Genomic DNA, 230,686 nt, shown 5'->3' on the forward strand with positions numbered 1-230,686 from the left:
TGAGATGGGCAGCTGGATTCGTACCGCACACCTTCAGAAAAGCAGTCCTCCGAGAGCAGATCGAAGAACGTGCGAGATACGATGGCCTGACGCGAGTGGCGAATCGTCAAACGTTTGATGCCGAGATTGAGAAACGCTTCCGAGCGAGTCACGGGGCAGACTTTACCTGCAGCTTGCTCCTGATCGATATCGATCATTTCAAACTCGTGAATGATACCTACGGGCATCAGGTCGGGGATGAGGTAATCAAAAGCGTCGCCACCACGATCTCGCATGTCGTTCGTCAGATCAGATCGAATGACTCCAGCCTCGTGGCGCGATACGGAGGAGAAGAGTTCGCTGTCCTGTTGCCCGAAGTGGGGTTGGCAGGTGCAGAGAGAATCGCTGAAGAGATCCGTTGCGCTCTCGAGCTGAGACGCCAGAAATATGACAACGGACATTTCGGCATTACGGGATCGATTGGCGTTGCGACCCGGCAGGAAACTGACCTGCATCCAGAGATGATGATCAAAGCAGCCGACATTGCATTGTACGCTGCCAAGAACGGCGGGCGAAACTGCGTTGTGGTCGCTCCGGATCAGAACTCATCGGACGATAAGAAGCAGGTCTTGTTGAATATTCCGAATGAGTTCGCATCTTAAGAAATGGACCTCATTGGCGCGTTCGCACCGTTCGAAATTCCAAAACAGTGCGATGTGCACACTTCCGCCGAGTCTGCTGAGACAGGTGCTAGAAGTCGAACCAGATCCCCATCCCGGTCATCGATTCATATCGGTTTCCGAAGGACCACTGCATCGAGTGACCGTTGTAGTGTTGTACCCCTAGTCGGAAGAGGTGATTGGTTTGGCCGCCGCGCCAAGCCCAACCTGCTTCAGCATTTACGCTTCCGCTAAAGTTGAACTCTTGTCGCAAGTGTCCATGGATTGCGGCGAATGGAGCCCCGCGGAGGCCGGTGTCGACGAACAGAGCGGGGGCGTACTGAACACCGAATTGCAACTCAACTGGCTCTGCCAATCCTCCAGCTCCGACCGCGTAAGCGAATTCCCCGTAACCCTGGAGTTTCGGGTTGAAGTCATATGTGACCCCGACCAGCAATGAGTCGCGAACGTAGTTGTCACGCACAAAAGTGGGATTTCGAATCAGATACTCATCTCCGACATGGGAACTCACATGGGAGTATCCGGCTTTCCAGCGCCATTGTCCTTTCTTCCATGTCCCGACAAAACCCGCTCTAAAGTCTGCAGCTTCGAGATCAGATTCCTGTTCGGGATCGATTCGGACGAGGGCAGCACCTTCGACGTCCAACTGAAAGCCTTCTCCATCCGGACCGAAGGTTCCGTGGCGAAGAACTCCAAATCTGCCCCCGACTGCAGCTTCCCAGACGAGTCCGCGATCTCGATCCCAAAGCCAAGTTGCCTGAGTGCGAGGTTCTCGTGTGCCTGCGAGATAGGAATGGTAAAGGAGACCTTGCGGCATGACCTGCCACGCATAGGTACTGACATTGTCGAAATAGGTCGTCGTGTGCCCGTTTGAGGCCTGAGGAAGTTCTTCCCACGTGATTACCGGCTCTTCCGAGGGCATCTCCAATGCATCGAAATTCGACTGTTGAATCGTTGCGTAATTCGAGTCGGTGAAGTCAATTGGGCTTTCTGCGGACGCGAGAACGATACCGGAGCTTGGAATCTCGAAATTCGAGTCGATCCAGTCGCTAGCGATAGCGATCGGCCCTGTCGTCAGGATGACGAGAGCGAGAAGACTCAGATGAAGTAATTGTGATTTCGGGCGCATGAAATCTGATCGCCTCATTCAACAGAGGTCACGCTCGATAAGAGTCAGGGAATCTGCCGAAGATGCTCCGCGCCAGGGCGCAGCAAAACCAGCAGCGCTGCCCATTCTCTTATGCAGCGGTTTGGATGCGAGCAGTGTTGTGCTCTTTGTGACGTATGCAACGAAGGGAGTGTTTCCGTCTGTTGCGACGTTTCTATCGTCCGGTTCTTCTGTGAAATCCGCGGGTAACGGATCTGATGTGACGACGATTTCTGATTACGTGGCCGGATGTGCTGAATATTCCGAGGGAGGGGGTTTTGTTGTTTTTGGCGAAGAGATCGCCTGGAAAGGTTGAAGATTCTTGGAGCAAAAGCTGGAATAGGGTACACATGATCAATGCACATCAGTATATTGTGAACATTCAGTCCTATGTGAATCGAATGTCCACCCGGAAATGCAAATTCTGCATCGCATCGGTGAAAGGAGCTGAGAGATGACCGAACAGAACAAGCTCACAAAACGTCAACATCTGATTTACGAGTTCCTGAAAGACAGGATTGTGAATCGAGGTTACGGTCCGACTGTGCGAGAAATCGGTTTGCACTTTGGGATTAAGTCTCCCAATGGGGTGATGTGTCATCTGAAGGCGCTCGAGAAGAAAGGGTTGATTACTCGCGAGTCAAATATGTCGCGAGCGATCCAGCTCAACGAATCCATTCATCGCGGTAAAACGAGCCTTCCATTTGCAGGGCAGATTGCTGCCGGTGTGCCTGTTCTGGCAGTCGAGCAGAGTGAGCGAGTCGAGTTTGGTGACCTGTTTGACGACGAGGAACTCTTCTGTTTGCGAGTCCGCGGCGACTCCATGATCGAGGATCACATCGCTGATGGTGACTTTGCAGTCATTCGTCGTCAGTCCACTGCTCGAGATGGCGAGATTGTCGCCGCTCTTGTAGACGGTGAAGATGCGACGCTGAAGCGTTTTTATCGAGAAGATGGCCGGTTTCGACTAGAGCCCGCAAACTCCTCCATGAAAACTATTTACAGCGAGAATGTTGAAGTATTGGGCGTGTTGCAGAGCGTGATTCGTCGGTATTAAATTGCCGGAATCACTCTCTCCGATTCGGTCCATTTGATAAAGAGTTTCTTCTCACGCCGTTCCGCCGCGGCTTGAGGAATAGTTTCTCTGTGGACACTTCCAGCTTCGGATCATAAGATCAAATTGTCTTCATTGGTTGCGGTGCTTGACTCTCAAAGAGGGCAACGCACCGCCTAGTGAAACTAGATCGTGCCGCACTGTGCCCTCCGATTTGAGCTGAGCGATGAGCACTGAGTCCTCAGCCACCCGTCACCAGGCGTTTCGTTTCGGTGATTGAATTAGGTGCTTTTGCACCGATTGCTCGCCGGGACTGTTGGAATTCCTCGCTCTCTTTTTCGCTGAATTCTCATTCAGTAACGAGCTCCAGGTGTCGGTTCAGCGGTATCCATTTGAAGGATCACCTTCGGGCAGATCGACTCATTGAAATCGTTTCAATCGAGTTCGACTGTGCAATGTGACGTCCGGAGAAATGTTAAGGAACGCGATTTCATGACGCACTCCTCCTCTGTTTTCAGCATCCACGTAGCAGCCTCTCGTTTTTTATCCCATAGCTTGTTGCGATCAATGGGAGTCGTCGCTGCGGTGTCAGTCCTCTCTCAATTTAGTTTGGCGTCTGACGACAAGCCTCTGAGTTACAACAAGGACATTCGGCCAATTCTGGCGGAGAATTGTTTCAGTTGTCACGGAGCCGATAGTGCTTCTCGTAAGGCGGATCTCCGACTCGACCAAAGAGACGCTGCAATCGCGATGTCTGCGATTGATCCCGGACATCCAGACTTGAGCGAGTTGATTGCCCGCGTCATGACCACTGATCATGAATCGGTCATGCCTCCAGCAGAAACAAAAAAGACACTCACTGAGGAACAAAAGCAAACTCTGAAGAGATGGATTGAACAGGGTGCGGAGTATGAACTGCATTGGTCGTTCATTACTCCAGTGAAAATGACGCCCCCGCAAGTTCAGCATCAGGATCTGGTCAAGAATCCGATTGACCAGTTCGTCTTCAAGCACATTGAAGAAGCGGGGCTGGCTCCGTCACCCGAAGCTGACCGCCGCACATTGATTCGTCGGTTAAGTCTCGATTTGACTGGACTTCCTCCGACCCCTGAAGTGGTCGAAGAATTCGTGAATGATCAGTCGCCCGATGCTTATGAAAAGTTCGTCGATCGTTTTCTGAGTTCACCTGCCTGGGGGGAACATCGCGGTCGCTATTGGTTGGATTACGCCCGTTACGCAGACTCCCACGGAATTCACTTCGATAATTATCGAGAGATGTGGACGTACCGTGACTGGGTCGTCGGCGCGTTTAATCAGAACATGCCTTACTCTCAATTTACGATTGAGAATCTGGCTGGCGATCTTTTGCCGAACGCGACGCTGGATCAACAGATTGCCTCTGGCTTCAATCGTTGCAATATGACGACGAATGAGGGGGGAGCGATCAACGAAGAGTATTTGGTTCTTTACACTCGCGATCGAACCGACACCACGGCTCAGGTCTGGATGGGACTGACAGCGGGGTGCGCCGTCTGTCACACACACAAATTTGACCCGATTTCTCATCAGGAGTTCTACGAACTCGCTGCGTTTTTCAATAACACGACGCAGTCTGCAATGGACGGGAATATCAAGGATACTCCTCCCGTGATCTTCGTTCCTCTCGAAGGGGATCGGACAGCATGGATTGAGAGTAATGAAAGCAAGGTTCAGTCGGCAGCGGCAGTGGCAAGTCGTCGTGATGCCGCTCGACCACTCTTTGAGGAATGGCTTGCAACTGCTGACCCTGCCGAGTTCAGTCAAACGATTCCCACTGATCAGCTCGCGTTTTATGGGAAATTCGATAACCAGGCGTCACACGCCACCGTTTCGATTCTCGGTGAGTCCACCGAAATCGAGCTGGATCCAAACGCTCAGTGGACGACTGGATTTGCTGGAAGTCAGGCCGCTGTCGTGAATACGACTGCTCTCGCAACACTCGACAATGTCGGTGATTTCGGGGCAGGGGATGCGTTCAGCGTCTCTGCGTGGGTGAAAACGCCAGCGAACGATGGCGGTGGTGCAATCGTCGCAAGAATGGACACCGGGAATAACTTCCGCGGTTGGGACTTCTGGATGGAAGGGCGCCGAGTTGGCTGCCACATCATCAACGAGTGGAGTTCGAATGCTCTGAAAGTCGTTAGTGAAAAACAGATCCCCGCGAATGAGTGGGTGCATGTCGCCTACACTTATGACGGGTCTAAGCAGGCGTCCGGGGTGAAGATCTTCGTGAATGGAGAACTGCAAAAGAACTCTGTACAGGCTGACGCACTTTCAGGAGATATTCGCACGACCGTTCCATTTAAGATCGGTCAGAGGAATGCAGATTCGCTCGTGTCTGGACTCGCAGTGAATGATATTCGAATTTATTCACGATCGTTGACCCAGGCTGAGTCGGAATCCTTGGGAGGCCTGTCCACTCTGGCTGCGATTCTGGAAAAAGATGCGGGGCAGCGAACGGAAGATGAGAAGAAGCGAGTCTTCGACTGGTGGCTCGATAATCGGGACCAACCTTATCAAACGGCAGTTGCCTTCGATCGAGAGGTTGATGCACAGATCAATGCGATCAAAGCTCGCGGCTCCGTTGCACATGTGATGAACGAAAAGCCGGAGATGCCGGTTGCTTACATCCTCGATCGAGGTGAGTATGATCGTCGGACGACTGAAGTGAAGCCGAATACTCCTGCGGTGCTTCCAGCGTTTCCGGAAGACCTCCCGCGGAACCGACTCGGCTTCGCGAAATGGCTTCTGCTGCCTGAGCAGCCGCTGACTTCTCGTGTCACGGTGAATCGCTTCTGGCAGGAAGTCTTTGGGACCGGGATCGTCAGGTCTAGTGGCGACTTCGGAATCATGGGGGAACTCCCATCGAATCAGGCGCTGCTTGACTGGATGGCGATCGATTTCATTGAGTCTGGCTGGGATGTGAAACGACTCTTCAAGCAGATCGTGATGTCACATACTTATCGTCAGTCTGCTGTCATTACATCGGAGTTGCGAGAACGAGATCCAGACAATCGCTTGTTGGCTCGTGGTCCACGTTTTCGAATGGATGCGGAGATGGTTCGAGATTACGCTCTCGCTGCCAGTGGTGTCATGGTTCACAAAATTGGAGGACCGAGCCTGAAGCCCTACCAGCCCGATGGGATCTGGGAAGTCGTCGGGATGGACGGAAGTACAACGCGAAACTACCGGCGGGACTCAGGAGAGTCTCTGTATCGCCGCAGTTTGTATTCGTTCGTAAAACGCATGGCTCCACCCGCATCTCTCGAGATCTTTAATGCGCCGAATCGCGAGTTTTGTGTTGTTCGACGAGAGCGCACAAACACTCCATTGCAGGCTCTGGTGACTCTCAATGACGAGCAGTATGTCGAAGCTGCCCGAGTGCTGGCTCAAACCGCGTTGCAATCGAACGAGACCGATCGCGATGCGAGAATTCAGTTCATCAGCAAGAGACTTCTCAGTCGCGAGTTGCAAGCTCGCGAGTTGGAAATCGTTAGTAGCTCGTTGGAGCAATTGCAGAAACATTTCGACGATCATCTCGAAGACGCGAAACTTTTGATTGCGGTCGGGGAGTCGAAAGCTGATGAAAAGTTAGCTCCCGAAGAACTCGCAGCCTGGACCATGTTGACGAATGAATTGATGAATCTCGACGAAGTTTTGAACAAATAACTTTTGTTTGACTTTCGTTGATTTTGCATCAATCGCAGCTAAGCCGCCTTTGGATTTCACGTAGAAAACAAAGGCGGCTCCAGTACTCGCAGACATTGGAGAAGACAAATGAATCCGTTTGATCAATTCAAACTGAATATGACTCGTCGGCATTTCTTTGGAGCAGGGGGCCATCTGCTCGGAGGAGCAGCCCTCGCAACACTGGCAGCAAAAAATGGATTCGGCAGCACCGCTCCCGCGTCGCCAGAATTCAAGGGACAAATCCCGCTGCATTTTCCTGCTAAGGTCAAGAACATTATCTACCTGCACATGGTGGGCGGACCTTCGCAGCTTGATTTCTATGACTACAAACCCGGCCTGATGGACTGGTACGACAAAGATCTGCCTGAGTCCATTCGAAACGGGCAACGTCTTACAACGATGACTTCAGGCCAGTCTCGCTTTCCGATTGCTCCCTCGAAGTTCAAGTTTGAGCAGGTTGGACAGAACGGGATGTGGGTCTCCGAGCTCATGCCGTACATGAAGAAGATGACTGATGAAGTGACCTTCATTCGCAGCATGAACACCGAGGCAATCAATCACGAGCCAGCGATCTGTCTCATGCAGACAGGGAATCAGGTGAGTGGTCGACCTTGCCTGGGGTCATGGGCAAGCTATGGCTTAGGAAGCTTAAACGACAATCTTCCGACGTTTGTCGTGATGGTGGCGAAGTCCACAAACAATGAACAGAATCAGGCGATCTCTGGTCGCCTCTGGTCATCGGGGTACTTGTCTGGTGAGCATGCTGCGACGTCGCTGCGAACCAGCGGTGATCCGATTCTCTACATCAACAATCCTCCGGGAGTGGCGAGTTCAGTGCGTCGCGAGACCTTGAATGGTCTGCGTGCCTTGAATGAAATCAATTACGAGAATATCGGCGACGCTGAGACACGGACTCGCATCGAACAGTACGAGTTGGCGTACCGGATGCAGTCGAGTGTCCCTGAACTGTCGGATCTTTCGCAAGAATCTGAAGCAACTTACAAGTTGTACGGAGAAGAAGCGAAGAAGCCGGGAATGTTTGCGAATACGCTGGTCCTCGCGCGCCGTATGGTTGAACGGGGAGTCCGCTTTGTCCAGATTTATCACAATAACTGGGATACCCACGGCAATGCGGCCGGACGTCTACCTGACCAGGCGTTCGACGTCGACCAGCCATGCTACGCGTTGATTCAGGATCTTCGGCAACGGGGTCTTCTGGACGAAACGCTCGTGATCTGGGGAGGTGAATTCGGACGAACAGTCTACTCACAAGGGGGCCTGTCGAAAGAAAACTACGGCCGAGACCATCATCCGCGGTGCTTCACAATGTGGATGGCTGGCGGGGGAACTAATGCTGGACACATCCATGGGGAAACCGACGATTTCTCCTACAACATCGTGAGAGACCCTGTGAACGTTCGTGACTTCCACGCAACGGTTCTGCATCTGATGGGATATGACCACGAACGAATGACCTACAAGTATCAGGGACTCGATCAGCGGCTGACAGGAGTTTTGCCAGCTCATGTTGTGAAAGAGTTGATCGCTTAGGGTGATCACAATTTTGGAAGTTTTCGAGCCTGCTATGCACATCGCATAGCAGGCTCTTTTTGTTCTATTGGGTGCTGTGAACCTGAGGATCGGTTATAAAAGATCAGCGGTTGTTTGATTGACATTTCGTCAGACAGGCACTGCGACGTACACCGAAAATCGATCCTCAAGATAGGGATGCAGGATGAATCGTCTGTTGGGATTCCTGAGCTTTCTGTCACTATTTACCGTGATGAGTGCTACTACGATGGCCGCTGGACCTGAGCCAATTCCGCTTTGGGCTGATGGCGCACCGGATGCAAAAGGGACCGAGAAAGAGGATGTCCCTGTCATTCGAATTTATCCTGCAGATGCTGCGACATCGACGGGCGCAATGGTGGTGGTCCTTCCGGGAGGAGGATATGGCGCATTGGCGGTCGACCACGAAGGACATCAGGTCGCGAAATGGCTGAACCGAATTGGAGTCAGCGCTGCGGTGGTGAATTATCGACTCGGACCGAAGTACAACCATCCTGCTCCTCTGCAGGATGCGCAGCGGGGAATTCGCTACGTCCGGGCTCACGCTGAAGAACTCAAAATCGACCCGAATCGGGTTGGGATCATGGGATTTTCGGCCGGGGGACATCTTGCTTCGACTGTTTCGACTCACTTCGACGCCGGTGATTCCGCAAGTGCTGATCCGATTGCAAAGCAGAGCAGTCGACCGAATTTCAGCATTCTCTGTTACCCGGTCATTTCCCTGAAAGAGTCCTTTTCCCACGGTGGATCACGACGAAATCTGTTGGGTGAAAGTCCAGATCCAGCACTTGTGGAGTCTCTTTCAAACGAAACTCAGGTGACGAAAGAAACCCCACCGACGTTCATCTTCCAGACAGATGAAGATCCGGGTGTTCCTGCGGAAAACGCGATTGCGTACTATCTTGCATTAAGAAAAAATAAGGTGCCAGCCGAATTGCATGTCTATCAGAACGGACCGCACGGTGTGGGACTTGCGCCAAACGATCCTGTGTTATCGACTTGGACCGATCGCCTGCATGACTGGCTGAAGGTCAACGGGTTTCTGAATCCTGTGAAACGAGCAGGGGCGAGCGGGAAAGTTTCATTGAATGGCGAGCCACTTCGCTGGGGAGCAATCTCCTTCCTCCCAAAAGATCCAACTGCACCAACCTCTTTTGCGATGATTAGCAACGGTGGGTTCGGATTTCATCCTTCGAATGGACTGGCGGTGGGAGAGCATCGGGTGAGCGTCGTCTCACTCGGAAGTGTCGTTCCTTATCCGACGATTGAAGATGTTCTCTATCTGACCGGTTCAGACGAACAGGCCCCGCTGACGATACAAGTGAGCGAGGGAGGGAACGAGCTCAACTTTGATTTGCTCAAGAGAGATTGAAGATTACCAATCGAACTGCACATGGCCTGTGTGCAGTAGAGCGTTTTCGAGCCATAGATCTCGTCTGCCAGTTCCTGACTGGGTGCGGGTCTCTCGGTAAGCAGCGAAGGCGGTGGGCGGCAGAACGTTCCGTGGAGAAAAAAGTAACGGCACGAAAGCGAGACTTTCGTGCCGTTTTTGTTTGTCTACAACTTTTGGAAACCGGACGAACTATGGGAGTTCGCGGATGCGCAGATTGCGGAACTCAACTGGGGCTCCCTCTGCTTCGAGGCACATGAAACCGGTTGCTGGCTCACAATTGTTGCCGCCGGAGACCTCTTCGCCATTCACCCACAGACGAACCTCTCCGTTGATCGCGCGGACATAATAATGGTTCCAGTTGCCGTGACCTTTGGTTAGCTCTTTGCGAGGAAAGCTGCGAACACCTGTTGGAGCGACAGGCTCGAAAGGAGTCATCTTCGAAGAACCGACTGGGAAGACGTCGCCCTGGCTGGTGAACCAGTCTGAGACTTTGCCGGTTTCTTTCAGATATCGCTCAGCGTATCCAAGATCAAGGATTTGGACTTCGATTCCGCCGGTGGGAAGCTGGCCCGGCTTGATACCGTCAAATGCCTGGTCGGGAGCCCATAGAAAGATGCCAGAATTGCCTGCGTACTCGAGGTGACGCCATTCCCCAACAATCTCAACGTTGGTGATTTTCTTCTTGGAACGGATCACTCCGACCGGCTTTCCTGTCGTGCAGATCATCCCGTCCTTCATAAACCATGTGTCGGCTTCGCCGTTAACGTGGTCGAAGTCATCAAGTGTCAGCTGACGCCAGCCCGGTCCATTTCCGTCAACGAATGCCTTTGGGAACGCTGGGTTTTCTTCTTCACCGTAACAGAATGCTGCGGTGAAGAGACAAATGGCGCAGCTCGCGGCTTGAAGTAATTTCATCATCTTGCACTTTCAAAACGGAAGGGGATCACGGCAGAGGAATCGCCGCGGAAGGTCATTGGGGCAGACTATCGGGCTTCTTTGTCGCGGCTGATGGGGACGCCAATCATTTCACCGTTGTAAACCTGCTTGTCGTTCACGTATCCCTGGAACTCGAAGTGAGCCATGCGACGTTCTTTATACTTGGTCACGCGGGCCATGATGATCAGCCGGCATCCGGGATAGACCGGGGCGCGGAAGCGAACGTCTGTCATCCCGCCGAACCCGAGGTAGTCTCCTGCGTGGAGGATGTCATATTTCCGAGCGTAGAAGCCAGCGAGCTGAGCAGCGGCTTCACACAACATCACTCCCGGCATTAACGGGAATCCGGGCATATGACCTTTGATCCAGAATTCGTCGTCGGTGACTTCTTTGAAACCGATCAAGCTATGCTGAGCCGTGTCGACATGCACAATCCCGGAGAGTTGCTCCATCTCGTGACGCTGTGGATTCACTTTTCGAATGTCATCCAGGGTGAACATCGGTTTGTCGTAGTTGAACTTCTTGTAGTCGAAAAATGGTTCAGCTGGCATCAGTCTGGATTCCGTTCATAAAGATCGTGACCACGCACTCCGGTGGTCGATGTCGTACTCAACGTCACTCTGTGAAACGCAGCGGGCGATTGCAGTGACCACGTTTGACAGTTCACTCGATTGCATGACGATACAAAGTTTTGGACTGTTTTTTAACTCCGATCAGGCTGGAGAAATCGGTCTGTGTTGATGTCGGTATTGCAGTCACGTGCTCGTTTTGCACCGATGTCGTGCATCGAGTCATCAGAGGGCCAGTGAGAAAGCAGGAGGATGATCTCGATTTCGCTGTCAGCCGTCCCCGCACCTGCGTGATCGGAGGAACGGATTGTTCAGGAAATCACGCAGATTTTGCGACGGAGTCGAGAGACAGCGAAGGTGGACGAGTTCCCGGTTTGAGGGATCGATCGATGTTCTTTCTTCAGAGCATGATGGCGAAGCTGGCCATGAGGAACGGCCACGACAATCCCAGACAAAACCAGGCAATTGAACAGGCTTTCAGGTACATTTTGTATTCTGGGCTAGAAAACCGTTCATTGCGAAGTGCTGACGTCAGACTGAAGAGAGTGAGCAGCACCCAACAGCTCATCAGGTGTGCGAACACCAGAATAAAAGGCGGCCAAACGTCCGCTTTTCCAACGACAGAGCGATTTCCGAACAGGCTCCAAAGTCCATAGGTCTGGAATCCAATCAGGCAGCTTCCAGAAAATAGGCAGAGCCATACTCTTTGCTGAAACTCCTTCTGGGAGCGTGCCAGCGAAGTAAATCCCAACGCTCCCCCCGTCGAGCAGAGGAAGAGCGCGCATTTGAAGAAGGCTGTCGGGCAGGCGGTAAAATGGACTGGTCGAGGGAGTCCGTAAACGCGTACCAATCCCATGAAAATTGCGAATCCCATTCCAGAAAACAGGATGATTTTCAGGATACTTCGGCGAGCGACGCGAGGGATGTCGAGAGGCTGGTCAACTTCGTCGTCGCTAGGCGAATGTGAATCTGTCGTGGATGAAGAGGGGAGATTCACAATCTGTTTTGCTATCCCTGATGAATTCAAAAAAGGAGGTTTGGGGGAGCCAGCGAACTCGTTGGATCAATCAAATCAGATTTTTAATACGGCGACAAGCTGGTCTGTGGGGGGGCGGGGTTGGTGAGAAGGTTGTGATGAATTTTTCTTGTGTACTGGCTGTGTGTGGAAAATTGAGCTTTGGGGGCAATTGGGCTCAAGTTTTGCAATTTTCGTTGCGTGCTTGTTCCAGATTCAGACGTACGATGAATGAGGATTAACGGTCACCGAAGTCGTTCATCGTGCATTTCCATCGACATGGACAGAAGGATCTGAATTTTCAGGGGCCTATCCCTTCGTTCGATTCAGCTCAGTCAGCGAGAATTTCAATGTATCGCAAAATTACGCAACTCATTTATGTGACGGGAATTGTTGGATTCAACTGGGGAGTGATTGCCCCAGCTATTGCTCAAACCCCACCGACATACGCACCCTCGGGGCCGCTGGTTGCACCTGCTGAACCGTTGGTGCTACCAGAGCCGACACTTCCCAAGTTGCCTGTCCCGACGCCGGCAAACGGTACGATTCCGGACGTGGCAAAGCCTGTGATGCCGAGCGATTCTCTGCAAAGCACGCCGGTTCCTGGTAATACATTCAAAGCTCCGGCCGCTGCTCCGTACGAAACTACCCCTCCATTGATCGTTACCCCAGCGAGTCCCGAATCAGCTGTGAGTCCTGAAACTGGATGGTATCCCGGCTACTGGTTGGGCTACCGACGCAATCAGTTGCCTTATGGACGTGGGCCGCTTCCCTATGAAACGAATTACCAAGGGTTTGGGCAGGGAATGGGAGTTCCAATGAATTCGGCGCCGGGGTGCAATACCTGTCCTCAGCCTGTCACATCGCCCTGTGGGCCGACGAATCTCGATTTCGGTCGAGGTTATGACGGCTTCTTCAGTGGATGGTAGGCCCAAGATGGCGACATCTCACTCAGTTGTGCGATGTCGCCGTTTCCTACTGTCCTGACAATGTCTGGCCGCGGAGACCGTCATCAAAGGTGGTGTCTGTGGTTTCATTCAGACCCCCTTGCAGCAGGAAGCCATCGATCAGCCACTTCGCTTGAGCAAGCTCAAGCAGTGAGACGTTGTATTCGAGATTCGAATCGAAGAAGGTCCGTCTGGCGACGAGGACCTGCAGGAAGTCGAATTCACCGACGCTGTACGCTTTCTCTGAGAGTGTGAGTGTCTGGCTCGCTTTCGGAAGAATCCTGGTCTCGTAGCGTTCGACTGTCAGTGCAGCCGAGTCGTATTGTCGAGCGGCTTCTGCCAGCTTGGACTTCAACTCAAGTTCCATTCGCCGGACATCCTGCACGGCACGGCAATATTCCGCCTGAGCGGCAGAAATGTTTCCCTGATTCTTGTTGTATAATGGGAGTGCAATCCCGACCTGAAATTGCAGCATGGAATGTTGAGTTCCATTGTCGTAACCGAAGGCGGTTTGAGTTTGCAGGTTGGGAATTGCCTGAACTTCCTGGCGAGTCATATTTGCGATGGAACGTGACACGCGGGCCCGGGCCGCCTGAAGTGCCGGGTTGCTTTGCAATAGTTCCTGATAGGTTAGATCCCAATCACGCCTCTCCGATGAGAGCCGAAGCTCGCCGACGAGGCGGGTTGGTGCCAAATGCGGCACGCCAACGACTGCTGTCAGCTGCTTCCAGGCGGTTTCATAAGCAATCTGGGCACGTTGCTGAATCAGTTCGACTTCGTTGAGCTGAATTTCAGTCTGAAGAACTTCCGGCAATGAGCCTTCAAGTGCTTCTCGACGAATTTCAGCCACGCGAACCCCTTCGCTCGCCACTAACTGAAACTCTGTCGCGAGGTCGATTCGTTGCTGGGCAGCCAGAGCCTCGTAGAAACGCATCCGGACATCAGTGAGCACGCGAAATCGCTGTGCGTGTACTTCCCAAAGCTGCGATTGAACTTCCTGGTCCAGAACTCGTTCGTTCAATTGAAGCTTGTTCGCGGTGACGAATTCCTGCTCAATAAATCCGAGATGTTGATCGGTTCCTTTGTCGTCTATCTGTTGACCGCTGTAGCCCAGATTCGGGTTTGGTCGGGCACCGACTTGCTGCTTGAAACCAGTTGCCTTAGAGGCTGAAGCGCTCGCTTGTGCGATGGCTGGATTATTTTGGATCGCCCATTGCTCGAGTGTTTCGAGAGTTACACCTGTTCCAGAAAGATTGAGTTCTGCAGGAGCTTCGACGCTTCCATCGACCGGTTCTGCAGGGATAATTTCTGTCGCTGGGGGAGGTGCAATGTCTTCAAAATTTGTTTGTTCAATATTGCTCTGAGTCCGTTCAGTCTTTGCAGCATGCTTTTGAGCGGATTCTTGAGATTCTTTGGGAGCGAGAGTGGGCTGAGGTACTGTTACCGCTGCTGCTGGTGGCGCGACGACTGGTGAGAGTTCACTGACCCGACTCCCGGTTCTGCATCCGAATGTCAGCCCCAGTAGCACGCAGCTACAGAGAGTCAGCCGTCTTGCGATAACGTCGTTCATTAGAACATCCATGTTCAATGACTTATGCCGGTGAGGCCGCATAAGTGCGAAGTCGAGCAACGGCGAGTCCGTGCCAGCCCGACCGCAGAGGGAGATCGAATCTGAAAGAGCTATCGGAGTGTCGGAATCTCAGAATTGGCTTATTCGGTGAACGCCAAAGAACTGTAACAATCGAATTCCCTTCAACTAGCTGTTGCCGGTATCTTCGGCATGATCGGAGGTTGCCTGGCCGCGATAATCGGTATAGTTTATTGCAGGATTGGGAAGAGGAATCTCCGCATTCGCGTTGATGTCATCAGCATTTGTCGCCTGGAGAGAGTTCTGTCAGTCAAGTTCTTTTACTGACATTACCGCGTTGCTCGAGGGGCCGTTGATGGCGGGGCACAGGATCATTTGCAAACGGAATCCCCGTGTCGAGCAGACCTCGACTTCAGCGGCGATTCTTCATTTCTGTTCGCATATTCCGCTCCGCATCTTTCTGCTTCAGTTGCTCACGTTTGTCGTGCTGTTTGCGCCCTTTTCCGACCGCGAGTTGCAACTTGATTCGTCCGTTCGTGAAGTGGACATCCAGTGGAATGAGCGTCAGTCCATCGTGAGAAGCGTTCTCCGCGAATTTGCGGATTTGGTGACGGCTTAAAAGAAGTTTGCGGGACCGTCGACGTTCGTGATTCATGTAGGTCGCTTGCGGGTATTCGGCAACATCCGCATTGTGCAGCCAGACTTCGCCATTGTCGACACGGGCAAACGACTCTTCGATGGAGATTTTATTGTCGCGGATGCTTTTGACTTCACTTCCCGTCAGCACCATTCCGCATTCCAGTTCATCGATGATTTCGTAATCGTGGCGAGCGCGGCGGTTCTGGCACACCACCCGGGAGTTGGGATCCGCTGCAACCTGTTTTTTCTTCCCTGCCATGATGTCCGCCGGAACAGTCTACGAAATTTCTGGAACTCCGAATCTTACGCCGAATTGAGACGAAACAAAAGTGGGGAAATCCACCATCTGAGTGCAATTTTACTTGGGAATGGATTCATGTCCGGTTCCGGCGAGAGTTTGGAAGCGCAGGCAGCGATTTCGCAGAGGATTTCGCTAGACTGGGGCAAATCAAACTTTTTCGGAGCAATCGTGTCATCTTCACCATCTGACGACAAATCCGTACCGACTCGAGACGATCTGGCAGCGATGTATCTCGATCAGTTGCAGTACGCTCCCTATCGGGTGCAGGAAGATGCGTTGCTCTCTTGGTTTGATGACAACGAGGGGATTCTGGTGTGTGCCCCGACTGGAACGGGAAAAACGCTCATTGCCGAAGCGGCGATGTTCGAGGCGTTGCATACTCGGAAAACGGCGTATTACACCACTCCGTTGATTGCTCTTTCCGAGCAGAAGTTTCAGGAGTTGCAGGCCGCTGCTGTGCGGTGGGGGTTTTCTGCTGATGACGTCGGACTGATTACCGGGAATCGTAAGGTCAATACGAAGGCTCCTGTGCTGGTTGTGGTCGCTGAGATTTTGCTCAACCGCCTCCTTCACGATGAGTTCGATTTCAGTAACGTCTCCTCCGTCGTGATGGACGAATTCCATAACTTCAATGACCCGGAACGCGGTGTCGTCTGGGAGTTGTCTTTAGCTTTGCTGCCCAAGCATGTGCGACAGATGTTGCTCTCAGCAACGGTCGGTAATGCAGTCGATTTCCTTCTCTGGATGAGACGTGAGCACGGCCGCAAAGTTCAGTTGATTCAAGGGACGGAACGTAAAGTTCCTTTGGAATTCAAATGGGTCGGCGATGAGCTTCTCGCGGACTTCCTTGAGCAAATGCAGGATGGAAAGGATGAAACACGCCGCACACCAGCGTTGGTGTTCTGTTTCAATCGCGAAGAATGCTGGAATGTGGCTGAACAGCTGAAGGGGAGAAGTCTTCTCCGGGACGGCCAGCAAAAACAACTCGCTGCCAAGTTGGACGCATGGGACTGGAAACAGGGAGCCGGTCCGAAACTGAAGCAGATCCTCATGCGTGGAGTGGGTGTTCACCATGCTGGATTATTGCCGAAGTATCGTCGCAGAGTGGAAGAGCTGTTTCAGGAGAAGCTTCTTTCCGTCTGTATCTGTACTGAGACGCTCGCAGCGGGTCTGAACCTTCCTGCTCGGTCGGTGGTTCTGACGACTCTGGTGAAAGGACCTCCTGGGAAGAAGTCGATGATCGATCCGAGTACCGCTCATCAGATCTTCGGTCGAGCAGGGCGACCGCAGTTTGATTCACACGGTTATGTGTTCGCATTGGCACATGAAGACGACGTGAAGCTGGCACGCTGGAAGGTGCAGTACGACCAGATTCCGGAGGATACGAAAGATCCGAATCTGATTCGCGCCAAGAAGAAGATGAAAAAGAAGATGCCGAAACGGCGCGAGAATGAGACGTACTGGAACGACCAGCAGTTCGAAAAGCTCGTGGCGGCGCCTCCCGGGCATCTTGGAAGCAAGGGACAACTCCCTTGGAGATTGCTGGCATATCTCATTCAGCTTTCTTCGGACGTGGGGCGCCTTCTGTCCTTCATGCGGAAGCGTTTGCTTCCAGTCAAGCAGCTTGAACAATCAGAAGAGCGGTTGTCCCGAATGCTGGTCACGCTGGCATCAGGTGGGTTCATTGAACTCGAACCGACTCCTGATGAGCCCATTATAATGGCAAAACGAGACTGGGAATGGCCCGAGATTGAAGAACCGATCGCGGAGACGTTTCCTCATCTTTCAATGCCTGATCCGGCCGCTGCCGAGGCGATCGATGAAGATGAGGGGTTTGGCGGAGACATTCTGGAAGAGATTGAATCCGTTGACTCCACTTCAGAGGTTGAAAGCACAGAAGACTCAGAGGCTAATGCCGATGTCGTCGAGGATGAACAGGAAGAGAGTTCAGCTGAGACCACAGATTCTCAGGATGATGACAATGCTCCAGCATCGATGGGGCTGTTTGGTCAGCTGTTACAGGCAGCCAGGGAAAAAACAGTCCCCGGTCAACCCGCGAAGGTCATCAGCCTATCGAAAGCTGCGTTACCTGCTGCTGTCCCCGAAGAGCGAGTGATTTATATCCCGAAATTTGCGAGGCCGACCGAACGTATGTCGGACCTGATGAAATTTCGCAGCTGCCATCCGTTATACGGCATGTTTCTGTTGGATCATCTGGGGTTGGCTGATCGGGCAGAGAAAATCCAGATCCTCGAAAGTGTCCTGGAAGTCCCCGGATCCGTTCTGCCACTTGTTCGTGTGCCCTGGCCATCGGAACTCCCACCCGGTCCATTGGCTCGCTTTCGAGTCGACCCGGAACTGATGCGTCGTGGTCTGATCACTCAGCGTGAACTTGATCCGGGCTCAGTGGAACCTGAGTTCGACAGTTTCGGGAAGCCGATTCGTGTCTTTCCTGTTCCGTTGGGAGACAGGATGCGTCGGTTGTTCGATAGTGAATTTCCCGGTGTGCAGGATCTCCGCACGCGTTCCGTCTGGATTGTTGGGGACTTGATCGCGTCCGGTGGTGATTTTCACAATTACGTCTCGACGCGAGATCTCACCAAGCAGGAGGGGGTCATTTTCCGCCACTGCCTCCGGATGATTCTGTTGTGTGAGGAATTCTCGGCAGTCTGTCCAGTCGGCATGGAGCTGGAGGAATGGCACAGTGAGCTCAACTGGATTTCGGAGATCTTGATTAACTCTTGTCGGGAAGTTGACCCGGAAAGCACGGATGTCGTGCTGGAGAGTATGGCAGCAGTGGCCGATGTCGTTGACGCGGACGCTGAATAAATCGCCCCTGGGGGAAGCATTTTTGCGTGTCGGCATTTATGCTGATTGAGATAGGAGGTGACTAATGCGTGTGTTGACAATTGTTGTTTGAACGACTAATTTGTCTGCACCTTTTGGAGAAGCAGTTTCCATGCTGAATGTAGTCCCAAAATTGCAGTTTGATTCTCCGCAACAGGAAGCGTTCCTCAATCTCTGGCGGACATTCGACAAGCTGAAAGAGATTGAAGAGTCACTGTTCTCGCGATTCGAGTTGTCAGCGCAGCAGTACAACACACTGCGATTGCTGAGTTCGGTTCATCCAGAGCCAATGCCGACACTTTCCCTGGGGGCGAGGTTAATTTCACGCGCCCCGGACATGACCCGATTGCTGGATAAGCTCGCGAGTCGAGGATTGATTCAACGGGTCAGACGGGAAGACAATCGCCGAGTCGTGAACGTCTCACTCACTCAGGCCGGGTTGGATCTGCTTGATGAACTCGAGCTTCTGGTGCGAGAGTGTCATCAGCGGCAACTTGGGCACCTGAGCCACGTCGAACTTCACACGTTGACGCGGCTTTTGAAGGAAGCCCGCGCTCCCCACGAGGATCGACACAATCTTTCGATTGCAGGTGAATAGCTAATACTCTGCACCGGGAGAAATTTTCCGTTCGCAAACGGGATCTCAAACACGTTTTCAGGAAGAGCCAATGAACCAGGATACAGACGTCATTGTTGTCGGGGGAGGACCCGCTGGGGCAACGACTTCGACTTTAGCTGCCCAACATGGCCTGAAGGTCCAACTCTTTGAACGAGAGCGGTTCCCACGTTTTCATATTGGCGAGTCACTGATTCCCGAGACGTATTGGGTTCTCGAGAGACTCAAGATGTTGCCGAAGTTGCGATCCAGCCACTTCGTCGAGAAGTACAGCGTGCAGTTCGTCAGTGCCAGCGGCAAGACATCCGCGCCGTTCGACTTCTGGGAGCATAAGCCCCATGTCTGTTCCCAGACCTGGCAGGTACGACGTAGCGAATTCGACAAAATGATGTTGGATAACGCAGCGGAACAGGGTGTTGACGTTCACGAAGGCGTTCGTGTTCTCGATATTTTGTTCGATGGAGATCGAGCGATCGGCGTAAAGATTCAGGAAGAGTCTGGAGAAGTGCGCGACGTCTTCTCGAAAGTCGTCGTCGACGCCAGTGGTCAAAGTTCGATGATCATCAACAAGTTCGGGTTGAAGATCAGTGACCCACAACTGAACAAAGGAGCTGTCTGGACCTATTTCAAGGGGGCTCATCGAACGGAAGGTCGCGATGGAGGGGCCACACTGGTCATTCAGGTGGAAGATAAGAAGGGTTGGTTCTGGTATATCCCCCTGCATGATGGAATCACCAGCATCGGAGTCGTCGGCGATTTCGACTATCTCTTTAAGGGGCGTGGAAGCGATCACGAGAAGATCTTCTGGGAAGAAGTTGCACGCTGCCCGGGCTTGCAGGATCGTCTGGTCAACGCAGAACGCTGTGACAAATACCGCGCCACAAAGGATTACACTTACCGATCGAAGCAGATCGCCGGTAATGGTTGGATTCTCGTGGGCGATGCGTTCGGCTTCCTCGATCCTCTGTACTCGTCTGGAGTCTTGCTGGCACTCAAGTCTGGCCAACTGGCAGCGGATGCGATTGCAGAAGGAATCGCGAAGGGAGACACATCTCAGGAGCAGCTTGGTCACTGGGGGCCTCGTTTCGTTGAGGGAATGGGAAGAATGCGCCGCCTTGTGCTTGAGTACTACGATGGTCTCAGCTTTGGCAGATTCATTCGCCGTTTCCCGCATCATCAAGGGGATGTGACCGATCTGCTGATTGGCGATCTCTTTGAACCTGAACGCGAAGAAGTGCTCAAGTCGATTGACATCTTCCATCGTGAAAATTCACAAGAAGATCTCTGATTCGTTAGACGTCAGAAATCGGCGTTCCACGTCGATTGACTAACACGTTTGATCCTGATTGAGCCCCTGCTTCCGACGCACATGTTTAGGGCAGGGGCTCAAGCTCGGAGCGAATCCCCCCTTGAATTCATGGTGGTCCAAAGAAGTAGACTCACAACGATTGTGAAGCGTCACCGTCGGTGAGTCTGTGTGCATCTCGCTGCTCGAGACTTGCTTGTCGGCTGAAAATCTTCCAATTGACTGTTACGCTTTCTGTGTTCGAAAGCCTTACAGAATTAATGCGGGAGAGCTGAATGAAGTCGTTTTGCTTCAGCATCGGAATGTTCTTGGTATCGCTAGTGACCTGTGTGAGCGGTATTGCCGCAGAGCAGGTCGAGCACGTCGTTCTCATCAGCATTGATGGACTGCCGGGGAGCGCCCTGAAGGACACGGCAATTCCGATGAAGACGCTCCGTGAACTGGCGAGGACCGGGGCCACCAGTGAAGGAATGATCGTATCGAATCCTTCGGTAACTTGGCCCAACCACACTTCGTTGATCACCGGATCCCGCCCCGTCGATCACGGAGTGCTTTACAACGGGGTCATGCGACGCGGCTCACTTGGGATGCCAGTGACGGTTGATTCCAAGACCGATGGATCTGAACTGGTACAGGTAGAGACAATCGCTGATGTGCTGCATCAAGCAGGTAAAAAAGTGGTTGGGATCAACTGGCCATGTACCCGAAATTCCCCGTCGTACTTCATCGATTTTCCCGACTCACCGGACATGTTGAACTACACAACTCCCTTCTTCATCGACGAGATGATCGAATCCGGAATCGTTCCAGAGAACATTCGCGAGTCATTCGGGCCGTTGTCGCCGTTAGCTCGCGATGAAATCTGGACCGACGCTGCCTGTCTTGCCATCAAGAAGTACAAACCAGCCCTGACGCTCGTCCATCTTTTGAATCTCGATTCCGTGCATCATCGCTACGGACCCGGCACGTGGGCAGGAAATACAGCGATTGCATTGGCCGACTTGCGTGTCAAACAGATTGTAGAAGCGGTTGAAGAAGCGGGAATCCGTGAGAACACCACCGTGATCGTTGTTTCAGATCACGGATTCATCAGTATCCCAGAAACGATTTACCCGAACGTCGCCCTGCGAAAAGCTGGATTGCTGACAGTGGAAGGGACACGCGTCACTTCCGCTCGTGTCCACACCTTCCCTGAAGGAGGCGTGGCGATGATCTTTCTGACTCGACCGGATACCGCCACTGAGGATCGGACGCAGGTAATTGAGCTGTTCTCGAATGTCGATGGAATTCAGGAAATTCTGACTCCTGATCAGTACTCAGAGTATGGTTTTCCACAGCCTGATGAATACCCACAGATGGGCGACCTGGTGTTGGTGGCCAAAGATGGCTATGGATTCTCAGGGGGAGCCACGGGCGACGAAGTGATTCAGAAAAGTGATACGACACTCGGCACGCACGGCTTTTTGTCGACCAACCCTAAGATGCTCGCAACTTTCATTGCGAATGGGGCGGGGATCGAACCGGGATCAAATGCAGGTGTGTTTGAAAACATCCAGATTGCTCCCACGATCGCAAAATTGCTCGGCGTAAATTACGAAGTCCCCACCGGGAGACCTCTCGAAGAAGTGCTTGCCAAGTAAAGTAAAATGAAATGAGCCGCGCCAACCATTGATGCGGCTCATTTTTTGGGGAATCTGGGGGGTGACTTTCCTGCACTACGAAACTCAGTTTTGAGACGCGTTGCGAAGACCGGATGCTGAAAGTCACTTCCGAAGCTGCGATTAAACAGCAGAGGATTTTTCGGAGTGCGTCTCGTTGAAGTGCGACATCGGTTTCCAGTCGTGCAACTGAAGTTCCACCGATTCGAATCCCCTAAACTGATTGATTCCGGCGGAGAAGCTGAAGGCCAGAGACTCGTTGACCTTGGCAATTTCTTCGGCCCATTCGCCCTTTCCAAAAGCGACGCAGCGGATAATCCGATCGCCATCTTTCAGCTTCAACGCAAGGTGTCTTCCTCCTCCGCCCATTGTCGCCGGCGGCTCAGCGAGCTTTGCGTAGGCAACACTGAAGATTGGTCGGCGGTGCTCTGCGCCGAACGGTCCGAGCCGTTCCAGTTCTCGGACTGCTGGAGTTGTTAAATCGTGCAAAGAGACTTCGGCATCGATTCGCAATTCGGGTTCGATGAGATGATCTTCGTGATGACTTTTAGACGTCTCAGCGGCAAACGCTAGTCGAAACTCTTCGATTTTCTCGGCGCGAATGCGCAGCCCGGCTGCTGCCCGGTGACCGCCGAAACCCTCCAGCAAATGGCTGCATTTGGACAATCCTTCATGAAGATTGTATCGCTGGAATGTGCGACCTGATCCCTGACCAGACTGAGTTTCTGCATTCAGAGCAATGATGACGGTCGGCTTTTGGAATTTCTCAGCAATGCGGCTGGCGACAATTCCCATAACTCCGGGATGAAACTCCTCATCTGCGACGACGAGTGAAGGGTGATCATTCCATTCTGGATTCGCTTCGATTTGCTCTTTAGCCTGACGATACATCTTTCGTTCGACCGTCTGACGATTTTTGTTCAGCTGATCGACGTAGTCTGCCAGTTGAGCGGCGCGTTGACGATTTTCTGTTGTGAGTAACTCGACGGCGAGTCGTGCCTGTCCAAGTCGGCCAGCAGCATTAATTCTAGGAGCAAGACCGAATCCAATGTCTTCTGCGACGAGCGATTTGTTCTTATCGAGTCCAGCAACCTTCAAGAGCAGTTCGATCCCCGGAATTGTGCTTTCGGAAAGTGACGTCAACCCGTAACGAACCAGAATGCGATTCTCTCCAACGAGCGGGACGACGTCAGCAACTGTCCCCATCGCTGCCAACCCTGCGGCAGCTTTCAGGAATTCTCGCATCCGTGGGGACGCTTTGGTGCCGTCTCCCAAGCGTTTGCAGACCGCCCAAGCCAGTTTAAAAGCAACGCCTGCTCCACAAAGTTCCTGAAATGGATACGTGCTGCCGGGGAGTCGGGGATGAACATTGGCCGCCGAATCCGGAAGCGTCTCGAGCATGGTATGGTGATCGGTAATGATCAATTCGAGGCCAAGTTCTTTGGCCAAGGCTGCTTCTGCAACGCTGCAGATTCCGCAGTCGACCGTCACGACGAGACGGTTCGGGTCTTCCTGATGCAACGTACGGATCGCATCAAGATTCAGGCCGTAGCCTTCTTCCATACGGCTGGGGATATAGTAGTCGACCGTTGCTCCAACGAGTTTCAGACAGTACCAGAGAATGCTGGTCGCGGTCACTCCATCGACATCGTAGTCCCCGTAAATGGTGATTCGACGCTTGGCATTGAAGGCGGCGACAATCAAATCCGCAGCCTGAGCTGCTCCCGGGAGGAGATCAGGTTCATGGAGATCTGTCATGCGGGCAGAAATAAATTGTTCACCCTGAACGCCATCTTCGATACCGCGAGCAGCAAGTACTTGAGCAAGGAGCGGAGAGCAGCTCATTTCTTTACTTAATCGAGCAACAACGGCCCGATCGTGGGGCGCAAATCTCCATTGGCGCGGCATACAAACCCTTTTCCTTCAGTTCTGTCGAAGCGGCTGCAACCGTGCATTCGCCGACAGCCTTCTGAAAGAAATTACAACAGGGAGAGGGCGGGAAGTCAAAAGCAGCAAGATGTTTTGGAATTGAGATGTAATTCGTGGAGAAATAATGTGATCGGCGTACGGTGAGCAGACGTTTTATGAGTCAGGGGAGTTACAGCGGGGGGAGTGTGTACGCATCGATTGGCACAATTCAAGAAAACAGCCATCATGAGTTCTTGCGAAACTCCGATGGCTGGTGTCAGTCGCGTTGGTCGCAATCCGAGAGGATTATCGTCTAGCGTTCTTCTCTTCGTTCTGAATCTGCTCGTCCATCGCCTTGATTTCAGCGTCATCAGCCTGGTTGGCTGGAGACGCAATTGTTTGATCGCTACCGCAACCGCTTAGACTCAGTACAGAAGACGTGAAGAGCGTCAGTATCAAAAGTGGTACAAATCGAAAATTCATTGTCGTGTGTCTCATTCTTTATCGTGAAGATGCTGCAGTGCAGGCTCAATGTGGAAGACCAAAGTCGCCTCTACCAGCAGTCATCAGTTGACGCCTGCATGAGCAGGGCCTATCCGCCATGAGTCGCAAGTGTCGTTTGATACTTAGAATTCCCCGACGGGTTCGCCGTCGTTGGAAAGGCTCAGCCGGCGGAATGTCAGGTCGTCGACGTTGTAGCTGATGGATCGCACCGAGCCGTCAGCCAGCAGGGCGTTGACAGCACCATCGTGAGAACTTCCGAAGAACGGTGTCCATTGTGCCCAGGTGCGTCCACCTTTGTCGACGACGCCTGAGAATGCTCCGCTTGCATCACGGACGGTGGTCTTGGAGTCGTGAATCGGTGTAATTCCGTAAACCGTTCCATTAGCGAGAATTCCGCCGCCAAAACGGATGATGTCCTCGTCGTATCCGGCGTTGTTCCATCGTTCGTTGTCTCCCCCTTCAGTTCCGTGGGCAGAGTCGTGCAGTGCTTTTTCTGCGACGAGAATGGTGTTTGAAGAACCGTCACGTAGTCTCTCAACAGTTGTCGTCCCGATGTCGGTCTTAATGTGTGTTCCCCGTTTTCCAGCATTGTTGACGTGGGAGATGCCGTTTGTGGTCCTTTCGCCACCGTTTCCTGCATAGTCTGCTCTAAAGAAGTTGCTGCCATAACGGGTGGGAGCACGGCGGGTTGGGCAGACGTAAGCGGGAGAGATGGTCAACGCTACAGCGTTCTGACCAGAGTTCGAAGTTCCCGTTGATCCGACGGCCGGGTTCATGTCTGTGGTCGCAAGGTTGTAGATGGTGGCTTGATCCATGTAGGGAAGAATATGGTACAGCCACGAGAAACCTTCCTGAGTTCGTGAAGAACAGCAACTGTCGCTTGCCATTCCTGTTGTCGCGAAGGGCGTGTCTGAATTGTGGTCACGTGCTGCTGTCGGAAGAAATCCCTTGGCGTCCTGAAAGTTGTGGTGCGCTAATCCGATTTGCTTGAGATTGTTTTTGCACTGGCTTCTGCGCGCTGCTTCACGAGCCTGTTGGACAGCGGGGAGGAGCAATGCGACGAGCACGGCGATGATCGCGATGACCACCAGAAGCTCGATCAGAGTGAAGCCGCTACGCTGAGATTTGTTTAGGTTGATTCGAGTATATGTATGAGTTTTCATCGTCGTATCCTATCTGTTTTCAAATGTTCGAATTTAGCATGATGATGCAGGCGATCTGGTGCGACGCGCCTGGTCGCGAACTGGAGAAGTCTTGGTTCTACGTGACTCAACACCAGTTACAGAATCGGTTTGTGTGAATTTGTTTTTTGGCCGCCGTCCGCTGCTGAAATGTGATTCATAAAGATTGTTTTCTAAATAACTTGATGGTGAGTATGTGGAATGACCTTAAGGTTCTGATGAAGCGATTGTGAATTTCACGAAAAATTCGAATCCGATCGGGAGCGGCATTCTGATGGCGAAACGGCCTTGAGGGGATCAGTTGAGAGGGGCGCCGAGATCAAGACACAAAAAAAGGACGCCACTTCGATGATGAAGTGGCGTCCTGCAGGTGACTTAATGAAAACGAGAAAGTCTTAGCCGGCGTGTCCAGAGAACAGAATCTCAACGTTCAATGTAACGTCGAGGATTCAATTCACCTGCTATTTGCCCCCTTTGGCAGCGGTGACCTGAAGGTCGTAATTCCCCGGAACAGTGACCTCTAGTCCTGATTTTTCAGCAGATTCGAATTTGCTGTCGATCGGAGGCGTGGCCTTTTTCTTTGGGGCATTCTTTTTGTAAGAGCCATCGGCGTTTGTTTCGATTACGGGAGCGGGGGCTCCCGTTCCTGTGATCGATGCCTTGTAGGCGCCTGATGGGACGTCTGCAATCGAGTAGGTGCCGTCCTCGCCGATGTTGCCCCGAAATGAGCCATTGGCGTTGGTGAGGGTAACGATCCCGCGAGACAGTGTCTCTCCACCATCGACTTTCACGGTCCCCTTCACTTCTACGTTCGCATTGCCACCACATCCGGCGAACATGATTGCGAGTGATAAGACTGCGAAATTGAACAGCTTCATTCTAACCTCTCATCTTTTCCATTCGGCAGTCGAGTTGAACTGCCGTGTGATCTGTGCTGCATCGAGAACTGAAGAACCTGTGCTACTGAAGATCCGCCGGTGTTTCATAGCCCCGTTGACTGTGACTCCGGAAAGCGAACTCGCCCAAAGTGTGAGACACGTTCACTCGTTGAGCCAAGTCTTAGAACTCACCAACAGGTTGGCCGTCAGCGCGATCAGTCAAACGCCATTGTGTGACGAGGTCGATGTTCTGGCTGACGCCACGTACTGAGCCGTCTGCCATGGCAAAGTGAACCATTCCAACGTGCCAGCTTCCGAAACCGGATGCATATGCAGGAACATTATTGGTGGTATTTTCGTGTGCCCAGCCTGGCTGTGATGTCGGCTCGATTTTGGTGCGAAGTGGCATACGTCCATTGCGTGCCATGTTGTATTCACGCCATCCGCCACCCTGAATAAAAAGCGATCCATCAATGCTGTCCCAGTTGATTGGGTTTGCATTGTCGAAATCGGATGTCCGCATGAACTTCTCGCCGAGAAGGAAAGTGTTGCTGGAGCCGTCGGTGATCTGTGCGAGCGAGTGATTGATTTTGGCTTTTGCTCGGCGTGCGCCTTCGATTCCGTCGATCCCACCGTCGTCTGAAATCCCTGAGGCGTCACCGGCTTTGGTGGCACCACGTGCCTGTGCGGCCCAAAACGGATCGTGGGAAACGTGGTGATTCCACCATTCGTTTTCAGTGTCGAATGTGTTCATGCGAAGATCGGTCGCTGCTCCACGCATCGTTGTAATGGCGTAGTGACCAGTTGGTCCAGGAGACCCGTTCACGTCAACCTGTGTACGGCGAACTTTGGCTGACCCGTAGCTTGGGCAGGAAAATGCTGGAATTGGCTGAACGCTGTTTTCGAGGCCAGCATCTCGAATGATCTGGTAGTTCGTCGACATTGGCCAGCGAATACTGGTCGTGCTGGAACCTGCAGTTGCCCCGCCGTTGTACAGGTTGTACATCGCAGATTGCTCGATGTAAGGGAGGATGTGGTAGAAGAAAGTTGGTCCGAGGCTGTAGTTGACGATCGGCGGGAGCGAGTTGTACGCGTCGTGAAAGTTGTGCGCAGCAATCGTCAGGTTCTTGAGATTGTTTTTGCATTGTGTACGTCGAGCCGCCTCGCGGGCCTGCTGCACAGCTGGGAGCAGCAATGCAATTAAAACGGCAATAATCGCGATGACGACCAGAAGCTCGATGAGCGTGAATCCTCTGCGTCCGGCGAGCTGCTTGGGGGAATTGAAATGTCGGTTTCTCATTTTTTGTCTTTTGTTTGTCTTGGGGGCGACTGTTAGATCGCTAAGGAGTTATGAATGCGTACCGAAGGGTATGGCTGTTTTAATGTGAAGTCAATAAGCGATCGGATTTTGGCCAGTCAGTACGCTATTTCACAGTAAATTACCGTGCCAGAAGTGTTCGCAGTGGCTTTGAATTTGTTGAGGACAGTTGGCGAAGTCGGCTGAAATTCTGCAACGAAAACACGCAAAAATTCCTGAAAGTTAGGCTCGAGTTCGTTGATATGAAGGGTGGTTGATAAGTTGAGTTGCTTGGCTGTGTTTGTCTTTGCTATGCGTTTTGTATTTAATTGGTTTTAATGTGATTTTATTGCGGGTCCGCCATTATCGGTTTAATAAGTTTGCTTGAGTTACAATCGAACAGAGACTTCTTTTTGGGGGTATTTATTGTTTGCAAAAAATGAGCAAAGTGGCCATCACCTGAGTGGCGGTGAAATCGTCAAGTTCGATGGATTTCGATCGACTCTAACCTCAAATTGTTCGCTGCGCCTCCGGGGGTGGAACGGATGGGGGAAGGGAATCGCGATGCTCTGATCCGAATTGCTCATCAACCAAGATCGATGTCTGGTGGCAATCAACCGAGAGTCGTGACATACTTCGCACTGCTCTCCTCTCCGTTGTCTCGCCTGAAAGACACCTTCCGATGATTGATCCGGCCTCACCAAATATCCCGAGACGAGACTTTTTGAAGTCGACTGTTGTAGCGAGTTCGATCGCCGCTATTTCCAGTCAGCAACTTCTTGCAGATGACCGAGAAAACGGTAATGGCGATACAGGCAAGAATCGCATTCAGATCGAGAACGAGAAAGAAGGAGCCAGAGACTGGCAGCTAACACGCGTTCGAGTGGATGGAAGCGGATACCGGTCAATCTGGGTGGAAGGATATTGTTCGAAGCAAAGCGTTCAGGCCGGGGATGAGGTTGAGATTTTCGTCTCGACAAACCCAGCGAGAAAATTTGATCTCGAGATCTTTCGGATGGGGTACTACAACGGGCGTGGAGCCCGTCTGGTCCAGAAATTCGAAGGGATCCAAGGTGAAGTGCAGGCCACTCCGGAACCGGGCGAGAAAAATCTGCATGAGTGCCGCTGGAATCCGAGCTTGAAGCTGACAATCCCTGAAGACTGGCTCAGTGGAGTTTATCTGGGGAGGCTCACGACGATTCCTGAGGGGAGAGAGTCCTACTGGCAAAGCTACGTGGTGTTTATTGTCCGCGATGAACGTCCGGCCGACATTCTCTTCCAGTGCTCCGACAATACCTGGCAGGCCTATAATACATGGCCGAATAACTACTCCGTCTATACGCATCCAAAGGGTGTGCAGGGACCTTGGGCGGATGTGAGTTTCGATCGTCCCTATGCACGCGAAGCTCAATTCGACGGGGTCGTCAACGATCCACTCACTGTTGGTTCTGGCGAGTTTCTCCCTTTGGAGTTCCCGCTTGCGTATTGGCTTGAACAGCATGGGTACGACGTCTCTTACTGTTCGAACTCAGATTTGATTTCGCCTGACCGTGGCTTGAAATGCAAGGCGTTTCTCAGTGTCGGGCATGATGAGTATTGGGACATTCGGCAGTACAACAGCGTCGTCGCCATGCGTGATGCAGGCGTCAATCTTCTCTTCCTGTCTGGGAATTCAGTGTGCTGGGTGACTCCATTTCGCGAAAGTAGTTCGGGCAATCCCAATCGAATTATCTTCCGCGGTGGTCCGTACGGAGGCGATTACAAGTATGCCGTCGACCGAGACCGCGAACACGGCCCGTTCCCTCATCGTGGGCCTGATGAAGGCTATTTGATGGGTGGTCGAAATATCGAACCGGTGAATGGTGGGGGAGACTGGACCGTCCTCAACGCTGATCACTGGATGTTCGAAAATGCAGGCGTACAGAACGGTGATAGCATTCCGGGGCTGATTGGCTGGGAGTATCATGGTGACGCTCCGGAAATTCCGGGATTGGAGGTTGTCGCCGGAGGGACAGCGTGGCAAGGGGGAACCGTTCCTCAGGAGTGGACCGGAACAATCTATCCGGGGCCGAAAGAGAATTTTGTTTTTAATGCGTCCACTATCTTCTGGGCGCAGGGGCTCAGTTCGCCCCCCGGGCACGTCCTGCCTTGGTCGCATTGGAGTCGTCCACACGGTCCAGATGACCGAGTGCAGCAGATGATGATCAATCTGCTTGCTCGTGCTTTGAAATAGAACCGCGTTCTGGACTCACTCCCCCGATAGAGAGTTTCCGCCTTCAAGGGTGTCATGAGATGTTTGAATGTCTTCGAAAACGGTTACCAAAAGTCCTTGTCGCTGGTTCGATGATTTGGAGTTCAATCGTACTGGCAGACGACGACCTCATTGCAAATATGAGTGTTCCGAATGGCTATACCGTTGAGGTCGTAGCCGAGGCTCCTCTCGTCAATCATCCTTTGATGGGGTGCTTTGACGAGGAAGGGCGTTTGTATCTCGCAGCCAATGCCGGGATGAATCTGGAGCGGAGCGAACTGGAGGCCCAGTTGCCGAACTACATTCAGCGACTGGAAGATACCGATGGCGATGGAAGGTTCGATCGGTCCGTTATCTTTGCTGACAAATTGACGTTTCCTCAGGGCTGCTTGTGGCACCGGGGATCTCTCTATGTTGCTTCCAGCGGAGCCATCTGGAAGTTCACGGACTCCAATGGTGACGGGGTCGCGGATGAGAGAGTGAAGCTTGTTGGAAACTTTGGGTATACCGGAAATGCAGCGGATATCCATGGTCCGTTTTCAGGCCCGGACGACCGGTTGTACTGGTGCGATGGACGGCATGGACACGAAATTCAAGATGCCGCTGGGAATCTTGTCAGTCGTGGAAAAGCCTCGCGAATCTTCAGCTGCAAGTTCGATGGAACCGATCTGCAGACCTTCAGCCTTGGGGGCATGGATAATCCCGTCGAGGTGGTTTTTACTCCTCGTGGAGAGATGCTGGGGACTGTCAATTTGTTGTATTCAACTCCGCGGGGAGATTGCCTGGTCAACTGGCAGTACGGTGGTGTTTATCCTCGGGAAGACTTCGTCGAGAATCTCGAATCGGAATTCATTCGCACGGGGCCGCTGCTCAAGGAAGTTCACCATTTCGGACACGTCGCCGTATCCGGACTTTGCCTGATTGAAAACGCGGAATTGAAAGAGAATGAAGCTGAGAAAGTTCTTGTCACCCAGTTCAATTCGAATCGTCTCTCACTGGTGACGCTCCGAACTGAAGGTTCAGGGTATGCCACTGAGAAGGTGGAAGATTTTCTGGTGTCGACGAGTTCAGACTTTCATCCGACAGATGTGCTTCAAGATGCGGATGGATCATTTTTGGTGATTGATACCGGAGGCTGGTTTCGGATCGGATGTCCAGAGTCTCAGGTGGCGAAATCTCATCTGAAGGGAGCGATCTATCGCGTTCGACGATCCGACGCCGCTGTCGTAGACGATTCACGTGGTCTGAAGCTCGATTGGCAAAACGCGACTGCCGAAGACCTTCTCAATCGATTGGGAGTCGACCGTCCAGCAGTTCAGCAACGGGCCGTCCAGGCACTTGCCGATTTGCTGAATGCCAATTGGAATCTGGAAACTGCGAACGAGTTGACTGCTCAGATCGTCAAGAAGAATCTTGAAGACCGGTTGATGTGGATTCAGGTGTTGTCACGTGTGTTTCACCCTGAGGCTGCTGCATTCCTCGTTGGTGGGCTTGAGGATCAATCCGAGGAAGTTCGCCTTCTGACGTTGCGGAATCTTCTGTATTCGCAGCGAGTCGAGGGGGACATGGAAGAGGTCGCATACCAGTCGCTCTTGAATCTGGTCCAGAAAGGGACTGTTGCAGAGTCGAAGGGGGCGTTGGCGACTCTCGGGAGAATGTTCAGCGATCGCAGTGAATTAGCAGTCGACCTGTATCAGTTGGTGACACCACATTTCAATGATTTGAACTGGCGCCACGCGTTTGTTTATTGCCTGATCGAATCTGGAGATCGCGAATCTGTCGGAGCTGGCTTGTTTCACCAAGATCCGGATGTACAGCTCGCTGCAGCTGATGCTCTTGAGCAGTTACGGCGCCCGCATGTCGATCTTTCAGAACAGCGATGGGTGGAGATTCCTGCAGCAGGCAGCGGGACACCTCTCAGTGAAGCGGATCAGGCACATCTCGTCGAGGTTCTTCAGAACCTTCCGGCAGGAGAGGTCGAGCGAGGACGCGAACTGTTTAATTCGGAACGTGGAGCGTGTGCGAAGTGCCATCGCGTGAAGAGTGAAGGGGGATTGATTGGACCGGATCTCTCCACCATCGGTAAGAGCAGGTCGAGACTCGACTTGCTCGAGGCACTCCTTTATCCCAGCGCAAGTTTTGCTCGAGGATTCGCCCCGTATGTGGTCCTGGCGACAGACGGGCGTACTGCTTCTGGAATTGTGCTTTCTGAATCAAGCAAAGGGATTCGACTAGGTGTCAGTGTCGAGCAATCCGTTGAGGTTGGAATCGACGAAGTCGAGGAGATGAAGGCGTCCGATGTCTCCATTATGCCAAACGAAGTCGTGAAGCAACTGACTGAGCAGGAACTGGCGGATCTCGTTGCATACGTTGAGTCATTGAAGTGACCTTCACTTGAGAGTGTCATCATTCGTGCAGTGGATCTAGATGGTCCGATGCCAGCAATGATCAATAAAAGAGAGCCCGTGACGCGCATTTGTCACGGGCTCTCGCTGCTTGATTTAGGCTCGCCGGGGAAGATCACTCTGGTTCCTTCTCGGCCTCCTTGTCGTCTTCAGGAAGTGTGATGTCGGGGAACTGCTCTTTGAGCAATCGTTTCAGTTCTTTACCGCGGGCATTGGTCGAGATGACTTTGAAATCGCGCCCCACGAGAATCATTCGGGGAATCGAGTTGACTCCGTAATAAGCGGCATTGGTAATTTCGCCGTTCGGGAGATTTCGATCGTCGTGCAGGATGGTCCAAGGGAGTTTCCATTCTTCCTGAAACTTCTCGAGGTCGGCTTTATCAGCATCAATGCTGATTCCCACAATTTCAAAGCCACTGTCGTGGTATGCTTTGTAAATTTTCTTCATCTCTGGGAATTCACGAATGCAGGGGCCGCACCACGTTGCCCAGAAGTCGATCAGGACGACCTTCCCCTGATGTGCTTTCCAGTCGAAATCTTCTCCGGAGAATGTTTTTTCGATCTTTAATTCTAATTCATTCCCGGGGAGTTCAATTCTTCGGATCGTCCCTTCAATTCCACGTTTCAGTCGGCTCGCAATGGGACTCTCACTTCCTTCCACCATCGGCAGCAGCGATTTCAGTGTTGCTACTGCCTCATCGGTGTTCGGATTGCTGGAAGCGATGCTAGAAGCGATTTGAACGATGTTGGATTTCTCTTCAATCGATGCGGAATCGAGAAGTTCCTTGTTCTGCTCCAGAAGTTTATTCAGAGCACTGGGGGCTGACGCCGATTGCAATTCGCCTTCGAGAAACTTGATCTTGGCGAATTGGGTCAGGCTTGGATCGCCGAGACCATCGATTTTCTCGAAGAGGTCGGACTTGGCCGTTTCTGCTACTTGAGGTTCAACCTGCTTGATGAAATTGATGCAGACTGACTGAAACTGGATCAGGGCTTTGATTTCTGCAGGGTCTTTTGTTTCCTGAAGGATTTCGTTGGACTCAGCAATTAATGCAAGGAATTTTTCTGAGGGCTTTTTACTCTGCCCGATGGTCTGCAATGATTTGCGAAACGACAGCTGAAGGTTCTTGATTTTCTCAGCGACCGTAAGATTTTCTTCCTTCTTCTCCTCGTCTGCTTTCTTTTCCGTTGAAGGTGGATCATCTGCTTTCAGTGTGGAGATCATCGCTGGTGCCGAAATCACGCTGCCAGCAACAGCAATCAGAAGGAGCTTCCGGAGTAGAGCAATTCTCAGAGATTTCATGAAACGTGCTTTCTTCAACACAGGGGTGACCCGATTCTGGATGTTGGATCACACTTGTGGTGACAATGTGGAGGTCGGAACTCGTCATTCAACACGATTTCAAAGTAAATCAGACAGTCAGAATTCCTAGTGGAAAATCGTTGCAAGAGCAGATAAAGCGATAGAAAAGTCAGCTTCTGAGATGGCAGGTTTTGGGGTCTAAATCCACCTCTTGTCGCGACCGAAATGCTGCCGAATGGTCTCGATCCTGAATTGCTCCAGCGATCTTTCCAAGAGTCTGCAGTGATGGAGTGATCAAAATAGAAAGCCTCCGGAACATTCCGGAGGCTTTCTGAAATCTCGATTCTTCAGTTCGACTATTTGCGGTCAGTCTGAGGAATGTATTTCGGCAACTTCTGAGTGGCAAACATTTCCTTGCTGGTGTTCAGCTTAGCAAGGCGGATGCGGCCATCGATCATTGGAACGCTGACCCAGTTATCACCGATCAGCGGACGAGCGTACTTTACGAACTCATCGGTCACGTCGGTTCCGCAGGCCGAAATCCACTCGGATGGGAAGTGACGATCCTTCTCGGCAACTTCGGAGAGTGGTGCTTTGTCGTAGACTGGGCGATAGTTGTTCCAGTCCGCGCGAAGGATTGTCGCCATGTAGCCGTGTTCGCCAGCAGCAGCGAGAAGGGCCGCCTTCTGGCCCACATAGTACGACTCTTCCAGGTCGACGGTCGAAGCGTACGCCATGTCGTTACGCTGGTGAGTCCCCGGGACGTTGCAACGTGCTGCACCCTTGACTGGCAATTTACGCTCATTCAGAGCGTTGGTCAGCATCTGAGCAACGGTGATCTTGCTGGAAGAGAGCATCGCGTGACCAAATGAGTCACGCACAATGAACTCTTCTGGGATCTGAAGGCCTTCGATTTCCAGACCTTCGCTGACGACCAGCATCGCGCGACCGTGCTCCTTCAGCGTTTTGCAGACGTTCTCGTAAATCTGGTCGATCGATACTTTGCGCTCGGCGAGATAGATCTGCAGTGGCATTTCACGGTGCGGGTCAGCCAGACGGGCTGCTGCCGGGATGTATCCGATTTTTCGGCCCATGGCCTGCATGACGAGCACAGGATCTGCTGGGCAGGATCCGTTGTTCTCTTCATTGGACTGCTGGACGTAATGAGCCCAATAACGGGCGGTTGATCCGTAACCTGGAGTGTGGTCGACCAGCTTGAATTCGCTGTCACCGACGTCATTGTCGATTGTTTTTGGACCTCCGATGCCGCAAACATCCAGTCCGCGCTCGCGGGCCATGTTTGCGACTTTGTTGGCAGTGTCCATCGAGTCGTTTCCGCCGATGTAGCAGAAGTAACCGATGTTGTGAGCTTTGAAGATCTCCATGATGCGGTCGAAATCTTCAGTCTGCTTGTCTTTCAGCTTGTATCGGCATGTGCCGATTGAACCCGCTGCTGGAGTGGTGCGAAGCAGAGCAATTTCCATCGGGTCTTGTGCGGTCAGATTGAGGAGTTCTTCTTTGAGTACCCCTTCAATGCCGTGCCAGCCAGCGTAAACAGTGTCGATTTCGCTCATCTGTTTCGCGGTTTCGACAATCCCACGAAGAGTGTTGTTGATAACAGGAGATGGACCGCCCGATTGGGCGACGATCATGTTTTTAGCCATGGGACCGTGTTCTCAAGATGCTTGATTCATGATGATGTAACGTCAGCAAGTGCGGAGTTTAAGCAAATTACACATCATTTGAAATAGGGTGCACAATTTCACTTGTCCCTACAATCGTCATTTGAAAGGCTCACCTCAATGGTTTTTAGAATGCATTGAACGAGAGTTTCAAATCGCGGTTGGATCAGAGTTTGCGGATGGGAATTGTCCTGGTAGTCGATTGAATCTGCGGCCGACTCATTCGGCTCTGATCGACAGTTGCGAATGCTCTGCAAAATTGGCGGTGCCTCGCTGCGGAGTGGGCAAAAATCGAGATATCACCAGGAGCGTCAGCGTTGGAATCTGGTGCCCTGGCGAATGGTGAACTGAGATCGCGTTGAGTGCGGGGAGTGCCGACGTCTGTTCTCTCGGGGGACATATCTAGCTAGGATAATGCAATTCCCTCCGCTCCAGATAGAATCTTTTCTAAGTTGCTCGATATGTCCGCTCCCCCAGCTGAATCTTTTTCGCTCTCTCCCGCTGAAATCTACTCGATTCAAACTCATGGCGATGGTCCTGAGGGGGCATTGCCTTTGTCCGCTGAAATGTTGGCCAATAGCCCCAGCGGAGACATTTTTGGAATGACCCAATCCGCAGGGATGGGGTGGGACCCGCAACAACTCCTCCGGGACCAAGTGCTGATTCTCAGCACCATGGGGGGGATTCGAGCAGAAGACGGAAAGCCAATTGCTCTGGGATACCATACCGGGCATTGGGAAGTTGGTTTGTTGATGCAGGCTGCTGCCAGGGAACTGACGAAACTGGAAAAGATTCCGTTCGCCGCCTATGTCTCCGACCCTTGCGATGGTCGGTCACAAGGGACCACGGGGATGATGGACAGTCTTCCCTACCGCAATGATGCTGCGGTGGTGATGAAGCGGCTTATCCGTTCCTTGCCACTTCGAAAAGGGGTGATCGGCGTCGCGACGTGCGATAAGGGGTTGCCCGCGATGATGATTGCATTGGCCGGTATGCACCACCTTCCGTGTGTGATTGTCCCCGGTGGGGTCACATTGCCCCCGACCTTTGGTGAGGACACTGGAAAGGTTCAGACAATCGGGGCTCGCTTTGCTGCGGGCGATATCGAACTGGAATACGCTGCCGAGATGGGCTGCCGGTCTTGTGGTTCTGCCGGTGGAGGTTGTCAGTTCCTTGGAACGGCAGCCACGTCACAAGTGGTCGCAGAAGCATTCGGGTTGTCGTTGCCGCATACCGCGTTGGCCCCTTCAGGACAGCCTGTCTGGTTGGAAGGAGCGGTCAGATCTGCTCGAGCGGTGACACGAATGATCGATGCAAAGCTGACCATTCATGATCTGTTAACTCCCGATGCGTTGCACAATGCGATGGTGATTCACGCAGCGTTCGGAGGATCAACGAACTTACTGTTACACGTTCCGGCTGTGGCATTCGAAGCAGGATTGGTTCGCCCCACGGTGGAAGAATGGAGTGCTATCAACCGACTGACACCGCGGATCGTGGACGTGTTACCGAATGGTCCTGTGGGACATCCAACTGTTCGCGTCTTCCTCGCGGGAGGAGTCCCTGAAGTCATGCTGCATATGCGGTCGCTGGGACTACTGAAGCTTGATGCACTCGCAGGCGATGGGCGTCGATTGGGAGACGTACTCGCAGACTGGGAGACATCAGAACGCCGTCAGCGATTCAGAGAGTTGCTGAAAGAGAAAGATGGAATCGATCCGGATGACGTCATTCTGCCACCGGCAAAGGCAAAGGGGGCAGGGTTGACGAGCACTGTCACCTTCCCTGTTGGCAACATTGCTCCGGAAGGGGCTGTCATCAAGAGCACAGCGATCGATGCAAGCGTCGTTGATCCAGATGGTGTGTATCGCAAGCGAGGTCCAGCACGCGTATTCAACAGCGAGAAAGCTGCCATTGCTGCGATCAAAGGACGCGGTCCAAATCCGGTGAAAGCAGGAGACGTTCTGATCCTGATGTGTCGTGGTCCACTCGGAACCGGAATGGAGGAGATTTACCAGATCACCTCAGCACTTAAATTCCTGAAATGGGGCAAACAGGTCGCTGTCATCACCGATGCGAGATTCTCGGGTGTTTCCACCGGTGCCTGTATCGGACATGTTGGACCGGAAGCATTGGCTGGGGGCCCGATTGGAAAGTTGGCGGACGGGGATTTGATCGAGGTCGAAATCGATTGTGTGAATCTGACCGGGAAGATCAATTTCATCGGTTCAGAAGACGAGGTGTTGACTCCAGAGCAGGGGGCTGCAGTTCTGTCGCTTCGCCAACCCAGCATCGAACTTCTGCCTGACCCAGAACTCCCGCGCGACACAAAGTTGTGGGCGCTGCTTCAACAACTTGGAGGGGGAACTTGGGGGGGCTGCGTTTACGACGCTGACGCGTTGGAGCGGGCTCTGAAGAGGTAATGTTGCATGTTGTTTTGCTGATGCGTGTTGGCTGTGGTTCAAGCGAACTGTTCAAGAATTGCCCCGAAGATTAGGCTGCATCAGAAGCGTGATCGGAAGATCGCTCTTCTGCTGACGAGATGAAGCTTTTCAGGCTCGATGAGCCTGCGACTGAAGAAGATCAATGGCAAAACGTTACGTAGTTCGATACGGCACAACCCGACTGGTTGCGGAGTTCGCAACAAAGTCGGGCGAAGACTATGCGCGCGGCTCGCAGATCATCGTGCGTAGTCATCGAGGAACCGAATGGGGCGAAGTGCTCTGTGAGGCCACTGATCGGACCCGTGAGTACCTCGGAAAAGCGGAGTCTTCCGGGAAAATCCTGAGACTGGTCGAAGTTGAGGACGAGCGTACTCGTGATCGACTCGTTCTGCGCGAACAGGAGATCTTCCAGGGGTGTCAGAGGATTGCCGCCCAGCAGTCGATCGCCATGCAGGTGGTCGATATTGAACATCTGTTCGGTGGTGAAAAAATCATTGTTTACTATCTCTCTGAAGTCCGGATAGATTTCAGGGAGTTGGTAAAACTCCTCGCGAAAGAATTCCAGGTCCGCATCGAAATGCGGCAGATTGGGATTCGGGACGAAGCAAAATTACTGGCCGATTACGGTGATTGTGGCAAGCCTGTCTGCTGCGGAACGCATTTGACGGAAACACCTCCAGTTTCCATGAAAATGGCCAAATTGCAGAAGGCGTCGCTGGATCCCAACAAGATTTCCGGGCGTTGTGGCCGGCTCAAATGCTGTTTGCGTTATGAGTACGACACATACGAAGAGTACCGACGGGAGTTACCGAAAGTGGGTAAAACCGTTGTGACCAAGCACGGTCAGGGAAAAGTTCTGGCTCAGGAGATTCTGGCTCAGAAAGTGCTTGTTAGTTTCGAAGATAATCGGCGGATGATGATTGATGCTGCGGACGTGCTGACTGTCGTCGGAGGAAAGAACTCTGGAGGCGCAGAACAGGCAGAAGTTGATCGACCAGCCAACGAAATGTCGGAATGATGGAATAGAGGACTTTCCCCATTCGGGCTTTCCAGTCTATGATTTTTGTGTCGAGAAGTTTTTGTTCGGCTTCTCTCAAAATTGAAACCCGCGGGTTAATGATTCCCGATGACAACCATGCGGAGCGAAGCGATGGGTGCGACAGGCCAGACGGCAGCACCGCGAAGTAAGTTTCACGCGGACGCCTACCGATTTATCTTTGAAGCTCTGCATCATACGCAGCAGAAGCTCAAGCGGCCCACGGTGTCTGACTTGAACGATGAACGTGCGCACATTTCCGGTCCCGAATTGCTGTACGGCGTCCGCGATCTGGCACTGGAGCGTTACGGATTACTCAGTAAAAACGTCTTTGCCTATTGGGGAATCAAGGGGACGGGCGATTTCGGCAAGATCGTGTTCGAACTCATCGAACGTGGCGAAATGCGAAAGACTGATCGCGATCAGTTGAGCGATTTTGTCGACGTGTATGACTTCGATCATGCATTGGATCGCGATTACAGAATCGACGTCTCCAAAATCCTATAGCCTCGTTTCTTAACTTCGGTTTCTTCTACCTAGCTGACGAATAGGATGTAAGCTGGCATGCACTCTGATCCGGCGAACATTCCGCAATCAGCAGTTTCCGAGCTGGATTTCAGTCGGGCGCGCAAACGCCCCTCTCCGCTTTGTACTGCAGTTGCCATTGCGGCGGGCTGGATTCTTGCCCTGGCTGTTCTGACTTGGTTTACATCGAACCCCGTCACGCTGAATTTTCATCAGATCATTGATTCAAAGTACGTGGTCGTCGGAAAGGTGATTGAAGAGAAGCATGATGGCGTTTCTCGCCTGTTAGTCGAGCCGGTTGATGGGGCGCGTTGGACCATCGAAAGCCGTGAGCCAATTGTCGTCAGAAACCTGAAAGAAACCCGAGTTGTTGTGGGGGAGACCTACCTGTTCCCACTCAGTCAGGTTGAGGACCCCGGTATTCCGATGCACGGAAATTACTACGTCACACCAAGTCTGCTTCCCAACGGTGAACCCTTGGTTTATCCCGCATCGGAAGAATCACTCAAACAGTTGGACGAGATTCTTGCCCAACCACGTTCGGAAGTTCCCTCTGAGCCCATTGCCCCAGCGCCTCGCGATTAATTTTGACGTTGTGCCGAGTGTCGACGGGTAAGCTTTCGTGAAGCAGGACGTGCTGAATCCGGGCTGTCAGAGGATTCTCTGAGCCAAGCTTGATGAGTTCCGCTTTCAACGCTTCGATCGCTCCGGGAGTTGTGGGGAATTGTCCCGCTTCTGGCTCTGCCACGATCACTGGAATCTGATTTGGTTTTGATCCAATCCCCACGAGCGCAGATCGGTAGATTGCAGGGTGCTCGTTGAAAATTGCTTCACAGCAAACTGAGAACATTCGTTCCCCAGTCGCTTCGACGATGTGTGCCTTCCGGCCGCAAAACCAGAGATGCTGATCGTCGGAGAGATAACCGACATCGCCGATCCTGTGCCAGAAGCGTGCTCCGTCTGGGATCTTGGCGAGTGCAGTCGCTTCAGGATGAAGGTAGTATTCCCGCGTGACCGACGGGCTGCAGACGATGATTTCGCCGATCTCCCCCGCTGGCAGTTCGCGGACTTCCGAAAGGTTACCGATCGGGCCGTCAGTAATCTCGATGATCTTGACTTCGACGCCAGGAAAGGAAGTTCCAACACAAGTGCCCGCTCCCTGGCTGGTTCTGATCGCTGTCTCTTGCAATACCTCGGCGGCGGAAATTGAACAGACTGGGAGGCTCTCGGTGGCTCCATAGGGGGTGAAAAACCCGGCGCCTGGCTTCACAAGAATCCTATCCATCTTCCTGAGGACGTGCGTTGGGACTGGTCCACCCGCGGAGAGGGCGCGGTTGAGGGTCGGAAGTGTGATCTTCTTCTCAATGCAGTAGCGACCGACACGGTTCCAGAATGCGGGGGACCCGAATGCCTGAGTGACGTTGTGGTCGTTGATCGCTCTCAGAATGTTCGGCGGATGCACCTTGGCTGGTTTGGTTGGGTCCATGTGGGGGATGATTGTTGTGACCCCCATCGCTGCATTGAACAGCCCGAAAAGAGGGAATCCAGGCAGGTCCACTTCTCCCGGTTGGATATTGTAATAGCTCTGGATCATCTGCACCTGAGCATCGAACATCCCGTGTTCGTACGAGACCCCCTTTGGGGCGCCTGTGCTTCCACTCGTGAAGATGATTGCTGCCTGGTCGGAGCTGTTCGTGTTCGCTCGTCGAAATGAGATTCCTGTAGGATCGGTTTTGAGAAGCTGTCGGTAGGTTGTCTGGGTTCCGGGAAGTTTCGGCCCCACGCAGACATTGAAGCGAGTTTTTCTGAGTGCCTTCCCAGAGAACATACGGATCAGATGAACTGCAGGAACAGCGACAAACCCGTCTGGCTTCACTTCCTTGAGACAGTTGAAAATGTTCTTTCGTCCCATGCCTGGATCGATGAGCACGATTACCGCGCCCGCTTTGAATAGGGCGAACGTCAAAGTGACGAATTCGATTCCAAACGGGACGAATAACACCATCTTCATTCCGCGGGTCAATCCTCGTTCGAGGAGACCCGCGGCAATGAGATCCGACTGTTTATCCAATTCCTCGAACGTCAAGGTGCGATAAACAAGTGAGCCATCCCTGCGGCGTGTCGTTGTCTGAGCAATTGCCAGCTGATGTGGCGTGCGGGACGCATGCTCAGTGAGACGTTGAGAAATGTTCACGGAGAGTGGTGTCGCCTGCCGGTTCGTCATGTCCTGTCGAGTTCTTTCCTACGACGCCACAATCGTTATTTGATTCCGTGGATGGCGAGAACTTCTCGCACGAGTTCAACGGGAACATCGTTTACAAGGCTCACTCGTCCGATTTCGCTTGGAAGCACGAACCGAAGTTTTCCACCGAGTGTTTTTTTGTCGAGCTGCATTCTCGCAAGAACATCATCGGCAGTGATTTTCTCCGGATGAGGAAGCTGGGTCATCAGCTTCAATTTTTGGAGCAGTTCCAGTTGGCGTTGCGTTACATCAGCGGAGATGAGCCCCAGCTTTTCAGCCAGTCGGCTCGCATTAAGCATGCCGACAGAAACCGCTTCGCCATGCAGGAGTTCACCATATCCGAACAGTGCTTCGTACGCGTGGGCGAATGTGTGCCCGTAGTTGAGAACTGCACGGAGCCCACTCTGTTCGTATTCGTCCTGCTCAACGACGAGAGCTTTCAACTCGCAACTGCGGGCGATCGCGAAGTTCACGATTTGTGGAACTCGGTTGTTCAATTCATTTGTGTTGTACTCGAGGAAATCGAAGAAGGCAGCGTCGAGGATGACGCCGTACTTCACAACCTCCGCAAGGCCTGCGCGGTATTCTCGGTCCGGAAGAGTCGCCAGTGAGCGGGTGTCGATGAGGACACCGAGCGGTTGGTGAAAGGCCCCCAGCATGTTTTTGGCTTGAGGGTGATTGATTCCAACTTTCCCGCCGACGGAACTATCGACATCGGCCAGGAGCGTTGTCGGGACTTGTACGAATGGAACGCCGCGTGTGAATGTGGCAGCCATGAACCCCGCTGCGTCTCCAACGACTCCTCCTCCGACAGCCACGACGACAGTGCGACGGTCCGCCTGAAATTCGATCAGCCGGTCCCATGCGGATTGAATCACTTCAATTCTCTTGGACTGTTCTCCTGCCGGCATCTCAAACAGAGTCGTTCTGAAACCAGCATGGTTGAGGCTGTGCTGAACGACATGAGCGTGGTGCAGGACGTTCGAGTCCGTCACGATGAAAGCCGATGGAGCCTTCGCACTCCCGAACTTCTTTTCCAGCCATTCAAGAACGCGTGTGCCGGATGTATTCAGGAAATCTTCACCAACAACGATATCGTAGCTGCGCTCGTTGAGCGAAACGGTGACAATACGGTTGTGATCAGCCTCTGAAATGAGCGGCACTGCAGGCTCCGGGAAATCGACAGAACTCTAGTTGCGGAAAACTCCTCCGTTCAAAAACGATTCCAATGGAATCGTGTCGAGTGGAGGATGACCGGAGCATACCAGAGACAAAAACAGGCTGCGACAGAGAGGGAATTCTCTCGATCGCAGCCTGCGGGAATTTGTGCAGGATCAAGTGATCAGCGACGACGTGCGTCGGCATTAGGAGCGTCATTCCTCGATCGGCGTCGCTCTAGCGGCAGCCACAACCTACTGAGCTGTAACCATAAGCGCCGTAAGGGGCAGTGTAACTTGGTGCGGTGTTGATCGAGGAAACTGGGCGGGCCACGTAGGGGGCGTAATCGTATCCTGATCCGGCGCTGTAACCATATGGAGCGTAACCGGTTGAGTAGCCAACTGGTGATCCGTACGACATGTTGTTGTATAGGCCGTATGAGTACGATGGCCGATACCCGCCGCTATAAAAGTTTCCGTTGCTGTAAAATGGATAGTTCGGAGTGGCCCATCCGCCGTAACCCGTGCCATATCCCCAACCTGAGTAGCCGTGGCTCGTTCCACGGTAAGCGGTTGAATAGGAGTTGTTTCCGCAGCAACCTCCACCGTAATAGTTTGCGTAGTAACCATTCCCATAGGTGTGTCGCCAGCCGCCAGCATCTGCGGAGTCTGTAAGACCTGCGGAGAAGATCAGACCTGCAATACTCAGCGTCGAGAGAAAGGCAAACCGACTCATCATCTTGCTCCAGTGAATTCAGTAACAAAGATCGCAAATTCGATCCTGATGATGTGAAGCGGAAAGTCAACTTCAAAGTGCCAGCCTGTTATATCTTGCCTGTTTTGTTGTAATAAAGGAGGATTTTGATGTCTGTAGAGATTTTTGCATGAACCGGTGAAGATGAGTGGATCGGAATTGACAGTTTTGAGTGTCATGGCGACAACTCAGAGTGTCTGATCTGCAAAGTTCTTAAGAACCAATGAAACCGACAGGAAAGTGGCAATCACTATGTTTCGAGAGCTGGGAAATATCACGATTGTTCGGCAAATCATTGGCATGGCAATCTGTTTGGGGGCTTCGTCGATAGCGCAAGCCCAACAGAACCCTCTCGAATACTTTCGGAGTGATGTCAGTGTGCTGGTTCGGCTGAGGGAAGCTGATCAGACTGCATCCAAGGTCATCTCGTTCGTGAACAAGATTCAACCCGGTGTGGGTGATCAATTTTCCGGGCTGACCGAATCTCTCTTGGGGCAGGCCATTGGTGTCCCTGTACTGGCTGGCGTGGACCAAACCCGAGATTGGTATCTGGGAGTCTATCTCTCCAAAGAATCAACTCCTCGTGTTGTCTTTGCAATTCCAGCCCTTGACGCGGATGAGTTGCAGCAGTCTTTTCAGCGAGATATGGAAAGCCAGGTCAAAAAGAACTGGGTGATCTATTCAGAAGAAACAGATGAACCTTTGCCGATCGCTGCCTCAGTTCAGGAATCGATTGCGCAGACTGCAAACGCTTCGAATTTGAAGCGTTTCAACGAAGGAGATTTCACAGTCTTCCTGAATCTAAATGGAATCCGAGAGGCCTATCAGGACTTTCTGGACTTAGCTGAGGATCAAGCTCTGAAAGGAGTCTCTCAGTCGATGCAGCAGGCGGAGATGCCTCAAGCTGCTTCAGATTATTACTCAGCGACAGCAGCGTCGTTTGTGGAGGGAACGTTTCAGTTCCTGAAGGACGCCAATCAAGGAGTTTTGACGATCTCTCTGGATGACGCCGGACTCTCAATCAAGAGCCAAACCTCTCTCAACGAAGGATCGGAATCGTCAAAGTTCCTGAGCGGACTCACTCAAAGCTCGATGCCACTCCTCAACGTCCTGCCTGGAAAACAGCAGGCTTATGTCGGGGTTAGTGGGGGAATCAAGGAGATGTTTGTCAAATCTCTCGAGCTGTCGTCGGAGTTGGTGGACAAGGAGACTCTTAAGGAGGAGTTGAAAGCCGCGATCGATTCTTACAAGACTGCGAATTTTGGAACGGCAGTGATGGCCCTCAATATTTCTGAGTCGAATTCAGGGGCGTTTCGTGCAATCAGCATTTTTGAAATGGATCAAATTGAGCAAATGAAGAAAATGGCTCGATTGACACCTGAGATTGCAGCGTCGGTGCCGAGCCCGGGCATCAAGACTTCGGTTGAGCTGATTAAAGATGCGGAAACTTACGGCGAGTTCAAAGCGGATGTACTCACGCAGAAGCAAGAGTTTGTGGACGACAACGCGAACACGGCGTCTCAGCGTAAGTTCCTCGAAACGTTTATGGGGAAAGAAGGCCTTTCCAGTAGGTATCTCTACGAGAGTGATCGAGTCATCTCGACTGTCGGTGGGGGCGAGGCTGCCATGAAGTCGCTGGTGAAATCAATGGCCACCCGGAAAATCAACGAACTCCAGAATGATCGGGAGAGGCTGCCAAAGGAAGCGAATCTGTTCGCGTTCGTCGATTTTCCGCGTCAAAGCGGCGCAGCGCTCAGTCTTATTTCAAAGTTGGACGAGATGCCGATCAAAGTCGATTCGCGAATGGTCAACAGCTTAAATCTGAAGCCATCGTTTGTGGGTGTGGCAATCGGTTCAGAAGAGAATCAACTGCAGGCCGAAATTTACGTTCCTGTTGAGCAAATCATTGGAACCGTCAAGCTTGGAGTCTTATTGGGAGCTGCGGCTCAAGGACAGGGTGGTTTTTAGTTGCAATCCGTGAAGAATTAGTTGCAGCGTCTGGTCCCCGGGATTGCGAGGACCAGACGTTTTGCTTTTATTCGAGGGGAGCATCCATCCCCGGTGGAGACACTTTGCCTGATCAGGACACTCGGTGATCGGGCACGACGCTCAATGCGAAGAGTCGATTCGATCCCCACGACAGATTCAACGGTGACACTGGTTTCTCAAATCAATTTGAACCATGATTCTGCCACAGTTCCGGCTGTGTGTCAGAGTCTCCACTTGATCAGAGTCCATAAAAAAACTCAGGGCAGCGTTGTGAAGATTGCAGTACTTGGCAATGAAGGGAGTAGGTACGTCTCGCAATTGACGCAAGCGGCAATACGACGGGGCCACTCCTGCGAGCGAGTCGATTTTCGCCAGCTCGCTGCTGCTGTTTACTCGTCACTCACAACCACATCTTCGCCTCAAAGTTCGCTCGCAGAGGTGGACGCTGTAATCGTGCGGACGATGCCTCCGGGGTCTTTGGAGCAAGTCGTCTTTCGCATGGATGTGCTGCAACGAATGCAGGCCCAGGGGACCTTTATTCTCAATCCTCCCAAGGCAATTGAAGCAGCTGTCGACAAATTTCTGACAACTTCCAAGCTCGCTGCCAACGGGCTTCCGACGCCCCGTACCTGGACTGGTGAATCCTCCGAAGCTGCGATGGAAGCGTTCGAACAACTCGGTGGAGATGTCGTCGTCAAACCCCTGTTCGGAGCCGAGGGGCGGGGGATCGTTCGAGTATCCGATCCAGATCTGGCACATCGTGTGTTTCGCACACTGGAACGAACGCAGTCTGTTTTGTATCTGCAACAATATATTGCCCACGCGGGGTACGACATTCGTGTCCTTGTGTTGGATGGCAAAGTCCTCGGGGCGATTCAGCGATCGAATCCGACCGACTTCCGCACCAATGTTGCACGAAAAGGAGTCGCGACATTGCATCTCCCCACAGAGAATGAATGCGACCTTGCGATTCGAGCAGCAGCAGCGGTCGGCGCCTGTTTCGCTGGAATTGATTTATTGTACGATCCGGTTGGTGGCTGCTACGTCATTGAAGTGAACGGTGTTCCCGGCTGGCAGGCATTTGAAAAAGTGACGAAGATCCCAATCGCTGATCGCGTCATTGCATTTTTAGAAGAATCACGAACATGACACCTCCTTTCGAAGAAGTGATCGACGCCTTGCGTCAAGTGAGTCCAGACCTTCTCCGCTGGTCCGGGGCGATCGCCAAGAAGATGCGTACATTCAATATCGCATTGAAGGGAAAATCCTCAGGAAGTTCCAACACCGATGCGCTCACTCTGGCTGATTTGACGGTTCAGGAACTCGTCATCGCCGGATTACGGGATCGAGCCCCGATTCTGCGACATTGCCGAATTGAAGCAGAAGAAGAGAACGGTGATCTCGAGGCGTTCGCCAGTGAAAGCGAACTTTGTATTGCTTTGGATCCCATTGACGGTACGAAGTATTTTCAGGATCGCACCGGGAACGGCTATGCGGTAATGCTGCACTTACGTACTCAGTCTGAAGTCATTTATTCACTGGTCTTCGCCCCGGAGCAAGGACCTGACGGGACATGGACTCAGGCCTATGGAGACGTCGTGAAATGCGGGCCCGATGATACTTCCGTAAGCGCGTTCGACTGTTTGGAAAAGCTGCCGACCTTCACTCGCGAATCGCGCCCGGATTCGAAGAAGATCTATGTCATCGGTTTCCAGAAAAATGATCCGAGTGTTGCGGAGCAGGTGACCGCAGCTGGCCTGCATGGATATGCTCCGGATGATATGCCGGGAAGCATTTATCCCTTCTTCGCGACGGGCGAATTTGCAGGATCGCTGATTCACTCCCCGAACATTTACGACTACCCGGTCTCGCAGCAGCTTGCAAAGCGATTCGGGGGAAATTCTGTCTGGGTGCACAACGGCGAACCGGTTAACTACACCGAAACCTGGATGGACGATCGCGCTGGAATGTTACGGCTTCCCGGAATCGTCGCGACCGCTGACTCCGAAGAGAAGTTGCAAGTCCTCTGCGAGCTGGCGAAGGACTGGAGCCCAATACGCTATCAGAGCTAAAGCCCGTAAAAATGCTGGCGAAGTGTAACCCCGCGTGAGGCTCCCTCATGCGGAGTTTTATTGCGCCGGTGAATTTGTCGCTTCGCTGGGGATCTCGTCCGGCGAGTCACCATTGCTCGACTCCTTCTCGACCAGTTTTCGCCATTCTTCGACCGGTCGAGACTGCCCCCAATGCCGAGTGGTTTGTTCAGGAACCGCTTGAGTCAGATGGATCTCTAGCTGTTCGTACTGATCCAGAAGAATGTTGTTTTCCGCCAGCTGGACGAGTTCCTTTGCCATCTCTTCACTCTGACTCTGTTGTTGAGACGGATCGAAGTGCGTGGCTGGCAAGCGTACTGTGATTCGCAATGTGTCTGGGTGATCGTCGAGGTGGCTTTTCTGTTTTCCTCCGACGACATGTGGGTGGCAATCCGGATATGCCGCCGCGATGGCGTTCTGGAGCGTGCGAAACGGGCGAGTATAGAGTTCCCAATAGATCCACAATGCACCCACCATCAAGACAGCGAACGCAAACATTCCGAAGACAACATTCTTTCCGGAGAGTCGCCGCTGTCTGTCATGATCGGAATCGTGTGTCATCTCGTTCGTGCTTTGCATAGATCGATGCGATCCTGGCCTGATGGAGAGGCGCTCTTTCGAATCGTTGAAAACTGCAGGGGAACCTCTCGGGGACAGTGTTAGGTACCGGGACGCTGCTGCATGTAAATGTGTTGAAGCAGTTCTTCGACAGTTTTGATTTTCGCCTTGGACTCGAGGGCACTTTCGATTTTTTGACGGGCGTCCACCGCGGAGTGGCCCAAAGCCACCAAGGCTTCGTAGCCCTCGTTGGCAATGCTGTTTGTTCCCCCCGCCTCGTTATTGGGGAGCGATTGACCTACCAGCAGGGCGAACCGTCCCATTTTTCGACGGAGTTTGGCGACAATTCGCTCGGCGACCGCTGGCCCCACTCCGGGAAGTGTGCTGAGTGTGCGGACATCCTGCTCCTCGATGGCTGTTGCGAAGTCCTGCACCGGCTTCACCATCGCCTGAAGCGCCTTCTTTACCCCCACACCATCGACCTGACAAATCAAGTCGAAGAATGCCCGTTCAACGGGGTGCAGGAAGCCGACGAGTCGGGGGGTAAGTCGTCCTTTTTGCGGATTGCCGTCGAGATACTCAATTGTCACGAGCGAGATTTTCTGCCCGATCTGAGATTGCAACTGCCGACGAACGATTTCAGGAATGAGCACTTCGTATTCAAGATGGCCCACATCGATGAACGCTTCCTGAAGACCGAGGCCGCTGAGTTTTCCTGTGATTCGGGTGATCATCTTCCTTGAACTCCGTGTAATCCAAAAATCGCTGTCTGTCGGAAGAATAGCAGGTTGCTCCCCCGGACCCCCAGCGAGAAAGTACAGAGTTGCAGATGGCAGTTAATTTCAGGGCATGGTTCCGCGATTTTCGCCGGGAGTTTTCGTCATCCTCTCCGGGATGATCGCGTTCTCACCAGCCGCGGGCGGGCGAAATACGGATTTGGGGCGTATCCTGCGTGCAGGTGTGTTGCAGGCGGGGCAGACCATCTGCGAATTCAAAATCTCCCCGCAGGCATTGCAAAGCGGGATTGGTTTATCCGAGTCTTCGAAGGGATCCAGCTCTAATTTTTTACTAGGTGGACTTGGTGGAAGTGGAGGAAGAGGAGGTGGAATCATCGCTGCCGGTAACGGGGCTTTGACGACCTTGGCGCTCTGATCGACAGAGATTGACACCTGTCTCGATGCGAGATTTTCATCTGCAGGCTTCACGGGGACAGGTTCAGCGTCTGGAGTTTCCGAGAGCGTGGGCCTGACTAGAGTTGTTTTGACCCGAGCATTGTTCGCGAGTAATACGGCTTCAACAGACACAATGGCCTGTTCGTCGTAGCGAATCGTTACCTCAATCGGCGAGCCGATTGGCAACTCGGGGGGCAGTTCTTCGATCAGACATTCTCCCAGCTCGAGATGCGGATCTGTCGGATTTGCTCCACTTTCGACGATCTTCAGCTGCACTCGACTCTGGTTTTGCCGAGCGGTTCCGAATCTCTGGCGAAACGCACAGGGGAGCGGAGTGTTCGCTGGAAGAAGATATTGAGGTCGATATTCGTTGTGTTGCAGGTCGCGAACGAGGATCCCTAGAGAACGTCCACTGACGCTATTCTGGCGAAACGTCGACAAACGGCCGACGGCAGCCTGAGCGAGATGTGTTCGCTCTCGATTGTGTTGAGTGAGCAACATCCCCGCGTAGTACGCCGCGCCATGGCATATCGATTGATCTGGTGAAAGAGATTGATTGAGAGTTGTTCCACCGACTCGCTCCAGCATGCTTCGAATCATCGGCATCCGAGAAGATCCACCGGTTGCCAGAATGGTATCGACGTGGGCCCAGCCCATTTTATGGGACTTGAGCATTTCTCGGGTGATGGTTTCAGTACGGTTCACAAGATGCGCCGTCAACTCTTCGAACTTGACTCGCTCGAGGGGAATCGTTTTACGCCGTCCATCGTGTTGAATCGTAAGAGTCGATTTAGGACGCACGCTGAGGCTGCGTTTGACCTGTTCAACCTCAATCGCAATCCCTTGCATACTTTCGCGATCAAGCCGCGGGTCGCTGGACGAGGTTTGAGAGAACTCGTCGCAGGCAAACGTTTCGATGGCGCGATTCCAGTCCAGTCCCCCCAGCATGAGATCACCGCCAGATGCGATGACTCGGACTTCATTCTTGTTGTATTTCACGAGAGAGATGTCAAATGTTCCGCCGCCAAGGTCGAAGACGAGTACGGTTTGCTCGTTGGCCAGTTCGGCAAACCACATTCCATCTGCGAGGACATAGCACAGCGACGCTGCAACGGGCTCATGAATAATGTCGACACGTTCCAGCCCCGCTGCAAGTCCTGCTTCAACAGTATCACGACGCTGCAGATCGCTGAACTGTGCCGGGACTGTGATGACAGCGTGACGGATTTCCCCCAACTGTTCGGAAGCATCGTTGATCAGTTTTTTCAGGATGATCGCGGAGATGTCTTTGGGGCGATAGACAACACCGTCAAAGAGCCAGAATTTGTTCGGGTCGCCCATGTGTCTTTTGGCATATTGCACAACACGTTCGGGAGACGCTACAGATTGTCGTAATGCCTCGGTTCCAACGATGGGATCGTTGCCATCGAAAAGTACGATCGAAGGTGTCGAGAGTTCGCCCTCAGCGTTCACGACAGTCACCGGGTGACCTTGAGGAGTCAGGTATGCCAGAGAGGAATACGTTGTCCCCAGGTCAATTCCAACCGGAACCGTCGAGTACGTATCGTTCTTCGATTTCATGACAGATTCTCTTCGAATCGAAGGGAAAGAATCCTGATTCACTCAATTTTCGAGATCACTTCCGATTATGAAGAAATTGAGTATTCATTCAAACCTCAGCGAGCTTTCTCACGGAGTGACCAGACTTCTCTGGTCTGCGGGAACAGCGCGAGATACCATTTAGTAACAGAAGTATCCGCAAAACGTCATCCGAGAAAAAGCAGATTCGCTCCTTCCTTGCTGGTTTTTTACCCTTCACCAGATCTGCCAATGTCGAATCCTTCCTTTGATTTTGATCCGAGAACACGTGTGTTGTTTGGTTCCGGGACTTCAAGCCGCCTTGGCGAAATGGCAATCCAATACGGAGGAACGCATGCCTTGCTGGTGACCGACCCCGGAATCCGCGATGCAGGGCACGAGGCACGCGCCATTCAGTCTCTGACTGATGCTGGCATTCGGGTCTCAATTTTCGATGATGTTCGGCCGAATCCCACCACGCTCGATATTGATCGCGGAACGCAGTTTGCCAAAGACCTGGGGGTCGATCTGATGATTGGTCTCGGTGGCGGGAGCAGCATGGACTGCGCTAAGGGGATCAACTTTCTGCTGACGAATGGCGGAAAGATGGTGGACTATAAAGGGACCGGTAAGGCAACGAAGCCGATGTTGCCGTTCATCGCCATCCCGACAACATCAGGAACCGGCAGCGAAGCGCAGTCTTACGCGGTCATTTCTGATGAAGAGACTCACATGAAAATGGCGTGCGGAGACAAAAAAGCACTTGCCTGCGTCTCGATACTCGACCCGGATCTCACGCTGACAATGCCGCAAAAAGTGACAGCAGCGACCGGAGTTGACGCCATCAGTCATGCTCTCGAAACCTTTGTGACGTTAAAGGGAAACGCAGTCTCACATATGTTCAGCCAGCAGGCCTGGATTTTGTTGACAGCAGCGCTCCCACAAGTGCTTGCTCAACCCGACCATCTGCAGGCTCGCGGAGCAATGCAGCAAGGGGCCTACTTCGCAGGTGCTGCCATCGAGAACTCGATGCTCGGGGCCACGCATGCATTGGCGAATCCGGTTTCCGCTCACTTCGATACCATTCATGGAATTGCTATCGGTGCGTTGCTTCCGTATGTGGTCGCCTATAACTCCCAGAAACCCGGTGTGGAAATGCGGTATCGCTGGCTGGCTCAACTGGCAGGGATCGGCGAAATTGACGATGAGCAACTGATCAACAAGTTGTGTGATCGACTGGTGACAATGGTCGATCGAGCAGGGCAGCCAACCAACCTGAAAGAATGTGGAGTGGAGGAGGATCTCCTACCACAAATGGCTGCCGAGGCAGCTGCTCAATGGACAGCACAATTTAACCCTCGTCCCGTCGACGAAGCTTCATTGCTGGAGATTTACCAGTGCGCGTACCACGGAATCGTCGCGATTTCCTGAAAACATCGGCAGTTGCTACGTTCGGCTTGCTCGCTACTGCGAGAATCCCATCGAGGGGACAGGCTCAGGATGTTGCGCAGCTCGAAGATCAATGGGTTTCCTTTCGGAATGGGGTCGGAAACCCCGGGATTGCACATACCAGTCTGCCGGCTGAACTGAAGCAATTGTGGACTCTCACAACACCTGATGGAACCGTCTCAACGGCAGCCATTTCTAAAGGTCGAGTCTATATCGGGACTCTCAGTGGGGATTTCCACTGTCTCGATCTTAAGACTGGGGAAATACACTGGACGTATCGTTCGGTCGAGGTCGTTGAGCCAAACAGCTTTGCACCGGGGTTCAATGCTCCAGCGACGCTTGATGAACAAGCGGTTTACATTGGAGACGATCAAGGGGGCTTTCACGCAATTGATCGTGCAACGGGAAAACGCCGTTGGCACGTTGAGACCAATGCAGAGATCGTCGGAGGAGCCCAGCGAATTCATGATCAAGTGATCTTCGGTTCGCATGACGGCCACTTGTATTCGTTCGACGCTGAGAGTGGTGAGCAGAAGTGGTCTGTCGACACGCATGGTCCTGTGAACGCGACTCCCTGTATCGCTGGGAAGTACACATTCACCGCTGGGTGCGATCAACCAATTTTCCGTGTGATCGATATTGAAGCTGGGAAGCAACATACCGAGATACCCTTGGATTCTTTGCTGATCGGCTCGGCAGCGTATTACGACAAGATCCTCTATTTTGGAACCGGAGATGGGATCGTCTTCGCGCTCGATTGGGAACAGAAGAAATTCCTGTGGCAATTCTCCGTGCCTGGACGCGAGCAACAGATTCAGTCATCTCCTGCAGTGACGGAGCATCTGGTTATTATCGGAAGCCGGGACAAGCGGGTTTATTGTTTGAATCGCATGACAGGCGAATTGAAATGGGAATTCGCTACACGTAGCAAAGTGGATTCCTGCCCCGTAGTTGTGGGTGACCGAGTTTTCTTCGGTTCTTCTGACCGCAACGTGTACGGGTTGGATATCGAGACTGGCGAGCAAGTCTGGAAGCACCAGTTCAAGCAGGCAGTAATCGGTTCACCTGCCATTGCTGAAAATTGTCTCGTCATTGCGACGGAATCAAACAACGGGCAGATCGTCTGCTTCGGATAAACGCTGATGCGGAATTGTCGCGACGTTCGCATCTTGCTGGAGTCGGCTTTCTATTCCTCACAGCAAGCAGCGTCGCATCAGCCCCAATGAAAAAACCGCAGCGGTTCAAAATGAAACGCTGCGGTTTGCATCGGGAGGGGATTTCAAACTTTCCGGGGAAAAACCGGACTTGTGCGCTCTAGATGGCGTCGGTTCCTGATTCACCAGTTCGGACTCGAATGACTTCCAGCAAGTTTGTGACGAAGATTTTTCCGTCGCCAACCTTGCCTGTTCGAGCAGCAGATGTGATCGCGTTGATCGCGGTGTCTACTTCCGCTTCATCGATCACAATTTCGACTTTCAGTTTCGGGAGGAAATCGACGGTGTATTCGGCGCCACGGTATTGCTCTTTGTGTCCACGTTGGCGACCAAATCCACGGACTTCACTGACAGTCATGCCAGTAATTCCGGCGTCGGTCAGCGCCTGCTTGACGTCGTCGAGCTTATAGTGACGGATAATGGCTTCGATCTTCTTCATGCGAGGCTCAATAGAGAAAGACTTTGCGTTAGGTGTGAATTGAAAACCAAACTGATTGACCGGGCTGCCCACTGCCGACGGACGGACTGATCCAAGGCAATCTCAAAAGAAGAGGCCTTGATTGACGTGACCAACCTGTCCGCTTTCGACCAGATCTGGGTTCGACAACAAACTAGAGTGACTCGCTTCCGGTTTCGCCGGTGCGAATGCGAATTGCTTCCTGGAGTTCACTGATGAAAATCTTTCCATCGCCAATCTGGCCTGTGCGTGCGGTCTTGAGGATGGCATCGACTGCGATTTGAACTTCCTCGTCGGAAACGACAACTTCCATTTTCACTTTTGGCAGGAAATCGACGGTGTATTCAGCACCGCGATACTGCTCTTTATGGCCCTTCTGGCGACCGAAACCACGAACTTCAGAGACGGTCATGCCGGATACACCAGCAGCGGTGAGGGCGTCTTTTACCTCTTCAAGTTTGAAGTGGCGAATGATTGCTTCGATTTTTTTCATGACAGCCATCCTGATTTAAGGGGAAGATCGCTGCCACAATCTGGTTGGACGATCTTCATGAGTCAAGTCTGTGTAAAGGAACAGCTACTAGGGATCAGTAAGCACTTTTCATTGCTGCGAGCAGATTGGATCAACCAAACTCTATCATGCAATGAGGGAAACTCCGATGTGAAGACCAGCAGGTGGTTGCTTTTCTAAAAAGTGGCCACCTGCTGATCGATTTCCGGAGTTGTTACATGAAGATGTAACCTTCTTCACCATGCTGTGACAGATCCAAACCCTGTTGCTCTTCGTCGAGAGAGACTCGCAAGCCAATTGTCAGATCAAGGACTTTCAGGATGATGAAAGTTCCGACCACTGCGATCGCGGTCGCTGCCCCAACGCCGATCAGCTGATTCACAACTTGGTAAGGGTTGCCTTCGATGAGACCAACTGTCCCGCCTGTCACTGGACCGGTCGCGAAGACGCCAGTCAGAACAGCGCCCAACGCTCCACCGACACCGTGGACGCCGAACGCATCCAGTGCATCATCGTATCCCAGTGCATTCTTGACTTTAGTGCATGCGAAGTAGCAGACGATCCCTGCTGCTGCACCGAGGATCAAGCCTTGAATTGGGTTCACAGCACCGGCTGCTGGGGTGATACAGACGAGACCAGCGACTGCACCGGAGCAAGCACCGAGAACTGTTGGACGACCGTTCAGAACCCATTCAGCTGTTGTCCAGCCGAGCACGCCTGCTGCTGCTGCAAAATGTGTTGCGAGGAAAGCGTTGATTGCATAACCGTCGGCTGCGAGTGCACTTCCTCCGTTGAATCCGAACCAGCCCACCCACAGCATAGCGGCACCGATGCAGGTGTAGGTCAGGTTGTGAGGAGGCATCGGGGTTGTGCCGTATCCGCGGCGTTTTCCAATGACGATTGCACAGATCAGTGCTGAAACCCCGGAGCTGATGTGAACGACGGTTCCCCCTGCGAAGTCGTAGCCTGGTGCCAGTGCATTTTCGTTGAACATGTTCAACCAGCCTGGGCCTGACCAAACCCAGTGTGCGAGTGGGCAGTAAACAACCAGACCCCAGATGACGCTGAAGGCAACCATTGCGCTGAATTTCATACGTTCAGCGAAAGCACCGCAGATCAGGGCAGGTGTGATGATGAAGAACATTCCCTGGAAGACACAGAAGATCATGTCTTTTCCAGCAGATGTCAGTGTGCGTTCTGCACCATCAGCGATGACACCCTTCAATAGGACGTGATCGAGGTTTCCAATCCATGGACTGTCTCCGCCGAATGCCCAGCTGTAACCGACGACGGCCCACAGGCAGGTCATCAGTCCCATCAGGTAGGTGCATTGCATGAGAATGCTGAGGATATTTCTTTTCCGTACAAGGCCGCCGTAGAAGAGGGCAAGTCCGGGAGCTGTCATGAAGAGAACCAAGGCTGCTGAAGTGAGCATCCAGGCGACGTTACCGGAATCGAGCGTGACTTCTTCTGCGGGAGCTTCAGTGGTTGCGACCACTGTCTCCGTCACGACAACTTCAGGTACTGCTGCTTCAGGAGCAGGTGCTTCTTGCGAGTACCCAATACTCGAAAATAGCCCGCAAAATACGAGTGAGAGGAAGATGGATTTCAGCGCAAAATCGCGATTCATGATCTCTTTCTTTCGAGCAGCGTTAAACATAGCTCACAGGATCCCTGCCCACGCTGAGCTCGCTGCCAACAGAGAATAAATCGAATCGTTAGGAACGATTCGATTTATTCTGAATGGACAGGCCCCGCGCAATCGATGAGAGCGTGTTACGAAGACGTAATTTGGAAACGAAGACAGTTCACAGTCAGACTGGCCGCCCTAGGAACCAGCTTCTCTGAATTGAAGCGCCGTGTGAGGAGGCTGAATGCAAGCACAGTGCCAAACTGGAAGGCAGTCGTCAGGAATGGAGCGGAAATTGAAGAATCTCATGTTTTTACACAGTTTGACATTTTTGAATCCGGTTTCCATTTGCCAGTGATTTGGGCGATGGGATGCATTCGGTGCTTGAATTCTGTGCAAAGTCGAACGCTTCAATGCAGTAATCGCAATTGATTAAGAAGTCGCTTCGATGCGTTTCGGCCGCATCGAAGCGTCGTCCATGACAGGCGAGAGATGTTTCAGAATGATTGCAAAGGCTGTTTTTGCAATCGGTCTCGGGAGGATCACGGCGCCATTCAATGAAATCTGAACGTGTTTAAGCCGTTATTCTGATGAACTTTTGAGTGATTTGGATTTGCTCTCGAGTCCCGGGGAGTGCTTGCCCCGGTCGTTCCGGTTGATTATTGTTAAAACAAGTTTGGATGGAAGCCTGATCGCATTTGTGGCTCCTCTCTCGGTATCGTCCCCAAATCTTCGCTGAAGAGTGATGAATGAGCTCGTTCAAAACATCAATCCGAAGTGCCGCATTGGCTGTGTCCCTGTTCTCAGCTCAGTTCAGCTGGGGCGAAAGTGATTGGCCATACTGGGTTGGTCCTCAATGGACGGGCCAATCTAATGAGGTCGATCTCCCGGAGAAATGGGATCCCAAAGGGGGAGAGCAAAGTAATTTGCTCTGGCAAAGTGAGATCGGGAGCCGATCGACCCCAACAAGTATGAATGGTCGGATTTATCTGATCTCGAATAGCTTTCACGATGAAATCAAGAAAGCGGGAGAGCGGGTCGTCTGCCTGGACGCCAAGACCGGGGAAATGGTCTGGGAATACAACTTCAACGTCTATCTTTCTGACGTTCCGATCGAACGTGTGGGTTGGTCCAGCGTCGTCTGCGATCCGGAGACCGGCAACGTTTATGCTCAGGGCGTCTGCGGATATTTCTGCTGCCTGAACGGTGCAACTGGTGAATTGGTCTGGGAACACTCCATGCACGAGGAGTTCGGATTTCTGACCACTTACGGTGGACGCACGAATTACCCCGTCGTTTTCGAAGGAAATGTGATTATCAGTGCCGTTGTGATCGGATGGGGTGAGCAGGCAAAGCCGAACCATCGCTTTCTCGCAATGGACAAAACCAACGGAACACCAGTCTGGTTTGAAGGGACGAAGCCTCTTCCTGAGGACACGACTTACAGTTCTCCTGTGATCGGTGTGATCAGTGGAGAGTTACAAATGGTCTGCTCAGCAGGAGACGGGGGAATCCACAGTTTTCAGCCGAGAACAGGTAAGAAGCTCTGGAGCTACTATCTCTCCAAGCATGGAATCAACACCACTCCGCTGATTGTTGGAAACCGGGTCTATTGCGGACATTCCGAGGAAAACCTGAATTCCAGCGAGATGGGAGCGGTTGTCTGTATCGATCCAACGAAACGCGGCGACATTACCGAGACTGGAACGATCTGGAAAAAGACAGAGTATTCTCTTGGACGTTCTTCACCTCAGATGATCGATGGTCGACTCTATCTCGTGAACGACGCTGCCAAGTTGTACTGCCTCAACCCAGAAAACGGAGACCAGATTGGCGAGCCCGTTCGTCTGGGAACAATGATGCGCGCCAACATGCTTTACGCTGACGGCAAGCTCTACGTGAATGAGGTGAATGGTCGCGGTTTCATTCTGAAACCAACCGAGATGGGTGCTGACACGTTATACAAGTACCGATTCCCGAGTGGTGAAGAGTGTCACGGATCTCCAATTTGCGTCGATGGACGGATTTACATCCCAACGACCAGCAAAATGTACTGTATTGGCAAATCTGACCATTCAGCCAATCCGGTGGCACTCCCCGAACTTCCGAAGGAAGATCACGAAGCACTGGATGAAGTGCCAGCTCATCTGCAGATTGTTCCCGTGGAGTCGCTATTCCGTCCAGGGACGAAGCAGGCGATTCATGGTCGACTTTACAACAGGAAAGGGCAGTATTTGCGAAATGCACGTGCAGACGAACTGCTCTTCAACGTCGAAGGGCCAGGTGAGATCGATGCGGGCGGCAACTACATTATTTCAGCGAGCCATAAAACTCACGATGCGGTTCATCTGAGTGCGAAGTTCGATGCGATTGAAGGGCGAGCCAGAATGAGGATCGTTCCAGATCTGAACTGGTCGTTCGATTTCAACGATGGAAAAGTGCCCGAGACATGGGTGGGATGTGCCTATCGACACGTTGCCATGGACTGGGATCTCTTAACGAAGCTTAGAGATGAGAATCCGACCGCGTCTTCGCTGTATATCTATTTGATGACTGAGTTCGCGAATTTCGGTCCGAAACGTGTGTTCGATGACACAACACCTCAGCAACAGTGGAAGTCACTTCTGACATACCTTGAACTTGCCGAGGGGGAGAATCGACCAAAGACCGTGGACGAGGCGAAGGCCCTTCTCGATGCAGGTTTGCAGAGACTTGTTGACGAACGCATTATCGCATCCTTCGAGTGGTCTCACTGGGATCGGAAGACCGGAAGAGGAGACGAAGTTGTTGTAGAGCCACGGCTGACGGTTGCGAAAGGTGATCGCGAAATCGATGGTAATGGGGTCATGTGCAAGATTTCTACAATTGCCAAAGGGACCCGCAGCCAAGGCTGGATGGGCCAGCCAGACCTTCACGACTACACCGTGCAGGCTGACGTCCTGACATTCAGTCGACAGTCGAAATTGCCAGATGGCGGGCTCATTGCACAGCGATATACCTTTGACCTGATGGGCGCGTCGCAGCAGTTGCAGTTGCGAACCTGGACTCCTCAGTTAGATCGATTCTCCGCAAATTCCCCGCTCACATGGGAGCCAAATGTCTGGTACACCATGAAAATGAAAGTGGAGAATCAGGATGGAAAAGCAATTGTCAGCGGCAAACTCTGGCGTCGCGGTGAAACTGAACCGGAAGAATGGTCAGTCACCCAGACAGATGAAGCTCCCAATAAAATTGGAAGTCCTGGGCTTGTCGGTAATACAAAAGACGGTGAGTTTTTCTACGACAATCTCACGGTTGAACGTAATCAATAGGCATCATCCGGGATGACGACTCATCGTTCAGGGACTTTGTGAGCACAGTACTCGGTCGTTGCGGGTATCGTTGTTTTTGTTTAGAGGAATTCCATGATTCGCCGTTGCACGTCGATCGTCGGTCTGTTGGTCTCTTTGTCATTTGCCCAACATCTGGTTTGTGCAGCAGATGCTGAGCAGGGACCAACTGAACAGGCTGTTGCTGAAATCAGTAAGTTTGATGTTCGCCCCGGGGATTGGCCTCAGTGGGGTGGATGGTCTCACCGGAACAATACTCCAGCTGGGGAAAATTTCCCGTCCGAGTGGGATGTGGACGGAGGTGACAACATCATCTGGTCTGCTGCACTCGGATCACAAAGCTACGGCAATCCCATTGTTGCCAATGGACATGTTTATGTGGGGACGAACAATCACCGTTCTTACATCAGCAGATTTCCCAAATCGATTGATTTGGGAGTCCTCCTTTGTTTCGATGAGAAGACCGGGGAATTTCTCTGGCAGCACTCCAGCCCGAAGTTGTCTACTGGACGGGTTCATGACTGGCCTGATCAGGGGATTTGCGCATCTCCAGTCGTCGATGGTGAACGTCTGTGGTACGTGACAAGCCGTGGAGAAGTCTGCTGTCTGGACACAAACGGCTTCCGCGATGGGGTCAATAACGGTCCGTTTAAAGCGGAAGACAACGAAAACGAGGACGAAGCCGACATCATCTGGAAGTATGACATGATGGCGTTGCTCGGTGTCTCGCAGCACAATATGTGCAGCTGCTCGCTGCTGTGTGTTGGTGATGTGATTTTCGTGAACACTTCCAATGGAGTGGACGAGTCCCACACCAATATCCCAGCCCCGAATGCAGCGAGTTTTCTTGCGATGAACCGAGATACGGGGGCGGTCCTCTGGACTGACAAATCCCCGGGGCTCAACATTCTGCATGGACAGTGGTCTTCTCCGAGTTACGGTGTCTTCAATGGCCAGGCTCAGGTGATTTTTGCAGGCGGCGATGGTTGGGTTTATAGCTTCGATCCAGTTGGAGATGGTGCTGGAAACTCCAAGATGCTGTGGAAATTCGACTGCAATCCGAAGGAGTCGAAGTATTCCGTCAGTGGTCGTAGCGAGCGAAATCACATTATCGGTACTCCAGTGATCTACAATGGATGGATTTATATCGGCGTCGGTGAAGACCCGGAGCACGGCGAAGGGAATGGTCACCTTTGGTGTATCGACCCAACGAAATTCGGGGATGTCAGTCCGACAATTGCCGTTGATAAAGATGGTGAACCGATTGTGGACAAGAAGGACGGAACCCGTCGTTTGCAGGCCATCAATCCAGCGGCCGGCGAGAAGGCAATTCCAAATGAGAATTCCGCGGTTGTCTGGCACTATTCCGGTGACGATACAGACGGAAACGGGGAGATTGACTTCGAAGAGGAGATGCACCGCACCTGCGGGACCGCCGTGATCAAGGATGACATCCTTTACATTGCAGATTTTTCCGGAATCTTCCATTGTCTGGATGCGAAGACTGGGAAGTCACACTGGAACTATGACATGTTTGCCGCTGCATGGGGATCTCCATTGCTCGTCGATGGCAAGGTTTACATTGGTGATGAAGACGGAGACATCGCGGTTTTCGAGCATTCGAAAACGATGAAACTGCTCTCGGAGAATTCTGTTGGAAACTCTGTGTACAGTTCCCCCATCGCGGCGAACGGGGTTTTGTACATCGCGAATAAATCCACTTTATTCGCAATCGGAACGGCTTCTGAGAAAGAAGAAGACGCCGAGTAAATTTGTTGCGCCCGTGATTTTTCGACCAGAGAATTTTTGAAGATGCCAATTTTTGAATATCGTTGTAGCGAGTGCGGAACTGACAGTGAGGTTTTTGTCAGAGGACAGGAAACACCTGTTTGCTCTGCATGTTCAGGAACTCGACTTGAGAAATTGATGAGTGCACCTGCTGGTCATGTTGCTGGCGGGGATCGCGGTCTTCCCGTAATGGGAAGCTGTCCTCCATCGAACGCACCACCCTGTATGCCTGGGTGTTGCCGCATCCCGCAGTAAAGAACCGGCAGAAATCACCGAGCAGAGTTTTGGTGAGATCCGTTGAAATTGAATGAAGCTATCGCGCCGTGTCACTTCGAGGTGACACGGCGTTTTTCATTTCAATTCACTTCGACGGGGTGATCTGATGCGTCGGATGAGCACTCAAAGATGGGACTTGACCGGAAAGTTTGCGTCCGCTCGATATTTGAAAATAAAGTTTAGGTGGTTTGGGGTAGATGTTCGGCTTGTGTGAGTTGAGTTCTGCCGTCCCGCGAAAATGCTGATTTTCTCTCTTAATGCCGGTTGTCAGCAAGTACCGATGACTACTTCGGAGGTGAATTCAGGTTCACCTTCGGTTTGATGAAGGTGGGTAAATGCCAAATGGCTCGGATGCTTGATTTGGCTGCCTTCGACTGACCGGCGAGTTTCAACGATTCGCAGGTTGAAGAGGTTTACTTCACTTTTTCGATTGCACATCCAGCCATCGAGTCTCTCACGGAACTCCGTGGCCGGTTGATTACAGTCAATATCTTTCACCACTCCGATTCAGTCATCGAGCGGTGCGAAAACGGTAGGGAACGGATGCCATGCTGAATCATCGAGCTATCTTGAGTTGGGTGCCCAAAGCGGCGTTATGCTCACTTGTGATGTTGGGTGTTGGCACGTCCACTGGCTGTAATTCAATTACTTCGGCTTCCAAGTCGGTGCCAGCGAGTCGAATTGACAGCCACCTCTTTGGAGAAGTCAAGGAAGCGCAAGTTCCAGTTCACCTAGCTGCGTTGGGACAGGAACGACCAGCTGCCTACCGATTAGGCCCTGGTGATACGCTTGCAGTCTTCGTTTACGGGGTGATTCCCTCATCGACGGACGAAACTCCAGTTCTCTCTCAATACCAGACATTGAATCAGCGGTACTATCCGCCCAGCGGAAGTACTGAGCATCCAACGACAGGCATTCCGATGACAATCGGAGCTGATGGTGCGTTGGAGATGCCGCTGATGGGACGTATGCCTGTAGCCGGCCTGACCATCCAGGAACTTTCAGATAAAATCAAAGAGGTTTATCGCGATCTCGCTGTGATTGCTCCGGGACGTGAACGTGTCAACGTTTCGGTAATCACCAAGCGAGTCCACCGAATCGTGGTGGTGCGTCAGGATACACCGAATCCAGCCGTTCAGCTGACGAGTGCGCAGGTTGTAGATCAGATCCATCGCGGGTCAGGTGAAGTCATCGACTTGCCAGCGTTCGAAAATGATGTGCTTCATGCATTGGCTGCAACAGGTGGACTCCCGGGTACTGACGGTGTCCGTGAAGTCTGGGTGATGAGAAACTGTGCTCTGAAAGGGACAGCGCAACTTGCACATAAAGACTCCGACGATTTGATCAACAATGCAGAGTGCGGTCCGAGCGTAATTCGAATTCCACTTTACGCTTATCCCGGAGAACCACTTCCATTCAGCCCGAAAGATGTTGTTCTGGAGGCTGGTGACGTGGTGTATATCCCACGCAGACTCGAGTACTTCTACACCGGTGGATTACTCGGCGGAGCGAAAATTCCGATGCCACGAGATGAAGACGTCGATGTCATCGAAGCGATTACCCTAGCCTTCGGTTCCATCGGTGGACCTCTGGGGACGAGCGGAGGTGTACTCGCAAACGGGACTCCAGGTTGGGCGGTGAAGCCGACACGAGCTGTCATCCTGAGAAAGTTGCCTGATGGTTCCCAGATTAGCATTCGCGTCGACCTAGCCAAAGCGATGCACGATCCCAAGGAGCGAATTCTGATTCAGGCCGATGATCTTGTGATGTTAAACTTCACCCCGGTACAGGGAACAACGAACGCAATCCTGACATTTTTCGGATTCACGTTCAACGCACCAATCATCTTCTAGTTGTACGTAAAACAAAAAGCCGGCTAAGTAGAAATACTCAGCCGGCTTTTTTATTTTTAACGACGTTTCAGACGATCGAATCGTTGAATATCGTCTAAGCTATTCGAGCTCGACACTTGCTTCGTGTCCGCCGATGACGATCTCGAATCCGAGATCTTTCACCATCGCGAAGTCTTCTTCCTGAGTTTGTCCTTTGGTCGTCAGGTAATCACTGACGAACATGGAGTTGGCTGCGTAGAGTCCCATGGCCTGCATCGATCGCAGGTTGAGTTCACGTCCACCAGCAATTCGAATTTCGACGTTTGGATGTGCCATGCGAAGCAGGCATAGAACCTTCAGGCAGTTGCGAGGGTCGAGTTCGTCCTTCGCTTCAAGTGGAGTTCCATCGATCGCATGCAGAAAGTTGACGGGAATCGACTTTACGTCCAGCCCGCGGAGTTCGAACACTGCATCCAGAACGTCCTGATGCTCTTCACCCATTCCGACGATGAGTCCGCTACACAGTTCCATACCAGCTTTGTGTGCGACTTCGAGAGTGTCGAGCCGATCCTGGTAGGTGTGTGTCGTACAAATCTCTTCGTAGTAACGTCGTGACGTGTTCAGATTGTGATTGATGCGGTCGACCCCGGCATCAGCGAGCTTTTGTGCCTGATGTGGTTTCAACAGACCAAGGCAGGCACAGATATGCATGCCGAGCTCATCTTTGATTTTCTTGACGACTGAACAGACGTGATCGACCTCTCGGTCCGAGGGGCCGCGTCCGCTGGCGACAATGCAATAGGTTCGGGCTTGGCTGTTTTTTGCAGCCCGTGCGCCTTCCATTAGAACCCGTTCATTGGCGATGGAATATCGCTCGATCGGTGCATCTGAAACCTTGGACTGCGAGCAGTAGCCGCAGTCTTCAGGGCACAGGCCACTCTTTGCGTTTTTCAGATAGTACAGCTGAACTGCTTTTCCGAAATGGGTACGACGAATGGCGTACGTCGCAGCCAGCAAGTCCATGATTTCCTCGTCGGGAGAGAGCAGAATCTCTCGGCCTTCTTCGACGGTGATCTGCTCACCTGCGAGCACGCGACGCGCCAGTTCGTGCCAACGGGAAATGATTGGAGAATTGTCAGTCAGAAGCATTGTGAATCATCAAAGTAAAAAAGGAAAAGCGAGTTGAATCCGGGGACACTGGCCACGGAATGAATGATCGCTCCTGATTTGAATTAGGCAACCTTAACTTCAGAGCCAGTTTCAGATCGTGTTTTGTTTGAGATGAACTGAATTCTGGAACTGCAGGCTGTTCGGGGAGGGGTGTTTGGCTCTTCCGAACCTCACTGAGACCTGAACTAGTCTTTCTTCTTTTTTGTGACTCGGCGTTGAAGAGGGCCTTTGCCGGAGTCTTCTTCGTTATCTGTGGTCAATGCCCGTCTGACCGACTCGATCAACACGTCCATTGCAAAAGGCTTACGCAGGTAGTCAACCACTCCCAGCATTTCTGCATACGCCTTATGGCGTCCCCCTTCGTTGGCGGTGATCATGATCACGCGAGGAGGATTCTCGAGAGTACGCAGGTATTCTAGAACCGGAAACCCGCCCATTCGGGGCATCATCATGTCGGTGATGATCAAATCGGGATTTTCAGTCTGAATGAGCTTCTGTCCATCAGCACCATTCGATGCAGAGAAAACGCGATACCCCGCCGATTCCAGCACGGTTCTGAGCGTAGTCTGAATTTCTCGATCGTCCTCGATGAGAACAATCTTACTGCCGGCCATATCACACTCCTGTGTGCTGCTCATTCAAACGATTTCGTCTGGAATTAAGCGAAGGTCGCGAATTGGGATTTGTCGTTATCTTATTTTGCCGGCCCGACCGACTCAACGAGGGACGAAAACTATTTGCGTGAGCGAACTTTGATTGATAGTGGAGTGTCATCAACCCTGTTCTTTATTGTGGTTTACATTCCGGTCAGCTATTTGCTGGCGTTGACGACTCGGCTTGAAGTTCTCTCAGAGTATAGAGATGTGTCTCGCTTCGTTCTGGTAAAACCATTTCTTTTTCGTTCGGAAAACGATGAACAGAAAACAACTTGCGAAACTTGGTGTTCCAGAAGCGGCGATGCCTTTGGCGATTCTGGCGATCGGAAAGGCAGTCCATGGGGGCCATCGTGGGAAAGATGTGAGAAAGTTACTGGAAGCAGTTGTGCAGAATCCACAGGAACATCTCTCGGATGAATATTTTGCGGACTTCGCGAAATCGTTGACGGAAACTCCTGTGGAGGAGGTCCGCGATCCCATTCAATATCGCACTTGGGGATCCGAGTTCATTGAACCTCTTTCGCATATTCAAATGAGAGAGGCCTGTTCCATCCCGAGCGCGGTCGGTGCTGCGCTGATGCCCGATGCTCATCCCGGATATGGTTTACCGATCGGAGGAGTGCTCGCACTCGAGGGAGCAGTGTGCCCTTACGCTGTGGGGGTCGATATTGCCTGCCGGATGAAATTGTCAGTGTTGGAGATCTCCCCGGATCGACTCCACGATCAACGGTCTGTGCTGCAATTCCGGGATGCTCTGGAGAACGGGACCGTTTTCGGGGTGGGAAAGACTTTCAAGCGGAAGAATGAGCATCCTGTGATGGATCAGGATTGGAACGTCTCACGAGTGACGCGAGAAAATAAAGATCGGGCGTGGTCGCAGTTAGGGACTTCGGGGTCTGGAAATCACTTCGTGGAGTTCGGAGTTCTCACGCTCCAGGAAGCAGAATTGGGTTTGGCACCGGGGAAGTACGTGGCGCTGTTGAGTCATAGCGGTAGCCGCGGAACGGGGGCCTCTGTTTGTTCAACGTACAGCAGTATTGCCCAGAAAAATCTTCCGGCCAAGTATCGAGATTTTGGTCGGTTGGCGTGGCTTGAATTGTCGAGTCAGGAAGGACAGGAATACTGGAACGCAATGAATCTCATGGGGGATTACGCTGCCGCGAATCACGCTGTGATTCATCGCCGAGTCAGTCAATTACTCGGTGTGAACATCATCGGCGGAGTAGAAAATCATCATAATTTCGCGTGGAAAGAAATTCACGGCGGAAAAGAAGTGATCGTTCATCGCAAGGGGGCAACACCAGCGGGAGCAGGGGTTCTTGGGGTGATTCCCGGATCGATGGCGACTCCAGCTTATGTCGTCCGGGGAAAAGGAAATCCGGAAAGCTTGCACTCTGCTTCACACGGAGCAGGGCGCGTGATGTCGCGGACACAAGCGAATGCCAAATTCCGATTCAACGCAGTGAAGAAAGATCTGGAAGCGAAAGGAATTACCGTTCTCTCTGCGGGATCGGACGAGGTTCCTGGCGTTTACAAAGATATCGACGCTGTGATGGGAGCTCAGCAGGACCTCGTTGAAGTTGTCGCAAAATTCGACCCAAAGATTGTCAAAATGTGTGGTGATGGAAGTCGAGCAGAGGATTAGCTTCGATTACCGGCGATCGGTGAAGGGAAATCGCTTTCCTGCAGTCGCATCGCCACTGCAGCTTTGAGGTCACTCGACTCCAGACGGCTTCAGTGATCCGCTGAGGGCTGAAGTCGTCCGTTTTCCAGTTCGTAGAGTTGATCTGCTAGAACGTTGGCTTCCTCACGACTGTGAGTGACATGCAGTACGGTGACCTGAGTCACCTGTCGGATGCTTCGCAATAGATCCTGCATTTGGGATCTGGTCCGTTCGTCCAAGGCACTCAGGGGCTCGTCCAGCAGCAGAATTTCTGGGCGAAACGCGAGTGCTCTCCCCAGCGCGACCCGCTGCGATTCGCCTCCGCTGAGCTGCTTAATCGAGCGTTTTAGTAGTGACTCGAGATGAAGTAACCCAGCGAGTTCATCGATCCGTTGTTTGATCCGGGATTGATGAACCCTGCGGATGCGAAGTGCAAATTCCAGATTCTCAAGGACTGACATCGATGGAAACAGTGCCAGATCCTGCGGGACGTACCCAATCTGCCGATCCGCCGGTGGTATGTGCGTGATCTCTTGGTCATTTAAGATGATCGATCCGCGCTCTACGGTTCGCAAGCCGCAGATCGCCTCCAACAATGTCGTTTTACCCGAGCCGGTACGGCCCATCAGAACCGCATAGGCACCAGTTGGGATCATGCAACTGATTCGGTCCAGCGTGAACGTCCCAGCGATGATCTTCACGTCTCGAAGTTCAATCATGCTGTTGTCCGTGCTCCCAGCAGTCGTAACAGATACAGCACAATCACAGCCATTAAGACCATCATCAATGAGATCGCTATCGCGCATTCCAGATTGCCGATTCCCAGTTCGAGGTAAATAGAAGTGGAGAGCACCTGTGTGCGAAAAGGAGTTGTTCCGGAAAAGACAAGAATTGGTCCGAATTCTCCCATCGAGCGCGCCCAGGCGATTGTGAATGAGGCGAGAATTCCAGGGATCGCCTGTGGAAGACAAACCCTCCAGAAAGCTTGAAATCGCGAGCATCCGAGCGTTCTTGCGACCGATACATAACGTGGATTAATACGGTCGAACGTCATGCGCAAAGTGCGGACAACAATCGCGGTTGAGACGACAAACTGTGCCAGGATGATGGAAGGAACCGAATAGGTGACCGGGAAATTCCATTCGTTCCTGAACCACCGCTCCAATTGCCACTGGCCGATTGAAATGTGAAACAGGGAGAGAAGGCAGAGTCCAATCACCAAGGGAGGGAGGATCAATGGAATATCAACCACTGCTTCAATCATCGAACGTCCCAGAAAGCGTTGTCGAGACAACAAGTATGCGAGTGGAGTTCCAATCCAGATGGCTAAGATTGAAGAGAACGTGCACGTCTGCATGGTCAGCCAAAACGCTGCCGCAATTTCGGGCTTTTGGATTGCTGTAATGATGTGTTCGGGAGTTGTCCTGCAGGCGATCGCTGCGAGCATCAAAACAATTAAAAGGACGTAAATTCCGCCGATGCTCCACATTATCGCGAATGCTGTCGCGTCTGAGATGAAGCGTGAATGAATCCTTCCAGGATGTTGTGTGTTCAGAGAGTTCCCGCTCATGGAATTTTCTTCCAGGGGGCTCCAGCTACCGGATGGAATCCAAACTTTCGGTAGTGAGCGAGACCGCGATCGCTCGCTGTCAGGAACCGAACAAATTCTCGAGCCTGTTCTGGTTGAGGACTTTCGAAAAGGATTGCAATCTGAATATCGGCAACTGTGTTCTCAAATTCCGGGATCGAGACCATTTCCAGGTCGGGATAGGACGTTAAAACTGCGTCATAAACAATAGCGACATCGGCCGCTCCGGATTTCACACTATTGGCCGCTTCTGTTACAGAAGACACGAATGCGGCGGTATGCTGATTCAGGATCTCCCATTTTCCAAGCGACGTGAGCACATCGCGTGTCAGTTTCCCAACCGCTGCGACTTCCGGATTCGCTTGAACCACGCGGACGTCATCCCGGAGAAGATCGCTGAAACTCCGAATCGAAAGAGGGTTGGAATCTGCGACTCCCAAAACGACCTGCATCGTGGCAATCGACGTTGCCTCTGTGACGAGGTTTCTCTGTCTTGCGATGTCGAGATAGCTGGAGTCGGCGGGCAGATAGAGGTCCCCGGTTCGACTGATCTCGATCGAGGAAAGCAGGGATTGGGATGGTCCGAACTGAAATTCGATCGGTACTCCGACTTCCTCAAAATAGTCCTGTGCAATCTCGCTCATTACCGCTCGATTGCTGGCTGCGCAGTAAAGTAATAGAGGAGGCTCAGTTTTCGCTGAAGTCGAAGAATGATTCCACGGGGATGACAAAGAGAAAGCGAGAGTCGCTGCGAGAACGATCGAGGTGAGAATCAGAAGAATGGGGCGATTCAAGTCACCTCTCCTCTCTTTTTGGGTACAATTTCACTATGGTAGACATTCCCGCAGGCGACAGCGAGCATCTTGGCTGGAACGTCTTTTTCAACGGTTGCAATTCCTGACTGCCATGATCGTGATTCCACATTTTTTACAACGTGCACCCTCCCAATCCTGGGAGCAGATTCCGATTTCATGGATTCCCGGCTGTTACGTCTGGGGTTGGTTCAAGCCAGCACAGTCGCCGACGGACGTCATTTTGCGAATTCCAGAAGAACTATTTGCAGTCCTTGCACCACAACTGACGATGCGCGGCGTCATTTCGCTCGCAGGTCTTACACCTCAGGAAGTTCATTTCTGGTCGCTCAACGGAATGCATTTCGAGTCTCATGGAGGGATGAATCCTCTTTTGGATCAGCTACTTCCTCCGCCGGTGAACTGGGCGGATTCAGGGATCACCATTCGAGCACTGGTTCCTGGAATGCAACCTTATTTTTCCGCGACTGCGATGCCTCAGCAGTCCATGGGAATGCAATTTTCTACTGGTCCTGTCAATCAAAAAACGACTGCGATGACTCCCGATGCGGAGCGTGCTTTGGCATCGATGGCTGCCGATTGGGATGCGATTCAAGTGATGGAAACGCAACTGACTCAGTTGCGTAAGCAATTGAACTCGGCTCAAGGAAGATTGCAGTCATTAAATCGCGACTTGAGTTCAGACGAACGCAGTGCGGCTGACTCTAATGATGTGAAGAACTGGCAGGATGCACGTCGATTTCTCAGAGATGCTGCGGGGCACACCTCGCGTTACATTCGTGAGTTCGACGTCGGAAGCACGAGTACTGCAGGGGTGCGGAGCCGCTTTGAAGAGATCTATAAAAAGTACGTTGCCCCAAAGGTCGCCTTCGAGGGGATTACAACGACACAGCACGAGTTCGAAGCGTATCGGAAAAGTGTTCAATCGCTGCTTGCTAAAATGCAGACCGCTTTAAGCAACGCCGGGAGTAACGGAGAGCAGAAAGCCCAGCAAGTGCTGAGTCGGATCGGTGCGAAGATGCGAAAATCACGGAACCGGGAATGAACTTCCGAAGTTCATGGCGATGTCGGCGCATGAAGGTGAGTCGTGAATTCCGTCGGGTCGACACGGTCAGGCAGTTCCAGGATAAACGTGCACCCCGATTTGCCGTCGAATCGATCGTGTACACTGATGCGGCCACCGATTTTGCGTACCAGCGTCTGGACGATGTACAGGCCTAATCCAGTCCCTTTTTGTCGTCGTTCCAACTCATTTCCACCGCGATAGAAGATCTGGAAGACCTTCTTGCGCTCATCTCGTGGAATGCCAAAACCGTTGTTCGTGAGCCTGAGGACAACGCGATTTTTTCCGTACTTTTTAAGTTGAAGCGAGACCTCCGGAGGGTCGCCTGCGTACTTGACGGAGTTTTCAATCAGGTTGGAAAGAATCAGGTCGATCACAATCTTGCGACCACGGATGACCAATGGTGCCATGTCCATTGCGAAGACTTTTTCTCGAACCAGTTTTCGCTGCATACAGAACGTATCGGCAAACTGTTCGAGCACGGGGACGAGCGCAATGTCATGCGGGTCTTCGTTTTCGCCAATGGCGTCAAGTTGGCCAACTTCCAGCAGCTGATTGATAAGCCGATCCAGCCGGTGCAGTTCTCCCGCCATGATGGCATGAAACTCGTGACGTTTTTCTTCGGTCAGATTTCTAAGTGAAAGAGTCTCCAGATAGAGTTGGAGGGCGGCGATGGGAGACTTCAATTCGTGCGTGACGCTGTCGACAAAGTTGGCTTGTCGATTGTTGAGTGCAATTTCTTTCAGGCTTAGAACCAACCAGAACGAGAGGCCTGCGAGCAACATTGTAAAAGCAACCACTCCGATGGTGAGAGTCGTCCACCAGTTGCTGCGCGACAGAATCACGATCCAGCAAATCATCAGTGTGGCGCTGAGAACCATCAGGCTGACGCTGAGTGTGATTGGCAGGCGAATTTTACGGCGACCACGAAAATACGTGCTCATGACAACATCGCTGGTAAAATGACTGGAGTGATCGTTGTGCGTGAAGGCGTTGGAATACGGATTTTATTCTGAAGGATTGACTTCTGTCGGGGGAGTCCAGTCGCCCCAGTGTGACAGGTAATGGGCGAATGCAGGGAAAGTTGTCTTCTTTTCTTCCAACCATGCGCGGGTTTGATCGACGAGTTCCTGTTCTCGTTCGAGTGTCAGCTGACCGAGCAAAACTCGCGTACGTAGGAAAACAAAGTAGGTGTCGAGAACATCTGCGCGACAGTAATCGTTGATCTCTCGGACCTGTCCTGCATCGTACATGTCCTGCACCTGTGAGCCATCGACGCCCGTCTTACCCGGCTTTCCGATGAGATTGGCCAGTAGATTCAGCCCGCCCGTCATGCGAGTTGCCCCGAAATTGCCGAACAGGTCCATCAGGTCGAGATGCGAGTTTTTGTTGTAACGGTTTCGAAACTGTTCGTATGCAGGGGCGCTTGTGTTAAACCAGTCAGGAAGTGAGATTCCGTAGCGATAGGCTGCGAGTTCCAGAACCGGCAGGTCGTAGCCTCTTCCATTGAAGGTGACCAACGTCGGGCGGCCGTAATGTCGCCACCCTTGCCAGAAGTGCTGGGTGATGACATGGGGACGATAATGCGGGTCATCGAGCACAGCGACATCGAGTAATTCGAACTCTTTACTGACTTTGATTACAGCAACGGAAATCGGCAAAACAAATGTCGGAGGGAGGACATCTCGACCGGTTTGCTCGATGAGTTCGTCTCGAAATTTTCTTAACGATTCTGTTGGCGTTAACGGGAGTCCAGAATATTTAACTTTTCCTATTAATTCTCCGTCACCGACCGCCTCGACGTCAAAAATCAGAAATCCGACATCTTTTTGCGAAGCCATAAGTGGTTTCCTGATAGTTTGTTGCAAGATGAATGGGATTGTGGAGGTCGCCGTTTTTCGCTCATCGATTCGTGAGAAATGAGATCTCGCGAATGTGAATTCCAAAAATCAGGTGCTAGGAAAAACGAAGGTCTCGGATAAGATGGTGTTAAGAATCGAAGTATGGAAGTTGCCACAGGGAGTGTATCAGGCAGCTTGTTCAAATCGCCCGATTGTAGTCTTTCTGGCCAGAAGAACTGTTTCAATCGAGTGACTCCACGGGTAAATACGGCAGTCGCAATTTTGGATGAGTGCGAATTGTCGGTGAATATGGATTCTTCAGATGGCTACTCTCTCTGAACTGCGGCGTCGATTTCTTCAATCGCCCAATTCAAAGTTGGTATCACCCGATGTTTATATTGAAGGCCTGACTGGGCATCGCTCGCTTGTTCGGTGCGATGAACCCAGTGCGAACCTGCTTGGTTTGCTGGATGAGACGACAGGTGGTCGCATACTTGTTCCCGTAGAGGAATTGGCTCGGCGTAAAACTCTGCGTGTTGAGCGAGTTCAGCTTTAATTGCTGTCTCTACGACGAAATTTTATTAGGTTATTGTATTTTCTCTGGTGAATTGAGACCAATTCATCGCGGTTAAATCTGAAATTCTTGAAGGTCAAGGCGATCTTTCAGGAAACCGCTGTTTCGGTTGTTTTGCCCCAATGTTTCACTCTGTGGAAGCCGAAACAGGCAGAATGGTTTCCCGACGGGAATTGTATTGAACTCGTTGGAGTCAGGCACGGAAGCGGCATGACCGGTGTTTCGGGAGTCAGATCTGTTTCGATCCGAAAATCTCCCAAAAATCATCTATTCAGTGAACATGCAAATTGTTCTAATGGTCTTGCTCTTGGAGTTGATTTCATCTAGCCCGAGTTGTTTTCAAACTTGTCAGCGTCAGGTGAAATTATTTGAAGGACTCATCAGTCTCCGCCGACTGTCTCCACGGGTTGAGCAATGCCGTTTGCAGCGAATTGTTGCCACAAAGCAGACGAGACGTGCCCCGCCGGAAAGTTCCAAGCTGATCAACTTCGATAGATCATCATTGCTCGCGTTCATTGGTCCGGAAACGCCGGAGTGAGCGAGCAAGCCGGTTAAATTGATTGTTGCCACACGAAAGATGACGATGCAAACTCAACAGACGACGAAGTTTGTGCGACTCCTGCCAAGTATGGATATTCCCCGTTACGCACACGTACCGGGCTCCGGAACTCCACATCCCTACCGTGATCCACGCGGTCATAGCTACAGCAAACGACCACAGCCTCCAAAGAGCCTGCGAGAAAATCAGTGGGCAGAAAATCGAAGCTATCTGATGGCTCTCGATTACTTCAACCTTGGGTTCTACTGGGAAGCCCACGATGAGTGGGAGCGTTTGCTTCGCGCGACTGGTGCTGATTCTCTCTGCGGCCTGTTCCTCAAGGGACTCGTTAAAATGGCTGCTGCTGGAATCAAAGTGCGTGAAGAGAGTATTCACGGTGTCCGTCGTCATGCTGCTTCTGCCGGAGAAGTGTTCGCTGATGTCGCTGCTGAATCCGATCAAGATCGATTCTGCGGTTTGAGCTTCACTCTTCTTCAGTTTGCTGCGGATCGTGCAGCCCAGCTGGCCTACCCAACAAACCTCGAAGCGGGCCGACCGCTGCGAGTGTTCCCATTCATCCTGATGCCCGATCCAGTTCCGCTGATCTGATTCCTGGATGACAGACACATTCAGAAAAGACCTCTCCAACTTCGATGCGGAGAGGTCTTTTCTTTTTTCGATGTTTCACTGACAGGATTCTTTCAGAACGGGAACGGCTTCGGGATGCCAGAGCGAGTGGGCTTTCGGGGTGGTCGCTTCCCTTTCTCTCGTTGAAGTTCCTCTGCAGTTGAGGTCGGGCGAGTCGGGATCTCTGTTGATGCCCCTTCGATGATCTGGCTTGTCGAGTTGAGTCCGAACAGATTAGCAAGTTCCTGTTGGTCACTTGTTTCGAGTCCGGAAAAGATCCAGCTCTCTTCTCCTTTCTTCCAACCAACAACGTGTCCCTTTTGGTAGGCAATTCGATGTCCCGCCAGTGACGGGATGCGGACTCCGCCACCGATGACCCCAGTGAGGTTCAGCGGGTCTGCTCCTGAGAGCACCACGAGGAGTGGCGGGGATTCATCGGCTCGGACCGCCCGAAGTTCTCGAATCGCTTCGCTGGTGGCAAATTGTTCGCCACTCACTCCGCGAATGAAACGGCCTCCTCGGAGTTCTCCGCGAGCTTCCAGTTTTCTAAAGACCTTCAGAAGCTGCCACCACTGTGGTGCCAGCGAATCACGGATCACGAGGTCACGAAACACGATTCCCCACCGTCGAATGAGTTGCCATGCCCATTGTTCGATGACTTCATCGTTGATTGCAGGCGTTTCGTGTCGAGGTAAACGTGTCCAACGACCGAGGCTTTGAGATTGTTGCCTCACGCGCCGAAATCGCGCGGGAAGCCCCGATGGTGCTTCCTCTCCACTGGAATGAATGAGTTGTCGCAAGCCAGCGAATCCATCTGCGGTGATCTCGCCTGTTGAAACGAGTTCTCCGAGCAGATCAGCGAGTTGGGTTGGCAAGAGTTTTAATTTCTGGCACAGATCGCTGGAGAACAGTGCTCCATGCTGTTGAAACGTCTCTAGAACGTCCTGCGCACATGGGGATAAATCTTCCGTTGGTTTGTCAGGCGAATTTTGAGTGAGCCAGGAATAGTCCTCGCGAAGGAAGAGGGAAACCGGAATTGCCCGTGTCATCGAAGCCATTGGGCGACCACTTGATTTGCGTTTTGCAGCTGGGTCGAGTCGCCCCCAACCAACGTTTCCAGAAAGACAAAGCTCATCGAGCCAGCCACTGCGGTAACCTTCGATCCGCAGAGGGAGAACCGATTGTTCCCACGCACCTGCGCTCAGGTCGATCCCTTGAAGTTGAGAGATCACTTCGTGCAGGCCATCGACTCCTTGCTTCTGGAATCCTGGGATCGCTCCCTGCAAACGAAACAGGTATTCCAGATAGATCGCTGGCGGGACTGCTTCGATTTCCGCCCGAAGCCCATTGATTGTGCGACGGTGGATTCGTGAAAGTAAACGACGATGGCACCATTCGATCTCAGGGGATTCGCTGGGAATATTTCCTTCGGTATTCGCGAAGCGTCCACGAAGAACCAGACCTTCTCCTTCAATTGCTTCGAGACAGGCGAAGACACGGTTGACTGGAAGTCCGAGGAGTTCGGAGATTTCAATCGCAGTGACCGGACCACATGTTTCGAGCCATCCTCGTAATAGGCTGAGAAGTGATTCCGCAGCGTCGCATGTCTTCATTAACGACTCTGGGAGTGTCACGGTCTTTGAGGGACTTGCATCCGGAAAGATTGCCGTGACTGCAGGCCAGCTCTCTGTCGCCGCCCAGCCAATGCGAGGAGATGATGCAAGGTTCCAGCGAAACCGAACCGCACGCCGTTGTGATTCCAGTTCAGCAAACAACTCTTCTTTGTCTAAAAGCTGATTGGTTGTCAGAGTGTAAGCTGTTGCGCTGAGAGCAGAGTCCGGTGAGGAAACTTCAGGAATCAGAATGCGACTGACCAGGAGATCGTGCAACTCATCCAGATCACGGACCTCTGGCTGCGCTTCAGCGACGACGTCGGAGATCGCCCGCGGATCAAGTCGGCCGAGGTCTCGTAATCCTTCGACGCTGAGAGATCGACGCGTGGCGACAGCACGTGCGCGGCGTTCTTGAACCTCTCCTCCGTCGAGAAATGCGTAGGGGTTTGCGTTGAGGAGTTCGTATGCAAATGGAGAGGGCTCTCGGGTGTCTCGGCCGATAAGGGTAATTTCGCCTGACTCAATTTTACCCAGAATTTCTGTGAGACCCTCGATGTTCAATGCCTCGAAGAGACAATCTTCGATTGTTTGTCGCATGAGCGGGTGATCAGGAATTTCGTGGTCACCGACGATGTTCTCCTGGCACCCGGTCAGCTTCGGGAAGACTGCAGTGAGCATGTCTTCAGATCGAAATCGTTGTAACGCCGGAGGGACCTTCTTCCCGCCACGCATCCGTTCCAGAAACAATGCACGTGTAATATTCCATCGCCAGCGGAGATGAAACATTGGTGCAATCAGCAACGCCTGCTCCAGGAGATTGCGTGCGTTGTCGGTCCGCATCATTGGAAACAGTGTTTCAATCGGAAAGCTGTGTTGAGGTCCAAGAGATAAAATGAAACCGTCGTCATCGGCTGTGGCCTGAAGCTCAAAATCGAAGGATCGACAGAATCTCTTGCGAAACGCGAGCCCCCATCCGCGATTGATACGGCTTCCGAAAGGGGCATGAACGACGAGTTGCATTCCCCCGGATTCATCAAAAAAACGCTCGAAAACGATTTGATTCTGAGTGGGAAGAAGACCGATGGCAGCTCGCTGCGCAGCCATATAAATGACGGTTTGCCATGCTGCCGACTCACAGCAGCCGGTCTCGCGCAGCAACCAATCAGCGATTGATTGCCATTTCGCCGGTCGGTCAACTTCATCAGCAATCAAGTCACGTTCAGTTGCGGGAATCGTTGCGGATCGTTGCTCAGCCTGAATGAGCTTCTCCTGCAGTTCTTCCCGCAAACAAGAGATCTCTTCTGAAAGCTCGATCGTTCTGCCGGGTGCTTCACCTTGCCAGAAGGGAATCGATGGAGGAGCCCCTTGTGCATCAGAAACAAGGAGATCGTTTCCTCTGAGGCGTTGAATTCTCCATGAGGTGTTTCCAAGGAGGAAGACATCGCCCGCTGAGCTTTCGACCGCAAATTCTTCATCGACAGATCCGACAACCGTATTTTCCTCTTCGAGAACAACTCGAACGGAATCAATTTCAGCGATGGCCCCACCATTGCTGAGTGCCAACAGTCTGGCTGCACGTCTTCCTTTCACCCGGTTGTTGATTCGATCGTAGTAGATCATCGCTCGACCGCGACCTTCATTCGGGGTGAGCCCTGTGCTGAGCAGGTCGAGAACCTGCTCGAAGTGCTCCCATGACAGGTGACGATACGGCCACGCCTGAGTGAAACATCTATAGAGGGCGTCAGCATTCCATTCACTTGCCGACACCTCAGCGACAATTTGCTGAGAGAGAATATCAAGCGGGGCTTCCGGAATGGGCGTGACGTCTAGCCGACCGTTTCTGACAGCCCGGATGAGAGCCATGCACTCCACGAGTTCATCTCGGGAGATCGCGAAGAGTCGTCCTTTAGGGACGAGACCGAGTGCGTGGCCAGATCGACCAATTCGTTGCAGGAAGGGGGCGATTCCTCGGGGAGATCCAATTTGAATGACGAGATCGATGTAACCAACATCAATGCCCAGTTCGAGCGACGATGTTGCAACAACAGCTTTGATCTCTCCGTTTTTGAGTCGCTGTTCCGTGTCGAGTCGGATTTCTTTAGCGAGGGAACCGTGGTGGCTCCCCACTTCATTTTCTCCGAGTAGCTGACTCAACTGGTGAGTCAGGCGTTCCGCCATTCTTCGCGTGTTGACGAAAATGAGTGTGCTACGGTGCGACTGGACAAGTTCGACGATTCGATTGTTGACCTCGGCCCATTGTTCAGAAGAGCAGACTGCCTGCAAGTCGCTGGGAGGAACTTCGACTGCCAGATCGAGTTCACGTGTGTGGCCGACATTCACGATGCGACAAGGGGACGACCTGCTCCGACAATTCAGGGCCACTTCATGGTCGGCAGCTTTCTTGTGTTCAATTCCACCGACCAGAAAATCAGCCATGCGCTCAATCGGCTTTTGTGTCGCTGACAAACCGATCCGTTGTAGTGGTTGGTCGGTGAGTGCCTCGAGTCGCTCCAGCGATAATGCGAGATGCGAACCTCGTTTGTCACGCACGACCGCGTGAATTTCGTCAACGATCACAGTGTTGACGCTGCGCAGCATGTCGCGGCTTTTTTCCGAAGTCAGCAGCAGATAGAGCGATTCCGGGGTGGTGACGAGAATGTGAGGAGGGTTCTTGACGATTTTGGAACGGTGATAAGCTGATGTGTCCCCTGTGCGCAGACCAGTGCGGAGGGGGCAAATGTCCATTCCCCAGTCGATCGCGACTTGGTGGATCTCAGCGAGAGGCTTCTCAAGGTTTTTCTGCATGTCGTGGGAGAGAGCACGCAGCGGAGAGATGTAGAGAACCTGCAATCCCGGTTGGAGCTCGCCTGCGACTGACTGACGAAACAGTCGATCGATGACGGCGAGGAAAGCTGTGAGCGTCTTTCCGCTCCCCGTCGGTGCAGCAATGAGAGTGTGTGCCCCCGCAGCAATGTGAGGCCAACCTTCACGCTGCGGATCTGTTGGAGATACGAATCGTGAAGCAAACCAGTCCTGAATCACTGGATGAAACAGGGAGAGAGCATTTGAAGTAATTATGTGACACCTCCTGTACAACCGAACATGTTACGCGGGAATGTGTAGAACTTCCAGTACAGGACGTCGGAGGATGAGAACGAGAGTGCTTCATCTGCCGAAAATCGCGAGAATTCTTCTGCAATTCCCTATGGCGATTTGACGGCTCAGATGAACATCCGAAGTAGCACGAAGGTGTTGCTGACTTAGGGAAGCGTGGATGTGGATCGCGTAGAAAAATTGTTTGAACGCTGTGTTTCTTCATGCGGGAATGTCAAACTCTCCCGAGTGACGCTTGCAGTCCGATCAAATTGATCGCTGCTGCCGGTGTCAGAGCGAGTTCCTGATCCCCAGAAACTTTTTGTAGCGAACATCGTGAATTCAAATCAGCCCCCCGTCAAACAGAAAGTCAAACAGACACTTCTGGATCAGATTGTCGGCTGGACGCTGCTGTTGTTTGTGGTCTTCCTCGGCTACTGCTACTGGATCGGCACGGCCCATCTTTTCGTGGTGGTTCTTTACGGGGTGCTTACTGTCGTCACGTTTTGTGCGTACTTCATCGACAAGAAGGCCGCACAATGGGACCGAAGACGGATTTCGGAAAGTTATCTGCACCTGCTCTCACTCTTCGGAGGCTGGCCGGGCGCTTACCTTGGACAGAGATATCTTCGCCATAAGTCGGCAAAGAGTTCATTCCGGTTGATGTTTCTCGTGACCGTCTTCGTGAACGTTTTTGTGTTCGCAGTGCTGACACATTCGCTGGTGCAGAAATCAGTGAAGAGCACGTTCGGGTTCTGAAAGACTGCCGAAAGCGGAGTCTACTGATGAGCGACGCCGAATGAGTTGGCCTGTCGCAGCAGATCGCTTCCTGTCTGCGACGGAGTGTTTGCTGCTTCGAAGAGCTTATTCTTGCATAAGAGTTCAATCGGCAGGCGGACGATAAAGGTACTTCCTTTGCCAAACTCACTTTCCAGCAAGACCTCTCCCCCGAGTAGCTTCGAGAGTTCTTTGACAATTGAAAGCCCCAGTCCGGTTCCTTCATATTCTCGCGTCAGTGTGTTCGTTCCACGCTGATTCTGCCCCTGGCGGAACTTTTCAAAGATGACTGCCTGATCTTCGAGCGGAATACCGATTCCGCTATCGGCGACAACCACTTCGAACAAGTTGTTGCCGCAGTTATGGGCTTCAACGCGAATGCGCCCCCCCTCAGGAGTGAACTTAATGGCGTTCGAGAGGAGGTTGTAAATGATCTGCTGGAGTTTGCCGATGTCTTGGACGATGACCGGTAACGTCGGGTCGACACTCGACTGCATGTCGATGTTTTTCTTCTCTGCGAGAGGCCGCATCGACAACGTGATCCGCTCGATCAGATCATCGATGGTGAAGTCGATGACGTTGAGTTCCATGCGACCCGCTTCGATCTTGGCCAAGTCGAGAATATCGTTGATCAGGGTCAGCAGATTCTGTCCGGAAGTCCGGATGTTGAGCATGTATTTCTTTTGTTTGTCGGTGAGGTTCTCTGCGCTCGAAAGAACATCGCTGAAGCCAAGAATACTGTTTAATGGGGTCCGGAGTTCATGGCTCATTGTTGCCAGAAACTCATTCTTGATCTTATTCATTTCGTGCAGGCTCAAGTTCGCGCGAGCCAACTCATCGACCTTTCCGTCAAGATCCGTGTTCAGATGGCGGAGTTCCTCCTGAGTGGTCACGAGGTGACGCAACATGCGGTTGAACGCGTGGCTGAGTTCCTGGAACTCGTCGCCGGTGCGGATGTCTGCCCGCTGGTCCAGTTCACCACGTGCAATGGCGTCGCTGACGTCTTTCAGATGGATGACCGGTTTGACGATGACATACCGCACGATCGCGTAAGCGACGAGCATCGCCAGACAGGTCGTGATCATCGCCATCACAATCAGGACAGCGTTGTTCTTGGCGATTGAACTATGCATTTCGTCGAGATTGAACGTCGTTTGAGCAATCGCCATGACGTCTCCCGCGTTCTCAACCAACGGCGGAATGTTCTGGCTCTTGTGGCAGGTCATACATTCCTGTTTGGCGACCACTTTTTCGAAGAAGTGATACAGGCGACCTTTTGTGTCTTCATGAACGGCATACGTTTCGTTCTGAAAGAGCAGCCGATTGATCGCATCGTTTTCAAAGAGGACACCCCCGCCGCGACGAGTCGGATCGTCGGTGTCAACGAGAATGAATTTCCACGAATACTCTTTCAGGTCTGCTGGCTTGAGCCAGCTGGCGAGCCCTTTGACGAACGGAACGATCTCCGGGTCTGCCATCTTCTCCCAGTGCATCGTTTGCAGGTTCTGGGCGGTCAGGAGTTGTCCACGATGGCGGTTCTGGGTGTTGAAAATTCGTTGATTCAAGGCAGCGTAAAAATAAAAGCTCCCTGTAATCAAAAACAGCAGTGTCACCCCGAACAGCAGGCGACACTTCCGTTCGAGGCTAGTTTCTCCCAGGAGCTTTTTGAAAGTGCGATACGACATTGCATCAAAACCAAAGGCATCAAAACTGGGAATAGAGAAGGCTTGTCAACTGCTCAGGCCCTAGTATGGCGGGGTTTCTCATTTCGAACAACGGGAAGTCAGATTCATGAAGAGACTTGCCTTCCGTTTCAGGATCGACTGATGATTTCCTTGAGTTCCTGCATCCCAATCAGCTTGCCGAACACTACAAATGTAAGCAGACCACCGAACCCGGGGATTCCGAGATAAATCAGTTTTTGCGAGGTGGTTGCCGGTTCGTTCAGTCCTTGTAAAAGCAGCAGACAGACAATTGACATCACAACGCTGGCGAGCAGGCTCTTCCACAAAGTCTGCACAATCTCGTTCCAGAGGAGACCCGAAACCCGAAGGTTGAGTTGGTAAATCGACAGGATGACCTGAATCGAAAATGCGATCACGTTCGCGAGTGCGATTCCCACTCCCCCAAGAAACGTCATCAGGACCAGATTCAAGACGATATTCAGGCTGAGCGCTAGGGTTCCTAATCTCAACGGGGTGATTCGATCGTTCATGGCGTAGAATGCCCGGTTCAAAATCGCAATTCCGATATAGCACCAGACTCCACACCCATACGTGGCGATGATTCGGGATGTCAGAACTGCGTCGCGCATACTGAACTCCCCACGTTGAAAGAGTGCGAGTGTAATGGGCCAGGCAAGAACGCACAGTCCAGCACTGGCAGGGAGCGCGATAGCCAGCATCAGTCGCACGCCTCGAGTGAGGTCTTTGCGCAGCAAGTCGCTTTCTCCACGGCTCGCGTGCTGGGTGAGCAACGGATAAAGCACTGTTCCGAGTGCGATTCCAAAGACTCCCACCGGGAATTGGTACATCCGCTGGCCGATATAAAGTGCTGAAGCAGTTCCGGATTCCAGTAGCGGTGCGATTCCCCAAAGTTCACACCACGCTTTGCTCCCATCATCAGGCTGCGAAAATCCCCAGGCAAGCAGGCTGTCGATCAGTGCCGTTGATTGGAGAATTGACATGCCCACAATGGTTGGGATCATCATTCGAAATACGGCCGCTACATACTTCTTCCCCGGCTTCCAGTCTTGAATGAGTCCGAGTCCCTGCCGATGCAGGGCGTAGATAGGAACAATCAGTTGCAGGCATCCTGCGAACGTCACGGATGTTGCTGCCAGTGCAGCTTGTTCGAAAGGAACCGAAACATTGGCCCAGATAATGACCATCGCGATGAGCCAAACAAGATTCAGAACAATCGGCACGAAGGCAGGCCAGAGGAATTGTCGATGGGCATGCAATGCTGCGCAGAAGAGTGCTGTCAGGCAGATCAACAGGCTATAGGGCAACATGATCGCAAGGAGTTGCAGCAGAACCTGTGTCGCAGACGAAACCTTGATGTAAAGCAGTGTTAAAACAATCGCCGATTCACCCAATAAAACTGCGCTGAACAGTAAGCATGCAGAGGCGAGAGCGACCGCTGTCATCATCTGCCGGGCGGCGAGGAGACCATTCTCTTCCCGGCACTTCACGTACAAAGGGAGAAATGCAGTACTGAGTGCACCTTCTCCAAGGAGTTGTCGTGTCAGATTCGGGATTCGGAAGGCAACCAGAAAGGCGTCGAGCGTTGTTCCGGCTCCAAACAACGAAGCCATTCCCATGTCGCGGAGCATTCCGAGAATTCTCGAAATCACAGTCCCCATACTCACCAGGCGAACATTCGCCATGAGTCGGGATGAATCTGTCCGCTGTGCCTTTTGCTCTGTGGGACTTGTCGCGTGTTCAGCCAATTGCAGCCTCGCACTGCATCTTCGGACAGTGATTCGATCGCATGGCTGGAATTTTCCTGACTCACAATTTGATGTACAAAAAACGTCGGCATTGTCGTTTTACCGGGCGGTAGAAAGAGACACTCGCTCCGGGAAAATTAGTGCCTGTCTTCGCCGGTGAGTTCCAATTCGATTGCGTCTGCCTGGTGGGCCAGATCGAGGACGGTTAGTCGAATTTCTTCGACGTCGACTGTCGCTAATGGATAGCTGCAAAGGGCGATGAAATAATCCTGTTCGTTCTCGTTGCGAATGGCAATCGCTCCATGCGACATTTTCGAATTGAGTTTGAGTGCAGAGTAACAGAACTCCTTGTCGGCAGGGCAGCATAGGCTGTAGATCTGCAGGAGACGCTCTTGAATTTCGTGCTTGCTGACTTCGACGTGAACTGTCTGGCTCCGCCCGTCGGACATGGTGACGAGCACTTCAAAGTGTTCCCCGTGGCGTTTCCATTGAACCTGTGGTTCGTGGTCGAACGCTTCAAATACCAACGTTTCCAGGTCGCGAACCTGTCCTTGTACTGCCTGCAGCAACGAGGCTGCTTCGATTCCGTTTTGCGGGCGGTTCGCTGGACTTTTCTCCATCATCATTGCCAGGCATTCAGCGAGTTCCAGCGGGATATCCGGGCGAATATGTCGGATGTTGGGGGGAGGCTCGTGTTGGATCGCTTGTGAAAGACTATGAAAGTCCTTGCCAATGAACGGGACATGCCCCGTCAGCATCACGAAAAGCGAGACTCCGAGAGCATAGACGTCACTCGCTGGGGTCGCTTCAAGACCCTGAAGAACTTCCGGCGCCATGAAATGAGGCGTGCCGGCGAGTGTTCCAGACGCCATCAGAGCGCTTTGGCTGTGAAGACGTTTTGCCAGTCCAAAGTCGGCAATTTTCGGAGTTCCCTGATGTGATAGCAGAACGTTATCAGGCTTCAGGTCTCGGTGAACGATACCGACTCGATGGGCCGCCGCGAGTCCGTCTGCGATGCCAAGTGCGATTGTCGTTGCCCGGATCGGAAGTAACTGCTGGTCGCCGATGACCTTTTGAAGCGATCGACCGGGAACGAATTCCATCTCCAGATAATGCAGCCCTTCAAATCCTCCGATCGCATGAACCGTGACAATGTTTTCAGCGTTGAGTGCGGCGGCAGCCTGACCTTCAGAATAAAAACGGGCGAGGTATTCCTGATCTTTCGCGACAAGAGAAGGGGAAAGAATCTTGAGTGCGCAGGTTCGGTTCAGCTGAAGGTGTCGAGCGAGAAATACCCATCCCATCCCTCCGCGGCCGAGGAGAGATTGGATGTGATAATGAGCGACTACCTCACCGACGAGATAGTACAGGTCATCCTCTTTTCCTTTGCGGATGAGAGGGGGTTCACTCTTCGAGGGGCGCGAGATCGTGATCGTGTTGAGCATCGCATCGTGCAAACCACTGATCGGCATCCCGCAGCGTGGACATTCCCCGGAGCCCGTTCTGCCGAGAAAGGCTTCGTTGCACGCAGCGCAGTAGATTGTCAGTGGGTCGGCGGAGGAATTGGACACAATATTCTCGGTTGAGTTTCAAAACCCAGATTGTCAGTTTCCGCTGACGGCGCGCAGTGGTCAGTTGGAGGAACATCCCCTCACGTTATTGTCGATGCCTTGTCGCAGGAATCACTTCCGTGAGGAGCAGGGGAGACTAATTCTCGCTGCGGATCCAGTTGGCGGTGACGCCCTTTAATGTTTGCGCCACAACGCAATATCGCTCTGCCAGTTCAATCAGCTTCTGTAATTTCTGATCTGGTGCGGTGGAATTAATTTCGAAGGTCAGCTCGATATTTTGAAAGCCAACTGGCGTTTCCCGGCTGACTCCGAGTGTTCCTCTGAAGTCGAGAGTCCCAGCCGCGTTGATTCTCGCGTTGGTAATGGGAATCTCCATGCTTGTCGCCACTGCTGCAAACGTGACTCCCGCACAACCGATCAGCGACTCCAGCATCATTTCAGCAGCACATGCAGTCAGGCCATCCCCGCCCGTCATCGGATGCATGCCTGTCCGTGAGAGAGGTGGCCCGTTGCGATCAATTCGACAGGTCAACGTGTCGACCTCAATTGTTCCGGTCACTTTCAGGACGCCGAGAGCCTGCTCTGGGTTCTGGCGGTACTGCTCTTTGAATGGGGCCTGAATAGCCCGAAGGTCTTCGGCCTGCATAGGAGAACGTTCTTGGTTGATGGCATTTGCGAAAACACAAGTTCACTCAGTATGAACAAGAGGCTCCGCGGGAAAATTTGTTTTTGAAGACAGCATGATATCCTGAAGAAGGCTGGCAGGACCAGAATTGGCTGCCAATTTTGTCCCCGACTTCTGAATTCTGCGTTGGTCGTGTTCCGGTTTTCTGACACGCATTGACAACGCGTGTTCGGGGCGATGTGATTCAAAAAATCTGACTTGCTGGAAGAAATTGGTCAGAAGACCCGCTGAATTAAGAGAAGACTTTGTTGATGTCAAAAATTCGAAAGTTGATCGATCAGGACGAAATTGCACAGGCCGTTTTGGAACTGGGGGCCAGAATTTCTGCTGATTATCAAGGCAAAGATGTCACGCTGCTCGGAGTCCTGACCGGGAGCATCGTCCTTGTCACGGATTTGATGCGGCAGATTCAGATCCCTCATGAACTCGGACTGGTTCAGGCGAGTAGCTATCGTGGGACAGCGACGACCGCTGGGGAACTTCACATCAATCTCGACTTTCTTCCAGACATTCGTGGCCGAGACATCCTGTTGATCGATGATATTTTCGATACCGGAAAGACGCTGACAGGGATCGCAGAAAAGCTCAAAGAGCTGAGTCCGAACTCGATTCGAACTGCGGTGTTGCTATGGAAAACCGTGCGGAGAGAAGTTGACGCTGTGCCGGATTACTTTTGCTTTCAGATTCCGGATGAATTTGTTGTCGGCTACGGTTTGGATTTCAACAACCGCTATCGCCATTTGCCGTATATCGGGGTCGTGGAAGAATAAAAAGGCAGCAGCAGGATTAATTCCCACCGCTGCCTAGTTCTTAGATATTCATTGCGGACGTGTTACTTCAGATTCTTTGCGAGCAATTCCGCGATCTGAATCGCGTTGGTAGCAGCTCCTTTGCGGAGGTTGTCGCTGACGCACCAGAACGACAAGCCGTTCGGATGTGACAGGTCTTTTCGGATTCGTCCGATGAAGACAGCGTCAGATCCATCGCATGTGCTCGGGAGTGGGTACTGCCCGTTCTTCAGATCGTCGACTACCTTGATGCCAGGAAACGCAGAGAAGAGTTTTTTCGCTTCTTCGACGGAAACTGGTCGTTCGGTTTCGACGGTAATCGTTTCGCTGTGGCAGTTTGAAACCGGAACACGAACGCACGTCGGGTTCACTTGAATGCTGTCGTCTCCGAGAATCTTGCGAGTCTCGTAAACCATTTTCAGCTCTTCACTCGTGTACCCATCTTCTTTCTCACCACCGATTTGCGGAATACAGTTAAACGCAATCGGGTGCTTGAATGTGGTGTAGGTGTAATCCTGACCCGCGAGGAAGGCTCGCGTTCCATCCACGAGATCTGCGGTTCCTTGCACCCCTGCACCGCTAGTTGCCTGGTAAGTACTGACGATGACACGCTTTACCTTCGCTGCGTCGTGCAATGGTTTCAGTGCCACCACCATTTGCGTGGTCGAGCAGTTTGGGCTGGCGATGATCCCTTTTGCATTCAGGGCAGCTTCTGGATTCACCTCCGGGATGACGAGAGCGACACCCTCTTTCATTCGCCAGTAACCCGACTCATCAATCACTTTACAGCCAGCTTCGACTGCTGCTGGAAGGTATTCGGCTGCGACATCATCAGGTGTCGACGCAATGACCAAGTCCGACCCGGCGAAACAGGTTTTCGTCAGCTCTTCGACGATGTGAGTTTGACCGTTGAATGTGAGTTCGGTCCCCGCAGATCGTTTGGATGCAAGGAAACGGAACTTTTTCGCTGGGAATTTTCGTTCTTCCAACAGCTGGCGCATAATCCGTCCAACGGCCCCGGTGGCTCCAATGACGGCAACATTCTGAAACACGATCGACTCCAACGTCAGAAAAGGACAGGGTTTCTGCTCAGGCAGATCTCATCGCAGTCAGCTGCGGCGAGGAACGAATATTGTATCTGTTTAATCCGAAGAGTTGCAAACAGTCTTGAGTCTGCACTGTTTCGGAGATTTTCTGATTCAGTTTTAGTGGAATCATTGAGTTGTGAGTTGTGGAATGCCCCATCGCTTGACCGCCTAGAAAAGTTTGGCTTCACATCTCCTCAGTCGAAAATTGTTGGAACTGTTCAGTCAGACCATCTCTCTGACTCACCTTGCAGTGATCTGCTCGGAACATCTAGAATGAATTGAGTTTAAGCCATCCTGGAAGCGTTGTTCCGGGGACACGGAAAACGTGGCTCAGGTTCACGGAAGACATGTCTAACCCGCCAAAAAAACGGATTACCTTGCTGGGAGCAACCGGTTCAATTGGAACCAGTTGTCAGGATGTCCTACGGACCCACTCAGAGGGACTCGAATTTTTTGCGTTAACTGCACATTCCCGATGGCAGGAATTGGCGCAGGCCTGTGTCGAGTTCTCTCCACGCTACGCAATTTTGACAGGGATCAGCTCGACTTCGATTCCAGCAAACGCATTTCCTTCGAATGTTCAGCTACTTTTCGGCGAGGATGAAGTTGCTCGGGTCGCAACGGCACCGGAAGTCGACATTGTCGTATCCGCAGTGGTCGGTGCTGCCGGACTTCGAGGGACCTGGGAAGCAATTGAGGCTGGCAAGGCGATTGGTCTTGCGAATAAAGAGACAATGGTTGTCGCGGGGCCGCTCGTCACACAAATGGCGGCGAATTCCGGCTCGGTGATTATTCCTGTCGATAGCGAACACTCGGCAATTTTTCAGGCGTTGCAGTGTGGCACCTCCCAGGAAGTCAGTCGTCTGATCCTGACGGCCAGTGGCGGACCGTTTCGTACTTGGCCAAGTGACAGACTTCAAAATGTTACGGTCGCAGATGCATTGGATCACCCGACTTGGGACATGGGCCCCAAGATCACCATTGACTCTGCAACCATGATGAATAAAGCATTGGAAGTGATTGAGGCACGTTGGCTGTTCGGGGTGGATGCCGGACAGATCGACGTCGTTGTCCATCCCCAGTCGATCGTGCACTCGATGGTCGAGTTCATCGATGGATCGGTCGTGGCGCAATTGTCACCTCCGGATATGCGTCTCCCGATTCAATATGCATTGACCTGGCCAGAGCGAAAACGGGGAGTCTCCCCGAAGATTGACCTGACTCAGTTTATGAATCTGGAATTTGGACCACCAGACCGGGAGCGTTTTCCGGCTTTGGATTTGGGGTTTGAGGTCGCTCGTCTAGGCGGAACATCCGGGGCGGTGCTGAATGCGGCAAATGAAGTCGCAGTCGCGCGGTTCTTGGAGGGCGGATTAAACTTTTTGGATATCTCGCGACTGAGTCGTGAGATTTTACATGCTCACGAATTCGACGCGAATCCGACATTGCAAGATGTCATTCGCATTGATGATTGGGCTCGTGAGGAGGCTCACCGTTGGAAATCATGGACTTCACACTCTCCCTCATTAACACCACCTCACTACTCAACATCCTGATTGCTGCTATTGGCCTGGGGATGGTGGTTTTCTTCCACGAACTCGGGCACTTTCTCGTTGCCAAATGGTGTAACGTCTACGTCGAAAGATTCAGTATTGGCTTCGGCCCTGCGATCTGGGCACGTAAGTACGGCGAGACCGAATACGTACTCGGCTGCCTTCCATTGGGAGGCTACGTCAAGATGTATGGCCAGGACGATATGGATCCGAGCCAGATGACTGACGAGCAGGTCGCTGCGAATCCCCGTGCTTACAGTTCAAAAACTGTACTTCAGCGGATGGCGATCATTTCGGCTGGGGTGATCATGAACATCATCACCGGAACGATGTGCTTCATTCTCGTCTTCATGTGGGGGATCGACAAAGTCGATCGCGTCGCTGGTTCCGTACAGGTCGGCAAGCCAGCCTGGCGCCACGGCATGCGGGCAGGGGACACTCTCACTTCGATCAACGGCAGCCCGATCGAAGATTTCGACGATGTCACCCGTCATACCGCACTCTCTCCACGCGGCCCGATTCGTGTGACCGGGTTTCATGATGACGGCAAGACATTCGATCTGTCGCTTGAACCAGAAACATTCGAGATTCGCCGAATCATCGGGGTGGGCCCCGCCTATAGCCTGAATGTGATGGATAAATCCGAGGGAGTCGATTTCGGCCCAGCAATTCCGGGGTCGTCTGCTGACTCAGCGAAGTTTCATTACGGAGACCAGATTGTCGCTGTGGACGGCGTGAAAGTTGAAGACTCCCGCCAACTGTTTGCTGTCTTGAATGATCATGCAGCGAAGGCCGTTCAGGTGGAAGTTCTTCGCAAGGAAGTCGACGAGAAGGGGGCTCCAAAGCTCGACGACAAAGGTGACGTGATTCGTGAGACTGCTACCGTTGAACTCCCATCCCAGCCGTTTCTCGGTTCAGGCATCAAGATGGGCATCGGAAAGATTGTCGCGTTGCAAGAGGGCTCGGTTGCGGCTCAGGCTGGGCTGCAGGTTGGCGATCGCATCGCGAAAGTGAATGGACAGGATGTTGAACGTGATCTCGATCCGTTTCGACTGACCGAAATCTTCTCTGCCAACGCTGGGAAAGAAGTGATTGTCACCGTGACACGGGATGCGGTTCCCGGGGCCCCTGAAACGTTAGATCTGGTGCTGACTCCGGAAGATCGCGATCCGTGGTCGGAGCCGCCGACAATGACAAACAGCCCGCTTTCCATCCCTTCAATTGGGGTTGGGTACCATTTGGTTCCAACCGTGTTTGAAGTCCGGGAAGGAAGTCCCGCGGCCGCTGCTGGAATTAAGCAGCGAGATACGGTGACGAAGCTCGAGCTCACGAAAATGCCAGGAGTCTCAAAGGATGTTCTGAACCTGTTTGAGACCAGCTTTGAAATTGGAGAGCTGAATTGGGCACATGCATTCTGGACGATGCAGGAAAATGGACGGAGTGGGCCCGTCAAATTGACGATCAAACCTGCCTCCGCCGAGGCAGCCAAAACTGTTGAACTGACTCCTGCTCCGATTGAAGGATGGTTCGTTCCGACGACGCGCGGTTTATTGCTGAATGTTCAGCATGTGGAACGCAAAGCGAAAGATTTCCCCGAAGCGGTCAGCATGGGGGTGAGATACACAATCAACTCGGCTCAGGATATTTACCTGACGCTGCGTGGGTTGTTTACGCGGTCAATCTCACCTCAAGGGTTGAGCGGACCGATTGGAATCGCCAAGCTCGCATATCGATTCGCGGGTCTCGGACTGGCACATTTCCTGCTGTTCATTGGGTTGATCAGCATTAATCTGGCGGTGATCAACTTCCTGCCGATTCCCGTGCTGGACGGCGGGCATATGGTCTTCCTGTTGTGGGAAGGAATCTTCCGCCGCAAGCCGAGCGAAGCTGTTGTGATCCGAGCGACCTACTTCGGTCTCGCGTTTCTGCTGTCGTTGTTCGCGTTCGTGATCTTCCAAGATTTGTTTATTAGCAAGATTTAATAAGTGGTGTTGTTAATCTGCAGTTGAGGTTTGGCTCTTCAGGCCGGCTTGATCGAGTTTAATAAAATGAAAAGGCCCTCAGAAATGGGGGCCTTTTTTGTTTTTATAGTTCAATGGTAGATATCAGGATTGAATACTGTCTTTGTCGATCCGTTAGTGATTGCATTGTTATACAATGTGAAGTTGAGAGCGAAGAGGTGGCTGGATCTTTATGTGTAGGATTGGGTTGGGTTTGCGAAAAAAGCTTATCTGTTGTGCATTTTATTGCAGTTGGTCCAGTGTGGGGTGGTGAAAAATAGTTTCTGAAAAGTTGAGATTTTGTTTGAAACAAAGCTATTCAACTATTTTTGTGCGTTCTAAACGTAGAAGCGTCGTGACGAGAACTAATATGTGAGTGGGTGTTAAATTTCAGCGTCGATTGATTAATCTTCAGTCTTGGTCTCACTCATCGCATTAAGATCAGGCGGCTTGCTATTCAGTTTGCTCATTTTCTATGAGCACGGCGATTCTTCTTTACGTCAGGTCTCGTTCTCCTGACTGTACTTCACACGTCGGTAATCACATCCCTGAGGAGACTGCATTGTCACATCTGTCTGAAAATCCGTTCCAGCCTAAGTTCGGTAAGCGTCGCGGCTTTACTTTGATCGAATTGCTGGTCGTCATTGCCATTATTGCGGTGTTGATTGCGTTGTTGTTGCCGGCGGTTCAACAAGCCCGTGAAGCAGCACGCCGAAGCCAGTGCAAAAATAATCTGAAGCAGATCGGATTGGCTTTGCACAACTATCACGACATTCACAACATTTTCCCAATCGGGATCGTGAGACATAATCATTATGGAGATGGCTGGAACGCCATTGCCTAGTCGACTTTGGTACTTCCCCAAATGGATCAGACGGCGATCTATGAGAAGGTCAAATCTGAATCCCAGAATTTCGGGACAGAGGCCGCCTATGGCAGCACTGCAGTCGGTCGTACGCCGATCAACGTCTACATGTGTCCGACTGATCCGATGCAGGCGCTCAGCACCTACTACGAAGACGGCAATATGGCCAAGTCGAACTATGTCGGTTGTGCTGGCAACGAGTTTGTGGCCGACGGGAACTACAACCCGAATAGCTTTAAAGGAATGTTTGCAGTCAACGGTGCGTTTGGATTCAGGGATATCACCGACGGGTCTTCCAATACGATCATGGTAGGGGAGCGTGACGGCGGGGCAGCAGTCGGATCCGCTCGGTCAGCCCGAACGGCCTCGTGGTGGATTGGCTCAGACCACGTTGGCTGGAATGATCGCTGCTTCTCGTTTGCGGTATCAAGTTGGCCAATCAATTCGACAGGCGGCCTGTCCGGTGCATCTCAGAATCGAATCTTTGGAAGTTATCACACCGGTGGAGCCCAATTCATGATGGGCGACGGTCGCGTCGTCTTTCTGAACGAAAACATGAATGGAGGTACCTACGAAGCACTTGGTACCCGAGCCAAAGGCGAAATCGTTGGCGAGTTCTAATGTTCAGCTTACCGGTAGCTGCTCTCAATCAGCTATTGGCTCAGAATGTAGATTGCGTGTGTGGTTGTAGTTGAATACTCGCAAGTGAATTCAATTTGCTTGCGAGTATTTTTCTTCCTCAATTGAATGAGGAGTTTTCTGCATGGATGTGAAGGACTGCGGGCGGAAATCAATCGGACATTAATTAACGGTAGTAGATCAGGTGACATCGTCATGAAATTTCAATTATTGTCGCTCGCTTTAGTTGCTTCGTGTCTTTGGGGTTGTGGTAGCTCAACGACTCCTTCGTTGGCTCAAGTCAAAGGGAAAGTGGTTATTGACGGAAAGCCTGCTTCTGGAGTTTATGTTCAGTTCTCACCAGAAAACGGGCGGCTTTCTTCGGGGACAACCAACGCCGAAGGTGTTTATAGTCTCACGTACACTCCTGAGGCACAAGGTGCACTTCCAGGCAAGCACACTGTCAATTTCAACGTCCCTCCCACGGCAAATCAAAAAGCCGATTCTAAGATTCCAAAGTTGAAGGAGAACGCGAATGAGATGGAAATTAAGAACTTCAACGAAAGGTATAACCAACCTGTTCGCATCGCATACTCACAGCAGGTAGAAGTCAAGAAGGGGAACCAGGAAATCGACTTCGACCTGTCCGGTAAACTGGGCGAATCGAAGTAGGCGTGATCGAATTTGCGATAACGTTCCAGCTGCTTGCCACGTGATATCAAACTCGATAACTTCGCGGAAGAACTTTTTCTTCCGCGAAGTTTGAAGGACTCACGCATGGCTTTTACTCGCAATTTTCTGATTGCGGTCGTTTTGTTGCTCGCTACTCCGCTCGTTTCTCGAGCCGAATTTCAAGTTGGAGCAGCTGTGGTTGATGCCACTCCCAGCGACTTCCCCGTGACGATCAACGGCGGTTTTCTTGCACACTATGCAACTGAAGTGAAGACTGCGATCAATGTGCGGGCGTTTGTCTTGTCGCAGGGAGAAACTCAGGTGGCGCTTGTCGTTGTCGACAGCTGTATGATGCCACAGGATGTTCTCGACGAAGCGAAGAAATTTGTCGTCGATCGCACAGGCATTCCACACAATCATATCTGTATTTCTGCCACGCATACTCATACCGCTCCAGCCAGTGGGCAGGCGCTCGGGACCGATCCTCATCCCGGATATGCAGCGTTCCTGAAAACACAGATCGTTGAAGCGATTGCTTTAGCTCAGAGTCGCCTGGAACCCGCAAAAGTGGGTTGGGGTGAAATCGATGCTTCGGCTTACACAGCGTTGCGACGTTGGATTCGCCGACCCGACCGGATCGATCTGGACATTTTCGGGAATCCGACGGTTCGTGCGAATATGCATGCCGCTGCTGACTGGGACAATGTTGTTGGGGAATCCGGTCCAAAAGATCCCGCCTTGTCCCTCATCTCGTTTCAAACTCTCGATGGTCGTCCAATTGGAGTGTACGCGAATTTTTCGATGCACTACTTCGGCGATTCACCAATCAGCGCCGATTATTTTGGGTTGTTTGCCGAAGGACTGAAGAAGCGAATTGCTCCTGAGACTGATTTTGTCGGAGCAATGTCACATGGATGCAGCGGAGACATCTGGCGCCGAGACTACACGAATCCAGACGCACCTGAGTTTAAGCTGAATATCGAGCAATACACAGAAGCGATGCTGGAACTCGCCATGAAGGCTTACTCCAAGATCGAATACAAAGAAGATCCAAAGCTTGGGATGCAGGAATCTCGGATCACGATGAAATATCGTGTTCCAGACGTTCAGCGATTAGAGTGGGCAAAGCGGGTTATTGCTGATCTGAACGGCGAGAAAATGACAACGCTGGAGCATGTCTATGCTCGCGAACAGATTCTCCTGAACGAGCGGCAGGAACTCGAGGTGATTCTGCAGGCGATTGCAATTGGTGATCTGGCGATCGCGACGACCCCCACTGAAACTTACGCTCTCACTGGTTTGAAGATTAAGTTGCAGAGTCCGTTCCAGCATACGATGGTGCTTGATCTGGCGAATGGATCAGCGGGATATATTCCACCTGAAGAACAGCATCTGCTCGGTGGATACAACACCTGGGCAGCATTGAGTGCCGGACTTGAAGTCGGAGCAGAGCGTCGTATTGCAGAAGCGGACTTGTTGATGCTGGAGAAATTGGCAGGAACAAGCCGTCGCGACTATCGACAGTCTGCGGGCAACTCTGTTGAGCAGATCCTTAAACTGAAGCCAGCAGGATACTGGCGACTTGACGAATTCTCTGGTCCGCGTGCGAAGGATGCTTCCGGCAACCGCCGCGATGGAATCTTCGAAAAGCAAGTTGCTTACTTCCTGGAAGGGCCTCAGAACGCAGAGTTCTCTGCTGATCAGGACAAGAATCGGGCAGTCCAGTTTGTTGATGACAGGCTTCGAGTCGCAGATGATGGGCTCGGTCAACAGTACACCATTTCCGCATGGATCTGGAATGGTATGCCGAATGAAGGGCGGGATGTGACAGGTTGGTTCTTCTCCCGTGGACGCGATGAAGGTTTGGACTCGACCGGCGACCATCTGGGAATTGGAGGAAGCAGCGGGAACACTGGACGCCTGATCTTTGCTCACGGAAGCAGCGGGGAGACTCTTAGCGGCAAGACTGAGCTGACCCGTTGGACATGGCATCACGTTGTTTTGGTTCGGAATGGCGAGCAGGTCAAAGTCTATCTGGATGGTTCCTCCACTCCGGAGATTGACGCCAAAGTCGCTGCTCCGAATCTTCCGACGTACCCAGAACTCTTCTTTGGTGGTCGCTGCGATAATGTCGCCAACTTTGAAGGTCGAATGGATGAGATCGCTTTGTTCGATCGAGCCTTGACCGGTGAAGAAGTGGCGAAGTTGTTCCCGAAGAAGTAGTGACAATATCGTTACAGTGAATCGCAAGGCTGCCCCGCTTTTCTAAAGTCGGGCAGCCTTGTGCATTGTTACGGCGAGAGTCAGAATTGAGGGAACTGTCGAGACGAACTGACAATTGACGAGAAGTGAGTGATCAGCCGTGGCGGCACCAAGCGTAATTCTGAGTCGCGAAGAGTATGTTGAACAGGCGTATTTTTTTCGTGTGCTCCGTGAGCGAATTGAGAACGGGACGCCGATTCAGGAGATCTTGGTCGGTGTCCGCGAAGAAATTCTCGCGACGACCAAGTTGCCGATGGCGATCGATTTTCTGTTGGGCGAGTTGCAGTTCAAAGGTCGATTCGGCGAAGGAATGAATCGACTGCTGCATTATTTCACGCCATTTCAAGCGTTCGTTTTTCAGAAAGCCGAAGACGATCGTTCGAAGCTCGATTTTCAGATCGCTGTCCGAATTTTGGAGCGGGAGGCGGAGTTTCGCTCGGGGTCCAAGGTTTCTCCTGCTGCCCTTTTCATTTATCAGTTCGAGTGCATTACTCGAAATCGGCTCGGGTACGAGCAGGGGATGGTCGCCATCGCCGGCGATCCGCTCTTTGCAGGCAATTGGAAAACCTGGATCAACAAAGTGCAGTTCGATTTGGGGACTGTCGACTTTGCGTCTCTTGTCTATCAGCAATCGCAGCTATTTCTCGACGAAATCCGTCAACGTCGCCGTGAACCTGACTACGCATCGGATCACCTGCCTTTGTTCGACAGTCAGGCGGGACGAATCGCAAGAGCGAATCAGAACAAAGATCCTCTCTACTTCTTCGCAGCACTGCAACGGCAGCTTGGTTATCCAGTCGTTCCGAGACCAAAAGCGGAATCGAATGTGAATCCATTTAGTCCGCAAGCGGAATCCCGGTTTCAACGACTCGAAGCGAGAATCGCATTGCTCGAACAAGAGCAGCGCAACGGGCTGGACTTGTCACAGTTCTACAAGAGCCCCGATTCGGATGAAGGGGATAGTTCGGCCGGCTGAAGGCGACAACTGAAAGAGCCGCAGACGATTGTCCGCGGCTCTTGATTCTTAATGCGTTACTGCGAATTCGAAAAATTATTCGTTCGCTTCGATGGCGTCAGCTTTTCGCTCAGCTGCATCACCGACGGAATCCTTCAGATTGCTTCCTGCTTTCTCGATAGCATCAGCTTTTGCTTCGCCGGCGGCTTCGATGGCGTCAGCTTTATTTTCGGCTTCCTTGGTGACTGCTTCCCCAAGGATGTTCTTTCCAGCAGCGTTTCGGACTGTGTCGGCTGCATGGTCAGCCGTATTTCGAGTTGCTTCGGCAGCTTGATCGGTCTTGTTCTTGATCTCAGCTTCTACTTTAGCTGCATTGTCCCGGACCTTATCTGCTTCACGCTGGGCAGGCGTTTCGTTGCATCCTGACAGAACGCCGACGGAGAGCCCCAGAACAGCAAATGCGGTTGCCCAAGTGAACGTTTTCATGACAATTTTCCTTCGGTGAGTTACAGTCGACCCGCTCGTAGTCCAGTGACTTACGGCACGACGTTTTCATCTAACGGCTATCACAACGTCGTTAGAAAAGAAGGTAGCGAATGGCATACCGTAGCTGGTTTTGGCTGATTTTCGACGCGTGAAATGAAGTGGTGAAGCTGTGTGTGAGTGCTGTAAGGTTTGTTGGAGTAGATGTTTATGACGGGTTCGTGTTGGTGTGTGGTTCCCCTGGTTGCTAATGATTAGTTCTCAATCACATTGGGCGATGATCATCCAGAGGTGAACAAAAAACTCGAGGAGAACACGCGGTTGATGTTCTCTTCGAGTCAGGAAGTGTGACTGACGTGAGGATGCAGACGCCGCGACGGTAAGTTGCGATCACCCGCGACATGCCTCGCGTATTGATAGGTTACGATCTGCTGGAAAAAGCGTCTGTGAGCATTTGGAGCGATTGCGGAATCGCTTCGAGAGGAGGAGCTTTTCCTTCGAACTCAAGCGAGACGTACCCGTTGTAGTTGACATGCTGCAGGATGCTTGCGACCCGGTTGTAGTCGATGTCGAGCGTGTACCAGAGTCCATCTCCATAGTACGTTTTCGCCTGAACAAGTACCGCGTGCGGCGCGAGGACTTCCAACTGAGGGTACATGTCTTCGAGGAAATTTCCTGTGTCCATTGTGACTCTCAGCCAGGGAGAGTCGATCGCGTTGACAACTCTCATTACACCGGACGCGGTGCGTCCAAGGCCCCAGTGATTTTCAAGTCCGAGCGTTACCCCGCAGCGCTCCGCGACTTTTAGGCACTCGCCGAGGCTATCAATCACCCAACTGAAACCTTCCTCTTCCGTGCAGCCTTCACGAATCGGTTCAATTCCCCGATTCGCCATCAACGTGTCGAAATCTTTGCTGGTGCCCCATCGTCCTGTATTCACTCGTAACGTCGGAATCCCCAGAGCATAGGCGAGTTCGATACAGTGGTTTGTATGGTCGATGTTCTTTTGACGCTCTTCAGGGTCAGGGCTGACGAATCCTTGGTGAGTCGAGAATCCGCACAGATCGAGTCCGTTAATGAATGCACGTTTCTTGAGTCGCTGGAGAGTGGCATTGTCTTCCTGTTCCATCTGTCGATGAAGAATTTCGACGCCGTCGAAACCCATTTCTCCCGCCAGATCGATGCACTTTTCGACATCGCGAAGTTCATCGTTCTTGAATTGCCAGAACGAATAGGTCGAGATGGCGAATCTCTGTCGGCGCTTGATGGGGGATTTCTCGGCAGCAGCTTGAGGCTCGCTTTCGGCTGCCATTCCCATGTTGCTGCCGATGATTGCAACGGCAGCGCTCGCGATCGCTTCTCGGCGTGTCAGAAATGTCATCTCGGAGCCTCTCTTCGAAGGGGAGTGCGGAAATGTCAGTTCATCATGCACGAAACGGGTTGAAGTTCAAGGGGGATCGTGATTGTCCCGGGGAGGATCTGCAAGCGGATTTCATATTCGGTACGCAGCGTGGGCTGCAGCCCAGTCACCACACGCAGTTTTGGGACTATTCGACGCCAAGGAGGAATTCCGCTCCCTGAAACTTGCGCAATCGATTACATTCTGAAACAGGCCAATCAGAGAAATGTGTGGAAAGCATCGCGACTCCAATGAAGTGGTGTTTTCTTCCCAGATTCTGGTTTTGAATGTCTTATCCTCATCCTACTTTTCTTCAGCATCCATCAGAGCATTATGCCAACCGTCGATTACGAAGCACGTTTGAACTGTTCCCCGGAAGCCCTGTTCAATTTTTTGATCAGGCCAGCGAATATTTTGAAGGTGAGTGATCCGCAGGTTGGAATTTCGTTTACTTCTGCTCCTGAAGTTGTCGAACTGGGATCGAAAGTCGATTTTCAAGTGATCACCTTTGGGCAGGTGGTGAAGACCTCGGTTGAGATTACGAAGTTTGAGCAAAACCGGATTGTCGTCGAAACTCAAACCAGTGGCCCCATGAAATCGTGGGAACACATCTACGAGTACATTCCAACACCAGAGGGAGTGATCCTGCGGGATGTTGTTGATTTTCAGCTTCCGGGAGGTTTGCTCGGTTTGATGTTGAGTGAATCGAAAGTGCGGGACTATCTGGAAGATGGCTTCTACTATCGTGAACAGAAACTGAAAGCACTGATCGAAAAAGGAGAGTTGGTGTAGCTTCCAAGTTGTCCAGTAGCGCTCAGAGCATATGAGGGTGGGGTGTTCGCACATGTTCAAGCCTCCGAAGATCTCGTTCTTACGGAGCTTGAACGCCGCGATGACCGGGGTGCGTGACGCGGTTTTGGAGCAGAGGAACCTGCGGATTCACATATGCGTTGCGGTATTCGTGGTGGCACTGGCTGGGATGTTGCAGATTTCCAGCACACAGTGGGCGCTGTTGGCTCTCTGTGTTGGGATGGTGATCGGGGCTGAATTCATCAACACTGCGATTGAGACGGTCGTGGACCTCGCCTCGCCTGAATATCATGAACTGGCAAGGAAGGCGAAGGATATGTCTGCTGCTGCCGTGTTGGTGCTGTCGATGACGGCGGCGTGCGTCGGGGTGATCGTTCTGTGGGAGCCCCTTCTGCTTCTCATTGCCGGGGCATTCTGAGTCATTTGTTTCTCGACGGCGCTTCAAGCGTCCTCATTTATCGGGGAACTCGCATCAGAATCGCTTTGAGGCGGGAGTAGATTACGACGGTGGTCAAGGAATGATTGCAGCATGATCTGGGCTGCGATCATGTCGACTCGTTTCTTTCGCTGTTCGCGAGTCATGTTCACGCCGAGCATCAGGTCTTCGGCGATAGCGGAGGTGTATCTCTCGTCCCAGAACTCAACGGGGCGGTTGACCCATTGCGAGAGCTTTTTGCCATAGTTGCGGGCTTCTCTTGCTTTGAGCCCAACCTCGCCATTGATGTGAATAGGAAGTCCGACAACGAGAGCCGCGACTTCATACTCATCAACGACGGTTTTAAAATAGCGTGAATCGACCTGCTCGTTGACCCGTTGATGAATATTGATCGGGCTGGCAATGGTCTGATCGGATGAGGAAATCGCGAGACCGACACGTTTCGTGCCGTAGTCGATTCCTAGAAGTCTCCCCTTGGTGGGGTATGTCAGTGCAATCCCTGGAGTGTTCATTCCTTCAGTGTAGCTGAAGGAGAACTTTTGTCAGTCGATGCAGGCGCAATTGAGGCGTGTCGCAGTGACTGCAACTCGCCTGATTGCGACAATCGTGAGTGAGGCACTGCTTTGAAAAGTGCAGCTGCCCGGTGATGCAGGGAGTCAGGATTATTTGTGATACCCGAGCGAAGCAATGACGTCGTAAAGTTCTTCGAAAGTGATGAACCTTCGGCGGTTCTGCAACTTATACTGATCGACTGCCTTTGCGAGTTCGTCCACTTCTGGCCGGGAAGTGTTCCGGGAATCGGAAAACTGGCGACGTTCTCGAGCGGGTTCCCCATTGGGTTCAGAGCCGCGAGGTTGTCGGCGATCAACAAATGTGTTGTCTTCGGTGGAGGTGTTTTGCATGGTTGACCTCAATGTGAAATTTACGATTCAGCAAAAGCCTACTTCACATTTCCGGGTGAGGTGAGGACAATTGCCATTGAATCGAGAAATCATCACAAGAATGGTGGAAAATTGATTCCAAAAGGTGATGTCGGTTGAATGATCGTGCGTTCCAGACGATGATCGTTAAAATTTTGTGTCGATTGACCTTATATCTCGCCAGCTCAACGAATTCAGACCTTCTATGTCGACGAAAACTACCATTCTGGGAAGCGGTGCGATGGCAACCGCAATTGCCATTTTGCTGTCGGAACATGCGGGTCAGGATGTTTCAATTTGGACTCGCAATGAAGAAGCCGCCAAGCGGATTCTGAAAAGCCGCCAGAACGAGAAGCTGCTTCCGGGAATTTCAATTCCTGAAAGAGTGCAGATTACGCATGACATTCAGGAAGCAGTCGATGGATCGGAGTTTTTGGTTGCAGCGATTCCGTCACAATTTTTGCGATCAACTTTGGAGACACTGGCTCCTCATTTGACCAAAAATCGCCCGGTGATCAGTGTTGTGAAAGGGATTGAGAACAGCACCTTCCTGCGTCCCAGCCAGATTATCGAAGAGATTCTTGGAAGTCGGACAGTGGTCTCGCTGACCGGGCCAAGTCATGCTGAAGAGATCGCTCGACGCCTTCCTGCAAGTGTTGTCGCAGCCAGTGGCGATGTTGCATTCGCCCAGAAAGTTCAGTCGTTGCTGTCGACCGACCGCTTCCGAATCTATACGAACCAGGATTTGATTGGTGCTGAACTTGCTGGTGCGCTGAAAAACATCATCGGAATCGCAGCGGGCATTTGCGATGGTTTAGGTTACGGTGACAACGCGAAGTCGGCCTTGATGACGAGAGGAATTGTCGAGATCAGCCGGTTCGGAATTGCAATGGGGGCAGAAGCAGAGACGTTCGCTGGATTAGCTGGCATTGGAGACTTGATCACAACCTGCATCAGTCGACATGGTCGCAATCGGATGGTGGGAGAGAGGCTCGGTCGAGGTGAAACGCTGCAGCAGATTCTGGGGTCGATGGAGTCTGTCGCTGAGGGGGTCAGTACCACGCGGGCTGTTCACGATCTTGCCGAACAAAAGGGGATCGATATGCCAATTACAACACAGGTTTATCGGGTGTTGTTTGAAGGGGTGTCGCCTCGCGAAGTGACGGACAACCTGATGAATCGACCGCATCGCGGAGAGTAGGGCGTCGAGTTATTCACGAGATCGCTTCAGGGAGCTATTGATTGGCTCCCTGTTCGCATTTTTGAAGGGCACATTTTCAGCCGGCCGCCGCTGGTAAACTCTCATCTGAAGAGGGGATCTTGATTGTAAAGAAATCGCAGGAGACGGTTGGTATGAGATTGCGTCTGAGATCAGAAATCTGAAGAGACTACTTCCGAACCTGCGCGCGTTGCGAGTCCTGCGAGAATCTGGAGGTCGATACTCTCTGAGAGAAACGCAACCCGACCGTCTCCGAACAGGGCATTCCCCCCTTGTGGATGTAAGCTGTAGATGGAAGAATAAAAAGCTTCGGAGGTCAGGTCGGTTGGTGCGTTGATCGCCGTCTCCATTGGCAGACAGTTCGTACCGTCTCCCCAGGATGCGTAGGGAGGTGTTTTGCCAATGCACTCCAGAACGAGGAATGTGTTGCTCAGTCCATCAGGCACTTCACCGAGAGCGACAGGTGACTTCCGCGGATTCGGAGATTTCGCGTTGATGGGGACGAGCAGTCCTGCTGTCCAGCCCTCATCTGATCCGTATCCCGCTTTCATTCCTGTTCGTGAAGTTCCGTAGCAGCCTCCGTAGTCTGTGCCGCCGGGGCGATCTTTAGTGCTCGATGGACAGATCAGCGATGGAATTTTTGTCTGAGTGACTGACGAGTTTGTCACGCCGTTGCTGTTGAGTTCTTGATTGTCCCAGGCGAGGTTCCAATCGTATTTGTTGTAGAGCACACTTTGCTCGAGATACGGGAGCAGTCGAGTGCACCACGAATGGTTGAGAAAGTTCGCGAAGTCGGCACCTTCAGGAAACTGCTGTTTGGTTCCCGTGAAGCTATGGAGTGCGACACCGATTTGGTGAAGATTGTTCTTGCATTGAGTTCGTCTGGCGGATTCTCTCGCTTGTTGCACGGCAGGCATCAGAAGAGACGCAAGCACACCGATAATTCCGATGACAACCATCAGCTCAATGAGTGTGAAACCATGACGGTTTGCTGCGACTCGACGATTGATCTTCATCTGAAACTTTCGCTGAACAGTGATCGTCTGGATGGAGGTTCGGAGCGAGGGGCGATGCAGGCTTCACCTATGGAAGCGACCTGCTCCAACAATTTTGGAGTAGGTCGCTTCGCAAGTGCAGATCAACTGGCAAGAAAGTTCCAATTCAGAGTGTGTTTCTGCGAATTGGAGGGCTTCCAGTAGAGGTCCTGATTGTGCTTAGACTGCCTCTTCTTCCTCTTCCGGTGGGGTCAGTGATCCACCTTCGTACAGTGTGAACGTGTTCGTTTGGCTCGTCACGACGGAAAGAGGTGGGAATGGTCCCGGTACGGTGACGCCACCAATAGAGAGCGAATGAATTGTGAATGGAACAATGTTGTTTCGGCCAACGTTGGCCACGTACTTCTGTTTCGCAGAACGTCCATTTCCGATGTTGGATTTTTTGAACGTGAAAGTCTTGCCCTTGTAGCTCCCCGATGCGTTGATGGAAACGGCTCCACCCGTTTCGTTGACGAGGACGACAGTTGTGGTCACTGTTTTGCAGCCCGTCAGTGTCATGGCGACAGTTGCAAGCGAGTACGTCATCATTTGGCGGCGCGACATCGACATACAGAGAATCTTTCTATAACTGAAGTTGAACAAAACGAAACAGCGAAAAGCGTCGGAATCGACGGGTGATATTGCAATTCCGTAGCCATACTCCAACTCATTCGATGCGATTGTCAATGAGCTTTTCGCCGAAGAATGTGTGGTTTGTGGAAGTTGCGCAGTTTGCTAAAGAAGCCGCGCGTGTGAATATTGCTGTCACGTTTTCGAAGCCGAAACTTTGTGCAGAAGTGGCGGAAATTCTTTTTTCAGAATGGGATGCGTCAAGCGGTTGTTCGTGCTCAGGCGAGATGCTGGCCGGAATGTGATCGCTTGCGATGGTAATTTATGGGAATTGTTCCGGATCGGCCTTAGGGGGAAGGATGAACTGAGTCCAAAACCGCTCGTCGACCCGGCGATATTCAGTCGCATTCAGTTGCGGTTTCGCGACGGGTAGACGGAACGCGTTTGAGTAACGCCGCTGCAATTGTTCCGCCGAATCCGAGTGACAGTTTCAGGACCAGATCAAGTGGTCTCGCGGAAGCCGCAGCATGAAGCGTAAAGGGGAGGTCTGGTTCTGGGATCAGATGATTCACCGTGGGGGGGAGGACCTGCGTGGCGAGACTCAAAACGCAGAGAGCCGTCTCAACTGAGCCTGCACTTCCCATGAGATGTCCAATGGCACCTTTGATCGCAAATGCGGATGGAGTTCGGGGGACTCCTGCAAAAAGTCGTCGCAACCCCGCCGCCTCAGCTTCGTCGTTCAAGGGGGTGGCTGTGCCGTGGAGACTGATCGCGTCAATTTCAGAGGGGCTCAGGCCGCACTTCTTGAGAAGGCGCTGGGCTAGAATCGTGATTGATTCGCCCTGATTATCGACGCGTGTCAGTGCACTGGGATCTCCCCCGATGATTCCATCAACCCACTCTGCAAGAATCTCTGCTCCGCGTTCAATTGCGTGATTCCACTCTTCAAGAATCAAAACCGCAGCACCCTCGCCAACCGCGAATCCGCTTCTTGTCTGGTCGAACGGGCGACACGCCCTAGAAGGGGCATCGCCGGGAGCAGCCAGAACCCCTAGTCTGCGATAAGAGGAAAGTAGCCCTTGATGAAGCGACGAGTCGCTGCTACCTGCAATGACGACATTGCAATGGCCATCTCGGATCAAACCGGCAGCTGCGATCAAGCTGACGAGTCCTGTGGCGCATGCAGCGACCGGAGCAATCGCTCCTGCCGTACAGTGAAAATCTTGAGAGACCGCGGTTGCTGAGCAACTGGGGAAGAGGTGATTGACGAAGCCTCTCCTCTCTGTTTGATCTTCGCGAGTCGCGTCCACTCGCTGCAAATCGACTTTACTTGTGCCTATGACACACGCGGCTTCCCTGAGTGAATCTGGTGTGAGTCCCGATTGTTTCACTGCTTCAGCAGCGGCTTGTCGAGCAAGTGTGACAAGTCGATTCGAAGTGAGTTCCAGATCTGGAACGACTCCACCGAAGTATTTGGTCGAACTTTGATGCGGGAATGACTCGGTGAGGTTCCTCGGCAGCCAGTCGATAGCTTGGACGCCATCAAGAATGCCTTGCCAAGATGACTCTCGATCAAGGCCCAGCGGCGTGACCAGGCCGATTCCCGTAATCGCAATTCGTCGGCGTGTTGGAACTGAAAGAGAGTGGTTCATGACTGTCTGAAATGGCATACAAGCGATGCCATTCAACAGGTTTCATCGGCTCGACCATCATTCCGTTCCGCGCGGAAGGGGGCCGTTGACTCACTGTTCTCCGCGACGCGGAACCAGGCATGTTTCGAAAAAATAGGGATTAGGTGCGATTACTCTTCCTGCAGACCACAAATAGAACCAGTGCGACCATCGCTGCCGTAATTCCCCACTCAATGTACATCGGCTTTTGGATTACCGGTGCGGGCGGAGTTGTGGCATCTTGCGCAGTGCACGTTGTCGCAAGACTGGCGGCCACCCCACCGATCAGGAATCCGGAAGCTCGCGCAGCACGGATTGAATGGCGATCAAATTGATGCATGCTGGTCATGCCGCTTCTTTGGGGGACGTACGAAAGTGTTTTCTGATTGTCGTGAATTGGGAATCGTTTGAGAAGCGATCTTGAGTTGAGAATGTCTGAAAAGCGGGTCAGTTCGGCAGAGAGGATGGCGAAGCGGGAGCGGGAAAATCTCGCGATGGTTCCGGGGGGCAGTCACAAATATTCAGGTTCCCGGATGTGATTACATTCGACAGATCCTTCGGGAGCGGTCAAAATCGACTGCGTGAAATGGCTGTCCTGTGTTCAAACATAAGCTGCGACGTGAGCAATCAAACAATCCGAAATGACTCCGTGATCAGAGTTCCTGTCTGGGTGCAGTGGATTGCTTTTGGCAGCGTTCTCGTTCTGGCGTGTGGCGCAGAAATGGCGCGATGGCTGGATCGCGAGACGCGGGAGCAGTCTCTGGGTGGCTGGATGGCGGGGTCGGCTGCGAATTGGTTGCCGTATCTTCCCCTACTGCTGACTCTTCCGCTGTGGCTGAGGTTTCATGTGCGTGGGGCGAGTCCCCCCGCGAACGCCTCTTGGCACTTGTGGTTGGGGAAATCTGCCTCCTCGGAACAGAATCGACGCGGCTCGTTCCTCGCGGCGTTTTTTCTTTTTCTGCTGGCCTTTTCATTCAGCCGGATGGCAGGAAGTAATTATGAGGGGTATCCCCCTGCGTACCATGATGAATATAGCTACCTATTTCAGGCAGCCACCTACCTGACTGGCCATTGGGCGGTTCCGAGCCATCCGACCCACCCAGAATGGTTTGATCAGATGCATGTCCTGAATGAGGGGAATTTTGCCAGTCGGTATTTTCCGGGGACGGGGATCTGGCTTGCCCCTTTCGTTGCTGTTGGGAATCCGTGGTTAGGCCATGAAATTGCTCAGGCCATCTGTGCGATGATGCTCTTCTGGATTGGTCGGGAGATTTCCACCAATGGAATGGGACTCCTTGCTGGAATCATTTTTGCGACTTCTCCGGGAATGACTCTCTTCAGCACGATTCTGGTTGCGCACCATCCGACACTTGTTGGTCTCCTGCTTTTCGTGTGGGCGTTCCTTCGATGGCAGCGGAAGGGGGAGAATTGGACACTGTTGATTGCAGGAGCAGGATTGGCCTACGCGATGCTCTGTCGTCCGTTGACTGCGGCCGGTTTTGCGTTTCCTTTTGGTGTCTTCTTTGCGATCTGGTGGTTCTCAGGCTGGGGAAGGACCCCCAATGCAGACGAGGCACCGTCGAAGCACTCGTTCTGGGAGCGAACGCTCGCTGCTCTCTGTCTGGGGGGGCCGCTATTGATCGGCTTCGCCATTCTTGGTGTTTCGAACAAAGCCATTACCGGGGAAGCCTTCACATCCCCGTATCAGTTGTACAACGAAATCTACACCCCCAGTCACATTTACGGTTTCGACAATGTCGTCCGAGGGAAGCAATTGCCCGGAACGAAAGTGTTGACGAACTACGATTCATGGGCCGAGAATCTGACTCTCAGTTTGGCAGTTCGAAATGAATGGACCCGCATTGAAGCAAGCTTGAGATGGACGCTTGGAATCGTCCCGCTGCTGTTGGCGGGAATCGTCTGCCTATTGACTCCCAGGCTGGGCGATTCCCGATGGTCGCTGTTGTGGTATTCCATTCTGTGTCTGCATGTGATTTACATCCCGTATTGGTTTTCCGGGATCATGGGATGGCACTACGTGCTTGAGACCGCCCCGTTGTGGATTTTGATTTTCGCTGAAGGATCGGTCCGGCTGTGGAGGACATGGCGTGCCGGGGGAGAAGTGGGGATGCGCTGCTGGTGGGCAGCCTTGCTGCTGGTGACACTTTTGGTGAATTTTGTCACGGTTCCCCCGCTGTGGCCGGCGAAACTCGAGCAGGGAATGGACGAGCTTCGCTTTGCGAGAGGACGCTATCGTCAGTTTCGTCTTCAAGTTGATCAGTTGCGAGGAGGGAAAGATGCGCTCGTCCTCGTAGTCCCGGATGATTCCGATCGACATATGGACTACGTTACCAACTCTCCCACGATGACAGGGCCAGTGGTAATCGCCCGGATCCGAGATCCCGAGCAGTTTCGTGAGGCAGCGGCAGCGTTTCCTGACCGACTGCCAATCGTTTTTAATGCGGCCAAACGAGAGTTTCTCTTTCTGCGATAGCGGAAGTTGTTACGGTTTTTGTTTTGAATTGCTGAGCTGAAATGCGAGTCGGAATCTTTTCGGATACTCACGATCACCTCGATAACATTCGCAGGGCGGTCGCAGTTTTTAACGAACTGAACTGTGAGTGCGTGTTATTCGCTGGGGATCTTGTATCGACTTTTGCAATCCCTCCGTTACGACAGCTGAAGTGCAAGCTCTACGGGTGCTTTGGCGATAACGAAGGAAACCGAGTCGGCATCCTCGGGGGAATGAAAATCATTGGAGAACTCCGGGAAGCTCCCGCCGAATTCAGGCTTGCTGATGGGACGCGAGTTGTCGTGGTCCACATGAAGCGACAACTTCAGGGCTACCTAGGAGATTTCGACGTCGCTGTGTTTGGTCATACACATCGCCCCAGTGTCGAACGTGACGATCGGCAGCGTCTCTTTGTGAATCCCGGAGAAACATCTGGGTGGACTTATGGGAGTCCGACGGTTGGAATTCTGGAGACGACAACAGGATGCGTAGAAATTCTGCCGTTAGATACTTCAGTTCCGCTGCGAAGTTGGGATGAGGAGCGACGCTTGAATTCTCGCCGCAAGGATGGGACTGAATGAGTTCGATACGCCCCGAATGAAATCGCGTCGAGCCAGTCTTCATCGGGATTTCATCACTGAAAAAGAGTCCATTGCTAAAGTTGGATTTTGAATAATCCTAATTTCTCGTCTCGGCAGAATCGCCAAAGATGGCTATGATTGTGCAGCATCCCTCTGCTGATACGATGATGTAATATTTGGCTGCAGGATTCATTCTTAACGTGTCGGGTTCTCACACTGAAACCAGTAAGCCCCCATCGCCTCCGAAGCGGCAGTCGAATTGGAGTTTGCTGCGCCGACTGATTGATCTGGGGCTTGAGTATCGTGGCCCGTGTGCCGCCATGCTGGTGCTCGACCTTTTGCTGGTTTGTCTGGCGTTAGGAGGTCTGGGGCTGACCGGTGTTGCGATCGACTACATTCGCCATCAGGTTGATCCGAGTGCTCCAGCACCGCGATTTCCGTTCGGCTGGACTCATCCAGAATCACTGAGTGCCTTTGGGGTTGTCTGCCTGATTGCAGGAGCCGTTCTGACGTTTTCTCTCATCGGAGCGATCCTTAAGTATCTCAATGCAATCGCTTCGTCTGCACTCTCGCAACAAGTGCTCATTCGGGTTCGAACGGATGTTTACTCCAAGCTGCAGTTGCTGAACTTCAACTTTTATGATTCTGGAGAAAGTAGTTCGATCATCAATCGGGCCGCTGGCGATGCGAGTGCTGTTCGTAATTTTGTCGACGGTGTGATGATCAAGGTGCTGGCCACGATCCTCACGCTGAGCGTCTATCTTGTGTATATGTTCTGGACGAGCCCTCATCTGACGCTGGCCTGTCTGGCGTCGACGCCGCTGCTGTGGGGCGGTGCCGTCTTGTTCTCCCGCTCAGTTCAGCCGGCCTATCGAAAAGCAGGCGAACTGGGGGATGAACTGATTCGCGTACTGGTTGAAAACGTTCAGGGAGCCCACGTTGTCAAAGGCTTCGCTCGCGAACCACAGGAGGTGGAGAAGTTTCAGCGAATGACGGACAAGATCCGCACGCAAAAGTCATCCATTTTCTTTAAGGTCAGTGTCTTTCAGCCGATCATGGGATTGCTTACGCAGCTGAATATGCTGGTTTTGATCGGTTATGGAGGGATGCTGGTCATTCGGGGCGAACTCGCCCTTGGAGCTGGCTTATTTGTGTTCGCGAACCTGCTTCAGGAGTTTGCTGCACAGATCAGTCAGATCGTGAATATTGCAAATTCGATTCAGGCGAGTCTCGTTTCCGCGGAGCGTGTTTTCGAAGTGATCGATACACCCGTGGCGATTCAGAGTGCTCCGGATGCGGTTCGACTTCCTCAGGCTCGCGGAGCGATCGAGTTTGAAAATGTATCGTTCAATTATCAGTCATCGCAGCCCGTTCTCAGTCAGGTATCGTTCACCGTGAGTCCCGGAGAACGGGTCGGAGTGACGGGAGAGACCGGAGCGGGTAAGAGCACGCTCCTCAGTCTGATGATGCGGTTTTACGATGTCTCTTCTGGTCGGATTACACTCGACGGTCATGACCTCCGTGATCTGAATCTTGATGATCTCCGCCGCAATATCGGCCTGGTCTTTCAGGAGAGTTTTCTATTCAGCCACTCCGTCGCAGCGAATATTGCGTTCGGGCGTCCTGATGCATCACCGGAAGAAATTGGACGAGCAGCGGAACTGGCATCAGCTGATGATTTCATTTCTGAATTGCCAGAACGGTTCGAAACCGTGGTCGGTGAACATGGTGCCAACCTCTCTGGTGGGCAGCGTCAACGATTGGCGTTGGCTCGGGCACTTCTGCTAAATCCTCCGATTCTGCTGCTGGATGATGCCACTGCGTCCGTTGACCCTGACACAGAACACGAAATTGAGCGGGCGATTCAAACAGCGATGAAGGATCGAACGACTCTCGTGGTTTCGAATAGAATTTCCACTCTCAGGCGTGCCCATCGAATCATCGTTCTCGAACAGGGAAAAATCACAGCCACCGGAACGCATGCTGAGTTGTTAAAGACTTCGGATTACTACAGGACACTGAACGAGTTGCAGAGTTCTCATGATTCCCGGTCTAGTTCTACCTCGATCCCGGAGCGAGTGTAATGGCGCGTGTCAGTACTCTGGATCGAACGCTCACTCGCCATGTGGAACGGCAGGAAGAGCGGCAACGTCCGCTGGATTTCCGACTCATTCTGCGCCTGCTGGAGTTCACCCGGCCTTATCGGTCGCTTCGAATTTTCCTGATGATCAGTGTGGTGTTGCGTTCCATCCAACTTCCCGCTCTCACGTTGTGTGTTGCATCGGTGATCAATGGACCGATTGCGAAGCATGACGTGAACGGTGTCGTCTTGGGGGGGATCGTTTTTTTTCTGCTCGCTCTCTCGACACAAGTTGTCATGCATTTTCGCCAGAAGCTCGCACTGGATCTGGGGGAAGCGGTTGTCTGCGACCTGCGCAACGCACTCTTTCGTCATCTGCAAACATTTCGAATGAGATGGTTTCATGAAACGCGAGTGGGGCGAGTCATCAGTCGAATGACTTCGGATATCGAGGATGTTCGTGTCGGTGTGCAGGAAGTGTTATTCGTGACCATGGTTCAGGTCGGACAGATGGGAGTCGCTGCAATTGCGATGCTCTGGTACGACTGGCAGTTGTTCCTGCTTGTTTTAGGGCTGGCACCTGTCCTGTGGTTAATTAACCATCATTTCCATCGGCGCCTCAGCAAGAACCTGAGAAATCTGCGGGAATCGTTCAGCCGTGTGACGGCGACGCTAGCTGAGTCGGTCGTGGGAATTCGGGTGACGCAGGCATTCGTCCGGCAGCAAGAGAACTCGAACATTTTTGAAGACCTCGCAGAAGACCATTCTCGCTACAACTCTGCACTGTTGAAGACGCAAGGATTGTTTCTCCCGCTGCTGGATCTGAATAGTCAGGTATTTATCGTGCTTCTGCTCCTCGTGGGTGGATACCGCGTTCTGCAACCGGATCATCCGATGGACATCGGGAATCTGATCGGCTTCTTCTTTATGGCGAATCTGTTCTTCGCTCCCGTACTGGTGATCGGGAACCAATACAATCAGGCGATGACCGCCATGGCAGGAGCGGAGCGACTTTTCAACCTGCTTGATACGCCGCCTGAATGGTCTGATGCAATTGGTGCCAAACCACTCACGTCTGTCGCGGGGAAAGTCGAAGTCCGTGATGTGACGTTCGGATACAATCCGTCCCGACCGGTGCTGCACAACGTCAGTTTTCAGGCGGAAGCGGGGCAAATGATTGCTCTCGTCGGGGCGACGGGAAGTGGGAAGTCGAGCATCATCAATCTGGTGGCGAAATTCTATTTGCCGCAGTCAGGCGAGATTCTTCTTGACGGAATACCACTCAGGGACATCCAGGCGGATTCGCTCCATCAACACATGGGGATTGTGCTCCAGAATAACTTTCTGTTCTACGGAACGGTTGCCGATAACATCCGATTCGGAAAGCCGGGAGCGACTGACGCTGAGATTCGAGAGGTCCTTGTACGCTTAGGCTGCCCCGATCTCATCGATTCACTCTCCAATGGTCTTGCCACGCAGGTGGGCGAACGTGGAGCGATTCTCTCGTCCGGTCAGAGGCAGCTCATTTGTTTCGCTCGAGCATTGATTGCGAATCCGAGTATTCTCGTACTCGATGAAGCGACCAGTAGTATTGATAGCGCCACCGAAGCCCGCTTGCAGGCTGCTTTGAGTGTATTGATTGAGGGGCGAACCAGTTTTGTCGTGGCGCACCGATTGAGCACGATTCGGGACGCGGATCTTGTCCTCGTGCTCGATCATGGGCACATCGTTGAACGTGGACAGCACGACGATTTGATCAAGCAGGGTGGAATCTATGCATCGCTGCACCAGAAGTTTGTGCAGGCCTAGGTTTCCTCTCGTGCCGCGGGTCTAGGCGAGAATTTCTTTGACAACATGACCATGGACATCAGTCAGGCGGAAACGACGTCCCTGAAAACGGTAGGTGAGACGTTCGTGATCCATTCCAAGCAAGGCGAGAATTGTCGCTTGCAGGTCATGGATATGAACGGGATTTTCGACGATGTTGTACCCGTACGGGTCTGTTTCTCCGAAAGACATTCCCCCTTTGATTCCACCGCCAGCCATCCACATCGAGAAGCATCGTGGATGGTGATCGCGGCCGAATCCGGGATTCAGTTTTCCCTGACAGTAATTGGTGCGGCCGAATTCACCTCCCCAGATGACCAACGTGTCATCCAGCATGCCGCGTTGTTTCAAGTCCGTGATGAGAGCCGCTGAGGCTTGGTCCGTCTGTTTCGCTTCCGACTGGATTCCGCCGTGAACGCCCCCGTGGTGGTCCCAATCCTGATGATAGAGCTGAATGAACCGCACTCCGCGTTCAGCAAGTCGCCTTGCCAGAAGGCAGTTCGCAGCGAATGTTCCCGGATTTCGTGATTCCTCTCCGTAGAGCTTGAAAGTTTCCTCGGTTTCCTGTGACAGATCTGTTGCTTCCGGAATGGAACCCTGCATGCGGAACGCAAGTTCGTACTGGGCAATGCTGTTTTCAATGAGAGGGTCCGCATTATTCTGAGTGCTGATCTTTTCCAGCTTCGCCATTGCATCGAGCATGTTACGACGATGTGACGCTGGAAGGTCGCCCGGATTGCCGAGGTAGAGAACAGGGTCTTTCCCCCCCCGGAACTGCACTCCCTGATAGCGGGAAGGGAGGAACCCATTACCCCAGAGTCGCGATGCGAGTGGCTGGCCTGATTTGTCCTTCGTCAACATCACCACGAACGCTGGCAAGTTCGCGTTTTCAGAACCGAGTCCATAGTTCGCCCACGCTCCGATACAGGGACGTCCCGGGAATTGTGAGCCGGTTTGCATAAAGGTGACGGCCGGCCCATGGTTGATGGCGTCGGTATGCATCGATTTAATGATGCACAAGTCGTCGACCACTTTGGCAGTATGCGGAAGTACCTCGCTCAGCCATGCTCCAGATTCACCGTGTTGTTGAAATTTGAATGGGGAGCCCACAAGTGAAAACTGGGCTTGGCTCGCACTCATTCCGGTGAGCCGTTGTGTTCCACGCACTTCCGCTGGGAGTTCGGTTCCTTCCTTCTCTTTCAAGAGAGGCTTGTAATCGAAGAGATCCATCTGGGATGGTCCTCCCGACTGAAACAGGAAGATGACTCGCTTCGCCTTGGCTGGAAAGTGAGGCGCATTGAAATCGACCGAATCCTGATGTGCAGATAGGTTCGATTTCATCAGATCTGATAATGCGAACGCACCCAGTCCCATGCCAAACCGTTCCAGAAAGGTTCGGCGAGACTGGACAGACTCTGTTTGATTGCAGCGTTGATGATTCATGTCTTCCACTCCCAACGTCGACTCGTTTGCGTGAAGAACAGACAGGCGGTGCTATCGCCGGAAGACACAGTCATCGATGTTGAGTAGGAGATTCGCGACCCCTCCGAATGCTGCCAGTTCCGTCGGATTGAGGTTTGTATCGCGAGGGTGATCTCCCACTGCCAGAAATGCCGTCGCCTGTTCTGGATGAGCGGTAAAGTCTTCGAGATGTTGCTGGTAGAGTTCCATCAGAACGGAGAGTTCTTCCGTTTTAGGAGCCCGGCTTGTGGCAAGTCGATACATGTCCGTGATGATCGCTTCCGGATGATCTGGGTGGGCCTTCATTGCTCTTTCAGCCAACATGCGTGCCGCCTCAACGAATTGTGGTCCATTGAGAAGTACCAAAGGCTGTAATGGAGACAAGGTGCGTTCTCGTCGTACCTGACAGACATCCCGTTTCGCTGCATCGAGTGTCATCATGACGGGGGCTGGTCCGGTTCTGCTCCAGTAAGTGTAAAGACTTCTTCGATAGAGACCTTCACCCTGATCTTTCGCCAACGGCTTGAATGCGACTTCCATTTCGTAGGGGCGTGCAGGGGGACCACCAATTTTCTTGACGAGGAGCCCGCTTACAGCCAAGGCGTTATCACGCAGCATCTCCGCAGTGAGTCGCTCGCTCGTTGCCCGGGAGAGCCACTGATTTGCGGGGTCGATCGCCATCTTCTCAGCCGATGTAAATGCAGACTGCTGATACGTCGACGACATCACCATTTTCTTGATCAGCTTTTTCAGACTCCATCCTTCGTCGATGAAGTCTCTGGAGAGCCAGTCAAATAGTTCGGGATGTGTTGGCCATTCACCCTGGACTCCAAAATCTTCGGTGGTACGGACAAGTCCCGCTCCAAAAATCATCTGCCAATAGCGGTTCACTGCGACTCGGCTAGTGAGTGGGTGTTGCGGATCGCACATCCATTGCGCCAGACCCAGCCGATTTTTGGAGGCGTGTTCCGGAAAAGGAAGAAGGACAGCAGGCGTGTCACTTTCAACCGGATCTGCAGGAAGATTGTATTCTCCGCGAGTTAGCAAGTAAGTCTGTCGTTCTTCAGGCGTCTCACGCATGACCATGATTTCCTGAATCGGTTCGATGTACTCGACCGCCTCTTTGCGGGCCTGGTGAAGTGCCGCGACTGCTGCGAGTGATTCTCCATCGTGAACACTGAGGTAGTAATCCCAGAGTGGATGGTCCTGGATTTTACCGGTGAATTCAGCTTCGAATGCACTTTTTAGCGACGTCTGATCGAAGAGATGTGCAACTTCAATCGGAGTCAGTGTGCGGGAAAAGACACGGAATTCATCCACCTTTCCGTTTTTGAATCCCTTGTCCCGCATCCGTTCACCAATCGAGATGTTGTCCCCACCGCCGCCGGTGATTTCTTTGGTCAGGGCGTCGCGAATTACCTCAGTGCCGACCGCTTTCCCGTCGACATAAATCTGAATTCCTGAAGCCTTGCTGGACCCATCGTACGTGATGGCGACATGATGCCACTCCTGAATGGAAAGTGGTGCCAGTGAGCGAACACGAATCGAATTACCCGGATCGAAATGAATGAGTGCTGCTGAGAGCTTTCCGTCTTCCAATAGCAACTCATATCCTCGACTGCCGGCGTCGGTCCATGCCTGGGAGCGATGGAACACAACCATGCGTTCGTTCACTTCAGGAGAATTGATCCAGAGCGAAACGGAGAACGGGGAGTACCGCGTGAAGTTGCCGACGTTGGTTCCGATGACATCATCGCCGGTGAGTTGAGCCGCTTTCCCAAACTTACCGTCAACGAGTTGATTTGGTTGATTGACCGATTCGAAGTCGAGGTGAAGCAGTTCACCAGAGAGTTTCTCAGGGCAAGTTGGTTTTGAATTCAACCATGCGTCCATCGCTTCAGATCTCGTACTACGCACCTGTTGAAGTTGTTCCTCGAGGCGTCGGACCGTAGATTCCTGATCTCGAATCGTTTTGAAGGAAGCATCGTCTGCCAGCAGGAGGGTTGGTGTCGGAACGCTGTTTGTGAAATAGGAATAGAGCCCAGCTTCATCGATGTTGTCGAAAAATGAAGCGAGCTGGAAATACTCCTGCTGAGTCACTGGGTCGTACTTATGGTCGTGGCACTTGCAGCATTCCAGAGTCAGGCCGAGAAACGCTGTCGCGAAAGTTTGAACGCGATCGGAAACGTGTCCGATCCTGTACTCCTCCGGAATGCTCCCCCCTTCGGCTTCTTGGGGATGCAGGCGGTTGAATGTGGTGGCCAGGATTTGGTCGGCGGTTGCGTTCGGAAGGAGGTCTCCAGCGAGTTGCTGCGTCAAGAACTGATCGTACGGGAGGTCCTGATTGAATGTTCGAATCACCCAGTCTCGCCAGGGCCACACGAACCGCTCCTTGTCGACTTGAAACCCGTAGGTGTCGCTATAACGGGCGACATCCAGCCATTCGGCAGCCATTCTCTCACCGTACGCCTCAGATGCGAGTAGTCGATCGACCACACGCTCATACGCTTCTGGAGAGTCGTCAGCACGAAACGCGTCGATTTCTTCAAGTGTGGGAGGGAGTCCCGTCAAGTCGAAAGTGACGCGTCGCAGTAGCTGTTCGCGTGTCGCTGGTGGATTGGGGGTGAGGTTCTTTTCTTTCATCTTTTTCAGGATGAAAGCATCAAGTTCATTTCTCACCCAGCCGGAATGATCGACATCAGGGATCGGTCCCTTCTGAGGGGGGATGATCGACCAGATGGGTTGGTAAACGGCTCCTCCGCGAATCCAATTCTCAATGAGTTTGATCTGATCTGCAGTGAGCGAAAGATTAGAATCCGGAGGAGGCATGACCAGACCCGGATCAGTCGTCGAAATTCTGAGGAACACATCGCTTTGAAGCGGATCACCGGGAAGGATGGCATGCTTTCCGGGAGTTGAGGCGAGGGCGGCATAAGCAGCATCGGCATTATCTAAACGGAGATCCGCCTGCCGCGTCCCTTGATCGGGGCCATGACAGAGAAAACACTTATCTGCGAGGATCGGCCTGATGTCGCGGTTATAGTCCACCTCATCCGCTTGAGCGACCGCAAAAGAGACGAAGGCTTCAGCGAAGGTAACGAGTGTCAGAAGGAGGCATATCCTGTTCGTAATGGATGTACGCACTGGCATCCCTTTCGCTGGTACGAACTTCAGCGCAAACATTCAGGCTAACTGACCTGAATGTCCGCGCCGACGGGGGTGATGGCCGGAAAATTATTGGGTGGGAATGGATTTCAGGCAGTGCATAAATGGGGAGTGAACCCGACGTTGGCCCGCTTGATTTCACTATCGAATAAGTATTGGATTATACATTCTGTTCTGGAAGAGGTCCAGTCTTGACGCTGCTGGCCGAATGCATCTGATTCTGGAGTTCACCGACGAGTCGTGAAATCGACTGAAATTCTGGGGACCGATCGATCTGCGAGGCCCCTTTCAGGTCAGCGACGAAGTCCCCAATCAGGCAGGCTTCAAGTTGTTGCATGACCCATTGGACCCGGTGTTGAGCGAATGCTGTATGGAGTTGCCTGAACTTCGCTTCCAGGTAGCCAGCACTGCCCGAAGCGGTCTCTGTGATGACTTTATCTCCGACGGCAGTGGCGACTGTCCCGCCAATCGCATCACCTGCCAGATGGAGTGCCCCCTGCATAGCGGAATCTGTAATGATGGGAGTAATCGCATGTCCAACTGGTCCCGCCCCAGTCATGAATAGAGCGATCGTCAGGACTGGACGTGTGGCCGCAGCCAGAGAGTCCACGTTGCGAATGATCCGATAAAAGTCAGGTCGCTCCGTCTTAAAGTTGCGAAGTTGAGTTTCGACAAGCGTGCGCACCTCCGCTTCGAAATCCAATTGCTCATGCAGGTCGCGGACTTTTTGAATCACTTTGGCGCGAGCATCGCCTGAGAGGAGAGTCGTCAGCCGAGGGGTCAGCAGCGGGTTTCCAAGTTCTTTTGCCCATTCCATACGTTGAAAGCAGCGTTCCAGCACGCTGAGAATGGCGGTCCATTCCTCTTCGCGGTAGCGGTCGAGGGGAGACGCATCCGGAGTGCTTCTACTTCGTGATAGCACCGCCTGAATCGGCATGCTGATGATTTCACCGAGACGTTGATAGAAGCCATGGACATTTGCAGTCCAGCCTTCCCGCTGAGACTTCCACCACAATCGAATTTGCTCAATCAGAATTTTGTTGGGGAGGTTAGGCCATTGCTCGATCTCTAAAAGTTTGTTTCCAGTCAGTAAGTTCAGGGCATCGGTGAACTCTCTGGAGCGAATTGAAATGGAATTTAGCCATGCAGGGATTCCGTCATGTTGGCTAATCAGATGATTAATCGCACCCGATAGAGCTTGAGTTCGGATTGCCTCAAACTTAAGTCGAGACAAGTCGTTGAGTAGGTTCTTGGGATTTGCGGTGATTTGCGCAGAATTCGCGTCGCCCGAGAGGGGGAGTTCAAAAAACGGAAGCCTGTTTTCTTCCGCTGCGCGTCGATCGTAAGGAGATAAGTAGACGAGTTCCGGCCGAATTCCGGTCTCTTCGCAGAACGTTTTTAACCAGAGCGGCACGTATTCCAGATCATCTGGAATGAGGCATTGGTTGAATATGACGATGACAAGTTTGCCTTCGTGGGCCGCTTGCCTGAAGAATTCCTTCACGGAGGCATCATTGTATTTTTGCTGAGTCAGGACAGCTATCAGCACGTCTGCGGACTGTCTGATAGCGTCGGCCCGTTCCCAGTTCACCTGTTCGACACTGTCAATGTCTGGCGTGTCGAGAATGATAAGGTTCGGGGGGGTAAGTTCGCTGAGATGATAATACAGCAAATGCTTACCATCAGTTTGTAATGCAAAATTTGCGTTTCTCCAGGGAATAATGTTGAATTCCGGAAAAACTTCAGTTAATTCAACATGAGCGGCCAGTTCTGGTGAGAGTGTGGCAGAGGGGTGTTTGGTGCCGGAGGCCAACGGGCTGGTTGCACTGATCTTCCCACCTGCTAGATGGTTGAAAATCGAACTTTTCCCAATATTCGTGCCACCGACAACTGCCAGAATCAGGAAGGAATGTTTACCCAGTTGAGGTTGAAGTTTCCGCTGCAGAAGCTGGAACCAAGGCTCTCCATTCAACGGTGTCAGCTTCAAAGGAGCGGCAACTTCATTCAGTCGAACGAGTTGTTCGGTTAACTCTGAAATCAAGCTGGGCCATTTGGCTTCTGAGAAACTCATCAAATATGTCCGGGAAGGCTGATGGGGCGTTTGTCGGGTTTGAGTCAATGAACCAGTGGGGGAAATAGAGCGGGTAAAACTCTGTTCAGGATCGGTTGTGAATGACAAATGTCAATTCCAGCTTCCTCGTCGCAAGAGCAGAAGTTCGATGTGCTGCATTGAGCAGCGGAATTCGTCATTACCTGCTTAATTTTGAAGGTGTATAAGAAATGCCGCCCGCTGATTACCAATCTCTGACAGTACTACGTTGGCTCTTCAGTTAAATCGGTGACGCTGGTAAATCGACTGTGGAGTGATCAGGTTTTGGGATATGAGTCGGTAATGTGTCTTCATTATTAGGAAATTACATTCGCAGACGGCTTCAATCACTTGCAGACCTTCATGCTGTTCGTGAAGATAATCTTCAGCCTATGGCTGACAATGAATGATACTATTGGTGACGCTTTATGCATGTGGGCGATTGCATTGAATCGTCTGGTCTGACCTTTTCGGTGGAACCTGCAGTTGAAGGTTTTTTGCATAATTTGCGGTGTTACAATCAATAAGACATCGGAACTCTTCAGTCAAAGCTTGACGCGAATTGGTCGCGGAAATTATCTCTAAGGAACCAAGAATTATGGCGAAGAAGAAGTCGGTACGCGGTGATTTTAATATGTCATCGGAAATCCGAAATTTGCTCCAGGAAAATCCGAAACAGACAAGCCGACAGGTTTTTGAGCAGTTGCAGGCCCGCTTTCCTGACCAGAAAGTCAATCGAAATTCTTGCAACGTCGCGTTTTCTCATGCTCGACGGCGACTCGGTATCCGACCGGACGCCAAGAAGGCAGTCAAGTTGCCTCGTCCAGGCGCACGCTTTGAAGGCGTTGCAACCATTACTGGTGCTGCTGTGAACTTTGAACTCCTGAAGGCTGCTCGTCGCTTCCTCGAAGAAGCAGGCAGCAGTGACGCAGCGATCAGCGCTATTCAGCAACTCGAAGCCCTGCAGCTCAACTAGAGCCGCTCGGGTCGTATTAGATTGATGCGAGATAAAACGCACTTCAACTTAGGGTGAAGTGCGTTTTTTTTGCGTCTTGACTGTCGTTGCGAGGTTGCGTTAGCCCCTGTCTCCGGGGGGCGAATGGTGGCGAAAACTCGTTCAAACGCTGCGATTATCGCCGCTGGAACGCCACACTCTCGTGACGGGCTCTCTGGGGGAGGTCGCAATGCGGCATTTGTAGCGACATGAGTCGGCTTGATCGTGGATGAGTGAATGAAAGAAGAGAGGCCAAGAAATTGGGTTTCTTGGCCTCTCTTCTTGTGTCATTGTTGCTCTGATTACGGATTCGTCAGAATCTGCTCATCAGACTTCCAGGATCATGCGAACTGGGTTTTCGATCGTCTCTTTGATTCGACGAAGGAACGAGACTGCTTCTCGACCGTCAATGACGCGGTGATCGTAGGTCAAAGCAAGGTACATCATCGGGCGAATGACGACCTGACCGTTAACTGCGACTGGGCGATCGAAAATACCGTGCATTCCGAGAACGCCACTTTGCGGTGGGTTCACGATCGGTGTGGAGAGCAGGGAGCCGTAAACTCCACCATTTGTGATGGTGAACGATCCCCCTTCAAGGTCTTCCAGCCCGAGCTTGTTCTCTTTAGCTCGCTGTGCGAATTCTGCAATCGCCAATTCGATTTCAGCGAAGCTCATGCGTTCAGCGTTGCGAAGCACCGGCACGACCAGTCCTTTTCCGCCGCCGATCGCCACGCCGATGTCACAGTAGTTTCGGTAGACGAGGTCCGACCCACTGATTTGAGCGCCGACTTGTGGGAACTGATTGAGAGCTTCGATGACCGCTTTGACGAAGAAGGACATGAAGCCCAGCTTGATTCCGTACCGCTTCTGGAAAGATTCCTGGTGCTGATCACGCAAAGCTTTGACGCCCGACATATCAACTTCGTTGAAAGTTGTCAGGAGTGCTGCATTGTGCTGAGCTTCGACAAGGCGACGCGCGATTGTCTGGCGAATCGGAGACATCGGTACGCGTCGTTCCTGTCGTCCGCCCGCTGCGACAGCTGGAGTTGGTGCAGGAGCAGCTTTCGCTGGTGCAGGTACGCGTGCGACATCTTCCTTCAGAACACGCCCCCCAGGACCTGTACCTGCGACGGAGGATGCGATGATCTGGTTTTCAGCGGCAGCTCGAGCTGCTGCTGGCATGACGTGGCCGCCAGTTGTTGCTGGTGCCGCTGCCTGAGTAGGAGCAGCCGCTGGTGCTGCTGCAGGAGCGTCTGGGGAGGCGCCGGGTTTTGGAGCCGGTTCGAGAATCGCGATCACATCGCCGATCGAGGCGGTTGATCCAGCTGCCTTGGTGATCGACTTGATAATTCCAGCCTGAGGGGCAGGAACATCGATCGTGGCTTTGTCGGTTTCAAGGCCGACGAGGTTGGCGTCGCCGCTGACCCAGTCTCCTTCTTTGACATACCACTCACCAATGAAAACTTCACTGATTGATTCACCGACCGATGGAACTTTGATTTCCACAGACATCTCTGCTGACCTTCAGACTGTTGAATTTGACCGATGCAAACCCGGAATCGTTTAGCCTCTCAGATTCATCACTTTTGTGCAAACTGAAATGATAACGTCGTGCATGAGCTTTCGGCAGTGAAGTTCAGCCGGAAAATGGGAATGGTTTGAACAAAGTTTCTGTCCTGAAACTGCTGGAATTCAGAAGAGATAGATTCCTTTTACTTGATCCATCTTTTTGGCATACTAACTGTCTGATGATTTTGCTCAAAATGAGGAGATTCCAATGTCGTTCAGGTCACTTACTCGCGGATGTGGGTTTTTCATGTTCGTGGCAATGATTGCCGGTAATGCCCTGTCTGCTGAAAACTGGCCCTCATGGCGAGGTCCAAGGCAGGACGGCACTGCGGATTCCGGGAACTATGCTGTTCAATGGAATGCCGAAAAGAACGTGCGCTGGTCCATTGACCTCCCGGGCAAAGCCGGCTCAACCCCGATTGTGTGGGACGACAAAATCATCGTTACCCTGCCGATCGACGATCAAAACGGGGTGATTTGTCTGGATCGAAATGGCAAAGAGCTATGGCGCACATTTCTGAACACTGCCGCTCCAGGTAAGCACAAAAAGGGAAGTGGAGCTAATCCGTCACCGGTGACAGATGGTGAACGGGTGTTCGTGTACTTTAAGAGTGGAGACTTCGCTGCGCTCGACTTTGACGGAAATATTCTCTGGCAGCAAAATCTGCAGACAATGTACGGTGAAGATACGTTGTGGTGGGATCTTGGAACGTCTCCCGTTCTGACTTCGAAATATGTTGTCGTGGCCTGTATGCATTCTGGCCCGAGCTACATTGCCGCCTTTGATCCTGCAACAGGAAAAGAAGTCTGGAAAACGGACCGCAATCTGGATGCTCCTGAAGAGGCTGCACAGAGCTACTCAACTCCGATTGTCACTAGCTTCGAAGGCCAAGAACAGATCGTCACGCTGGGGGCTGATCATGTGACCTGTCACGCAGCTGAAACCGGAGAAGAACTCTGGCGGATTGGCGGCATGAACCCGGATCAGGATAAATATTTTCGCTCAATTGCCTCTCCGGTCGTTGCTGAGGGGATCGTGATCGCCCCTTACGCTCGCGGAAATACAGTCACTGCCATCAGGTTGGGCGGAAAAGGAGACGTGACGAGATCGCATATCGTTTGGACCAAAGGTCTGGGGTCGGACGTACCAACGCCGACTGCCCGCGATGGGAAGGTCTATCTGTGTGGGGACAAAGGGGTCGTTGTCTGTCTGGATGTCAAAACTGGGGATGAAGTCTGGACGACAAACCTTCCGAAGAATCGAAATGCCTATAGTTCCTCTCCGGTTCTCGCTGGGGATTCGCTTTATGTCGTTCGTGAAGATGCAACATCATTCGTGCTCGATATTGCAAATGGCGGTACGCTACAGATGGAAAACGAACTGCAGGACGATGAGTTCTGTATTTCGACTCCAGTGCTGACGAACAACGAAATCCTGCTGCGTACGTTCGATCGTCTCTTCTGCATCGAAGCTGGAAATCTGGCAGCAACCCGCAGCGCTGAGTAAACGTGCTCAACTGACATTGAATTGAAGTTCAGGGCTTTCGCATTCTGTTTGAACGCGAAAGCCCTTTTTCATGTTCAGAGTTCGGGAATGAGTGGAAATTCTGGATGTGAGATTTCTCTAAAATCTCTTGAAAACAAGAGATAGACGCAGGTTGAACGGCAGATATACTCGTTTTTGAATCGGTCTCACTCATTTCATTTCACGTCACATAACCTTTTGGAAACGCTGTCTATGTCAGACGAAAACGCAACCTCCCCATTATCCAAAATCCGACAGATCAACCCTGCGAAAATGGGGTTCTCCCTGTTCGACGAGTTCAAAGCATTTGCGTTCAAAGGGAACGTCATTGATCTCGCGGTCGGTGTGATCATCGGTGGAGCGTTCGGCAAGATTGTTGAGTCGCTGGTGAAGAACATCATCATGCCTTTGATCTCCCTGGTGTCCCCGAGCAATGTGAGTTACACAAGCTGGACTTTTGGAGTTGGCGACAAAACTGTTCCATACGGGGTGTTCCTTGGCGACATCGTCAATTTTCTGATCGTGGCCGCTGCTTTGTTCTTCTTCATCGTGAAGTTTCTCGGGTTCTTGCTGAAGTCTCGAAAAGAGCAAACAGCATCTCCGCCACCACCGTCGAAAGAAGAAGTTCTTCTCACAGAAATTCGGGACTTGCTGGCCGCTCAGAGTCAACGTTCGTAGTACCAGTCTCGGGTGTGTGTGGCGGCGAAAACTCGTTCACACACTGCGTTGATCGCCTCCGGAACGCCCTCTTTTGTGAGAGAGACGCCCTAGGCTTGCCGCTGCGGAAGCAACCGCAAGTGGTTAATTGGAGTTGAATACAAACTGAAATCCCTTGAAGACGATGGATCTTCAAGGGATTTTTCAATTTTGAACGACCCGCAGAAGCGTTTTTACGGCTTATCGAATGGGAGTGCTTTCAAGTATTCGACGAGATCAGCAAGCTGTTCAGGGGAAAGGTGGCTTGTCTTGCCGTGCTTGTCCTCAGCGTTGGTTGTTGTCAGGACATCCAGCAGCGTCTCAGCTTTTCCGTGATGTAGGTAAGGAGCGGTTCGATAGATTCCTAGTAGCGTTGGGGTATCGTACTTCGAGCCCATGAGCTCGGTGGGATCATCATGTCCGGTTCCGACATCGTGCATTTGCTGGTCCGTGTAGTACCGACCGCTATGGCATGTCGCGCAGGAAGTCTGCTCAGAGAAGAAGAGCGTCTTTCCTCGCAACGCTGCTTCTGAAAGCCCGGCCTTTGCATGGGGACTCAGCTTGAAATCGTGTGAGTTGGCATAAGCTGCAATCGCGTCCAACTCTGGAGATCTTCCCGCATTCGGCTCACCAAGTGCATCATGGACTTTTCCTTTAATGAGTCCTCGGGACTGCATCAGCGGTGATCGAAGCGTATGTTCAAAGTCCTGTACTTCATCCCGATCGGCGGACCAGTGAATGGGATAAGTCTCTTTCATGCCGAAGAGTGCCTGAGTATTACGGAGTCCTTCTGGTTGCTGCCAGGTCCGTCCATCTGAGTCGCCGTCGGGGTGACAACTGGAACAGGAGATCCATTTCTGGAGCGTCATCGGAGGAAGAGCCGTGTAAAAGAGTCTCTTGCCGAGCAGTTGTTCTTCCGTTCCATTCCACTGAGTGACTGACTTGGTAGAGAGTTTTTCGCCGTCTTGAGTGGAGAATGCGGAGACGCTGATGTCGAGTGCGTTGTAGACATAGAATCGACTTCCATCTGGTGAGACCTTAATCGCTCGCGGGTTCCAGCCGAGGCGGACGATGCGAGAGAAATTCACTTCCGTGTAATTGTCGTCGGTGACGTCGCAGACAAACATGTCGTTCGTCCCGGCAAAGATAATGAAGAGTCGGTTTCCATCGGGGGTGACGGCGACTTCCCAAGGGTTGGCAACGACATAGACCCCTCGGAATGAGTCCATCTGCACACGCCGTCGACGTTTTTCAGCTTCCGATTTCGTGTCAATGATTCCAAGGTAAGGGAAGATGGAGCCCGCACCGTGGTTGACCGTCGTGAGTGACCTTTGGAACGGAAAATATGCTTTGTTGCGGGTCGGATGGGTTGTGATCTGACGAACGAGATTGTCTTGAGACGTTCCCTTCCATTCGTCGTTGACTGTCAGCGTCTGGGCATCGACAGATTTGATCAATCCAGTGTAGTACTCCGTGACCAGCAGCGAGTCATCGTGATCAAACGCAAGTCCTCTGGTGAATTTGCCGATTTGAGCCGAGCGAGTGATCTCTCTGGTGGCTGCGTCAATCTCGAGAATTTCTCCGGGATAGTCCAACGTTGCCCAGAGCTTGGATCCTTCTTTGTTTGAAACGATGGAGTAAGGTTCGTCAAAAACCTGCAAGGTGCTGGTCACTTCGCCGGTGTCACCGTCAATAAACTGAATGACATCGTCTCCATAGACCGCTACGGCGAGCGTGTGCGTCGCTCCAATAAATGTGACCCCTTCAGGGAGTTTGCCGACAGGGATCTCAGTTCGGACGTTCATCTCAGGGAGTTCGAGGATCGTGACCGTTCCACTATCCCGATTGGTGCAGGCGAGCAATTTTCCGTCGGTGGAAATATCCATCAGGCTGTTGGAGCTACCCGCGAGAATCAGGTTTGTCACCAGAGAACACAGGACAACAACGCTGATTCGAATTCCGTTTCGACACTTCATGGGAAAGTTCCTGGAGCAATCGCTTGATCGTAAATGACTCGGCTGGTTCTTTCAGTGGCAATCGAACTGCTGAGTGGTTCGTTGCTGGGAAAGTATCCTACCAGCTTCTGGTCGTTTGCTGGAAATTGATTTCAGGGGCGACTCTGAAAAGTCAAATCGTGTCAAAAAAAATCGATCGAAAGTCGCTGTTTTCACAGCAGGTTTTAGGAAGTGATGGACGGCTTTTCATGTTGCAAATGAGAAACATTCGGGTGCGATTTAATGAGTATGCTGCATTTCGCAGCGGTTGAATGCCGGTTTGACGGGGGTGGTGTGCGTCCAAAAAGCAACAAACCGGTGTGACCCACTGATTCGCGCCAAGATGTTGAGCATTCCAGATTTCGGTTCACGAGACTCGCACACAGGCCACAGATTAGTTCTACAGTTTTCTTCTCAGAACGGCAGGAATGTGTGACATTCCCACATGATTCTACTTTTACGTGATGGCCAAGACCTATGTCATGGAAGTTGAAAGCTCATTCACTGGCGGTGCTGAGTCGAGTCCCCGCCGGTCGACAGATCTATCATTTGCTTCAGAAATTGGCCGGTACAAATCGAGTAAATTCCCAGCGCGATATGAATCGCGCTTTTGAACTTGTTGATCTCGCCTGGGAGGCGGGGGAAACAATCGAGAATTCAACGTGCGTGGAGATCGGAACAGGATGGCATCCGTTTGTTCCTTTCGTGCTTGCTCTTGGGGGCGCAAAGCAGGTCGTCACGATCGATGTGAATCCCTGGCTGACAGAGCAGAATGCTCGAGAGACCTGGAGATCATTAGAACCGTTTCTTCCCGAAATTGCTGCGAAATGTCGTTTTCCGGAGCATGAAGTCTGGGACCGATATCGACTCGTTCCCAAGACAGCCAAAACAATCAACGACTTCTTCGATCCGCTTCAGATTCGATATATCTACCCTGGAGATGCGAGGCACACGGGATTTGCGGAAGGAAGCGTCGATTTAGTTGTCAGCTCCAACGTTCTTGAGCATATCCCGCTGGATATTCAGACCGAGATCCATCAGGAATCGAAACGTATCCTGAGAGTCGGAGGTCTGGCGGTACACCGCTTTAATCCACAAGACCACTATTCCACCGTCGATTCAAAAATCACGAATTCGAATTTTCTCCAGTTCACTTCGAAAGAATGGGAGTGGCTGGGAGGAAGTGGTTTGGCGTATCACAACCGCCTGCGAACCCGAGACTATCAACAGATGTTCGAGCAGATTGGTTTCGAACTGGAAGTTTGCCGCGAGCGGATCGATGCTCGATCACTCGAAGCATTGAAGTCCGGACAACTCCAGGTTGCTGACGAGTTCAACAGTTATACGCTCGATGAACTAGCTGCAGACTACATGTGGGTTGCGTGTCGCAAACCGAATCTGCCGTCTACTCCCGTCCGGCAGCGAGAATTCAACGCTGCGAACGTTGAATTGGATGCCATTCATTAACGTCTATCGCAGCGTGCGGTCGTGGCGAATGGCGGACAAACAACGTTGAGTCGCGGAGTGGATGATCACCAGATCGACAGGTTTTCCCGAAGGTTGTGAATAACGTCAGTTCTGAAGCGGCATGGTTTCCCATTAGTAGATAGTTGATCAAATGGTCATGGCACTCGAACTGACATTCTGGATCTCATGCGGCTTGGTTCTTTACGCCTACGTTGGTTATCCAATCGTGCTGGGAATCCTCGCGAGACTCAAGAAAACTCGCCACGAGCCATCGCCCCTGTCTCGAGACAAACTTCCATTTGTTTCATTGATTATCGCGGCTTACAAAGAGCAGAGCATCATTCTGGAACGTCTCAATAATGCTCTCCTCTTGGACTATCCCGCTGACAGGCTGGAGATACTGATTGGCTGTGATGGAAACGAAGATCTGACTGGAGAATTGGTCCGCACTTGTGATGATCCTCGTGTCCGTTTGATGCAGTTTGAGAATCGGAGAGGGAAACCCTCCGTGCTAAATGACTGTGTTGCAGATGCCCGTGGCGATGTTTTGGCATTCTCCGATGCAAACACCTTCTGGAATCCAGATGCTCTGCTGAAGCTGGTGTCGCATCTTCAGAACGATCGAGTCGCTGGTGTTTGCGGTCAGTTGCTGTTGAACGACCCAGAGACAGGTGAAAACGTCGATGGGGCCTATTGGAAATACGAAAACTATTTGAAACGCTGCGAAGGAAGAATCGGAGCGTTGCTCGGGTTCAATGGGGCGATCTATCTCATTCGCAAAACGGCTTGGCAGCCCATCCCTGCGAATACGATCGTTGACGACTTCCTGATTGGAATGCGAATTCATCAGCAGGGAAAAGAAGTCATCTTCGATGAGACAGCGATTGCAAATGAGGAAAGCGCACCCAGTCTGGGAGCGGAGTTTTATCGTCGCACTCGGATCGGAGCGGGTGGCTTTCAGAGCTTGAGCTGGCTGCTCCCGCTGTTGAGTCCAGTTTACGGGAAGGTTGCCTTCGCCTTCTGGTCACATAAAGTGTTGCGTTGGCTTTGTCCTGCGTTTATGGCGTTGGCAGCAGTCTCTAATGCCATCCTCGCGACGCTCAATCCGGTTTACCAATGGTTGTTGGCAGGCCAGATTCTTTTTTACGCGGGGGCGATGTGCGGTCGTTATTTCCCCGGTACGAGTCTCCCCTCCAGGTTTGCCAAACTGGCGACGATGTTTGTTGACATGAATATCGCTTTGGCGTTCGGGTTTTGGAGATGGGCGGGCGGAAATCAGTCTGGCGCGTGGAAGCGGACCGCACGAACTCAGGAACTTCAGGCAGCCAATCAAGGGGCACCGCCGAAAACAGGTGTCACGCACTGAGGATCGATCAAAAAAAAGGGCCGCACAGTTTCGATGTGCGGCCCTTTTTGCATTGGTTGGTACTTAGACAGTACGTGCCTTGTCGGAAATATCTTTACGGCACCACGCTCCTTGCCAGCGAATCATACGGACGGCTTCATACGCTTTTCGTTTGGCGTCGGAAACGTCGTCGCCAAGGGTCGTCACGCCGAGTACGCGACCACCGGTGTTTACGACCTGATCTTTCAGTGTCGATGTCCCAGCGTGAAAGACTTTGGTGTCCGGAAGAGCATCGGCGTCAGCGATTCCACGAATCGGGTGACCCGTCGAGATTTTTCCTGGATAGCCTTCTGAAGCCATGACCACACACACAGCGGTGCGTGGGTCCCATTCCAGATCTGGCAGATCCTTCAGTTTCCCATCGGCAGCAGCAGACAGGACATCATAGAGGTCTGTCTTCAGACGCATGAGAATCGCTTGGGCTTCGGGATCGCCAAGTCGCACGTTGTACTCGAGGACTTTCGGGCCTTGCGACGTGAGCATTAGGCCAGCGTAGAGAACTCCGCGAAATTCCGTGTTGTTCTTCTTCATCGTGTGTACGGTTGGAATCAGAATCTGATCGATGACCTGATCGATCAATTCTGGTGTCGCAAAAGGAGCAGGGCTGTATGCCCCCATTCCCCCGGTGTTTGGTCCGAGGTCACCATCATGGGCAGCTTTATGGTCCTGGGCGACTTCCAGTGGAATGATCGTTCGACCATCCACCAATGCCATGATGCTGACTTCCTGGCCGACCAGTTTCTCCTCAATCACAATGGTCCGGCCCGCCTCGCCGAACTCATTCTGCTTCATGATGAGTTGGATGGCTTCGAGTGCTTCCGCTTTGTTTTCACAGATGATCACGCCCTTACCGGCGGCGAGTCCATCCGCTTTGATCACTAACGGAGTTTCTTCTCGCTCCTGAACGAAGTGCTGAGCGGATTCCGCATCTGAGAAGACGCGATAATCGGCCGTTGCGACTTTGGCTTTGTTCAGAATCTCTTTACAGAACGCTTTGCTTCCTTCGAGCGCAGCGGCAGCCTGACTTGGACCGAAGACTCGCAATCGTTGTTTCTTGAAGACGTCGACAATTCCTGCGACCAGCGGAACTTCAGGACCAACGACGGTCAGGTCGATTTGTTCTTTCTTTGCGAAGTCGGCCAGTTTCTGGCAATCGTCGGCTTTGATGTCAACGTTTGTGAAATCTGTCGCGGTTCCAGCATTTCCAGGGGCGCAAAAGACCTGAGTCACTTTGGGGGACTGTTTCAATTTCCAAGCTAGGACATGCTCTCGGCCGCCCGCACCCACTACCAGCACTTTCATCGCAGTTCACTTTCAACATTTTGAGCCGGAAAGCGGATGCCCGGACTCGTCACAATTCCTCAGAGAATGAAATCGTATTATAGTGCGATTGAATGTGGCTCGCGAGAGGGGAAGACGATTCTGGGTTCGCGAGCTGTAACTTCTTTTGATTGACTGCTTTCGGAATTTGACTTGGCATCAGTTTTCTCTGGATTTGTCAGACGGCGAAAATTGGTGTCTGATGATCAGGAGTCAGGACGTTGACCAGCGCGCCCCCGAACGAATTCGCCTCATTGAAGGGGAAACGAGCCCTCGTCACCGGCTCGAGCAGTGGAATCGGGAGAGGCATTGCCTTGGAGTTGGCTCGAGCTGGTTGCGACGTCATTGTTCATTATGCAATGTCACGTGATTCGGCCGAATGTGTCGCGAAAGAGATTGAAGATCTCCAAGTGAAGTCCGCTGTACTTCAGTGCGACTTCCTCGAGGACGATTTCAGCAGTTTCGTCGATGAAGCGTGGAATCTCTGGGGATCGCTCGACATCTGGGTGAATAATGCCGGGGCTGACCTACTGACTGGCGGAGGTAAAAGTCTCTCCTTTCACGAAAAGCTCGACGCTGTCTGGCTGGTGGATGTTCTCGGTACTGTGGAACTCGGGCGTGCCCTGACGGCCCGAATGAAGCAGCGGGGAAGTGGTGTGATTCTAAACATCGGGTGGGATCAGGCGGATCGGGGGATGGAAGGCGATAGTGCGGAACTCTTCTCAACGACCAAAAACGCGATTATGGGTTTCACCCGCTCTCTAGCTTTGACCGCAGCGCCCGAAGTTCGGGTGAATTGCATTGCTCCCGGCTGGATTCAGACTGCCTGGGGAGATGTCGCGAACTCGGAATGGCAGGAGCGAGTCATTCGAGAGACACCGCTGCGGCGTTGGGGAAAGCCAGAAGATATTGCGAATCTTGCTCGATTTCTGGTGAGCGATTCCGCTGCCTATATCACTGGACAGGTGATCAACGCCAATGGCGGGGCGGTTCGCTGAGGAGGCAGAGCGCAGGGACGTTGTTTGATATTGTCAGATGATTTCGTGTTTGGTATCACTTGGGGTTGATGTGTTTGCGTTTGCAGTCCGGTCCCATTTTACACTCTCCAGTGATACCAATTCCTATGTCGAAATTTCACGTCGTCGTCACAGACTTCATCAAGGATCCGTTGAACATTGAAGAGGGGATCCTTGGTGATATTGCTACCGTATCAGCAATTGATGCTTACTCCGAGGCAGATCTTATCGGCAAGATTGAAGATGCCGACGCGGTGATGCTCTATCACTTCATCACTCTCTCTGGCGACATCATCCGCAAGTTGAAGAAGTGCAAATTGATTGTTCGCTGTGGAGTTGGATACGACAACGTCGACTACCGTACCGCTCGCGAGCTGGGAATTCCTGTCGCGAATGTCCCGGATTACGGAGCAGAGGAAGTCGCAGATTCTGCGATTGGGATGATGCTGACATTGACTCGAGGTATCCACTACACCAACAGTCGCCTGCAGCGAAACGCTGGCCATTGGAGTTATGAACAGGTTGTCCCGATTCATCGGTTGCGCGGGAGAGTCTTCGGTGTCTTGGGGCTGGGACGCATCGGGACTGCTGCCGCTCTGCGTGCCAAGGCTTTGGGAATGAGGGTGATCTTCTTTGACCCACACGTTCCCGATGGACGCGATAAGGCGATTGGAATTGAGCAGGTCGAAACATTGGATGAACTGCTTCAACTTTCTGATGTTTTGAGTGCCCATTGTCCGCGATCGGCAGAAACTCAGCACATCATTAATGATGAGGCGATTGCCAAGATGCGCCCCGGTTCATTCATCGTGAATACGGCTCGGGGAGGTGTTGTTGATGCGCACGCTGTGCTACGGGCGATCGAAAGCAATCACCTCCGCGGCGCTGGGCTGGACGTGCTGGAAGTGGAGCCGCCATCAGAAACGGATCCGCTCATCGCAGCTTGGCGGGATCCTTCTCACCCAGCATTCGATCGAATTATTCTCAACCCACACTCAGCGTTCTATTCCGAAGAAGGACTCGCTGATATGCGGATCAAGGGGAGCCACAACTGCAAACGAGTGCTGTTGGGCGGGGCTCCAAAAAACGTGATCAACGGATAGTTCAAGCGAGCGATTCGGCTGGATTTCAAAAAGGGTGTTGCGTTGACAGGTTGTCTCGCAGCACCCTTTTTTTGTGAACGCTGAGTTCGTTTCATCGTGGAAGTAAGCGGGAAGGTAGGAGAAGACGGAAATGTGCGAGAAGTGCTTCTTGTTTGCAATAAACCGGTTACAATTCGTTAAGAATCTCATTTCACCGGATGACGTCGAAGAATCTTTTGCAATTCTACGAGTGGACACAGCAAGATTTATCTTAGGACGAAAGACGCTTCCATCGTGGTTACAGACATGCAGTCTTACCTCCCCAGTGAAACCACAGTGCTCGATGTATTGCTCGTTGAGGATGACGGAGTTCTTGGGAAAGCAGTGGCTCAGGGACTCCAGGACACTGGGCTGCGGTGCAGTTGGGTTCAGAGCGGTCAACGAGGTATTGATCTCGTCGCATCCCAGCATTTTCATGCGATGATCCTCGACTTGATGTTGCCGGATTTGTCCGGAATCGAGGTGTTGAAGAGTATGCGTCAGCAGGGGATTCAGGTCCCGGTGCTGATTCTCACTGCATTGGGATCGGTGCAGGAGCGTGTCGCTGGACTTGAAGCGGGTGCGGATGACTATCTCCTCAAGCCATTTGCGCTGCCTGAATTGCTCGCCCGGTTGAAGGCGATTACACGTCGCTCTCAAAAACCTGTGCTTCAGCATCTACGTGTCGGCGCGATTTCATTGGATCTTTCGACCCGCCGGTTTACGCGAAACGGAAAAGAAATCGATCTCACTCCCACCGAATCCAGCCTTCTCGAATTCCTGATGCGAAATGCAGATCAGGTTGTCACCCGCAAAATGCTCTGTGAACATCTTTGGGAATCGGATTGGGAAGGAGTGACGAACGTCATTGAAGTTCATATCAACCGATTGCGTGGGAAGATTGATCGGGATTTTGATCGCCATCTGATTCAGACGGTTCGCGGCCGTGGGTACGTCCTTCGTGTCAACTGAGAGAGACGACTGTCGTCCTGGCTAAACGTGATGTCAGGCAAGAGAGCAGTGTCGTACCTGAAAGTCGGCCAGATTTGTTTTGCAGACTCTATGAATCACCGCGTATCCGAAAATTTGAGTTTGCATTCAGACTCTACTGTTGGTCACCCTCAGCGATTTTGGTGGAAAACACTCCGGGTGCGCCTGGCTGCTGCGAACGCGCTCGTGGTCTCTGTGATTGCGTTGGTCATGCTGTTTGGCGTGCGTTATGGGGTGCGTTGGGCTCTGTTTCACGAGATTAACCAAATCTTGATTGAACAGATTCATGAAATTTCACTGAGCGTGAATGCAGCAGACTCTGAAGGGATGCAGTCGCTCCGAAATGAACTCGATCGAAAATCTCTCGGGCATCAGCAACATTCCTGGTTTGCCGAGATCTACACGAAAGAGGAGTCAAACAACTTCAAGACAGAGTTCGCTCCCCAAGACATTCCCAAATTCCCCGCAGTGGCGAATCTGGTTCCCTATCGATATGGAAATCTTCAAGTCATCGAAATGGCTCAAGGTCCGAATCCACTCGGTGTCTACGGTATTCGGATCGGAACGACGCTTGATTTCGTGAAGAAGGATCTGGCGATTCTTGATGGCTGGATGGCGATGGCCGCTGGAACTCTGCTGATTGTCGCGCCACTGTGTGGGTACTGGCTGGCGGGGAGAGCTGCCCGCACAATGGGGGACATCATTCAGACAGCGTCGCGTCTCCGTCCCTCGCATCTCGAAGAGCGTTTGGTGATCAGCGGAACTGGTGATGAACTCGATCAGCTCTCACATACGATCAACGGATTGCTGGATCGTGTCGCTGCGTACCTGGCACATAATCGGGACTTTCTTGCGAATGCCGCACACGAATTGCGGACTCCACTCGCTGCAATTCGATGTTCCATCGAAGTCGCACTCAACCGGGATCAAACAACGGGAGAGTTTACAGAAGTCTTAGAAGACCTCATTGACCAGTCGACCTCGCTTGAAACATTGGTCAATCAGCTGTTGTTGTTGTCGGAGACCGATCGGGCCAATGAAGTTTGGGGCGAACAGAAGGAGAAGATCAGTCTGCATGAAGTGGTAAGTCGTGCAGTTGATATGTTTCAAGGGGTCGCAGAGGCAAACGAGATCGATCTTCAGTTCAGCTCTCCAGCCATGGCAATTGTCGCGGGCCATCGCCAACCGCTGCGACAGGTGGTGAATAACCTCATTGATAACGCTATCAAATACACGTTGCCCGGTGGAAAAGTGCGGGTCGCTTTAAGTGTCGACCCGCAGAAGAATGTTGCGAAGTTACTCGTGAGCGATACCGGTATTGGAATCTCTGAGAAAGATCTTCCTTTTGTATTCGACCGCTTTTTCCGATCCGACCGGTCTCGATCAAGATCACATTCCATCCAAGGGACAGGGCTTGGGTTAAGTATTTGCTACGCAGTCGTTCAGGCACATGGTGGCACAATCGTCTGTCGTAGCACACACCATGTCGGAACGGAATTGGAAGTCACGTTACCGCTGGATGATGCTGCGGCATCTTGACTTGCTGGTCGCTCTGAACACCGTTTAGCCGTCAGTCATCGAGTTCACGCCCCCCCACTGCCATCGAGGCTGCGGCGGTACAGAAATGAGTTCGTAGACTGTTCACATCTTCCATGTGCCCTACGCAAGGACAAGTGTGTGTTCAGGGACCTCGCTGAGTCGTGGGATCTCACCGCACGATTCCAGTCGATTTCCTTCTTCACGAATTTCGAGGAAACCTTCTCGCAGTGTGTTCAGAACGGATCGGGCCGATTCCCACCCCTGAACTTCTGCATGGCTGGTCTGGTCAATGCAGAAAATGCAGAGGTCTCTGATACGTGCTCCGAGAGTCGATTGAGTGTCCAGTCCGGAAATGAGGAGAAGACACAGTTCTGAAACTCTCAGTTGCAGACTGGGATACCCACTTCTGTCTTCAGACTGAAGGTTTTGAATTCCAGCGTCGATTGTGGAGATTGTCGAATCGTAAATCGCCAACAGCATCTCGATGCGAGTCCTGGCGGATTGAGCGTTCTTTTTGTATGCCTGTTGCGGTGTCATTGGGAACCTGATGCTGAATTCGTGGCTGAAGAAGACGTTCATCTTCAAAGGTCAGAAGTGATATCGGCGATGGAGAAATCGAGACGTCAGGCGGGATCTTTTTCTTCCGCGGAGATTTCACTTCCCGGTCTGATTACTCCGAAGTTCAGGATGAAGCCATCTTGCTGATTCCAGCGAGTTGCGAGCCGAGAAGCGAACTTGTGGTCTGCATCTGTTGCAGCGCGGCTTCCATTCTCGAAAATTGCATCGTGAGCTGTTCTTTTTGGCGATCAAAATAGGTTTGCTGGTTCTCGATGGATTGATTGATACTTGCGATTTGGGATCGCAACGAATTTGTCATAGATGTGAGCGATCCTTTCTGGCTGTCCATTAATCCATCGATCAATGAGTTGAGCCGCGATGCGACTCCGCGCGTCATTGAAATTTGCCCTTCAGGGTCATTTGTAAGCTGCGTTGGGTTGAGGGAAGACCGGACCTGCAGGCCATCGGTGTGGGAATTTCCTGCATTCCCAGTGAGAATCTGGCCTTTACCAACAGCATCTTCCCGAACACCGTTCACCAGATAGTAGCCGGCGACATCGGTCCCGGAATGACTTTCCCCGCCGCTGAGTCCCAAACTCGCAGAGGCGGAACTCGCATAGAGTGTCACCCGAGAAGTTGAGCCATAGCTGGTGGATGTGACCTCAAGTTGGTCTTGGGCATTTACCCCGACAGCTACCGAGCGGCCGCTGCTTTGTATGGCCCCGTTGATAATCGATTGAACGTGATTTGCCAGTTCCTGACGATTGTAGGTTCCGGAATTGAGTCTCACTGTCGTTTCTGAACCGTCGACATTGAGAGTGAGTGAGTTGTTCGAATCGTCGATCGTCGTCGATGCATCCAAGGCAAGTCCAGCGGTGACACTTCCTCTCGTGGCAGCCTGAGTAATTTTCACTCCATACGGAGTCGCTGACTCGCGTGTTTTTGAACTCGCAAGCACGAAGGAAATGTTGCCGTTTGTCCCCTGTCCAGCGACAGCAAAGAGATGTTTCAGGTCGGCGTTCGTTACTCCGCTGACGTTGCCTTTCATCATGTTTTGAAGCTGTGTCTCATTGAAAATGAGGCGGCCGTTGTCTGCAGTGGTGATTCCAATGGCGCTCAGCCTGTTCGCTTTGTTGGAGCCACCGGGGATGACACTTTGAACCGCGTGCTGGAGCTGATTTCGGATGTTGATGATCGAATAGTCACCCTGCAGAATTCCGGAGACATCCGATTCGGAGTCGTACTTTGTCTGGCTATCGAGGAAGTCGAGCAAGCTGTTGTACGAGTCGACATAGTCTTTCACTGCAGTGACTGCTTTTTCAGTATCTGCAGAGATGGTAACCATGACGTTTTTTGTCGGATCTGCTTCAAGCAGATTCAACGTCACCCCTGTAATTAACGAGTTCACACTATTGGTCTGGCTAGTGACAGTAATCGCCCCGGGGCCGGTTCCCATAGAGACTGTCGCGTTTGTGGCGGCCTGGACCGGATTGGCGACGTCAATCTCGACTTTCTGCGATGAACCCGTCGAGTTCCCTAATCCGTTGACGACCGTGATCTGGTGATCGGTGCCTGTTTTGGCTGACGTCAGCAACAACTTGTATGAACTTGAGCCATCCTGAACGATACTTGCTGAGACTCCAACATCTGCAAAGTTGATGGAATCCGCGAGCCCTGCGAGAGTGTTGTTCGAGGAATTGACCTGAATGTCGGAAGAGACACCCGATCCGACTCGGATTGAGAATGTTCCTTCAGTGATCGCCGCTTCGGGTGATTCGAATCCCTGCGAAGCAACCTGTTGAGCGGTTGCGAGCGAAGACACTTTGAGTTGATAAGTCCCTGCATTGGCTCTGCTAGTCGCAGTGGCAATCAATGATTCCGGACGGGAAACGTTGACTTGCCTCGCATCGAATGGATTGTTCACCGAACTGGCAAGAGAGATCGCGTTTGTCCGCAATGTGACAAGCTGGGTTTGGAGTGCTCCCACAGCGGTCTGCTTTGTTTCGACGGAGGTTTTCTTGATATTGAATTGATCAATCTGCTGCTGCTGGATCTTCAGCAACCCCTGAATAATGACATCGGGATCAATCCCGGAAACGAGTCCTCCGATGTTAATGGATGCCATTTTCAGTCTCCTACAAATTGAACCAGAATCGATCAGTCAGCAGGATTCACTCGGTGTTGAACGGCATATTCAGGGCGTCGCATTGGGAGTGTCGTCCATGATTGTCACGACGATTAGCGGAGAATCCTTTATCCGCAAATGACCGTCGACTTGAATGGAGAACCCGCTGAGAGCTTCATCAGAAACCTCTCAGCGGGGCGAAGTGATCTCTCAGTCGAAACCGATTATCGCAACAGCGAAAGAATCATTTGCGGTGCCTGATTCGCATTCTGGAGAATGGAGACTCCAGCCTGCACCAAGACCTGAGATTTCGTATAGTTGGCGATTTCGGAAGCAAAATCGGTGTCGCGAATCACCGACTCGGCGTTCGTTGTGTTCTCAAGTGTCGTACGCAGGTTGTTTGCGGTGGATGTGAGTGTGTTCTGCTGAAACGCTCCGAGTGCACCACGCTGATTTGTCACGTCGTTGATTGCCCGGTCAATCACTGCGAGTGAATCCTGTGCTTTGGAGGCAGAGGTGACATCAATATCTTGCAGGTTGTTGAACTGGTTTCCTGCAACTCCGAGTCCCAGAGCTGACGCATCCATCTTACCGATGGCGATACGTGCAGTTTGGTGTTGGTTCGCACCAATCTGGAAGACCAGCGAGTTGTTCCCGACAGTCACGCTTCCCTGTGCGCCAGCGACTGATTGGGCGGCGTTCGACGAACTGGTTCCAAATCGCACAGTCAGTCCGTTTGCGACGCCAGAATTCGCCGTCAGCGTTGTTCCGGTTCCGGTGTAAGAAGTTCCGGCAATTGTCGCGACGACATCGACGCCTTGGTCGATGATGGCACTTGTTCCGAAGCCGCTGGAGTAATCAGTGCCTCCTGGGGACGCGGCAACATTGGAAATGACGTTGACGGTTGCGTTTGATCCAAACGCATTGCTGTAAATACGAGTTGCACCGCCTGCTCCGTTTGCATCCGCAACGGCGCCGGTTTCCGATGAGAATTCGTTAATGCGGTTGACTACAGCAGCCTGAGACATGCCGCTGGATAAGGTCACTTGAACACCGTTGATTGTCAACGTCTCATTGGCGGTGAGGGCGTTCCCACCCTGTGCCGTCCCAGCTGTTGCAATTGCTCGTTCAGCGGCTGTGGTCACGTTGACGGCGTGAACACCAGCGGAGGTGTCTGTTGTACCTCGGATAAACGTGACATCGGGATCGTTGCTGATTCCGGAGAGTCCGGCCGAGCCATCGAGGAGTTTTTTGGTTCCAAACTGGGTGTTGCTGGCGATACGGTTAATTGTGTCGAGAGCGTTTGTGATTTCCGCCTGGTTTGCAGCAAGCGCGTCACTGTCGTTGACACCTGCGTTTGCGGAGTCGATGGCGAGGCTTCGCACTTTGACGAGCAGATCGTTGATTTCGCCCAGTGCGCCTTCCGCTGTCTGGACGAGCGATACAGCTTTGTTGGAATTGTCGATTGCTTGCTTGAGACCAGCGATCTGTGCTCGTTGCTTTTCGGAAATCACGAGAGCAGCAGGCCCGTCAGCACCACGGTTTACCTTCAAGCCGGAGGAGAGTCGTTCGACCGAGGTCGCCAACGCTCCTGATGCCCGGTTCAGGTTCCCCTGAGCGTTCAGAGACGAGATGTTACTGGTAATTGTCATTGCCATGGGTCATGCCTTGCGATGTGGGGGGTGAATCCATTGATTCGTAATGAGCCACAACCATGCGGCAGCAAATCGATTCCTTGAAACATTCATCTCGATGTCTGGATGCGGGAATTAAATAACGTCTGAATTCAGAAATACGTGTGAAAGTCGTTCCGCTGCTTCGACTGACGAGAACTGACCACTCAGATACCTTGCACGTGCTTGCGTCACGATGTCTGCACGTACCTTGGGAACGTCGTTCAATCTGGCAAGCTCACTCTTGGCGTTGAAGCCGATTGCGTTCGCACTGTTGACGTTGGTGTCGGTCGTCGCATCGCTGATATCACTCGATTGAGTGGGGGCGATTCGCTGGCTCAAGCCCGACTTGACATCGTCAGACTTCGTCGCCCCTTTGGGGGGGACGAATCGATGGGGATCGATGTCTATTCTGCGAATCTGCATCAGTGGTCTCGACAGAGAAGGAGGAACATCTCCGTTATCGAGGGCTGATCAGGGAACTTGCCTTTTTTTTCAAATCTTTGGGAAAATTCTGCTGTGGACGGATGGTGGAGTGCGATGTTTAAGTTGAGTTTGCTGATTGTATTGGTTTTGTTCGTGTCGGATTGAATTTGCGTAGAGGTTTTACGCAGACTTTGACCTAGGGCAGTAGAGACGTGTCTGTCTGGAAGTTGTTCATTCCGGTCGTGTTAGGCAGCTTGACTGTCGGTGTGGGGGTCGGCTACGCGGTCCTCCAGTCGACAGCGAGTCGCTCTGGGGGCGTGCATGAAAATGCAGAAACCGACTCGTCTGTGCATAACCTAAGCTCGAGTTCGACTGTTCGTCTGCACAGTTCAGAGCAGCTGCAAACACCAAAGATTCTTGAACTTCCTGCGTCACTTCCCCTCCCTGAGACGGACGATGCGGGGCATTCAACCTCGCCTCGAAGGCCCAAGCCGGGGACTGCCTCTGCGATGGCGCTTGAAACGGCCAAGCTGCTCGAAGAGGAGCAGGCGCTGACTCCGGAACTCAAGCTACAGCGTGCTGATCGATTGCTTTTGGGGGGGAACTATAAGAGCGCTTCCTCCGCGTATGCACAATTGAAGTCATCTCACCCCAGTTACCTTCCAGCGGAGTTACAACTCCGTATTGCCCTCTGTGAAGAGGGGCTCGGAAACCAGTCCAAGGGCATCGCTGCCTATCGTTCCGTTCTGGATCACAACCCGGCTCCTGTAATTCGTCAGACAGCCATCCTTGGCCAAGTTCGGATCTTAGGTTCGACCAATCGACACGACTTGGCAACATCGATGCTGTTTGGCGAGATCGTCAAAGGAACTCTTCGTCACGATCCGGAATCACAGGCTCAAGTGACGCATCAGCTTGCAGTCCTTGTCTCTGCAAGAATTGTCGGGGAAGGAATCGGAAAGGAAAAGGGTCTTCACGAGTTGAATGATGAGACTCTTTTGACACCGCAGTTGGCAGTCCATCCGTATCAGGTGCTTGATGAACTGATGTCGCGACCGATCGTTCAGGTAGCGAATCCCGAAATTCCCCCTTACGATATTTCGGTGGTTCAACGTTTCAATCAGTCTGCGGACGAAATCTACGTCAATGTTCGAACTGAACGCCTGACCGCTTTAGAACTCGTTAAGCGGGCGGTGAATCGTGCTGGTTGGAAAGTCAAAATCACTGAAGAAGCGCGATTGAAATTGCAGGAATCAGCACTTCAACCAGATTGTGTGAACATGCCGCTGGCTGTCGTCTTGGATGCCATTCTCGATCCGGTCGAGACGGTTTGGAAGGTCGACGGCGAAACGATGTATATCTCCGTTGCAAATCAGGCGACGATTGAGGAGATGCAGACGCATCGTCTCAAATCTGCGAATCGCTGGTTGAAGTTCGCTTGTCTTAATGGTCCGGAACATCCTTGGGCGCCTGCGAGTTTTTTAGAACTCGCCCGAACAATGGCACTCAAGGGAAATCTAGTTGAGGCGAGTGATTGTATTTCGAAAATGCTTCAGCAGTTTCCTCGATCAGAGTTTGAAGCGATCGGTTGGCTGAACCTTGGAAAACTCAGTCTTCGTCTGGGGAGGCTGAATGAGGCACTCAAGGCGTTTCATCAAGCTTCGGATCTTCTGGCTGGCCATCCTCTCGAAGCGGTGAGCTATCTCTACGCTGGTCGAGTCTGTCTTGAATCTGATCAGATCCGGGAATCGATCTCGCCTCTCACCCGTGCAAAAGCACTGAGCGAGGGATCCCGATTTCAGGCAATCGCTACTCTTCAGTTGGTCGCGGCCTATTATCTGCTCGACAATTATCAGGTCGCAAATGAAATTCTCCTGGCTCATCATTCCCTATTCGAGGGAGAGGGGAGCCATGATCTTGCTGCGACTTTGACATGGATGATTCAATTAAAGTCCACCTTGAATGAGTACGGACGGACGCGAGCAGGAACATCTCTGATCGCAGCGTTGACCAACACTCGGACTTCGGACTGTTTTGGGGGACATTGGGCGTGGATTATCGGGTCGGCCTACCGAGAGACGGGAATGGTTCAGGAAGCAATTTCAATCTTTCGAAACTGCTTACAATCCAGCTACTCGTTCCCGCTTCAGAATCGGATTCGTCAGTGTTTGCTCGAGGATGCTCCAGATCAACTTGCTGGAATTGAATCTGCTCAGCCGATCAATCGTAGCCTGATCAAGCCGAGTTCGCTGTTGTTTCAGACTCAATTAAAGGAAGCAGCAACAGGCTTTCATCGAGGCGATGTTGATACCTCGATCCGGAAACTTCACAGACTTCTCGAACATCCCCAAGTTGCAGATGCAGATCGACGTGCAGCCTTGCGACTACTGGGGCAGATCTATCAGTCGAAATCGGAGCACAAGAAGGCTGTGGAGTGCTTTTCAGGAGTCGTTCCGACACTCGATCTCCAAGAGAGTGTCCAAGTCATTTCAGATTCGTTGGCAACTGGACCAAGAGAATGAAACCGTTAGTCAACGTTATTGGACAATTGAGCCTGCTGCTCGTGTTTGCAGTAGGAGCAGGATGGCTGTGTGGGACACCCTTGTTGAGAACGTCCCAGGCGGAAGAACCCGCGATCCCGCTATTTGCTGAAACGCAGGAAGAGGGGCATTCCGCACCGGAAGAACCAAGTCCGACTTCGAGTGCAGAAGCCGTTCCAGCACCAGAAGCGACGACGACTCAGGAAGATCTTCAGTCGTTAAAGGAACAGAGATTCCGCGAGTTGAAACGGCAGATGGAGATTCTCAGTCAAATGTCGGATCAGAAAGGTCCGCGTCAGGAGGAACCAGCGCAGTTCCCACAGAGTCAGACGCCGGAGAGTGAAGTTCCTACAGCCAATGGTCCGTCGCCAGAGGTTCCTCCAGTTCCTGTGCAACCTCGCCCTTGGAAAGATACACCGCCTTCGACCCCGCGAGCAGCAGAGTTACTGCCGATGGGCCCATTGGTCGTCGAGGGGGCAATCGATCGATTTTCACTGGCATCGAGCTTATTCGGGACAGGGGAATACGAAACCTGTCTGGAAGTGTTGAAGCAGACGAATCTGAAAGAACTCGCGAGGATCGATCAGATTTGGGCTGAATATTTACAAGCCAGTTGTCACCGGAAGTGTGGTCGTGTCGATCTGGCCAAACAGAGCTATCGCCGTCTTCTCGCTGAAAGTGATGCGGACTGGGTTGGAGAGATGGCTCGTTGGTGGTTGACCGAAATCGATGCCAAAGCTCAGCTTCAGGATGATGTGAAGCGGTTGGGAGACTCGATCAAAGCATGGGAGAAGGAAATTGAATCACTTGCCAGTGAATCAGCTCGAGCAACAGCTTTGCGTTGAGTTGAAGAAAGCAGAGTCGCTGTATCGTCGCGCTCTGGGGTTGATTCAATCCGCTGTGCCGACAGGGGAGGGACAGTTCGATCAGATTTCGTCCTGCCTCGTTCAATTACAACCGTTCATGAAGCAGATTGAAGAAAGCGAATCGGTCTTGGGACCGCTCAAGCAGCATTGGATGTCATTCAAGGTGAAGGCCGGTGCGGAGCTGAAATTCGCTCTACAGGTTCATCAAGGGCTGCTGGGGGATCTAATCACTCTCATCAATAAAATGGAAGCGAGCACTCAACAACAGCGTTTGGCTGCCATTCCTCAGCTCGATTCTGCAATGCGGCGCCAGCAAATGCAGAGAGCCTATCAACAGTCGAACCGCCAATAAGTGCAGATACATTTGGAAAAGTGATGTCTCTGATTTATCAATCCCGAAAAATGCTCGATGTGCTTGAACAGGCAAAAAAGTTCGCGCACAGCTCAATGTCGGTGTTGATCACTGGGGAGCACGGTACCGGAAAGGAACTGATCGCGAAGTCACTCCATCAGATGAGTGATCGGAATCGTCAGTCCTATCTGCGGGTGAACTGTGCTGCGTTCGCTCAAAACCTGATTGAGAGTGAACTGTTTGGGCACGAGGTTGGGGCTTTCACTGGAGCGGTGCAACGACGGCATGGTCAGTTTGAGAATGCCGGAGACGGGACCCTCTTTCTAGATGAGATCGGCGAGCTTGCGTTATCCGATCAGGTAAAGCTATTGCGAGTGCTTGAAGAGCGAGAATTTCAGCGAGTGGGTGGGAACGAAGTTCTGTACTTTTCGGGTCGCATTCTGGCTGCCACCAACCGGGATCTATTAGCTGATGTGAATGAAGATCGCTTTCGCGCTGATCTTTACTATCGATTGAGTGTCTTGGTGCTCCGACTTCCGCCGTTGCGAGAGCGTCCGGAAGATATCCCGCCATTGGTGCAGCACTTCATTAAACTTCTTCAACCTGAGTTGACCAGGAAAGTTCGTGGTGTCTCTCGATCGGTGATGAAATCCCTCAGCGATTACTACTGGCCAGGCAACGTGCGTGAACTGCGAAACGTCATCATTCGTGCCTGTTACCTTGCTGAATCTGATGTCATCGAAACCGTTGATCTACCACTCGAAAGTCAACATGTGCCGATAGTTAATCACGTTCCAGATCAGAGTCCGGAACTGTTTGAGAGGATGTCGCTGGACGAGATTGAACGGAATGTCATTTTGAATCGCCTGAAAATCTTCCACGGCAATAAGGAAGAGGCTGCTGCTGCGCTGGGGGTGACTGCACGGACATTGCGGAACAAAGTCTCGCAGTATCGAAAACTAGGGTACGTCGGCTGACGTCGGAGGTCGAGCAGCGGAAATCTTTTCCGTCACCAGAGGCATGCTTTTCCGGGGACCTCAGTGGCCAGAAACTGAAAAACCCTTGCGTTGAAGATTTAGTTACTTAAAGGGATTGGGCTTACGTCGCTCGTTTCGATTGATGACTGAAGTTGGCATCAGGAATGCTCTGGCGTGTCGATCAAACGCTATTCGGGTAAGTCTGAATCAATCTCGAAGATCGGCATGGTCCGGTGAGTTGACTGACGAAGTGACAGGGATCGCACGTGTGATTGAGAGTGTCGGATCAATTTCCATTTCACCTGGCGATGGTGGGCAACGATCGCCATTCCGTACGGAGAAAGGTGATGATTCAGCAAGTGTGATCAATTTCGAGGAAGAAGTCCGAGTCGCGATTCAGAATGTTGGTAGACAGATCTCACCGCGTCCGAAGTTAAAAGGCACCTCCAATTCGCAGGATGTTGAGTTGTGTTTCGCTGAGTTGAGCAAGGAAATCGAACTCGAAGAGTTGCAGCCAGAAACGATCATTGTTGCTGGACCTGTGCTTGTCCCAAATTCAGAAGTTCTGCGGCCGAGTGCACAAACGGAAGGTGCTTCGCCTGTCTCGAGTGAGGGGACAACTCAACCCCACCACGGCAATGACTGGATATTTCCGAACGGAGCGGTCATTCAGCGAGATGGTTCGTGGCGTGAGAAGGTTCATGAGCAGTGGTCATCCCGATCGGAGTCGGCAAACGCCTCTGCGAAGGCGCCGCAGTTGATCGAGCTCATTGATTTGCAGGGGGCGACTGAGATCGGTTCGACGAGTGAAGTGGAGGGGGGACAGGGACGGTCTGGTGAATTGAGTGCCGAATCCGAGAATTTGGTCGAGTCGGAGCGGCATATTGATTTGCCGTCGATGAGTGAATCTATCCCTGTGGATTCTGCATTGTACGAAGACGCCTCCAAAGCGATTTTGTTGTCAGGTTGCGAGTTGCGTGAAGACAAAACTGTCGCAGAGGAGATGGCAAAAACATCTCAGGTCGAATCGAGATTCGTCGTGGAGGGAGATTCTCAACGGCTGCAAATTCGGATCGATCCACCGGAACTCGGGGAGCTTGGTTTTGAAGTCCGTCCAAACGCCGCGGGGGGATTGGATTTTCAGATCACAGCTGCGGAATCAACCACTCTCGACTTGTTACGGCAGCATCGAGATGAACTAGTGCAGGCGTTAAATGATGGGGGCACTTTGTCTCAGCATAAGAACGAGTCTCACCAGCAGAGAGCCGCTTTGCTCTACGAAGAGCTGCTCGGTGAAATCGAAGTGACAAGACTGGGGAACGAAGCACGTCGCCAGTTGGAAAGTGATCGACGTCAGCCGGCTGATGGACAGATTGGAAATGGACTGAGTTTTCGCATTTGATGCAAAACTCGTGAATCGCGGAACTCAGGAGTTGCAAGAAATGAACGTTGGAGCATCCACGTTTAATTCCAGTATCGGGCAGGATCAATTTTTGAAGTTGATGGCTGCTCAAATGGCAAACCAGAACCCACTCGAACCAACTTCTCAGGAAGATTTTCTTGGGCAACTGGCCCAGTTCTCAACATTGAGCGGGATTGAGCAGCTGAATGCAAATTTCGAGGGGCTATTCAGGCTTCAATCACTGACTCAAGGGGCAAGTCTTGTGGGGCGAGAAGTCGAATACTTCTCCGCTACATCCAACAGTAACAAGTCTGGAGTGATCGAGTCGGCCCGGGTCGTCAATCAGAACGTCGTTCTGACAATCGGTGGCGTGGATGTATCTCTCAATGATGTGGTCAAGGTGATGGGGAACGCTACCGCTGCGGAATAATCGCTGGATTTTCGAGTGTTCATAAGACGAGCACGAGTGGACGGCTCCCGGTAGAGATTGATTTCAGGACAGGTCAAGGAAAGAACCAGACATGGCTAACTCGCTTCAGACAGGGATCTCGGGATTAAAGTCTCATCAGACAATGATTGAGATTGTGGGGAACAATCTCGCCAACCTGAACACTGTTGCCTATAAAGAACGATCCGCGATTTTCTCTGATCTCCTCTACCAGACCGCACGAGGGGCGTCGAGCGGGATTCCGGGAGTTTCCGGCGGTACGAATCCACTGCAAATTGGCGGCGGGAGTACCCTCAAGGCGACCCGGATGAATAACACAGTTGGGAATCTTCAGGCGACAGGGAATGCTCTCGATCTGGCTCTTCAGGGAGATGGCTACTTTGTTGTGAATCGCGGCGGGCAGAATGTCTATACACGTGCCGGAGTGTTCGAGATCGACAAGAGCGGCACATTAGTCGATTCGGGAACAGGATTTCCCGTTCAACGTTATGGAACCGTTGGTGAATTGAACACGGGTTTCCCCAGTTTTCAGAGGGCCGGCAATCTCGATATCCAGATTCCAATCGGCGCAGCGATTCCCGGAAAAGCAACGCAAAACATTCACGTCAGCGGCAATCTCCCCGGCGATGGTGCGATTCCCCAATCACAGGTACTCGCTTCCGCCCCATGGCTGGCTTCTGGAGTCTCAGCGACTCCTTCGACGTTGCTGAATGATTTGGATCTGAGTCAAAGTGGTTATGCCGCTGGTGACGTCATTCATATTGCGGGAACAGACGAAAATGGAGCAGCGGTCTCCATCGATTTTTCTGCGAATAGTGCTTCCACAGTGGGCGATTTGGTCGCTGCGGTTGCGGCAGCATTTCCGGGAGCGAAAGTCGAGTTGACGGAAAGTGGCTCATTACAGTTGACTAGCCTGACGCCGGGGCGGTCCTACATGAGCCTCGCATTCACGGACGATTTGGGGAACGCAGGGGAAACTGAATTTTCAACGCGGCCAATGGTTGTCGATGTAAACGGGAAAGCCGGCGAGATTGTCCGCGGAGGAGCCCACATCTTCGATCCAGCAGGTGGAAGACATGCCATCAATCTCGAATTCGAGCGGCAGGTTGACGGCACATGGACGATGGTCGCTGGTATCGCTCCTGAGTTGGGGACATTCGTCGACAATATCGTTGAGGGGATCACATTTAATTCCGATGGAACTTTCAGCGGGGTGACCGGGGCAGGGATCAACGATCGGAATCTGTCGATCCAGTTTGCTGGCCAGACGTCGCCACAGGTGATTCAAGTTGTGATGGACGGAGGCGACTCGGGGGCGAATGCGTTGAGTGCGTATTCAGGAACCTCGTCAATGTCGACGACAGCCGACGGCTATGGAAACGGAGTTCTCGCGGACATCGCTGTGGACGGGGACGGAGTGATTCAAGGGCTCGGGACGAACGGAGTCAAGTTTCCGATTGCGCAACTGGCCATCGGGACTTTCCGTAACGCACAAGGTCTCCTTTCGGATGGGGGCAATTTTTACGAAAGCAGCCTGAGCAGCGGGGAAGCCCTGTTGGGGGGAGCAGGAACTGGAAGTACAGGGCTTGTCCGATCCGGACAGTTGGAGCAGTCGAATGTGGACATCGCTTTAGAGTTCACGCGACTCATCGTCGCTCAGCGAGGGTATTCGGCAAACTCCCGGACGATATCCGTCACCAACGAAGTGCTTCAGGAGCTGACGAACTTAATCCGGTAATCTGGCCGTTCTTTGGGTAGAATGGCGCAGATTGATCGCGGTCGTCTTGGCAAGTCGGAGGTGTCATTCACACGCCGCCTCCGGCTTTCAGGTCCACACATCCTGGGAGTGTGGACGATTTCACGAATGGCGCATTCCACAGAACCGCTCCTCGGGTTAGCAATAAGAGACGGGTCTAAAAGGTCTGGAAACAACGCAAAATTGTGCAAACAGCACTCGACCCTTTCAAAAGGCAGCGTTGCTCTTGCGCCTGCGATGCGTTACCCTGATGACTTCCGCGAGAGTGGCGAAACTGGCAGACGCGCTGGATTTAGGTTCCAGTGGGGTAACCCGTGCAGGTTCAATTCCTGTCTCTCGCAATACACGAAAATCCCCGAAAACACGGGGGTTTTCTGCATTTTGACACCTTGGCGTTTTTGTCGTAAAACTGAACCACACCCGTAACCACACCCGGAAGAGTTCAGTTTTGCGGAGAAGCGACCGTGTCAAAAGTCGAAAATCCATACACTGATTTCCCACTGACAGCACACCCGTGTGGGCAATGGGTAAAAAAACGAAATGGTAAGACGTACTACTTCGGGGTTCATTCGGACCCAGAAGCGGCACTGAAAGATTATCTCGCGAGTTTTCTTGCTGGATTACTGGTTTCAGCACGAGTTCTTTTGAGGGTCGAATTCAAGACTCTGGATCTGAATCACACTGCTTTCTGATCGCAGCCTGCGCAGTGGCCTTTCAGCAGAATTTCTGTGACTCTGCCCACTTCGTTCGAGCGTTTACGGGAAGAGGATGTCAATTCAACATCAGAGAGACACGTGACTTCGCCGCAATCAACGCAGATGAAGTGCGGGTGGTTCTCGTCATGTCCATCGGCCTTCTTCAGTTCGAATCGCCAAACGTGATCACCGAGTTCAGTGCGTCGAACGAGTTCCGCATCTGCCAGATCATTGAGGTTTCGAAAGATCGTGGTCTTGTCAAAACCGGTCGGGACGAGCCGTTCAGCGAGATCCGCGTGGGTCAGTGGGGACACTGCGGTCTGAAGTTCAAGAAGGACCGAAATTCTTGCTGGTGTGCTTCGTAATCCAGCGGAACGCAGAATCTCACGAGCCCGCTCAACTTGTTCAGGACGGATTTGGTAAGCGGACATGTGGATTCCCCCTGATCGCGAGCGAGTGTCTTCGTCAGTCTAGTTCAAACGCAGTCTCATCTCAAATGCAATTCAGCTGTATCTGCCCATGCAAGTCACGGCTGTCCGGAGCATACCTAGGGGGTTTCGCGACTCAGCGAATCCAGCGAGCGGGTCGGCGTAATGGCTCTTTGCTGACAGACGCTTCACTGTCTCGAGAGATGCACAATTACGGGTTACTGTCTCTGAGAGCGGGATCGATCTTGCGTTCTTCGACGTTCACACTGCCATTGGAATTCACGCTGAATTCGTAAATCTTGTCAGCGCTGCGTTCGAACAAAGCGATGTCGTGATGGCTGACCATGATCACTTGAAAGCCCAGCGCTCTTCCTGCCTCCTGGACGATTTTGACTAACTTCGGGACGAGATCCGGACGTATCCAGCAGTCCTGCTCATCGAGTACGAGGAATCGACGGTGTTTGGTTTCGTCAAGTGTGGTGAGGGCAAAAAGCCGAAGGCCAACGCTCAGGATGTTGGCGACCGAGCCCCCCTGACCACGGAGAATATCTTCCTTGTTCCCATTCTTTTTAATGCTGAACTCGACGGTCGCTCCGCCGCGTTTGAAGTCCGCATTGGCCACGAATTCGATTGGCTGGTCCAGAATTTCCTGCAATGCAATCGTCAACTTTTCCTGGACGACATTGAGTAATTCCTGAAACAACTGCTCGCTGAGTTGCTGCAAGGCATCGCTCACTTTTTCAGCGATGGCGAGATACGCATTTAAGCTCTGAAACTTCTCAGCCAGTTTTTGCGATTCTTTGACGCGGTCGTCCCGTTTGCCAAGCAGTCGTTCTGCGCGGCTTCGCAATTCCCGGGGAGAGGGAAGTGGTTCGGATGTCATTGTCTGGAATTGTGGTTCACTTGCCATCACCGAATTCCTTCGCCATGAGGCGGATTCTCACGAGCATTGAACTGCTGCTCAATCTCCACGAGGTCAGCTTCGATCTTGTCGAGCTGTGACTGGTAATCGGCACGCTTTTGTTGATTCTCTGATTGCATCTGGTCCAGTTTCAGCTGAAGAGCCTCTGCGTCGTCCGTGCCGTACTTTTCTCGTGCTTCCTTCTTAAGTTCTGCGAGCTGCTCTTGTGCTTTCTCCAGTTTGGTTTCTGCCTGAATCTTCTTAGTGTTCAGTGCGGTAAACCGCTGTGTGAGTTGCTCGATTGATTGTTCGATCTCTTTGCCGGCTGTTGATTGAGTCATTCTTGTGTTGCCTCTCTTGCGAGGTTGAGGATTTCATCGGCGACAGACGATTCAAACTGTTGAACGTTGTGCTTCAGGAACTCCATGAGTCCCGCTCCACTTTCCGTTCTTCTTGCTTGAAGTTCCGCCAGTCCCGAAACGAATGCGGACCGCTCGACTGTTGTTTTGACTTCAACAATCGTGTCGTGGAAGACCTCTTCGAAGGGCTTAAATGGGACCTCGACGTGATAGTAGTTGAACGTCTCGGGGGTGACGTCGATGCGAAGCACTGATGGAACATGAGACTTGCTGGCGTCGCTGCGCGATCGTCGACTGATGTTTCCCGGTGTAAGCCACGTCGTCTGACCGGCGTGAATATTCTCAAGTCGGCGGTGAATATGCCCGTTGACAAGGAGATCGATTCCAGGGATTTCGCGTGGCTTGATGCGTCCTTCATCGTATCCCGGAATCAGAATGTCATGGTGCGTCATCCAGACCACGATTGGTTTGCGTTCTCCGGTCCAGGGGAGATCCTTGGGAATTGCCTGACGGTAAGAGGACCCACCGACAACAACAGGACGCCCATTCATCGAGCCCGACCAGAGATTGTTTTCATCAATGAGAGTCAGCTTGCCTGCGGTGATCAGAAGGCTCAGCGAGTCGTCTGGAGTCAGTTGCGGGTTGTAATGCACGTCATGATTGCCATACAGGCAAAGAATTTCCCCCTGCATCATCTGCATCAGTCGAACCATTAACCAGTTCGGGTTTTCACGCGGGCGTTCGAACAGATCTCCCAGAATGCACGGAAGCAGCCTGTTTTCCGTGGCGTAAGTCAGGCACCACTCCAATTTGTCCAGGATGACATTGGGGTAGTCATCTTTGCGGAACCCGGGGACACGACCTTCGAGATGCGGATCGCCGATCAGCAACAAGCCTTCGTAGTTGGGATTAGTCATGGTCATGTGCTCCAAGTCCACTTTCTGCACGAGCAATCACACGATCGGGATCGAGTGGACTTCCACAGACTGAACATTCATTGGCAGCGGCCGCTTGTCGGAGCGCTTCGCGAACAGAGGTGATTTCTGTGTGATGACGTTCCAGTGTGTGCACGGTAGACTCGACATCCTTTTGAGCGAGCTTCAGGGTTCGCAGCAATTTCTCAGCGTCGTCTGTCGATGCGACTGTTGGCGGTGCTTCTAACTGATTGTAGACCGCGACTTGAGACGTCAGCGTTCCCGTTTCTTGCAGCGATAACAGAAGGGCACGAACGATTTCTCTGAGCTCCTCAGGGTTTTCCAAGGCCGGAGGGAGTCCGAGTTTTCTGAGCTCATTTTGAATGCTCGTCAGCTGTGATGTTTCTCTTGAGATTGTGACGAGCTGATGAATGAGTCGAGCAAGCCGCTCTGTCTCTTCGAGTGCTGGAGGATCAATGAGATTGAGTAGCTGATTGACGACGGATGCAGTTCTCCTGATGTCGACTTCGAGCGCATCCAATCGGGAGATCGTTGAAGTCAGCGTGCTGACGTCCTCCAGAACAGGAGGAGAGACCAGCGATTTCAGAGCGGTCGTTGTCGCTGTGGTGCGGTTCAGCTCTCCAGTCGTCAGGGAAATGTCCGCGATCAGTTGAGTAACGTGAGCTGTTTCGTGCAGTCGTGGGGGAGATGATAGCTGGCTGAGTGCCTTTACTTCCGTATTGAACTTGTCGACAACAGTCTGTTGCTGGAGGAGTTGTCGCTGAAGGGACTCCAGACTGTTGATGTCGCCTTCTGCATCTTGAAGTTCAATGTAAAGTTGTTCGATCTGGCTCAGTTTTTTGTCGAGCGAAACGACCGGATCGAGAATCGTGAGATCGTCGTTCACTTCTTTGGAGCGTTTCTCACATTCGCTTTTGTCTCTGTTCGCTTCATGATGCTTCGTTTTATGGAGCTTCTGCATCGCCATCAGCTTTGCAGCGTCCGATGAAGACGCGAAGAAGCGGGCCGCGTTCGCTGCGGAACTTCCCAGCAGAAAAATGGGTGACTTCTGCACTCCGAAGTGGACATCAAAATCCCCATCGGAACCGGTATCAACGCGGGGCAGGCGGAGTGCTTTGTGAAGCTCTTCTGGCAGGCCGGCCCCCTTGAGTCGATCGAACAGCTGACCGTTGATGACATAGCTGGGAGAAGTTTTGCGACGCCATTGGACAGAGTGACCGTCGTCTGTTTCAACGGTGACAGAGCACTCCTTCTCGCCGTGCCGAAGAATGTACGTGGAGTTTTCGTTCTGGCAGAGAATCTGCAACGCTGCGACAACCGCACTTTTTCCGCAATTGTTCGGGCCGACTAAAACAGTGAGTCCCTCAGCAGGTTCGATGACCGTTTGAGTGTGAGACATGAAGTTTTTGAGTTCAATGCGTTTGATCATCGAATCGCTTTTGAGTTCCCACAGCAGCTTACGAACGCAACATTTGTACAGGTGTTAATGATTGATAACTCAAGATCGGGGAGAGGGCAAGTAAACGGCTTTGGTTCTTCGCTGCTCACTGGCAGTTGCGTCATCGATGTGGAGTTTGGGTGAACTTGGGAAGCAGGGCTGAGGATTCTGAATGGGTTGCATTTTTGGGGAGGTAAGATTTTCGAAACAGTTTGAATTGGTTTTGCAACGTTTCCCCGATGCGCACTTTCCCTCGAATGACGAGTCCCAACTGTTGGGACCGGGTGCGATTCGTGAACTTGGCACGTGGTAAGTTTCTATCGGTAGGTGGTTTACGGTCGATGTTAAGGTTCCTTTTCTGTGCTTATTGATGTGAACGATATGTCGGTTGTGACGTGATGGGAGTGTTCACTGTACGTTAAAACGCTCGACTTTGAGTGTTGGCACTCTGTTTGCGTTCAAACGTGGAAGCATGTGCGGGCACAACGCAACAGAAAATCATTGATCATGGCTGGGCAGACGTATTCCAATTCTTCTATTGAGAAGTCGTTCGGAGGGCTCTTTCTGGGAGTGCTCCTCGTCGGCACGTTCTTTCTTCTCGTCTTGGGGATGCAGCAGTTTCAGGACAACGCCAAGTCCGCTGCGGACGAACCTGTGCGGGAGAAAGTGGAAGAGCCCGTTCTCGATTTCGCCCACTGAGATCGCGGGAACCATTTAGGCTCCGTCGATACAAAAAATGGGTGGATCAGTCCATAATTCAACCGGCAACTGAGGATCATCGTTGGTTGAAGGTTTTGGTATGTCTTGGTTTCAGCGACAGATTTCGCTTCCTGCATTTCGACGTGGTTTCCATCTCGTGACGCGTCATGTCGTCGAGAAGATGCCAGAACTGGCGAATATTCAAGTCGGTTTGTTGCATGTCTTTATCATGCATACTTCAGCGTCATTGACGATCAATGAGAACGCGGATCCCGATGTCCCGGTGGATCTGGAATCCTCGTTCAATGCCATCGCTCCAGAGGATTTTCCTTATATTCATACATGTGAGGGGCCAGATGATATGCCCGCACATGTCAAAGCTTCCCTGCTTGGAAATTCCCTGACAATTCCGGTCTCGCACGGACGACTCGTACTCGGGACATGGCAGGGAATCTATTTGTGCGAGCATCGGAACCACGGTGGAAGTCGAAAGCTTGTGCTCACGCTTCAAGGGGAATCGAACTGAGAGGAACCGCTCAGTGCTCACCCGGATTGTTTTCTTGCCCTCGAGCGGATTCCCTGTGTTCCACGGATTGAGTTGGTTTCGCGCCTAGGCGGACTTCGTACAGCATCGCCAGCCAGATACTGCGCGCGTAGCGAAGAAACCAGATCGGAAATACAAAAAACGCGGTCAGGCAGATCCACAGAACGGTTCGTTGTGGAATTTGAAATCCGAACGCAAGAAGCCAGTAAAGGCCTGTCACAAACACAACGGTGACTGCGTAGTTCGGATAGAGAGAACCGATGAAGAATCCCGGTTCGGAGTTCAACTCGAGATTGCACTCGGGGCAATGCGAATTGATGCGGAAGACGTTGCGAAAAAGTTTCCCTTTCAAGCAGCGAGGACAGCGCAGGCGGAGCGCTGTGAGAATTCGCTGAAAATTGGTCACTTCATTTTTTCGGGGAGCAGGCGAATCAATGGTGGACACGGTCGTCTCGGTTTTAGCGGGAATGTTCTTGCAATGAGATCATTCTAGCGGATCAGGCCTTCAGGAACCGTTGAATTATGGAAGTCTATTTTTTCTGGGAAGAATGACGGGCTGATTCTCATTTGTGGCTGACCTGGTTCTCGGTGCTTCTGTCGCGAGGATGGGAGGTCATTGTATGCGGATGGTCGAAATCGTTGGAAAGTGAGGGGCCGGTTCGTTCGAAGTCTGCTTGGCGAATTGATATTCTCGACGTCAAATCGACATATGTGAATTTTCAAGTCGCGTTACTTGCTCGGGCGATCAAAACTATGGCCATTTTTCTTGGAATCGATATCGGAACCAGCGGCACCAAGACTCTCGCCATTCGGGAGAATGGGCAGATTCTCGCCTCGGCGACGGTGGAGTATCCGCTCTACAGCCCACTTCCGGGGTGGTCAGAACAGAACCCGGAAGACTGGTGGAATGCTGCTGCTGAGTCCGTGCAGATCGTTCTGAATCGTGGACAGATCTCACCAGACGACGTGAAAGGAATAGGACTTTCCGGGCAGATGCATGGAAGCGTTTTCCTTGATCGCGACCATAACGTGATTCGGCCGGCTCTTCTCTGGAACGATCAGCGAACCGCTGCGGAATGCGAAGAAATTGAACGTCGGGCAGGGGGACGAGCCGCATTGATCGGGATGGTGGCGAATCCGGCTCTCACCGGATTTACAGCACCGAAGATTCTTTGGCTGCGAAACCATGAACCGCAGAATTATGAGCGACTGACTCAGGTTCTACTGCCGAAGGACTACATTCGCTATCGCCTGACAGGGGAATACGCAACGGAAGTGAGCGACGCATCTGGAACGCTGTTGCTGGATGTCCGTAATCGTTGCTGGTCCAAAGAACTGTTGAGCAAATTGGAGATTGATCCGGCATTGCTTCCCCGCGTTTACGAATCGGAGGAAGTCAGTGGGCAATTGACATCAGTTGCGGCTCGACGGCTCGGATTGCCCGAAGGTGTTCCTGTCGTTGGAGGAGGAGGCGATCAGGCGGCGGGCGCAGTCGGAAACGGGATTGTGTCTCGTGGAGATATCTCTGCCACCATGGGGACCAGCGGCGTTGTGTTCGCCCATAGTGATGAAGTGCAGATTGACGCTCAGGGGCGGATTCATACGTTCTGTCACGCTGTTCGCGGCAAGTGGCATGTCATGGGTTGCGTCTTGTCTGCAGGGGGAAGCCTGCAGTGGTATCGGAATCAACTTGGTCAGGCAGAAGTGTCGACGGCCAAAGCGATGGGAGTCGATCCTTATCAACTTCTCTCCGCTGAAGCTGAGCAGGCACCTGCGACCTCGGAAGGACTCTTCTTCCTTCCGTATTTGACTGGCGAACGCTCGCCACATGCTGACCCAGAAGCACGAGGAGCGTGGATTGGATTGACGCTTCGACATGGACGCCCGCATCTTGTCCGGTCAGTCATGGAGGGGGCGACATACGCGATGCGGGACTGTTTGGAAGTCATTCAACAGATGAGCATTCCCGTGGAACAGATTCGCCTGTCAGGCGGAGGGGCGCGTGGAGCGTTCTGGCGTCAGCTTCAGGCTGATATTTATGGTCAGGAAGTTGTGACGATCAACGCTGAAGAGGGGCCAGCGTATGGCGTTGCCCTGCTGGCTGCGGCCGGAACAGGGGCCTATCGCGATGTCGTGGAAGCGTGTCAGGCGACGATTCGGGTTGTGAATCGAACTCCGCATGATGAAGGTCGTAAGACTGCCTATAATCGGGCGTACCCGCTGTATCAGAAGCTGTATCAGAGTTTGAAGTCAGACTTCGCAGCGATCGGTCAACAGGTTCGTCAGTCCTGATTACATATCACTGGCTGCCCAATTTCAGCGTTTTGAACGGAATAAGTGTTTCGATGCAGATCACGATCACCGCGGTCGGTCCAGACAATCGAGGGTTGGCAGATCCGATTGTGCATTACGTGACTCAATCCGGAGCAAATATCCACGAAATCCAGATGTATGATCGCGATTCGGAGCAACTGTTCGCGATGATGGTCCGGATGGAATGGCCACATGACGTTCAGTCGTTGGCCTCGCTCCGGGCACGGATGGATGAAATCGGCGTGGAGAAAGGTTTGACGGTTCGAGTCTGGGGGCGAGATGAACGGGTCGGCCTCCCGAGGATCGCACTGTGTACGACATATCGCCCTGAGACGTCGTTGGCCATTCTGCGAGATATTCGAGATGGCAGATTAAAGGCACAGGTCGCGGTTATGATCGGCAATCGTGATCGCTGCCGAGGTGTCGCAGAGCAGTTTGGCGTCGATTTTCACAATATCGGGGATGCCAAAGGAGTGCCTGATAATCCGCGGATGGAGCAGCTTTTTGATGAGTACGATGTCGACTACATCGTACTGGCCAGGTATATGCAGATTCTTCCGCCGCGAGCATGCTGGGAGTTTGCTGGCGGACGGATTATCAATCTGCATCACGGATTGCTCCCCTCATTTCCAGGATTTCGTCCGTATCACGACGCCTTCAGCCACCGAATGCTGACGTTTGGGGCGACCGCCCATTTCATCGTCCCGGAACTGGATGCGGGAAATCAGATCATTCACCAGAGCACGTTTACAGTCTCTCCGGGGATGTCGATCGATGAGGTCGTGCACATAGGCGAGACTGACAATGAGCCGAATTGTCTGTCGGAAGGACTGCGACGAGTGATCGATCGTGAAGTTGAACTCCATTTTCACCGGGTCGTACGCGGACCAGGAGCCCGTCCAAAGTCGTCAGTGTCTTGAAGGTCGTACAAACGAACCGGGACTGATCAAATGCAAAGAACGCCGCACTATGATGAGTACGGCGTTCTTTTCGTGTTCCGAATTCAATGGCTGGTTGGTGGCTCAATCAGTGAGGTTCGCGAACCTGCACCTGCAATGCGCCGAGTAGTTTTGTAATCGCTTCTTCCTTCTTGTTGATGAAGAAGACATTGTCGAGCACGATTGCCCGTCGTTCGTTGCTCGGGTGCAGAATCAGTCGCCCTGATCGCAGCAGAACGAATTCAAAGATGTCGTTGATCTCTTTGTCGATTCGCAGGTTCGGTGAAGAGAACCGTTCCAGATCGCTCAGGATTCCGTGATGGTGCAGCAGTTCATTGGGGCGAACTTCCCAGTAATCCAGTCGGGATGTGAAGAAGACAGTGACATAGATTCCTCCCATGATGGACGCAAACAGGAAGAAAAACGTCGAGTTGGCAACCGGATGTAAGGAGGTCAGCAAGCGGTGTACAAAGGGGAGCAGGTTAGGGTTGTAGGCGACGATGAGTGAAAAACCGAGCACCAGCGTCGTGATCACCGTGAAGAGAAGTAGCGATGTCGATCGTGGAAAGTCGAACGCTAAAACGACAAGGTTTAATCCGAGGACGATCAGAAATGTCCAGCTTAGAACATGAGCAACGCTTGCCTGAAACTTTGTCGGATCTGCTTCATGCCCAAAGAAGTAGAGGTAGAAACCAGCGAAGATGGAGACTAGCCACGCTGGGTAGAGGAAGACGATTTTCGGGTGGGAGATGAGTATCACCCCCTTGTCGGCTTTCGGGGCTCTCGCAACCGCTTCTGGATCAACAGTGATGGTCGACTTCGTGTTGGTCATGAAGTTTCTCGAATCGTGAGTATGTTGTTGAACGTTCCATCAGGAATATCCGTGATGATACGCTGTTTGACCTGCGGTGGATCACCCGGAATTTGATTTGATTCTGGGAATTCAAAGAATCACCACGAAGAATTCGAAATGCAATCAGATTTCATAACGAATTCGACGTGGTGGTTTGGATGACGCTGCGGCGCTTTACTACGCGCCGAATTTTTCGAGTCGGTCAGCGTGCGCCAATGCGAGTGGCATCAGGTACTTGGCTGGGAATTGTCCCAGTCCGCCGAGACGACAGTTGGATTCCCCGAAGCCTTCGCTTCCGTCGAATCGGCATCGGTCTGCAACGATCATGGTTGGGACTGGATGCCAGCTATGAGACTTCATCTTGCTCGGAGTGCTGTGGTCGCCGGTGACGATCAACACTGTTGGGCTGAGTGCGGTGATCGCAGGAATCGCTGCGTCCAGTTCTTCGATCCGCTTCACTTTGGCATCGAAGTTTCCGTCTTCGCCGGTTGAGTCGGTGTACTTGAAATGCATGAAGAAGAAGTCGTAATCGTTCCACGCTGCCTTCAGGCGTGCGCACTGGTCTTCGAGTGTCTGGCCAGCGTCGAGCACGTCCATGCTGACGAGCCGAGCGAGACCACGGTACATTGGGTACACAGCAATTGCACCCGCTTTGGTTCCGTAGCATTCTTCGAATGTCGGAATCGGTGGGCGTTTTGCAATACCGCGGAGCATCAGGAAGTTGGCTGGTGCGTCGTACTTCAGAACTTCGCGAGCCTGTCGCAAGAATTCCTTGGCGACTTCAACGGTCTTGCTGGATCCTGCATCGCGGGCGACCGGATCGAGAGGAGCAACACCGGTTGACTGTGGATCGGTGTCGTTGACATTTCCTCCGAGACCTTCGGCCCGGAAGACGACGACGAGTCGGTATTCCTTGACGTGTTGAACGAAGACTTCAACGCCAGGAATCTTGATCTGGTTCAGCTTCTCACAAAGTGGAGCAGCCTGCTCTGAGGAAATTCGTCCAGCACGACGATCGGAGATCAGGCCGTTTGCGTCGAGCGTACAGAAGTTACCACGAATGGCGACATCATTTGGTCCAAGATCGAAGTCGATTCCGAGTGCTTCCAGAACGCCGCGACCAATCTGGAATTCGAGCGGATCGTATCCAAACAGACCCAAGTGGCCTGGTCCGCTTCCTGGGGTGATTCCGGGGATGACGGGAGTGCTCAGGCCGAGAGTTCCACGTTTGGCCAATGCGTCCAGATTCGGAGTTTTTGCTGTTTCGAGTTCTGTTTTACCGCCTGGTGTGAGTGGAAGGCCGCCCAATCCGTCCGCCACAAGCAGCACGATTTTGGAATCATTCTTTTTTTGCAGTTCGCGGGTCAGCGTGTGAATTTCGCTCATCGATCAACTCAGTTATGTTTCAAGGGGCTGTGCCAGCAGAGACAATCCACCGGATTCTATTCGACATGTGCAGATCATAATTTAGCAGTTCAGGAATCGGGAACACAGAGTTCAATGGCACGAAAGCGACCTCTCCAGCGAGGTGCGCATTCGGATGCCGAAATCGGGAAATGCTCGCCTGTCGGCGATCTCATCGGGAATTCGAAATGAGATTTGAAAATCGGGTTGTGATCGTCACCGGAGGAGGTCAGGGGATCGGAGCGGGATGCGTGCAGGTATTTGCCCGCGAAGGAGCATTTGTCGCGATCCTCGACAAAAACGAAGCCGCAGGACAAAAGCTCGCTACTGAATGGAATGCTCAGGGACCCGGAAAAGCAAAATTCTGGAAATGTGATGTCAGTGATTTTCCACAGCTGGCACAGGCAATTTCCGGGGTCGCTGAAGAATTTGGACGGATCGACTGCCTGATCAACAATGCAGGTGTACATCCGCCAGCAACATCGATTGATGCGACAGAGATTCCTGATCTGGAACATCTATTTCGCATCAATTTTGTCAGTACTTATGTCGCTGTGAAAGCTGCTCTTCCTCATCTTCGGAAAACAAAAGGGACGATCATCAATATGAGTTCGATGACGGCTGTTTTGGGGCAGGATTGTTCCAGCGCCTATGCAGCCACAAAAGGTGCTCAGCTGAGCCTGACAAAGGCCCTTGCGGTCGAGTTGGGGCGTGAAGGAATTCGGGTGAATGCCGTGTTGCCAAGCAACGTCGATACGCCGTTGATGCGGGAATGGGCGGCGACATTGCCCAATCCTGCGGATGCGATGCAGCGAGTGGCAGAGTTGCAGGTGCTGGGAAGAATGGCGTCTCCGGAGGAAATCGGGCGGGTCTGTTTGTTCCTTGCGACTGAAGACTCCAGTTTTGTCACGGGGCAGGGTATTGAAGTGGAAGGTGGAGCAAGTCTTGACTACTAAAGACGATTCGGCGCCCGGTTTTTCTGGCTGCCGCTCTGAATTTCGAAAGAAGTGACGAAGATTTCAGCTGCCAATGGTAGTTGATCCGGGAAGCGTCTAGACTTGTAAGAGCGTGTCGCAGAAATCCTCTTCGATGGGATTTTGGTCCGATAGGCTTTTCGAATCCAATCGTTTGAAATGGACATTCCTGTCAGATTTTCGCGTTCTGCGGTCTTGAGATGGAATGGCTGCGTTTTTCCCGTCGGGTCGAGAACTCCCTGAAATTTATGATTTAGAAGGAATTGTGCGATGTTATTACGGCGTGAACTCTTTCCTCACGTCATTGAGATGAACCATCAAGCTCGTCGACAGATGGGGTGCTGCGTTTATCTGGTGCATGATGGCGATGAATGGGCGCTGATTGATATCGGATACACAGATACACTCGAAGATATCATTGGGATTATCCGTCAGATGGACTTCCCTCTTTCTCAATGCAAATATCTGGTCGCCACTCACGCGGACGTGGATCACATTCAAGGCTTGAAGCGCGCGAAGGAAATGATGCCACAGGCACTGGTTGTCGGGCATCCGGATGCTGCGAAACTCATCGAGGCAGGCGAACGTATCATGACGTACGCTGAAATTGCCGCTCAGGGAATCTCGATTGACCTTCCTCCAGTGAAATTTGATCAGATCATCAACGAAGGTGATGTGCTGACGATCGGTAAGCTGGAATTGCAGGTTTGGCATACCCCAGGTCATGCTCCCGCACAGTTGGCGTTCCGCATGGGGAATCTGCTTCTGTCTGGTGACAATATTTACCGGGATGGCTGCGTCGGAAACATTGATGCACATCATGGCTCAGATCTGCCCGCATTCGTGCGTTCGCTGAAACGAATTCAGGAAAGCGATGTTGAATGGCTTTTGCCGAGCCATGGGCCTGCCTTCAAGAAGGACAATGCTCATCTGCAGAAGACCATTGACCGTCTGGAAAGTTACCAGCATATGGCTGACTTCGGAACATGTGCTGTTGATTGGCCATTGCTGGATGAATGGGACGAGGAGTTGGCGAACAGCTAGCCTTCGCTCACCCGCTGAATGGTGAGTCGGGCCGCTCCTTTCTGGAATTGGCTGCGTTTGCTGAGATCGATTGAGTTGAATGTTGTTCAGTGTTTCATGACGTCTTCTGTCCGGAGACGTCATGAAACACACCCGTCTGGGGTTGAGGCCGAACTTCGAATCAGGGAGTGACACTGCATGAAACCGTTCATCATGAAACCGTTCATCTACGTTTTGGCTTCCGTTTTGTTCGTCTCATCGGCGGCATTTGTAGCACCGATGGCTGTCGCTTCTGAGCAGTCCGCTGAAGTGGAACTGAGTGAACAAGAGCAGAACTTTACGGAGATGATGAAATCCGTATTGATGACGGGGCGGTTCAGCCTTGATCACCAGCCCGATGCGCTCCCGCGGTCTGAAGCGTATAAGATCGATTCCGTCAGGAAGGTCAAGGATGACCAATGGATCGTTGAATCACGAATGAAAGTCGGTCAGGTGGAGCTCCCGATTCCGGTTCCCGTTCGAGTGAAATGGGCTGGTGACACGCCGATGATCCAAGTAACGGACCTCACAATTCCACTGGTCGGTCAAGGATTCACGGCACGTGTCCTCTTTTTCGAGGGGCGATACTCCGGGACCTGGCAACACGGGGATATCGGAGGGCACATGTGGGGAACGTTTGAGAAATCGCCCGCATCCAGCGAAACAAAATAGACGTTCTTTGATATCGGTTGTCCCCGTTGTGTTTGTCTGGGGGATCGTTGATGGGTGGCGCTCCGCGCGGCCTCGGGACGGAAGCGGCGAAGCGGAATTGTTGAGGCAAGACCGGAAATCTCTTCTTTGTGATATTCCTCTACCCAAAAAAGTGATAGCCTGACATCATGATCTTCCCTGATGCCGGGGATTTTTTGTCATGATGCAGGTCGGGGAGTTGCTCCCGGACGGGCAACTTGAGGTGCGGGTGCTTGGTCGTCTCAAGGTGTTGCCAGCTCTGGTCGAGGCCCCAGAGTATCCTGCACAAGAGGATTCAAAGTTTTTAACAGAAGTTATGGAGTTTTAAGAATGCCCATTGCGACACCTGCTCAATATGCTGCCATGCTGGACGCTGCTCAGCAGGGAAATTACGCCTACCCAGCGATCAACGTGACGTCGATCGTCACGATCAATGCCGCTCTGAAAGCATTCTCCGATCAGAAATCTGACGGCATCATTCAGATTTCTACAGGGGGCGGAAAATTCGCCTCCGGTTTGAATGTTGGTGACTCTGTTCTGGGGTCCATCGTTCTTGCTGAGGCTGCTCACCGCCTCGCAGAGAAGCACAATGTTCTGATCGGTCTGCATACCGACCACTGCCCGCCAAAGGAAGTCGAAACCTTCCTAAAGCCATTGATCAAGGCAACTGCAGAACGCCGTGCTGCAGGGAAGGGCAACCTCTTCCAGTCACACATGCTGGACGCGTCCAACCTGCCTCTCGAAGAGAATATGAAACTCTCACAAGAGTGTCTGAAGCTCTGCGCTGAAAACGAGATCATTCTCGAAATCGAAGCGGGCGTTGTCGGTGGAGAAGAAGATGGTGCTGCCGGTGCGGAAATGGAACACGTTCCAGATTCCAAGCTGTACACCACTCCAGAAGACATGGTCGCCGTGTACGAAGCACTCAAGGGACTCGGCCGATACATGTTCGCTGCCACCTTCGGCAACGTTCACGGTCATTACAAGCCAGGCTCAGTGAAGCTCCGCCCAGACATTCTGAAGAAGGGGCAGGATGCTGTCACTTCCAAGTTCGGTAAAGACGCAGAGTTCGATCTGGTCTTCCACGGTGGATCGGGAACACCTCGCCACGAACTGGAAGAAACCCTCGCTTACGGCGTCGTGAAGATGAACATCGACACAGACACCCAGTACGCGTTTACACGACCAATCGCTGAGCACATGTTCAAGAACTACGACGGTGTTCTGAAGGTTGATGGCGAAGTCGGTAACAAGAAGGCCTACGATCCACGCGCTTACCTGAAGTTGGGCGAAGCTGGTGTTGCAAAACGTATGGCAGAGGCTTGCGACGACCTGCACTCAACTGGCAAGACGATCTTCGGCAAAGTCTAAGCTTTGCGTTGATGCCGTCGTGAGCTGTCTTGCGACGGTATCGAGATGAGTTTTCGAAGACCGCCGAACTTCCGGCGGTCTTCGCTTTTCAATCGGTCTGCTTCGGCCTCGTTTTGATTGTGTTCTGGTTACCATGAATCTCGATGACACCATCGACTACTACGATTACCACCTCCCGGAAGAGTTGATTGCGCAGGAGCCAATCGCGAAGAGAGATGCATCCCGGCTGATGGTGGTCGATCGAAAGCAAGGGGCCATCGAACATCGCCAGTTCACCGATCTCCCAACTTACCTACAGGTCAATGACCTGCTGGTGATGAATGACACCCGCGTCGTCCCTGCACGATTGATCGGGATTCGAACTGCGACTGGCGGCAAATGGGAAGGCCTGTTTCTGAGAAAGGAAGGGGAGCGGGACTGGCGAATCATTGGGCAGACTCGCGGCACGCTGCAACCCGGGGAACGAATTACACTCCTTCCGCCTCTGGGGCAAAGCGATCAAGAGGCCTGCCACGTTGACACGGTGGAAATCCTTCTCAAGGAACGGCACGAGGGGGGAGAATGGGTTGTTGAGCCGCAGTCGGACGTGGAGACGTTCACACTTCTATCTCAGTACGGGGTGATGCCGCTCCCGCATTACATGAAGCGTGACGCTGTCGCGAACGACCTTGAACGCTACCAGACAACCTACGCTGAGCGGCCTGGTGCTGTGGCGGCTCCCACTGCAGGCCTGCATTTCACTCCAGAACTGTTCGCAGCTTGCAAATCCAGAGGAGTAGAGTCTGCTCGGGTGACGCTGCATGTGGGACTGGGAACGTTTCGACCAGTGAGTGTGCAAAAGCTCGCGGATCACAAAATGCACTCAGAGTGGTTCGAATTGCCGCAGGGAACCGTGAAATCCATTGAAGCAGCGAGAAATCAGGGGGGGCGAGTCGTCGCCGTCGGGACAACCACCGTTCGAACTCTTGAATCGGCAGCCAAAGCGGGGCCATTGGCGGCGACTACCGGGGATACAAACCTGTTTATTCGTCCTCCGTTCGAATTTCAGGCAGTGGATGCGATGATCACTAATTTCCACCTCCCGAAATCAACTCTGCTGGTGTTGGTCAGTACATTCGCTGGGCGGGAATTGGTCAAACGGGCGTACGAAGAGGCCGTTGCGGAGAAATATCGCTTCTTCAGCTACGGTGATGCGATGCTGATCCTTTGATCGTCTCCAAAAATCTGAGTTCACTTCCCTCTTGGCTCATTTGTCCAAAAATCGCTAATCTTCCAAGAGTGCCAGTAGGCAGGGTGGACGGGCGAAGGTCTGAGGAATCAGGTGAGTTCTTCCCGTGAGAATTGTCCATCCGGGCCTTCTCGCACTGCGTTACAGATACATGTTACACGGAAGGTCAGGAATCAGATGTCGCTTCGCGTTTACAATACGCTGACCCGGGAAAAACAGGAATTTCAGCCGATCAAGCCTGGTCAGGTCTCCATGTACCTGTGCGGTCCGACGGTTTACAAACCAGCACATATCGGGCATATGGTTGGCCCGGTCATCTTCGACACAATCAAACGCTATCTGACTTACTCCGGCTACAAGGTGACATTCGTAGTGAATATCACCGATGTTGATGACAAGCTCATCAACAAGGCAAAAGAAAAAGGGATGGAAGTCAAAGCTCTCGCTGAGCAGATGACGGAAGATTACTTCGACAATCTGCGTTTGATGGGTGTCGATTCAATCGACCATTTCCCCTACGCAACCGATTACATCGGCGCGATGCAGGAAATGATTCAAGGGCTGATTGACAAGGGGTCGGCATACGCGCTGAATGGCGATGTCTATTTCGCTGTGACTCAGGACGCGGATTACGGCAAGCTCAGCGGACGCAGTGTCGAACAGATGCTCGCCGGGACTCGCGTGGAAGCGAACGATCAAAAGCAGAACCCTGCCGACTTCGCTCTATGGAAGTCTTCGAAGGCGTCAGAGCCAGCGTGGGATAGCCCCTGGGGCCCCGGACGTCCGGGTTGGCACATCGAATGTTCAGCGATGAGTTGCAAGCTCCTCGGTGAATCGATCGACATCCATGGCGGGGGGCTCGACCTGATGTTCCCGCACCATGAAAACGAACTTGCTCAATCGGAATCATCTTCCGGAAAGACGTTCGTGAAATACTGGATGCACAACGGCTTGATGCAGTCCGGCAAGAACACCGGGAAAGTTGGTGGAGCCCATAGCAAAGATGGCGATCACGAAGCACAGATCGCCGGCAAGCTGGCTGGCTCAGCCGGCGCTGAGTCTGTGAAAACTGCGGTCTTTGCTCACCACGCCCCTGAAGTTGTTCGGTTTTTCCTTCTGTCGACGCACTACAGGAGTCCGATCGACTTTTCCATCGAGAATATTGCCAACACTGGTAAGGCGATGGACGGATTTTATCGGCTGTTCGATACCGCACAGCGAATTGTCGGGTCAAGCTTCTACGACATTCAAGCGTCGACTGTCCGCACTGAAACTGTGAACCTCGATCACTTGCCAGAGGATGTCAAAGCCAGCGTGATTGATCTTCGTGATCGCTTCTGGGAAGCGATGGACGACGACTTCAATACGGGTGGTGCGATTGGAATGCTCTTCGAGTTGCGACGGGTCGTGAACGGGTTCATTAGCTCGAATAAGCTTGAAGAAAGTGCAACTGCAGATCAGAAGTCGCAGCTCGTTACCCTGCTGTCGTTGCTGAAAGAACTGTCAAACGTTGTTGGTGTTTTCCGTCAGCCGCAACAGAAGAACGCAGCTGCAGATGACGGTTTCGTCAACGGCCTGATGGATCTGATTCTCGAGCTGCGAGCTGAAGCCCGCTCGACCAAGAACTGGCCAATGGCTGATAAGATCCGCAATAAGCTCACTGAATTGAAAGTGACTGTTGAAGACGGCAAGGAAAGCGTTCGCTGGACTCGCGGTTAATCTAAAGATTGCACTGCATGTCGCCGTGCATGAAATGCACAATAGCGTTTCATCACGGCTTTTTTTGTCTGTTTGGCTCGCATTCACTGGTGTAATGCCTGCTCTTGAGGGGAAGGTCCACATGTGAGTGCAATGCGGGCCTCCGCTGCAGTGGCATTCGTGCGACCGGCTTTTAAATCTTTCGGACGATCACAGCCGTTCCGTAACACAGAACTTCCGTAGCTGCTGAATGTCCACCCATGTCCGAGGCGTCATAGGAGACTCCCACGATCGCATTGGCACCCAGCTGCTTCGCATGTGCGACCATGTCCGCGTAGGCGTGCTCTCTGGCCTGTTCGCACATTTGGACGAACGCGCCAATGCGACCTCCAATGATGCTTTTCAATCCCCCTACGATTCCTTGAGAAATGGTGGGAGCGCGGACAGTAATTCCACGGACGATCCCCAGATACTCTTGAATTTCATAGCCTTCGATTTGAAAAGTTGTCGTAATAATCATGATTCAAGTGGTTTCTCGTTGGGTAACAGCGGATTTCGGCGACTCTTGTTTTATTCTGTTATGGTAAGTAGTACAAACGTTGATGAGACGATGTTTTTACCTGAAATTGCGGCCTGAATGAGATCAGGGGAAGCCCTGAGTCGGAACGGTTCGAAGTGGCACGTGCCAGCATGAAGCGTTGGTCGGCACCACAAAGCGGGGAGTAAAATGGCGAAACGTAAATCAATTGATTCACCGAATTCCTCAGAGGCAAAGTTACTTTCCGGAGGAAACCCGCAGATTCCCAAGGGGGACGGCGATGAACCAGTTCAGGCGTACATCGCAGCGATGCCTGAGTGGAAGCAGGATGTCGGCAGAAGGCTTGATCAGCTGATTACGGACGTGATTCCCGGAGTCGTCAAGGGAGTTCGCTGGAACTCTCCGTTTTACGGCGTCGAAGGACAAGGCTGGTTCCTGTCGTTTCACGTGCTGACAAGGTACGTCAAAGTAACGTTCTTTCGCGGGACTTCTCTCGATCCACTTCCTCCGGGATCGGGGAAAGATCCAGAAGCACGGTGGCTGGATATTTATCAAGACGATCCCCTTGATGAGAAACTACTCAAAAAGTGGTTCAAACAGGCAGCGAAGATTCCAGGGTGGCGTCCATAAGGAAACCTCTTGTGGAATCGTGTCGTTCCGTAATTTGCACGTCATTGTGCCGCGATCAAGCGTTGCTTTGGATCCTCTTTTCACTGTCTGATTTTGCGAGCGTACTCCTTGGCCAGCCAGAGCAAAATCGCGGTGTCCGCTCCCCCGATTTCAAGCGGCGTCTCCCCATGGAGGAGGATGCCAACGCCATGTTCGGCGTCCCAGGTGCACTCTAAAGCAACTCCAAGAAATGGCTTTCCGCTCTCCATGATCTGATGCACATTGATCGAAGGCACGTCCATAAGACTCTTCAATCGATTGGGAGACCGAATCTTTGGAAGGAGGCGTTTCGCGTCATCTTCGTCAAATGAATCCAGGAATTGTTCTCGAATTGCGGGGTATGCTTCGTACAGCTTCTGAAGCATCGCTTTGTGAACAATCGCCTGATTGTCGACCAACCATTTGACGAGATCGATTTCATTCTTCGAGAGCGGGTTGCTGCCGCGACCTTCAGGAGCAAAGACGATCTCTACAATCCCATTCGAAGTGGTGTTCGAATTAGCAATTCCATTCGACTGCGATGAATTTCTGTAACCGGCCCAAGCTGGGAGTCTCACGGATGTAACCCAGCTATACCCGTCCCAGTGAAACTCAGGGAACGTCGGAAGGTCCATTTGAGTCTACCCGCTTTTGATCGATTGAGAGATATGTCAGTCAGGTGAGATTGATTGTTCGTTGTGGCGAAGCTCACGTTGCAGCGTATTTCAATAATTGTTCGGCAGCCATTTTTCCAAGCCTGTTCGAAGCCAATGGACTGTCACCAGTCAATAGCTTGCGGTCCAGATGGCACATTCCCGTGATATTAGAGTTCAGAATTTCGACACCGAGTCGCTGAAGTTGCTCGCCAACAAACCAGGGCATGGGACCAGGCATATAACCAATCTCGAGATTTACTCCGCGATCAAGAGAATCCGGAAAGACGCAGATTTTGTAGCCTTTGAAGATGAATTCCTCGGGCACTTCGCCGACGCCGGCAGCCAGCAAGCAGCAGGGACCATGGCAGAGCGTAATCACGAGCTTGTCGTTGCTTATCGCCCAGTGCAGCACTTGCTTCACTTCGGAACTCTGAGGAATCCCGCACAGCGACCCGTGTCCCCCTGGAATGAAGACCGCGAGATAAGGGGAATCCCGACTGAGGAGATTCTCGAGAATGTTGCCAAGTTTCAATGGCTGGCGAAACTTGGGGAGGTACTTCTCATAGGTGCATCGAACAGCTTCGTCCTCGTTGGGCATTGCCCACATTTCGAGCTTCACAGGATTGCCAGAGAGCGTGGCGACTTCGACCTCGAATCCCGCTTGATCGATGTGGTGCATTGGCAGAAGCGTCTCAACTGGATGATTTCCGGTGGAGAAGAATGTTCCGTTCCCCATCAGCAGATATCGCTCATCAGCGGCGATCATGAGGACCTTCCATTTCTCGCCCTGATACGGTTGCTGAAAACTAAGTCCATCGAAATCCGTTTTAGCCGCCGTGTACAACGAGAGTGAGTACGGCGATGGAAAGTAAGCGTTGTCCTCAGCGGGATCGATCGTCGGTGTTTTGTTCAACACAGCCTGAATCCTTTGGTGGAGATCGGAATCTGATGATTGCGAGCTATCGAACAGCACCTCACTCTGATGCGGAGATACAATGCCCCTGTGTTTGTGGCGATCCGTTTGATTGTTTCAACTTTGTTCCGGAATGCAAACTGACTTTTCGTTGCGTGTCGTCGCTGACGCAGAGTTTGGATTCTCAGGCGGCAATCGAGAATGGTTCGTCAGCTTGCAGCTTTTACTGAATTCAGTTACGAACCTGTGTTTTGTTGGTCCTGTGCGACAGTGAGTGTTCCATGTCGAGGAGGCGGGCCCGGATGACATGCCAAGAGGTCGATTCATGCAAGTGTCGGAGTATACATTTTTCCCGACGCGGGTGGTGACAATCCAGTTTCCGGAAACTGAGTCGTTGAATGCGGACCTCTGCAAATTGTTTGATGAGCGGCCGGATCTCGATGACAGATTTAATCTGCTCCCTGAAGCTCAGAATCTGGTGCGTCTGGCGGAGACAGTTCCCGCGATTGCTCAGCTTCGATCGATGTTCATATCGGGAGCGAAACGATGGCTGCAGGCAGAAGGGATGACGCTCCCAGAAGGGATTGACGTCGTACTCTTTAGCAATCGAATGCAACGTGGAGACGCGACGATTGTTCATAATCATCTCGCGGATTTGATTGGGATCTACTACGCACGAACAGCGGAGGCGAGTCGTGATCCGATCGATCTGTCAGGGAGCGATGATTATTTCGATGCGGGTGACGGCTTACTGGTTTTGCACGATCCTCGTTTTAATGCCAATCTCACTACGGTCTGTAATCGCGATCACGTGAAAGTGACACCGCGGCCCGGTTTCATGCTGATTTTCCCAGCTTACGTCTGGCATTCAGTCACTCCTCATCGCGGTGATTTTCATCGTCTTGCGTTCTCAATGAACTTCACGATGCGTTGGCCTTCTGGCGAATCGGAGTATGTTTCATTGAATGATGAGAGCAGCACGAAGTGACGCTGCGTGTGTATGATTATGGGAGGCCAATACAGTCGCAGTGACTTTTGAAAATTAACTGCCTTGTTGAAAACGTCTCTTGAATGTTCGATTGTGTCGCGCTAAAAGAGGTTGCATGAGCGAGTCATCACCTACAAATATCCTGCTGGAAGTCACTTCACTCTCAATGCGGATCGCCCGCAAGTACGTCGCTCCCTATTCGCACCGCTTCAGTCCCCAGAAGTTTACTCAGGAGCAGCTTCTCACCTGCCTGATTCTGCGGGCGTACCTGAAGGCAACCTACCGGGGTGTGATCGAGGTTCTGGAAGTCTCCAGTGACCTGCGTGACCGTCTGGGGCTAAAGTCCTTGCCGCATTATTCGACGCTGAAGAAGTTCGCTGACCGCTCCAGCGTGCTGGAGATCGTCGACGCGATGCTGCATGAACTGGTCCAGAAGTTTGCACTGGATGCAGAAGAAGCCGCCATCGATTCCACAGGCATGGAGACGAGCTCAGCGAGTGCTCACTTCCAGTCTTGCAGCGGAAAACAGCGGACAAAGTACGTCAAATTGTCCGTGTGTGTACTGGCCGGATCACTGATTCCCAGCGGACTGGCGGTGAGTTGGGGGCCCTGCAATGACAAGGCTGAAGCAGCTGAAGTGCTGGCCAAGGCGGCGACGAGTTCGCAGCCGAAAACTCTCTTTGCCGATGCAGGCTACGATGCCGAATGGGTCCATCGGTTCTGCCGGGAGGATTGGCAGGTGGACAGCGTGATCAACCCTGCTGTGCACCGAACGGATGGTGGGCTCAATGGAATGTATCGCTCCGAAATGACTGCAGAAACACTCAAGGAGAAAGGCTACGGCAGACGCTGGCTGGTGGAATCGTACCTGAGTGGGCTCAAACGCACCACCGGAAACGCCCTCTCAGCCCGGAGTGAGCGAAGCTTGTTTGTGGAAGCAGCGATCCGAGTCCTGGCCTACGCCCTGAGGCGTTAGGTGAAACACAATAACTCACAGGCCTTTCAACAGAGCAAAAATTAACCTAAATGATCGTTCTCAGTTCGATTCGATCGAGATCATGGGAGGAGCGACGATGGCTGCCACCGGTGAGCTCGGTTCGATTGACCCGCATTCGTATCGGTCATGTGCACCTGAATGTCGCTGATCTGGAACGCTCCAATTAGTTTTATTGTGAGGTGCTTGGATTCGGTCTGACGCAGCGATACGAAAAGCTAACCTGCCCGGTACTGCAATGCCGCTCGATACGGGTTCTAACGCAAAACCTGCCGGGCAGCACCGGGTCAGGTTGAGCGGCTGGTTAGTCGTGGCGCGGAGTGGTGGCTCACTCGTCTTCTTCAAACGGCCCCAGTGTGTAGTAAACCTTACCGCCTTCGAATTGCCGAAGCCAGACATCGCTGAATTCTTCGCCCATGCCACGGACATAAAACCGGATGTCGGGGTACTCGGCTGAAACGTGGGTCATCAGTTCTTCGACATCCTGAGACGCCAGGCCATTGAAGTCAGTCTGACCCTCGGTCCAACCGCGTAGGAAATCTTCGAGGACGTCATCCACGGCGTATCGGTTTTGCGCAGCCAGCCATGACCGGGCAACCTTACCGACGTCGTTGACAGCCGGTGGCTCATCGGAGAACTCGAATTTCACACATGTGTAGTAGCTCATCGCTGCCTCACGTTGCCTAAAATCTGATTCTCTGAATTGAACGCGTTGAGAATATCAGTCGGCTTTCGCGTGTCAATTCCTACAGGGCCTAACGGGGGTGCGTGCGAATTGACCGAGCTATACGCACAACACCCGCGCCCACAATGTGAAAGCCCTTCGACATGCTCGCCGAAGGGCTTGTTTCTGAGAATAGTCGGAGTGACAAGACACCGATTGAACTTTTTATGGCTGGGCTGGCCGGTTGGGACAGCCCTATACGAAAGATGATCGGCGATTGAACAAAGCAAGCGGATTGACTTTGTGTCAAATCAATTCGGCGAATCTCCGAAGACTCGACACTGTTTGAGCCAGCCCCTGAGCTTCAAGGGTAGCGAGATATTCATCAACATCCTTGGGAGGGTTCTTTAGGCTTGCCCTGTGCCGCTTGGCGGCAGCACAGACGATATTCGGTGCTAAGTCGAGCTGGAAATTCAGGAAGTCGTCGGGATGTAGTGCTTCGATGCCACAGGGCTTCAAGTCCTTTTCAGGAAAATCCTTGAGATTGAAAGTCACGATGAGATCGGCACCAGCGAGGATCGCTGCAGCCAAAACGTGTCGGTCGTCCGGATCCGGAAGCGTCAGTCCATCAATGAGGTTTTCGTAGCCGGTCACAACGCAATCCCGGACATTCGAGTTCATCAAATCGCGGGTACGTTTTAGTTGTTCTGGGCTCAAGTCCGGACGATTCTTAAGAACGTTTCTCGTCCATTCATCGTGAATGGCATCCGTCCATTTGGCGCGGTAAAGGTCCGTCATTGCGACACGCATTAGCAAGTCGCGGAGCGGAGCCGGATAAAGAACGCACGCATCATACAGAACGGTGAAATTGCTCACTTCAATAGCCCATTCCTAGCTCCTGAGCCTGGGCCGCCAGTTCGTCCAGCGACGTCAGCCGGTTGCGGTCCATTGTCTCCTTGTACTCCATCAAATCCTTGAACAGGATGCGGCGATGAGTTCCGACCTTGCGATATGGAATAAGTTCTTTCTCCAGCTGCTCGACAAGGAACGGGCGTGACACGTTCAAAATATCGGCAGCCTGCTGAGTGGTCAGCTCAGCATGAACCGGAATCAGCGTGACGGCATTCCCTTTCGCCATCTGCGTGAGTATGTCGTTAAGAAGGCGGAAGGCCGATTCCGGAATTAGGACAGTCTCTTCCGGCGCGTCCTCGGGTTGAAAACGCAGTTGGAGCGGCTTCTTGCGCTTGGCCGAGACGAAACGGGCAAGCCGTCGACTGCTCTCCTGCGCAAGAATCGCCTCATCCGGAGTCGGAGTAAAGGTTTCCGGAAAATCGCCAAGTAGTGTCGCCATGTGTTTTTCTCCTCCAATAGAAGCATATCGGACATTCGCAGCAAAAGCAATATTCGAAATATCCGAAAGGCGGTCAACGCGAACGTTGTGGCAGATTAATGTCGCTCACGTGCGTCCATTTCACTCTGAGGTCACTCTCAGGCCCCACTCAGAGCTGATTTGGGAGACCGTCCGTGCAACACCCGGCACCACTGCGTCGAATGAAGAAATGGCATCTAGCCGTCTTTTGAGCTCCCCAGAGCGTAGGCTGGGCCGACAATTCGCGAAGCTCGTCGTAAGTTGCTGTGATCAAACAAAGAAGGCTCGTTGCGAGTTACTGCAACGAGCCTTCTTTCTTAAGTCGGGATGACAAGATTTGAACATGCGGCCTCTTGCCCCCGGTCAAGAGGGCTTGGTGGAGGCGTCGTTCGTATGGTGTCGATTAGTGATGTCGATCGAGAGCCTATAAAAACATCGCAATCCCCGGGATAGGTGACCCCGGGGATTGCGATTCGTTCAAAATGCTACGTAACGATTATTTGAGGTATTCGCCGTAGTTCTCGCGGTATGGCTTGTTGACCAGGTGCTGAACTTCTGGAGCGTTGGTCGCTTCCATCTTTTCTGAATCCCAGAGAATCTTGCGGCCTTTGCCTTCAGCTGCATCGTAGACAGCGAGGTTTCCGAGAAGAATGGTTTCTGTGAGTGGACCAGCGTAGTCTTCGAAGTTCGAAACAGCCTTCTTGCGCTCGCCAGTGATCGCCTGATGGAACTCAAGGAAGTGACCAGGTGAACGCTCGAATTCGAGTTCAGGTGCTGGAACCTCTTTGCCGTCCTTGTCGATCAGCAACCATGGTTCGCCGTAGTCGCCGGCTGAATAGAATGTCAGGTCTTCGCCGACGATGATCATTCCTCCGTTGGAGCGGAACTTCTGCCCGTTCAGCAGTGCTTCGTCTGGAAGGTTTCCACCGTCATACCACCAAACTGGAAGCGTGCCTTCACCGGCTGGGTGAGCGAACTCGAACTCGATCTTCGACTTCTGTGGGTAGCTGTCGCGGTTGTGACCAGAGCATTCAGCCTGAATGCTCTTTGGATCACGGAGATTGAGTCCAGCGAATGGAAGGTTGAACACGTGACAAGCCATGTCGCCGAGTGCACCGGTACCGAAGTCCCAGTACCCGCGCCATGCGAAGGCGTGATAGCCTTCTGCGTAGGGACGCTCTGGAGCAGCACCGAGCCACTCGTTCCAGTGGAGGAAGCCTGGGATTTCAGCTGGTTCTGGACGTGGACCACCCTGTGCCCAAATTGGACGATTGGTGTAAACGTGAACTTCTTTGATACGGCCGATGTGACCGCTCTGCAGCAGGGCAGCACCGCTTCGATGACCATCAAGGGCAGTTCCCTGATTTCCCATCTGTGTTGCAACGCCAGTTTCCTTGGCGATTTCTCCAAGACGGCGTGCTTCCCAGACGGTGTGTGTCAAAGGCTTCTGCGTGTAGCAGGCTTTGCCCAGCTTCATTGCGAGGGCAGTCGCAGGTGCGTGCATGTGGTCTGGAGTCGAGATGGTGACAGCGTCGATCTTATCGCCGAGCTTGTCGAACATTTCGCGGAAGTCGTAGAAGGTTTCCGCATTTTCGAAACCAGGACGAGCAGATGTCTTGGCAAGGGTGCGTTCATCGACGTCACAGATCGCGACGATATCGCCCAAGCTGGCAGCGTCTGCTGAATCGCTGGCCCCTTTTCCTCCGACACCAATGCACGCGTAACGAATCTTCGCGTTGGGAGATTTTTCCTCTGCGCGAGCAATGTTATTGCCAACCCAGACAGCAGCACCGATTGAGGCTGTTGTCGCCATGAAATCGCGACGATTCGTTTTCAGATTCATGTCATTGACCTTCGTTTGAGGTAGGGCTCGTACTTCGAGTGTGGAAGAAGGAACCGGTAAGTTCGCGAAGAAAGATGTCGGATCGATCTTCACTTAATCGTACTTGAGGTGGCCCGCAAGTACAGGGTTGGCCCAAGAATACATCCTTGTGACATTTTACGCAGTTCGCAAGGTCGCCGGCCGTTTTCGAAGTTCGAGTTGAAAAGGTTGCAACTTGTTACAGCCGAAGAGTTAGCGGGATTTGTGTGCAACTGATTGCTCGATGTACTGCTTGAGCGGCATCCAGCGGATATCGTTGGATTTGATGAGTTGTTCCCATTTGTTGATCTGTGTGCGGTCAGCCGAAAGGAATTCCCACGAGAACTGGTGATCAGCACGCAGTTTCACCGGCTCTGCCATCATTAATTCCAAGTCGACCTGAGTCGGCAAGAGGTCATCTCGGCGCAATGTTTCATTGAGTTTGAGGCGAGCTTCCGGATAGGTGGAATTTGGACGCATCACGAAGTTCAGGCGAGCCGCCCAATCGGTGTAATCGAGGTATTGGCGGGCGAGTTGCGGGGTGTCGATCTTGGCGGTTTTCACTTGGTAGTTCAGGTGCTCTGACTTCATTTCGATCAAGTTTTTGTCGGTGTCTTTTGTCTCGTTGAACTCCGGAGAGAGTTGGAAGCGGACGAGAGCCTGAAGTCGCGCATCTTTTGGGTTCTCAAGTGGCTTGAGTCGGTCGAGATAGGAAAGTGATTCCAGTTTGGCGGACTCGAGGTGATGATTGATCTCGGAGAACGGAACCTCTGTCGCAGTGGAACTCTTCGAGATAATGACGAAACGGTGGTGGACCGGTTCGAAGATGACGACTTCTCCCGAATCCTCCATGTAGTCATAGACTTTGCCTGCATGAAAGAGCGTCAGGCTTCGAGAAATCACGCGAGGAGAGGCTGGCTTGCTGACTTCAGAAACGGAAGTGTAGACGCGCATGTTCTGCGCAGACGCTGAGTTGAATCCGACAATGCAGATGAACAGGGCAACTGTCGAGACGAGTGGGCGTGAGAGCACTGGAGCCTCCGGGAAGCTACTGCGGCTGGAATGTTCGGGATTGGAAAGACAGGTAGACGATTCGTCGCCGGTGGGCTTCGAAGTTCGGGTGAAGGGCCGAGTTCATTGAAGGCTCGGCCGAGGGGGGCTGGAATGTAAGTTTGATACCAACGAATCAGCAAGGTGAATTCCAATTGGTTACTTCATTCAAGAGCAATCTTCAGCTGAGTTTGCGGTGATATTGCGGCAGGAGCGTGTTGAAATTCGAATGAGAACCGATATTCATGTCTAAAATGGAATCGGGAAGTTTGGCGTCTGAACGGCAAAATATGCCGGAATCGGTGCCCGCCTCGACTCTGGGAGAGATGAACCGATCAAATCCGCAATCGGTTTCGCCAATACTTTTCACGCTGGTTGGTGTTTATTGGTTATAGTGGGGGCAGGCGAGAACTCAAACTTGGTTGATTGGAGTTGAATCTTGAAACGCAGGCATTTTCTTCAAACCGGTGTTGCAGCTGGTTCCTTGTGGCTGACTCCTTCCTTGTTCGCTGAACTTCTCACAGAGACACCAAGGATGACCGAAGGGCCGTTCTATCCGGACAAACTCCCATTGGATCGCGATAACGATCTGCTCATCGTTGGGGAGTCGATGGATCCCGGATTGGGAACCGTCACGCACCTTACTGGACGTGTTCTGAGTGCCAGTGGGGAACCAGTACGGAACGCAATTGTTGAAATCTGGCAATGCGACAACAACGGAGCCTATTTGCACGCAGGCACCGACAACGACGAGAGTCGCGACAAGAATTTTCAAGGGTATGGACAGTTCCAGACGGATAAGGATGGCAACTATCGATTCAGGACGATCAAACCTGTTCCGTACCCCGGCCGCACCCCGCATATCCACTTTGGTGTGAGTCGTCGAGGGCAGCGCGTGTTGACGACGCAGCTATTCGTCAAAGGCGATCCCGGAAATGATCGCGACGGAATCCTGAAAGCCATCAAAGATCCTAAGGCTTTGGAAAATGTGTTGGGAGATTTTCAGCCCGTTCCGGATTCAAAGATTGGTGAACTCGCTGTTAATTTCGATCTGATTCTCGGTCTGACTCCGAATGAAGATGAACACGGACACGATGACGGTTCCCACGGAGTTGGCAAATCGGATCGTGAAAGCGGTTCATTGTTTGGACCACGCGGACCGGGGGGGCGTCCTCGCAACTAGCCCCAGTCTCTGTGGATGTCGCGCCGCCAGCTTCATTGAGTAGTCATTGACTGAACACTGAACTCAGGAGTCGTGTCAGCAGGCGAGGTTCCAGCGAAGCCGTGTTGTGGCGTGAATCACAAACTTGGCTGTGCGGGATCCTCGCCTGTTTGCGTTCAGCTCAGTTGGCACCTGACGTGAAGTAATTGATGATCGCCGGATACTGCTTGGAATAGAAGACCAATAGACTCAGCCCCAAATAGAAAACGGAACACCCGAGCACTCCAAGGTTCTGAAACCATCGAGGACGGATTGGCTTGGGGAGAAGTGTGTTGTTGATCCAGATCAGCTGAAGTGCGGTGACGCCTAATGCGATGTTGTTCAGATTCGCAATCACGATCGTCATCAGCTTCGGGGTTCCGTACACGCTGAACAGGTAGGCGCAGATCAGCGACCAGACCACGTAGCAACCGAGGATTGAATAGTAGATCCACTTGACCTGATTCGGTTGGAAGGTTTCCCGAACCCGTTTATTTCCAGTCCAGATGGCATCTGTCCACCGCCGGCTGAAATCGTCGACGATAGACAACTGACTCGGGAGCATCACTGCCAGGCCGGCCCAGAGTGCAGCGATCCACAGGCACTTTGCCATGAACGGCGAAATCGGGGCCAATCGCATTCCATCTGCAGTGATGATCGCCTGTGCCCAATCGAGTCCGCTGTCCTTGAGTGTCGAGAAATTCGCGAAGTAAATCGACATCAGGGCCGGGAGTGCCATTCCCATGAAGCAACCCGGTCCCCAGATGAAGACCTGATCGGTGAGGATGTACTTCCACCAGCCCTTCCAGCGTCGCAGATTCTCTTCGGTAAGTGGGAAGACTGTCCCGGTGTGGCTGAGCGTGACATTCTTTCCTCCAACTGCGCTTGCAATCGCTCCGACGAGTTTCCCCATCCCCCAGCCTTTGTCTCTGACGAAGTTGCTGTAAGTTGAGTTCGCAAGCCCACCTCCCCCAGCGTAGCCAGCGAAGGCTGCCAGAACCGCGATGTTTGCAAGGTCAATCGCAGGCCATGCGCCATTCTGCTGGTAGTAAGTGAAGGCATTGACCAGAGTATCTTTTCCTTCCGGTGTCGAAACCGGAACGTGTCCGAACTTCACAAACCCACTGAAAATACTGACCCAATCCTGGAACGGGGTGAAGAAGACACCAATGAACAGGCAAAAACCGAGAATGAACAGGACCTTGACCGTCATGATCGCTTGCAGCATGTTGTAGATCTTCCCTCCAACGAGGACGGGAATCACTACAGCAATGAGACAGGCGTAGGATAGGGCTGTGACAAGCCCCTGATCTTCTACCGTTGGAGGACGGTCGAGATAGAGAGAAGCAATGATGGCTGCGGCGTGGGTTGAAAGCCCCGGGATCAGAACATTGAGATTCAGGAAGACCATGGCCGTCATCCAAAATCCCGGTCCGGGAAACTTTCTCATGAACCCCGTGAACACCGGTTCGCCGCAATAGAGAGCGTACCGCCCGCATTCCATATTGTAGAAAATTTGCAGAATGATGGCGACGGTGGCAACCCACATGAGACCACCACCGTATCTGGCTGTGATCTCCGGGCCGAAGAGCCACTCACCGCCACCAATCTGAATTCCCATCATGACGATTCCAGGGCCAATGAAACTGGTCCAATTTCGCCATTTGAGTGGAGTTGGTTCCGGGAGATCAGCAGTGTTCCACGGGGGTATGACGTTGGCCATGTTACGCCTTTCCAAGCGTCGGTAGCGCAGTACCACCCGGCGTCCGCAGAGAGACGTTCAAAACGTCCGGACTGTGTCGCTGAAAGGCTGGTACTGCGTCGTCTCAAGGAGACGTCAAGTTTCAGTTGTTACTCGAGTAGCGAGGAATCCCCCGCGTTGCACCCTGCGAGTTCCAACTTAGTAAAGCACGATCGCTCTCCCGGGAGTTCCGTGGCAGTCACGGATCTTCAGGGCTGCAAACAGGAAGTAAGCATCTTTGGGAATATTCTCGAAGTTCTGCAGGAATTGAACTCCGACCATTTCTTGAGTCCCGAGTGCCCAGTAAGTCATGAGGGCACGACGAGGTTCAACTCCTCCAAGGTCCGGGGCGTCGCTGGCGAGACATCGGATGCCTCTTTTCTTTAGGAAATGGACCACATCCGGACCGGGAGAAGGCCAACCTTCTTTGTCCCCTCGCAGTGGATCAGTCCAGAGTCCCTTCGCGCCTTCGCTGAAGTGGTCGGCAAGGAAACCTGTCTTGAAAAGAACGATGTCACCCGGATTGAGTTTACCATAACGGTCTTCATAGCGTTCAATTTCAGTGATGGTGATTTCAGGAGACTTCGGCCATGTTCCGGGCTCGGTGCTCCCTACCAGATGGCTGACATCAATGACTCGAGTGGGCCCGCAAGTCCAACTGAGTGGAACTTTCTCTGCAGTCATGGAACTGTGTCCGCGAGGCCCGTACTTCTTTTCGTAGTCTTCAAGCCATCCACGGACGACCGGCGAATATGCAGGAGTCTCGGACTCTGGCGGGAGAGCGTAGGAAGGGGGGACAAGATTGGTTCCAGTCATCGAGTCCATGAGGTGGGTATGATGCCACATATCCAGATAGTCGTTGTAGAGGAAATCGATCTTCAGGTAGACCTGACGATGTTCTCCGGTGGCGACTCCCGGATTTGTGAGGGGAGCGCCAAATTCCAACGTCGGTGAGAGGTCAATGGCCCGTTTGTGTTTGACCGCTTCTATTAAACGTTGAGGAACGTCTCCACCAACAATCGAGAATGCACGACTTTCGCTGTACGGCCCCCCTCGATGTTTGGGAGCCAGAATGCAGTAGAACGCTCCGGTTTCCGGGATGTCTCCCAGAGCAGTTGCGCCCTCGGTCCAGATCATTCCATACTTCAATCCAGCGTAATGAGTTGGCTCTGCCAGATCCGGCAAGGGGCCCATGCTCGCACTGTCCGTTCCAAGCGTCAGCACTCCCTTTTGTCCCAGGTACTCCATGCAGTCAGGGTCTGGGTCCGGATAACCGGGAGCCTTGCGATCGAGGATGTCCGGAAGGAATCGACCCCCTTCTGGAAGCGGTCGATAGTACTTGTCCGAGAAATCGCTCCGGAACAAGACGACATCACCGAATTTGACGGGTCGATGTTTCTTTTCGAACGCCTTTACAAAGTCGGAAGTGACCAACGGACTGACTCCATTGGGGGCTTTGTCTAAAAGGTCACGAACATCAACAACGCACGCTTCTCCTCCAAACTGCCACGGTTCAATGACGTCGGTGTAGGCGAGGCCGAATGGGCCCGACTTCTCGCGTTTCAATTCTGGACGGGCAGCAGAGTGAGGGGGCACATCCAGTTGGGTTCCGGTATTCCCATCGATCATCAGCACATCGACGTTGTAAGCGGATGTCGGTCCGATGACTCGCTCATGAGTCAGCTGAAATCGGGGGAATGGCTCAGTCGGCCAAGTGCACGGGAACTCTGGAGCGATCAATAGCGAGTGATCGACGAATCGAGGAGATTCCGCATTTTCTGTTGGCAGTTTGTCTTCTGCGTGGAGCATGAGACAGAATGCGGGGATAGTGATCCCGACTTGAAGTATCAGTCGCGTAGCCGTAGTGACGGAAAATCTCTGCATACTGCGTCCTCGACAATTGAAGTTCAATCCGGCATTCATTAATGCGTTCATAGCATTAACGCATCACACCCCGGGCAATTTCTAAAAGTCCTGCCAACGTTTCTTCTGTTTCAATGGACTCACGAATCTCGCAACCAAAGCGGCTCTGAATCATCTCTCTGAGTAATGGGACCGACCGGGTCATTCCGCCAGAGATCGCCAGACGCTTCCATTGGCTCTGGTAGCCCAGTTGCTTAGAAGCAGCCAGTAAGTTGTCAGCCATCGATTCAAGACAAGCGTGGAAGAGGTTTCCAACCGTCAGATTCTCTGTGGTAATTCCATCGATGTGACCGCTGTTTCCTAATGGGCCCGCAAAGAAGCTGAGTTTGGTTTGAAGACCGCCCCCCGTCGCGGAGGCAACTTCACGGGCAATGTATTCCCAGGGATTGCTGACAGAGAGCCCTTGGGCTTTGGGGATCTCCAACAGTAAGTCGACAAGGACGTTCAGTGATCGTCCCGCTGGAAGATGTGTGAACGTGTTCAAAAACAGTCCGTCGAAATAACGGCTGCACTGAGATGTTCCGAGTTCGAATTGATGTGAAAGGAGACTCACCTGCGATCCGGTCGAGATATTGAGAGACAACTCCCCCAACTGCAGGCCCGCTCCTTTCAAAGCGCACTGTTGATCTCCAAATGATGCAAAGCAAGGGATTTTTCTTCCCTTTAAAGTCGCAGTTCCAACCGGCGTTCGGATGTCGGAGATGGCCGGCCAATTGATTGATGTTAATCCAATCGCCTGCATCGCTTCATGATGAATTTCACCGCGAGAAAGATTGAGCATCCCGATCGTGTGCGTGACGTCCATCTGCGGAGGGGTTTTGCACAGGCTCGAGATGACGAAATCTGCGACGCTCGCTGGAATCCCATTGGAAGGGAGTTTTCCTTGCTGCTTTAGACAGACGAGTAGGGTGGTGGTTGATCCTGGATGCAGTTCGTTCCCGATTTCTGCATAAAGTTTAGGGCACCATTTGGAACGGATTGATTGCAGTGTAGATTCGGACGAAACGGGTGAGTCCAGGCTGCGTTGATCTCGCCATGACAAATAGTTGGTCAGGGGATTTCCCGCGTCATCAACGAGAATCGTGCCTCCCTTCTGCCCGGAAAAAAAGAGGCCCGAACAATCCGGGGCAGAGAGGAGGAGCCGATCAATGACTTTCATCGCAGCGGACAGAATTGCATGTGGATCGACTTCAAAATAGCCCGACGGCAAACCGTTCAGTGGAGCAGGAAAGGGTTCCCGCTCCAAGCACTGAACGCTTCGCTGATCGAGATCTAGCACCGCGCCTTTGATGCTCGACGATCCGACATCAATTCCAAGGACCTTCATGCGTTCCCCGCGACAACTTCTTCGATCACGGGGTTGGTCAACGCACCGATCTTTTCAATTTCGATTGTTACGGAGTCCCCGTGTTTCAGGAAAATTGGAGGCTTGCGAGCCCCGCCAATTCCATGAGGAGTTCCGGTGAGAATGACTGTCCCTGGTCGCAGGATCGTGCTTCCGCTCAGAAACTCGATCAGCGTCGGCACGTCGAAAATCATGTCGTTGGTATTCCAGTCCTGCATCACGTTCCCGTTCAGAACTGTGCGGATGGAAAGGGCGTTGGGGTTCGGAATCTCGTCCGCTGTCACGAGAGCGGGGCCGAGCGGCAGGAATGTTGCGAATGTTTTACCGCGACACCACTGTCCTCCTCCCCACTTCATCTGCCAGTCTCGAGCACTCACGTCATTGGCACATGTGTAGCCCAGAACGTACGAGAGAGCGTTTTCTCGGGTTGCGTTGTGGCATTCCCGGCCGATGATAACAGCGAGTTCACATTCGAAGTCGACAGCGTCGCTGCGAAGTTTGCGGGGGAGAACAATCGGTTCGCCGGGATGTTGCAAGGTTCCTGAGTTCTTGAAGAACAGGACCGGTTGCTCAGGAATCGCCTGTCCCCCTTCTTCGGCATGCTTGCGGTAATTCAAACCGATACACATGACATCGCGGGGTTCAATTGGAGCAAGAAGTTGGGCGACATTTGCTGCTTCACCGCTATCGTGATGCTGTCCGAAGATGTCCCCGTCGATTCGAGTGATCGAATCAGAACTTCGCTGATTTCCCCAGGAGATGTTTCCAGCAGTGTCGCGATATCGCACAATCTTCATTGGTCTACTTTTCTGAACGGAGTTGTTTGTTTTTTTGCTGTCGATTGAAGACTTCGTGCAGCTGAAATCGTTCTACGCACTTCAGTTGATTGGCCTGCCTTCGTAATCGAGAAGGCATCTTATTCAGCCAGACGATCCTCGCCAGAGATCAAGGGGAATTTATTTGTATTGGGTCAGATTTCATTCGAAATTTCCAGTTCTTTCATTGAAAGGCTGAAGTCGCTCGCGACTTGGCTTAATTTCTCGCGAACATCGCGGGGAAGGTCTATTCCTTGTGTTTTTGCGCGGAAGTAATTGTTCCATTCCCGTTCTCCGGGAAGAAGAACTCGATCAACGCCGACGGCGGTGGGGGCAGCGTTCAATTCTTCGATGAGGCGATGGAGCCGAGATGCAAATTGACCGGGTGGTGACATTGCAGCGGCGTCAATTGCAATGAAAGATGCGTTGTTGCCGGACGGAACGTCAGCTGAGTCGAACATCCAGCTTCCCACCTCCCAAGTCATCTTTCCACCGGGAATGACAGCTGAGAGAATCTCACACCAGAGCCCAATGCCGTAGCCCTTGTGTCCAGCCATCGGGGCGAGTGCTGCACGGTCGGGGTAGAGGCTTCCATCGGTTGTTGGGAGTCCATCTTCTCCAATGAGCCAGGTTGAAGGGATCGGTTCGCCACGTTGACAGGCACTATAGACTTTTCCTCCGGCGACAGCAGCGGTCGCGATATCGAGAAGGATGCTTTGTCCTCCTTCTCTCGGGATTCCGTAGGCGAGTGGATTGCTTCCGAGGACCGCCTTGGTGGAGCCCGGGGCTGCAACACTGGGGATGTCGTTTCCTGTGACCATTCCGATGAGCCCAGCCTGTGTGGCCAGTGTTGTGAAGTACCCTGCGGCGCCAATATGCCCCGTGTTCTTCAACCCCACATAGGCGATTCCCGTTTGTTTCGCTTTCTCAATCGCAAGATTCATTGAGTAAACGCCACCCACTTGTCCGAGACCGGAATCTCCATTCACAACGGCCCAAGCCGGACCTTGTCGCTCAATGAAGGGTTCTGCCTGCGGGCGATATCCGCCCCCTTGAAGTTTCCTCATGTAGCCTGCGAGTAGCTTGCTCCCATGAGTGAAGACTCCCATTGCATCTGCGGTCGTAAGTGCGGTGGCAGTGATGACGGCATTAGCGTCGGAGATCCCCGTTTGTTTCAGAGCATTGAAGCAGAATGATTCCAGTGATTTCATCGAGATGAAATTCATACTTCATTCTCCTTCTCTAAGTGGTCACCCAATTTGAACGGCGCGTGGCCGATTCCGGCATTCGACGTAATCGTCGATACGGCGTGTCTGAACCATTAGGGAATCGCAGACGTCCCGGGCTGGACGATCTCAGTAAATCCTGCGATTTCCACCTGTATTTCACAAACAGGATCAGTCACGTCGATGGCGAAGTGGCGTTGGAAGGTTTGACTCCGTTGACGACATTCCGTGGAGTTTTGCCCAGTACTGCTTCCACTGCGAGAGTTGCTGCCGATTCCCGAAGTTTCTGCACGGCGGGCGGACTGACGGAAGCGATGTGTGAAGCCACGATCACATTGCTCATTGAGAGAAGTGGATGGTCCTTTGGCAGTGGTTCAGGTGCAAAGACATCCAGTGCAGCTCCGCCAACTTGACCTGATTTGAGAGCTTGGACGAGATCATCTGTCACAATTAAGTCGCCACGGGCGACGTTGACAATGCGAACCCCCGTTTTCATCTTCTTGAGAGACTCGGCGTTGATGAGCCCTTTTGTTTCTGCCGTGGACGGGCAGTGTAAGGTCACTAAGTCCGAAGAAGCGAGAACTTCCTCGAGACTGGCTGGTGTACCGCCGGCCTCACGAATACCGTCGGCTGGCACCACAGGATCGTAAACAAGTACTTTCGGTTTGAATGGTCGGAGGCGAGCGAGAACCTCTCGTCCGATTCGTCCAAGTCCAACAAGACCGATGGTTAAGTCTCGAAGTGCGGACATTTCTGAGACAGGCGTTGCGAGTCCCCAAGTCCCTTCCTTCAGGGACAGGCAGTTGGGAAGAACTTGCCGTGTCATCGACAGGATGAACGCCAAGGTGTGGTCAGCGACTTCATCAATGCAGTAGTCCGGGACATTGCAGACCGGGATATTCCTATTGCGGGCCTGCGAAATGTCGACATTATCAAAGCCGATGCCGTAGCGAACAATCGCTCTTACGTTACGCATTGAATCGATGACATTGCTGTCCACTGATGCGAATTGCGTGATGACTGCGTCAGCATCTGCAACAAGTTCCGGGAGAAGTTCTGGACTTTTTCGTTCCTTCCAGGCAACGAGTTCAATTTGGTGCTTTCGAAAGATTTCCTCTTCGATTTTTAAGTCGGGAAAGCTGTAGTCAGTGATTGCAACCTTCATTTGGAAAACACTTTCGGGCGCAAGATGTTTTTGGAATGAACTCTGTAGAACTGACGGTGATCACCAGAATTAAACGATCATCGATGAAAGAATTGACTCGACTTAGTTTGTCAGATAATATTCTAATCTAGTTGCAGTGATGCGTTGCTGCAACCCAATTCGGGATCAAGTCATGTTAAAGGTCGTTGGGCGTTCAAAAATCCGGGATGTTGTTGCTAAACGGCTCAAAGAATACATTCTCGATGCAGGTCTTAATCCAGGGGATCGACTCCCCACTGAATCTGAATTGGCAGTGACATTTGGAGTGAGTCGACTCAGCCTCCGGGAGGCAACTAAGTCCCTCGAGTATTTCGGGATCGTTGAGTCAAAGCCGGGAAGAGGATTAAGTGTTGGTAGCGTCGACATTCATCGTGTCACGGAATGCATTGGGTTTCACCCAGCACTTTTGAACGCTGAGTTGCATCAACTGGTGGGCTCACGGGTCGCACTGGAAACGGGTGTGTTGGCTCATGTCAGCGAGTCATTCCAGAAGAATCCCGCGTGGTATGAAGAATTGTGTGTAATCAATCAAATGCTTCGTGAGGCAGTGAGTGCCGAACGTTTTATTGAAATTGATATTGAATTCCATCGGAAGTTAATGCAGGCATCAGGGTTGACGCCGTTGGCACCCTTTGCAGATGTTCTTGCAGTTTTCTTCCAACGGTTTCGGAAAAGTGTCCAGAACGCCGAGTGGTCGGTCGGAATTGAATCACATCAGAAGTTGATCGATGACCTGCGAGATGGCAATGTTGCCAGAGCATCGCGGGAACTTCGTGCTCACATTGAGAGCCACATCAACCGTATGGAGAGTTGACAAGATGCGAAGAGAGTTCACGCAGCAGCCACGTCGAGAGTACGGCGATTTCAAACAACGTCGATTTGCCGTAACCTGTATGAGAGGATTGCTGATTGTGATCTCCTGCGGCGCAGTGGCCAAAGCGGATCAGCAAGAAGTACTCGCCTTGGAGAAACCGTATCTCGCAGAGGTACGGCCTCTGTTGGCAAAATACTGTCAGGACTGCCACTCCGATGATCTTGCTGAGGCTGAGTTGAATCTTCAGGGATTCGACTCACTTGAGGTGGTCAGAAAGCATCCCGTTCAGTGGCAGTTGATTGAAGGGATGCTCCACACGGGACAGATGCCTCCTAAGGACTCCCCTCAGCCGAGCGAAGCCGAGAAAAAAACGCTTCACAATTGGGTGAAGAAGTTTCTGACGCTTGAAGCAAAGGCCTTTGCTGGCGATCCAGGCCCTGTTGTTCTCCGCCGACTCAGCAACTCAGAGTATACGAACACGCTTCGTGATCTGACTGGCGTCCCCGGACTGAATCCTGCTGAAGAATTTCCGGTCGACGGAGCAGCAGGCGAAGGATTTACCAATACCGGTAACGCCTTGGTGATGTCTCCTGCATTGCTGGTGAAATATCTCGACGCAGCGAAAGAAGTCAGTGCTCACAGCGTTTTGCTACCGGATGGGTTTCGCTTCTCGCAAGCGACCACGCAGCGAGACCAGACTGACGAAATGCTTGGAAAAATCCGTGGATTTTACTCGAAATACACTGATCCCCGTGTTGGCGAGAAAGTCAATCTTCAGGGGATTGTCTTTAACACCAACGATGGTGGTGGACTCCCGATTGAGAAGTACCTGATCGCGACAGTCTCCGAACGGGAATTGCTCCAGTCGAAGTCCAAGACCGTTGCGCAGGTCGCTGAAGAATCTGGGCTGAGCGCTAAATATCTTCAGCTGCTCTGGGATCAGTTGAATGCACCGGAGCAGTCACCAGTTCTAGGACGAGTTCAGGAGAAGTGGAGAAAAGCCACTGTCGAGAATGTGCCGGAACTCGTCGAAGAGATCAGCAGCTGGCAAAAAGGGCTGTGGACATTCTCAAATATCGGTCATATCGGAAAGTTGAATGGGCCGAAGTCCTGGCTCGAACCGCTTACGCCACTCGGATCACAACAGGAACTGCGATTCAAAATTCCTGCGAATGTGACCGTCGACGAAGTTGGACTGAGTCTGGTTGCAGCGAATGCGGGTGACGGGGTTGATTCGGATGTTGTGATTTGGGAGCGTCCCCGCTTGGTGTCTCCCGGTAAGCCGGAGATTCTTCTTCGTGACATTCCGCTCATTATGCAGAATTTTGAAAAACACCGTGCTCGAATACTCGACGGTGCAGAGGAGTCTTTGGCCGCGATTGACGATCTCATTCAGCGACAAGTGGAACCCGCTGCAATCGTAAAAGAGAAAGAGATTGATGAAGTCGCACTGCATGCTTGGATGCGGTACCTCGGAGTCGGGTCAGGCCCAACTCGCGTTCAAGGGCATTTTACAAGCAAGCATCTCAGCTCCGGTGGATATGATTTTGTCCAAGGCTGGCATGAAGGAGATCTCCCAGCCATCTGGGCGAACTCCAGCGATCAAGAAGTTCGCATCCCCGGTTTGGTGGTCCCACATGGTGTGGTCGTTCATCCGTCGCCGACGCACTCAAGTGGCGTTGTCTGGGAAAGCCCTGTTGATGGGGCATTTCAAATTGAAGGGACCGTCCAACCTGCACATGCATTGTGCGGAAATGGAATTAGTTGGTCGATCGAATTACGTCGCGGTTCAACCCGACAGCTTCTGGCTTCTGGCGACGCCGGCGGACAAAGTGTCGTTCCATATGGACCGTTCCCCAATATCTCGATTCAGAAAGGCGATTCCATCGCATTGATGATCGGGGCACGAAATCAGGACCACTCCTGTGACCTGACAGCGATCAATCTGAAACTGATCGAGCAAGGTGCCGGGAATCGAGTTTGGGAACTTGCTCCGGACGTTTCAGGAGACATTCTGGCGTCGAATCCACATGCAGATCGGTTGGGAAATCCGCAAGTTTGGCATTTCGTAGCAGAGGCCACCAGCGGCGGCTCAGGGACGGTACAACTGCCTGTCGGTTCATTGTTGGCGAATTGGCAAATCGAAAAGGATCCACAGGTCAAACAACAACTCGCTGCTGAATTCCAAAAACTGCTGAGCGGTGGTGCACCTGCGGACGACAACTCCCCGAATGCGAAACTTTATCGGCAGATGATGTCATTCGATGGCCCTGCGATGTGGCGAGCGGACATGGTTTCCGAGGCATCGCAAACTGCAGAGGATCAGAAATCGGCTCGGTCATGGGGAATCGCAGCAGACTACTTTGGCGATCGTCTGGGCGAAACAGGAGTCGATCGGGCAAGTCTTGTTGTGAAAGCTCCCTCGGTGGAACAGTTCACACTCCCCGCGAGTCTGGTTGCCGGTTATGACTTTGTCGTGACTGGGAAACTCGCTCCCCAATCGGGCAGAGAAGGGAGCGTTCAGCTTGCTGTCACCGACCAGAAGTTGTCCCAGCCTTTAGGGGGGGCTTCAGAAGACATCTTCCAAGCGAAACCCGCGACTGCAGCGACTCCAATTGTTGTCAATCCGGGCAGCGCAGCTCATCAGAAGTGGATCGCGGCATTCGACGAGTTCCGCAATTTGTTTCCAACCGCGATCTGCTACGCGAAAATTGTCCCGGTCGATGAAGTGGTTACGCTGACGCTGTTTTACCGTGAGGACGATCATCTCTGTCGTCTCATGTTGAATGATCAGGAAAAGGCTGAGTTGGATCGGTTGTGGTCCGAATTGCGGTACATCAGTCAGGATGCTCTCGCGACGATGGATGCGTTTGAGCAGATTTGGGAATACACGACACAGGATGGCGATACGCGGACCCTTGAGCCACTCCGTGCGCCGCTGCAGAAGAGTTTCGACGACTTTATCGTCGTCCTGAAAAACTCGGAGGCGAAGCACATCGATCATTTGCTCGTGTTCGCGGAACAGGCCTATCGTCGGCCAATCAGCGAAATCGAACAACAATCGATCAGAAACCTTTACCAGGCGTTACGAGCGGAAGAACTTTCACATGTTGACGCGTTCCGTCTGACGTTAGCCAAGGTCTTAATGTCGCCAGACTTCTTGTATCACGTTGAGAAGCCGGGTGAAGGGGCGGAAGCGACTCGTGTTTCGGACTGGGAACTCGCCAGCCGCTTGAGTTACTTCCTGTGGTCTTCGCAGCCTGATGCTGAACTCTATGAATTAGCCGCCGCTGGAAAGCTCGGTCAACCTGAAGTTTTGAAGCAGCAGGCTCGGCGGATGCTGGCTGATCCGAAGGCCAGACGTCTGGCAACAGAGTTTACCTGTCAGTGGCTGCACATCTATGACTTTAATAGTCATGATGAAAAGAGCGAGCAGCATTTCCCGGCATTTTCTGGCCTTCGCGATGCGATGTATGAGGAATCAATTCTCTTCTTCCTGGATCTGTTCCAGAACAATCGTTCCGTCGTCAGCCTGCTCGATGCGGATCATACGTACCTGAATGAGGCCCTTGCGGGGCACTATGGTATCCCGGGAGTTGAAGGGGAGGAATGGCGTCGCGTCGATGGAATTCGTGAGCAGAATCGCGGTGGTATCCTGGCGATGGCGTCAACACTGTCCAAACAGTCCGGAGCGTCTCGAACGAGTCCTACGCTGCGTGGAAACTGGGTGAGCGAAGTGTTGTTGGGTGAGCGAGTGCCGCGTCCACCGAAGGATGTGCCTACGCTTCCAGAAGATCCAGATGCTTTCGTTGGACTGACAGTTCGAGAATTGGTTGAGTTGCACGCGAAAGACGAGAAGTGTGCGGTTTGCCACGTCCGGATCGATCCAATCGGCTTCTCGCTCGAGCATTTCGACGCGATTGGGAAATTCCGTGAGAAAGATCACGGCGATTTGCCGATCGACACCTCAGTGGAGACAGTGGACGGTTTGAAGTATGAGGGGCTGGATGGACTGAGAAATCACCTGCTTTCTCACAATAAGGACGCTTTTGTCAGACAGTTTAGTAAGAAACTGTTAGGATATTCCTTGGGGAGGGCTGTGCAGCTTTCGGACGAGCCACTCCTCGAGGAAATTCAGGACGAACTGAAATCAAACGACTATCAGGTGCAAATCGTCATCGACAAGATTATTGAAAGTCCACAATTCCTCGAAATTCGCGGGCGCGATGCGGCGTTCGAGGATTTGCACGCTGCCCATTAGCAACAGAATCCCTCCAGGGCATTCAGGATTCACACGATCCTGAATGCCCATTGATACCGCATTCGATCTCGGAATTGGGTGTGGCCTGCCTTTATTCAACGACGCTCACATAGGAGTAAAGCCATGACCGACTATCGCTTCTCACGTCGAAATTTGTTGCGAGGACTTGGGGTCAGCATGGCCCTCCCCTGGATGGAATCACTCCCGGTCTGGGGGGATGATCCCGTCGGGAAACAGCCAGGAAGTGAAGCACCAGTGCGTCTGGCTGTCCTCTTCTGCGGGAACGGTTTCCATAACGGAGAGTGGTGGGCAAAAGGCGAAGGAAAGGACATGGAGCTTGGTAAAGTCCTCGCTCCAATGCACGACTTCCGCGAGAAGATGTTGTTCATCCGCGGGCTATACAACGCTGAAGCCACAAAAGGGAATATTCATAGTTCACAGACCGGGAATCTGCTCTCTGGAGCACCTCTCGCATCCGGTGGAGACATTCGCTCCGGAACAAGTATCGACCAGTTCCTGGCACAGACTTACGGTCGTTCGAACAAGGTGTCGAGTCTTGTTCTGGGATGCGAAAAGTCGAACCCATCGGTTCACAAGAACTATTCGATGCTCTACAGCTCGCATATTTCGTGGACGTCTCCAACAACTCCAACTCCATTGGAGATCTATCCAGCTCTCGCCTTCGACCGTCTGTTTAATGACGGCGCCCAGAAGGGAGATCGAAGCGTTCTGGATGCAGTGCTCGCGGACGCGACCGATCTTCGTCGCACAATCAGCGCGCGAGATCAGCGCAAGCTCGATGAATACCTCGACTCAGTACGCGATGTCGAAGTGCGAATTGAACAGGCTGGTAAGCAGGGAGAGTTGCAAGGGTGGCGTCCAACGTTGCTCAAGCCGGATATGCCGCGTCCACCGGAAGGAATTCCACAGAACATCGCCGATCATATGCGGTTGATGTGCGACATTCTGGTTCTCGGTTTCCAGACCGATACCACCCGTGTAACAACCCTGAAATTGAACAATGACCACTCGTCGTTGCGGTTCCCACATTTGAATGTGGACTACATGATTCACCACCTGTTGTCTCATGCTGACACAGCTGACTGGTTGAAGGTGAATCAGTTCTTCGTCGAGCAACTGGCATACATAGCCCGTAAACTCGATGCCATTCAGGAAGGGGAACGCACCTGCCTGGACAATTCGATGATCATGTTCTGCTCCAGTATGATGAACGGGGGACATGATAACAGTCAGCTGCCTGTGGTCCTGGCAGGAAGTGGAGGCGGTCAGATCAAGACGGGGCGCGTGCTCGATTATCGTGATCAGCCTGAACGCCAGTTGTGCCGACTCTATCTGTCGATGATGAACAAGATGGGGATTCAGCTCGATCGATTCGGAGACGCGACCAAGCCGTTGGCTGAAGTGTAGTTCGAAGTTCGACCTTTGCTCGTATATCAGGCGAATCAGGTCGACATTCGACTTGGTTCGCCTTTTTGTTGGAATTTCCACTGGTGGAGTCGCAGGACGGAAACTTTTCGAGAATCCGTAAAGTTCAGCAGGAGATATTGACGACGCAATGCTATTTGTATGATAATTGGACTTTTGTTGATGCGTCGTCTGGATTGGAATGCCGTCGGGTTGAGTGGGGCGTTGTGATATTGAACGCTCCACAGAATCAGGAAGCGGGCATTTCAGACACATCGAGCATGAAGCAAGGCGGTAGTCGCCCTCAATTTTTGATATTTTCTTGAGGAATGAAATGGACAGATCGATTCGGCTGGTTCATGGAATCCTCTTTTCGATCTTTAGTCTGGCATTGGTTCACGCTTCTGAGCCGGATGCAGCGAAACTCGCATTGTTCGAGAGTGAGATTCGCCCTTTGCTCATCGAGCACTGCCTGGAGTGTCACGGGGGAAAGAAAGCGGAATCTGGGTTACGACTCGATTCCTTCGAAGCTCTTCTCAAAGGAGGAGACTCCGGACCTGTTGTCAATCCGGGGCATGCAGACGTCAGCCTTTTGTTGAAGGCTGTTCGGCGTGAAGACGGCCTTGAGATGCCACCAGATCGCCCGCTTGCGGATCACCAGATTCAGTCGATTGAGAAATGGGTCGAAGCTGGTGCCGTTTGGCCAGAGGGGATGAGAATTGGTTCAACGGGTGGAGCCGAGCTGCGAAGCGGGCCGATCACAGACGCGGAACGTGCCTTTTGGTCATTTCAACCAATCTCCGATCCTGCTGTCCCCGAATCGACAGGTGATCACGATTTTGTTCACCCAGTGGATCGGTTTTTACAGGGGAAACTGGAATCATCTGGGCTTCAGATGCGTTCGCCAGCGGACAAGGTCTCTTTGCTGAGGCGAGCGACTTTCGATTTAACAGGTCTCCCTCCTCGACCGGAGGAAGTTGAGGCATTCCTGGCTGACGAGTCTGCCGATGCGTTCGCAAAGGTCGTGGAGCGGCTGCTCGCATCGCGAGCTTACGGGGAACGCTGGGGGCGACACTGGCTGGACATCGTGCGTTACGCTGATACCGCGGGAGAGACGGCGGACTATCCCACTCCTCTCGCGTACAAGTATCGCAATTGGGTAATTGATGCGTTCCAAAGCGATATGCCCTATGACGAGTTTTTGAAACTGCAACTCGCTGGAGATTTGCTTGGTCAGGAGATGATCGAAGGACTCCAACGTGAGCCGACAGCCGAAGAACTGGATCGCTATCGTCAGATGGTGATTGCGACCGGATTTATTGCCATCTCGAGACGGTTTGGATTTGATAGCCAGAACTATCATCATCTCACCATTCAGGACACAATTGACACCGTTGGACAGGCGGTGATCGGACTGACTTTAGGTTGTGCGCGTTGTCATGATCACAAGTTTGATCCAGTGACGGCTCAGGACTATTACGCCTTGTACGGGATTTTTGAGAGTACCAAGTATTCTTTTCCCGGGTCTGAGGAACGCCAACGTCCCGCTGATTTGATCCCGGTTCTTCCCGCTTCTCAGGCAGAGCGTGCCAAATCACATTTCGACGCTCGCCTTGCTCAACTGGACGCTCGATTGGGGGAACTTAATGAGACGATCCAATCCTTCAAGGAATCCAGGGTTCTATTCGATGGGTTCGAGAGTCAGGCATTGAATCAACAGGTTGGAGAACCGTTCAAATCCTATTCTCAAGTCACCGTCGTGGAGTCGGGGCAGAGTCCATTTAGAAACGTCAACCCACTTGGCACTCGCGGTGTTTTTGCAGCCGGAGACAACGAGAACAATGCATTCGAGTTTCCACTCGGAAAGGAACACACATCTGAGTCGACTCCCGTGCTGTATTACAATCTGGATTTCAGGAACACGTCCGCTGCTTCAGAGTTCAATGGTGCCTATCGCATGTATCTTGGGCACGGTCCCGGTCATTCACCAGCAGTCGAATTGGGAGTCACCGGCCGAAATCTGGCTGTTCGAAACGGGGCGGATTTTGAATCAGTCGCCGATCTCGTCGAGAATGAATGGTATAACATTCAGCTGACCTTGAATCTTGGATCGAAAACGTATTCGGGCAGGCTGACGAGTTCCCACGGAACCATAGAATTTTTCGATAAGAGTTTTGCAACTCAATGGGACGGGGTGATCGATGACACGTTCGTCGATCGCTACGGTTACATTCCCGGGACGCCTCCTCCGCGTGAATTTGACAACCTCGTTGTTTCAACGACTCAGCTTGCGCCGGCGGAGCACTCATTGGATCTGGATTCCAAAGAAGTGCAGGAACTCCGCCAGAAAAAAGAGGATTATCAACGGCTTCTCAATGAAAGGGCAGCGGCCACCACCGAGAAAAAGGAGCTGACTCAAATTGGCCCTTATGAGGTGCTTTACGGTGTGATGGAGCAGCCACAATCAGTAGATGCTGTCCTTCAGCTACGAGGAGAACCATCAAAGCCGGGGGCAGTGGTTGCCCGTCGAAATCTCGAGATTCTGGGAGGGACACCGCTACCAGATGGTGTTGGAAGTGGGCGAAAGCAGCTGGCTGAGTGGCTATCAGATTCTCGGAATCCGCTGACAGCGCGAGTGATGGTCAACCGCATCTGGCAGCATCATTTTGGTCGAGGACTTGTTTCCACAGAAAGCGATTTCGGCTTCCGTGGTGAAGCTCCCTCTCATCCGGAGTTGCTGGATTGGCTTGCCTCTCGATTTATCGAATCCAACTGGTCGATTAAGCAGATGCATCGACTTTTAATGACTTCGGCGGCCTATCAGCAGGCGAGCAGTTTTGATCAGACAGCTGCGGAAATGGATCCGAATAACAGACTGCTGTGGCGGTTCAGCCCGCGTCGTCTCAGTGCTGAAGAAATCCGTGATGCCATGCTATTTGTTTCAGAGACACTCGACCTGACCGTTGGAGCAGAACATCCGTTCCCTCCGACTGATCGTTGGTCTTTCTCTCAGCATGGTCCGTTTTATGCCGTTTACGACACACCGCAGCGCAGCGTCTACCAGATGCAGCAACGACTGAAAAAACATCCGTTTCTGGGGCTTTTTGATGGGGCAGATACGAACGTAAGTACGGCACATCGGCAGCTGACCACAGTCCCCACTCAAGCGTTGTTTTTGATGAACAATCAATTTGTCCATCAATGTTCGCAGGACTTGGCGAAGCTCTTGGTGTCGGAATACTCCGACGATGGGGAGCGTGTCGGTCAGTTATTTGAGCGGTCGTTAAGTCGACCTGCGACTTCTGACGAATTGCAAGAATCATTGCAGTTCATCAGTGAGTATCGCTCGGCATTGACAGAGTTGGGTGATGCGAACGCATTGGAAAAATCCTGGGCAGCATTCATTCGAACCGTGCTGATTCGCAACGAGTTCCTTTATTTGAATTGAGCGGGGATGTGATGTTAAAGAACCGCAAGGGCGAAGTCGAAAGTCCGCTGACGAGAAGGGCAATCTCTCGTCGTGGGATGTTGCAGCGATCCGCCGGGGGATTCGGAGCGCTTGCATTGTCCAGTATGCTTGCTGAAGAAGGACAGGCGAACTCAACAACTGCGGATCCCCTTGCCCCACGGAAACCCCCACTGGTCGCGAAAGCGAAACGGGTCATATTTCTGTTCATGACAGGCGGGGTGTCGCACGTCGACTCATTCGATCCGAAGCCAAAGCTATTTTCGGATCATGGCAAAACAATCACAGTTGATAACTTTCAGGGAAAGTTGGGCGAGTTCTCAATGTACCTCAAACGTCCCGACTGGGGCTTTCAACGAGGGGGGAAGAGTGGAATTGAGGTCAGTGATCTCTTCCCGCACATGCGAGATATTGTGGACGACCTGTGTGTGATTCGCTCCATGTCCACGGATCACACCAATCACTACGAGAGCACTCTCGGGATGCATTGTGGATCCTGGACCTTCGCGAGGCCGAGCATCGGATCGTGGGTTAGCTACGGACTCGGTACCGAGAATCGAAATCTCCCTTCGTTCATGGTCATCGCCCCGTATGCTCCATACGCAGGAAACCAGACTTGGGGAAGTGATTTTCTTCCGGGAGCCCATCAGGGAACGCACATTCTTCCTGGGACGAATCCGATTCCAGATATCCGACCTTTAGTCGCCAATTCGCGACTGCAGGAACTGGAACTGGAGATTCTGCAACGATCGAATCGTCGACATCTCGATGAACATGCTGGCGATCAGGCACTGGAAGCCCGGATTCGATCGTTTGAGACAGCGTTCGGGATGCAGCAGGAGGCCCCTGAGGCAATGGATCTCTCCGGTGAAACGGCAGAGACACTCAAGATGTACGGTCTTGAACCGGGGCAAACGACCGGGTTTGGATGGCAATGCCTGGTGGCCAGGCGTCTCGCAGAGCGAGGTGTGCGTTTCATTGAATTAATTGACGTGGGGTCTTCGAACAACTGGGACGCCCACGGAGACATGGCAACACATGGTCCGTTGGCGAAGAATGTCGACTTGCCCATTGCCGGTTTGATGAAGGATTTGAAACTGCGTGGAATGCTTGATGATACGCTGGTGGTCTGGACGACTGAGTTTGGACGAACGCCATATAACGCAGCCGAAGGGCATACCGGGCGCGAACATCATCATCAGGTCTTTTCTTCGTGGATCGCGGGAGCAGGGGTCAACTCCGGGATGGTCTACGGCAGCTCCGACGAGTTGGGTGTGGGGGTGGCAGAGAACAAAGTCCATGTCCATGATTTTCATGCGACGTTGCTCTATCTACTCGGTCTGGATCATGAGCAACTCACATTCCGTCACGCGGGCCGTGACTATCGTTTGACGGATGTGCACGGTCGTGTTGTGAAAGAGATTACAACCTGAAAACGTATTTTTACTGGTGCTGTTCTTTTGTTTTCGTTCCATAAATAAGAGCCACGTTTGAATGTCTATCTTCGATTTGTCAGGGAAGGTTGCGATCGTCTCCGGTGCTGCCAGTGGCTTAGGAAAGGCGTCGGCGATTGCTTTAGCCTCTCATGGGGCAGATTGTTTCTTGCTTGATCTCAACGAATCAGGGCTTCTGGAGACGGTGGACACCGTCGCTGCGATGGGACGCCGCGTCGTCTCGTATTGCGGGAGTGTCTCTGATCCCGGGACGATTGAGAAAATCTTCGAGAAATTCGATGCGGAGTTCGATCACGTTGATTTTTTGGGAAACATTGCTGGCGAAGGAATTCTGGGAAGCCCAGAGGAGATTCCGCTCGCCCAGGTTCAGCAGGTGTTCCAGAATCTGGTGTTCGGCCGGTTGCTCATGTGTCAGCAAGCAGGACGTCGCATGTTGGCTGCCGGAACTGGAAGTATTCTGAATATTGGATCTCTCGCCAGTAACACAGCTTTAGGGCGAGGGCATATTGCCTACAGCATGGCAATGGGAGCAGTCATTCAGATGACTCGTGAGTTGAGCACGGAATGGGCTCGGCGTGGTGTTCGAGTAAATGCCATACTTCCCGCTCAGGTCATCAACCCAAGTCTCGAAAAGAGAATTGCTGCAGACCCGAGTTTGGTGGATCAATGGCTTCGTGGGATTCCCAGTGGTCGGCTTGGTCGCCCTCAAGACATTCAAGGACTGGTTGTGCTATTGGCATCGGCCGCATCTGAATGGATTACTGGAGCGATCATCCCCATGGACGGCGGAAATCTGGCGATGAATGCAGGCGGAACAATTGGAGGAACGACGAAATGATTGGCGGCAGAAACGGATCCTCTCAACAATTAACATCTCATCGCAATGGCGAAGGGATCGGTCTCCCGGTCGATTCTGTGTTGTCCTTGTATCGGACAATGCAGGTGATTCGTCAGACTGAAGAAGAATTGGCCCGATGTCATCAGCGAGGGCTCATTCACGGAGCGTGTCACACCTACGTGGGACAGGAAGCCATTGCGACAGGGGTCTGTGCTCATCTGACTCCAGACGATTCTGTTTTCAGTACCCATCGTGGTCATGGTCACGCACTCGCGAAGGGAATGCACCCTCGTGAGCTGATCGCAGAATTATTTGGTCGCGCGACGGGTTGCTCCCGTGGACGTGGCGGCAGCATGCACATTTTCTCCCCGGAAATTGGAATGATGGGGACGAGCGGCATTGTTGGGCCCTGTATTTTGCAGGCCTGCGGCGGTGGATATACAGCCAGATTGAAGGAGTCCGGAAACGTGGCTGTTGCCTTCTTTGGCGATGGCGCGGTGAACAACGGTGCTTTCCACGAGGGGCTGAATATGGCCAGCATCTGGAAGTTGCCGGTGCTGTTCATCTGCGAAAACAACCAGTACGCGACCGAAATTCCCTTCTCGTATTCTTCCGGCAGCGGAACAGTAGCGGACCGTGGAGCGGCTTACGGGCTTGTCGGGATCGAAGTCGACGGCAATGACGTTCAGGCTGTTCACGCAGCTGCGCAGGAAGCGGTGCACAGAGCTCGAACGGGGCATGGTCCGACGTTGATTGAGTGTCACACTTACCGGACCCGACCGCATTCGGAGGGGATGGGAGATTTCACCTATCGAACCCGTGAAGAAGTTGAGTCCTGGAAACGACACTGTCCAATCGTCTCCTGGAGAAAGCGCCTGATCGACGAGTACGGAATTCTTGAGTCTCAAATTGATGAGATTGATTTGGAAATCAAAGAGCTCGTGAAGGAGTCTCGTCTCTTCGCAGAGCAGAGTCCTCTTCCAGATGCTTCCGACGCGACGACCTGCGTCTATAGTGCGCAGGTCAATGTTCCTGCGCCTGTGAGTCCAGAGACTCCAGTCAAGAACACAACATTTTCTCAAGCGACCCATGAAGCTCTATCGCTCGCCATGGAAAGCGATGACTCGATCTTCGTTCTGGGTGAGGGAATCGGGATTCGCGGAGGGAACTTCAAGACGACAGAGGGGCTGTATCAGAAATACGGGGCGCTTCGACTGTGCGACACCCCAATTGCTGAGCGAGGTTTCGTTGGTTTGGCCTGTGGGGCAGCGATGACAGGCACTCGACCTGTCGTTGACTTCATGTTCGCTGATTTCGTTCTTGATTCCTTTGCCGAGATCGTGAATCAGATCGCCAAAATGCAATTTATGTCGAGTGGACGACTCCAGATGCCCGTCGTGTTACGTGGCTGCATCGGTGTCGGTCACTCCGCAGCTACACATCATTCCGGAAGTTACTACGGAATGTATGCGCAGGTTCCAGGATTAAAAGTCGTCGTGCCATCCAACGCTCGTGACGCGAAAGGATTGTTGTTGCACGCACTGCGTGGAAATGACCCGGTGATGTTTCTGGAGCACCGTGAACTTCTTCAGGCAAAGTGTGAAGTGCCGGAAGGGGAATACGAAATTGAATTCGGTCAGGCAGCAATTGCTCGATCGGGAAAAGACGTGACCGTCGTTGCTCTTGCCCGAATGGTTCATTTGACGCTTTCTGTCTGTGACCAGCTAGAGAAGGAGGGGATCTCTGTCGAAGTGATCGACCCGAGAACCGTTCTGCCGCTTGACCAGAAGACAATTCTGGAGTCAATCAAGAAAACTGGTCGATTGCTCGTTGTGGATGAGCCCCCTGCAAATTGCGGATTTTCTGCGGAAATCGCAGCCGTTGCCGTGGATGCAGCGTTCAATGATCTCGACGCCCCGGTTCGCAGATTGACAGGAGTATTTGCTCCAACACCTTATAGCCCCTCTCTGGAAGCGGTTGTCGTCCCGACGGCGGAGCAGATCGCACAGGCCATTCGTGAGTTGATCAAGGAATAACGTTCATGGCATTCGAGATTGTGATTCCACGACTCGGTTGGTCGATGGAAGAGGGAACGTTCGTTGGCTGGTTGAAGCAGCCCGGCGAGGTCGTGCAAGTTGGCGAACCGCTTTTTGAACTGGAGGGTGAAAAGGCGATTCAGGAAGTGGAAGCGGTCGACGAGGGAATTCTGTTTCTTCCGGAGAACGCACCGGCGATTGGAACCACACTGCCAGTTGGGAGCGTGCTTGCCTACTTATTGTCACCCGGGGAAGCGCCGCCAGCAGTTGGGGCCCCATCAACGCCGAAGCCGACTCAATCCGAGGAAGTCAGAAAGGTTCAGGTTGTTGAGCAGACTCAAGCGGTCTCTCCAGCAGTTATCGATGTCGCGAAAGTCGTTCCAGACTTGTCAGCCGGGGGCTGTGGATCTCCGGGGGCCGCTGGTCCCGCAGTTCGGCGAATGGCAAGAAAACTCGGGATTACAGTCAACGAACTCATCGGATCTGGACCCGGCGGACGGGTCTTTGCTGAAGACCTTCAGCGTGCGACGCATCAAGCAGGAGGAGTTGCCGGGGAGAAACGATCAACTGTCCAGATATCGGTTCACGCGAGCCCACGTGCGAGAAGGATTGCCAAAGAACTGGGAATCGACTGGCGCACCATACCCGGCAGTGGAGCGGGGGGACGGGTTCGTGAACGTGATGTTCGGGAGAACGTGCAGCCGAGATCGGATACGCGGGATAGTTTAATTCCCGGACAGATCCCCAAACGCAGGCGTGTGATCGCGGAACGGATGACGGCAAGTCATCAGCAGACAGTTCCGGTGACACTCACCAGTCGAGCAGATGCGTCCAATCTGGTGAATCTTCGCGAACAGATCAAAGCTGTAGGCAACGCGAAAGCGATCCCGAGTTATCAGGACATTATCACAAAGCTCGTTGCGTCACTGTTACCGCAACATCCCCTTTTAATGACTCGCTGGGAAGGAAACTCGGTTGTCGTCCCAGCGGATGATGAGATTCATATCGGGATCGCGGTCGATACTCCCGATGGACTCCTGGTCCCAGTTTTGAAAGGTCCCGCTATTCAATCGTTGCCGGATCTTGCAGAGCAGTCTCGCGAGCTCTTCAACCGTGTCAAAGCGGGGCAAATTTCCGGAACCGATATGCAAGGATCAGTATTCACGATCAGCAACCTCGGGGCGTTCGGCATCGATTTTTTTACGCCGGTCATCAATATTCCGGAAGCTGCAATTTTGGGCTTGGGCGCAATTCGACGCGAAGCGGTCGTCTTGAATGATGGAACGATCGTCGCTCAACATCAGATCTCATTGAGCCTGACGTTCGATCATCGTCGGCTGGATGGAGCCCCTGCTGCCCGGTTTCTTCAAGCGTTGGTCAACGCAATTGCGAACCCGAGTGCGTGGCTGTTGAACCAGTAAAGTCCCGAGGAAAGTCTTTGGGGAAAATTTGGTCTTTTCTAGATTCTGATGAACCGTTATGTTGCGGCAGCTGGCGGAATCCTGCCGGTTTCCCACCTGTTTGATTCAAAAAATAATTCCCCGAAACAATTCGTCGTCATCTTCTCCTGATCAAGGATGGTCTGGAGATCATCTGTTATTTGGGATTTCCGACCGCAGGAGGCGGCAGTGGAACGTAAACACATTCGAGCCATGGCGTGCCTAGTTTTGCTCGCGATGCTGATCGGTTGTTCTACGGTCAGGCCACTGAATCCGCTATCTCGCAGCCACGGGCTCCCTGAACAGTACGAGGGTGACGAATAGTGTTCACGCATTGGTGTCAGAATCTCTCCTTAGGGGGAGTTCACAACACACCGTGAACTTAAAGGATGTTTCGAGAAAGTTGCATGATGCGACTCCCATTATTCAAACTGAACTTGCTGATCGTTTTGTTACTTCTCGTGCTGCCTGCATCGGGCTGCGAGATTGGAAATCGATGGTTTAGTATGAGTAGTGATTCTCCGTCTCCTTGGTTCGGGTTCGACCTTGTTCCAAAAAAGCGTTCGACGACTCAGGTACTCCCTCATAGTCAGGCAGAGTTCGAGTCGGGTCGATACGTCTCTTCTCGAAATTCCCGTGGGCTCGGGAAACGCAAAGCAGAGCAAAAGGTCTGGTCGAAGGAAATTCATCTTCCTTCCATCCCTGCCTTGTTCGATCAGCCGCACGAAGAAGAAATCTCTTTCACCGGTCCGGTTGGGCCATTCAACCGCTAGAGACTGTCCTCAAGGATGTCGTGGCGACGAATCGTGGCAAAACCCCTTTTAAACGCTGCGGGTATCGCCGCCGGAACGCCGCACTCTCGTGAGGGCACTTCCGGTCGGTCGGCGCCTGAGTCTAGGGTGCAGAACGCGAGCACCAAACTGTTCGGGCCTGCGACGTGTCGGATTTCATCCGGGTATCTTCATCAGAATATTCGATTTCGCATCTTCAGTTTGTGAGCGGATTTCAAGCAAAAAGGCGAATCAAGCATGTCTCGATTCGCCTTTTCAAGTTTCATATTAGATCTCAACCGAAAGCTGCCTCTTGGTCAGCTATCGACAGCGGTCAGCAGATCGGAGTCGTATGCAGGGTCCAAGCGTCCACTTGCGCTTCGGAGATAAGGAATCCAGATGATCCCAAGTTCGTCCACAGACAGGTCCGACTTCCTGGGATTGATCGGATAATCTTCGACTCGAATTTGGGCATCAGAAAATGTCTCTGTGATCTTGTTGAGTTCGCTTTCGAGAGACTTGATCAACTCAGCCTTTTCGCTTTGAAGTTGCTCCATCGTTTCTACTGCTCGTTTGACGTCCCCACGTTGCTCCATCGCACGTGATGCGGCTCGCATGCTCGTTGCTGCCTTTGTTGCGTTGGTCGCGCTGAGCGTCTTTCGTCCGAACAGAACCCCTAAAACACTGGTTCCAAAAGTCATCGCTGCGGACATTGTGGAACTGCTTGCCTGCTGCTTTTCGACTTCGACGCGTTGACCCGCTTTACGGATGCGTTCATCCACTTTGCCGATGGAGGAAGCATATTTCTGTTGGAGCTTCTCCTTCTGGAGATCACGTGCTTCTCGGGCCTGCTGAGTGAGGCGTGCCGAAAATGCCCCCTGTGCATCCTGCGGAGAGGAGTAGAGTTTTAGGTCAGGACTGAAAGAGAGCGTGAGCACCTGTGAACGATACAGATAGTTCTTGAAAGAAGCTGTCCAGCTCTTGTAGGTCGATGCGCGTAAACATTCTGCCGGTGGATGAATGTATTCCGCTGCTGATGCGCCAGAAGTTTCAGTGTTCACTTTTGCAAGTGATTCACTTTCATCCCAAGGGTCTTTTGAGACTTCGTCGGTATCGAGTCGAACGATCTTTCGCACCTCTGTCCAGAAATCCGTTTTTGATTTCGCGTCGACATAGTGTGTTTGAGCCAGCCCGCAGAGCGCCGGTTTGTAGACGATCTGTGCATCTCGAGAGACGCTGCGAGAGATTGGGAGAAATCGCTGTTTAATCTCTTGTGGCACCAGTGGCAGATGATTGCTTGTTCCAGTAGCGGACGGGGTGCTTGATGCACTTTTTTCCGAACTGGTGCCTGTGAGTAATTTGAGTCGTGATTTGAGCGGCGCGGTCAATGTACGAAGCTGCTCACGAGTCAGCGGACCACGCAAATACGACAGTGCCCAGCGAACCTGAAACACAACCGGATGATCTTCATGAACATTGTTCATCATGAAGACCCGGTTCTTCAGGCCGGACAAAATGGTTTCGATTCGTTGTCGATCGAACGCCACGCCTGCTGCTTCGCTGGCCCCTTGCAATCCATCGAGAACGCGGAGTTTGTCACGTTCTGTTTGAAGTCTACCGAGGAACCACGTGCCTGCATTCGACAGGGCTTTGTAGTCGAGGTCGACGGGATTTTGGGTCGACAGGACGATTCCGACCCCATAAGCGCGGGCCTGTTTCAGCAGTGTCAGCATCGGGGTTTTGGAAGATGGATTCGATGTCGGGGGCAGATAGCCGAACATTTCGTCCATGTACAAAATCGCTCTGAGGCTTGATGTTCCGGGCTGGCTGCGCATCCAGGAAATCATCTCGTTCAAAACAATCGTGACGAAGAACATTCGCTCCTGTTCGTTGAGATGAGCGATCGAGAGCACTGCGAGTCGTGGTTTTCCTTCTTGAGTGTAGAGCAGGTTTTGAATGTCGAGTGGTTCGCCTTGGGTCCAGCTCGCGAAGGCAGGGGAGGCCAGTACGTTGTTAATTGCGATGGAAAGTTCGCGACGATCTGCGGTTGGAAAGATTGATTCCAGATCCATCACGCCGATTTTGTCGAACGGTGGGGTTTGGATTTCCCGAATCAGCTGGGCGAGGTCCAGATTCCGACCGGCTTTCCAGGCTGTTTCGACAATGTTCGACAGCAGAATGTGCTCTCGACTGCGGAGTGGGTCAGCGTTCACTCCTAGCAGTGAAAGAAGTGCCGAAACCGCATTCGACGTGGACTCTCGAAGGGCGTCGGCATTTTCCCGAACTGCAGGTGGGGGAGCATTGAGAGACTTCAGAACGGATAACGGGATGCCCGCATCGCTCCCCGGCGTATAGACCGCTACTTCTGCAGCATTCCGCAGTCGTGTAATCCGATCAGGTGACTGGTCCCAATCAGCGAGTCCTTCTTTCCATTGCAGAGCTTGCCGCGTCGCGTACTCTTCGACGTTCATCCCTTTTCGCAGCGCTTCTCCCGGCTCAACCCAAGGCTGGAAATCATTTGGCTGAAGATTGGGGAATGTGAGCATCAAGTTCCCCATGTCCCCTTTTGGATCAATCACGATCGCAGGGATATTATCGATGGCTGCTTCTTCCAGAAGCGTGATCCCAAGCCCTGTCTTTCCGCTCCCCGTCATTCCGACTATCAAAGCGTGAGTGGTGAGGTCCTTGGAATCATAAAGCATCGGTTGTTCAGAAACCGAGCTGGATTCCATGTCATAATCCCGCCCCAAGTAAAATGATCCAAGGAGTTCGTAGTCGTTCATATTGATCACTGAAGATTCGAGCGTGGAAGAGTCATGTCGAGGAAAAGAAAAATTAGCGTAACGTCACTGAGATCGGCAAGATGAAGCGATCGCAACAGTGAAAACCGCTGTGCAACAGACGACGTACCCGCGACTTTGATGGTGAATTGCATCAAATTTCGGCATGATCTGTTTTATGAAGCAGCAGATAGAATTGAATCAACAGCCCGAGGACGTTTCAGTAGAGGAATTCGTTGATCAGCTTTACCGGGCTGATTCACGCAGGGTCTTTGCATCCTTAGTTCGACTGCTGGGAAGCTTTGACCTGGCTGAAGAAGCACTGCATGACGCTTTTGCGAATGCCGTTGAGAGTTGGAGACGCGACGGAATTCCATCCAGTCCACGTGCCTGGTTGGTGTCGACGGGACGATTTAAGGCGATCGATACGATCCGTCGACGGGCCAGATTCGATGCCTCCCTCGGGACACTCGCAAACAAGCTCAACCAGATCGATTCGTCGACTGATTTCGAGGAAGATGGTCGCGTCGAGGATGACCGGCTCCGACTGATTTTTACGTGTTGCCATCCTGCGATTTCATTCGAGGCAAGAGTGGCGTTGACACTTCGCGAAGTCTGCGGGTTACAGACAGAGGAGATTGCTCGGGCGTTCTTGACGTCGCCGTCAACGATCGCCCAAAGAATCGTCCGCGGAAAAGCCAAGATCCGGGACGCAGGGATTCCTTACGTGATTCCCGCTCGGAAGGATCTCCCGGATCGTCTTGAGTCCGTGCTCTCTGTTGTCTATTTGGTGTTCAATGAGGGGTATTCAGCCACTTCGGGTGACGTACTCACTCGAAGTGACCTGACTCAGGAAGCAATTCGGTTGGGGGCACTGCTTGTCGAACTTCTCCCAGAAACAGAAGTGTTCGGCCTTCTGGGACTCATGTATTTACAGGAGTCGAGGCGAGTCGCAAGGACTGATGCAGCAGGGGATCTCGTTCTGCTGGAGGATCAAGATCGGTCCTTGTGGGATCAGACTCTCATCCGAAATGGGCTGAATTGTGTCAGTCGGGCGATGCAGGCGGAATCCATCGGTTCTTACACAATTCAGGCGGCCATTGCCGCCGTGCATGCTCAAGCTTCGATTGCAGAACAGACAGACTGGAAGCAGATTGTAAAACTGTATGACGCTCTGTTATACGCGGTTTCGTCTCCCGTCGTGGAGCTCAATCGAGCCGTTGCCACGGCGATGGCCGATGGTCCGGAAGCGGGGCTCGCTCTCATCGATCAGATTCTTGAGCGGGGCGATCTTGTGAACTATTCACTTGCTCATGCCGCCAAAGCAGATTTGAGCCGACGACTCGAACGATACGAAGACGCAGAGGCGTCCTACCTGAAATCACTTTCATTGATTCAACAGGGCCCCGAACGAAGGTTTCTCGAGAAACGATTGCAGGAAGTTCGAGGAAAAAGAGGCATTTGAGAATTTCAGAATCCGCTTGTCGATTTGTTGATCCCCAGATCGACAACTCAGCGGCGGGGACATATCGGCCTGATTGGAACAAGGAGATTCTCTTGAAATTCATATGCCTGGGGTATTTTGACGAAGTGAGTTGGAACACGATCCCAGCTGATGAGCAGCTTGGGATGATGGAGAAATGTATTGATTACGATGCAGAGCTGGTCAGTCGAGGCTATATGGTCGGCGGTGCTGCACTTCAACCCGCTGAAACCGCAGTCACGATTCAACCGAAAAATGGTCAAATTGTGGTGACGGATGGTCCATTTATCGAAACCAAAGAGTATCTTGGAGGGATCCTGATGCTGGAAGCGAGAGATTTGAATCACGCAATCCAATTGATGTCCCAGCATCCTGGCTGTCGAATGGGTGGCTTCGAGATTCGGGCCGTCAATGAAGAGGTAATGCAGTGGGCGAAGAATCGCCACGCAGAATTGGGACCCGTCCTTCTTGATTGGAATCGGCGGTCTTCTTCTGCCGACGCTTGACGTCGTTTCCATTCGCAATGTTTGAAGTTCTCAGTCTTTTATCAGGAGACGACGAGTATGAACGAGGAAGTTGTTGTCACTCCTCAGCACCAATGGTTGAAGCAGCTCATTGGTGATTGGTCGATGAATATTGAATGTGTCACCGGGCCGGGCGAGCCGAAGATGGTCCTCAAATCAACCGACTCGGTTCGTGGATTGGGAGACCTCTGGGTTCTTTGTGAAGGGAATGGAGAAACGCCAATGGGGGGGACTGCTCGCAGTGTCATGACCATCGGCTTTGATCCAGACAAGAATCAGTTCGTTGGGTCGTTTGTCGCCTCGGTCATGCCGATGATCTGGCACTATCTCGGTTCGCTTGATGAGAAGCATCAGACGCTGACACTGAATAGCGAAGGTCCCAATTTCGAGATGACCGGTCGAACACAATATCGCGACATTATTCGGATCGTCGATGAAAATCATCGGACCATGACGTCAGAATGCCTGATGGCTGATGGAACATGGGTGCAGTTCATGCAAGCGGAATACACTCGTATTTAGGTAGAACAAAAGTCTTTCTGAGGGGGCTTGATCCTGTTATGAAGTACATGTTGTTGATCTATTCTGCGGAAGATGCCTGGACAGAGCCTGAGAGAGAAAAATGCTTTCAGGAGTCCACGGTGCTCACTCAGGAATTGCATGCTTGCGGAAAGTTTCTGGGGGCTTCGCCTCTTCACTCGGTCGCAGCTGCGACAAGCGTTCAAATCAGGGAAGGGAAGCGAACTGTCACGGATGGTCCTTTTGCTGAGACTCGCGAGCAACTCGGGGGTTATTTTCTGGTAGAAGCAGACAACCTTGATGAAGCCATCGAGATCGCCAGTCAGATTCCCGCTGCCAAAAAAGGGACTGTCGAGATTCGGCCCATTTTGGAGCTCGCAGGAATTCCTGGGTCTTGACTGCCGTCGATGCGAACTCAGGTGGAGGGAGTGTTGAATCGGTCCAGCTTCAGGAACTCCATTGGCAGACGCACCGAACGGCCCATCGCCATGTCTGCCAATGCTTCGCCGATCACGCTGGTGAATTTGAAACCGTGTCCAGAAAAGCCTGCTGCAAGGATCACATTTGAGTGTTCGGGATGTCGGTCGATGATGAAATGTTCATCGGGAGACATCGTATACATGCAGACGGAGTGATCGACGATGCGATCTTCAATCCCGCGGAGGAAGGCCTTCGTGAAATGTTGAATGGGAGTTCGATCCGCTTCGTGGCAGGTGAAGTCCAGCTCGGATGGATTGGCAACGACTTGACCACCAGTGTGCTCGCAAAGCTTGATTGAGACTCCATCCTGCGAAGGGAAACCGTAGACATCCCCATCTGGTAGGCTGTAGTAAAATACAGGGGCGTTCAGGTAGGTGTCGCTCCACTCTGGCTGGATTTTCGACCAAACCTGTACTTTTCGAAGCACATGCAATGGTGGAAGCACATCCCCGAGGATCTGACTCGTCCATGCCCCTCCTGCAATCACCAGCGACGCTGCCTCGTAGACTTGGGTTCGGGTTTGAACTCGAACACTTTTTTCGGTGGCCGACCATGATTGGACTCGCTCGCCAAATATGACCTGCGCGCCTTGTGCTTCGGCGACGTCCAGATGGGCAGCGACACAGTCTTCTACTCTGAGGTAGCCCGCGCGAGGTTCAAAGACCACCTCATGATCTTCCGGGATCTGAAACGCAGGAAATCGGTCTGTAATTTCCGAAGCAGTAACATCCTCAAGTTCGAGAGCGTGGATTCGGGATGCTTCACGGGCTCCGGAGATTACGGTTCCGTGTGGCGGTCCGGAAAGCATTAGGCCACATTCCGAGTAAAGTGACGCATCAACGGTCTCTTCCAGCTGCCTCCAAAGTTCATAAGCACGTTGCAGCAGCGGCACGTAATCGGGGTGTTCGAAGTACGCCTGACGAATGACGCGAGTCCTTCCGTGGGAACTCCCAAAGCGATGTACTGGAGGGTATTGATCGAGCCCAAGAACGCTTTGTCCGTTCGATGCGAGGTGGGCGATCGCACTGCTTCCAAATCCACCAAGTCCAAGAACAATGCAGTCATAAATATTCGACATCATGATCTTCGCTGAATTGAGTGTGAAACAATCCGGTCATGTCAGGGAACCAGCTCATTTGTCATTTTTAACTTCGATGTGGGCCAATGCAAAATAGTCTGTTGCACAATTGAACATGCCGTTGATAGTGAAGCTGTGGGACTGATCATCCCGAAATGTTCCGGAAAGGGGTCGGTACCAATGCTTTCGCCGTGCTCGAACAAAGAAGGTGAAGTCAAAATGAATGCAGCATGTCGTCTCAATTATAACAGTAGCGGCTCTTTCAGCTTTGCGAGATGGGTTTTGATTTGTTCTGCCTTCATCTTGTCACAATTGGGGGCGTCAGTGAGTGCCCAGCCGACAGAGGCCAGGACGACAGCGGAGGAAATCAAAGCGGTTGCTGAGCAACTTGTTGCGGCATTTAATGCCGGTGAAGCTGCCACGATCGCAGGGATGTTTATTGATGGTGGAGAGTGGATTGATGAAGAGGGGCGGATGTATCGCGGACAGCGAGAGATCGAAGAAATCCTGAAAAAATATTTTGAGACGTATCCTGGCGCAAAGATTGCGTTAGAGATTAGCAGCCTTCGGGAGATTGGGCCGTTGGCAATTGAGGAGGGAAAGCGATACACCATCGCTGGTGAGGAAGCCGACGCGGTGGTGGATTATGTCGCAATTCTGACGAAGACTGACGCGGGTTGGAAATTAGCGTCGGTGAAGGATACGGAACTCCCTGTAATCCCCCGAGCCAGTGACGCTTTGCAGCCGCTTGGATGGTTGGTCGGGGAGTGGATCAATGAAGGGCCCGATGGAAAGGTTCACATCACCTACAAATGGTCGGAAGATGGGAACTTTCTGTTAGGGGAGTATGTCGTTACATCAGGGCCAGATGTTGTTGTGAAGAGTTCTACACGGATCGGATTTGATCCACTGAACGGACAGATTCGTTCTTGGGTATTCGATTCTGACGGCGGGTTTGGAGAAGGCCAATGGACTCAGATCGAGACGGGATGGCATGTGAATTCAACCGCCATACTTCCGGATGGACGCGCAGCATCCGCTACAATTTTACTGAATCCGGAAAGTCATGATCGATTCACACTGAAAGGACAGAGTCGATTGATCGGTGGAGTGCAAGACGCTGACTTCGAACTCAATATTGTTCGGAGCGGACCAGCTGCCGGAACAGAATGAATTCGACGATACAAGCAAAGTGGCACATTGATGTGATGTACCACGTAAGAGTTTTCCTCGACGGGAAAGTCTCAAGGGATTGGTAATGCGATGAATATCTTCCATTTTTATAAGCGATGCGGACTGCTGGCGACGTCATTGGCGACAATGTTGATGGTCGCACCGGTTTCTGCAGATCCTCCATCTGGCAAGGGGCGCGGAGGCGGCGAGAGCCAATCTCGTTCCTCGGGACCTCGCACGAGCGGCGGTGGTGGTAGACCTTCGAGCGGACCTCCAGCGACTCGACCGAGTGGCGGAGGATCTCGGGGGGCACCAGGTCAGTCTCGGCATGCTCCTAATGTCCGTCTCCCGCAACCGACTCAATCCAAGCCAACGCTTGGTGGAGCATCTCGAGACGTCTCTCGACCATCGGCTCCTGTTCAATCTGGGAACAATCGTCCGACGATCACTCGTCCTGAAGGGGGCCGACCAATCGGCGGAGCACCTTCAGGTCGACCTGTCGCTGAACGCCCAGGTACAGGCGGCGATCGCCCAATCCGATTGCCAGATGGCGTTGGAAGTGGATCGAGCCGTCCTCAGGTTGGAACGGATCGATCTCGACCACCTCAAACTGGTAGCGGCAACCGTCCCACGATCGGCGGAGCAAATCGCCCTGTGACTCGACCGGACCTCGGAAACCTTCCATCGACAGGGGCTCGCCCAGATGGTGACGGTCGCCCCGGCAACGTCGTTGGTCGTCCCGGTGGACCCGATGGTCGACCCGGCGATGGACGTCCCGGAAACGTTGGTGGCCGCCCAGATGGTGACGGTCGCCCCGGCAACGTCGTTGGTCGTCCCGGTGGACCCGATGGTCGACCCGGCGATGGACGTCCCGGAAACGTTGGTGGCCGCCCAGATGGTGACGGTCGCCCCGGCAATGTCGTTGGTCGTCCCGGTGGACCAGATGGTCGACCGGGTGATGGAAGGCCAAATTGGAACGGTGGTCGTCCAGTCATCGGAGGACCATCGACTCGACCAGATCGTCCGATTGTCGTCGGTGGTGGTCGCCCCGGCGGACATGACCATGATCGCGATCATAACCACTTCGTCGGACGTCCGAACTACGGCCGCCCCGGACCCGGCTGGGGATGGAATGGTGGATACAACAACTACCACAACCATCGTCACTACGTGAACCCTCGATATGGGTGGTATCACGGGAGCTGGAGTGGCTACGGACGCAATAACTGGTATCGCCCATTCTTTTGGGGAACAGTTACTGGTTGGGGGCTCAGCAGCTTCGCGCACAGCAACTGGGGATACGGATATGGATCATACTATAATCCGTATTACCCCGGACTGGGTGGCGGTTATGCAACGGTCTACAACTATGCACAGCCAGTCGTCATTCATAATCATGTGATGGTCGACGACGGAAACGGCGGGTATGTATGGGGACCTGAGCAGAACACGACTCAAACGGCGAGCGTTCAGGCCTTCGATCAAGGACTCGCTGCTTTCAAAGCAGGAGACTATCAGCAGTCGCTGCAATTCCTTGATACCGCGTTGCAGCAGGATCCGAACGATCCGGTGATCCATGAAGTTCGAGCCTTGGCCTTATTTGCCAACGGTGCCTATCAGCCTGCGGCTGCTGCTCTGAATTCGTTGCTTTCCACCTCCCCGGGGATGGATTGGACGACGATGAGTAGTCTGTATGGAAACCTGAACGATTACACGACTCAACTTCGGGCTCTCGAAGCTCATTGTCGAGCCAATCAGCAGGACGCGGCTTCCTTCTTCTTGATTTCCTATCATTACATGGTGACGGGATCGAGAAAGGAGGCGATTGGTACGCTGAAGGTCGTTGTCAGGGAACAGCCACAGGACGTCGTGGCCAAGCAGCTACTGGATAATCTGGAAGCTGAATTTGCCACTCCGGCAACAACGACGACTCCATTGCCGCTTCCTGAAGGTGAGCAACTGCCGTTGCCTGAAGTCCAACCGACTCCAGCGGGCGATCCTGCAAATCTTCCAGATCTGACACTTCCTCAGGTTCCTGACAATGCAGAGACGGATCTAGTGGGAGTCTGGAAGGCTATTGCGGGTGATACCATCATCCAGTTGACCATTACTGAGGATTCCAAATTTACCTGGGCAGCCACACAGAACGGGAATTCGCTCGCGAATATCTCGGGTGATGTAGCGATTGGAGAGAACGATATTCAGCTCTCGAATTCACAGCAGGGGAATATGGAAGGGTCTGTGAAGTCTCTGGGTGAGAACGAATGGCAGTTCAAGGTTTTTGGAGCACCCGCGAGTGACCCTGGACTGAAATTTGAACGAGTGAAGCCATAATCGAATTTCGAGGATGGTAGATTAGTCGAAAGGCGGCATCAGAAATGATGCCGCCTTTTTTGTTTCTAGGGTAAAGATTGAAATGTTCAAACGAATGTCATAATGTGTTGTGAGGTGTTTTTCAGAGGTTGCGTTGATCGGATCGGCAAGTTTTGCCATTTACGATCGTTGAGTGGTGGGCTGGGGCCATCGGCGAAACAGTTTTAGGAATCCGTCGATGAGAGGCGGATGCGACAAGCATTGTTGTTGAAATGGACGCGGGCTGCCAAAGACCAACGCTGTTCGTTCCCGACGACTCACATTAGATCTGATTGGAGTTTCATTCATGGGGCGTCGACGCGGCTTTACGCTGATTGAACTGTTGGTGGTGATTGCAATTATCGCTGTTCTAATCGCATTACTGTTACCTGCAGTACAGCAGGCCCGTGAAGCAGCACGCCGGACACAGTGCAAAAACAATCTCAAGCAGATTGGGCTGGCGATGCACAATTACGAAGGAACAATGACAGTCTTCCCGCCGTCAAGTACTTCCATTCCCGCAGCGACTGTTGGGGTCTGGGCGTTCACTCCCGGAACTTCTGATCAACTGCGAACCCATCACCTGCACAGCTTTGCCAGTATGATTCTGCCGTATCTGGATCAGTCTGCGATTGCAAACAACATCAACTACAACTCGTCAGCTTTGGCGGCCGTGAACTATCCAATGGCTGAGAAAGTGATCCCAGCGTACATGTGCCCAAGTTTTTCTGGGAATCAATACTCTGGCGAGGCGAGATATCCGACAGCCAGTAAATGGGCTATTCGCAATTACTTCGGAATGGCAGCGACAAGTTCCCTGCTGATGAGCACAGAGGCTGCTTATGGTGGCTATCGTCCTGATGGTGCCATCTATCCCGGACGAAGCACGAAAATGCGAGATATCACTGACGGCACATCGAATACAATTATGGTCGCGGAGTCCCGTGAGCAAAATGCGAGCGTCTGGATTGACGGTTCGACCGCTGCCTTTGTCGCAACCTGGATGGACTTTACCAGCCCAACGATGACCGGAACGACCTCGTCGATCAATAAGAAGGGGTATCAAATGCTCTCGGCGATTGGTCAGATCGATTCTGAGTACGGACCATCCAGTCTCCACGTTGGTGGAGCCCATCACCTTCTCTGCGACGGTTCAGTTCGATTCATTTCAGAGAACATTGCTTTACCTGTGTACATGAGTGTGACAACGCGCGCGACCGGGGAAGTTGTCGGCGAATACTAGTACGGCTTCTCAAGAGAGTGTGGCGTTCCGGCGGCCAGAAACGCAGCGTTTGAACGAGTTTTTGCCACCAATTACATCACCGGGAACAGCCATTTACCGCTATTCGGGCGAGAATGCGATCAACCTGAACCACTATTGGGCGGTCAGTCTCGATTCAAGTGAACCCGGACTTTTATGGACCGTCCAGGCCTACGGGAAGAGCAACATCGACAAGCGTTGGTGTACATGCTGGGCAGCGTTTTGGCTGACTGAGAGAAAGTCGGAATAAGGCTCCGAATAGAACTCTTGCAGGGAAAGGAAACGATTCGGTTTCCGATCTCAGGAATAGAAAATCCGTGACACCACATGTGGCATCACGGATCGACAACTGGAGAGTTTGCAGAGCAGGGGGTGAAAAACAGCGTCACGCATACAGTGCTGATACGGACTCTGCTTTGACGAGTTCGCGTGGTTGGTTCAAATGATTGTAAACGATGGTCTCAGGAGCGATTCCGAACGACTCATAGATCGTGGCAAGAAGCTCTCCCGGATGCACCGGGTTCTCCAGTGGAGCTGAAGCGGTTTGATCACTCTTTCCGTGGACATATCCTCGTTTGATCCCCGCGCCTGCCAGCATCGCTGTGTAGCAATACGGCCAGTGATCACGACCATCGTCACTGTTGCCGTTACCAGAAGTACTGACACCGCGTTGCGGGCTGCGTCCGAATTCACCCACTGCAACGACGAGGGTTTCCGAAAGTAGCCCACGCTGATCAAGGTCGTTGATCAGGGCGGAAAGACCCATGTCAAAAATTGGCGCGGCCTGATTCTTCATTCGGGCAGACAGTCCGGTGTGAACGTCCCAGGAATGATTGTCGCTGTTGGCAACTTGAGGCCAGATGACTTCCACGACCCGTGTGCCCGCTTCGACGAGTCGACGAGCAAGCAGGCAGCTCTGACCGAACGTGTTGCGACCGTACATGTCGCGTGTCGCGACGGATTCCTGATCAATGCTAAATGCGTCGCGTGCTCGTCCAGATGAGATGAGGGACAGTGCCTGATCGTAATACTCATTCAGCTTATAGTCTTTGACCGCGCGGTCGATCTCCGGCATTCCAGCATTAATTGTATCAAGGAGTTTTTCGCGCCGTTCCATTCGCTCCCCGTAGACATCGGCTCGCATCTCCAGATCGGAGACATTGATGCGTTCCATCTTGTTCATGTCCATGTCGCCACCCGACGGATACAGGGTGTACGGGTCAAAAGCCTTTCCGAGAAACCCTGCGGTTCCCCCTTTACCGATGACGTTACTTTCCTGAAGCGGGCGAGGAAGCATCACGAACGGAAGCATCGGTTCCTGAGCCGGTCGCAAGCGGATAATGTTTGATCCGAAGTTCGGGAAGTCTTTGGGGCTCGGAGGTTCGAGTTGTCCAGACGGGCTGACTTTGTCTGTCGTATATCCCGTCATCATCTGATAGATGGCAGCGGTATGATTGAACAGGCCATTTGGGGTGTAGCTCATCGATCGAATGAGCGTGGTTTTGTCGATGACCGTTGCCAGCTTTGGAAGCAGTTCGGTGAACTGCACTCCGGGGAGTACGGTTGAGATGTTTGAGAACACCGACCTCACATTGTCTGGCACGTTCTCCTTCGGGTCCCAAAGATCGATGTGACTCGGTCCACCCTGGAGGTAGCACATGATGATGCTCTTGGCCTTTGCTGGCCGGTGAAACTGGCCATCTGCACGTGCAGTTGTTGCAGCTTGAAGCTGAAGCATGGAACCAAGAGACAGTCCAAGCATGCTGCTTCCGCCGACCCGCAAGATGTCTCGGCGAGAGACAGGTTGATGGGGATCACAAACATCTTTTCCGGGCTGACCGGGGACTCGAATGATCATGATGGCTCCTCGACAGTTGAATTGGATTTCAGAATGCAATTCATGTCCGCATGTGAAATCTCAGTGCGGACTGGTTGAAACTGACTATCTGTTGAAAAGGAATGCTGGACTGTTAATTAAGGCCCAAGTCAAATCTTGAGCGGCGGTTAATCGTCGGTTCTCAAGTTGCTTTTGACTCAATTCGATTGCGCGATTCAGTCGACTCAGTCGCAAATCTTCTGGAACTGGTTTACGAGTCTCTTCCAGCGACTTGTTCAATTCTGCGATTTTCGGATCTGCAGGAAGTGGTTGATTCGCTGCGGCGAGAGCATCACTCAGTTGTTGATACTTTTCGTCCTGACGATTCAGATATTGGGATAGCCGCTCGTTTTGCTCCGGCGTGCGATCCATCTCCGGGGTCTCAGCCAGAAGGATGAGATCAGAAGGAATGTCAGGATGAATCTCACCCGTGGAGTCCGTCACCAAGAGGTTGAACTGTCCTAAGACATGCTGATCGTCCGCGTATTGGAAGTTCATGCGATATTCAAAGACGACGTCTGGACCTGCACTGACAGGTTCTGCGAATTGAAAAGTCGCAAAGTGTTCCTTGTTCGTCTCAGGACTGACCGCCCAGCCATTACCGTTGTTTTCGGTCTTGCCATCAATCGCTGTGCTGACATCGAATCCAGACTGACTAAAGGAGGATTTTGGATTCGTCAGCGAAACCTGCTTCTTTTGATCCGGGTGATCCTTTGGCCAATAGCTGACGGTGAACTCCGTCAATACAAAGTTCCCATTCGGTGCTCGTCCCGGTCCTTTGTTATCTGCATCCAAGAGTGCCTGGATTTCAATCGCGGTGACCGTCTCTAGCGGACTGGCACCAGTTAGCACAAATTCTCCCTTGCCGAGCGGTCCTGTTGACACGACTTTACCAGAGTCTTCCTGAGTCAATTTAGCTTCTGGATTGAGCGTGGATTGCAGGTTGTCGAAGCGATTGATCGCCCAATGAGTGCGGGTGGAAACCGGCCCTGCGAACCACGCCGACAAGCGTTGTGGGAACTGTGATTGATATTCGTTGATCGCAGCTTGCGCACTTGCGATGCGTTCTTGTCGAGCTTGCTCAGCCGCCTCAACACTCGGCTTCATCGATTCGACATAACGATTCAGTTGTTGTTCAGCGTCGGCGATGGCCTGTTCTCGCTTCAGTTTCAGTTCCTGTTGAACTGGTTCAATTTCTTTGACATAGGCGTCTCGTTCAGCGATGAGCTGAACTTGGTCATTGTCGAGATTTTGCAGGAGGGACAGCGCTGCTTGAATTTCCTCTTCACGAGCCGAACGGTTGAGGACATTCAGGAAAATCTTGTTGATTAATGCTGCGTTGTCGGTTTCGGATGTCACAAGTTGTTCTAAGCGATTTCCTGATTGAGAAATCGCCTCGTTGACAGTCGTTCCGTTCATCAAAGCCATGACAGGACCGAGTTGCAGTCCAGATGAACGCTCGCATTCGCACGCAGATTCTCGAACTGGGCGCCCCAGGCTGTCCAAAAATCCATCTTGCAGATTGAAACTCACATCTGGCAGTGCCGCGGCGCGTGTCCCTTCAGGAACTCCGGGGATCTGCATCTTCGAGCCGGTTACGGTGTAGACGGTGTCGTACAGCACTTCAGCAGGAAGACGTTTCGGATTCGCGTGTGAGTAGTTGAGGGTATCGTCTTCATTCCATTTGTTCGTCGCAATACTGAGCTGATAGGTGCGGCTCTTACAGATGGATCGCATCAGTTCTCGGACGTTGAAGCCAGAATTGATAAATTCCGCAGTCAGGTGGTCAAGCAGTTCCGGATTAGTAGCAGGGTTTCCTGCGCGGATATCGTCAATGGGTTCAATTAATCCCATTCCCATCATGTAGCCCCAGACACGATTCGCGTAGCTGCGGGCGAAATAATCGTTGTCAGAAGAAGTGATCCAGTCAGCAAGCTGTTCTCGACGACTTCCTGACTGAGGGACGGGAATTTCGCGGTCGAACGGGACAAGTGGCGCTGTGACTTCTCCGGTTCGATCGTGTTTCACTTCACCATTCGGGTTATCGTAAATCTCTTCCCAGAGTGGCTTGGGAGCCTCGACGTTGGTTCCGCCAATGTCCCCGTTTTGGTTGGCAGGGTCGCGTTTCAATTCAACTTGAGCAAAGAACGCCTGTGTCTCGTAGTATTGATCCTGAGTCCATCGTTCGAATGGATGGTCGTGGCATTTATTGCAGTTGAAGCGAATTGCCAAGAACAGGTGCGTTGTGTTCTCCATGATGGCGTCGGGCTCACGGAGAATTTTGAAGTACGAGGCTCCTGGGTTCGATTTGTTGGAACCGCTGGCAGTGATGACATCACGACAGAATTGGTCATAAGGCTGATTCGCTGCGACTTTCTGACGAATCCAGCTACGGAATTCCGATGCTCCCTCTGAGCCAAGGAATTTACTGTTGACGAGAAGCATGTCAGACCATTTGTTGGTCCAGTAGTCGACATAAGCCTCGGAGCCAATCAGCTGGTCGACGATATCCGATCGCTTTTCCTGGGTGGGACGAGGGTCATCAAGAAATGCCTGAAGTGCTTCCACGGATGGAGGAAGTCCAGTCAGGTCCAGATACACTCGGCGAAGAAACTCAGAGTCGCTGCACAGACCTGACGGCTCGATCTTCATTCGCTCCCATTTCTCTGCGACAAGCTCGTCGATCTTTCCCCATGTCTCCGGTTGTTTCCAGACGAACCCATCGCGTTGGCCCATGACGGTGAGCGTTGTGGCAGCGTAGTTTCCTTCAAACCGTGCTAGGATCGGTGCTTCCCCACGGCGGATCGCAGTGACCACTGCAGACCGATTGACGTCGGCAACTTCTGTGTTGCTGCTCTCGAGAAACGCGTCGCTGGTGACATCTCGCTTCATGCCATTGGTATAGGTCGCAATGACGCGGATTTGTTGGCGTGCGCCAATGTGTTGTACGACTGGATTGAGCGGTTCGATCTCGATTGAGGAGACTCGCTCCACGTTGTGGTCAAGTTGAGCTCCTTCTTCGATCCACTGTCGAATGATCTCGTAGTATGCCTCTCCCGGGCGTGTCAGCTGTCCCCCCACGTGTGGGACTGTTCCACTCGCTTTCAGGAGCAGCAGGCTCTGCTCGGGAGCAGCGACGTTCGTTCTTCTGGATTTAATGTCATCTGTGAACGCACGGACATCGAAGATTGGATCGTACCCACGTAACGAAAGCTTGAATCCATTCTTCCCGTCCTTGGCACCATGACAGGTTCCCTGATTGCATCCCAGCCGTGTCAGGACCGGATTGACATCTCGAATAAAGTTGAGGGGATGGGTAGTATCCGGCATCTCGACTGAGACGGGGAGTTCTGTCTTGAGGTCCCCGTACTCTACGGTAATGGTGCTTGGTCCGGCGTTCGCAGGAAAGACCTTCGCCAGCGGGCTCACGACAATGGATTCTCCATTGACGGTCAGTTTTGCAATTCGGGTCAAGTCGATCCTGTCTCCGGAAGTGAGAATGCCTGTGACCAGAATCTGCGAGGAATCATACGGTCCGCTCAATTGGATCGACTGCGGTTGAACTTCGATCGCGCTGACGACGGCACCCGACGGGACAGACTCTTCTCCAGTCAGTCGGTCTTGATGGACTGGACGGAATGACTTGGGGTGGGAGTTTTTAACCACATTTGAGGAAGTCAGTTCAATCGGTGCAAACTCACTCTGAACGGAACCATCGGCTGGATTGATCATCCGTACCGTCCCGTCGCTTCCGGACGCTGCGATCATGCCGGTCTTCGGGTGAAACGCGAGTGCATAAACCGCAGCAGGAAGTTCTGTTCGTGTGAGGAGCAGTCGCTCTGGATTGGCGTTGTAATACGCCACCATTTTTGCGTGCTCGTCATTGGAGAGACCAGTCGAGTGTTTGTTGATGAGTTCCTGAATCTCAGCTGGAACATCGGAAAGTGGGGCTGAGTTGTAGACGTAGACTTGGCCCTTGCCGTTCAGGCTGGATCCGCAGGCAATGGTGTTCCCATCGGCGGAAAAGGCGACGCTATAAATGCGGCCCTGCATTGATGGAAATGGGCGAACAAGATTGGCATCGTCCCCAATCACGCGAGCGGAAACACGCTCCATTCTGTAAATGCGGGGAGTTCCATCCGACCCACCCACGAGAATTTCATCCTTTGTTGGATGGCGTCTGACTGCCGAAATCCCCCCTTTGAGCGCTCCGGGGGTAATCGAAGTAATGTTGTCGATGAATCGCTGCGTCGGCACGTTGTACAACTTTGTCGACATGTCTCGGCCAGCAGAGACGATCATTGAACCGTCAACAGAGAATGTGGTTGCGAGTGGCCAGTCGTCGTGTGCTCCATTGAAGAAGACCTGTTCACCAGTGGAGGAGTTGAACGCGCGAATCACGTTGTCTGTCGCGCCAACTGCAACGAGCGATCCATCAGGGGACCAACTCGCTCCGTAAACGGTGTCACCCGTGATCGGGATGGAGAGTTCCAGCTTCTTGTTAGAGATCCTCCAGATTTGCAGCTCCCCCATGCGTCCCGGTTGACCACCTGCAACGGCGAGTCGCTGACCATCTGGGGAAAACTCGACAGATTCAATTCGTTCAGAAAGACCGACCAAACGAGCGATCAGTTCTGCACCGTCGCCCGACCGAACGATTACTTCATGGTAGCCACTAATGGCGAGCAAACTCCCATCCGGGGAGTAAGCGATTGAGGTGACGACAGGCGCCCGGGAGTAGCTGGGGAGATGATCCTGATCGAATTGCGGGGCAGTCGAAGAGGTGTCATCGAGTGCACCTTGCTGGATCCAGAGACGAATTTTCTCGACTTGCTCGCTGGTGAGAGGAGCTGCATTCTTAGGCATTTCTGCCTGACCGTTCGCTGCAGTGATCAGTTGAACAAGATAACTTTCGTCTGGCTTACCGGGGACGATCGCTGCTGTTCCGCTTTCTCCTGATATGAGCAACTGCGAAAATGTAGAGAGCTCATATCCCCCCCCGCGCTTTTCGGGTTGGTGGCACCCCTGGCAATTTGCCATGAGAATTGGTTGGATTTCTTTCTGGAAGCTCACCGCTTTTGTTGCTTGTGAGTCTTCAGCAAGCAGCTGATGAGCAACGATGAAAACGCAGAGCACGGAGCAGAGGGAGAAGCGCATCATGAATCGCCACTTCACTGGTTGGTTTCGATGAGGCAGGACCAAAAATAGAACGGGGCTGCAGCTCAGGTGTCGCAAAGAGGTGGGTATCCGAAGGAGGTGGATACTTGCCCTGAGTTCCGTTGCGGATTATTTACCGAATACAGGCTGGTAAAAACCGTCCTCTTTCTTATACACGGAAAAGAGATCGTTTGCAAGAATGTTTATGCGACTGTTTGTTTGTGTGCGATGAAGATTCATTTTCTGTTAATGTGCAGTGAATTGTCATCTGTTGACGGAATTGTTGAAGTGGGCGACCGCTCCGGTCTGAAGAAAAACCAGGCTCAATTGAACCTGGGACGGTTCCACTTTCCAGATTTTCACGACAGCTTCTGAATAGGCTGCCAGCTGACTTTGGTAATAACTCACCAATTCCGCAGATGGCTCGCCCCCCTTTAAGTCATCGGTTTTGAAGTCGATGATCTGCACTGCAACAGGTTGGTCGTTTTCAGAAATTATGACGAGCCTGTCGATCGCCCCATTGATCAGTTCTCCATCTGCAGAGGTCTCGAGGAAACGAAACTCGTTCAGTACCTCGCAGCTGAATGACGTGGATCCTTCCTTACTCTGCGTTTGCAGGTACGAACGCAGGCAATGGTCACGCGAGAAGAGATTTTTGACGCTGTCGAAATTCATCGACTGCATGAACTCTGAAGAGAGGACGTCGAATTCACGGTCATCGAGTCCGGAAAGGCTTGCGATCGAACGCATTTTTGACAGGTTGATTTTTTCTTCATCCAACCATTCAATCGTTTCGGCCCATTGGTGAAACAGCGTTCCACGTTCTGCTCCGGAAAGCCGGGTGCTGGGGGTGGATTGTGTCGTGCTACTCGAAGGTGGTTTCGGGTGCTTTCCTCGCTTGCCCGTTGGTGAGGTCCAGATGAGATGCCGCTTCCTCTTTGATTCCGCAAAACGCAACGGGGTGACTTCAGGGGGGGAGGTTTTTTGCAAAGCGATTGCTTCCTGAGCCGCCAGATACGCTTCCGTTTCAGGAACGGCCCATTGTGGGTCGCCATGTTCCCAAAGAAGGGACATCGGTTCCATCGGCTGATTCGGTGCAAGTGCTGCTCGCACCAGCCCCGCGAAGTTCTTGGGATGACCTTTGGTAACTTTCGGAGGAATCAGCATGTGAAGACTGCGAGCAGCACGGGTCAACGCGACGTACAGCAGGCAGAGCGCTTCCTGAACCAGTTTATCCCGCGTCTGCATTCTCGCTACCATCAATTCGCCCCCCAACGAGGCGAAGTGTTCTTCGCTTCGATAGAGCGCCACTAATTCAGGAGGGCCTCCCGGAGTGGAAGTTTTGGTCACGTAACGTGGGGGCAGGGCCAACGGCGGATTCAATTCGGGAAGTACGACGATATCGAACTCCAGCCCTTTGGACTGGTGAATATTCATGACTCGAATCTGTGCGTTTGTTGGTTCCTGAATTCGTTGGGATTCAACAAACGTCACGAACTCTGATGGACGCAGCGAGTCGAAAAGTGTGTCATATCGGTCGGCAAGGACGGCAAGTTGCCTGAGACGCCGGAATTCGCGTCGATTGCAGACGCCCGAAAGTTGATTCACAAGATTGTGGACCACTGGGCCGTAACCGTGTTGCATGAGCTCCCGTCGCAAGCCCAAGGCAACCTGTGTCCGTTGATTCGCGGTAGCGTCCGAACCAAAGCCAAGTTGGACTCCGAGCGGCGACCCCGAAACACAATAGGCTGCGATCGTGTCACCGGGGTGATCTGCAAGACGCATCAATTGGAGAATCAAATGGACTCCAGCAGAGTCTGTCAGTGGATTTCCGCCTTCCTCACTCGCTTCGACCCCTAAGCGACTCAATTCATAGATCATGCGTCCCACTGCGGTGTTACCCCGCATGAGAACACCGATACTCGCCTGTGGAGTCGATCTCGCCAGGTCTGCCACGTATTCGGCCGCATATGTCCAGAATGCAGCTTTCTGATCAATGCTTGAAGGTGTTTCATCCTCACCCTCTGGGAGTTCCGGGCCGGTTCTCAGACAGACATATCCAGTCAAATCTTTTCTGGTTGTCTCATGAATGGGGAACTGGCGGCACCAGTGGAAAAGAAGCTCCGCGTGATCGACGAGATTGTTGTGTTGTGACAACTTCGTCATCACCTGATTCACAGCGTCAATCACCACCGGAGAAGAGCGGTAGCTCAGGTTCAATGGTCGGGATGTCAGATTCGGAAGCTGCTGTTCAATCGCATCGAAAATCGTCGCTTCTCCGCCACGCCATCCGTAGATGGCCTGCTTGACGTCTCCGACGCAGAAGAATGAGCGGTTCGGTAATCGACACGCTTCATCCGCGAAACTCTGAATCACCTCCCATTGCGGACGCGATGTATCCTGAAACTCATCGAGCAGCAGGTGTTCGATGGCTCCATCCATCCGGAAAGTCGTGTCTCTACGAGAAGTGACTCGTTGACTCATCGCGAGGCGCCGAGTGATGTCCCCGAACTCGAGTCCACCCGCTGCATATTTCAGCTTTTCGAACACGGCGTGAAAGTCAGAAAGGAGTCGCCTCGCTGCTTTCGTCTGCTGTCTCCATGAGGATGCGGTGACGGCCAGGCTATGTTCGCCAATCTCTTCGTAGTACGCGCAGACGTTTTCAGGGATTGGTTTGTTGTAATACGTGCGTTCGGTCGAGCGAATTTTGGGCATCAGGCCTTTTGAAAGAAAGTCTTCCCAGCGTTCTTCGCGGATTGCCTGACTGTCGTTGGCAACAGCCGTCTGAATACGCTTTTGGTCCGTCTGCAGCTGTGCCATTCCCTGAAGGAGTTCTTCGCGATGTTCAGCTGTCAGGAACTTGTGTTCCGGGAAGCGATCCCACGACTCCTCAGAGGAATCGATGAATATCGAATACATGTCGTCGATCGTCGATCGCATCAGCCCGGAGACGCTGCGCGAGGAATCTCCTTTATCGAGCAAATGCATCAGTTGAACGAGTTCTTTCTGGTCTCCTTCCCGAAGCATCGTTTCAAGAGCCTGCGTTTTCAGGTCCTGAACTTCCACAGGATCAAGAATTCTCCAACCGGAAGGAAATCCCAATTCCAGCGACTGGCTTCCAGCGAGTTGAGCGAAGAACCCGTCGAGCGTACTGATACGTACTCGGTGCAGTTGCCGAGTAAATTGAGCCAGCATCTGCAGGCATTCCTGCCGCGACAGATCAGGATAAGAAATGGAAGCTGCGAGTTCCTTCAGTGACTTTTCTGATACGGTCGCCCGTGCCAGCCGGAGGAGAATTCGTTCGAGAATTTCCCCCGCAGCTTTTCTTGTGAACGTTGAAGCGAGGATCTTTTCCGGAGAAGCGAACCGCAGCAGTTCAATGTATCTCGAGGAGAGCTGAAAGGTCTTTCCTGTTCCAGCAGAGGCTCGAATCAGCAGGCGCGGCGTGTCAAGTGCTCCCTCGCCGGAGATGTCAGTGCTGTCGTCAAACATCGTTTTCTGGCGTTTCCCGTTCACAGCGAGATCTCCTGCCCAAAGACACCTGTCTGACAGATCACGTCAAACTCCGTCATCGTTCCCGAGGGTTCGGGGAGTGGTTTCCAGAAATGCTGATCCAGAATCTGAATCGCGACATCGCGTGCTGTTTCGTCTGCGTGAATGAGGTCCTCGTCTGTCCATTGTGCGAACACGGCATTCACTGCTCCCACATCGCGTGGAAGAACGATGTAACCGAGTTGAACATCTTCAAGACCTGTGATTTCACTCGCGAGGTGTCGGTACAGTGGCAATTGCAGATCAACCCATTCGTTCTGCCATCGATGTGTCTGTTCGGGACTCGCGCCACGATCCCCGGTCTTGTAGTCGAAAATTGCCCATTTTCCACTTTCCGGGTGATGGTCAATTCTGTCGATCCGTCCTCTGAGGAAGATCGCTCGGCCATCTCGCAGGTTGAATCGGACAGGTTCCTCATTGGCCTGTTCCACAGCGAAAATTTCCCAGCCTTCAAGGCGCCATTTCGCCTGCCAATACGCAAACGCCATGAGGCGACGTTTTGCCTGCTCGGCCTGAATCAGAATCGCGGCGAGTGGTTCTTTTCCATAGCACTCCTCAACAACGACGAGAAGTTCCTGTGAAAGAAATTCGGCGATCACTTCGGGGTCACGGGAATTGCGGCGAGAGCTATTGCCGAAACGACTAAGGACCTCATGGACAAGTGTTCCAAAGGCGGCTCCATCCAACTCGTCGATTTCGTCGCTGACTGACTCTAGCTTGAGGATGTGGCGTAGATAGTAGCGATAAGGGGACGCGAGATAATCCCGGAACTCTGTGACGCGGAAGGTCTCTTTGGGAGCTTCAACGGGACTTGGCATCGGAATCCTGAAGCCGGATTCCGTTCCAATTTGAAGTGGCGTTACAGGGATGGGGAGTTGGCTCTGATGTTCCGGTTCGTAAAACCGAAGTACGCGATTTGCAATTCGCTCGGGTGACGTTGCAAAGAGCAGGCGGCTCGGTGTGAGGGGATCCTGGTTCGTATTTCTTCTTGAAACGATCAGGTGCAGGTTCTTGCGGGAACGAACAAGTGAGGTCAATAAGTAGAGATCTCGGGCGTAACGACGGGTGTTGTCTTCAATGCCCAAATGTGTGCGGAGACGGTTTGGAAGAAACAAGTCGTGATTGACAGACTTCGGAACGAATGTTTCGTTGAACGTCGTGACGATCGTTGCAGGAGCGTCGTCCAATGGCATTTCGAGCCAGCCGACAATCTGGACAGCAGATTCTGTTTCGCCCCGGAATAACTCAATGCTGGAGTTCTTGAGGATCAGTCGAATCGCTTCGTTTGCTGACATCTCGATATCGAGGAGTTCAGGGATTCGATGCTGAGCGGAAAATCCGTCCTTTAACAGCTCAATGACAGTGTTCAGCTGTTTGTCATTGGGGTCATCAGGATTGAATTCACTGTGCTCATAAACCGAATCAAGCAGTTGTCGAATTGGACGGGCCCATTGAGTGAGCGACGCTTTCTTTCGGGGGAACGGGGAGACCAACTCCTGAATCGCCTTTTTCAGCTTGATGACACTTGCTGAATGAGTGTCGTCGAGAATCCAGTCAATCATTCGTGGAAGATGACTCGAGAAGTACTGGTCCCAGTCCGACAGCCAATTCGCAGGGAGGTGTTTCGTTCGCAGCCAGATTCCAACGTCAGGGTGGCGAATCAAGGCTGCGAAATACTCGGCTCGTGGCTCTTCTAGAAAATTCGCGACGACGTCCAGCAGACGGTAAGGCCCAGTCGAAGAGACTTCACGATCGACAGGCCAATGGCTGGGGATGCCATGTTCTTCGAGTGCTCTTTGAATGGGCTGGACGAGAGCTTGATCAGGAACTCCGATCGTAATTTCGTCAACGGAGAACTTCCCTTGATAAGAATTGAGAATGCCGAGAACCGCTGCGCATTGTCCTGCGGTGTCATCCGCAATGATGAGTTTTTCGTCGTCAATTTCGACTGTCTGATCAATCCAACGTTCCGGGAGAATGCAGCCGAATTCGTCAAAATCGTCTTTGTGTGCTTCGGACGCCGGAATGTACGCCGTGACGCGATCCGCAATTTGGCTCAGCATCGCGCGGACCGTCCGACTGAGGTCGACCGTTCCGATTGTCACGATCTCTTTGTCGGTCCTGCACTCTTTTCGTTTGATCGCTTCGAGTCGTGCGGTCTGTTGGTCCCAAATTCCAAATTGATCGAGGAGTTTAAGGTAATCCTGCTGAATCTTTTCAAGAAATTTCCAACGATTGGTTTCATTAAAATCCGGAAGTTGGCTTCCTCGTTTCCAGACGTCAGAGAAGTCAATCTGGTCTCGCGCAAGTTCATCATGCTGGCGGCGCAGCAGTTCTCCCAATCGAACCCAGCCCGCGTGGTCATCGATATTGGGAGCAATGCTGGTGAGATTTCGGAGCTTTTCGGCGGGCTGGCTGCGCAGCGCTTCCGCCCATGCCAGTTGCTGTACGAGGAGTGCGGCGAAGGGACGTTTGGGTTCATAAAGCAATTCAGGCAGTTGACCCGCTGTGACGACACGCGGCGGAGCGAGAATTCCGCCGCTCTTTTCCGCGAGCAATTCCTGACAGCGGCGTCCGGCCTGACGCCCGTTGAAGACGAGCACAAGGTGAGAGAGATCAATGAATCTCGAGTTCCGATTGCGGAGCAATAACTGGTCTGTGACGACTTCGAGCGTCGGTTGAGACCAGTCCAGAAAAATTCGTTGAATGGGCATGTCTCGTTCCGTCCACCAAGTGAGAGCGCAGGGACTCTGGAGGCTTACTGGACGAAAGTATATTAATCTCCGCCGCGTGATCCAAGGTGGTTCGAAGCAAGTCAGAGGGCCTGAAATGCGAAAAAGCAGGGTGATGAGAGGGAGCAACCGCTCTCGATCACCCCGCTTTCCAGCTTAGGATTCAGATTTTGGGGACGATTCAAATTGAATTTTCTGCCCGTTCCGTCGACGATTCCGATCGGTTACAGGCAGGTTTCCGGGTGAAGTCGCATGGTTGTTGCGATTGACTGCAGCTTCTCTAGAGCGCCCATTTGTAACTGTCGCACGCGTTCTTTACTCAACCCGACCTTCTCTGCGACAGACTTGAGTGAGGCTGCTTCGCCATCTTTCAGGCCAAAGCGTTCTTCGAGAATCAACCGCTCACGCGGGTTGAGGCACTCTTCAAATTTCTGAATCAATTGATGCGCCGCAGCGGGAGTGAATGTCGGTTCTTCCTGTTCTGGAGAGGCGACGCTTCCGAGCTGTTCGACGTCTGAATGGCGTTCCCGCATTTTGCGACGCTGCTGTTGCTGCTTCACTCGAAAATAGTGTCGCTGAATCGAGTAAGTGGCGTACGTGCTGAAACGGAACCCTCGGCTGTAATCGAACTTATCGACAGCGTTCATCAGAATCAGGTTCCCCTCACTGACAAAATCGTCGAATTCCTCGGCCGATTTGGAGTATTGGTGAGCCAGTCCCATGACCAATCGAAGATTCGCGCCAATGATGACGTCACGAATTCTCAGTGCGTCAGTAAGAAACGACTCGGTGGTGCCACGGCGCTGCAGTTTGTAGTTGCCTTTGCTCCCTTTACGCAGTTTCTCGGCACAGTGTTTCAGGAAGTTCAGCTTCTTAAAGAGGAATGCTTCCGCTGCGGGAGTCAGGAGAAGATGAGTCGTATCGCTACTCTTCGCTGGCAGTTCGGCTCCTTGATAAAGGAGAACTGGTTCTTCCGCGTCGAGACGCTCCAGCGTCAGATTTTTAAAGTCGATCGAGTCGATATAGCAGATGGCCTGGTTAGATTTTTGAGATTCCAACGGTGGTGAGAGTACGTTTTTCATAGTTGGATCCGGCCCAATCGGTGATGTTTTTGCGGTTGTCGTCGTGATCGCTCCTGATAGTTCTACCGCGAACTAATATTGGAAACAACACAAAAACCGTTCAAATCGGTCAGAACATTCGAGTGGACACTTAAATCGTTCATCGGTTTCTGTGAAATAGGAGGTTTTGGATGCAAATTCGTCAGAATGCATTTTGTTACGCACATGTTTGCGTGGTTCTTTACTAATTCCTTGAACTTTCCCAATCTTGAGGAGATAATCCGTTTTCAGATCCAGCCCCTAAATTCGTAAGGCGGAAGAGTGGTATGCTGAAAACCAAAGATCTGGAGCAGTTTCGAGACTCGCTCATTTCATTGCAGTCTCGACTTCTCGGAGACGTTCAAGCGTTGAGTTCTGGAGCCCTCGGCTCCTGGTCGGATTCAAAAAGTCCGACGCACATGGCAGAACTGGGGACGGAGGCTTTTGATCAAGACTTCTCTCTTCGCATCATGGAGAGTGATCAAGAAGTCATCAAAGAGATTCGAGCGGCGATCTCACGAATTGATGACGGGAGCTACGGGACTTGCGAAGGTTGCGTAGACGTTGGAAGACCCCCTTCAAAGTGCTGGATTCCAAAGACTCGTCTGAAGCATATCCCTTACGCGAGACACTGTGTCTCGTGTGCGGAAAAACTGGAAAGGCAATTTAGCTACTAATTTGCTCTAGTCCTCGCAAAGAATTTTTTGACGACTTTGCGTCGGTTCCAATAAAACCTGAAAGACACACGGAAACAGCCGTGTGTCTTTTTTTTGTGGCCAGATGGTGGGTTGATTTCCAACATGATCCCCCGTTTGACTCTTTGAGAACCCAGAAATAGTCGCCGTTGGTTAATATAGAGTTGGCTGACGGAACGGGTGTGGTTAACGACACGTGTCGATTAAGAAACGATGATGAGTTATGTCTCAACTGCAGATGATCTTTTCCGAATTTCAACGCGACATTCAAGCGAGAGTGCAGCAGGAAACATCGCTTCGAGATCTCGCTTCGCATGTTGAACCTCGAGAACTACTTTTAAGATCAAAGTTGCAGGAGTGGCAGGAAAAACAGCAAGCCGTTACCTCACATGCAGAGGAAGACTTTCAACAGCGACATCATGAAAACACTTCCAGTTTCGATCAACAACTGGCAGCAGCACATCGACAGCATGAGTCGATGAATTCCACAATCGAACTCGACGCTGCCCGCGCGTTGCGTGAAGTGGAAGATCAACGAGATGATAGTGCATGGGTCGTCCAGTCCGTGCTGGATGATTCAGGTGAAGACAGTCCTCGTCGGACATTCGAACGCTTCAAAACCCTGGCGCAGAAGTCGCAAGACGACCAGGTCGCGGAATTGCAGACGCTGGATCAAGCCATCGCAAAATTTTTCGGTTCAAAGGTGGAGCTAGGTGGCGGCGTGATCGAGTTCGACCGTCCGCCCGCTTCGCGTGAAGCCGCTGCAGAACGATTTACTGAGGCGATGGCTCGATCTCGGTTGTATGCGAGCCAACTCAAGTTGATGATCCTCCCCGTTTTTCTCAAAGGTTTACGGTCACTCGGAGCAATTGTTGTTTTCGGGATCGCGTTTGGGGTCACTCTCTATAAGACAGTGCAACCAGAACTGTTCTCCTTTCACGGAGAAGAGAATTCGCAAGCATGGATCATTGCTTGCGGGGTCATCGGATTGGTCGCTGGAGTCCTGTTGACATTGGTCCTGTACACGCTGATGTCAATGCGGCAGTCGGGGCTGTTGTCTCAGATTCTCAATGCCCGCGACGAAGCCCGATGGGCGCAACATCACTGGACTCGTATTACCAAAGAGCAGATCAGCAAGCAGCAGAAGGACGTTGACCTGCAGCAGCGAAAGATGGCTTCCGATCGGGAAGCCTCGTTGATGCGCTATCAGAAAGCCCATTCGGATCGACTCGAGAGCATCGAAACTCACAAGCTGCAACGCATCAAAGAAGAGCGACTTCGATATGCAGAGGAGTATTCTGGGCTCGTTGCTCAGAAACGCGAATCGCTGGAGACGCTTCGCATCCATCACCAGCAGAATCTCGAGCAGATCAAGCTTGACTGGACAGCTCGAATTCAGTCTCTGAGCAGAGAGCTTCAACAACTCGTTGAGGAACGAGAAAACTCTATCGAGAACTTCCAGCTGAAGTTGAATACAGGCTGGAATGATGGACTCTCGCGATTTGAAGCGGCGCTGCAGGATCTCCGCTCAGTTGATCAATCGCAATTTCCTTCCTGGGAATCTCTGGCTCTCCCGGGCTGGAAGCCTGCGGTCGAAATACCTGGCGATACGCGGATCGGTGAATTTTTAGTGGATCTGAGGCAGTGGGACGGGGCTGTCTCATCGAATCCCGAATTGCATCCTCACGAAATGTTGCAACAGGTACCTTACGCATTGAATTTTCCTGAAGCGACCTCCGTCTTGTTCAAGTCGCCTGATGCGGAATCACGCGAGCAGGCGATTCGCGGGCTTCAGTGCCTGATGTTACGACTTCTTACACAGGTACCACCTGGCAAGCTGAGATTCACGATTATCGATCCTGTCGGACTCGGTGAGAGCTTTAGTGGGTTCATGCACCTGACCGATTACGATGAACTCATGGTAACGAGTCGGATCTGGACTGAATCCAATCAAATTGAAGCAAGGCTCGCAGACCTGACTGAACACATGGAGAATGTGCTCCAGAAATACCTGCGAAACGAGTTTCAAACGATTGAAGAATACAACGAATCCGCAGGGGAGGTTGCGGAGCCATATCATGTGTTGGTGATCAGTGATTTTCCTGCGAAATTCAGCGAAATCGCAGCACGAAGGCTCGTCAGTATCGTCAACAGCGGCCCGCGGTGCGGTGTGTACACGTTGATGAATATCGATCCTCGCAAGCAGCTCCCCAATAACATTTCGCTCGATGATATTCAGTCAAGAATGTCAAAATTCATCTGGGATAAAGGGGCATTTCGTGTTCCGGATTCGGCGCTTCCAGAGTGGCCAATCATCATCGATACTCCTCCTTCTCCAGAAGTGTTCACAAAAATCGTGAAGCAGGTTGGCGAGGCGTCCAAGGATGCCCGCAAGGTCGAGGTTTCCTTCAGCCGCATCACTCCCGATGCTGACGAGATTTGGTCGAAGGACAGTCGTTCTGAGTTGGTCATTCCCGTCGGAAGGGCAGGGGCAACAAAGTTGCAGCAAATGCGATTGGGCAAGGGGACCTCGCAGCACATGCTTGTTGCAGGGAAGACAGGGTCTGGAAAGTCGACCTTCTTACATATTCTGATTACAAATCTCTCGCTGTACTACAGCCCGAATGAAGTGAATTTCTTTTTAATCGACTTCAAGAAGGGGGTGGAGTTCAAAGATTATGCAACTCACCAACTGCCTCACGCGAATGTCATCGCGATTGAAAGTGATCGAGAATTCGGTGTCAGTGCCTTACAGCGACTCGGGGAAATCCTTCAGCATCGTGGCGAACTCTTCCGGCAAC

General features: G+C 52.4%; 177 protein-coding genes, 1 tRNA gene and 1 pseudogene (2 of these 179 only partly in view). 97 read left to right on the plus strand and 82 right to left on the minus strand.

Annotated elements, in window-relative coordinates:
• Positions 1-641, plus strand: partial view of a GGDEF domain-containing protein gene (locus SH668x_RS03550; RefSeq protein ID WP_437187320.1) — the final stretch only. Its footprint begins 1,090 nt before the window's first position; only the last 641 of its 1,731 coding nucleotides appear in the window; its start codon lies off the left edge, out of view; it ends in the stop codon at positions 639-641.
• A gap of 88 nt (positions 642-729) precedes the next feature.
• On the opposite strand, the gene SH668x_RS03555 is transcribed toward SH668x_RS03550, so the two are convergent.
• Complete coding sequence (locus SH668x_RS03555; protein ID WP_437187321.1) at positions 730-1,788, minus strand: DUF1207 domain-containing protein; 1,059 nt, start codon at positions 1,786-1,788, stop codon at positions 730-732.
• On the opposite strand from SH668x_RS03555, the gene SH668x_RS03560 reads away from it, so the two are divergent.
• The 5 genes from SH668x_RS03560 (at position 1,787) to SH668x_RS03580 (ending at position 9,530) form a co-directional block, all read left to right on the plus strand.
• Positions 1,787-2,122, plus strand: coding sequence for a hypothetical protein (locus SH668x_RS03560; RefSeq protein ID WP_437187322.1), 336 nt, complete (start codon positions 1,787-1,789; stop codon positions 2,120-2,122). The two genes, SH668x_RS03555 and SH668x_RS03560, sit on opposite strands and share 2 nt — an antisense overlap.
• 138 nt (positions 2,123-2,260) lie before the next feature.
• A complete protein-coding gene (gene lexA, locus SH668x_RS03565) occupies positions 2,261-2,863 on the plus strand; it encodes a transcriptional repressor LexA (RefSeq protein WP_437187323.1) in 603 nt (200 codons plus the stop codon).
• A 489-nt stretch (positions 2,864-3,352) separates the two neighbouring features.
• Positions 3,353-6,568: a DUF1553 domain-containing protein gene (locus SH668x_RS03570; protein WP_437187324.1), complete on the plus strand. Its 3,216-nt coding sequence runs from the start codon at positions 3,353-3,355 to the stop codon at positions 6,566-6,568.
• A gap of 108 nt (positions 6,569-6,676) precedes the next feature.
• Positions 6,677-8,140 carry a DUF1501 domain-containing protein gene (locus tag SH668x_RS03575; protein ID WP_437187325.1) on the plus strand — a complete coding sequence of 488 codons (1,464 nt, stop codon included), beginning with the start codon at positions 6,677-6,679 and terminating at the stop codon, positions 8,138-8,140.
• A 184-nt stretch (positions 8,141-8,324) separates the two neighbouring features.
• Entirely contained in the window at positions 8,325-9,530 is a 1,206-nt protein-coding gene (locus SH668x_RS03580; RefSeq protein ID WP_437187326.1) for an alpha/beta hydrolase, read from the plus strand.
• 210 nt (positions 9,531-9,740) lie between these two features.
• On the opposite strand, the gene SH668x_RS03585 is transcribed toward SH668x_RS03580, so the two are convergent.
• From SH668x_RS03585 to SH668x_RS03595, 3 genes are all read right to left on the minus strand, one after another.
• A complete protein-coding gene (locus tag SH668x_RS03585; RefSeq protein ID WP_437187327.1) occupies positions 9,741-10,469 on the minus strand; it encodes a 3-keto-disaccharide hydrolase in 729 nt (242 codons plus the stop codon).
• A gap of 65 nt (positions 10,470-10,534) precedes the next feature.
• Positions 10,535-11,038, minus strand: coding sequence for a 3-hydroxyacyl-ACP dehydratase FabZ family protein (locus SH668x_RS03590; RefSeq protein WP_437187328.1), 504 nt, complete (start codon positions 11,036-11,038; stop codon positions 10,535-10,537).
• A gap of 418 nt (positions 11,039-11,456) precedes the next feature.
• On the minus strand, positions 11,457-12,053 hold the full coding sequence (locus tag SH668x_RS03595) for a hypothetical protein (protein WP_437187329.1): 597 nt from the start codon (positions 12,051-12,053) through the stop codon (positions 11,457-11,459).
• 368 nt (positions 12,054-12,421) lie between these two features.
• Here SH668x_RS03595 and SH668x_RS03600 point away from each other — a divergent pair, with 368 nt between their 5' ends.
• Entirely contained in the window at positions 12,422-13,000 is a 579-nt protein-coding gene (locus SH668x_RS03600) for a hypothetical protein (protein ID WP_437187330.1), read from the plus strand.
• Positions 13,001-13,046: 46 nt separating this feature from the next.
• On the opposite strand, the gene SH668x_RS03605 is transcribed toward SH668x_RS03600, so the two are convergent.
• A complete protein-coding gene (locus SH668x_RS03605; RefSeq protein WP_437187331.1) occupies positions 13,047-14,588 on the minus strand; it encodes a TolC family protein in 1,542 nt (513 codons plus the stop codon).
• Positions 14,589-15,018: 430 nt separating this feature from the next.
• Complete coding sequence (gene smpB, locus SH668x_RS03610; RefSeq protein WP_437187332.1) at positions 15,019-15,504, minus strand: SsrA-binding protein SmpB; 486 nt, start codon at positions 15,502-15,504, stop codon at positions 15,019-15,021.
• Positions 15,505-15,771: 267 nt separating this feature from the next.
• Between smpB and SH668x_RS03615 the strand changes: the two genes are divergently transcribed.
• The 4 genes from SH668x_RS03615 (at position 15,772) to SH668x_RS03630 (ending at position 21,955) form a co-directional block, all read left to right on the plus strand.
• Entirely contained in the window at positions 15,772-18,375 is a 2,604-nt protein-coding gene (locus SH668x_RS03615) for a DEAD/DEAH box helicase (RefSeq protein ID WP_437188511.1), read from the plus strand.
• 130 nt (positions 18,376-18,505) lie between these two features.
• Positions 18,506-18,991, plus strand: a complete 486-nt coding sequence (locus SH668x_RS03620) for a MarR family winged helix-turn-helix transcriptional regulator (protein ID WP_437187333.1) — start codon at positions 18,506-18,508, stop codon at positions 18,989-18,991.
• A 70-nt stretch (positions 18,992-19,061) separates the two neighbouring features.
• Positions 19,062-20,297, plus strand: a complete 1,236-nt coding sequence (locus tag SH668x_RS03625) for an NAD(P)/FAD-dependent oxidoreductase (protein ID WP_437187334.1) — start codon at positions 19,062-19,064, stop codon at positions 20,295-20,297.
• Positions 20,298-20,590: 293 nt separating this feature from the next.
• Entirely contained in the window at positions 20,591-21,955 is a 1,365-nt protein-coding gene (locus tag SH668x_RS03630; RefSeq protein WP_437187335.1) for an alkaline phosphatase family protein, read from the plus strand.
• Positions 21,956-22,096: 141 nt separating this feature from the next.
• Here the strand turns inward: SH668x_RS03630 and recJ are convergent, their stop codons facing one another.
• The 5 genes from recJ to SH668x_RS03655 all read right to left on the minus strand — a co-directional run bounded on the left by recJ (position 22,097) and on the right by SH668x_RS03655 (position 27,744).
• Positions 22,097-23,818: a single-stranded-DNA-specific exonuclease RecJ gene (gene recJ, locus SH668x_RS03635; protein ID WP_437187336.1), complete on the minus strand. Its 1,722-nt coding sequence runs from the start codon at positions 23,816-23,818 to the stop codon at positions 22,097-22,099.
• A gap of 369 nt (positions 23,819-24,187) precedes the next feature.
• Positions 24,188-24,364 (minus strand): hypothetical protein, encoded by a 177-nt coding sequence (locus tag SH668x_RS03640; protein WP_437187337.1) that lies wholly within the window; start codon positions 24,362-24,364, stop codon positions 24,188-24,190.
• A 143-nt stretch (positions 24,365-24,507) separates the two neighbouring features.
• Positions 24,508-25,548: a DUF1559 family PulG-like putative transporter gene (locus SH668x_RS03645; RefSeq protein ID WP_437187338.1), complete on the minus strand. Its 1,041-nt coding sequence runs from the start codon at positions 25,546-25,548 to the stop codon at positions 24,508-24,510.
• 479 nt (positions 25,549-26,027) lie between these two features.
• Positions 26,028-26,444 carry a carboxypeptidase-like regulatory domain-containing protein gene (locus SH668x_RS03650; protein WP_437187339.1) on the minus strand — a complete coding sequence of 139 codons (417 nt, stop codon included), beginning with the start codon at positions 26,442-26,444 and terminating at the stop codon, positions 26,028-26,030.
• 181 nt (positions 26,445-26,625) lie between these two features.
• Positions 26,626-27,744, minus strand: a complete 1,119-nt coding sequence (locus SH668x_RS03655; RefSeq protein ID WP_437187340.1) for a DUF1559 family PulG-like putative transporter — start codon at positions 27,742-27,744, stop codon at positions 26,626-26,628.
• 679 nt (positions 27,745-28,423) lie between these two features.
• Between SH668x_RS03655 and SH668x_RS03660 the strand changes: the two genes are divergently transcribed.
• On the plus strand, positions 28,424-29,974 hold the full coding sequence (locus SH668x_RS03660) for a N,N-dimethylformamidase beta subunit family domain-containing protein (protein ID WP_437187341.1): 1,551 nt from the start codon (positions 28,424-28,426) through the stop codon (positions 29,972-29,974).
• A 59-nt stretch (positions 29,975-30,033) separates the two neighbouring features.
• Complete coding sequence (locus SH668x_RS03665; protein WP_437187342.1) at positions 30,034-32,379, plus strand: PVC-type heme-binding CxxCH protein; 2,346 nt, start codon at positions 30,034-30,036, stop codon at positions 32,377-32,379.
• Positions 32,380-32,512: 133 nt separating this feature from the next.
• Here SH668x_RS03665 and SH668x_RS03670 read toward each other — a convergent pair whose 3' ends face one another.
• Both SH668x_RS03670 and SH668x_RS03675 read right to left on the minus strand, forming a co-directional pair.
• A complete protein-coding gene (locus SH668x_RS03670) occupies positions 32,513-33,700 on the minus strand; it encodes a TlpA family protein disulfide reductase (protein ID WP_437187343.1) in 1,188 nt (395 codons plus the stop codon).
• Positions 33,701-34,056: 356 nt separating this feature from the next.
• Positions 34,057-35,364, minus strand: coding sequence for a diphosphate--fructose-6-phosphate 1-phosphotransferase (locus tag SH668x_RS03675; protein ID WP_437187344.1), 1,308 nt, complete (start codon positions 35,362-35,364; stop codon positions 34,057-34,059).
• A 479-nt stretch (positions 35,365-35,843) separates the two neighbouring features.
• Between SH668x_RS03675 and SH668x_RS03680 the strand changes: the two genes are divergently transcribed.
• The 4 genes from SH668x_RS03680 (at position 35,844) to SH668x_RS03695 (ending at position 39,972) form a co-directional block, all read left to right on the plus strand.
• Positions 35,844-37,805, plus strand: coding sequence for a YjhG/YagF family D-xylonate dehydratase (locus SH668x_RS03680; protein WP_437187345.1), 1,962 nt, complete (start codon positions 35,844-35,846; stop codon positions 37,803-37,805).
• Between the two features lie 163 nt (positions 37,806-37,968).
• On the plus strand, positions 37,969-38,844 hold the full coding sequence (locus SH668x_RS03685; protein WP_437187346.1) for a PSP1 domain-containing protein: 876 nt from the start codon (positions 37,969-37,971) through the stop codon (positions 38,842-38,844).
• 108 nt (positions 38,845-38,952) lie between these two features.
• Positions 38,953-39,369, plus strand: coding sequence for a Minf_1886 family protein (locus SH668x_RS03690; RefSeq protein ID WP_437187347.1), 417 nt, complete (start codon positions 38,953-38,955; stop codon positions 39,367-39,369).
• Between the two features lie 57 nt (positions 39,370-39,426).
• The gene (locus SH668x_RS03695) at positions 39,427-39,972 is read left to right on the plus strand and encodes a hypothetical protein (RefSeq protein WP_437187348.1); all 546 of its coding nucleotides are present in this window, start codon (positions 39,427-39,429) and stop codon (positions 39,970-39,972) included.
• On the opposite strand, the gene SH668x_RS03700 is transcribed toward SH668x_RS03695, so the two are convergent.
• The 3 genes from SH668x_RS03700 to SH668x_RS03710 form a co-directional block, all read right to left on the minus strand.
• A complete protein-coding gene (locus tag SH668x_RS03700; RefSeq protein ID WP_437187349.1) occupies positions 39,893-41,611 on the minus strand; it encodes a fatty acid CoA ligase family protein in 1,719 nt (572 codons plus the stop codon). The two genes, SH668x_RS03695 and SH668x_RS03700, sit on opposite strands and share 80 nt — an antisense overlap.
• Positions 41,612-41,646: 35 nt before the next feature.
• Positions 41,647-42,792, minus strand: coding sequence for a 3-dehydroquinate synthase (gene aroB, locus SH668x_RS03705; RefSeq protein WP_437187350.1), 1,146 nt, complete (start codon positions 42,790-42,792; stop codon positions 41,647-41,649).
• Between the two features lie 232 nt (positions 42,793-43,024).
• Positions 43,025-43,525, minus strand: coding sequence for a hypothetical protein (locus SH668x_RS03710; protein ID WP_437187351.1), 501 nt, complete (start codon positions 43,523-43,525; stop codon positions 43,025-43,027).
• Between the two features lie 393 nt (positions 43,526-43,918).
• Here SH668x_RS03710 and SH668x_RS03715 point away from each other — a divergent pair, with 393 nt between their 5' ends.
• From SH668x_RS03715 to SH668x_RS03725, 3 genes are all read left to right on the plus strand, one after another.
• Entirely contained in the window at positions 43,919-45,508 is a 1,590-nt protein-coding gene (locus tag SH668x_RS03715; RefSeq protein WP_437187352.1) for a hypothetical protein, read from the plus strand.
• Between the two features lie 291 nt (positions 45,509-45,799).
• Entirely contained in the window at positions 45,800-46,678 is an 879-nt protein-coding gene (locus SH668x_RS03720) for an ATP-grasp domain-containing protein (protein ID WP_437187353.1), read from the plus strand.
• Positions 46,675-47,601: an inositol monophosphatase family protein gene (locus SH668x_RS03725; protein WP_437187354.1), complete on the plus strand. Its 927-nt coding sequence runs from the start codon at positions 46,675-46,677 to the stop codon at positions 47,599-47,601. Before SH668x_RS03720 ends, SH668x_RS03725 begins: the two co-directional genes overlap by 4 nt.
• 57 nt (positions 47,602-47,658) lie before the next feature.
• On the opposite strand, the gene SH668x_RS03730 is transcribed toward SH668x_RS03725, so the two are convergent.
• The 3 genes from SH668x_RS03730 to SH668x_RS03740 all read right to left on the minus strand — a co-directional run bounded on the left by SH668x_RS03730 (position 47,659) and on the right by SH668x_RS03740 (position 50,930).
• The gene (locus SH668x_RS03730) at positions 47,659-48,198 is read right to left on the minus strand and encodes a hypothetical protein (protein ID WP_437187355.1); all 540 of its coding nucleotides are present in this window, start codon (positions 48,196-48,198) and stop codon (positions 47,659-47,661) included.
• 80 nt (positions 48,199-48,278) lie between these two features.
• Entirely contained in the window at positions 48,279-48,911 is a 633-nt protein-coding gene (ruvA, locus tag SH668x_RS03735; RefSeq protein ID WP_437187356.1) for a Holliday junction branch migration protein RuvA, read from the minus strand.
• A gap of 108 nt (positions 48,912-49,019) precedes the next feature.
• Complete coding sequence (locus SH668x_RS03740; RefSeq protein WP_437187357.1) at positions 49,020-50,930, minus strand: Hsp70 family protein; 1,911 nt, start codon at positions 50,928-50,930, stop codon at positions 49,020-49,022.
• Between the two features lie 249 nt (positions 50,931-51,179).
• Here SH668x_RS03740 and SH668x_RS03745 point away from each other — a divergent pair, with 249 nt between their 5' ends.
• Positions 51,180-52,358 (plus strand): iron-containing alcohol dehydrogenase, encoded by a 1,179-nt coding sequence (locus SH668x_RS03745; protein WP_437187358.1) that lies wholly within the window; start codon positions 51,180-51,182, stop codon positions 52,356-52,358.
• Entirely contained in the window at positions 52,325-53,512 is a 1,188-nt protein-coding gene (locus SH668x_RS03750) for a PQQ-binding-like beta-propeller repeat protein (protein WP_437187359.1), read from the plus strand. The genes SH668x_RS03745 and SH668x_RS03750 overlap by 34 nt, the downstream gene beginning before the upstream one ends.
• Positions 53,513-53,690: 178 nt before the next feature.
• Here the strand turns inward: SH668x_RS03750 and SH668x_RS03755 are convergent, their stop codons facing one another.
• The 3 genes from SH668x_RS03755 to SH668x_RS03765 form a co-directional block, all read right to left on the minus strand.
• Positions 53,691-54,029, minus strand: a complete 339-nt coding sequence (locus SH668x_RS03755; RefSeq protein ID WP_437187360.1) for a P-II family nitrogen regulator — start codon at positions 54,027-54,029, stop codon at positions 53,691-53,693.
• A 172-nt stretch (positions 54,030-54,201) separates the two neighbouring features.
• Positions 54,202-54,540, minus strand: a complete 339-nt coding sequence (locus SH668x_RS03760) for a P-II family nitrogen regulator (RefSeq protein ID WP_437187361.1) — start codon at positions 54,538-54,540, stop codon at positions 54,202-54,204.
• A gap of 232 nt (positions 54,541-54,772) precedes the next feature.
• Entirely contained in the window at positions 54,773-56,188 is a 1,416-nt protein-coding gene (locus SH668x_RS03765) for an ammonium transporter (RefSeq protein ID WP_437187362.1), read from the minus strand.
• A 749-nt stretch (positions 56,189-56,937) separates the two neighbouring features.
• Between SH668x_RS03765 and SH668x_RS03770 the strand changes: the two genes are divergently transcribed.
• From SH668x_RS03770 to SH668x_RS03785, 4 genes are all read left to right on the plus strand, one after another.
• A complete protein-coding gene (locus SH668x_RS03770; RefSeq protein WP_437187363.1) occupies positions 56,938-59,499 on the plus strand; it encodes a PQQ-binding-like beta-propeller repeat protein in 2,562 nt (853 codons plus the stop codon).
• A gap of 93 nt (positions 59,500-59,592) precedes the next feature.
• Positions 59,593-61,287 carry an outer membrane protein assembly factor BamB family protein gene (locus SH668x_RS03775; RefSeq protein WP_437187364.1) on the plus strand — a complete coding sequence of 565 codons (1,695 nt, stop codon included), beginning with the start codon at positions 59,593-59,595 and terminating at the stop codon, positions 61,285-61,287.
• A gap of 42 nt (positions 61,288-61,329) precedes the next feature.
• Positions 61,330-61,560, plus strand: a complete 231-nt coding sequence (locus SH668x_RS03780) for an FmdB family zinc ribbon protein (protein ID WP_437187365.1) — start codon at positions 61,330-61,332, stop codon at positions 61,558-61,560.
• Between the two features lie 569 nt (positions 61,561-62,129).
• Complete coding sequence (locus SH668x_RS03785) at positions 62,130-63,434, plus strand: polysaccharide biosynthesis/export family protein (protein WP_437187366.1); 1,305 nt, start codon at positions 62,130-62,132, stop codon at positions 63,432-63,434.
• Positions 63,435-63,533: 99 nt separating this feature from the next.
• Here the strand turns inward: SH668x_RS03785 and bioB are convergent, their stop codons facing one another.
• Both bioB and SH668x_RS03795 read right to left on the minus strand, forming a co-directional pair.
• Positions 63,534-64,535 (minus strand): biotin synthase BioB, encoded by a 1,002-nt coding sequence (gene bioB / locus SH668x_RS03790; RefSeq protein WP_437188512.1) that lies wholly within the window; start codon positions 64,533-64,535, stop codon positions 63,534-63,536.
• Between the two features lie 233 nt (positions 64,536-64,768).
• Positions 64,769-65,197 (minus strand): response regulator transcription factor, encoded by a 429-nt coding sequence (locus tag SH668x_RS03795; protein ID WP_437187367.1) that lies wholly within the window; start codon positions 65,195-65,197, stop codon positions 64,769-64,771.
• A 298-nt stretch (positions 65,198-65,495) separates the two neighbouring features.
• Between SH668x_RS03795 and SH668x_RS03800 the strand changes: the two genes are divergently transcribed.
• Positions 65,496-66,884 (plus strand): RtcB family protein, encoded by a 1,389-nt coding sequence (locus tag SH668x_RS03800; RefSeq protein WP_437187368.1) that lies wholly within the window; start codon positions 65,496-65,498, stop codon positions 66,882-66,884.
• An 89-nt stretch (positions 66,885-66,973) separates the two neighbouring features.
• On the opposite strand, the gene SH668x_RS03805 is transcribed toward SH668x_RS03800, so the two are convergent.
• The 3 genes from SH668x_RS03805 to modA form a co-directional block, all read right to left on the minus strand.
• Positions 66,974-67,621, minus strand: a complete 648-nt coding sequence (locus tag SH668x_RS03805) for an ABC transporter ATP-binding protein (RefSeq protein WP_437187369.1) — start codon at positions 67,619-67,621, stop codon at positions 66,974-66,976.
• Complete coding sequence (locus SH668x_RS03810) at positions 67,618-68,391, minus strand: ABC transporter permease (protein WP_437187370.1); 774 nt, start codon at positions 68,389-68,391, stop codon at positions 67,618-67,620. The genes SH668x_RS03805 and SH668x_RS03810 overlap by 4 nt, the downstream gene beginning before the upstream one ends.
• Positions 68,392-68,468: 77 nt before the next feature.
• Entirely contained in the window at positions 68,469-69,284 is an 816-nt protein-coding gene (gene modA / locus SH668x_RS03815; protein ID WP_437187371.1) for a molybdate ABC transporter substrate-binding protein, read from the minus strand.
• 112 nt (positions 69,285-69,396) lie between these two features.
• Here modA and SH668x_RS03820 point away from each other — a divergent pair, with 112 nt between their 5' ends.
• Positions 69,397-70,347 (plus strand): hypothetical protein, encoded by a 951-nt coding sequence (locus tag SH668x_RS03820; RefSeq protein WP_437187372.1) that lies wholly within the window; start codon positions 69,397-69,399, stop codon positions 70,345-70,347.
• A gap of 11 nt (positions 70,348-70,358) precedes the next feature.
• Here the strand turns inward: SH668x_RS03820 and SH668x_RS03825 are convergent, their stop codons facing one another.
• Both SH668x_RS03825 and SH668x_RS03830 read right to left on the minus strand, forming a co-directional pair.
• The gene (locus SH668x_RS03825; RefSeq protein ID WP_437187373.1) at positions 70,359-71,309 is read right to left on the minus strand and encodes a sensor histidine kinase; all 951 of its coding nucleotides are present in this window, start codon (positions 71,307-71,309) and stop codon (positions 70,359-70,361) included.
• Positions 71,310-71,372: 63 nt separating this feature from the next.
• A complete protein-coding gene (locus tag SH668x_RS03830) occupies positions 71,373-72,206 on the minus strand; it encodes a 3'-5' exonuclease (RefSeq protein ID WP_437187374.1) in 834 nt (277 codons plus the stop codon).
• Positions 72,207-72,528: 322 nt separating this feature from the next.
• On the opposite strand from SH668x_RS03830, the gene SH668x_RS03835 reads away from it, so the two are divergent.
• The gene (locus SH668x_RS03835) at positions 72,529-72,762 is read left to right on the plus strand and encodes a hypothetical protein (protein WP_437187375.1); all 234 of its coding nucleotides are present in this window, start codon (positions 72,529-72,531) and stop codon (positions 72,760-72,762) included.
• Positions 72,763-73,363: 601 nt separating this feature from the next.
• On the plus strand, positions 73,364-73,927 hold the full coding sequence (locus SH668x_RS03840) for a DUF309 domain-containing protein (protein ID WP_437187376.1): 564 nt from the start codon (positions 73,364-73,366) through the stop codon (positions 73,925-73,927).
• A 92-nt stretch (positions 73,928-74,019) separates the two neighbouring features.
• On the opposite strand, the gene SH668x_RS03845 is transcribed toward SH668x_RS03840, so the two are convergent.
• Complete coding sequence (locus SH668x_RS03845) at positions 74,020-78,600, minus strand: DEAD/DEAH box helicase (RefSeq protein WP_437187377.1); 4,581 nt, start codon at positions 78,598-78,600, stop codon at positions 74,020-74,022.
• A gap of 387 nt (positions 78,601-78,987) precedes the next feature.
• Here SH668x_RS03845 and SH668x_RS03850 point away from each other — a divergent pair, with 387 nt between their 5' ends.
• A complete protein-coding gene (locus SH668x_RS03850; RefSeq protein WP_437187378.1) occupies positions 78,988-79,410 on the plus strand; it encodes a DUF1294 domain-containing protein in 423 nt (140 codons plus the stop codon).
• A 20-nt stretch (positions 79,411-79,430) separates the two neighbouring features.
• Here the strand turns inward: SH668x_RS03850 and SH668x_RS03855 are convergent, their stop codons facing one another.
• From SH668x_RS03855 to SH668x_RS03870, 4 genes are all read right to left on the minus strand, one after another.
• Positions 79,431-81,113 carry a sensor histidine kinase gene (locus SH668x_RS03855; RefSeq protein ID WP_437187379.1) on the minus strand — a complete coding sequence of 561 codons (1,683 nt, stop codon included), beginning with the start codon at positions 81,111-81,113 and terminating at the stop codon, positions 79,431-79,433.
• 128 nt (positions 81,114-81,241) lie between these two features.
• Positions 81,242-82,816 (minus strand): murein biosynthesis integral membrane protein MurJ, encoded by a 1,575-nt coding sequence (murJ, locus tag SH668x_RS03860; RefSeq protein ID WP_437187380.1) that lies wholly within the window; start codon positions 82,814-82,816, stop codon positions 81,242-81,244.
• Between the two features lie 200 nt (positions 82,817-83,016).
• Positions 83,017-84,450, minus strand: coding sequence for a protein kinase domain-containing protein (locus SH668x_RS03865; RefSeq protein ID WP_437187381.1), 1,434 nt, complete (start codon positions 84,448-84,450; stop codon positions 83,017-83,019).
• 136 nt (positions 84,451-84,586) lie between these two features.
• The gene (locus SH668x_RS03870) at positions 84,587-85,096 is read right to left on the minus strand and encodes an OsmC family protein (protein WP_437187382.1); all 510 of its coding nucleotides are present in this window, start codon (positions 85,094-85,096) and stop codon (positions 84,587-84,589) included.
• 290 nt (positions 85,097-85,386) lie between these two features.
• Here SH668x_RS03870 and hpt point away from each other — a divergent pair, with 290 nt between their 5' ends.
• On the plus strand, positions 85,387-85,905 hold the full coding sequence (hpt, locus tag SH668x_RS03875; RefSeq protein WP_437187383.1) for a hypoxanthine phosphoribosyltransferase: 519 nt from the start codon (positions 85,387-85,389) through the stop codon (positions 85,903-85,905).
• Between the two features lie 62 nt (positions 85,906-85,967).
• On the opposite strand, the gene SH668x_RS03880 is transcribed toward hpt, so the two are convergent.
• On the minus strand, positions 85,968-86,975 hold the full coding sequence (locus SH668x_RS03880; protein WP_437187384.1) for an aspartate-semialdehyde dehydrogenase: 1,008 nt from the start codon (positions 86,973-86,975) through the stop codon (positions 85,968-85,970).
• Positions 86,976-87,358: 383 nt separating this feature from the next.
• On the opposite strand from SH668x_RS03880, the gene dxr reads away from it, so the two are divergent.
• The 6 genes and pseudogenes from dxr to SH668x_RS03910 all read left to right on the plus strand — a co-directional run bounded on the left by dxr (position 87,359) and on the right by SH668x_RS03910 (position 95,957).
• Positions 87,359-88,567, plus strand: a complete 1,209-nt coding sequence (gene dxr / locus SH668x_RS03885) for a 1-deoxy-D-xylulose-5-phosphate reductoisomerase (RefSeq protein ID WP_437187385.1) — start codon at positions 87,359-87,361, stop codon at positions 88,565-88,567.
• Positions 88,516-90,546, plus strand: coding sequence for an RIP metalloprotease RseP (gene rseP / locus SH668x_RS03890; protein WP_437187386.1), 2,031 nt, complete (start codon positions 88,516-88,518; stop codon positions 90,544-90,546). The genes dxr and rseP overlap by 52 nt, the downstream gene beginning before the upstream one ends.
• A gap of 589 nt (positions 90,547-91,135) precedes the next feature.
• A pseudogene (locus tag SH668x_RS03895) lies at positions 91,136-92,050 on the plus strand (DUF1559 family PulG-like putative transporter).
• 213 nt (positions 92,051-92,263) lie between these two features.
• On the plus strand, positions 92,264-92,719 hold the full coding sequence (locus tag SH668x_RS03900; protein ID WP_437187387.1) for a carboxypeptidase regulatory-like domain-containing protein: 456 nt from the start codon (positions 92,264-92,266) through the stop codon (positions 92,717-92,719).
• 105 nt (positions 92,720-92,824) lie between these two features.
• Complete coding sequence (locus SH668x_RS03905) at positions 92,825-94,942, plus strand: LamG-like jellyroll fold domain-containing protein (protein WP_437187388.1); 2,118 nt, start codon at positions 92,825-92,827, stop codon at positions 94,940-94,942.
• Between the two features lie 139 nt (positions 94,943-95,081).
• Positions 95,082-95,957, plus strand: a complete 876-nt coding sequence (locus tag SH668x_RS03910) for a hypothetical protein (RefSeq protein ID WP_437187389.1) — start codon at positions 95,082-95,084, stop codon at positions 95,955-95,957.
• 75 nt (positions 95,958-96,032) lie between these two features.
• On the opposite strand, the gene SH668x_RS03915 is transcribed toward SH668x_RS03910, so the two are convergent.
• Positions 96,033-96,422: a hypothetical protein gene (locus SH668x_RS03915; RefSeq protein ID WP_437187390.1), complete on the minus strand. Its 390-nt coding sequence runs from the start codon at positions 96,420-96,422 to the stop codon at positions 96,033-96,035.
• Between the two features lie 418 nt (positions 96,423-96,840).
• Positions 96,841-97,800, minus strand: a complete 960-nt coding sequence (locus tag SH668x_RS03920; protein WP_437187391.1) for a sugar phosphate isomerase/epimerase family protein — start codon at positions 97,798-97,800, stop codon at positions 96,841-96,843.
• Positions 97,801-98,151: 351 nt separating this feature from the next.
• Here SH668x_RS03920 and SH668x_RS03925 point away from each other — a divergent pair, with 351 nt between their 5' ends.
• Both SH668x_RS03925 and SH668x_RS03930 read left to right on the plus strand, forming a co-directional pair.
• Entirely contained in the window at positions 98,152-98,610 is a 459-nt protein-coding gene (locus SH668x_RS03925) for an SRPBCC family protein (RefSeq protein WP_437187392.1), read from the plus strand.
• Between the two features lie 52 nt (positions 98,611-98,662).
• Complete coding sequence (locus SH668x_RS03930) at positions 98,663-99,046, plus strand: diacylglycerol kinase family protein (protein ID WP_437187393.1); 384 nt, start codon at positions 98,663-98,665, stop codon at positions 99,044-99,046.
• Positions 99,047-99,069: 23 nt separating this feature from the next.
• Here SH668x_RS03930 and ruvX read toward each other — a convergent pair whose 3' ends face one another.
• Positions 99,070-99,576, minus strand: coding sequence for a Holliday junction resolvase RuvX (gene ruvX / locus SH668x_RS03935; RefSeq protein WP_437187394.1), 507 nt, complete (start codon positions 99,574-99,576; stop codon positions 99,070-99,072).
• A 150-nt stretch (positions 99,577-99,726) separates the two neighbouring features.
• Entirely contained in the window at positions 99,727-99,966 is a 240-nt protein-coding gene (locus SH668x_RS03940; protein ID WP_437187395.1) for a hypothetical protein, read from the minus strand.
• 223 nt (positions 99,967-100,189) lie between these two features.
• Here SH668x_RS03940 and SH668x_RS03945 point away from each other — a divergent pair, with 223 nt between their 5' ends.
• Positions 100,190-101,185 (plus strand): NAD(P)H-dependent glycerol-3-phosphate dehydrogenase, encoded by a 996-nt coding sequence (locus SH668x_RS03945; protein WP_437187396.1) that lies wholly within the window; start codon positions 100,190-100,192, stop codon positions 101,183-101,185.
• A 170-nt stretch (positions 101,186-101,355) separates the two neighbouring features.
• Here the strand turns inward: SH668x_RS03945 and SH668x_RS03950 are convergent, their stop codons facing one another.
• Both SH668x_RS03950 and SH668x_RS03955 read right to left on the minus strand, forming a co-directional pair.
• Positions 101,356-102,219, minus strand: coding sequence for a DUF1559 family PulG-like putative transporter (locus SH668x_RS03950; RefSeq protein WP_437187397.1), 864 nt, complete (start codon positions 102,217-102,219; stop codon positions 101,356-101,358).
• Between the two features lie 198 nt (positions 102,220-102,417).
• The gene (locus SH668x_RS03955; protein ID WP_437187398.1) at positions 102,418-102,807 is read right to left on the minus strand and encodes a hypothetical protein; all 390 of its coding nucleotides are present in this window, start codon (positions 102,805-102,807) and stop codon (positions 102,418-102,420) included.
• Positions 102,808-102,923: 116 nt separating this feature from the next.
• Between SH668x_RS03955 and SH668x_RS03960 the strand changes: the two genes are divergently transcribed.
• Positions 102,924-103,112 carry a hypothetical protein gene (locus SH668x_RS03960; RefSeq protein ID WP_437187399.1) on the plus strand — a complete coding sequence of 63 codons (189 nt, stop codon included), beginning with the start codon at positions 102,924-102,926 and terminating at the stop codon, positions 103,110-103,112.
• Between the two features lie 93 nt (positions 103,113-103,205).
• On the opposite strand, the gene SH668x_RS03965 is transcribed toward SH668x_RS03960, so the two are convergent.
• Together SH668x_RS03965 and SH668x_RS03970 are read right to left on the minus strand one after the other, a co-directional pair.
• The gene (locus SH668x_RS03965; protein ID WP_437187400.1) at positions 103,206-104,477 is read right to left on the minus strand and encodes a beta-ketoacyl-[acyl-carrier-protein] synthase family protein; all 1,272 of its coding nucleotides are present in this window, start codon (positions 104,475-104,477) and stop codon (positions 103,206-103,208) included.
• 121 nt (positions 104,478-104,598) lie between these two features.
• Positions 104,599-104,826 carry a hypothetical protein gene (locus tag SH668x_RS03970; RefSeq protein WP_437187401.1) on the minus strand — a complete coding sequence of 76 codons (228 nt, stop codon included), beginning with the start codon at positions 104,824-104,826 and terminating at the stop codon, positions 104,599-104,601.
• Positions 104,827-105,096: 270 nt separating this feature from the next.
• Here SH668x_RS03970 and SH668x_RS03975 point away from each other — a divergent pair, with 270 nt between their 5' ends.
• The 4 genes from SH668x_RS03975 (at position 105,097) to SH668x_RS03990 (ending at position 111,459) form a co-directional block, all read left to right on the plus strand.
• Positions 105,097-106,971 (plus strand): ArnT family glycosyltransferase, encoded by a 1,875-nt coding sequence (locus SH668x_RS03975; RefSeq protein WP_437187402.1) that lies wholly within the window; start codon positions 105,097-105,099, stop codon positions 106,969-106,971.
• A gap of 41 nt (positions 106,972-107,012) precedes the next feature.
• Positions 107,013-107,570, plus strand: a complete 558-nt coding sequence (locus SH668x_RS03980) for a metallophosphoesterase (RefSeq protein WP_437187403.1) — start codon at positions 107,013-107,015, stop codon at positions 107,568-107,570.
• A gap of 200 nt (positions 107,571-107,770) precedes the next feature.
• Complete coding sequence (locus SH668x_RS03985) at positions 107,771-109,654, plus strand: ABC transporter ATP-binding protein (protein WP_437187404.1); 1,884 nt, start codon at positions 107,771-107,773, stop codon at positions 109,652-109,654.
• Entirely contained in the window at positions 109,654-111,459 is a 1,806-nt protein-coding gene (locus tag SH668x_RS03990; protein ID WP_437187405.1) for an ABC transporter ATP-binding protein, read from the plus strand. Before SH668x_RS03985 ends, SH668x_RS03990 begins: the two co-directional genes overlap by 1 nt.
• A 21-nt stretch (positions 111,460-111,480) precedes the next feature.
• Here SH668x_RS03990 and SH668x_RS03995 read toward each other — a convergent pair whose 3' ends face one another.
• The 3 genes from SH668x_RS03995 to SH668x_RS04005 all read right to left on the minus strand — a co-directional run bounded on the left by SH668x_RS03995 (position 111,481) and on the right by SH668x_RS04005 (position 118,174).
• A complete protein-coding gene (locus SH668x_RS03995; protein ID WP_437187406.1) occupies positions 111,481-112,920 on the minus strand; it encodes a DUF1501 domain-containing protein in 1,440 nt (479 codons plus the stop codon).
• 51 nt (positions 112,921-112,971) lie between these two features.
• On the minus strand, positions 112,972-116,121 hold the full coding sequence (locus SH668x_RS04000) for a DUF1553 domain-containing protein (RefSeq protein WP_437187407.1): 3,150 nt from the start codon (positions 116,119-116,121) through the stop codon (positions 112,972-112,974).
• 142 nt (positions 116,122-116,263) lie between these two features.
• Positions 116,264-118,174, minus strand: coding sequence for a GTPase (locus SH668x_RS04005; RefSeq protein WP_437187408.1), 1,911 nt, complete (start codon positions 118,172-118,174; stop codon positions 116,264-116,266).
• Positions 118,175-118,790: 616 nt separating this feature from the next.
• Between SH668x_RS04005 and SH668x_RS04010 the strand changes: the two genes are divergently transcribed.
• Positions 118,791-119,168 carry a hypothetical protein gene (locus SH668x_RS04010; protein WP_437187409.1) on the plus strand — a complete coding sequence of 126 codons (378 nt, stop codon included), beginning with the start codon at positions 118,791-118,793 and terminating at the stop codon, positions 119,166-119,168.
• A 345-nt stretch (positions 119,169-119,513) separates the two neighbouring features.
• Here SH668x_RS04010 and odhB read toward each other — a convergent pair whose 3' ends face one another.
• Positions 119,514-120,701: a 2-oxoglutarate dehydrogenase complex dihydrolipoyllysine-residue succinyltransferase gene (odhB, locus tag SH668x_RS04015; protein ID WP_437187410.1), complete on the minus strand. Its 1,188-nt coding sequence runs from the start codon at positions 120,699-120,701 to the stop codon at positions 119,514-119,516.
• 265 nt (positions 120,702-120,966) lie between these two features.
• On the opposite strand from odhB, the gene SH668x_RS04020 reads away from it, so the two are divergent.
• Both SH668x_RS04020 and mscL read left to right on the plus strand, forming a co-directional pair.
• A complete protein-coding gene (locus SH668x_RS04020) occupies positions 120,967-122,265 on the plus strand; it encodes an outer membrane protein assembly factor BamB family protein (RefSeq protein WP_437187411.1) in 1,299 nt (432 codons plus the stop codon).
• Between the two features lie 303 nt (positions 122,266-122,568).
• A complete protein-coding gene (gene mscL, locus SH668x_RS04025) occupies positions 122,569-122,961 on the plus strand; it encodes a large conductance mechanosensitive channel protein MscL (protein ID WP_437188513.1) in 393 nt (130 codons plus the stop codon).
• 212 nt (positions 122,962-123,173) lie between these two features.
• Here mscL and SH668x_RS04030 read toward each other — a convergent pair whose 3' ends face one another.
• Entirely contained in the window at positions 123,174-124,955 is a 1,782-nt protein-coding gene (locus tag SH668x_RS04030) for a beta-propeller fold lactonase family protein (protein ID WP_437187412.1), read from the minus strand.
• A 495-nt stretch (positions 124,956-125,450) separates the two neighbouring features.
• Between SH668x_RS04030 and SH668x_RS04035 the strand changes: the two genes are divergently transcribed.
• Positions 125,451-126,440 (plus strand): class I SAM-dependent methyltransferase, encoded by a 990-nt coding sequence (locus SH668x_RS04035; RefSeq protein ID WP_437187413.1) that lies wholly within the window; start codon positions 125,451-125,453, stop codon positions 126,438-126,440.
• A gap of 157 nt (positions 126,441-126,597) precedes the next feature.
• Positions 126,598-127,806: a glycosyltransferase family 2 protein gene (locus SH668x_RS04040; protein WP_437187414.1), complete on the plus strand. Its 1,209-nt coding sequence runs from the start codon at positions 126,598-126,600 to the stop codon at positions 127,804-127,806.
• A gap of 63 nt (positions 127,807-127,869) precedes the next feature.
• On the opposite strand, the gene purD is transcribed toward SH668x_RS04040, so the two are convergent.
• Complete coding sequence (gene purD / locus SH668x_RS04045) at positions 127,870-129,147, minus strand: phosphoribosylamine--glycine ligase (RefSeq protein ID WP_437187415.1); 1,278 nt, start codon at positions 129,145-129,147, stop codon at positions 127,870-127,872.
• Between the two features lie 239 nt (positions 129,148-129,386).
• Between purD and SH668x_RS04050 the strand changes: the two genes are divergently transcribed.
• The 4 genes from SH668x_RS04050 to SH668x_RS04065 all read left to right on the plus strand — a co-directional run bounded on the left by SH668x_RS04050 (position 129,387) and on the right by SH668x_RS04065 (position 133,831).
• The gene (locus SH668x_RS04050) at positions 129,387-130,163 is read left to right on the plus strand and encodes an SDR family NAD(P)-dependent oxidoreductase (RefSeq protein WP_437187416.1); all 777 of its coding nucleotides are present in this window, start codon (positions 129,387-129,389) and stop codon (positions 130,161-130,163) included.
• Between the two features lie 125 nt (positions 130,164-130,288).
• Positions 130,289-131,284, plus strand: coding sequence for a C-terminal binding protein (locus SH668x_RS04055; RefSeq protein WP_437187417.1), 996 nt, complete (start codon positions 130,289-130,291; stop codon positions 131,282-131,284).
• 285 nt (positions 131,285-131,569) lie between these two features.
• Complete coding sequence (locus SH668x_RS04060; RefSeq protein WP_437187418.1) at positions 131,570-132,274, plus strand: response regulator transcription factor; 705 nt, start codon at positions 131,570-131,572, stop codon at positions 132,272-132,274.
• 177 nt (positions 132,275-132,451) lie between these two features.
• Positions 132,452-133,831 (plus strand): sensor histidine kinase, encoded by a 1,380-nt coding sequence (locus SH668x_RS04065; protein ID WP_437187419.1) that lies wholly within the window; start codon positions 132,452-132,454, stop codon positions 133,829-133,831.
• 120 nt (positions 133,832-133,951) lie between these two features.
• Here the strand turns inward: SH668x_RS04065 and SH668x_RS04070 are convergent, their stop codons facing one another.
• The 4 genes from SH668x_RS04070 to SH668x_RS04085 form a co-directional block, all read right to left on the minus strand.
• Positions 133,952-134,368 carry a hypothetical protein gene (locus SH668x_RS04070; RefSeq protein WP_437187420.1) on the minus strand — a complete coding sequence of 139 codons (417 nt, stop codon included), beginning with the start codon at positions 134,366-134,368 and terminating at the stop codon, positions 133,952-133,954.
• 145 nt (positions 134,369-134,513) lie between these two features.
• Positions 134,514-136,514: a flagellar filament capping protein FliD gene (gene fliD, locus SH668x_RS04075; RefSeq protein WP_437187421.1), complete on the minus strand. Its 2,001-nt coding sequence runs from the start codon at positions 136,512-136,514 to the stop codon at positions 134,514-134,516.
• A 224-nt stretch (positions 136,515-136,738) separates the two neighbouring features.
• The gene (locus tag SH668x_RS04080; RefSeq protein WP_437187422.1) at positions 136,739-138,172 is read right to left on the minus strand and encodes a flagellin; all 1,434 of its coding nucleotides are present in this window, start codon (positions 138,170-138,172) and stop codon (positions 136,739-136,741) included.
• 111 nt (positions 138,173-138,283) lie between these two features.
• Positions 138,284-138,613, minus strand: a complete 330-nt coding sequence (locus SH668x_RS04085) for a hypothetical protein (protein ID WP_437187423.1) — start codon at positions 138,611-138,613, stop codon at positions 138,284-138,286.
• Positions 138,614-138,825: 212 nt separating this feature from the next.
• Between SH668x_RS04085 and SH668x_RS04090 the strand changes: the two genes are divergently transcribed.
• The 8 genes from SH668x_RS04090 to SH668x_RS04125 all read left to right on the plus strand — a co-directional run bounded on the left by SH668x_RS04090 (position 138,826) and on the right by SH668x_RS04125 (position 147,295).
• Positions 138,826-141,135 carry a hypothetical protein gene (locus SH668x_RS04090; protein WP_437187424.1) on the plus strand — a complete coding sequence of 770 codons (2,310 nt, stop codon included), beginning with the start codon at positions 138,826-138,828 and terminating at the stop codon, positions 141,133-141,135.
• Positions 141,132-141,998 carry a hypothetical protein gene (locus SH668x_RS04095; protein ID WP_437187425.1) on the plus strand — a complete coding sequence of 289 codons (867 nt, stop codon included), beginning with the start codon at positions 141,132-141,134 and terminating at the stop codon, positions 141,996-141,998. The genes SH668x_RS04090 and SH668x_RS04095 overlap by 4 nt, the downstream gene beginning before the upstream one ends.
• Complete coding sequence (locus SH668x_RS04100) at positions 141,961-142,371, plus strand: hypothetical protein (protein ID WP_437187426.1); 411 nt, start codon at positions 141,961-141,963, stop codon at positions 142,369-142,371. Before SH668x_RS04095 ends, SH668x_RS04100 begins: the two co-directional genes overlap by 38 nt.
• Before the next feature lie 23 nt (positions 142,372-142,394).
• A complete protein-coding gene (locus tag SH668x_RS04105) occupies positions 142,395-143,348 on the plus strand; it encodes a sigma-54 interaction domain-containing protein (RefSeq protein ID WP_437187427.1) in 954 nt (317 codons plus the stop codon).
• A 238-nt stretch (positions 143,349-143,586) separates the two neighbouring features.
• Positions 143,587-144,750 (plus strand): flagellar hook-length control protein FliK, encoded by a 1,164-nt coding sequence (locus SH668x_RS04110; RefSeq protein ID WP_437187428.1) that lies wholly within the window; start codon positions 143,587-143,589, stop codon positions 144,748-144,750.
• A gap of 40 nt (positions 144,751-144,790) precedes the next feature.
• The gene (locus SH668x_RS04115) at positions 144,791-145,180 is read left to right on the plus strand and encodes a flagellar hook assembly protein FlgD (RefSeq protein ID WP_437187429.1); all 390 of its coding nucleotides are present in this window, start codon (positions 144,791-144,793) and stop codon (positions 145,178-145,180) included.
• Positions 145,181-145,271: 91 nt separating this feature from the next.
• Positions 145,272-146,936 carry a flagellar hook protein FlgE gene (locus SH668x_RS04120; protein ID WP_437187430.1) on the plus strand — a complete coding sequence of 555 codons (1,665 nt, stop codon included), beginning with the start codon at positions 145,272-145,274 and terminating at the stop codon, positions 146,934-146,936.
• Between the two features lie 277 nt (positions 146,937-147,213).
• A tRNA-Leu gene (locus tag SH668x_RS04125) sits at positions 147,214-147,295 on the plus strand.
• Positions 147,296-147,630: 335 nt separating this feature from the next.
• Here the strand turns inward: SH668x_RS04125 and SH668x_RS04130 are convergent.
• The 5 genes from SH668x_RS04130 to SH668x_RS04150 form a co-directional block, all read right to left on the minus strand.
• Complete coding sequence (locus SH668x_RS04130; protein ID WP_437187431.1) at positions 147,631-148,080, minus strand: Fur family transcriptional regulator; 450 nt, start codon at positions 148,078-148,080, stop codon at positions 147,631-147,633.
• Positions 148,081-148,288: 208 nt separating this feature from the next.
• Entirely contained in the window at positions 148,289-148,987 is a 699-nt protein-coding gene (locus SH668x_RS04135; RefSeq protein ID WP_437187432.1) for a DNA repair protein, read from the minus strand.
• Positions 148,987-149,319, minus strand: coding sequence for a hypothetical protein (locus SH668x_RS04140; protein ID WP_437187433.1), 333 nt, complete (start codon positions 149,317-149,319; stop codon positions 148,987-148,989). The genes SH668x_RS04135 and SH668x_RS04140 overlap by 1 nt, the downstream gene beginning before the upstream one ends.
• The gene (locus tag SH668x_RS04145; protein ID WP_437187434.1) at positions 149,316-150,254 is read right to left on the minus strand and encodes a metallophosphoesterase; all 939 of its coding nucleotides are present in this window, start codon (positions 150,252-150,254) and stop codon (positions 149,316-149,318) included. The genes SH668x_RS04140 and SH668x_RS04145 overlap by 4 nt, the downstream gene beginning before the upstream one ends.
• Positions 150,247-151,701: an AAA family ATPase gene (locus SH668x_RS04150; protein ID WP_437187435.1), complete on the minus strand. Its 1,455-nt coding sequence runs from the start codon at positions 151,699-151,701 to the stop codon at positions 150,247-150,249. The genes SH668x_RS04145 and SH668x_RS04150 overlap by 8 nt, the downstream gene beginning before the upstream one ends.
• Before the next feature lie 516 nt (positions 151,702-152,217).
• On the opposite strand from SH668x_RS04150, the gene SH668x_RS04155 reads away from it, so the two are divergent.
• Both SH668x_RS04155 and SH668x_RS04160 read left to right on the plus strand, forming a co-directional pair.
• Positions 152,218-152,409, plus strand: coding sequence for a hypothetical protein (locus tag SH668x_RS04155; RefSeq protein ID WP_437187436.1), 192 nt, complete (start codon positions 152,218-152,220; stop codon positions 152,407-152,409).
• A gap of 100 nt (positions 152,410-152,509) precedes the next feature.
• Entirely contained in the window at positions 152,510-152,935 is a 426-nt protein-coding gene (locus tag SH668x_RS04160) for a secondary thiamine-phosphate synthase enzyme YjbQ (RefSeq protein WP_437187437.1), read from the plus strand.
• A gap of 10 nt (positions 152,936-152,945) precedes the next feature.
• Here the strand turns inward: SH668x_RS04160 and SH668x_RS04165 are convergent, their stop codons facing one another.
• Positions 152,946-153,398 carry a DUF983 domain-containing protein gene (locus SH668x_RS04165; RefSeq protein WP_437187438.1) on the minus strand — a complete coding sequence of 151 codons (453 nt, stop codon included), beginning with the start codon at positions 153,396-153,398 and terminating at the stop codon, positions 152,946-152,948.
• A 308-nt stretch (positions 153,399-153,706) separates the two neighbouring features.
• Between SH668x_RS04165 and xylB the strand changes: the two genes are divergently transcribed.
• On the plus strand, positions 153,707-155,245 hold the full coding sequence (gene xylB / locus SH668x_RS04170) for a xylulokinase (RefSeq protein ID WP_437187439.1): 1,539 nt from the start codon (positions 153,707-153,709) through the stop codon (positions 155,243-155,245).
• A 53-nt stretch (positions 155,246-155,298) separates the two neighbouring features.
• Positions 155,299-156,186: a formyltetrahydrofolate deformylase gene (locus SH668x_RS04175; protein ID WP_437187440.1), complete on the plus strand. Its 888-nt coding sequence runs from the start codon at positions 155,299-155,301 to the stop codon at positions 156,184-156,186.
• A gap of 106 nt (positions 156,187-156,292) precedes the next feature.
• On the opposite strand, the gene SH668x_RS04180 is transcribed toward SH668x_RS04175, so the two are convergent.
• Together SH668x_RS04180 and SH668x_RS04185 are read right to left on the minus strand one after the other, a co-directional pair.
• A complete protein-coding gene (locus tag SH668x_RS04180; protein WP_437187441.1) occupies positions 156,293-157,036 on the minus strand; it encodes a hypothetical protein in 744 nt (247 codons plus the stop codon).
• 198 nt (positions 157,037-157,234) lie between these two features.
• Complete coding sequence (locus SH668x_RS04185; protein ID WP_437187442.1) at positions 157,235-158,443, minus strand: 2,3-bisphosphoglycerate-independent phosphoglycerate mutase; 1,209 nt, start codon at positions 158,441-158,443, stop codon at positions 157,235-157,237.
• Positions 158,444-158,649: 206 nt separating this feature from the next.
• Here SH668x_RS04185 and SH668x_RS04190 point away from each other — a divergent pair, with 206 nt between their 5' ends.
• The 7 genes from SH668x_RS04190 (at position 158,650) to cysS (ending at position 165,505) form a co-directional block, all read left to right on the plus strand.
• Positions 158,650-159,417, plus strand: coding sequence for a glucose 1-dehydrogenase (locus SH668x_RS04190; protein ID WP_437187443.1), 768 nt, complete (start codon positions 158,650-158,652; stop codon positions 159,415-159,417).
• Between the two features lie 288 nt (positions 159,418-159,705).
• On the plus strand, positions 159,706-160,479 hold the full coding sequence (locus tag SH668x_RS04195) for an MBL fold metallo-hydrolase (protein WP_437187444.1): 774 nt from the start codon (positions 159,706-159,708) through the stop codon (positions 160,477-160,479).
• A 177-nt stretch (positions 160,480-160,656) separates the two neighbouring features.
• Positions 160,657-161,169, plus strand: a complete 513-nt coding sequence (locus SH668x_RS04200) for a hypothetical protein (protein WP_437187445.1) — start codon at positions 160,657-160,659, stop codon at positions 161,167-161,169.
• A gap of 199 nt (positions 161,170-161,368) precedes the next feature.
• The gene (locus SH668x_RS04205) at positions 161,369-161,515 is read left to right on the plus strand and encodes a hypothetical protein (RefSeq protein WP_437187446.1); all 147 of its coding nucleotides are present in this window, start codon (positions 161,369-161,371) and stop codon (positions 161,513-161,515) included.
• Positions 161,516-161,517: 2 nt separating this feature from the next.
• Entirely contained in the window at positions 161,518-162,558 is a 1,041-nt protein-coding gene (fbaA, locus tag SH668x_RS04210; protein ID WP_437187447.1) for a class II fructose-bisphosphate aldolase, read from the plus strand.
• Positions 162,559-162,691: 133 nt separating this feature from the next.
• Positions 162,692-163,768 (plus strand): tRNA preQ1(34) S-adenosylmethionine ribosyltransferase-isomerase QueA, encoded by a 1,077-nt coding sequence (queA, locus tag SH668x_RS04215; protein WP_437187448.1) that lies wholly within the window; start codon positions 162,692-162,694, stop codon positions 163,766-163,768.
• Positions 163,769-163,963: 195 nt separating this feature from the next.
• Positions 163,964-165,505 carry a cysteine--tRNA ligase gene (gene cysS / locus SH668x_RS04220; protein ID WP_437187449.1) on the plus strand — a complete coding sequence of 514 codons (1,542 nt, stop codon included), beginning with the start codon at positions 163,964-163,966 and terminating at the stop codon, positions 165,503-165,505.
• 172 nt (positions 165,506-165,677) lie between these two features.
• Here the strand turns inward: cysS and SH668x_RS04225 are convergent, their stop codons facing one another.
• Positions 165,678-166,004, minus strand: coding sequence for a YbjQ family protein (locus SH668x_RS04225; protein ID WP_437187450.1), 327 nt, complete (start codon positions 166,002-166,004; stop codon positions 165,678-165,680).
• A gap of 207 nt (positions 166,005-166,211) precedes the next feature.
• Here SH668x_RS04225 and SH668x_RS04230 point away from each other — a divergent pair, with 207 nt between their 5' ends.
• A complete protein-coding gene (locus SH668x_RS04230; RefSeq protein ID WP_437187451.1) occupies positions 166,212-166,652 on the plus strand; it encodes a DUF1801 domain-containing protein in 441 nt (146 codons plus the stop codon).
• A gap of 80 nt (positions 166,653-166,732) precedes the next feature.
• Here SH668x_RS04230 and SH668x_RS04235 read toward each other — a convergent pair whose 3' ends face one another.
• Both SH668x_RS04235 and hchA read right to left on the minus strand, forming a co-directional pair.
• Entirely contained in the window at positions 166,733-167,305 is a 573-nt protein-coding gene (locus tag SH668x_RS04235) for a DUF6985 domain-containing protein (protein WP_437187452.1), read from the minus strand.
• A 73-nt stretch (positions 167,306-167,378) separates the two neighbouring features.
• Positions 167,379-168,242 (minus strand): glyoxalase III HchA, encoded by an 864-nt coding sequence (hchA, locus tag SH668x_RS04240; protein WP_437187453.1) that lies wholly within the window; start codon positions 168,240-168,242, stop codon positions 167,379-167,381.
• Positions 168,243-168,564: 322 nt separating this feature from the next.
• Between hchA and SH668x_RS04245 the strand changes: the two genes are divergently transcribed.
• Positions 168,565-169,227, plus strand: a complete 663-nt coding sequence (locus SH668x_RS04245) for a putative 2OG-Fe(II) oxygenase (protein WP_437187454.1) — start codon at positions 168,565-168,567, stop codon at positions 169,225-169,227.
• Between the two features lie 115 nt (positions 169,228-169,342).
• Positions 169,343-170,203: a transposase gene (locus tag SH668x_RS04250; RefSeq protein ID WP_437186800.1), complete on the plus strand. Its 861-nt coding sequence runs from the start codon at positions 169,343-169,345 to the stop codon at positions 170,201-170,203.
• 346 nt (positions 170,204-170,549) lie between these two features.
• Here the strand turns inward: SH668x_RS04250 and SH668x_RS04255 are convergent, their stop codons facing one another.
• The 5 genes from SH668x_RS04255 to SH668x_RS04275 form a co-directional block, all read right to left on the minus strand.
• Entirely contained in the window at positions 170,550-170,888 is a 339-nt protein-coding gene (locus SH668x_RS04255; protein ID WP_437187455.1) for a hypothetical protein, read from the minus strand.
• A gap of 303 nt (positions 170,889-171,191) precedes the next feature.
• The gene (locus SH668x_RS04260) at positions 171,192-171,761 is read right to left on the minus strand and encodes a PIN domain-containing protein (RefSeq protein WP_437187456.1); all 570 of its coding nucleotides are present in this window, start codon (positions 171,759-171,761) and stop codon (positions 171,192-171,194) included.
• A 1-nt stretch (position 171,762) separates the two neighbouring features.
• Positions 171,763-172,236, minus strand: a complete 474-nt coding sequence (locus SH668x_RS04265; RefSeq protein WP_437187457.1) for a helix-turn-helix domain-containing protein — start codon at positions 172,234-172,236, stop codon at positions 171,763-171,765.
• A 514-nt stretch (positions 172,237-172,750) separates the two neighbouring features.
• Complete coding sequence (locus tag SH668x_RS04270) at positions 172,751-174,097, minus strand: Gfo/Idh/MocA family oxidoreductase (RefSeq protein WP_437187458.1); 1,347 nt, start codon at positions 174,095-174,097, stop codon at positions 172,751-172,753.
• A 231-nt stretch (positions 174,098-174,328) separates the two neighbouring features.
• Positions 174,329-175,147 carry a hypothetical protein gene (locus SH668x_RS04275; protein ID WP_437187459.1) on the minus strand — a complete coding sequence of 273 codons (819 nt, stop codon included), beginning with the start codon at positions 175,145-175,147 and terminating at the stop codon, positions 174,329-174,331.
• 457 nt (positions 175,148-175,604) lie between these two features.
• Here SH668x_RS04275 and SH668x_RS04280 point away from each other — a divergent pair, with 457 nt between their 5' ends.
• Positions 175,605-176,348: an intradiol ring-cleavage dioxygenase gene (locus SH668x_RS04280; protein ID WP_437187460.1), complete on the plus strand. Its 744-nt coding sequence runs from the start codon at positions 175,605-175,607 to the stop codon at positions 176,346-176,348.
• A gap of 160 nt (positions 176,349-176,508) precedes the next feature.
• Here SH668x_RS04280 and SH668x_RS04285 read toward each other — a convergent pair whose 3' ends face one another.
• From SH668x_RS04285 to SH668x_RS04310, 6 genes are all read right to left on the minus strand, one after another.
• Positions 176,509-178,089, minus strand: a complete 1,581-nt coding sequence (locus SH668x_RS04285) for an Nramp family divalent metal transporter (RefSeq protein WP_437187461.1) — start codon at positions 178,087-178,089, stop codon at positions 176,509-176,511.
• 177 nt (positions 178,090-178,266) lie between these two features.
• Positions 178,267-179,916 (minus strand): cyclase family protein, encoded by a 1,650-nt coding sequence (locus tag SH668x_RS04290; protein WP_437187462.1) that lies wholly within the window; start codon positions 179,914-179,916, stop codon positions 178,267-178,269.
• A 130-nt stretch (positions 179,917-180,046) separates the two neighbouring features.
• Positions 180,047-181,357, minus strand: coding sequence for a sedoheptulokinase (locus SH668x_RS04295; protein ID WP_437187463.1), 1,311 nt, complete (start codon positions 181,355-181,357; stop codon positions 180,047-180,049).
• Complete coding sequence (locus tag SH668x_RS04300) at positions 181,354-182,172, minus strand: fumarylacetoacetate hydrolase family protein (protein ID WP_437187464.1); 819 nt, start codon at positions 182,170-182,172, stop codon at positions 181,354-181,356. The genes SH668x_RS04295 and SH668x_RS04300 overlap by 4 nt, the downstream gene beginning before the upstream one ends.
• A 173-nt stretch (positions 182,173-182,345) precedes the next feature.
• Positions 182,346-183,416 carry an Ldh family oxidoreductase gene (locus SH668x_RS04305; RefSeq protein ID WP_437187465.1) on the minus strand — a complete coding sequence of 357 codons (1,071 nt, stop codon included), beginning with the start codon at positions 183,414-183,416 and terminating at the stop codon, positions 182,346-182,348.
• Between the two features lie 175 nt (positions 183,417-183,591).
• Entirely contained in the window at positions 183,592-184,581 is a 990-nt protein-coding gene (locus SH668x_RS04310; protein ID WP_437187466.1) for a C-terminal binding protein, read from the minus strand.
• A gap of 172 nt (positions 184,582-184,753) precedes the next feature.
• On the opposite strand from SH668x_RS04310, the gene SH668x_RS04315 reads away from it, so the two are divergent.
• The 9 genes from SH668x_RS04315 to SH668x_RS04355 all read left to right on the plus strand — a co-directional run bounded on the left by SH668x_RS04315 (position 184,754) and on the right by SH668x_RS04355 (position 201,126).
• Entirely contained in the window at positions 184,754-185,434 is a 681-nt protein-coding gene (locus SH668x_RS04315; RefSeq protein WP_437187467.1) for a FadR/GntR family transcriptional regulator, read from the plus strand.
• A 4-nt stretch (positions 185,435-185,438) separates the two neighbouring features.
• The gene (locus SH668x_RS04320) at positions 185,439-189,695 is read left to right on the plus strand and encodes a DUF1592 domain-containing protein (protein WP_437187468.1); all 4,257 of its coding nucleotides are present in this window, start codon (positions 185,439-185,441) and stop codon (positions 189,693-189,695) included.
• Positions 189,696-189,818: 123 nt separating this feature from the next.
• Positions 189,819-191,123, plus strand: coding sequence for a DUF1552 domain-containing protein (locus SH668x_RS04325; RefSeq protein WP_437187469.1), 1,305 nt, complete (start codon positions 189,819-189,821; stop codon positions 191,121-191,123).
• 331 nt (positions 191,124-191,454) lie between these two features.
• Positions 191,455-194,568 (plus strand): PSD1 and planctomycete cytochrome C domain-containing protein, encoded by a 3,114-nt coding sequence (locus tag SH668x_RS04330; RefSeq protein ID WP_437187470.1) that lies wholly within the window; start codon positions 191,455-191,457, stop codon positions 194,566-194,568.
• A gap of 11 nt (positions 194,569-194,579) precedes the next feature.
• The gene (locus SH668x_RS04335; protein ID WP_437187471.1) at positions 194,580-196,019 is read left to right on the plus strand and encodes a DUF1501 domain-containing protein; all 1,440 of its coding nucleotides are present in this window, start codon (positions 194,580-194,582) and stop codon (positions 196,017-196,019) included.
• 61 nt (positions 196,020-196,080) lie between these two features.
• Positions 196,081-196,878 (plus strand): SDR family NAD(P)-dependent oxidoreductase, encoded by a 798-nt coding sequence (locus SH668x_RS04340; protein ID WP_437187472.1) that lies wholly within the window; start codon positions 196,081-196,083, stop codon positions 196,876-196,878.
• Complete coding sequence (locus tag SH668x_RS04345; RefSeq protein WP_437187473.1) at positions 196,875-198,914, plus strand: alpha-ketoacid dehydrogenase subunit alpha/beta; 2,040 nt, start codon at positions 196,875-196,877, stop codon at positions 198,912-198,914. The genes SH668x_RS04340 and SH668x_RS04345 overlap by 4 nt, the downstream gene beginning before the upstream one ends.
• Positions 198,915-198,919: 5 nt before the next feature.
• Entirely contained in the window at positions 198,920-200,335 is a 1,416-nt protein-coding gene (locus SH668x_RS04350; protein ID WP_437187474.1) for a dihydrolipoamide acetyltransferase family protein, read from the plus strand.
• 425 nt (positions 200,336-200,760) lie between these two features.
• Positions 200,761-201,126 carry a hypothetical protein gene (locus SH668x_RS04355; protein WP_437187475.1) on the plus strand — a complete coding sequence of 122 codons (366 nt, stop codon included), beginning with the start codon at positions 200,761-200,763 and terminating at the stop codon, positions 201,124-201,126.
• Positions 201,127-201,440: 314 nt separating this feature from the next.
• Here the strand turns inward: SH668x_RS04355 and SH668x_RS04360 are convergent, their stop codons facing one another.
• The gene (locus tag SH668x_RS04360) at positions 201,441-203,855 is read right to left on the minus strand and encodes an ATP-binding protein (protein ID WP_437187476.1); all 2,415 of its coding nucleotides are present in this window, start codon (positions 203,853-203,855) and stop codon (positions 201,441-201,443) included.
• Between the two features lie 226 nt (positions 203,856-204,081).
• On the opposite strand from SH668x_RS04360, the gene SH668x_RS04365 reads away from it, so the two are divergent.
• From SH668x_RS04365 to SH668x_RS04380, 4 genes are all read left to right on the plus strand, one after another.
• Positions 204,082-205,368, plus strand: a complete 1,287-nt coding sequence (locus tag SH668x_RS04365) for an RNA polymerase sigma factor (RefSeq protein WP_437187477.1) — start codon at positions 204,082-204,084, stop codon at positions 205,366-205,368.
• A 92-nt stretch (positions 205,369-205,460) separates the two neighbouring features.
• The gene (locus tag SH668x_RS04370; RefSeq protein WP_437187478.1) at positions 205,461-205,892 is read left to right on the plus strand and encodes a YciI family protein; all 432 of its coding nucleotides are present in this window, start codon (positions 205,461-205,463) and stop codon (positions 205,890-205,892) included.
• Positions 205,893-205,949: 57 nt separating this feature from the next.
• A complete protein-coding gene (locus SH668x_RS04375) occupies positions 205,950-206,432 on the plus strand; it encodes a DUF1579 domain-containing protein (protein ID WP_437187479.1) in 483 nt (160 codons plus the stop codon).
• 38 nt (positions 206,433-206,470) lie between these two features.
• Positions 206,471-206,827 (plus strand): YciI family protein, encoded by a 357-nt coding sequence (locus SH668x_RS04380; protein ID WP_437187480.1) that lies wholly within the window; start codon positions 206,471-206,473, stop codon positions 206,825-206,827.
• Between the two features lie 17 nt (positions 206,828-206,844).
• Here SH668x_RS04380 and solA read toward each other — a convergent pair whose 3' ends face one another.
• Entirely contained in the window at positions 206,845-207,990 is a 1,146-nt protein-coding gene (gene solA, locus SH668x_RS04385) for an N-methyl-L-tryptophan oxidase (RefSeq protein WP_437187481.1), read from the minus strand.
• Positions 207,991-208,311: 321 nt separating this feature from the next.
• On the opposite strand from solA, the gene SH668x_RS04390 reads away from it, so the two are divergent.
• From SH668x_RS04390 to SH668x_RS04405, 4 genes are all read left to right on the plus strand, one after another.
• Complete coding sequence (locus SH668x_RS04390; RefSeq protein WP_437187482.1) at positions 208,312-209,160, plus strand: YybH family protein; 849 nt, start codon at positions 208,312-208,314, stop codon at positions 209,158-209,160.
• Between the two features lie 90 nt (positions 209,161-209,250).
• Positions 209,251-211,494: a tetratricopeptide repeat protein gene (locus tag SH668x_RS04395; RefSeq protein WP_437187483.1), complete on the plus strand. Its 2,244-nt coding sequence runs from the start codon at positions 209,251-209,253 to the stop codon at positions 211,492-211,494.
• Positions 211,495-211,819: 325 nt separating this feature from the next.
• Entirely contained in the window at positions 211,820-212,755 is a 936-nt protein-coding gene (locus tag SH668x_RS04400; protein ID WP_437187484.1) for a DUF1559 family PulG-like putative transporter, read from the plus strand.
• Between the two features lie 49 nt (positions 212,756-212,804).
• On the plus strand, positions 212,805-213,023 hold the full coding sequence (locus SH668x_RS04405; RefSeq protein ID WP_437187485.1) for a hypothetical protein: 219 nt from the start codon (positions 212,805-212,807) through the stop codon (positions 213,021-213,023).
• A 135-nt stretch (positions 213,024-213,158) separates the two neighbouring features.
• Here the strand turns inward: SH668x_RS04405 and SH668x_RS04410 are convergent, their stop codons facing one another.
• From SH668x_RS04410 to SH668x_RS04430, 5 genes are all read right to left on the minus strand, one after another.
• The gene (locus SH668x_RS04410; protein WP_437188514.1) at positions 213,159-214,628 is read right to left on the minus strand and encodes a DUF1501 domain-containing protein; all 1,470 of its coding nucleotides are present in this window, start codon (positions 214,626-214,628) and stop codon (positions 213,159-213,161) included.
• An 87-nt stretch (positions 214,629-214,715) separates the two neighbouring features.
• Positions 214,716-219,809 carry a DUF1549 domain-containing protein gene (locus SH668x_RS04415; RefSeq protein ID WP_437187486.1) on the minus strand — a complete coding sequence of 1,698 codons (5,094 nt, stop codon included), beginning with the start codon at positions 219,807-219,809 and terminating at the stop codon, positions 214,716-214,718.
• 261 nt (positions 219,810-220,070) lie between these two features.
• On the minus strand, positions 220,071-223,322 hold the full coding sequence (locus SH668x_RS04420; RefSeq protein ID WP_437187487.1) for a UvrD-helicase domain-containing protein: 3,252 nt from the start codon (positions 223,320-223,322) through the stop codon (positions 220,071-220,073).
• A complete protein-coding gene (locus tag SH668x_RS04425; protein WP_437187488.1) occupies positions 223,319-226,072 on the minus strand; it encodes a PD-(D/E)XK nuclease family protein in 2,754 nt (917 codons plus the stop codon). Before SH668x_RS04425 ends, SH668x_RS04420 begins: the two co-directional genes overlap by 4 nt.
• 242 nt (positions 226,073-226,314) lie before the next feature.
• Positions 226,315-227,172: a sigma-70 family RNA polymerase sigma factor gene (locus tag SH668x_RS04430; protein ID WP_437187489.1), complete on the minus strand. Its 858-nt coding sequence runs from the start codon at positions 227,170-227,172 to the stop codon at positions 226,315-226,317.
• Between the two features lie 305 nt (positions 227,173-227,477).
• On the opposite strand from SH668x_RS04430, the gene SH668x_RS04435 reads away from it, so the two are divergent.
• The gene (locus SH668x_RS04435; RefSeq protein WP_437187490.1) at positions 227,478-227,867 is read left to right on the plus strand and encodes a TraR/DksA family transcriptional regulator; all 390 of its coding nucleotides are present in this window, start codon (positions 227,478-227,480) and stop codon (positions 227,865-227,867) included.
• Between the two features lie 241 nt (positions 227,868-228,108).
• Positions 228,109-230,686: the 5' portion of an FtsK/SpoIIIE domain-containing protein gene (locus SH668x_RS04440; RefSeq protein WP_437187491.1), read on the plus strand. 1,490 nt of this gene lie beyond the right edge of the window; only the first 2,578 of its 4,068 coding nucleotides appear in the window; its start codon is at positions 228,109-228,111; the stop codon falls past the right edge of the window.

This window comes from Planctomicrobium mucosum (genome assembly GCF_051466335.1).
GTDB lineage: Bacteria > Planctomycetota > Planctomycetia > Planctomycetales > Planctomycetaceae > Planctomicrobium.

Excerpts from the sequence above, each read along its gene's own strand:
- SH668x_RS03560 (WP_437187322.1), top strand. The coding sequence starts at position 1,787 with ATGAAATCTGATCGCCTCATTCAACAGAGGTCACGCTCGATAAGAGTC.
- SH668x_RS03555 (WP_437187321.1), bottom strand. The coding sequence starts at position 1,788 with ATGCGCCCGAAATCACAATTACTTCATCTGAGTCTTCTCGCTCTCGTC.
- lexA (WP_437187323.1), top strand. The coding sequence starts at position 2,261 with ATGACCGAACAGAACAAGCTCACAAAACGTCAACATCTGATTTACGAG.
- SH668x_RS03570 (WP_437187324.1), top strand. The coding sequence starts at position 3,353 with ATGACGCACTCCTCCTCTGTTTTCAGCATCCACGTAGCAGCCTCTCGT.
- SH668x_RS03575 (WP_437187325.1), top strand. The coding sequence starts at position 6,677 with ATGAATCCGTTTGATCAATTCAAACTGAATATGACTCGTCGGCATTTC.
- SH668x_RS03580 (WP_437187326.1), top strand. The coding sequence starts at position 8,325 with ATGAATCGTCTGTTGGGATTCCTGAGCTTTCTGTCACTATTTACCGTG.
- SH668x_RS03585 (WP_437187327.1), bottom strand. The coding sequence starts at position 10,469 with ATGATGAAATTACTTCAAGCCGCGAGCTGCGCCATTTGTCTCTTCACC.
- SH668x_RS03590 (WP_437187328.1), bottom strand. The coding sequence starts at position 11,038 with ATGCCAGCTGAACCATTTTTCGACTACAAGAAGTTCAACTACGACAAA.
- SH668x_RS03600 (WP_437187330.1), top strand. The coding sequence starts at position 12,422 with ATGTATCGCAAAATTACGCAACTCATTTATGTGACGGGAATTGTTGGA.
- SH668x_RS03605 (WP_437187331.1), bottom strand. The coding sequence starts at position 14,588 with ATGAACGACGTTATCGCAAGACGGCTGACTCTCTGTAGCTGCGTGCTA.
- smpB (WP_437187332.1), bottom strand. The coding sequence starts at position 15,504 with ATGGCAGGGAAGAAAAAACAGGTTGCAGCGGATCCCAACTCCCGGGTG.
- SH668x_RS03615 (WP_437188511.1), top strand. The coding sequence starts at position 15,772 with ATGTATCTCGATCAGTTGCAGTACGCTCCCTATCGGGTGCAGGAAGAT.
- SH668x_RS03620 (WP_437187333.1), top strand. The coding sequence starts at position 18,506 with ATGCTGAATGTAGTCCCAAAATTGCAGTTTGATTCTCCGCAACAGGAA.
- SH668x_RS03625 (WP_437187334.1), top strand. The coding sequence starts at position 19,062 with ATGAACCAGGATACAGACGTCATTGTTGTCGGGGGAGGACCCGCTGGG.
- SH668x_RS03630 (WP_437187335.1), top strand. The coding sequence starts at position 20,591 with ATGAAGTCGTTTTGCTTCAGCATCGGAATGTTCTTGGTATCGCTAGTG.
- recJ (WP_437187336.1), bottom strand. The coding sequence starts at position 23,818 with ATGAGCTGCTCTCCGCTCCTTGCTCAAGTACTTGCTGCTCGCGGTATC.
- SH668x_RS03640 (WP_437187337.1), bottom strand. The coding sequence starts at position 24,364 with ATGAATTTTCGATTTGTACCACTTTTGATACTGACGCTCTTCACGTCT.
- SH668x_RS03645 (WP_437187338.1), bottom strand. The coding sequence starts at position 25,548 with ATGAAAACTCATACATATACTCGAATCAACCTAAACAAATCTCAGCGT.
- SH668x_RS03650 (WP_437187339.1), bottom strand. The coding sequence starts at position 26,444 with ATGAAGCTGTTCAATTTCGCAGTCTTATCACTCGCAATCATGTTCGCC.
- SH668x_RS03655 (WP_437187340.1), bottom strand. The coding sequence starts at position 27,744 with ATGAGAAACCGACATTTCAATTCCCCCAAGCAGCTCGCCGGACGCAGA.
- SH668x_RS03660 (WP_437187341.1), top strand. The coding sequence starts at position 28,424 with ATGATTGATCCGGCCTCACCAAATATCCCGAGACGAGACTTTTTGAAG.
- SH668x_RS03665 (WP_437187342.1), top strand. The coding sequence starts at position 30,034 with ATGTTTGAATGTCTTCGAAAACGGTTACCAAAAGTCCTTGTCGCTGGT.
- SH668x_RS03670 (WP_437187343.1), bottom strand. The coding sequence starts at position 33,700 with ATGAAATCTCTGAGAATTGCTCTACTCCGGAAGCTCCTTCTGATTGCT.
- SH668x_RS03675 (WP_437187344.1), bottom strand. The coding sequence starts at position 35,364 with ATGGCTAAAAACATGATCGTCGCCCAATCGGGCGGTCCATCTCCTGTT.
- SH668x_RS03680 (WP_437187345.1), top strand. The coding sequence starts at position 35,844 with ATGTCCGCTCCCCCAGCTGAATCTTTTTCGCTCTCTCCCGCTGAAATC.
- SH668x_RS03685 (WP_437187346.1), top strand. The coding sequence starts at position 37,969 with ATGGCAAAACGTTACGTAGTTCGATACGGCACAACCCGACTGGTTGCG.
- SH668x_RS03690 (WP_437187347.1), top strand. The coding sequence starts at position 38,953 with ATGACAACCATGCGGAGCGAAGCGATGGGTGCGACAGGCCAGACGGCA.
- SH668x_RS03695 (WP_437187348.1), top strand. The coding sequence starts at position 39,427 with ATGCACTCTGATCCGGCGAACATTCCGCAATCAGCAGTTTCCGAGCTG.
- SH668x_RS03700 (WP_437187349.1), bottom strand. The coding sequence starts at position 41,611 with ATGACGAACCGGCAGGCGACACCACTCTCCGTGAACATTTCTCAACGT.
- SH668x_RS03710 (WP_437187351.1), bottom strand. The coding sequence starts at position 43,525 with ATGATGAGTCGGTTTGCCTTTCTCTCGACGCTGAGTATTGCAGGTCTG.
- SH668x_RS03725 (WP_437187354.1), top strand. The coding sequence starts at position 46,675 with ATGACACCTCCTTTCGAAGAAGTGATCGACGCCTTGCGTCAAGTGAGT.
- SH668x_RS03730 (WP_437187355.1), bottom strand. The coding sequence starts at position 48,198 with ATGCAAAGCACGAACGAGATGACACACGATTCCGATCATGACAGACAG.
- ruvA (WP_437187356.1), bottom strand. The coding sequence starts at position 48,911 with ATGATCACCCGAATCACAGGAAAACTCAGCGGCCTCGGTCTTCAGGAA.
- SH668x_RS03740 (WP_437187357.1), bottom strand. The coding sequence starts at position 50,930 with ATGAAATCGAAGAACGATACGTACTCGACGGTTCCGGTTGGAATTGAC.
- SH668x_RS03745 (WP_437187358.1), top strand. The coding sequence starts at position 51,180 with ATGTCGAATCCTTCCTTTGATTTTGATCCGAGAACACGTGTGTTGTTT.
- SH668x_RS03755 (WP_437187360.1), bottom strand. The coding sequence starts at position 54,029 with ATGAAGAAGATCGAAGCCATTATCCGTCACTATAAGCTCGACGACGTC.
- SH668x_RS03760 (WP_437187361.1), bottom strand. The coding sequence starts at position 54,540 with ATGAAAAAAATCGAAGCAATCATTCGCCACTTCAAACTTGAAGAGGTA.
- SH668x_RS03765 (WP_437187362.1), bottom strand. The coding sequence starts at position 56,188 with ATGAATCGCGATTTTGCGCTGAAATCCATCTTCCTCTCACTCGTATTT.
- SH668x_RS03770 (WP_437187363.1), top strand. The coding sequence starts at position 56,938 with ATGAGCTCGTTCAAAACATCAATCCGAAGTGCCGCATTGGCTGTGTCC.
- SH668x_RS03775 (WP_437187364.1), top strand. The coding sequence starts at position 59,593 with ATGATTCGCCGTTGCACGTCGATCGTCGGTCTGTTGGTCTCTTTGTCA.
- SH668x_RS03780 (WP_437187365.1), top strand. The coding sequence starts at position 61,330 with ATGCCAATTTTTGAATATCGTTGTAGCGAGTGCGGAACTGACAGTGAG.
- SH668x_RS03785 (WP_437187366.1), top strand. The coding sequence starts at position 62,130 with ATGCTGAATCATCGAGCTATCTTGAGTTGGGTGCCCAAAGCGGCGTTA.
- SH668x_RS03795 (WP_437187367.1), bottom strand. The coding sequence starts at position 65,197 with ATGGCCGGCAGTAAGATTGTTCTCATCGAGGACGATCGAGAAATTCAG.
- SH668x_RS03800 (WP_437187368.1), top strand. The coding sequence starts at position 65,496 with ATGAACAGAAAACAACTTGCGAAACTTGGTGTTCCAGAAGCGGCGATG.
- SH668x_RS03805 (WP_437187369.1), bottom strand. The coding sequence starts at position 67,621 with ATGATTGAACTTCGAGACGTGAAGATCATCGCTGGGACGTTCACGCTG.
- SH668x_RS03810 (WP_437187370.1), bottom strand. The coding sequence starts at position 68,391 with ATGTGGAGCATCGGCGGAATTTACGTCCTTTTAATTGTTTTGATGCTC.
- SH668x_RS03820 (WP_437187372.1), top strand. The coding sequence starts at position 69,397 with ATGATCGTGATTCCACATTTTTTACAACGTGCACCCTCCCAATCCTGG.
- SH668x_RS03825 (WP_437187373.1), bottom strand. The coding sequence starts at position 71,309 with ATGAGCACGTATTTTCGTGGTCGCCGTAAAATTCGCCTGCCAATCACA.
- SH668x_RS03830 (WP_437187374.1), bottom strand. The coding sequence starts at position 72,206 with ATGGCTTCGCAAAAAGATGTCGGATTTCTGATTTTTGACGTCGAGGCG.
- SH668x_RS03835 (WP_437187375.1), top strand. The coding sequence starts at position 72,529 with ATGGCTACTCTCTCTGAACTGCGGCGTCGATTTCTTCAATCGCCCAAT.
- SH668x_RS03840 (WP_437187376.1), top strand. The coding sequence starts at position 73,364 with ATGCAAACTCAACAGACGACGAAGTTTGTGCGACTCCTGCCAAGTATG.
- SH668x_RS03855 (WP_437187379.1), bottom strand. The coding sequence starts at position 81,113 with ATGTCGTATCGCACTTTCAAAAAGCTCCTGGGAGAAACTAGCCTCGAA.
- murJ (WP_437187380.1), bottom strand. The coding sequence starts at position 82,816 with ATGGCGAATGTTCGCCTGGTGAGTATGGGGACTGTGATTTCGAGAATT.
- SH668x_RS03870 (WP_437187382.1), bottom strand. The coding sequence starts at position 85,096 with ATGCAGGCCGAAGACCTTCGGGCTATTCAGGCCCCATTCAAAGAGCAG.
- hpt (WP_437187383.1), top strand. The coding sequence starts at position 85,387 with ATGTCAAAAATTCGAAAGTTGATCGATCAGGACGAAATTGCACAGGCC.
- dxr (WP_437187385.1), top strand. The coding sequence starts at position 87,359 with ATGTCTAACCCGCCAAAAAAACGGATTACCTTGCTGGGAGCAACCGGT.
- rseP (WP_437187386.1), top strand. The coding sequence starts at position 88,516 with ATGGACTTCACACTCTCCCTCATTAACACCACCTCACTACTCAACATC.
- SH668x_RS03900 (WP_437187387.1), top strand. The coding sequence starts at position 92,264 with ATGAAATTTCAATTATTGTCGCTCGCTTTAGTTGCTTCGTGTCTTTGG.
- SH668x_RS03905 (WP_437187388.1), top strand. The coding sequence starts at position 92,825 with ATGGCTTTTACTCGCAATTTTCTGATTGCGGTCGTTTTGTTGCTCGCT.
- SH668x_RS03915 (WP_437187390.1), bottom strand. The coding sequence starts at position 96,422 with ATGAAAACGTTCACTTGGGCAACCGCATTTGCTGTTCTGGGGCTCTCC.
- SH668x_RS03920 (WP_437187391.1), bottom strand. The coding sequence starts at position 97,800 with ATGACATTTCTGACACGCCGAGAAGCGATCGCGAGCGCTGCCGTTGCA.
- SH668x_RS03925 (WP_437187392.1), top strand. The coding sequence starts at position 98,152 with ATGCCAACCGTCGATTACGAAGCACGTTTGAACTGTTCCCCGGAAGCC.
- SH668x_RS03930 (WP_437187393.1), top strand. The coding sequence starts at position 98,663 with ATGTTCAAGCCTCCGAAGATCTCGTTCTTACGGAGCTTGAACGCCGCG.
- ruvX (WP_437187394.1), bottom strand. The coding sequence starts at position 99,576 with ATGAACACTCCAGGGATTGCACTGACATACCCCACCAAGGGGAGACTT.
- SH668x_RS03940 (WP_437187395.1), bottom strand. The coding sequence starts at position 99,966 with ATGCAAAACACCTCCACCGAAGACAACACATTTGTTGATCGCCGACAA.
- SH668x_RS03945 (WP_437187396.1), top strand. The coding sequence starts at position 100,190 with ATGTCGACGAAAACTACCATTCTGGGAAGCGGTGCGATGGCAACCGCA.
- SH668x_RS03950 (WP_437187397.1), bottom strand. The coding sequence starts at position 102,219 with ATGAAGATCAATCGTCGAGTCGCAGCAAACCGTCATGGTTTCACACTC.
- SH668x_RS03955 (WP_437187398.1), bottom strand. The coding sequence starts at position 102,807 with ATGTCGATGTCGCGCCGCCAAATGATGACGTACTCGCTTGCAACTGTC.
- SH668x_RS03960 (WP_437187399.1), top strand. The coding sequence starts at position 102,924 with ATGAGCTTTTCGCCGAAGAATGTGTGGTTTGTGGAAGTTGCGCAGTTT.
- SH668x_RS03965 (WP_437187400.1), bottom strand. The coding sequence starts at position 104,477 with ATGCCATTTCAGACAGTCATGAACCACTCTCTTTCAGTTCCAACACGC.
- SH668x_RS03970 (WP_437187401.1), bottom strand. The coding sequence starts at position 104,826 with ATGACCAGCATGCATCAATTTGATCGCCATTCAATCCGTGCTGCGCGA.
- SH668x_RS03980 (WP_437187403.1), top strand. The coding sequence starts at position 107,013 with ATGCGAGTCGGAATCTTTTCGGATACTCACGATCACCTCGATAACATT.
- SH668x_RS03990 (WP_437187405.1), top strand. The coding sequence starts at position 109,654 with ATGGCGCGTGTCAGTACTCTGGATCGAACGCTCACTCGCCATGTGGAA.
- SH668x_RS03995 (WP_437187406.1), bottom strand. The coding sequence starts at position 112,920 with ATGAATCATCAACGCTGCAATCAAACAGAGTCTGTCCAGTCTCGCCGA.
- SH668x_RS04000 (WP_437187407.1), bottom strand. The coding sequence starts at position 116,121 with ATGTTTGCGCTGAAGTTCGTACCAGCGAAAGGGATGCCAGTGCGTACA.
- SH668x_RS04005 (WP_437187408.1), bottom strand. The coding sequence starts at position 118,174 with ATGAGTTTCTCAGAAGCCAAATGGCCCAGCTTGATTTCAGAGTTAACC.
- SH668x_RS04010 (WP_437187409.1), top strand. The coding sequence starts at position 118,791 with ATGGCGAAGAAGAAGTCGGTACGCGGTGATTTTAATATGTCATCGGAA.
- odhB (WP_437187410.1), bottom strand. The coding sequence starts at position 120,701 with ATGTCTGTGGAAATCAAAGTTCCATCGGTCGGTGAATCAATCAGTGAA.
- SH668x_RS04020 (WP_437187411.1), top strand. The coding sequence starts at position 120,967 with ATGTCGTTCAGGTCACTTACTCGCGGATGTGGGTTTTTCATGTTCGTG.
- SH668x_RS04030 (WP_437187412.1), bottom strand. The coding sequence starts at position 124,955 with ATGAAGTGTCGAAACGGAATTCGAATCAGCGTTGTTGTCCTGTGTTCT.
- SH668x_RS04035 (WP_437187413.1), top strand. The coding sequence starts at position 125,451 with ATGTCATGGAAGTTGAAAGCTCATTCACTGGCGGTGCTGAGTCGAGTC.
- SH668x_RS04040 (WP_437187414.1), top strand. The coding sequence starts at position 126,598 with ATGGCACTCGAACTGACATTCTGGATCTCATGCGGCTTGGTTCTTTAC.
- purD (WP_437187415.1), bottom strand. The coding sequence starts at position 129,147 with ATGAAAGTGCTGGTAGTGGGTGCGGGCGGCCGAGAGCATGTCCTAGCT.
- SH668x_RS04055 (WP_437187417.1), top strand. The coding sequence starts at position 130,289 with ATGTCGAAATTTCACGTCGTCGTCACAGACTTCATCAAGGATCCGTTG.
- SH668x_RS04060 (WP_437187418.1), top strand. The coding sequence starts at position 131,570 with ATGCAGTCTTACCTCCCCAGTGAAACCACAGTGCTCGATGTATTGCTC.
- SH668x_RS04070 (WP_437187420.1), bottom strand. The coding sequence starts at position 134,368 with ATGACACCGCAACAGGCATACAAAAAGAACGCTCAATCCGCCAGGACT.
- fliD (WP_437187421.1), bottom strand. The coding sequence starts at position 136,514 with ATGGCATCCATTAACATCGGAGGACTCGTTTCCGGGATTGATCCCGAT.
- SH668x_RS04080 (WP_437187422.1), bottom strand. The coding sequence starts at position 138,172 with ATGGCAATGACAATTACCAGTAACATCTCGTCTCTGAACGCTCAGGGG.
- SH668x_RS04085 (WP_437187423.1), bottom strand. The coding sequence starts at position 138,613 with ATGCAGATTCGCAGAATAGACATCGATCCCCATCGATTCGTCCCCCCC.
- SH668x_RS04095 (WP_437187425.1), top strand. The coding sequence starts at position 141,132 with ATGAAACCGTTAGTCAACGTTATTGGACAATTGAGCCTGCTGCTCGTG.
- SH668x_RS04105 (WP_437187427.1), top strand. The coding sequence starts at position 142,395 with ATGTCTCTGATTTATCAATCCCGAAAAATGCTCGATGTGCTTGAACAG.
- SH668x_RS04115 (WP_437187429.1), top strand. The coding sequence starts at position 144,791 with ATGAACGTTGGAGCATCCACGTTTAATTCCAGTATCGGGCAGGATCAA.
- SH668x_RS04120 (WP_437187430.1), top strand. The coding sequence starts at position 145,272 with ATGGCTAACTCGCTTCAGACAGGGATCTCGGGATTAAAGTCTCATCAG.
- SH668x_RS04130 (WP_437187431.1), bottom strand. The coding sequence starts at position 148,080 with ATGTCCGCTTACCAAATCCGTCCTGAACAAGTTGAGCGGGCTCGTGAG.
- SH668x_RS04135 (WP_437187432.1), bottom strand. The coding sequence starts at position 148,987 with ATGGCAAGTGAACCACAATTCCAGACAATGACATCCGAACCACTTCCC.
- SH668x_RS04140 (WP_437187433.1), bottom strand. The coding sequence starts at position 149,319 with ATGACTCAATCAACAGCCGGCAAAGAGATCGAACAATCAATCGAGCAA.
- SH668x_RS04145 (WP_437187434.1), bottom strand. The coding sequence starts at position 150,254 with ATGACTAATCCCAACTACGAAGGCTTGTTGCTGATCGGCGATCCGCAT.
- SH668x_RS04150 (WP_437187435.1), bottom strand. The coding sequence starts at position 151,701 with ATGATCAAACGCATTGAACTCAAAAACTTCATGTCTCACACTCAAACG.
- SH668x_RS04155 (WP_437187436.1), top strand. The coding sequence starts at position 152,218 with ATGGCTGGGCAGACGTATTCCAATTCTTCTATTGAGAAGTCGTTCGGA.
- SH668x_RS04160 (WP_437187437.1), top strand. The coding sequence starts at position 152,510 with ATGTCTTGGTTTCAGCGACAGATTTCGCTTCCTGCATTTCGACGTGGT.
- xylB (WP_437187439.1), top strand. The coding sequence starts at position 153,707 with ATGGCCATTTTTCTTGGAATCGATATCGGAACCAGCGGCACCAAGACT.
- SH668x_RS04175 (WP_437187440.1), top strand. The coding sequence starts at position 155,299 with ATGCAGATCACGATCACCGCGGTCGGTCCAGACAATCGAGGGTTGGCA.
- SH668x_RS04180 (WP_437187441.1), bottom strand. The coding sequence starts at position 157,036 with ATGACCAACACGAAGTCGACCATCACTGTTGATCCAGAAGCGGTTGCG.
- SH668x_RS04185 (WP_437187442.1), bottom strand. The coding sequence starts at position 158,443 with ATGAGCGAAATTCACACGCTGACCCGCGAACTGCAAAAAAAGAATGAT.
- SH668x_RS04190 (WP_437187443.1), top strand. The coding sequence starts at position 158,650 with ATGAGATTTGAAAATCGGGTTGTGATCGTCACCGGAGGAGGTCAGGGG.
- SH668x_RS04195 (WP_437187444.1), top strand. The coding sequence starts at position 159,706 with ATGTTATTACGGCGTGAACTCTTTCCTCACGTCATTGAGATGAACCAT.
- SH668x_RS04200 (WP_437187445.1), top strand. The coding sequence starts at position 160,657 with ATGAAACCGTTCATCATGAAACCGTTCATCTACGTTTTGGCTTCCGTT.
- SH668x_RS04205 (WP_437187446.1), top strand. The coding sequence starts at position 161,369 with ATGATGCAGGTCGGGGAGTTGCTCCCGGACGGGCAACTTGAGGTGCGG.
- fbaA (WP_437187447.1), top strand. The coding sequence starts at position 161,518 with ATGCCCATTGCGACACCTGCTCAATATGCTGCCATGCTGGACGCTGCT.
- queA (WP_437187448.1), top strand. The coding sequence starts at position 162,692 with ATGAATCTCGATGACACCATCGACTACTACGATTACCACCTCCCGGAA.
- cysS (WP_437187449.1), top strand. The coding sequence starts at position 163,964 with ATGTCGCTTCGCGTTTACAATACGCTGACCCGGGAAAAACAGGAATTT.
- SH668x_RS04225 (WP_437187450.1), bottom strand. The coding sequence starts at position 166,004 with ATGATTATTACGACAACTTTTCAAATCGAAGGCTATGAAATTCAAGAG.
- SH668x_RS04230 (WP_437187451.1), top strand. The coding sequence starts at position 166,212 with ATGGCGAAACGTAAATCAATTGATTCACCGAATTCCTCAGAGGCAAAG.
- SH668x_RS04235 (WP_437187452.1), bottom strand. The coding sequence starts at position 167,305 with ATGGACCTTCCGACGTTCCCTGAGTTTCACTGGGACGGGTATAGCTGG.
- SH668x_RS04245 (WP_437187454.1), top strand. The coding sequence starts at position 168,565 with ATGCAAGTGTCGGAGTATACATTTTTCCCGACGCGGGTGGTGACAATC.
- SH668x_RS04250 (WP_437186800.1), top strand. The coding sequence starts at position 169,343 with ATGAGCGAGTCATCACCTACAAATATCCTGCTGGAAGTCACTTCACTC.
- SH668x_RS04255 (WP_437187455.1), bottom strand. The coding sequence starts at position 170,888 with ATGAGCTACTACACATGTGTGAAATTCGAGTTCTCCGATGAGCCACCG.
- SH668x_RS04265 (WP_437187457.1), bottom strand. The coding sequence starts at position 172,236 with ATGGCGACACTACTTGGCGATTTTCCGGAAACCTTTACTCCGACTCCG.
- SH668x_RS04270 (WP_437187458.1), bottom strand. The coding sequence starts at position 174,097 with ATGAATCTGAAAACGAATCGTCGCGATTTCATGGCGACAACAGCCTCA.
- SH668x_RS04285 (WP_437187461.1), bottom strand. The coding sequence starts at position 178,089 with ATGGCCAACGTCATACCCCCGTGGAACACTGCTGATCTCCCGGAACCA.
- SH668x_RS04290 (WP_437187462.1), bottom strand. The coding sequence starts at position 179,916 with ATGCTCCACGCAGAAGACAAACTGCCAACAGAAAATGCGGAATCTCCT.
- SH668x_RS04295 (WP_437187463.1), bottom strand. The coding sequence starts at position 181,357 with ATGAAGGTCCTTGGAATTGATGTCGGATCGTCGAGCATCAAAGGCGCG.
- SH668x_RS04300 (WP_437187464.1), bottom strand. The coding sequence starts at position 182,172 with ATGAAGATTGTGCGATATCGCGACACTGCTGGAAACATCTCCTGGGGA.
- SH668x_RS04305 (WP_437187465.1), bottom strand. The coding sequence starts at position 183,416 with ATGAATTTCATCTCGATGAAATCACTGGAATCATTCTGCTTCAATGCT.
- SH668x_RS04310 (WP_437187466.1), bottom strand. The coding sequence starts at position 184,581 with ATGAAGGTTGCAATCACTGACTACAGCTTTCCCGACTTAAAAATCGAA.
- SH668x_RS04315 (WP_437187467.1), top strand. The coding sequence starts at position 184,754 with ATGTTAAAGGTCGTTGGGCGTTCAAAAATCCGGGATGTTGTTGCTAAA.
- SH668x_RS04320 (WP_437187468.1), top strand. The coding sequence starts at position 185,439 with ATGCGAAGAGAGTTCACGCAGCAGCCACGTCGAGAGTACGGCGATTTC.
- SH668x_RS04325 (WP_437187469.1), top strand. The coding sequence starts at position 189,819 with ATGACCGACTATCGCTTCTCACGTCGAAATTTGTTGCGAGGACTTGGG.
- SH668x_RS04330 (WP_437187470.1), top strand. The coding sequence starts at position 191,455 with ATGGACAGATCGATTCGGCTGGTTCATGGAATCCTCTTTTCGATCTTT.
- SH668x_RS04335 (WP_437187471.1), top strand. The coding sequence starts at position 194,580 with ATGTTAAAGAACCGCAAGGGCGAAGTCGAAAGTCCGCTGACGAGAAGG.
- SH668x_RS04340 (WP_437187472.1), top strand. The coding sequence starts at position 196,081 with ATGTCTATCTTCGATTTGTCAGGGAAGGTTGCGATCGTCTCCGGTGCT.
- SH668x_RS04345 (WP_437187473.1), top strand. The coding sequence starts at position 196,875 with ATGATTGGCGGCAGAAACGGATCCTCTCAACAATTAACATCTCATCGC.
- SH668x_RS04350 (WP_437187474.1), top strand. The coding sequence starts at position 198,920 with ATGGCATTCGAGATTGTGATTCCACGACTCGGTTGGTCGATGGAAGAG.
- SH668x_RS04355 (WP_437187475.1), top strand. The coding sequence starts at position 200,761 with ATGATGCGACTCCCATTATTCAAACTGAACTTGCTGATCGTTTTGTTA.
- SH668x_RS04360 (WP_437187476.1), bottom strand. The coding sequence starts at position 203,855 with ATGGAATCCAGCTCGGTTTCTGAACAACCGATGCTTTATGATTCCAAG.
- SH668x_RS04365 (WP_437187477.1), top strand. The coding sequence starts at position 204,082 with ATGAAGCAGCAGATAGAATTGAATCAACAGCCCGAGGACGTTTCAGTA.
- SH668x_RS04375 (WP_437187479.1), top strand. The coding sequence starts at position 205,950 with ATGAACGAGGAAGTTGTTGTCACTCCTCAGCACCAATGGTTGAAGCAG.
- SH668x_RS04380 (WP_437187480.1), top strand. The coding sequence starts at position 206,471 with ATGAAGTACATGTTGTTGATCTATTCTGCGGAAGATGCCTGGACAGAG.
- solA (WP_437187481.1), bottom strand. The coding sequence starts at position 207,990 with ATGATGTCGAATATTTATGACTGCATTGTTCTTGGACTTGGTGGATTT.
- SH668x_RS04395 (WP_437187483.1), top strand. The coding sequence starts at position 209,251 with ATGAATATCTTCCATTTTTATAAGCGATGCGGACTGCTGGCGACGTCA.
- SH668x_RS04400 (WP_437187484.1), top strand. The coding sequence starts at position 211,820 with ATGGGGCGTCGACGCGGCTTTACGCTGATTGAACTGTTGGTGGTGATT.
- SH668x_RS04415 (WP_437187486.1), bottom strand. The coding sequence starts at position 219,809 with ATGATGCGCTTCTCCCTCTGCTCCGTGCTCTGCGTTTTCATCGTTGCT.
- SH668x_RS04425 (WP_437187488.1), bottom strand. The coding sequence starts at position 226,072 with ATGCCCATTCAACGAATTTTTCTGGACTGGTCTCAACCGACGCTCGAA.
- SH668x_RS04430 (WP_437187489.1), bottom strand. The coding sequence starts at position 227,172 with ATGAAAAACGTACTCTCACCACCGTTGGAATCTCAAAAATCTAACCAG.
- SH668x_RS04435 (WP_437187490.1), top strand. The coding sequence starts at position 227,478 with ATGCTGAAAACCAAAGATCTGGAGCAGTTTCGAGACTCGCTCATTTCA.